Annotated in this window: 247 protein-coding genes, 1 tRNA gene, 2 pseudogenes, 3 riboswitches and 1 other annotated feature (2 of these 254 running past the window's edge); of the genes and pseudogenes, 163 read left to right on the forward strand and 87 right to left on the reverse strand. The window is 46.1% G+C overall.

The features are described 5' to 3' along the window. The 5 genes from G4O42_RS05330 to G4O42_RS05350 form a co-directional block, all read right to left on the reverse strand. A protein-coding gene (locus G4O42_RS05330; RefSeq protein ID WP_014304750.1) for an AbrB family transcriptional regulator crosses the window boundary here: on the reverse strand, positions 1-925 show its 5' portion. Its footprint begins 233 nt before the window's first position; 925 of the gene's 1,158 nt are visible here — the first part of the coding sequence; the start codon lies at positions 923-925; the stop codon falls past the left edge of the window. A 167-nt stretch (positions 926-1,092) separates the two neighbouring features. After that, positions 1,093-2,289, reverse strand: a complete 1,197-nt coding sequence (locus G4O42_RS05335; protein ID WP_003155154.1) for an MFS transporter — start codon at positions 2,287-2,289, stop codon at positions 1,093-1,095. A 15-nt stretch (positions 2,290-2,304) separates the two neighbouring features. After that, entirely contained in the window at positions 2,305-2,925 is a 621-nt protein-coding gene (locus G4O42_RS05340; protein WP_003155153.1) for a TetR/AcrR family transcriptional regulator, read from the reverse strand. Positions 2,926-3,153: 228 nt separating this feature from the next. Then, complete coding sequence (locus tag G4O42_RS05345) at positions 3,154-3,663, reverse strand: ferritin-like domain-containing protein (RefSeq protein WP_014304752.1); 510 nt, start codon at positions 3,661-3,663, stop codon at positions 3,154-3,156. Between the two features lie 68 nt (positions 3,664-3,731). Continuing rightward, positions 3,732-4,445: a DUF421 domain-containing protein gene (locus G4O42_RS05350; protein WP_079891127.1), complete on the reverse strand. Its 714-nt coding sequence runs from the start codon at positions 4,443-4,445 to the stop codon at positions 3,732-3,734. 140 nt (positions 4,446-4,585) lie between these two features. Between G4O42_RS05350 and addB the strand changes: the two genes are divergently transcribed. The 5 genes from addB to G4O42_RS05375 all read left to right on the forward strand — a co-directional run bounded on the left by addB (position 4,586) and on the right by G4O42_RS05375 (position 16,712). Further along, on the forward strand, positions 4,586-8,086 hold the full coding sequence (gene addB, locus G4O42_RS05355) for a helicase-exonuclease AddAB subunit AddB (RefSeq protein ID WP_032874392.1): 3,501 nt from the start codon (positions 4,586-4,588) through the stop codon (positions 8,084-8,086). Next, complete coding sequence (addA, locus tag G4O42_RS05360) at positions 8,073-11,777, forward strand: helicase-exonuclease AddAB subunit AddA (RefSeq protein WP_032875181.1); 3,705 nt, start codon at positions 8,073-8,075, stop codon at positions 11,775-11,777. The genes addB and addA overlap by 14 nt, the downstream gene beginning before the upstream one ends. 64 nt (positions 11,778-11,841) lie before the next feature. Further along, complete coding sequence (gene sbcD / locus G4O42_RS05365) at positions 11,842-13,014, forward strand: exonuclease subunit SbcD (protein ID WP_032874394.1); 1,173 nt, start codon at positions 11,842-11,844, stop codon at positions 13,012-13,014. Further along, positions 13,011-16,403 (forward strand): exonuclease subunit SbcC, encoded by a 3,393-nt coding sequence (gene sbcC / locus G4O42_RS05370; protein ID WP_032874396.1) that lies wholly within the window; start codon positions 13,011-13,013, stop codon positions 16,401-16,403. Before sbcD ends, sbcC begins: the two co-directional genes overlap by 4 nt. 15 nt (positions 16,404-16,418) lie before the next feature. After that, entirely contained in the window at positions 16,419-16,712 is a 294-nt protein-coding gene (locus tag G4O42_RS05375; RefSeq protein ID WP_032874399.1) for a hypothetical protein, read from the forward strand. 43 nt (positions 16,713-16,755) lie between these two features. On the opposite strand, the gene G4O42_RS05380 is transcribed toward G4O42_RS05375, so the two are convergent. The 7 genes from G4O42_RS05380 to G4O42_RS05410 all read right to left on the reverse strand — a co-directional run bounded on the left by G4O42_RS05380 (position 16,756) and on the right by G4O42_RS05410 (position 19,110). Beyond that, the gene (locus tag G4O42_RS05380) at positions 16,756-16,974 is read right to left on the reverse strand and encodes a spore germination protein (RefSeq protein WP_003155143.1); all 219 of its coding nucleotides are present in this window, start codon (positions 16,972-16,974) and stop codon (positions 16,756-16,758) included. Between the two features lie 39 nt (positions 16,975-17,013). Then, complete coding sequence (locus tag G4O42_RS05385) at positions 17,014-17,409, reverse strand: spore germination protein GerPE (RefSeq protein WP_014417372.1); 396 nt, start codon at positions 17,407-17,409, stop codon at positions 17,014-17,016. Next, positions 17,409-17,585 (reverse strand): hypothetical protein, encoded by a 177-nt coding sequence (locus G4O42_RS05390; RefSeq protein ID WP_003155141.1) that lies wholly within the window; start codon positions 17,583-17,585, stop codon positions 17,409-17,411. The genes G4O42_RS05385 and G4O42_RS05390 overlap by 1 nt, the downstream gene beginning before the upstream one ends. After that, positions 17,582-18,199 carry a spore germination protein GerPC gene (gene gerPC, locus G4O42_RS05395; RefSeq protein ID WP_003155139.1) on the reverse strand — a complete coding sequence of 206 codons (618 nt, stop codon included), beginning with the start codon at positions 18,197-18,199 and terminating at the stop codon, positions 17,582-17,584. Before gerPC ends, G4O42_RS05390 begins: the two co-directional genes overlap by 4 nt. 35 nt (positions 18,200-18,234) lie before the next feature. After that, positions 18,235-18,471, reverse strand: a complete 237-nt coding sequence (locus G4O42_RS05400) for a spore germination protein GerPB (RefSeq protein ID WP_007409164.1) — start codon at positions 18,469-18,471, stop codon at positions 18,235-18,237. 12 nt (positions 18,472-18,483) lie between these two features. Continuing rightward, positions 18,484-18,705 carry a spore germination protein gene (locus tag G4O42_RS05405; RefSeq protein WP_003155135.1) on the reverse strand — a complete coding sequence of 74 codons (222 nt, stop codon included), beginning with the start codon at positions 18,703-18,705 and terminating at the stop codon, positions 18,484-18,486. A 189-nt stretch (positions 18,706-18,894) separates the two neighbouring features. After that, on the reverse strand, positions 18,895-19,110 hold the full coding sequence (locus G4O42_RS05410; RefSeq protein WP_032874401.1) for an aspartyl-phosphate phosphatase Spo0E family protein: 216 nt from the start codon (positions 19,108-19,110) through the stop codon (positions 18,895-18,897). Between the two features lie 217 nt (positions 19,111-19,327). Between G4O42_RS05410 and G4O42_RS05415 the strand changes: the two genes are divergently transcribed. Further along, positions 19,328-20,233, forward strand: a complete 906-nt coding sequence (locus G4O42_RS05415) for a fumarylacetoacetate hydrolase family protein (protein WP_031378473.1) — start codon at positions 19,328-19,330, stop codon at positions 20,231-20,233. Positions 20,234-20,326: 93 nt separating this feature from the next. Continuing rightward, positions 20,327-20,683: a YisL family protein gene (locus G4O42_RS05420; RefSeq protein ID WP_007409161.1), complete on the forward strand. Its 357-nt coding sequence runs from the start codon at positions 20,327-20,329 to the stop codon at positions 20,681-20,683. Between the two features lie 255 nt (positions 20,684-20,938). Here G4O42_RS05420 and G4O42_RS05425 read toward each other — a convergent pair whose 3' ends face one another. Continuing rightward, positions 20,939-21,481 carry a DUF2777 family protein gene (locus G4O42_RS05425; RefSeq protein ID WP_032875184.1) on the reverse strand — a complete coding sequence of 181 codons (543 nt, stop codon included), beginning with the start codon at positions 21,479-21,481 and terminating at the stop codon, positions 20,939-20,941. 175 nt (positions 21,482-21,656) lie between these two features. Here G4O42_RS05425 and asnB point away from each other — a divergent pair, with 175 nt between their 5' ends. After that, positions 21,657-23,498: an asparagine synthase (glutamine-hydrolyzing) gene (asnB, locus tag G4O42_RS05430; RefSeq protein WP_012117256.1), complete on the forward strand. Its 1,842-nt coding sequence runs from the start codon at positions 21,657-21,659 to the stop codon at positions 23,496-23,498. Between the two features lie 85 nt (positions 23,499-23,583). Next, positions 23,584-24,324: a squalene/phytoene synthase family protein gene (locus G4O42_RS05435; protein WP_032874403.1), complete on the forward strand. Its 741-nt coding sequence runs from the start codon at positions 23,584-23,586 to the stop codon at positions 24,322-24,324. 35 nt (positions 24,325-24,359) lie between these two features. Here G4O42_RS05435 and G4O42_RS05440 read toward each other — a convergent pair whose 3' ends face one another. After that, complete coding sequence (locus G4O42_RS05440) at positions 24,360-25,727, reverse strand: MATE family efflux transporter (protein ID WP_032875187.1); 1,368 nt, start codon at positions 25,725-25,727, stop codon at positions 24,360-24,362. Between the two features lie 122 nt (positions 25,728-25,849). Here G4O42_RS05440 and G4O42_RS05445 point away from each other — a divergent pair, with 122 nt between their 5' ends. Both G4O42_RS05445 and iolX read left to right on the forward strand, forming a co-directional pair. Next, positions 25,850-26,713 (forward strand): AraC family transcriptional regulator, encoded by an 864-nt coding sequence (locus tag G4O42_RS05445; RefSeq protein WP_032874405.1) that lies wholly within the window; start codon positions 25,850-25,852, stop codon positions 26,711-26,713. 35 nt (positions 26,714-26,748) lie between these two features. Continuing rightward, a pseudogene (gene iolX, locus G4O42_RS05450) lies at positions 26,749-27,057 on the forward strand (scyllo-inositol 2-dehydrogenase); the annotation flags it as partial. Positions 27,058-27,102: 45 nt separating this feature from the next. On the opposite strand, the gene G4O42_RS05455 reads toward iolX, so the two are convergent. Together G4O42_RS05455 and G4O42_RS05460 are read right to left on the reverse strand one after the other, a co-directional pair. After that, positions 27,103-27,597, reverse strand: coding sequence for a DinB family protein (locus tag G4O42_RS05455; protein ID WP_032874410.1), 495 nt, complete (start codon positions 27,595-27,597; stop codon positions 27,103-27,105). 54 nt (positions 27,598-27,651) lie between these two features. Next, positions 27,652-28,260: a LysE/ArgO family amino acid transporter gene (locus G4O42_RS05460; RefSeq protein ID WP_032874412.1), complete on the reverse strand. Its 609-nt coding sequence runs from the start codon at positions 28,258-28,260 to the stop codon at positions 27,652-27,654. 125 nt (positions 28,261-28,385) lie between these two features. Between G4O42_RS05460 and pdxR the strand changes: the two genes are divergently transcribed. Continuing rightward, a complete protein-coding gene (gene pdxR, locus G4O42_RS05465; protein ID WP_032874414.1) occupies positions 28,386-29,828 on the forward strand; it encodes a MocR-like pyridoxine biosynthesis transcription factor PdxR in 1,443 nt (480 codons plus the stop codon). Positions 29,829-29,835: 7 nt separating this feature from the next. Here pdxR and G4O42_RS05470 read toward each other — a convergent pair whose 3' ends face one another. The 4 genes from G4O42_RS05470 to G4O42_RS05485 form a co-directional block, all read right to left on the reverse strand. After that, a complete protein-coding gene (locus G4O42_RS05470) occupies positions 29,836-30,462 on the reverse strand; it encodes a pentapeptide repeat-containing protein (RefSeq protein WP_032874416.1) in 627 nt (208 codons plus the stop codon). Positions 30,463-30,659: 197 nt separating this feature from the next. Continuing rightward, the gene (locus G4O42_RS05475) at positions 30,660-31,100 is read right to left on the reverse strand and encodes a GNAT family N-acetyltransferase (RefSeq protein WP_032874418.1); all 441 of its coding nucleotides are present in this window, start codon (positions 31,098-31,100) and stop codon (positions 30,660-30,662) included. Between the two features lie 82 nt (positions 31,101-31,182). Then, positions 31,183-33,024, reverse strand: coding sequence for a bifunctional homocysteine S-methyltransferase/methylenetetrahydrofolate reductase (locus G4O42_RS05480; RefSeq protein WP_032874420.1), 1,842 nt, complete (start codon positions 33,022-33,024; stop codon positions 31,183-31,185). A gap of 89 nt (positions 33,025-33,113) precedes the next feature. After that, positions 33,114-33,235: riboswitch (SAM riboswitch) on the reverse strand. A gap of 100 nt (positions 33,236-33,335) precedes the next feature. Continuing rightward, a complete protein-coding gene (locus G4O42_RS05485) occupies positions 33,336-33,827 on the reverse strand; it encodes a YajQ family cyclic di-GMP-binding protein (RefSeq protein ID WP_003155112.1) in 492 nt (163 codons plus the stop codon). A gap of 99 nt (positions 33,828-33,926) precedes the next feature. Here G4O42_RS05485 and G4O42_RS05490 point away from each other — a divergent pair, with 99 nt between their 5' ends. From G4O42_RS05490 to cypC, 4 genes are all read left to right on the forward strand, one after another. Further along, positions 33,927-34,823 (forward strand): CvfB family protein, encoded by an 897-nt coding sequence (locus G4O42_RS05490; RefSeq protein ID WP_171006743.1) that lies wholly within the window; start codon positions 33,927-33,929, stop codon positions 34,821-34,823. Positions 34,824-34,994: 171 nt separating this feature from the next. Beyond that, positions 34,995-35,972 (forward strand): BMP family lipoprotein, encoded by a 978-nt coding sequence (locus tag G4O42_RS05495; RefSeq protein ID WP_032874424.1) that lies wholly within the window; start codon positions 34,995-34,997, stop codon positions 35,970-35,972. After that, on the forward strand, positions 35,969-37,618 hold the full coding sequence (locus tag G4O42_RS05500) for a methyl-accepting chemotaxis protein (RefSeq protein ID WP_032874426.1): 1,650 nt from the start codon (positions 35,969-35,971) through the stop codon (positions 37,616-37,618). Before G4O42_RS05495 ends, G4O42_RS05500 begins: the two co-directional genes overlap by 4 nt. Before the next feature lie 132 nt (positions 37,619-37,750). Continuing rightward, entirely contained in the window at positions 37,751-39,001 is a 1,251-nt protein-coding gene (gene cypC, locus G4O42_RS05505) for a CYP152 family fatty-acid peroxygenase CypC (protein WP_032874428.1), read from the forward strand. 48 nt (positions 39,002-39,049) lie between these two features. Here cypC and G4O42_RS05510 read toward each other — a convergent pair whose 3' ends face one another. Then, positions 39,050-39,172, reverse strand: a complete 123-nt coding sequence (locus tag G4O42_RS05510; protein WP_003155105.1) for a hypothetical protein — start codon at positions 39,170-39,172, stop codon at positions 39,050-39,052. A gap of 48 nt (positions 39,173-39,220) precedes the next feature. Beyond that, positions 39,221-40,072 carry a DegV family protein gene (locus G4O42_RS05515; RefSeq protein ID WP_029325952.1) on the reverse strand — a complete coding sequence of 284 codons (852 nt, stop codon included), beginning with the start codon at positions 40,070-40,072 and terminating at the stop codon, positions 39,221-39,223. A 125-nt stretch (positions 40,073-40,197) separates the two neighbouring features. Between G4O42_RS05515 and G4O42_RS05520 the strand changes: the two genes are divergently transcribed. Continuing rightward, positions 40,198-41,040, forward strand: a complete 843-nt coding sequence (locus tag G4O42_RS05520) for a YitT family protein (protein ID WP_007610547.1) — start codon at positions 40,198-40,200, stop codon at positions 41,038-41,040. A gap of 14 nt (positions 41,041-41,054) precedes the next feature. Continuing rightward, a complete protein-coding gene (locus G4O42_RS05525) occupies positions 41,055-41,516 on the forward strand; it encodes a BsuPI-related putative proteinase inhibitor (RefSeq protein WP_007409142.1) in 462 nt (153 codons plus the stop codon). 36 nt (positions 41,517-41,552) lie between these two features. On the opposite strand, the gene G4O42_RS05530 is transcribed toward G4O42_RS05525, so the two are convergent. From G4O42_RS05530 to G4O42_RS05540, 3 genes are all read right to left on the reverse strand, one after another. Continuing rightward, the gene (locus G4O42_RS05530; RefSeq protein ID WP_003155097.1) at positions 41,553-41,750 is read right to left on the reverse strand and encodes a DUF3813 domain-containing protein; all 198 of its coding nucleotides are present in this window, start codon (positions 41,748-41,750) and stop codon (positions 41,553-41,555) included. Continuing rightward, on the reverse strand, positions 41,750-41,899 hold the full coding sequence (locus G4O42_RS05535; protein WP_003155094.1) for a hypothetical protein: 150 nt from the start codon (positions 41,897-41,899) through the stop codon (positions 41,750-41,752). The genes G4O42_RS05530 and G4O42_RS05535 overlap by 1 nt, the downstream gene beginning before the upstream one ends. A gap of 85 nt (positions 41,900-41,984) precedes the next feature. Next, positions 41,985-42,797, reverse strand: a complete 813-nt coding sequence (locus tag G4O42_RS05540) for a Cof-type HAD-IIB family hydrolase (RefSeq protein ID WP_007610550.1) — start codon at positions 42,795-42,797, stop codon at positions 41,985-41,987. A gap of 120 nt (positions 42,798-42,917) precedes the next feature. Here G4O42_RS05540 and G4O42_RS05545 point away from each other — a divergent pair, with 120 nt between their 5' ends. Together G4O42_RS05545 and G4O42_RS05550 are read left to right on the forward strand one after the other, a co-directional pair. Then, positions 42,918-43,685: a prolyl oligopeptidase family serine peptidase gene (locus tag G4O42_RS05545; RefSeq protein ID WP_032874430.1), complete on the forward strand. Its 768-nt coding sequence runs from the start codon at positions 42,918-42,920 to the stop codon at positions 43,683-43,685. A gap of 62 nt (positions 43,686-43,747) precedes the next feature. Further along, a complete protein-coding gene (locus G4O42_RS05550) occupies positions 43,748-44,056 on the forward strand; it encodes a metal-sulfur cluster assembly factor (RefSeq protein WP_032874432.1) in 309 nt (102 codons plus the stop codon). A gap of 130 nt (positions 44,057-44,186) precedes the next feature. Here the strand turns inward: G4O42_RS05550 and fosB are convergent, their stop codons facing one another. Beyond that, complete coding sequence (fosB, locus tag G4O42_RS05555) at positions 44,187-44,630, reverse strand: metallothiol transferase FosB (protein ID WP_032874434.1); 444 nt, start codon at positions 44,628-44,630, stop codon at positions 44,187-44,189. Between the two features lie 320 nt (positions 44,631-44,950). Between fosB and G4O42_RS05560 the strand changes: the two genes are divergently transcribed. The 10 genes from G4O42_RS05560 (at position 44,951) to G4O42_RS05605 (ending at position 56,745) form a co-directional block, all read left to right on the forward strand. Further along, positions 44,951-46,387 (forward strand): FAD-binding oxidoreductase, encoded by a 1,437-nt coding sequence (locus G4O42_RS05560; protein ID WP_032874436.1) that lies wholly within the window; start codon positions 44,951-44,953, stop codon positions 46,385-46,387. After that, on the forward strand, positions 46,384-46,926 hold the full coding sequence (locus G4O42_RS05565) for an MFS transporter (protein WP_003155082.1): 543 nt from the start codon (positions 46,384-46,386) through the stop codon (positions 46,924-46,926). Before G4O42_RS05560 ends, G4O42_RS05565 begins: the two co-directional genes overlap by 4 nt. 166 nt (positions 46,927-47,092) lie before the next feature. After that, positions 47,093-48,130 (forward strand): N-acetyl-gamma-glutamyl-phosphate reductase, encoded by a 1,038-nt coding sequence (gene argC, locus G4O42_RS05570; protein ID WP_032874438.1) that lies wholly within the window; start codon positions 47,093-47,095, stop codon positions 48,128-48,130. A 22-nt stretch (positions 48,131-48,152) separates the two neighbouring features. Further along, a complete protein-coding gene (argJ, locus tag G4O42_RS05575; protein ID WP_032874440.1) occupies positions 48,153-49,370 on the forward strand; it encodes a bifunctional ornithine acetyltransferase/N-acetylglutamate synthase in 1,218 nt (405 codons plus the stop codon). Positions 49,371-49,384: 14 nt separating this feature from the next. After that, entirely contained in the window at positions 49,385-50,161 is a 777-nt protein-coding gene (gene argB / locus G4O42_RS05580) for an acetylglutamate kinase (RefSeq protein WP_032874442.1), read from the forward strand. Beyond that, complete coding sequence (locus G4O42_RS05585) at positions 50,158-51,315, forward strand: acetylornithine transaminase (RefSeq protein ID WP_032874443.1); 1,158 nt, start codon at positions 50,158-50,160, stop codon at positions 51,313-51,315. Before argB ends, G4O42_RS05585 begins: the two co-directional genes overlap by 4 nt. 69 nt (positions 51,316-51,384) lie before the next feature. Further along, positions 51,385-52,443, forward strand: coding sequence for a carbamoyl phosphate synthase small subunit (locus G4O42_RS05590; RefSeq protein ID WP_032874444.1), 1,059 nt, complete (start codon positions 51,385-51,387; stop codon positions 52,441-52,443). Further along, positions 52,436-55,531 carry a carbamoyl-phosphate synthase (glutamine-hydrolyzing) large subunit gene (locus tag G4O42_RS05595; RefSeq protein ID WP_032874445.1) on the forward strand — a complete coding sequence of 1,032 codons (3,096 nt, stop codon included), beginning with the start codon at positions 52,436-52,438 and terminating at the stop codon, positions 55,529-55,531. Before G4O42_RS05590 ends, G4O42_RS05595 begins: the two co-directional genes overlap by 8 nt. Beyond that, positions 55,519-56,490, forward strand: a complete 972-nt coding sequence (gene argF / locus G4O42_RS05600) for an ornithine carbamoyltransferase (RefSeq protein ID WP_032874446.1) — start codon at positions 55,519-55,521, stop codon at positions 56,488-56,490. Before G4O42_RS05595 ends, argF begins: the two co-directional genes overlap by 13 nt. 75 nt (positions 56,491-56,565) lie before the next feature. Then, positions 56,566-56,745, forward strand: coding sequence for a YjzC family protein (locus tag G4O42_RS05605; protein WP_003155070.1), 180 nt, complete (start codon positions 56,566-56,568; stop codon positions 56,743-56,745). Positions 56,746-56,781: 36 nt separating this feature from the next. Here G4O42_RS05605 and G4O42_RS05610 read toward each other — a convergent pair whose 3' ends face one another. Continuing rightward, the gene (locus G4O42_RS05610; RefSeq protein WP_032874447.1) at positions 56,782-56,967 is read right to left on the reverse strand and encodes a YjzD family protein; all 186 of its coding nucleotides are present in this window, start codon (positions 56,965-56,967) and stop codon (positions 56,782-56,784) included. A 258-nt stretch (positions 56,968-57,225) separates the two neighbouring features. On the opposite strand from G4O42_RS05610, the gene G4O42_RS05615 reads away from it, so the two are divergent. The 4 genes from G4O42_RS05615 to G4O42_RS05630 all read left to right on the forward strand — a co-directional run bounded on the left by G4O42_RS05615 (position 57,226) and on the right by G4O42_RS05630 (position 59,856). Then, on the forward strand, positions 57,226-57,960 hold the full coding sequence (locus tag G4O42_RS05615; RefSeq protein WP_032874448.1) for a lipase family protein: 735 nt from the start codon (positions 57,226-57,228) through the stop codon (positions 57,958-57,960). An 82-nt stretch (positions 57,961-58,042) separates the two neighbouring features. Beyond that, positions 58,043-58,609 carry a hypothetical protein gene (locus G4O42_RS05620; protein WP_032874449.1) on the forward strand — a complete coding sequence of 189 codons (567 nt, stop codon included), beginning with the start codon at positions 58,043-58,045 and terminating at the stop codon, positions 58,607-58,609. A gap of 89 nt (positions 58,610-58,698) precedes the next feature. Continuing rightward, entirely contained in the window at positions 58,699-59,652 is a 954-nt protein-coding gene (locus tag G4O42_RS05625; protein ID WP_007610578.1) for a BMP family ABC transporter substrate-binding protein, read from the forward strand. A gap of 12 nt (positions 59,653-59,664) precedes the next feature. Beyond that, the gene (locus G4O42_RS05630; protein ID WP_003155061.1) at positions 59,665-59,856 is read left to right on the forward strand and encodes a ComZ family protein; all 192 of its coding nucleotides are present in this window, start codon (positions 59,665-59,667) and stop codon (positions 59,854-59,856) included. 28 nt (positions 59,857-59,884) lie between these two features. Here G4O42_RS05630 and G4O42_RS05635 read toward each other — a convergent pair whose 3' ends face one another. Continuing rightward, positions 59,885-60,103: a hypothetical protein gene (locus G4O42_RS05635; RefSeq protein WP_032874450.1), complete on the reverse strand. Its 219-nt coding sequence runs from the start codon at positions 60,101-60,103 to the stop codon at positions 59,885-59,887. A gap of 167 nt (positions 60,104-60,270) precedes the next feature. On the opposite strand from G4O42_RS05635, the gene G4O42_RS05640 reads away from it, so the two are divergent. The 9 genes from G4O42_RS05640 to G4O42_RS05680 all read left to right on the forward strand — a co-directional run bounded on the left by G4O42_RS05640 (position 60,271) and on the right by G4O42_RS05680 (position 70,042). After that, on the forward strand, positions 60,271-61,209 hold the full coding sequence (locus tag G4O42_RS05640) for a beta-ketoacyl-ACP synthase III (RefSeq protein ID WP_007409122.1): 939 nt from the start codon (positions 60,271-60,273) through the stop codon (positions 61,207-61,209). Between the two features lie 22 nt (positions 61,210-61,231). Next, the gene (fabF, locus tag G4O42_RS05645) at positions 61,232-62,470 is read left to right on the forward strand and encodes a beta-ketoacyl-ACP synthase II (protein WP_032874451.1); all 1,239 of its coding nucleotides are present in this window, start codon (positions 61,232-61,234) and stop codon (positions 62,468-62,470) included. Between the two features lie 82 nt (positions 62,471-62,552). Beyond that, positions 62,553-63,338, forward strand: coding sequence for a DUF2268 domain-containing putative Zn-dependent protease (locus G4O42_RS05650; protein ID WP_029325951.1), 786 nt, complete (start codon positions 62,553-62,555; stop codon positions 63,336-63,338). Positions 63,339-63,511: 173 nt separating this feature from the next. Beyond that, a complete protein-coding gene (locus tag G4O42_RS05655) occupies positions 63,512-64,498 on the forward strand; it encodes an ABC transporter ATP-binding protein (RefSeq protein WP_029325950.1) in 987 nt (328 codons plus the stop codon). Continuing rightward, complete coding sequence (locus tag G4O42_RS05660) at positions 64,495-65,484, forward strand: ABC transporter ATP-binding protein (protein WP_007610590.1); 990 nt, start codon at positions 64,495-64,497, stop codon at positions 65,482-65,484. Before G4O42_RS05655 ends, G4O42_RS05660 begins: the two co-directional genes overlap by 4 nt. A gap of 77 nt (positions 65,485-65,561) precedes the next feature. Then, a complete protein-coding gene (locus tag G4O42_RS05665) occupies positions 65,562-67,190 on the forward strand; it encodes a peptide-binding protein (protein ID WP_032874452.1) in 1,629 nt (542 codons plus the stop codon). A gap of 75 nt (positions 67,191-67,265) precedes the next feature. After that, positions 67,266-68,216: an oligopeptide ABC transporter permease AppB gene (appB, locus tag G4O42_RS05670; RefSeq protein WP_007610596.1), complete on the forward strand. Its 951-nt coding sequence runs from the start codon at positions 67,266-67,268 to the stop codon at positions 68,214-68,216. A gap of 14 nt (positions 68,217-68,230) precedes the next feature. Beyond that, positions 68,231-69,142 (forward strand): oligopeptide ABC transporter permease, encoded by a 912-nt coding sequence (opp4C, locus tag G4O42_RS05675; RefSeq protein WP_007610598.1) that lies wholly within the window; start codon positions 68,231-68,233, stop codon positions 69,140-69,142. Between the two features lie 147 nt (positions 69,143-69,289). Then, positions 69,290-70,042: a YjbA family protein gene (locus G4O42_RS05680; RefSeq protein WP_007409116.1), complete on the forward strand. Its 753-nt coding sequence runs from the start codon at positions 69,290-69,292 to the stop codon at positions 70,040-70,042. A 33-nt stretch (positions 70,043-70,075) separates the two neighbouring features. Here the strand turns inward: G4O42_RS05680 and trpS are convergent, their stop codons facing one another. Then, positions 70,076-71,068: a tryptophan--tRNA ligase gene (gene trpS, locus G4O42_RS05685; protein WP_032874453.1), complete on the reverse strand. Its 993-nt coding sequence runs from the start codon at positions 71,066-71,068 to the stop codon at positions 70,076-70,078. 55 nt (positions 71,069-71,123) lie between these two features. Further along, positions 71,124-71,335: a binding site (T-box leader), on the reverse strand. A gap of 476 nt (positions 71,336-71,811) precedes the next feature. On the opposite strand from trpS, the gene G4O42_RS05690 reads away from it, so the two are divergent. The 8 genes from G4O42_RS05690 (at position 71,812) to spx (ending at position 79,960) form a co-directional block, all read left to right on the forward strand. Further along, positions 71,812-73,434, forward strand: coding sequence for a peptide ABC transporter substrate-binding protein (locus G4O42_RS05690; protein WP_032874454.1), 1,623 nt, complete (start codon positions 71,812-71,814; stop codon positions 73,432-73,434). Between the two features lie 106 nt (positions 73,435-73,540). Beyond that, entirely contained in the window at positions 73,541-74,476 is a 936-nt protein-coding gene (locus G4O42_RS05695) for an ABC transporter permease (RefSeq protein WP_014417417.1), read from the forward strand. 3 nt (positions 74,477-74,479) lie between these two features. Then, the gene (gene oppC / locus G4O42_RS05700; RefSeq protein ID WP_032874455.1) at positions 74,480-75,397 is read left to right on the forward strand and encodes an oligopeptide ABC transporter permease OppC; all 918 of its coding nucleotides are present in this window, start codon (positions 74,480-74,482) and stop codon (positions 75,395-75,397) included. Positions 75,398-75,409: 12 nt separating this feature from the next. Further along, the gene (locus G4O42_RS05705; RefSeq protein WP_003155039.1) at positions 75,410-76,486 is read left to right on the forward strand and encodes an ABC transporter ATP-binding protein; all 1,077 of its coding nucleotides are present in this window, start codon (positions 75,410-75,412) and stop codon (positions 76,484-76,486) included. Continuing rightward, entirely contained in the window at positions 76,479-77,396 is a 918-nt protein-coding gene (gene oppF, locus G4O42_RS05710) for an oligopeptide ABC transporter ATP-binding protein OppF (protein ID WP_017417453.1), read from the forward strand. Before G4O42_RS05705 ends, oppF begins: the two co-directional genes overlap by 8 nt. Positions 77,397-77,502: 106 nt before the next feature. Beyond that, a complete protein-coding gene (locus G4O42_RS05715; RefSeq protein WP_079891125.1) occupies positions 77,503-78,690 on the forward strand; it encodes a putative glycoside hydrolase in 1,188 nt (395 codons plus the stop codon). Between the two features lie 117 nt (positions 78,691-78,807). Further along, on the forward strand, positions 78,808-79,386 hold the full coding sequence (locus G4O42_RS05720; protein WP_032874457.1) for a GNAT family N-acetyltransferase: 579 nt from the start codon (positions 78,808-78,810) through the stop codon (positions 79,384-79,386). Between the two features lie 178 nt (positions 79,387-79,564). Beyond that, positions 79,565-79,960, forward strand: a complete 396-nt coding sequence (spx, locus tag G4O42_RS05725) for a transcriptional regulator Spx (protein ID WP_003155034.1) — start codon at positions 79,565-79,567, stop codon at positions 79,958-79,960. Positions 79,961-80,016: 56 nt separating this feature from the next. Here spx and G4O42_RS05730 read toward each other — a convergent pair whose 3' ends face one another. Beyond that, positions 80,017-80,673, reverse strand: coding sequence for a TerC family protein (locus tag G4O42_RS05730; protein WP_032874459.1), 657 nt, complete (start codon positions 80,671-80,673; stop codon positions 80,017-80,019). A gap of 275 nt (positions 80,674-80,948) precedes the next feature. Here G4O42_RS05730 and mecA point away from each other — a divergent pair, with 275 nt between their 5' ends. The 3 genes from mecA (at position 80,949) to pepF (ending at position 84,973) form a co-directional block, all read left to right on the forward strand. Beyond that, positions 80,949-81,605 carry an adaptor protein MecA gene (gene mecA / locus G4O42_RS05735; protein ID WP_003155032.1) on the forward strand — a complete coding sequence of 219 codons (657 nt, stop codon included), beginning with the start codon at positions 80,949-80,951 and terminating at the stop codon, positions 81,603-81,605. 150 nt (positions 81,606-81,755) lie between these two features. Beyond that, positions 81,756-82,916, forward strand: a complete 1,161-nt coding sequence (locus tag G4O42_RS05740) for a competence protein CoiA family protein (RefSeq protein WP_032874460.1) — start codon at positions 81,756-81,758, stop codon at positions 82,914-82,916. Positions 82,917-83,143: 227 nt separating this feature from the next. Next, positions 83,144-84,973 carry an oligoendopeptidase F gene (gene pepF / locus G4O42_RS05745; RefSeq protein ID WP_087920792.1) on the forward strand — a complete coding sequence of 610 codons (1,830 nt, stop codon included), beginning with the start codon at positions 83,144-83,146 and terminating at the stop codon, positions 84,971-84,973. 37 nt (positions 84,974-85,010) lie between these two features. On the opposite strand, the gene G4O42_RS05750 is transcribed toward pepF, so the two are convergent. The 5 genes from G4O42_RS05750 to G4O42_RS05770 form a co-directional block, all read right to left on the reverse strand. After that, entirely contained in the window at positions 85,011-85,178 is a 168-nt protein-coding gene (locus G4O42_RS05750; RefSeq protein ID WP_032874462.1) for a hypothetical protein, read from the reverse strand. 285 nt (positions 85,179-85,463) lie between these two features. Beyond that, complete coding sequence (gene spxH, locus G4O42_RS05755) at positions 85,464-86,366, reverse strand: protease adaptor protein SpxH (protein WP_032874464.1); 903 nt, start codon at positions 86,364-86,366, stop codon at positions 85,464-85,466. Further along, positions 86,363-86,761 (reverse strand): globin domain-containing protein, encoded by a 399-nt coding sequence (locus tag G4O42_RS05760; protein WP_032874466.1) that lies wholly within the window; start codon positions 86,759-86,761, stop codon positions 86,363-86,365. Before G4O42_RS05760 ends, spxH begins: the two co-directional genes overlap by 4 nt. A 228-nt stretch (positions 86,762-86,989) precedes the next feature. Then, positions 86,990-87,676 carry a lytic transglycosylase domain-containing protein gene (locus tag G4O42_RS05765; protein WP_032874468.1) on the reverse strand — a complete coding sequence of 229 codons (687 nt, stop codon included), beginning with the start codon at positions 87,674-87,676 and terminating at the stop codon, positions 86,990-86,992. Positions 87,677-87,680: 4 nt separating this feature from the next. Next, entirely contained in the window at positions 87,681-88,253 is a 573-nt protein-coding gene (locus tag G4O42_RS05770; RefSeq protein WP_032874470.1) for a CYTH domain-containing protein, read from the reverse strand. Between the two features lie 124 nt (positions 88,254-88,377). On the opposite strand from G4O42_RS05770, the gene G4O42_RS05775 reads away from it, so the two are divergent. The 4 genes from G4O42_RS05775 to G4O42_RS05790 are packed head-to-tail and all read left to right on the forward strand — an operon-like array spanning position 88,378 to position 91,132. Further along, positions 88,378-88,743, forward strand: coding sequence for a UPF0738 family protein (locus G4O42_RS05775; protein ID WP_032874472.1), 366 nt, complete (start codon positions 88,378-88,380; stop codon positions 88,741-88,743). A gap of 27 nt (positions 88,744-88,770) precedes the next feature. Then, positions 88,771-89,406 carry a GTP diphosphokinase gene (gene yjbM, locus G4O42_RS05780; protein WP_007610625.1) on the forward strand — a complete coding sequence of 212 codons (636 nt, stop codon included), beginning with the start codon at positions 88,771-88,773 and terminating at the stop codon, positions 89,404-89,406. A gap of 17 nt (positions 89,407-89,423) precedes the next feature. Further along, positions 89,424-90,224, forward strand: a complete 801-nt coding sequence (locus G4O42_RS05785; RefSeq protein ID WP_003155018.1) for an NAD kinase — start codon at positions 89,424-89,426, stop codon at positions 90,222-90,224. 14 nt (positions 90,225-90,238) lie between these two features. Beyond that, complete coding sequence (locus tag G4O42_RS05790; protein WP_032874474.1) at positions 90,239-91,132, forward strand: RluA family pseudouridine synthase; 894 nt, start codon at positions 90,239-90,241, stop codon at positions 91,130-91,132. 33 nt (positions 91,133-91,165) lie between these two features. Here G4O42_RS05790 and prpE read toward each other — a convergent pair whose 3' ends face one another. Then, entirely contained in the window at positions 91,166-91,915 is a 750-nt protein-coding gene (gene prpE / locus G4O42_RS05795; protein ID WP_007610630.1) for a bis(5'-nucleosyl)-tetraphosphatase PrpE, read from the reverse strand. A 234-nt stretch (positions 91,916-92,149) separates the two neighbouring features. Between prpE and G4O42_RS05800 the strand changes: the two genes are divergently transcribed. From G4O42_RS05800 to G4O42_RS05845, 10 genes are all read left to right on the forward strand, one after another. Continuing rightward, the gene (locus G4O42_RS05800; RefSeq protein ID WP_007610641.1) at positions 92,150-93,994 is read left to right on the forward strand and encodes a monovalent cation:proton antiporter family protein; all 1,845 of its coding nucleotides are present in this window, start codon (positions 92,150-92,152) and stop codon (positions 93,992-93,994) included. Between the two features lie 53 nt (positions 93,995-94,047). Further along, a riboswitch (TPP riboswitch) is annotated at positions 94,048-94,156 on the forward strand. An 87-nt stretch (positions 94,157-94,243) separates the two neighbouring features. Continuing rightward, positions 94,244-94,951: a thiaminase II gene (gene tenA / locus G4O42_RS05805; protein WP_032875194.1), complete on the forward strand. Its 708-nt coding sequence runs from the start codon at positions 94,244-94,246 to the stop codon at positions 94,949-94,951. Further along, positions 94,929-95,546, forward strand: a complete 618-nt coding sequence (gene tenI, locus G4O42_RS05810; protein WP_012117296.1) for a thiazole tautomerase TenI — start codon at positions 94,929-94,931, stop codon at positions 95,544-95,546. Before tenA ends, tenI begins: the two co-directional genes overlap by 23 nt. Beyond that, positions 95,530-96,639, forward strand: a complete 1,110-nt coding sequence (gene thiO, locus G4O42_RS05815) for a glycine oxidase ThiO (RefSeq protein WP_032874476.1) — start codon at positions 95,530-95,532, stop codon at positions 96,637-96,639. The genes tenI and thiO overlap by 17 nt, the downstream gene beginning before the upstream one ends. Then, a complete protein-coding gene (gene thiS / locus G4O42_RS05820) occupies positions 96,636-96,839 on the forward strand; it encodes a sulfur carrier protein ThiS (protein ID WP_007409096.1) in 204 nt (67 codons plus the stop codon). The genes thiO and thiS overlap by 4 nt, the downstream gene beginning before the upstream one ends. Beyond that, entirely contained in the window at positions 96,836-97,606 is a 771-nt protein-coding gene (gene thiG / locus G4O42_RS05825) for a thiazole synthase (RefSeq protein ID WP_007610655.1), read from the forward strand. The genes thiS and thiG overlap by 4 nt, the downstream gene beginning before the upstream one ends. Continuing rightward, on the forward strand, positions 97,603-98,613 hold the full coding sequence (thiF, locus tag G4O42_RS05830; RefSeq protein ID WP_032874478.1) for a thiazole biosynthesis adenylyltransferase ThiF: 1,011 nt from the start codon (positions 97,603-97,605) through the stop codon (positions 98,611-98,613). Before thiG ends, thiF begins: the two co-directional genes overlap by 4 nt. A gap of 22 nt (positions 98,614-98,635) precedes the next feature. Then, the gene (gene thiD / locus G4O42_RS05835; protein WP_007610664.1) at positions 98,636-99,448 is read left to right on the forward strand and encodes a bifunctional hydroxymethylpyrimidine kinase/phosphomethylpyrimidine kinase; all 813 of its coding nucleotides are present in this window, start codon (positions 98,636-98,638) and stop codon (positions 99,446-99,448) included. A gap of 130 nt (positions 99,449-99,578) precedes the next feature. Further along, positions 99,579-100,355, forward strand: coding sequence for an enoyl-ACP reductase FabI (fabI, locus tag G4O42_RS05840; RefSeq protein WP_003155001.1), 777 nt, complete (start codon positions 99,579-99,581; stop codon positions 100,353-100,355). 97 nt (positions 100,356-100,452) lie between these two features. Then, positions 100,453-101,061, forward strand: coding sequence for a CotO family spore coat protein (locus G4O42_RS05845; protein WP_032874479.1), 609 nt, complete (start codon positions 100,453-100,455; stop codon positions 101,059-101,061). Between the two features lie 58 nt (positions 101,062-101,119). On the opposite strand, the gene cotZ is transcribed toward G4O42_RS05845, so the two are convergent. The 5 genes from cotZ to G4O42_RS05870 form a co-directional block, all read right to left on the reverse strand. Continuing rightward, the gene (gene cotZ / locus G4O42_RS05850; protein WP_003154997.1) at positions 101,120-101,563 is read right to left on the reverse strand and encodes a spore coat protein CotZ; all 444 of its coding nucleotides are present in this window, start codon (positions 101,561-101,563) and stop codon (positions 101,120-101,122) included. Positions 101,564-101,708: 145 nt separating this feature from the next. Further along, positions 101,709-102,191, reverse strand: coding sequence for a CotY/CotZ family spore coat protein (locus G4O42_RS05855; RefSeq protein WP_029973132.1), 483 nt, complete (start codon positions 102,189-102,191; stop codon positions 101,709-101,711). Between the two features lie 150 nt (positions 102,192-102,341). Beyond that, positions 102,342-102,842 carry a spore coat protein CotX gene (gene cotX / locus G4O42_RS05860; protein WP_014417434.1) on the reverse strand — a complete coding sequence of 167 codons (501 nt, stop codon included), beginning with the start codon at positions 102,840-102,842 and terminating at the stop codon, positions 102,342-102,344. Between the two features lie 92 nt (positions 102,843-102,934). Beyond that, positions 102,935-103,249: a hypothetical protein gene (locus G4O42_RS05865; protein ID WP_032874481.1), complete on the reverse strand. Its 315-nt coding sequence runs from the start codon at positions 103,247-103,249 to the stop codon at positions 102,935-102,937. Positions 103,250-103,286: 37 nt separating this feature from the next. Next, entirely contained in the window at positions 103,287-103,673 is a 387-nt protein-coding gene (locus G4O42_RS05870; RefSeq protein ID WP_014417436.1) for a spore coat protein, read from the reverse strand. Between the two features lie 170 nt (positions 103,674-103,843). On the opposite strand from G4O42_RS05870, the gene G4O42_RS05875 reads away from it, so the two are divergent. From G4O42_RS05875 to spoVIF, 4 genes are all read left to right on the forward strand, one after another. Then, positions 103,844-104,200: a DUF1360 domain-containing protein gene (locus tag G4O42_RS05875; protein WP_032875197.1), complete on the forward strand. Its 357-nt coding sequence runs from the start codon at positions 103,844-103,846 to the stop codon at positions 104,198-104,200. 286 nt (positions 104,201-104,486) lie between these two features. After that, a complete protein-coding gene (locus G4O42_RS05880; protein ID WP_012117306.1) occupies positions 104,487-104,684 on the forward strand; it encodes a hypothetical protein in 198 nt (65 codons plus the stop codon). A 91-nt stretch (positions 104,685-104,775) separates the two neighbouring features. Beyond that, positions 104,776-104,937 (forward strand): YjcZ family sporulation protein, encoded by a 162-nt coding sequence (locus G4O42_RS05885; RefSeq protein ID WP_007610678.1) that lies wholly within the window; start codon positions 104,776-104,778, stop codon positions 104,935-104,937. Between the two features lie 166 nt (positions 104,938-105,103). Continuing rightward, positions 105,104-105,358 carry a sporulation-specific transcription regulator SpoVIF gene (gene spoVIF, locus G4O42_RS05890; RefSeq protein ID WP_003154986.1) on the forward strand — a complete coding sequence of 85 codons (255 nt, stop codon included), beginning with the start codon at positions 105,104-105,106 and terminating at the stop codon, positions 105,356-105,358. Between the two features lie 68 nt (positions 105,359-105,426). Here spoVIF and G4O42_RS05895 read toward each other — a convergent pair whose 3' ends face one another. Next, complete coding sequence (locus G4O42_RS05895; protein ID WP_032874483.1) at positions 105,427-107,712, reverse strand: ATP-dependent helicase; 2,286 nt, start codon at positions 107,710-107,712, stop codon at positions 105,427-105,429. A 120-nt stretch (positions 107,713-107,832) separates the two neighbouring features. On the opposite strand from G4O42_RS05895, the gene G4O42_RS05900 reads away from it, so the two are divergent. Together G4O42_RS05900 and bla (G4O42_RS05905) are read left to right on the forward strand one after the other, a co-directional pair. Next, entirely contained in the window at positions 107,833-108,087 is a 255-nt protein-coding gene (locus tag G4O42_RS05900) for a hypothetical protein (RefSeq protein WP_032874485.1), read from the forward strand. Positions 108,088-108,156: 69 nt separating this feature from the next. Further along, the gene (gene bla / locus G4O42_RS05905; protein ID WP_032874487.1) at positions 108,157-108,906 is read left to right on the forward strand and encodes a subclass B1 metallo-beta-lactamase; all 750 of its coding nucleotides are present in this window, start codon (positions 108,157-108,159) and stop codon (positions 108,904-108,906) included. A gap of 41 nt (positions 108,907-108,947) precedes the next feature. Here the strand turns inward: bla (G4O42_RS05905) and G4O42_RS05910 are convergent, their stop codons facing one another. The 6 genes from G4O42_RS05910 to G4O42_RS05935 form a co-directional block, all read right to left on the reverse strand. Beyond that, positions 108,948-109,670 (reverse strand): ABC transporter permease, encoded by a 723-nt coding sequence (locus G4O42_RS05910; protein WP_032874488.1) that lies wholly within the window; start codon positions 109,668-109,670, stop codon positions 108,948-108,950. Next, positions 109,663-110,400: an ABC transporter ATP-binding protein gene (locus G4O42_RS05915; RefSeq protein ID WP_032874490.1), complete on the reverse strand. Its 738-nt coding sequence runs from the start codon at positions 110,398-110,400 to the stop codon at positions 109,663-109,665. The genes G4O42_RS05910 and G4O42_RS05915 overlap by 8 nt, the downstream gene beginning before the upstream one ends. Further along, positions 110,401-110,634 (reverse strand): AbrB/MazE/SpoVT family DNA-binding domain-containing protein, encoded by a 234-nt coding sequence (locus tag G4O42_RS05920; RefSeq protein ID WP_007409078.1) that lies wholly within the window; start codon positions 110,632-110,634, stop codon positions 110,401-110,403. 160 nt (positions 110,635-110,794) lie between these two features. Then, the gene (locus G4O42_RS05925) at positions 110,795-111,226 is read right to left on the reverse strand and encodes a GNAT family N-acetyltransferase (RefSeq protein ID WP_007610689.1); all 432 of its coding nucleotides are present in this window, start codon (positions 111,224-111,226) and stop codon (positions 110,795-110,797) included. 4 nt (positions 111,227-111,230) lie between these two features. Further along, positions 111,231-111,746: a YjcG family protein gene (locus tag G4O42_RS05930; RefSeq protein ID WP_007610690.1), complete on the reverse strand. Its 516-nt coding sequence runs from the start codon at positions 111,744-111,746 to the stop codon at positions 111,231-111,233. 25 nt (positions 111,747-111,771) lie between these two features. Beyond that, positions 111,772-112,494 carry an esterase family protein gene (locus G4O42_RS05935; RefSeq protein WP_007409075.1) on the reverse strand — a complete coding sequence of 241 codons (723 nt, stop codon included), beginning with the start codon at positions 112,492-112,494 and terminating at the stop codon, positions 111,772-111,774. A gap of 174 nt (positions 112,495-112,668) precedes the next feature. Next, positions 112,669-112,794, forward strand: a riboswitch (SAM riboswitch). Positions 112,795-112,863: 69 nt separating this feature from the next. Here G4O42_RS05935 and G4O42_RS05940 point away from each other — a divergent pair. The 3 genes from G4O42_RS05940 to G4O42_RS05950 all read left to right on the forward strand — a co-directional run bounded on the left by G4O42_RS05940 (position 112,864) and on the right by G4O42_RS05950 (position 115,365). After that, on the forward strand, positions 112,864-113,985 hold the full coding sequence (locus G4O42_RS05940; protein ID WP_007610693.1) for a methionine biosynthesis PLP-dependent protein: 1,122 nt from the start codon (positions 112,864-112,866) through the stop codon (positions 113,983-113,985). Next, entirely contained in the window at positions 113,978-115,153 is a 1,176-nt protein-coding gene (metC, locus tag G4O42_RS05945; RefSeq protein ID WP_021495001.1) for a cystathionine beta-lyase, read from the forward strand. Before G4O42_RS05940 ends, metC begins: the two co-directional genes overlap by 8 nt. A 139-nt stretch (positions 115,154-115,292) precedes the next feature. Next, positions 115,293-115,365, forward strand: a tRNA-Val gene (locus G4O42_RS05950). 243 nt (positions 115,366-115,608) lie between these two features. Here G4O42_RS05950 and G4O42_RS05955 read toward each other — a convergent pair. From G4O42_RS05955 to G4O42_RS05975, 5 genes are all read right to left on the reverse strand, one after another. After that, entirely contained in the window at positions 115,609-115,965 is a 357-nt protein-coding gene (locus G4O42_RS05955; RefSeq protein ID WP_049589355.1) for a hypothetical protein, read from the reverse strand. Positions 115,966-116,333: 368 nt separating this feature from the next. Beyond that, entirely contained in the window at positions 116,334-116,633 is a 300-nt protein-coding gene (locus G4O42_RS05960; protein ID WP_032874492.1) for a contact-dependent growth inhibition system immunity protein, read from the reverse strand. 53 nt (positions 116,634-116,686) lie between these two features. Next, the gene (locus G4O42_RS05965; protein ID WP_032874494.1) at positions 116,687-116,995 is read right to left on the reverse strand and encodes a hypothetical protein; all 309 of its coding nucleotides are present in this window, start codon (positions 116,993-116,995) and stop codon (positions 116,687-116,689) included. A 33-nt stretch (positions 116,996-117,028) separates the two neighbouring features. Further along, a complete protein-coding gene (locus G4O42_RS05970) occupies positions 117,029-117,421 on the reverse strand; it encodes a CDI toxin immunity protein (protein ID WP_032874496.1) in 393 nt (130 codons plus the stop codon). 11 nt (positions 117,422-117,432) lie between these two features. Beyond that, positions 117,433-119,211: a T7SS effector LXG polymorphic toxin gene (locus G4O42_RS05975; RefSeq protein ID WP_032874498.1), complete on the reverse strand. Its 1,779-nt coding sequence runs from the start codon at positions 119,209-119,211 to the stop codon at positions 117,433-117,435. Between the two features lie 522 nt (positions 119,212-119,733). Between G4O42_RS05975 and G4O42_RS05980 the strand changes: the two genes are divergently transcribed. From G4O42_RS05980 to G4O42_RS05995, 4 genes are all read left to right on the forward strand, one after another. Beyond that, complete coding sequence (locus G4O42_RS05980) at positions 119,734-120,096, forward strand: hypothetical protein (protein ID WP_032874500.1); 363 nt, start codon at positions 119,734-119,736, stop codon at positions 120,094-120,096. A 288-nt stretch (positions 120,097-120,384) separates the two neighbouring features. Next, positions 120,385-120,771 (forward strand): VOC family protein, encoded by a 387-nt coding sequence (locus G4O42_RS05985; protein ID WP_007407334.1) that lies wholly within the window; start codon positions 120,385-120,387, stop codon positions 120,769-120,771. A 354-nt stretch (positions 120,772-121,125) separates the two neighbouring features. Next, positions 121,126-122,046: a class A beta-lactamase gene (gene bla, locus G4O42_RS05990; RefSeq protein WP_087920758.1), complete on the forward strand. Its 921-nt coding sequence runs from the start codon at positions 121,126-121,128 to the stop codon at positions 122,044-122,046. A 74-nt stretch (positions 122,047-122,120) separates the two neighbouring features. Then, complete coding sequence (locus G4O42_RS05995; protein WP_087920793.1) at positions 122,121-122,441, forward strand: putative quinol monooxygenase; 321 nt, start codon at positions 122,121-122,123, stop codon at positions 122,439-122,441. Positions 122,442-122,540: 99 nt separating this feature from the next. Here the strand turns inward: G4O42_RS05995 and G4O42_RS06000 are convergent, their stop codons facing one another. The 9 genes from G4O42_RS06000 to lacG all read right to left on the reverse strand — a co-directional run bounded on the left by G4O42_RS06000 (position 122,541) and on the right by lacG (position 133,173). Next, a complete protein-coding gene (locus G4O42_RS06000; protein WP_032874506.1) occupies positions 122,541-123,953 on the reverse strand; it encodes an MDR family MFS transporter in 1,413 nt (470 codons plus the stop codon). Between the two features lie 142 nt (positions 123,954-124,095). Continuing rightward, positions 124,096-124,569, reverse strand: coding sequence for a MarR family transcriptional regulator (locus tag G4O42_RS06005; protein ID WP_007407329.1), 474 nt, complete (start codon positions 124,567-124,569; stop codon positions 124,096-124,098). A 271-nt stretch (positions 124,570-124,840) separates the two neighbouring features. Next, positions 124,841-125,953, reverse strand: coding sequence for a glycoside hydrolase family 53 protein (locus G4O42_RS06010; RefSeq protein ID WP_015239650.1), 1,113 nt, complete (start codon positions 125,951-125,953; stop codon positions 124,841-124,843). Positions 125,954-126,004: 51 nt separating this feature from the next. After that, positions 126,005-127,504, reverse strand: coding sequence for a UDP-glucose--hexose-1-phosphate uridylyltransferase (galT, locus tag G4O42_RS06015; protein ID WP_032874508.1), 1,500 nt, complete (start codon positions 127,502-127,504; stop codon positions 126,005-126,007). 1 nt (position 127,505) lies between these two features. Continuing rightward, positions 127,506-128,498 (reverse strand): UDP-glucose 4-epimerase GalE, encoded by a 993-nt coding sequence (gene galE, locus G4O42_RS06020; RefSeq protein ID WP_032874510.1) that lies wholly within the window; start codon positions 128,496-128,498, stop codon positions 127,506-127,508. 3 nt (positions 128,499-128,501) lie between these two features. After that, complete coding sequence (locus tag G4O42_RS06025) at positions 128,502-129,671, reverse strand: galactokinase (RefSeq protein WP_032874512.1); 1,170 nt, start codon at positions 129,669-129,671, stop codon at positions 128,502-128,504. Between the two features lie 15 nt (positions 129,672-129,686). Continuing rightward, positions 129,687-131,384, reverse strand: a complete 1,698-nt coding sequence (locus G4O42_RS06030) for a PTS lactose transporter subunit IIBC (protein WP_032874514.1) — start codon at positions 131,382-131,384, stop codon at positions 129,687-129,689. An 11-nt stretch (positions 131,385-131,395) separates the two neighbouring features. After that, the gene (locus G4O42_RS06035) at positions 131,396-131,710 is read right to left on the reverse strand and encodes a PTS sugar transporter subunit IIA (RefSeq protein ID WP_007407323.1); all 315 of its coding nucleotides are present in this window, start codon (positions 131,708-131,710) and stop codon (positions 131,396-131,398) included. 62 nt (positions 131,711-131,772) lie between these two features. Continuing rightward, entirely contained in the window at positions 131,773-133,173 is a 1,401-nt protein-coding gene (gene lacG, locus G4O42_RS06040; protein ID WP_032874516.1) for a 6-phospho-beta-galactosidase, read from the reverse strand. Between the two features lie 252 nt (positions 133,174-133,425). On the opposite strand from lacG, the gene G4O42_RS06045 reads away from it, so the two are divergent. Both G4O42_RS06045 and G4O42_RS06050 read left to right on the forward strand, forming a co-directional pair. Further along, positions 133,426-134,187 (forward strand): DeoR/GlpR family DNA-binding transcription regulator, encoded by a 762-nt coding sequence (locus tag G4O42_RS06045; RefSeq protein WP_032874518.1) that lies wholly within the window; start codon positions 133,426-133,428, stop codon positions 134,185-134,187. Positions 134,188-134,204: 17 nt separating this feature from the next. Next, positions 134,205-134,888 carry an HAD family hydrolase gene (locus tag G4O42_RS06050; protein WP_032874520.1) on the forward strand — a complete coding sequence of 228 codons (684 nt, stop codon included), beginning with the start codon at positions 134,205-134,207 and terminating at the stop codon, positions 134,886-134,888. A gap of 194 nt (positions 134,889-135,082) precedes the next feature. Here G4O42_RS06050 and G4O42_RS06055 read toward each other — a convergent pair whose 3' ends face one another. Beyond that, on the reverse strand, positions 135,083-135,430 hold the full coding sequence (locus G4O42_RS06055) for a DUF3147 family protein (protein ID WP_032874522.1): 348 nt from the start codon (positions 135,428-135,430) through the stop codon (positions 135,083-135,085). After that, positions 135,414-135,839 carry a MarR family winged helix-turn-helix transcriptional regulator gene (locus G4O42_RS06060; RefSeq protein WP_032875203.1) on the reverse strand — a complete coding sequence of 142 codons (426 nt, stop codon included), beginning with the start codon at positions 135,837-135,839 and terminating at the stop codon, positions 135,414-135,416. The genes G4O42_RS06055 and G4O42_RS06060 overlap by 17 nt, the downstream gene beginning before the upstream one ends. Before the next feature lie 361 nt (positions 135,840-136,200). On the opposite strand from G4O42_RS06060, the pseudogene G4O42_RS20235 reads away from it, so the two are divergent. Further along, positions 136,201-136,597: pseudogene (locus G4O42_RS20235) on the forward strand (MgtC/SapB family protein); the annotation flags it as partial. Between the two features lie 283 nt (positions 136,598-136,880). On the opposite strand, the gene G4O42_RS06070 reads toward G4O42_RS20235, so the two are convergent. The 4 genes from G4O42_RS06070 to G4O42_RS06085 form a co-directional block, all read right to left on the reverse strand. Then, positions 136,881-137,063, reverse strand: coding sequence for a hypothetical protein (locus G4O42_RS06070; protein ID WP_074534190.1), 183 nt, complete (start codon positions 137,061-137,063; stop codon positions 136,881-136,883). Positions 137,064-137,176: 113 nt separating this feature from the next. Further along, complete coding sequence (locus tag G4O42_RS06075) at positions 137,177-137,350, reverse strand: YjfB family protein (protein WP_012117340.1); 174 nt, start codon at positions 137,348-137,350, stop codon at positions 137,177-137,179. A gap of 43 nt (positions 137,351-137,393) precedes the next feature. Next, complete coding sequence (locus G4O42_RS06080) at positions 137,394-137,795, reverse strand: ribosomal maturation YjgA family protein (protein ID WP_029325856.1); 402 nt, start codon at positions 137,793-137,795, stop codon at positions 137,394-137,396. A 98-nt stretch (positions 137,796-137,893) separates the two neighbouring features. Then, positions 137,894-138,463, reverse strand: coding sequence for a YjgB family protein (locus G4O42_RS06085; protein ID WP_032874528.1), 570 nt, complete (start codon positions 138,461-138,463; stop codon positions 137,894-137,896). A gap of 124 nt (positions 138,464-138,587) precedes the next feature. Here G4O42_RS06085 and fdhF point away from each other — a divergent pair, with 124 nt between their 5' ends. From fdhF to G4O42_RS06105, 4 genes are all read left to right on the forward strand, one after another. Next, positions 138,588-141,545, forward strand: coding sequence for a formate dehydrogenase subunit alpha (fdhF, locus tag G4O42_RS06090; RefSeq protein WP_032874530.1), 2,958 nt, complete (start codon positions 138,588-138,590; stop codon positions 141,543-141,545). Next, positions 141,538-142,080 carry a helical membrane plugin domain-containing protein gene (locus tag G4O42_RS06095; RefSeq protein WP_012117344.1) on the forward strand — a complete coding sequence of 181 codons (543 nt, stop codon included), beginning with the start codon at positions 141,538-141,540 and terminating at the stop codon, positions 142,078-142,080. The genes fdhF and G4O42_RS06095 overlap by 8 nt, the downstream gene beginning before the upstream one ends. Positions 142,081-142,287: 207 nt before the next feature. Next, a complete protein-coding gene (locus G4O42_RS06100; RefSeq protein ID WP_032874532.1) occupies positions 142,288-143,508 on the forward strand; it encodes a cytochrome P450 in 1,221 nt (406 codons plus the stop codon). Further along, complete coding sequence (locus tag G4O42_RS06105; RefSeq protein WP_032874534.1) at positions 143,505-144,689, forward strand: macrolide family glycosyltransferase; 1,185 nt, start codon at positions 143,505-143,507, stop codon at positions 144,687-144,689. The genes G4O42_RS06100 and G4O42_RS06105 overlap by 4 nt, the downstream gene beginning before the upstream one ends. 42 nt (positions 144,690-144,731) lie before the next feature. On the opposite strand, the gene G4O42_RS06110 is transcribed toward G4O42_RS06105, so the two are convergent. Beyond that, positions 144,732-144,917: a DUF8096 family protein gene (locus G4O42_RS06110; RefSeq protein WP_003154919.1), complete on the reverse strand. Its 186-nt coding sequence runs from the start codon at positions 144,915-144,917 to the stop codon at positions 144,732-144,734. Between the two features lie 175 nt (positions 144,918-145,092). Between G4O42_RS06110 and G4O42_RS06115 the strand changes: the two genes are divergently transcribed. After that, positions 145,093-145,911, forward strand: a complete 819-nt coding sequence (locus G4O42_RS06115; RefSeq protein WP_032874536.1) for a uroporphyrinogen-III synthase — start codon at positions 145,093-145,095, stop codon at positions 145,909-145,911. Positions 145,912-145,935: 24 nt separating this feature from the next. Here the strand turns inward: G4O42_RS06115 and G4O42_RS06120 are convergent, their stop codons facing one another. The 3 genes from G4O42_RS06120 to G4O42_RS06130 are packed head-to-tail and all read right to left on the reverse strand — an operon-like array spanning position 145,936 to position 148,446. Further along, positions 145,936-146,697: an ABC transporter permease gene (locus G4O42_RS06120; RefSeq protein ID WP_032874538.1), complete on the reverse strand. Its 762-nt coding sequence runs from the start codon at positions 146,695-146,697 to the stop codon at positions 145,936-145,938. Between the two features lies 1 nt (position 146,698). Beyond that, positions 146,699-147,436, reverse strand: a complete 738-nt coding sequence (locus G4O42_RS06125; protein WP_032874540.1) for an ABC transporter ATP-binding protein — start codon at positions 147,434-147,436, stop codon at positions 146,699-146,701. 26 nt (positions 147,437-147,462) lie between these two features. Beyond that, the gene (locus tag G4O42_RS06130) at positions 147,463-148,446 is read right to left on the reverse strand and encodes a DMT family transporter (protein ID WP_032874542.1); all 984 of its coding nucleotides are present in this window, start codon (positions 148,444-148,446) and stop codon (positions 147,463-147,465) included. 130 nt (positions 148,447-148,576) lie between these two features. On the opposite strand from G4O42_RS06130, the gene G4O42_RS06135 reads away from it, so the two are divergent. The 21 genes from G4O42_RS06135 to G4O42_RS06235 all read left to right on the forward strand — a co-directional run bounded on the left by G4O42_RS06135 (position 148,577) and on the right by G4O42_RS06235 (position 173,705). Continuing rightward, positions 148,577-149,074, forward strand: coding sequence for a cupin domain-containing protein (locus G4O42_RS06135; RefSeq protein ID WP_032874544.1), 498 nt, complete (start codon positions 148,577-148,579; stop codon positions 149,072-149,074). Positions 149,075-149,460: 386 nt separating this feature from the next. Then, positions 149,461-149,877 (forward strand): DUF1641 domain-containing protein, encoded by a 417-nt coding sequence (locus tag G4O42_RS06140; RefSeq protein ID WP_003154908.1) that lies wholly within the window; start codon positions 149,461-149,463, stop codon positions 149,875-149,877. Between the two features lie 39 nt (positions 149,878-149,916). Next, positions 149,917-151,095 (forward strand): NAD(P)/FAD-dependent oxidoreductase, encoded by a 1,179-nt coding sequence (locus tag G4O42_RS06145; protein ID WP_032874546.1) that lies wholly within the window; start codon positions 149,917-149,919, stop codon positions 151,093-151,095. 186 nt (positions 151,096-151,281) lie between these two features. After that, the gene (uxaC, locus tag G4O42_RS06150) at positions 151,282-152,679 is read left to right on the forward strand and encodes a glucuronate isomerase (RefSeq protein WP_087920759.1); all 1,398 of its coding nucleotides are present in this window, start codon (positions 151,282-151,284) and stop codon (positions 152,677-152,679) included. Positions 152,680-152,703: 24 nt separating this feature from the next. Further along, positions 152,704-154,095 (forward strand): MFS transporter, encoded by a 1,392-nt coding sequence (locus G4O42_RS06155; protein ID WP_049589350.1) that lies wholly within the window; start codon positions 152,704-152,706, stop codon positions 154,093-154,095. Positions 154,096-154,165: 70 nt separating this feature from the next. Continuing rightward, positions 154,166-155,164 carry a LacI family DNA-binding transcriptional regulator gene (locus G4O42_RS06160; protein ID WP_007407297.1) on the forward strand — a complete coding sequence of 333 codons (999 nt, stop codon included), beginning with the start codon at positions 154,166-154,168 and terminating at the stop codon, positions 155,162-155,164. A 75-nt stretch (positions 155,165-155,239) separates the two neighbouring features. After that, positions 155,240-156,685: a tagaturonate reductase gene (locus G4O42_RS06165; protein ID WP_032874548.1), complete on the forward strand. Its 1,446-nt coding sequence runs from the start codon at positions 155,240-155,242 to the stop codon at positions 156,683-156,685. Beyond that, on the forward strand, positions 156,682-158,175 hold the full coding sequence (locus G4O42_RS06170) for a UxaA family hydrolase (protein ID WP_021494038.1): 1,494 nt from the start codon (positions 156,682-156,684) through the stop codon (positions 158,173-158,175). Before G4O42_RS06165 ends, G4O42_RS06170 begins: the two co-directional genes overlap by 4 nt. A gap of 184 nt (positions 158,176-158,359) precedes the next feature. After that, positions 158,360-159,031, forward strand: a complete 672-nt coding sequence (locus G4O42_RS06175; RefSeq protein ID WP_032874550.1) for a response regulator transcription factor — start codon at positions 158,360-158,362, stop codon at positions 159,029-159,031. Beyond that, entirely contained in the window at positions 159,028-160,386 is a 1,359-nt protein-coding gene (locus G4O42_RS06180) for a sensor histidine kinase (protein WP_032874552.1), read from the forward strand. The genes G4O42_RS06175 and G4O42_RS06180 overlap by 4 nt, the downstream gene beginning before the upstream one ends. Positions 160,387-160,505: 119 nt before the next feature. Beyond that, positions 160,506-161,441 carry an ABC transporter ATP-binding protein gene (locus G4O42_RS06185; RefSeq protein WP_065465011.1) on the forward strand — a complete coding sequence of 312 codons (936 nt, stop codon included), beginning with the start codon at positions 160,506-160,508 and terminating at the stop codon, positions 161,439-161,441. Continuing rightward, positions 161,422-162,153: an ABC transporter permease gene (locus tag G4O42_RS06190; protein WP_032874554.1), complete on the forward strand. Its 732-nt coding sequence runs from the start codon at positions 161,422-161,424 to the stop codon at positions 162,151-162,153. Before G4O42_RS06185 ends, G4O42_RS06190 begins: the two co-directional genes overlap by 20 nt. A gap of 17 nt (positions 162,154-162,170) precedes the next feature. Further along, positions 162,171-162,362, forward strand: a complete 192-nt coding sequence (locus G4O42_RS06195; RefSeq protein ID WP_003154894.1) for a hypothetical protein — start codon at positions 162,171-162,173, stop codon at positions 162,360-162,362. A gap of 65 nt (positions 162,363-162,427) precedes the next feature. Beyond that, on the forward strand, positions 162,428-163,678 hold the full coding sequence (locus tag G4O42_RS06200; protein WP_032874556.1) for a sensor histidine kinase: 1,251 nt from the start codon (positions 162,428-162,430) through the stop codon (positions 163,676-163,678). A gap of 11 nt (positions 163,679-163,689) precedes the next feature. Next, on the forward strand, positions 163,690-164,355 hold the full coding sequence (locus G4O42_RS06205; protein ID WP_032871259.1) for a response regulator: 666 nt from the start codon (positions 163,690-163,692) through the stop codon (positions 164,353-164,355). A 192-nt stretch (positions 164,356-164,547) separates the two neighbouring features. Beyond that, positions 164,548-164,730, forward strand: a complete 183-nt coding sequence (locus tag G4O42_RS06210) for a plantaricin C family lantibiotic (RefSeq protein ID WP_032874558.1) — start codon at positions 164,548-164,550, stop codon at positions 164,728-164,730. An 86-nt stretch (positions 164,731-164,816) separates the two neighbouring features. Beyond that, positions 164,817-167,999: a type 2 lanthipeptide synthetase LanM family protein gene (locus tag G4O42_RS06215; RefSeq protein WP_032874560.1), complete on the forward strand. Its 3,183-nt coding sequence runs from the start codon at positions 164,817-164,819 to the stop codon at positions 167,997-167,999. Beyond that, positions 167,989-170,136, forward strand: coding sequence for a peptidase domain-containing ABC transporter (locus G4O42_RS06220; protein WP_032874562.1), 2,148 nt, complete (start codon positions 167,989-167,991; stop codon positions 170,134-170,136). Before G4O42_RS06215 ends, G4O42_RS06220 begins: the two co-directional genes overlap by 11 nt. Positions 170,137-170,342: 206 nt before the next feature. Continuing rightward, on the forward strand, positions 170,343-170,519 hold the full coding sequence (locus G4O42_RS06225) for a class II lanthipeptide, LchA2/BrtA2 family (protein WP_162859400.1): 177 nt from the start codon (positions 170,343-170,345) through the stop codon (positions 170,517-170,519). Between the two features lie 35 nt (positions 170,520-170,554). Next, positions 170,555-170,731, forward strand: coding sequence for a class II lanthipeptide, LchA2/BrtA2 family (locus G4O42_RS06230; RefSeq protein ID WP_017417596.1), 177 nt, complete (start codon positions 170,555-170,557; stop codon positions 170,729-170,731). 88 nt (positions 170,732-170,819) lie between these two features. Beyond that, positions 170,820-173,705, forward strand: coding sequence for a type 2 lanthipeptide synthetase LanM family protein (locus G4O42_RS06235; protein WP_032874564.1), 2,886 nt, complete (start codon positions 170,820-170,822; stop codon positions 173,703-173,705). A gap of 45 nt (positions 173,706-173,750) precedes the next feature. Here the strand turns inward: G4O42_RS06235 and G4O42_RS06240 are convergent, their stop codons facing one another. Both G4O42_RS06240 and G4O42_RS06245 read right to left on the reverse strand, forming a co-directional pair. After that, entirely contained in the window at positions 173,751-174,515 is a 765-nt protein-coding gene (locus tag G4O42_RS06240; protein ID WP_007610763.1) for a sulfite exporter TauE/SafE family protein, read from the reverse strand. A gap of 145 nt (positions 174,516-174,660) precedes the next feature. Further along, positions 174,661-175,128, reverse strand: a complete 468-nt coding sequence (locus G4O42_RS06245; RefSeq protein ID WP_021494037.1) for a DinB family protein — start codon at positions 175,126-175,128, stop codon at positions 174,661-174,663. Positions 175,129-175,332: 204 nt separating this feature from the next. Between G4O42_RS06245 and G4O42_RS06250 the strand changes: the two genes are divergently transcribed. From G4O42_RS06250 to G4O42_RS06260, 3 genes are all read left to right on the forward strand, one after another. Further along, positions 175,333-176,469: a Rap family tetratricopeptide repeat protein gene (locus tag G4O42_RS06250; protein ID WP_087920760.1), complete on the forward strand. Its 1,137-nt coding sequence runs from the start codon at positions 175,333-175,335 to the stop codon at positions 176,467-176,469. Beyond that, positions 176,459-176,593: a PhrA family phosphatase inhibitor gene (locus tag G4O42_RS06255; protein ID WP_003154881.1), complete on the forward strand. Its 135-nt coding sequence runs from the start codon at positions 176,459-176,461 to the stop codon at positions 176,591-176,593. The genes G4O42_RS06250 and G4O42_RS06255 overlap by 11 nt, the downstream gene beginning before the upstream one ends. Positions 176,594-176,735: 142 nt before the next feature. Then, positions 176,736-177,689 (forward strand): N-acetylmuramoyl-L-alanine amidase, encoded by a 954-nt coding sequence (locus tag G4O42_RS06260; protein ID WP_032874566.1) that lies wholly within the window; start codon positions 176,736-176,738, stop codon positions 177,687-177,689. Between the two features lie 37 nt (positions 177,690-177,726). Here G4O42_RS06260 and G4O42_RS06265 read toward each other — a convergent pair whose 3' ends face one another. Continuing rightward, on the reverse strand, positions 177,727-178,104 hold the full coding sequence (locus G4O42_RS06265; RefSeq protein WP_007610770.1) for a PH domain-containing protein: 378 nt from the start codon (positions 178,102-178,104) through the stop codon (positions 177,727-177,729). A gap of 109 nt (positions 178,105-178,213) precedes the next feature. Between G4O42_RS06265 and G4O42_RS06270 the strand changes: the two genes are divergently transcribed. Next, positions 178,214-178,819 carry a poly-gamma-glutamate hydrolase family protein gene (locus tag G4O42_RS06270; protein ID WP_032874569.1) on the forward strand — a complete coding sequence of 202 codons (606 nt, stop codon included), beginning with the start codon at positions 178,214-178,216 and terminating at the stop codon, positions 178,817-178,819. Between the two features lie 139 nt (positions 178,820-178,958). Here the strand turns inward: G4O42_RS06270 and G4O42_RS06275 are convergent, their stop codons facing one another. Next, complete coding sequence (locus G4O42_RS06275) at positions 178,959-179,549, reverse strand: ImmA/IrrE family metallo-endopeptidase (RefSeq protein WP_007610775.1); 591 nt, start codon at positions 179,547-179,549, stop codon at positions 178,959-178,961. Positions 179,550-179,697: 148 nt separating this feature from the next. Further along, positions 179,698-180,036 carry an HTH-type transcriptional regulator Xre gene (xre, locus tag G4O42_RS06280; RefSeq protein ID WP_003154871.1) on the reverse strand — a complete coding sequence of 113 codons (339 nt, stop codon included), beginning with the start codon at positions 180,034-180,036 and terminating at the stop codon, positions 179,698-179,700. 190 nt (positions 180,037-180,226) lie between these two features. On the opposite strand from xre, the gene G4O42_RS19930 reads away from it, so the two are divergent. The 36 genes from G4O42_RS19930 (at position 180,227) to G4O42_RS06460 (ending at position 207,187) form a co-directional block, all read left to right on the forward strand. Continuing rightward, positions 180,227-180,406 carry a hypothetical protein gene (locus G4O42_RS19930; protein ID WP_029325864.1) on the forward strand — a complete coding sequence of 60 codons (180 nt, stop codon included), beginning with the start codon at positions 180,227-180,229 and terminating at the stop codon, positions 180,404-180,406. After that, positions 180,396-181,223, forward strand: coding sequence for a phage portal protein (locus G4O42_RS06290; RefSeq protein WP_032874571.1), 828 nt, complete (start codon positions 180,396-180,398; stop codon positions 181,221-181,223). Before G4O42_RS19930 ends, G4O42_RS06290 begins: the two co-directional genes overlap by 11 nt. Beyond that, on the forward strand, positions 181,123-181,923 hold the full coding sequence (locus G4O42_RS06295) for an ATP-binding protein (RefSeq protein ID WP_032874573.1): 801 nt from the start codon (positions 181,123-181,125) through the stop codon (positions 181,921-181,923). The genes G4O42_RS06290 and G4O42_RS06295 overlap by 101 nt, the downstream gene beginning before the upstream one ends. Continuing rightward, a complete protein-coding gene (locus G4O42_RS06300; protein WP_003154863.1) occupies positions 181,923-182,090 on the forward strand; it encodes a hypothetical protein in 168 nt (55 codons plus the stop codon). The genes G4O42_RS06295 and G4O42_RS06300 overlap by 1 nt, the downstream gene beginning before the upstream one ends. 97 nt (positions 182,091-182,187) lie before the next feature. Next, on the forward strand, positions 182,188-182,529 hold the full coding sequence (locus tag G4O42_RS06305; RefSeq protein WP_032874575.1) for a hypothetical protein: 342 nt from the start codon (positions 182,188-182,190) through the stop codon (positions 182,527-182,529). Next, positions 182,519-182,722, forward strand: a complete 204-nt coding sequence (locus G4O42_RS06310) for an XtrA/YqaO family protein (RefSeq protein WP_003154859.1) — start codon at positions 182,519-182,521, stop codon at positions 182,720-182,722. The genes G4O42_RS06305 and G4O42_RS06310 overlap by 11 nt, the downstream gene beginning before the upstream one ends. 106 nt (positions 182,723-182,828) lie before the next feature. After that, a complete protein-coding gene (locus G4O42_RS06315; RefSeq protein ID WP_032874577.1) occupies positions 182,829-183,341 on the forward strand; it encodes a sigma-70 family RNA polymerase sigma factor in 513 nt (170 codons plus the stop codon). A 112-nt stretch (positions 183,342-183,453) separates the two neighbouring features. Beyond that, positions 183,454-184,251: a terminase small subunit gene (locus G4O42_RS06320; protein WP_032874579.1), complete on the forward strand. Its 798-nt coding sequence runs from the start codon at positions 183,454-183,456 to the stop codon at positions 184,249-184,251. Then, on the forward strand, positions 184,248-185,546 hold the full coding sequence (locus G4O42_RS06325) for a PBSX family phage terminase large subunit (protein WP_032874581.1): 1,299 nt from the start codon (positions 184,248-184,250) through the stop codon (positions 185,544-185,546). Before G4O42_RS06320 ends, G4O42_RS06325 begins: the two co-directional genes overlap by 4 nt. A gap of 48 nt (positions 185,547-185,594) precedes the next feature. Next, complete coding sequence (locus tag G4O42_RS06330) at positions 185,595-186,986, forward strand: phage portal protein (RefSeq protein ID WP_087920794.1); 1,392 nt, start codon at positions 185,595-185,597, stop codon at positions 186,984-186,986. A 19-nt stretch (positions 186,987-187,005) separates the two neighbouring features. Continuing rightward, complete coding sequence (locus tag G4O42_RS06335) at positions 187,006-187,851, forward strand: XkdF-like putative serine protease domain-containing protein (protein WP_007407275.1); 846 nt, start codon at positions 187,006-187,008, stop codon at positions 187,849-187,851. A gap of 26 nt (positions 187,852-187,877) precedes the next feature. Beyond that, positions 187,878-188,813 carry a phage major capsid protein gene (locus G4O42_RS06340; protein ID WP_007407274.1) on the forward strand — a complete coding sequence of 312 codons (936 nt, stop codon included), beginning with the start codon at positions 187,878-187,880 and terminating at the stop codon, positions 188,811-188,813. A gap of 16 nt (positions 188,814-188,829) precedes the next feature. Continuing rightward, positions 188,830-189,213 (forward strand): protein YqbG, encoded by a 384-nt coding sequence (yqbG, locus tag G4O42_RS06345; protein ID WP_032874585.1) that lies wholly within the window; start codon positions 188,830-188,832, stop codon positions 189,211-189,213. After that, positions 189,210-189,566, forward strand: coding sequence for a DUF3599 family protein (locus G4O42_RS06350; RefSeq protein ID WP_007610806.1), 357 nt, complete (start codon positions 189,210-189,212; stop codon positions 189,564-189,566). The genes yqbG and G4O42_RS06350 overlap by 4 nt, the downstream gene beginning before the upstream one ends. Beyond that, on the forward strand, positions 189,563-190,066 hold the full coding sequence (locus G4O42_RS06355) for an HK97 gp10 family phage protein (RefSeq protein ID WP_032874587.1): 504 nt from the start codon (positions 189,563-189,565) through the stop codon (positions 190,064-190,066). Before G4O42_RS06350 ends, G4O42_RS06355 begins: the two co-directional genes overlap by 4 nt. Then, positions 190,063-190,509 carry a hypothetical protein gene (locus G4O42_RS06360; protein ID WP_032874589.1) on the forward strand — a complete coding sequence of 149 codons (447 nt, stop codon included), beginning with the start codon at positions 190,063-190,065 and terminating at the stop codon, positions 190,507-190,509. Before G4O42_RS06355 ends, G4O42_RS06360 begins: the two co-directional genes overlap by 4 nt. Next, positions 190,506-190,715 (forward strand): YqzN/YkzM domain-containing protein, encoded by a 210-nt coding sequence (locus G4O42_RS06365; RefSeq protein ID WP_007407269.1) that lies wholly within the window; start codon positions 190,506-190,508, stop codon positions 190,713-190,715. Before G4O42_RS06360 ends, G4O42_RS06365 begins: the two co-directional genes overlap by 4 nt. Beyond that, positions 190,715-192,112: a phage tail sheath family protein gene (locus G4O42_RS06370; protein WP_007610810.1), complete on the forward strand. Its 1,398-nt coding sequence runs from the start codon at positions 190,715-190,717 to the stop codon at positions 192,110-192,112. The genes G4O42_RS06365 and G4O42_RS06370 overlap by 1 nt, the downstream gene beginning before the upstream one ends. 1 nt (position 192,113) lies before the next feature. Then, on the forward strand, positions 192,114-192,557 hold the full coding sequence (locus G4O42_RS06375; RefSeq protein ID WP_003154837.1) for a phage tail tube protein: 444 nt from the start codon (positions 192,114-192,116) through the stop codon (positions 192,555-192,557). A gap of 75 nt (positions 192,558-192,632) precedes the next feature. Further along, on the forward strand, positions 192,633-193,079 hold the full coding sequence (locus G4O42_RS06380; protein WP_032874591.1) for a phage tail assembly chaperone: 447 nt from the start codon (positions 192,633-192,635) through the stop codon (positions 193,077-193,079). Between the two features lie 41 nt (positions 193,080-193,120). Then, a complete protein-coding gene (locus tag G4O42_RS06385; RefSeq protein ID WP_015239684.1) occupies positions 193,121-193,273 on the forward strand; it encodes a hypothetical protein in 153 nt (50 codons plus the stop codon). Beyond that, complete coding sequence (locus G4O42_RS06390) at positions 193,261-198,366, forward strand: transglycosylase SLT domain-containing protein (protein WP_032874593.1); 5,106 nt, start codon at positions 193,261-193,263, stop codon at positions 198,364-198,366. Before G4O42_RS06385 ends, G4O42_RS06390 begins: the two co-directional genes overlap by 13 nt. Beyond that, positions 198,359-199,018 (forward strand): LysM peptidoglycan-binding domain-containing protein, encoded by a 660-nt coding sequence (locus G4O42_RS06395; RefSeq protein ID WP_007610816.1) that lies wholly within the window; start codon positions 198,359-198,361, stop codon positions 199,016-199,018. The genes G4O42_RS06390 and G4O42_RS06395 overlap by 8 nt, the downstream gene beginning before the upstream one ends. Positions 199,019-199,031: 13 nt before the next feature. Next, positions 199,032-200,009, forward strand: coding sequence for an XkdQ/YqbQ family protein (locus G4O42_RS06400; RefSeq protein WP_032874595.1), 978 nt, complete (start codon positions 199,032-199,034; stop codon positions 200,007-200,009). Then, on the forward strand, positions 200,009-200,275 hold the full coding sequence (locus G4O42_RS06405; protein WP_007610818.1) for a DUF2577 family protein: 267 nt from the start codon (positions 200,009-200,011) through the stop codon (positions 200,273-200,275). The genes G4O42_RS06400 and G4O42_RS06405 overlap by 1 nt, the downstream gene beginning before the upstream one ends. A gap of 103 nt (positions 200,276-200,378) precedes the next feature. Further along, entirely contained in the window at positions 200,379-200,804 is a 426-nt protein-coding gene (locus G4O42_RS06410; protein ID WP_032874597.1) for a DUF2634 domain-containing protein, read from the forward strand. After that, a complete protein-coding gene (locus tag G4O42_RS06415; RefSeq protein ID WP_007610819.1) occupies positions 200,797-201,843 on the forward strand; it encodes a baseplate J/gp47 family protein in 1,047 nt (348 codons plus the stop codon). The genes G4O42_RS06410 and G4O42_RS06415 overlap by 8 nt, the downstream gene beginning before the upstream one ends. Continuing rightward, positions 201,827-202,405: a YmfQ family protein gene (locus G4O42_RS06420; protein WP_032874599.1), complete on the forward strand. Its 579-nt coding sequence runs from the start codon at positions 201,827-201,829 to the stop codon at positions 202,403-202,405. Before G4O42_RS06415 ends, G4O42_RS06420 begins: the two co-directional genes overlap by 17 nt. Continuing rightward, entirely contained in the window at positions 202,402-202,674 is a 273-nt protein-coding gene (locus G4O42_RS06425; RefSeq protein ID WP_015239690.1) for a hypothetical protein, read from the forward strand. The genes G4O42_RS06420 and G4O42_RS06425 overlap by 4 nt, the downstream gene beginning before the upstream one ends. Positions 202,675-202,676: 2 nt before the next feature. Beyond that, positions 202,677-204,299 (forward strand): pyocin knob domain-containing protein, encoded by a 1,623-nt coding sequence (locus G4O42_RS06430; RefSeq protein WP_032874601.1) that lies wholly within the window; start codon positions 202,677-202,679, stop codon positions 204,297-204,299. 12 nt (positions 204,300-204,311) lie between these two features. After that, positions 204,312-204,683, forward strand: a complete 372-nt coding sequence (locus tag G4O42_RS06435; RefSeq protein ID WP_032874603.1) for an XkdW family protein — start codon at positions 204,312-204,314, stop codon at positions 204,681-204,683. Positions 204,684-204,687: 4 nt separating this feature from the next. Then, on the forward strand, positions 204,688-204,885 hold the full coding sequence (locus tag G4O42_RS06440) for an XkdX family protein (protein ID WP_032874605.1): 198 nt from the start codon (positions 204,688-204,690) through the stop codon (positions 204,883-204,885). A gap of 56 nt (positions 204,886-204,941) precedes the next feature. Next, positions 204,942-205,703, forward strand: a complete 762-nt coding sequence (locus G4O42_RS06445; RefSeq protein WP_032874607.1) for a hypothetical protein — start codon at positions 204,942-204,944, stop codon at positions 205,701-205,703. Between the two features lie 51 nt (positions 205,704-205,754). Beyond that, entirely contained in the window at positions 205,755-206,018 is a 264-nt protein-coding gene (locus tag G4O42_RS06450) for a hemolysin XhlA family protein (RefSeq protein WP_003154815.1), read from the forward strand. Between the two features lie 13 nt (positions 206,019-206,031). Next, positions 206,032-206,295, forward strand: coding sequence for a phage holin (locus G4O42_RS06455; protein ID WP_003154813.1), 264 nt, complete (start codon positions 206,032-206,034; stop codon positions 206,293-206,295). 13 nt (positions 206,296-206,308) lie between these two features. Continuing rightward, positions 206,309-207,187 (forward strand): N-acetylmuramoyl-L-alanine amidase, encoded by an 879-nt coding sequence (locus tag G4O42_RS06460; protein ID WP_032874609.1) that lies wholly within the window; start codon positions 206,309-206,311, stop codon positions 207,185-207,187. Between the two features lie 34 nt (positions 207,188-207,221). On the opposite strand, the gene G4O42_RS19935 is transcribed toward G4O42_RS06460, so the two are convergent. The 6 genes from G4O42_RS19935 to G4O42_RS06485 form a co-directional block, all read right to left on the reverse strand. Further along, entirely contained in the window at positions 207,222-207,347 is a 126-nt protein-coding gene (locus tag G4O42_RS19935) for a hypothetical protein (RefSeq protein WP_003154809.1), read from the reverse strand. A gap of 96 nt (positions 207,348-207,443) precedes the next feature. Then, positions 207,444-207,614, reverse strand: a complete 171-nt coding sequence (locus G4O42_RS06465; RefSeq protein ID WP_003154807.1) for a type II toxin-antitoxin system SpoIISB family antitoxin — start codon at positions 207,612-207,614, stop codon at positions 207,444-207,446. Beyond that, positions 207,615-208,361, reverse strand: a complete 747-nt coding sequence (locus G4O42_RS06470; protein ID WP_007407256.1) for a type II toxin-antitoxin system SpoIISA family toxin — start codon at positions 208,359-208,361, stop codon at positions 207,615-207,617. 104 nt (positions 208,362-208,465) lie between these two features. After that, positions 208,466-209,464, reverse strand: a complete 999-nt coding sequence (locus G4O42_RS06475; protein WP_032874611.1) for an inorganic phosphate transporter — start codon at positions 209,462-209,464, stop codon at positions 208,466-208,468. Between the two features lie 12 nt (positions 209,465-209,476). Then, a complete protein-coding gene (locus G4O42_RS06480) occupies positions 209,477-210,094 on the reverse strand; it encodes a DUF47 domain-containing protein (RefSeq protein WP_032874614.1) in 618 nt (205 codons plus the stop codon). Between the two features lie 285 nt (positions 210,095-210,379). After that, positions 210,380-211,696 carry an APC family permease gene (locus G4O42_RS06485; protein ID WP_032874616.1) on the reverse strand — a complete coding sequence of 439 codons (1,317 nt, stop codon included), beginning with the start codon at positions 211,694-211,696 and terminating at the stop codon, positions 210,380-210,382. A 321-nt stretch (positions 211,697-212,017) separates the two neighbouring features. Here G4O42_RS06485 and G4O42_RS06490 point away from each other — a divergent pair, with 321 nt between their 5' ends. From G4O42_RS06490 to G4O42_RS06500, 3 genes are all read left to right on the forward strand, one after another. Next, a complete protein-coding gene (locus tag G4O42_RS06490) occupies positions 212,018-212,968 on the forward strand; it encodes a ring-cleaving dioxygenase (protein ID WP_032874618.1) in 951 nt (316 codons plus the stop codon). A 183-nt stretch (positions 212,969-213,151) separates the two neighbouring features. Beyond that, positions 213,152-215,311 carry an ArnT family glycosyltransferase gene (locus G4O42_RS06495; RefSeq protein ID WP_032874620.1) on the forward strand — a complete coding sequence of 720 codons (2,160 nt, stop codon included), beginning with the start codon at positions 213,152-213,154 and terminating at the stop codon, positions 215,309-215,311. A gap of 11 nt (positions 215,312-215,322) precedes the next feature. After that, a complete protein-coding gene (locus tag G4O42_RS06500) occupies positions 215,323-216,294 on the forward strand; it encodes a glycosyltransferase family 2 protein (RefSeq protein WP_007610846.1) in 972 nt (323 codons plus the stop codon). An 87-nt stretch (positions 216,295-216,381) separates the two neighbouring features. On the opposite strand, the gene G4O42_RS06505 is transcribed toward G4O42_RS06500, so the two are convergent. Both G4O42_RS06505 and htrA read right to left on the reverse strand, forming a co-directional pair. Then, complete coding sequence (locus tag G4O42_RS06505; RefSeq protein WP_014417532.1) at positions 216,382-216,558, reverse strand: hypothetical protein; 177 nt, start codon at positions 216,556-216,558, stop codon at positions 216,382-216,384. Positions 216,559-216,657: 99 nt separating this feature from the next. Beyond that, positions 216,658-218,007, reverse strand: coding sequence for a serine protease HtrA (gene htrA / locus G4O42_RS06510; RefSeq protein ID WP_149917160.1), 1,350 nt, complete (start codon positions 218,005-218,007; stop codon positions 216,658-216,660). A 287-nt stretch (positions 218,008-218,294) separates the two neighbouring features. On the opposite strand from htrA, the gene G4O42_RS06515 reads away from it, so the two are divergent. The 10 genes from G4O42_RS06515 (at position 218,295) to G4O42_RS06560 (ending at position 229,376) form a co-directional block, all read left to right on the forward strand. After that, positions 218,295-219,854, forward strand: a complete 1,560-nt coding sequence (locus G4O42_RS06515; protein WP_032874624.1) for an MFS transporter — start codon at positions 218,295-218,297, stop codon at positions 219,852-219,854. Between the two features lie 155 nt (positions 219,855-220,009). Next, positions 220,010-220,834 (forward strand): M55 family metallopeptidase, encoded by an 825-nt coding sequence (locus G4O42_RS06520; protein WP_007407248.1) that lies wholly within the window; start codon positions 220,010-220,012, stop codon positions 220,832-220,834. Between the two features lie 14 nt (positions 220,835-220,848). Beyond that, complete coding sequence (locus G4O42_RS06525; RefSeq protein ID WP_032874626.1) at positions 220,849-221,775, forward strand: ABC transporter permease; 927 nt, start codon at positions 220,849-220,851, stop codon at positions 221,773-221,775. A gap of 5 nt (positions 221,776-221,780) precedes the next feature. Continuing rightward, the gene (locus G4O42_RS06530; protein WP_032874628.1) at positions 221,781-222,728 is read left to right on the forward strand and encodes an ABC transporter permease; all 948 of its coding nucleotides are present in this window, start codon (positions 221,781-221,783) and stop codon (positions 222,726-222,728) included. Between the two features lie 5 nt (positions 222,729-222,733). Beyond that, a complete protein-coding gene (locus G4O42_RS06535) occupies positions 222,734-223,762 on the forward strand; it encodes an ABC transporter ATP-binding protein (protein ID WP_032874630.1) in 1,029 nt (342 codons plus the stop codon). Further along, positions 223,759-225,378 (forward strand): peptide ABC transporter substrate-binding protein, encoded by a 1,620-nt coding sequence (locus tag G4O42_RS06540; protein WP_032874632.1) that lies wholly within the window; start codon positions 223,759-223,761, stop codon positions 225,376-225,378. The genes G4O42_RS06535 and G4O42_RS06540 overlap by 4 nt, the downstream gene beginning before the upstream one ends. 87 nt (positions 225,379-225,465) lie before the next feature. After that, complete coding sequence (locus G4O42_RS06545; RefSeq protein WP_032874634.1) at positions 225,466-226,401, forward strand: S66 peptidase family protein; 936 nt, start codon at positions 225,466-225,468, stop codon at positions 226,399-226,401. A gap of 36 nt (positions 226,402-226,437) precedes the next feature. Next, positions 226,438-227,505: a dipeptide epimerase gene (locus G4O42_RS06550; RefSeq protein WP_228549683.1), complete on the forward strand. Its 1,068-nt coding sequence runs from the start codon at positions 226,438-226,440 to the stop codon at positions 227,503-227,505. Continuing rightward, positions 227,502-228,401, forward strand: a complete 900-nt coding sequence (locus G4O42_RS06555; RefSeq protein WP_032874638.1) for a C40 family peptidase — start codon at positions 227,502-227,504, stop codon at positions 228,399-228,401. The genes G4O42_RS06550 and G4O42_RS06555 overlap by 4 nt, the downstream gene beginning before the upstream one ends. A 3-nt stretch (positions 228,402-228,404) precedes the next feature. After that, positions 228,405-229,376, forward strand: coding sequence for an ABC transporter ATP-binding protein (locus G4O42_RS06560; RefSeq protein WP_032874640.1), 972 nt, complete (start codon positions 228,405-228,407; stop codon positions 229,374-229,376). A gap of 27 nt (positions 229,377-229,403) precedes the next feature. Here the strand turns inward: G4O42_RS06560 and G4O42_RS06565 are convergent, their stop codons facing one another. Both G4O42_RS06565 and G4O42_RS06570 read right to left on the reverse strand, forming a co-directional pair. Continuing rightward, positions 229,404-230,453, reverse strand: coding sequence for a lactonase family protein (locus tag G4O42_RS06565; RefSeq protein WP_024085204.1), 1,050 nt, complete (start codon positions 230,451-230,453; stop codon positions 229,404-229,406). A gap of 70 nt (positions 230,454-230,523) precedes the next feature. Continuing rightward, positions 230,524-230,686 carry the 3' portion of a dimethylarginine dimethylaminohydrolase family protein gene (locus G4O42_RS06570; RefSeq protein ID WP_032874643.1) on the reverse strand. The gene runs 698 nt beyond the window's last position, so only the last 163 of its 861 coding nucleotides appear in the window; its start codon lies beyond the right edge, outside the window; it ends in the stop codon at positions 230,524-230,526.

Below are 230,686 nucleotides of genomic sequence, written 5' to 3' on the forward strand. Positions count from 1 at the left end.
ATTTAGAAACCGCAACCGCGCTCAGAATCATGGCGGCGATTAATCCGACGGAAGAAATAAACCCGACGGTCAGCACTCTCGTCACGCCGGTGAACATGCTTTTGTACATTTTTGATCCGATTGTGGCGCCGAGAAAAATTTGTGACAGCTGGTTCGCTTCCGGCGGCCACCAGGCCAGCATGTCTTTGCCCGCCAAGGCGGACACGCCGATTTCCGCAGCAGCAACGCCGATCATGCTGCCGAGCAGCCAAGGGGCGGGAAATTTCAGCCGTTTTGCGCCTTTGCTTGCAAGCCAGGCAGCCAAAATAAATCCGGCCGTTAACAAGACGGGAATAAGGCCCGGATGTGAAGCTCCTGCTGAAACGGCTCCGGCTGATGTCTGAGCCGCACCGTTTTGTTTGGTAAATAAGAAAATAACGAGAAACGGTATTGTCATGACGACCAAAAGGACGCGCGTCAGCTGAATAAGGCTTACAATCGCGGTGTTTGCGCCGACTTCCTGGGCGATACCGGGCATGGCGGATAAACCGCCCGGCGCCGTGCCTACAAAGCTTGTCATCATGTCCGTCCGGCTGAACCGAAAGAGCACATATCCGGAAACAAGCGCCATCACGATAGAGAAAATCAGCATGAAGCCTACCGGAAGCCAATGCTCCCGTAAAACCGACAGAACGGACAGGTTCAGTTTCTGGCCGAGTTCGATGCCGAGGATCATTTGTCCCGCCGCAAGCCATCTGCGGTGAATCCCTCTTCTGTCAGGCGCCATGAACAGCCAGCGGGGCCTCGTCATGGATAGGATGCAGCCGGCGGCAAGCGTTCCGAGCATCCAGGCGATCGACATCCCTGTAAGCGAAAGAAGAAACCCCCCTGCCGCACTGATGAGAATAAACCAGATATCTGTAAGGAGATGTTTGTCTTTCTTCAATGAAAACCCTTCTTCCTGAAACATTCATATTAAATTGTTAAGCTCGTTAACCTTACTATTACTATAGTATAGATTTTGAGATAAATAAATAATGAATTATTTCTCATAATCCATTCATTTTTCTTATCGAAAACACAAAAAAAGCTCCGGAGATGGGTGAGTGCACCCTACTCCGAAACCTCGCCCGCTTTTCCTTTCCACACAAGCGTCAATCCCAGACCGAGAAATAAAACCACACCTGCGAACAGAAATGGGAAGTGAATATTCATATCAAATAAAATACCGCCCAGAGCCGGGCCGAAAATGGTGCCCAAACTCGTGTATGTTGAGTTCATACCGGCAACAAACCCCTGCTGATTTCCTGCGATCTTCGATAGATAAGTAGTCAGTGCCGGGCGCAGTAAATCAAACGCAAGGAAAATGATGCAGGTGACAGCGAGCACGGGCAAAAACCCTGACATCACCGTAGAAACGAAAGCCAGCACAGCGCCGATGATCAGACAAAGCTGAATGACTTTTTTCTCCCCGAGGAAGTTGACAAGTCTGCCGAACGCGAGCACTTGAATGAGGACTGCCACAATGGAGCTGAACGTAATAATAATGGCGATATCCTTTGGCGTGAAGCCGAATTTATGGTTTGTAAATAAGCTGAATACCGTTTCGTACGCCGACAGCCCGAATGCCAAAACAAAAACGATGATAAAGGCGATCAAGTAGCTTGGATGAATCGACTTTTTCAAATCTTTTAAGAAGGTTGATTCTTTGGCGCTTTCCATCTGCTTTGCGCGTTCTTCTTTAGTTAACGGCTCTTTCAGCATAAAGACAGAGGAAATCACTGCGATAAATGCAATTCCCGCCGCAAAGAAAAACGGCATACGAACGCCGTGATCGGCAATAAATCCTCCTATGCCGGGCCCGATGATAAACCCTGTGCTGATGGCGGCAGATACATAGCCCATCGCCTTCGATCTTTCCTGCACTGTCGTAATATCTGCGACATACGCTGTAACGGCGGGCATGATAAAAGCGGCACTGATGCCCCCCAGCACCCTTGCGAAATATAAAATGGAGACATGTGTGCCCAACCCGAAGGTCAGTTCGGATAATGCGAATAAAAACAGTCCGGCGAGAATCATGATTTTTCTGCCGAAGCGGTCAACCCATCTTCCCGCAATGGGGGATGCAATTAATTGCGCGACGGCGAAGGCAGCGACAAGGTATCCCATTGTGCTGCCCGTCAAGTGCATCACATTCATAAACAGCGGCATAACGGGAATGATCAATCCGATGCCTAAAAACGCAATAAATATGTTGCTTAATAAGATGATGAGTACAGCCTTTTGTTCTCTGATCGGTTTTTGCATGTTGTTTCTCCTTTGTCAGCTGTCATTCTGTTTATCAGCGTTGATCGACCCGTGAATAAACACGGAGATGGCTTCTTTTTGCAATTCGATTCTTTGCTGAATGGTATCGTTTTTATATAACACATCTAAACCGTAGAAGACGGATAGCAGGATTTTTACTTTTGATTCGACATGAGGAATGGACCAGCTGCCGTCTTGATTTCCCTCTTCTAAGATCTCTCTCATCACATCGTCATATTCAATATCAATTTTGTTGAGCCGCTTTACGACCTCCTCTGACGTAAACGCACTCGCATAAAACTCTTCACTTGCTCTCATAAGCGGGTAATTGATGCTCATCCGGCTCAGCAGCTCCGCAAAGCCCGTCAGCTTTTCGGCAGCATCTTTCAGATCGGCTTCCATTTCCCTCCACGTCTCGATCATCACGCGGTGATCCTCTTCCATGATATGAAGAAACAGAAACTCTTTTCCTTTAAAATGGTGATATAGATTGCCTTTGCTGATCTCGGCCGCCTCTAAAATATCCCGAATCGATGTTTCTGAATATCCTTTTTTTGCAAATAAGTCACGCGAAGCGGATACGAGCCTGTTCTTCGTCTTTTCGCTCTTTCCGGCACCGCCTTTTGTATTTGTCACTTCACACAGATCCTTTCCGCCAAATGAGGTTCGGCTCCTTAGAAACCGACCGGTTGGTTTATTTTATTATAAAGGGTTTTTGCTGATTATACAATGAAGAAGTTATCCATTGTTTAGAGGGAGTATATAAACGGCTCGAAAAGTAAACCCCATTCTCTCATGTTGAAAGAACGGGGTTTGTCTGCGGTCTGAAGACTCCCGGCGGGGGAGCGTGATCTGCCTGAACGTTTATTTTCCGGTATTTACCTCGGTGTAGCTTGTGTTCGGCGCGTTTGATACCGTTCCCCCTGTATGGTGGAAAGGAGAGTGGGCCATATCGTATAAAAACCAGACGGCATGACGCTGCTCGTCAAATGCCGTGCGGGCAAATAACCGCTTCGCTTCCGGATGCACCGCTCTATCGGATGCCTGCAAATAAAAATCATTCGTTTTCTGCTCATCATAAAACGCCGCCCTCAGTCCTTCTCTGTATGTGTGCGGACAATGCTCCGTCTGTTTCGGCGTCAACTGTTTTCCGGTAATTGACGTATACAGTGAAGAGAAAGCGTGCATGTGGCGCACTTCTTCCTCTCTGATATGTTCGATTCGTCTTCTGATTTCTGCGGTCGGCGCTTTTTCGGCTAATATTGAGTAGCAAATCACAGCGCTGTATTCACCGTTTATGGATTTTACCAGATCCTTTATAAGCACAGAATCGTCACTGCAGATGGCTGTATAATGAAAAAAATTCTCGTGCATTGGACTCACCCCCGGATGTTTATAGGGTATTATACGGCGGCAGCCCGTGACATGTGCGGATGTCATTTTTATTCTTGATCCAGCGGCGATGTAATATGGTCGTCGTATGTGTCGACAAAAAGCCGGCCGTTGCTTCCGCGCACAGCGTATACGACGTCTTCCGGTTTGAGGTTTCTCTTATCCAATTCTTCTCTCAGCCATTTTTCCGATACGTGATTTTCTTCCAGATTTTTCATCACCAGCCGACCGTCCATAATCAGCTCAACGGCAAAGTTCTTTTCATGTCCGGCAAAGATGCCGAGATCCTGTCTTGTAACGGGCGCAAATTCCGGTTTGACCTCCACTGACATGCTGCCGTTTGTTTCAATGATGGCAGTCTGAACCTGAGAAATGTCAAATACATCATTTTCACGAAGCTGCTGGTTCAAGTAGTCGAGGGTATAACGCATCTTTTTCATATTATGCTCAAGTATTTTTCCGTTTTGAATGATAATGGTCGGTTTGCCCGCAAAGAAACCCCTGGCAGTTCTGTTTTTCATAGAAAGATATGCGACAAGATAAATGATAACCACAAAAATCGTGTAAGCACTGACAGTAAAATGAATCGGCAGTTTTGTATTAAACGACAGATTGGCTGTGATGGCGCCGAGCGAGATGGCCGCAATGAAATCAAAAAGCGTCATCTGTGAAATGGTTTGTTTTCCGAGTATACGGGCGCCGATAAACAGAATGCTGAACGACAGAGCCGTCCGTACAATTACTTCGGGATATTCTGACATCATCATTAGTCCTTTTTTCTTTATTTTGGTCAAAAACGAAATTTTTTAAAACAGTCATCCCGTTTTTACCAGCAGATGAGATTGGTCATTTTCGTCAACTTTCGATAAAATGTAGAAAGATAAAAAGAGAGGGGTCTTTTAATTTGGGTGTTGAGTTTTTAGTAGGCAGATCGGGGAGTGGGAAAACGAGGCTGATTATCGACAGCATTCAAGATGAACTGCGCCGGGAGCCGTTCGGGAAACCGATCATTTTTCTAGTCCCGGATCAAATGACGTTTTTAATGGAATATGAGCTTGCTAAAACGCCGGATATCGGCGGCATGATACGCGCTCAAGTGTTCAGTTTTTCGCGTTTGGCGTGGCGCGTGCTTCAGCATACCGGGGGCATGAACCGCCCGTTTGTGACGACGACGGGTGTGCAGATGCTTTTAAGGAAACTGATTGAAGAATATAAGCACGAGTTTAAAGTGTATCAAAAAGCGAGTGACAAAACCGGGTTCACTGAGCAGGTGGAACGGATGCTGACAGAGTTTAAGCGGTACTGTATTGAGCCTGAAGACGTCCGCCGCATGGCGGAAAGCGGAACGGCGTCAGAATATCGCGGAGAGCGGATGCTGTCTGAAAAACTTCATGATTTAGGCATTTTATATCAGCAGATGGAAAGAAGCCTCGCCGGACACTATTTGCATTCAGAGGACTATTTGACGCTGCTCGCTCAGCAGATTCCTTTGGCGGACGTTGTAAAAGGCGCCCGTGTTTACGTCGACGGATTCTATCAATTTACGCCGCAGGAATTAAGGGTGCTGGAGCAGCTGATCATGCATGCTGAACATGTCACATTCTCGCTGACGGCGGACAGCCCTTCGGCGGAACAGGCACCTGATGAGCTCGATCTGTTCAGAATGACGGGAAGCACATACTATAAGCTTTATCAGACGGCAAAGGAATTGAATGCTGATATTTCCTGCAAGGAACTGCATGGCACGAAGCGGCATCAGCATGCACCGGAGCTTGCCTGTATAGAGTCACAGTACGATGTGCGTCCCGCCGCGGCGTATACCGGCGGACAGGAAGCTTTTACCGTCATGCAGGCGCAAAACAGAAGAGCTGAGCTTGAAGGTATTGCCCGGGAAATTCAATCGCTTGTCCGGGACGGAGGATACCGGTACAAAGATATGGCGATTCTCATCCGTCAGCCGGAAGATTATAAAGATTTGCTGAAGGAAGTGTTTGCCGATTACGGGCTTCCTTATTTTATTGACGGAAAAGCTTCTATGCAGCATCACCCGCTTATTGAATTCATCCGTTCAAGCCTCGATGTCGTGAAGGGGAACTGGAGATATGAAGCAGTGTTCCGCTGTGCGAAAACCGAACTGTTATTCCCGCTTGATCAGCCGGAGCAGAAAATAAGAGAGCAGGTTGATCAGCTTGAAAATTACTGTATTGCCTACGGCATTAAAGGGGAGCGCTGGACAAGCGGCGAGCGGTTTGTATACAGGCGCTTCGTATCGCTTGATGAGGATTTCGCGCAGACGGATCAGGAAATAGAGATGGAACACATGCTGAATGAGACGAGAGAGTGGATAGCCGCGCCCCTCGTCCGGCTTCAAAACCGGATGAAAAAAGCGAAAACGGTTCAAAGCATGGCGGAGGCTCTTTATCTCTTTTTGGAAGATACCGATGTTCCACTGAAGCTGGACCGGAAAAGGCAGCGGGCCGAAGAGGCCGGAAACATGATCGAAGCGCAGCAGCACGGCCAGGCGTGGGATGCCGTTATCCAGCTTCTCGAGGAGTTTGCCGGCATGATGGGTGAAGATGAAATATCATTGGCGCTGTTCCAGCAAATGCTTGAAACGGGAACGGAATCGCTTCATTTTTCTTTAATTCCGCCTGCTCTTGACCAAGTATTTGTAGGGAATATGGATCTCTCAAGAATGTACGGCACGTCCTGCACATTCGTCATCGGGGCTAATGACGGCGTTCTTCCGGCGCGCCCGGATGAGAACGGCGTGCTGTCTGATGATGACCGGGAGTGGCTGAAAGCGGTCGGAGTGGAGCTGTCTTCCGCGGGGCGTGAGCGGCTGCTTGATGAGCATTTTCTCATCTATATGGCGCTGTCGAGTCCGTCTGACCGTCTTTATGTGTCATACCCGATTGCCGATGCGGAAGGAAAAACGCTCCTGCCGTCAATCGTTGTAAACAGGCTTGGCGAGCTGTTTCCCGATCATCAGGAAAAGCTGTCAGCGGCTGATCCCGAGCAGGTAAGCGAAGAAGAGCAGCTTCAGTATCTCGTCAATAAACAGGTGGCTCAGACATATACGGCAAGTCAGCTCAGGCTGTGGACAAGAGAGTACGAGATCAGTGACGTATGGTGGAGCGCATACAATGTGCTGATGAAAGAGTCTGATCACCGGCGTGCGAAAAAGCTGTTTTCAAGCCTGTTTTTCCGCAATGAGGCGAAGCGTCTTGAACGGCCTGTTTCGCGCCAGCTTTACGGCGAGCATATTAAAGGAAGCGTCTCACGGATGGAGGCGTTTAATGCCTGCCAGTTCTCTCATTTTGCATCTCACGGGCTTCAATTAAAAGAGCGGCAGTTTTTCAAGCTGGACGCGCCGGATATCGGCCAGCTGTTTCACTCCAGCCTGAAGCTGATTTCAGACCGGCTTCGTGAGCAGAAGCTGGAATGGCGAGATCTGACGAAAGATCAGTGCCGGAATTTCTCCTATGAAGCGGTGGAACGGCTTGCGCCAAAGCTGCAAAAAGAGATTCTGCTCAGCTCAAACAGACACTTTTATGTGAAGGAAAAACTGCAGAAGATCGTCACGCGTGTTTCAGGCATATTAAGCGAGCATGCGAAGGCGAGCGGTTTCGTCCCGGTCGGTCTTGAACTCGGTTTCGGCGGAAGCGGGCCGCTGCCCCCGCTCACTTTCACGCTGAAAAACGGCTGTACAATGGAACTCGTCGGACGGATCGACCGCGTGGATAAAGCGGAAAGCTCAAAAGGCCTGCTGCTGAGAATCGTTGATTATAAATCAAGCGACAGAGGGCTTGATCTGGCTGAGGTGTATTACGGGCTCGCTCTGCAAATGCTCACATACCTTGACTTATCGATTACACATTCCGAAGATTGGCTCGGTATGAAAGCGACACCGGCAGGCGTTTTGTATTTCCATATCCATGATCCGATGATTCAGGCCAGTCTGCCGATGGGGCTTGATGAAATCGAGCAGGAAATTTTTAAGAAATTTAAAATGAAAGGCCTTCTCCTCGGTGACCGGGAGGCGATCAGTCTGATGGACACGACTTTGGAGGAAGGGCGTTCAAATATCGTCAATGCCGGTTTGAAAAAGGACGGGTCTTTAAGATCCGACTCAGCCGCGGTCAGCGAACAGGACTTTCATCTGCTGACAGACCATGTGCGGCGGACATTTGAACAGGCTGGCGAAGCGATAACGGACGGGCTTGTGTCCATTACCCCGTATAAGCTGAAAGATAAGACGCCTTGTACGTACTGTGCGTTTAAGTCGGTATGCCAGTTTGATGAGTCGCTTAAGGAAAATGAATACCGCAGCCTGAAAGCGGAAAAAGACGGCACCATACTGGATTGGCTGAAAAAGGAGGCGGATGATGATGCAAATTCCTAAACCGAAAGACAGCATATGGACGGATGACCAATGGAGCGCCATCGTTTCTTCCGGCCGCGATATTCTGGTCGCTGCCGCAGCCGGATCAGGTAAAACGGCCGTGCTTGTGGAACGGATGATCAGAAAGATAACTGCGGAAGAAGATCCGGTTGATGTTGACAGGCTCCTTGTGGTGACCTTTACAAACGCCTCAGCAGCGGAGATGAAGCATCGGATCGCGGAAGCATTAGAAAAAGAGCTCGCCAAAAATCCGGGATCTCTGCATATCAGACGGCAGCTCTCTCTATTAAATCGGGCGAGCATTTCGACGCTTCACTCTTTCTGTCTGCAAGTGCTTAAAAAATATTATTATATGATTGATCTTGACCCCGGTTTTCGGATGGCTGACCAGACGGAAGGCGAATTGCTCGGAGACGAAGTGCTTGATGAGCTGTTTGAAGATGAATACGCAAAAGGGAATCAGGCGTTTTTTGAGCTTGCGGACAGATATACGACAGACAGGCATGATCTGGATCTTCAAGACCTTGTCAAACGGGTGTACGAGTATTCCCGGTCGCATCCTGACCCGGAAGCGTGGCTGCAAAGCTTTGTCCGCCTGTATGACGTGACGGAAGAAAGCAAAATGGAAGAGCTTGCGTTTTACCAATATGTGAGAGAAGATGCTGAAATGGCGCTCTTCGGGGCAAAACAAAAGCTTGAAAAGGCGCTTGAACTGACAAAAGCGCCCGGCGGGCCGGCCCCGCGCGCTGATAATTTTCTGGATGACCTTCAGCAGATAGAAGAGCTGATCAGCTGCCGGCATGACTTCGATGCGCTGTATGAACGGGTTCCCGCAGTCTCATTTAAGCGGGCGAAGGCGGTAAAGGGTGATGAATTTGACAAAGCGCTTTTGGACGAAGCGACCGATTTGCGAAACGGCGCGAAGAAACTGATCGAAAAGGTAAAGACAGATTACTTTACAAGAAGTCCGCAAGATCACTTAAAGAGTTTAGCAGATATGAAGCCTGTCATCGAAACGCTCGTTCAGCTCGTGATATCGTACGGAAAACGATTTGAAGCGGCGAAACAAGAAAAATCAATTATTGATTTCTCAGATTTGGAACATTACTGCCTGGCGATTTTAACTGCGGTTGATGAAGAAGGCCGGCGGGTGCCGAGCGAAGCGGCCGTTTATTATCAAGACCAGTTCCATGAAGTTCTGGTTGATGAATATCAAGATACGAACCTTGTGCAGGAGTCTATCCTGCAGCTTGTTAAAAGCGGGAATGAAGAGACGGGAAATCTGTTTATGGTAGGCGACGTCAAACAATCGATCTACCGTTTCAGACTTGCTGAGCCGCTGCTGTTTCTCGGGAAATATAAAAGGTTTACAGAGAGCGGGGAAGGCGCGGGGCAGAAAATTGATCTGAACCAAAATTTCCGCAGCCGCTCCGATATTTTGGACAGTACGAATTTCTTGTTTAAGCAGCTGATGGGCGGAAAAATCGGCGAAGTGGACTACGATGAACAGGCGGCATTGAAGCTCGGCGCATCGTATCCGCCGAATGAAGCGGCAAAAACGGAACTGCTGCTGATTGACAGCGCTGATGGCGCAGACAGCTCCGAGGATGCCGAAGACTTTGAAACCGTGCACTGGGAAGCGAAAGCGATAGCCGGGGAGATCCGAAAGCTTGTCTCATCTCCGTTTAAGGTCTATGACGGCAAAACAAAAACACACCGGAATATCCAGTACCGGGATATCGTAATTTTGCTGCGCTCCATGCCGTGGGCGCCGCAATTAATGGAAGAGCTGAAAAACCAGGGCATTCCGGTTTACGCCAATTTGACGTCGGGTTACTTTGAAGCCGTGGAGGTGGCTGCGGCGCTTTCAGTCTTGAAGGTGATTGATAATCCGTATCAGGATATTCCGCTTGCTTCCGTGCTGCGCTCGCCCATCGTCGGATGTGACGAAAATGAACTTGCGCTGATACGCCTTGAAAAGAAAAAAGCGCCGTTTTATGAAGCGCTGAAAGCATATATAGCGAACGCTGACAGGCATGATGAACTGTATCAAAAACTGAGAACCTTTTATGACAGTCTGCAAAAGTGGCGGTCATTTTCGACGAATCATTCGGTGTCTGAGCTGATTTGGGAAGTATACCGCGATACCGGATATTTTGACTATGCAGGCGGCATGCCTGGCGGAAAGCAGCGCCAGGCCAATCTGCGCGTCTTGTATGACCGGGCGCGCTCGTACGAAGCGACGGCGTTCCGCGGGTTATTCCGCTTTTTGCGGTTCATTGAACGGATGCAGGAGCGCGGCGATGATCTGGGGACGGCCCGGGCGCTCAGCGAGCAGGAGGATGTCGTTCGGCTGATGACGATCCACAGCAGCAAAGGACTTGAATTTCCCGTCGTTTTCACCGCCGGACTCGGCAGAAGTTTTAATATGATGGATCTCAACAAATCATACCTGCTTGATAAAGAGCTCGGTTTCGGCACGAAGTACATTCATCCGGAACTCAGAATCAGCTATCCGACTCTTCCGCTTGTGGCGATGAAGAAAAAGATGCGCAGAGAGCTCTTATCCGAAGAATTGCGTGTATTGTATGTGGCGCTGACCAGAGCGAAGGAAAAGCTGTTTCTCGTCGGCTCCTGCAAAAACCGGGAAAAACAGCTGGCCAAATGGCAGGCGCAAGCAGACCGGGCTGATTGGCTTCTTTCTGAATTCGACCGCTATCAGGCGTCATCTTATTTGGACTTTATCGGGCCGGCGCTCATCCGTCACCGTGACATGGAAGCGCACAGGACGCCGGGGCTTTCATCGCCTGAGGATATCGCGCGCGATCCGTCGCGTTTTCACATCCGGATGCTGCAGCAAAGTGAATTGCTGGAAGAGAATCCAAAAGAACGTGCTGAAGAAAAGAGCAAACGTCTCAAAGCGATTCAGCAGGGCGAGCCGATTCCTGATTCGTTTTCATTTGATGATCAGGCGCGCCGTCTGCTTGAATGGGAATATCCGTACCGAGAGCTGACGGCTATCAGAACGAAGCAGTCAGTTTCTGAGCTGAAGAGAAAGCAAGAATACGAGGATGAATACAGCGGCCGCTCTCTCATCAAACCATCAGGAGACACGCTTTTATACAGGCGTCCCGGTTTTATGATGAAAAAAGGGCTGACAGCCGCCGAAAAAGGAACGGCGATGCATACGGTGATGCAGCACATACCGCTGACGCACGTTCCGACTGCCGAAGAAGCGGAGCGGACGGTCCGGATGCTTTACGAAAAAGAGCTGCTGACAGAAGAGCAGCAGGAAGCCATTGATATAGAAGAAATTGTTCAGTTTTTCGAAACTGAAATCGGGAAAGACCTTCTCGGGGCGCTGCGGATTGATCGGGAAGTGCCGTTCAGTATGGCGCTTCCGGCGGGTGAGGTGTACAAGGATGCCGAAACGGCCGGTGAACCGCTGCTCGTGCAAGGGATTATTGACTGCCTCTACGAAACTGCGGACGGTCTCTATTTGCTGGACTATAAAACAGATCGGATAGAGGGGAAATTCCGGAACGGATTTGAAGGCGCGGCTCCGATTCTGCAAAAAAGGTATGAAACACAAATCGAATTGTATACAAAAGCGGTTGAACAAATTACAAAAACGAAAGTGAAAGGGCGTGCGCTCTATTTCTTCGATGGAGGTCACGTTCTTACACTGTAACAAGATCCGAAGCTCCTTTTTGGAGCGGATCTTTTTTTCTATCAAAAAGTGAGGTGAATGCGGTATGCGCATTTTACATACAGCTGACTGGCACCTCGGCAAAACGCTGGAAGGCAGAAGCCGGCTGAGCGAGCAGGCCGAGGTATTGGAAGAGCTGAATACCATTGTCAAGGAAGAAAATATTGATGCGGTCATTATGGCGGGGGATGTATTTGATACGGTCAACCCGCCTGCGCTCGCTGAACAATTGTATTACGAAAGTCTTTCCGCGCTTTCTGACGGCGGAAAGCGGCCGGTTGTCGTCATTGCCGGAAACCATGACAATCCCGACAGGCTGGCGGCGGCTTCTCCGTTAACAAATGAGCGCGGCATTCATTTAATCGGCTATCCGCGGACAGAACCCGTGCATATCGAGGTGCCGTCGGCGGACGAGCTGTTAGCCGTAGCTGCGCTTGCCTATCCGTCAGAAGCGAGATTAAACGAAGTGCTGTCTGATACGTTTGAGGAAAAGCTTCTTCGCGATCATTACGATGTGAAAATCAGAGAGGCGTTTGCCCGCATGTGCGGACTGTGCCGGGATGATGCCGTGAAAGTCGCGGCGAGCCATATTTATGTCGCAGGAGGAAATCAAACCGATTCAGAGCGTCCGATTGAAGTCGGGGGCGCTTACACGGTCGCCGCTGACAGCCTGCCGGCTGATGCGGCTTACGTGGCTCTCGGCCATCTCCACCGTCCGCAAACGATCAAGCGCGCCAAGACGGCTGCCCGTTATTCAGGCTCTCCGCTCGCATACAGCTTTTCAGAAGCCGGTTATGCCAAATCGGTGACGGTGGTAGAAGCGAAGCCCGGCGGAGAAGCGAAGTGGGAAGAGATTTTCCTGTCTTCCGGTAAACCGCTCGTCAAATGGAAAGCGCAGGGGCTGAGCGAAGTTCACGGCTGGCTCGATGAAGGGCGTGACCGGAATGCCTGGATCGATCTTGATATCCATTTGACGGATCAGCTTTCTCTCGAGGAAATTCATCGGCTGAGAAAGGCGCATCCCGGCTTTATCCATATCAGGCCGGTTTTTGAAGAAAAAGAGACCGGAAATGACCGGATTGAAGTGAAACACACATCAATTGAGGATCGATTTAAGAAGTTTTATGAAAAACAAACGGGCGGCGGCGTGCCGGATGAGGAGATGGTCAAGCTGTTTTTAGAGCTTGCGTCAGCAGATGATGAGGAGGATGCGACATGAAGCCGATTCTGTTAACGATAAAAGGGCTCCACAGCTTCAGGGAGGAACAGACCATTGATTTTGCCGGACTGTCAGGAGCCGGGGTGTTCGGGATTTTCGGGCCGACCGGAAGCGGAAAATCGTCGATCCTTGATGCCATGACACTCGCTTTATACGGAAAAGTGGAGCGCGCCGCAAATAATACGCACGGCATCCTGAATCATGCCGAAGATCAGCTCGCCGTCTCATTTACATTCGCGCTTCAATCCGGCCACCGGGTTTCCTACAAGGTCGAGCGCGTTTTTAAGAGAACGGATGAAACGAAAGTAAAAACCGCCCTCTGCCGCCTGATTGAAATCAAAGATGAACAAACGGTGCTGGCCGATAAAGCGAATGAAGTGAACAAAAAGGTAGAGGAGCTTCTTGGCCTGACCATTGACGACTTTACAAGAGCCGTCGTGCTGCCGCAAGGAAAGTTTGCCGAGTTTCTGTCGCTTAAAGGCGCGGAAAGAAGACATATGCTCCAGCGCCTGTTTAATCTGGAACAGTACGGGGACAGGCTTGTCAAAAAATTGCGGCGGCGGGCGCAGGAAGCGGCAGCGAAAAAAAATGAAATGCTGGCCGAACAATCCGGCCTCGGAGACGCAGGAGAAGATGCGCTGAAGCAGGCTGAACAGCAGTTTCACGAAGCGAACGAACGGCTTGAAGCAGCTGAGAAGAAACGGGTCCGGGCAAAAGAGCGTTTTGAGAATCACCAGGAAATTTGGAACCTGCAGACAGAAAGAGATGAATATGAGCGCCGGGAGAAAAAGCTTGAGGAAAGACGCCCGTACATCACGGATTTGACTGAGCGTCTTAAAGAGGCTGAAACAGCTCTCGCCCTTGAGCCGTACGCAGACCGCTACACAGAAGCCGTCCGCCGGAAGCAGCGCGCCGAACAGGAACACGAACTGGCCAAACGGAAATCAGAGGCGGAAACCGTTTCATTTACCCGGCAAAATGAAGCCTATGAAGCATGGCGGGCCCATAAGGCCGAACGGGAGCCGAAGCTTGTCAAGGAAGAAGAGCTGTATCAAAGACTTTCAGCCATTGAACAAAAACTGCTTGAAGCGAAAAAAGAAGCGGAAAAAACAAATGCGGAACACAGCAAAAAAGAGGAAGAATACGAAGCCGCCTCGAAACAGCTGGCCGCAGTGAAAGACCGCCTGACCCGCGGCCAAAACAGGCAGAATGAGCTGAAAGAAGAGCTGAAAGCAGTTCAAGTGACCGCCGATGAACGGAAAAAATGCCAGACCGCAGCACAGCTGGCGGCGGGCTTTCAGCAGACACAGGAACAAATCACGAAAGAACGGGCCAATCTGACAACGCAGCTGAAAAACATGGAGAAGCTGAACGGAGAAAGCGAGTCGCTCACAGCGAAAGCGAAAACGGAAGAGGAAGACATTACGCGCGCTTATCAAACGCTTCAAACCGTTTACCATATGGTCTGTGAAACGGAGCGTTCACTGAAAGCCGCAGCCGAACGGGCTGACAAAACGCAAGCCGATCTCCGCAGGCGCTCAGAGGAAGCGAGAACGGCTGCATTAACAAAAGAATTATCGGAAAAACTGATCGAAGGAAAGCCTTGTCCTGTATGCGGCTCGACGCAGCATGACCGCCCGCGTTCCGCTCATGAAACATTCTCGCCTGATACAGCTGTACAGGAACAGTTGCAGCAGGTTGAAGCGCTGCTTTCTGAGGCGGCGGCTCTTTCTCAGGAAGTGCTGACAGCCAAGGTTGCATTAGAAGAACAGTCGGGGCGTTTTACCGAAGAATGCCCGTTTCTGCAAAGCGCCCGGGTTCCGGAGCTGGAAGCCGCTTCCTCCATCAGCGGACGCCCGCTTGATGAAGCGTTCAGCGCCGTCCGCTTGGAATGGAAACAAATGAAACAGGATATGCTGTCGGTAAAAGAGAAGGTCACAAGACTGATCAGCGCGCATCAGCAGACGGTGAGACAAGCTGAGCAGCTTGCCGAACGAATCCGCTACGAGGAAAAAGAAGCCGACCGTCTCAGACATTCATTAGAAGAGCTTGAATCGCTGTCAGAAAGCCGATTGAATCAGTACAACGAAGTCTGCGGTGATATTCCGCCAAACCGGATTGACGCCTGGCAGGCTTCGATAGATGAGAAGGACAGGCAGGCAGAAGAATGTGAGAAGCGCATTGAAACAAGCATCGCATTCCTCAAGGAACATGAAGAGGAGAAAGAACGCCTGCAGGAGATGAAGCATCGGCTTGAACGGGAACGGCTCGAGCTTCACTATGCGTCTGAGCGCCTGCAGCAGGTGATTGACGGATATGAACAAGAGCTCGGAACAGCAGCTGAAGAAACATCAATTTCCGCAAAGCTTGAAGCGGTGCGGCAGGAATTACAGCTGTTAAAATCGAAAGAACAGTCCCTATTCGACGCGCTGAAGCAGGCGCAGCAATCACTGAATGACGCAAAAGGCCGGGAATCAGGGAGTCTCATGTCACTCAGGGATGCTGAGACCTCCCTTGAGAAAGCGCAAAACGACTGGCGCGTGAGGTCAAAAGACACCGGGTTTACCGACCCGGACCAAGTCAAAAAAAGTCTGCTTCCGCAAGGGCGTGCAGAGGAAATGAAAAAAGAAATTGATGAGTTCCTGGACACTTCAAAACAGCTATCGGCAAATATCAGCCGTGTTACTGATAAATTAGCCGAGCGCCGGATATCGGAGGAAGAATGGACAGCATCCGTTTCTCTGCTGAAGCAGGCAGAGGCTGAGTCAGGCGCCGCCATGGAGGAAAAAGGAGCACAGGCAAAAGCCTTCGCGGTTATGCAAAAACAGCATAAGCGCTTTAAAGAGATTGAAGCCGAACTGAAAAGCTGGCAGACACAGATTGACAGGCTTGATAAGCTCCAGTCTGTATGTAAAGGCAATACATTCGTCGAATTTTTAGCGGAAGAACAGCTGGAAAGCGTAGCTCGGGACGCCTCTGCCCGTCTCGGAGCGCTGACAAGGCAGCGGTATGCCATATTAGTCGATTCAGAAGGCGGTTTCGTCATGCGTGATGACGCGAACGGAGGCGTCAAACGGCCCGTATCAAGCCTTTCCGGCGGGGAGACGTTTCTGACATCGCTGTCGCTTGCGCTTGCCTTGTCCGCCCAGATTCAGCTGCGGGGGCAATACCCGCTGCAATTCTTTTTCTTAGATGAAGGATTCGGGACTCTTGACCAAGGGCTCTTAGACACCGTTGTCACAGCGCTCGAAAAGCTGCAATCGGACAACTTATCCGTCGGAGTGATCAGCCATGTGCAGGAGCTGAGAGCGCGTCTGCCGAAAAAATTAATCGTTCATCCGTCCGAACCGGGCGGGAAAGGCACCCGGGTCACATTGGAGATCATGTAGAAAGGAGAAGGAATTATGGCCGATTCTGCCGAGGGCACATGTGAATTATGCGGCCGCCATCATGTGCGGCTGACGGAGCACCACTTAACGCCTAAGGAAGAAGGCGGGACATTCCTTCCGACCGCAATGCTCTGCATCCCTTGTCATAAACAGGTTCACGCGCTCTATACGAATCAGGAGCTTGCGGCGAGGCTCGCGGGAATAGAAGAGCTGCGGCGTGACCCGAAACTCGTGCGGTTTGTAAAATGGATCAGAAAACAGCCGCCGGAAAAGCTTTTAAAAACAAAAAAAGCAAATGAACGAACATAACGCTGAACCAAAAGCAGCCCTCTTCTGAAAGAGCGGCTGCTTTTTAGGCGTTTCCGACCACATTTTGATCGCTGACATCGGGGTCTATATAGTTTGTCGCATTGACAACGTTGTTTAATAACAGGAAATCTCCGGTATTGCCTGCTCCCGAACCGAGCGCAGATTTAGAAGAGCTTTTTGGAGAAAGGTAAAAGGAATCACCAAAGTTTACGACTCCGCCCGATATGGAATTGATAGCTATAGGTCCGGTAATTGCTGGCATAAACGACACCCTTTATAGAAGTCTCACCGTCATTATATGTCAGGGCTGCTGTGATTGTGAGCTTGACGTGAAGATCTGCCTAATATGTTTCAGCCGCGAATCTCCCAGAACGATCGACGTCGATCCGATTTGAACCACGGACGCTGACGATACCCCTTGAACTTTCACATTCCTTACCCGAATTGAAGGGTTTTCATGGCAGAATGCGCTTTGGACTCCCGTTTCCGGTAACGGCATGACGGCCGGCTGCCGAAAGATCTGGTATTCTTTTTTGTTAAATGAGCCTTCATCATCTCTGTATACAGCAAGACTACGCTGATCGGCCAATACTTTGACCCGCATATTGATTTCATTCGTATCGCCTGCTTGAAAGACACTCGCAATCCCGACTGAATTGATTTTGGCGTTCCGGAGGCGTGAAATACGCTTTAACATTATTCCGGCGCCAGCGGCACATAAGGCCCGATAATAAGAGATTCCGGAGGCGTGTCAAAGATGGAAGACAGATAGACGGAATCGGTGTCGCCGATTAATAATAAGGAAGAACTGGACACACCGGTAGACCGGATGTCGCCGACTTCAATATTCCGGTTAATCACTGTAAAAATCATGACGGATCATCACCTTTCATTTCACCAGGTATGTGCTTAATAAAGTGCTCGACGGCCCTGACAATATCACGCTTTACATGTTCGGCAATCTGCTCGGCATATTGCGCGGGCGCCGTATTTTCTTCTTTCGGGACATGGGACAGATAATACTGAATCCGGCTGTCCATCTGCTTTCTGATATCTTCAATAATATGATATTTGTTCGTTTCGTCCAGCCTGCTCTCATACTGAGTTTCGAGCTGTTCTAAAAGCGCGGGGATTTCTTCATTCAGGTACATATCGACGTTTTGGCGGATTTGCTGCATTTGCTGGCCCGCCTGTTCCTGCTGCATCATTCCGACCTGCGGAGATGTCTGGCCGACTTCGAAGTTTTGCACGGCATTCGGATCAGTCGGATTCAATCCGATATTCAGCGTTCCTTCCAGCCGTTCAATTTTCAGCTGATCAAATTTATACTCGAGCCGATCGATTCTTGTAGAAGGCTGCTGTTTCAGCGTTGAAATTTCATTTTGGAATTCTTTCAGCTGCCGTTCGAGCTCCTGAATCTGCTGCGCCTGCTGCTGGACGAAAGAATTTAAATTCTGCAGGTAGGATGAAACGGATTGATCATACATGACATTCACCTCGCGTCTCGTTTCCTTCATTAAAACTACCGGCTTGGCGGCTGGAGCGGTACAAATGATGAGGTGCCGGGACCTCCCCCTGTTGTTACAGTCTGCTGCCCCGCGGTGACAGGCGGCGCCGGCTCAACATAACTCCCTGTATTGTACAGATTGGAAAGAGATTTAATTGAACCGGCGCTTCCGATTTGCAGTATGGAGGAATTGCTGACAGATTCTACACGCATGTAATTGATATGGATCGACTGATTGACGTAAAAATTCATACGGCGCCTCCTTTATGCGTTTCCTGCCATCGGCTGATCGATTACATCATTATCGTACACATTCGTTGAATTCCTGTAATTCGTCAGTGTGAGATTGTCTCCGGTATTGAAGCTGCCCGCTCCGGCAAATGTCTTAACCTCTGCTTTTGGAGAAATGGTGATGCAGTCGCCTATATGAACGACTCCGCTCGTACCGACGGCATTAATTTTAAACGCTCCGACAATTGCGGGCATACGAGCACATCCTTTTCGTGAAGATTTTCATGACTGCACTCCAGGAGCTTATCTGGGCTGCCTGCCTAAAATAGCTTATGACAAATGCACATTTTTGTGAGCGGAAAAAACTTTAGACGTAAAAACACCGGCGCTTTACGCATGCCGGGTCGTATACATAAATGATACAGATTTATATACATATCACGTTTATGAGAAAACCTCTTTTTTTCCTGCGGTGCGGCCGTGCTCAATTTGTGCGGCCGGGTTCAGCCCGCTGTCTTTCGTTTGTTGGATGAGCCCGCCCCGGCACCCGTTTAAAAGGCTGTCCAGCTCCTGGCTGCACCTGATGGTCTCCGTCGCATTGATTCCGAATTTTTGCGCTGTCTCGAATAAAGTTAATCTTTTTTCTTCAATTTTGTTCATCGTGTGATCTCCAATTCTCGATTATTTTGGAAAACATAGGATGATAATAGTATAACCCATTTTGTGCAAGAAGGTTTTATTTCGTCAATATGACTAAAAAAGTGACAATTTTTGATACTCTTTTACACTTATTTTCAGCCTGTTTAAAAGAGGAATTTCCCGCCCGGAGGAAGAATACATAAAGGAATGCCAGATTTAAAAATGATGGGGGATTAACATGAAATTTGCGACAGGGGAACTGAACAGCCGAACATTTGTCGGTCTGATCATTGATGATGACAAAATCTTAGATCTGCAAAAGGCTGAAAAAAAATTGTTTGAACTTGAGACGATTCCGGGTTCGCTGATCGAGTGCATTCAAAAAGGAGATAAGTTTGTCGCGCATGCCGGACAGCTTGCGGAATGGGCGAAAAAACCGAATGACGAGTCGGGTTCATTTATGTATGCGCTGTCTGACGTAAAGCTTTGCGCGCCTATTCCGAGACCTTCAAAGAACGTGATCTGCATCGGGAAAAATTATCGTGATCATGCCGTTGAAATGGGGAGTGAGGCGGATATACCGGAGCATCCCATGGTTTTTACGAAAGCCCCCGCTGCCGTTACAGGACACGGAGAAACAGTGGACAGCCACTTGGACGTAACGGAGCAGCTTGATTATGAAGGGGAGCTTGCGGTAATCATATCAAAAAGCGGATCGCACATCTCCAAAGAACATGCGCTTGATCATATATTCGGCTATACAATTGTAAATGATATAACAGCGCGCGATCTGCAGAAAAAACATAAACAGTTTTTTATCGGCAAAAGCCTCGATACGACATGCCCGATGGGCCCGGTCATTGTACATAAGTCGGCCGTCAGTGATCCGCAAAGCCTGAAAGTTGAAACGCGGGTGAACGGAGAACTGCGCCAATCAGGATCAACGGGTGACATGATTTTTCCGATAGCTGAATTAATCGAGACGCTGTCAAAAGGGATGACACTTGAAGCCGGTGACATTATAGCGACGGGAACGCCGTCCGGTGTCGGAAAAGGGTTTAAGCCGCCGAAATTTTTAAAGCCGGGGGACCGCATTGACATTACAATTGAACCGATCGGCACGCTGTCGAACCAAATCGGATAATTGTGTGTCTTTCGCACGATTGATAATGCTCCGAGCGGCTTGTTGTGGTACCATAAGTGAGGCAGATTGATCTGATAGGGGGAATTGAACATAATGACACATTGGCATATTACTTCATGGGTCGTTGCGCTTATCCTGGTGTTTGTCAGCTACGGGCTGTACGGTTCCGGAAAAGCGAAGGGCGCAAAAATTACGCATATGATTCTGCGCTTATTCTACATTATTATTATTCTGACCGGAGCTGAGCTTTTCGTCCGTTTTGCGAATTGGAACGGAGAGTACGCCGGAAAAATGCTGCTCGGCATCATTACCATCGGACTGATGGAAATGCTCGTCATCCGCAAGAAAAAAGGCAAATCAACCGGCGGACTGTGGATCGGTTTTATTATCGTACTCGTCCTGACGGTGCTGCTCGGCCTTCACTTGCCGATCGGCTTTCACGTATTTTAATCAATCGCTTGAAAAACCCGGATGCATCCGGGTTTTTTTAGTTGCGCATACATTTTGCGCAACTGTGCCGCTGAATGAGAAATACCGTGACAGGGGGATGTTGATGAGGCGAAGGAGATTTGCAGGATGCCAAAAGCGTCAATCACTCTCGTTACCGAAAAAGCTACGGCAAAAGCAAACGCCGGGCGTCAATCAGCGTGAAAAACAAAGCTAAATACATCAGGCGGCACCTATTTAAAAGGTGCGGCCTGTTTGTTACGCGGTGCCGTCTTGTCTTGCCGCTGAATACATAATAGAGCGCCGCCCGTCAGATGCCGTCCATTCAAATCTGTCGTGTTTACCCGAGCTGCCGCGGTGATGCTGCAGGGCGCATTGTGCGTCATCCGCCGAGAAGTGATAAAACGAAACGCCTTCACCGGAAAACTGCGCCTGATTGTAGGAAAATACGCAATCATATACAGACAGGCCGAACCCGTGAAGATGGCTGAGAAACAGCAGAAACGTTTCATCGTCCAGCGAATCGAGCAAGGTTAACAGCGGCCGTTTGACCGCCTTTTCATAACGGATTTCTTCCCCGCCGAGCAGGGGGATGGTGTCTGCGCCGATTTCGGCCGCGCCGCCGCAAATCCGTGCCGGCTGCCATCTGCCGCCGCGTTTCATCAATACGCCTGCGTTTCCTAGACTGTCTGCAAGCAGGATATCGCCTTCATCGTTTTCGACGAGGCAGATGCCGTCCTCTATCATCAGAGTGCCGCGCCCCCATTTGTTTTTTTCTGAGAAAAGCTGTTTTCGTTTCATAACCGTGCCGGTCTCCTTTGTTTGTTTCTTCTCTTCCGTTCTTTCCAAATCGGGCTTGTCTCATACAACTCTTAGTGGGACAAATCAACTATCTGCGTTTCTTTGCATAAACTGGGTAAAGTGCTGATAGAAACGAATTTGATACCGACAGAAACGGGATTGGAGCTGATATCACATGTGTGGAATTGCGGGTTGGGTCGATTTTCAAAAGCAGCTCGTCCAAGAGAAACATATTATGAACAATATGATAGACACTCTTTCAAAACGAGGGCCTGATGATTCAAACGTCTGGGGAGAGCCCCATGTTTTATTCGGACATAAAAGACTTTCGGTCGTTGACATTGAAGGCGGCCGCCAGCCGATGGCCTGCACGCATCAAGAGGAAACGTACACCATCATTTATAATGGCGAGCTGTATAACACGGAGGAATTGCGGAAGGAGCTTCAGGCGAGGGGCCACCGTTTTGAGAGGACCTCTGATACAGAAGTGCTGCTGCACAGCTATATTGAGTGGCGGGAGGAGTGCGTGGACCGCTTGAACGGTATTTTCGCTTTTGCCATCTGGGATGAAAAGCGCAAGCGGCTGTTCGGGGCAAGAGACCGGCTCGGCGTCAAACCGTTTTTTTATAAAGAACACGGCTCTTCCTTTCTGTTCGGGTCGGAATTGAAAGCCATCCTTGCTCATCCTGATGTGAAAGCCCGCACAGACAGCGGCGGACTTGCGGAAGTATTCGGACTCGGGCCGTCCAGAACTCCGGGCTGCGGGGTGTTTAAAGGAATTCACGAGGTGCGTCCCGCCCATGCGTTCACTTTCTCAAAGGACGGTTTGTCCATATGGCGTTATTGGAATGTAAAGAGCGAAAAGCATACAGACAGCCTCGATGAAACCGCGGCTCACATTCGGTACTTATTTCAGGATGCGGTGACACGCCAGCTCGTATCTGACGTGCCGGTTTGCACGTTTTTATCAGGGGGGCTTGATTCGAGCGCGATAACCGCGATAGCCGCCGCTCATTTTGAGAAACAAGGCAGAGATCCCCTTCATACTTATTCAATTGATTATGAGGAGAACAGCAAATTTTTTAAAGCGAGCGCCTTTCAGCCGAATGATGACGGCCCGTGGATCGATAAAATGACAAATGCATTCGGCACACAGCATCATAAGTGCGTGATTACGCAGGATCAGCTGGTTGAACATCTGGAGGAATCCGTTCTCGTCAGAGACCTGCCGGGCATGGCTGATGTTGATTCCTCGCTGTTATGGTTCTGCCGGGAAATTAAAAAAGATTTTGTCGTGAGCCTTTCCGGAGAATGTGCGGACGAAATTTTCGGCGGATATCCGTGGTTTCACACCGCGGCAGAAGAAGACGGATTTCCTTGGATGAGGTCGACTGAGGAGAGAATCACGCTCTTGGATGAAAAGTGGCAAAAACGGCTGAATCTTAGAGAATACGTGAATGCGAGATATGAAGAAACCATTGCGGAAACGCCGCTGTTAGACGGTGAGACAGGAACAGATAAAGCGAGACGGCAGCTGTTCTACTTAAATATGCTTTGGTTTATGACAAATCTGCTCGACCGCAAAGACCGCATGAGCATGGGCGCAAGTCTTGAAGTACGGGTGCCGTTCGCCGACCACAGACTTGTGGAATACGTTTGGAATATTCCTTGGGAAATGAAAATGCATGGCAGCCGGGAAAAAGGCATCTTGCGGAAAGCGCTTGAAGGACTGCTTCCTGAAGATATTTTGTACCGCAAAAAAAGCCCTTATCCGAAAACACATCACCCGAAATACACGCAGGGGGTCACAGAATGGCTGAAAACGATTTTACAACAGAAAGATTCCGTGCTTCACACCCTGCTTGACAGAAAGAAGCTGGAAATGCTGCTGGAGACAGAAGGTTCATCTTTTCAGGTTCCGTGGTTCGGCCAGCTGATGAAAGGCCCGCAGCTGATCGCCCATCTTGCCCAGATCCATACATGGTTTGAGGCGTACCGTATCGATATAGAAGAATAACAGTGCCGCGACCGGTTTCCGCTGAAGGATATCGGTCTTTTTATTGTGAAACATATGGTACACTAAAAAACAGAGGAGTGATACCATGACCGAATACGAAACATGCGCCCAGCTTGCCGAGGCGCACTTTCCTTTATATAAACGGACTTTCTCATCCCTGCCGCCAAAAAACAGGCGGGCCGCATGGGCGGTGCTTGCTTTGTTTCACGTAGCTGATCGGCTTGATGTGCAGGAACTTGGAGGATTTGAACAGGCGGCACAAGACTTTCTGAACGGGACACGCGCCGACGGCTTTTTGTGGGAGGCGCTCACCGATGTGCGGCAGCAATTTGCGCTTGAAGAAGAGCCGTTACGTGAGTTTATCGCCGGCCAAATCTCTGACAGAGAAAAAGTAACTTATCAAGAGTTTGATGACCTGCTGATGTACGCGGGCCAAACAGGCGGAGCCCTCGGCCTGCTGCTGCTGCCGGTTTGTGCGCGCCGGAACCAAGAGAAACTCCGCCATGCAGCCGTTTCATTAGGAGCAGCCATTCAGCTGACCCGGGTGCTTCTGGGGGTCCATACGGATGAGCGGGCGAAAAAGCGCCTACCGCGCCAGGTGATGATGCAATTCGGCTATACGGAAGAAGAGCTGGAGAGCCATACCGTCAACAAAGCTTTTATGAATGTATGGGAGTACATCGCATTCGAGGCCGAGGCGTATTTCGAGGAGGCGTCTGAAGAGCTGGAGCTGTTTCCGTTATACTCAAGGCCCGCCGTTACCGGTTTGCTGGCACATTACCGGTCAGAGCTCGGTGACATGAGAAAACAGCTTTCGCAAGCATAAAAAAACGCCCGGCTTCATAACGAAGCTTCGGGCGTTTATGCAATCCCTTTTTGAATCCAAATCCGTGACCGCCATCTTCTGTACATAAGAATGCCTCTGACCCATTCATCCGCGATAAATGAAATCCAGATGCCCATAAGCCCTAATCCGAAATGGATGCCGAACAGATAAGCGAGAGGCAGTCCGATACCCCACATGGAAATCATCGCCATGTAGACGGGGAATTTTGCATCTCCGGCAGCCCGCAGTGAGTTGATGATAATGACATTAAATGAACGGCCGGGCTCAAGAATGATCGTCATGGCGATCAGCATGCTCGCCGTCGCAATAATGTCAGGACTGCTTGTGAAAATTCCGATCAGCTGCTTTGAAAACAAGGTCATGATCACGGATGTCAAAGCGGCAATGCCAAGCGCCCAGTACAGACTTTTCATGCAGCGGTCATAAGCGTCGTCAAACCGTTTGGCGCCGATATATCTGCCGATCAAAATCTGTGTGCCCTGGCTGATCGCCGTTCCGAACAGCAGGATAAACATGGTGATGTTTTGTGTATAAACCTTTGTTGTAAGTGCCTGAGCGCCCATAATGGCGATAAAATAAGTGACAACCATTTGTGAAATGTTGTAAGACAGCTGTTCGCCGGCAGACGGAATCCCGATTTTCAGGAGTTTCCGCAAGTGCTCTTTATGGACGTGAAAAATCTTTTGCCATGTCAGACCGAGTCCGATGCGTTTTTTGACGATCACAATCATCGCGATCAGCCCGATGAACCGCGCAAAGGACGTTGACATCGCAACACCGGCGACGCCTAACACCGGAAGGCCGAGCGGCCCGAAAATGACAAGAAAGTTTCCAGCAATATTTAAAATATTCATCCCGATCGTAACGAACATCGTATCCTTCGTATGACCGTAGCTTTTTAAAATGGCGCTGAACGTCATAATCAAAGCCTGAATGAAGGACAGCCCGCCGACCACCTGCAAAAAGACTTTGGCATCCGGCATCAATTCATTGGAAAGACCCATCACATGAAGCAGCGGAACGGCCGCAAAAAATATGGCGGCGCTGATGGCGAGACTGATGACAAAGTTCGCTCCTATTGATACATAAGCCACTTCCTGCGCCTCTTTTTTCTGTTTAGATCCTAAAAACTGTGAAATCACAATTGTCGTACCCGTTGCGATAAAGCTGAACATCACGATAATTAAATTTAAAATCTGATTACTGACACCCACGGCCGCCACACTGTTGTCAGAGTATTGGCTAAGCATAAGAGTGTCGGCGTTTCCCATAAACATATATAATGAAACCTCAATAAATATCGGCCAAGTCAGCGCGTATAATGAGAGTTTGTGATCAGAGGATTGTTTGAATGCAGCCCGTTTTAAAATCGCTTGTTTCATTTCTTTTAACCCCTTTCCTGAAAAAATCAACGTTTAAAAGTGTACCTCCATTTTCTTATAATAAAAAGGGAGAGAAACGAAACTTCTTGCAAAAATCCGACTTAAAAAGGAGGGCCGAAAATATGTCCTTTCTCGAGTTCACAGTTCCTCCGTTCCCGGTCTTTATCGCTGCGGGAGAAGGAGTGTTCAAAAAAGGCGAAACCCATGTGAGGCGGGTCTTCCCGGTGTTTGATCTGCTGTATGTGAAAGAAGGCGTCCTCTACATTACAGAAGACGAAAACGCCTTTTCCGTTGAAGCCGGAGAATATATTCTGCTTTCTCCCGGCCTTGAACATTACGGGACAAAAGGCAGTGAAGAAACGACATCCTATTCGTGGCTTCATTTTGAAGGAGCGGATTATGAGGTGACGGAAACAACCGGGAACAACTGGTCAGAGTTGAGGCGAAAAAAAGGGAGCTTTGAAGAGCCGTCCCGCTACCGCCTGTCCCTGCCGCAAAAAGGGAAGGTGAGACGTCCGCAGTTTATGGCCGGGCAATTCAGTGTGCTGACAGATGACAGCGCCGAGAATTCCGATCTGCCGCTCAGAAAGCAGATTCTGTTTGAAGAGCTGCTGCTCCATCTTCAGAAGGAAGCGTTCCAAATCCCGTCCGCAAAGGAAAGAGTCGCATGGGAGGCCGCCCGGTACCTGCAGGAGCACTATCAGGAGAAAACAACCATCAAAGCGCTTTCATCGGCTCTTCATTACAACCAAGACTACGTGACCCGCTGCATGCAGCAGGTGCTCGGCGTCACGCCCGGCCAGTATACGAATAAAGTCAGAATGACGGAGGCGAAACGTCTTTTGTCCGCAACCAATGACAAAATGGGGACAATCGCGGATGCCATCGGTATGGAAGACCCGACCTATTTTTCCAAACTGTTTAAACAGATTGAAGGCATTTCGCCGCTTGAATACCGCAAATTCGTAAGCCGGAAAACGGACTGACCTAATACCAGAGAACAAAAAGTAGGAGGCAGTTTATCCGCGCCGAAGTGATCGGGACGGCGGGAAGCATCTTGGTCGGTACGCTGCGGAAAAGCCATGTCACCATTTTAACGGAGTCAGGCAGCAGCTGCGAAATTATTCCGGATTTTCAAGCACGTTTTAAAGACGCTTACCGTCTGGAGCTTGAGCACTTTGCCGAATGTGTGAAAAAAGGGGAAACGCCGATTGTGACAGACATCGATGCCGCGATTAACTTAGAAATCGGGATCGCCGCGACGGAATCTTTTAAAACCGGAAGGCTTGTAAAGCTCACCCCGGGCGCCTCCAGCTATGCCGGATTATGATAGATTCGAAGTAAAAAAGCAAAGGCCCGGGAGGCCTTTGCTTTTTTATGATTCGTATGAGAAAAAAATGTAGTCAGTCGGCACGCCTTTATAGCCCATTTGGTGAAGCATCGCGGTGATATTGCCGCGATGGTATGTGCCGTGATTCACAACATGCCGGATCACATCGGCATATGTCGTCTGAAGCGTTCCCATGCGCGGATGAGAAATAGAGATCGGACCTTCCGGGTTCTCCATTTCTTTTAAAAATTCGCTGTATTCTTTGTCCAGTTCAGTCATTCTATGTTCAATCGCCTCAAAATCTCCGTCAAGCTTTTCAAATTGATCAAACTGCGAGACGATTTGTTCGAAAGTTTCTCCGTAAAGCACGTGAAGCCAAATGTAATCAGCCCGGTATATATGCACAAGCACGGCGTTCACAGTCGGAAAAACACTATCCAGTTTCTGCTGTAAGCTTGCCGCGGGCAGGGTCTTCAGATGCTGAATAACTTGCTCATTTGCCCATCTGTGGTAGTGATACAGCTTTAAAATGTCTGACATTCCAATTCCCCCTCTTCCTTTCGGTACATTCAACATGGTCTGGCCGAATTCCTTTTATCGAAACAAAAGGGCCGCAAAATAAAAAGCAGCACCCCACATCACCAATGCCGAGCATTTATTCAGGATGCCGAGGAGCCGGCCTCCTGTATCCGCCGTTTGAACGAGCCGTCCCGCGAATGCCAGTCCGGCGAACCATACCCAGGAAACCGCGATACAAGCACCGGCAAACAGCCATTTATCAATTCCCGGATAGGCGGCGGAGCTTGTGCCGATGACACTGACGGTATCCAAAATCGCATGCGGGTTTAAAAAGGATACCATGGCGGCCGTGACCGCCTGTTTTTTTGCCGAGAAAACCGTTTTTTTCACCTGTTCGGCCTGCGGTTTGCTTCTCCAAGTCTGCCAGCCTAAAAAACTGAGAAACAAAAAGCCGCCTATAAGCATGACGGTCTGAAAAACGGGAATCTCTGCAATAATCATGGACACGCCTGCGACGGCCGCGCTGATGAGAATCGTATCGCATACCGCGGCGGCAATCACTGCGGGAAACGCCTGCCACACATGTTTTTGCCAGGCTCCCTGCTGAAAAATAAACACGTTTTGCGCGCCCAATGGCAAAATAAGGCCGAAAGCGAGCATCACTCCGTGAAGAATGGCATTCATTTCGTAAAACCCTCCAATCGTCAACTAAATCTCATTGTAGCCGCACTGTGTGCTGATGTCTCCGGCCATTTGGCTGGTACTTGAACCAGCCAAATGTATAATAAATAAAGAAGGAGGGATGACGTATGAACCGCTGGCGTCCGGATCGGGAGTCGCACATACCGCTTTATCTCCAGATCGAACAGCATATAAAAGAAAAAATACTTCATGGCGAATGGACCATCGGCACGAAAATTCCCTCACGAAGAAAGCTCGCCGAGGAGCTTCAGGTCAACCGAAGCACAGTGACGGCAGCAGTTGATGAGTTAATCGCCCAAGGTCTTCTGGAAGGAAAAAGAGGGGGAGGCACAAAGGTCGTCAACAATACGTGGAGCATCATGGCAGCGGCTAAGCCCCTTGATTGGAGCACGTACGTTACATCGGGGAGTCATCAGCCGAATTCATCCTTGATTCAGGCCATTAATCAAAACGAGCCGTGTCTGGATCTGATCAGGCTGGGGACGGGTGAGCTGAGTCAAGAGCTGCTGCCTGAGCAGGAGATGGCCGAACTGTTCCGTGAAGCGGGAACTAATATTTTTGCGCTCGGCTATGAAGAACCGAAGGGCAGCCCGCAGCTTCGGCAAAGCGTCGCGAAACATTTGAAAACAAAGGGGGTTCACGCGTCCCCGGCATCCATCGTAATCGTCTCAGGCGCGCTGCAGGCGCTTCAGCTTATTTCAATCGGGCTGCTAAAACCAAACTCCGTCATGCTGACTGAAAACCCGTCGTATCTCCATTCCCTGCGTGTGTTTCAATCAGCGGGCGTCAGGCTTAAGGGAGTGCCGATGGATGGGAGCGGAATCAAAACGGATCATCTTCCCGCTTACCGTCGGCAATACGAAGCAGGGCTCCTGTACACCATTCCGTCATTCCATAATCCGACCGGAACGGTAATGTCACTTAAGCGGCGGCAGGAACTCATCGCGCTCGCAAGAAATCACCGTCTGCCTGTCATTGAAGATGACGCATACGGTGATTTATGGATCGATAAAGAACCGCCGCCTCCGTTAAAATCGATGGACGGTGAGGGGAATGTACTGTATATCGGCACGCTGTCAAAAACCGTAAGCCCGGGTCTGCGCATCGGATGGGTCGTCGCCCCTGAGCCGGTTGCAGACAGGCTCGCCGATATTAAAATGCAGACGGATTACGGCTCCAGTGGTTTATCTCAATGGGCGGCATGTCAATGGCTGTCAAGCGGCCGCTATGAAGCGCGCCTTTTGCGTCTCAGAAAGGAACTCAAAATCAGGAGAGATGCGGCATTGCGTTTTCTTGAAAGATACGCGGGAGATATTGCGGAGTGGCATGTGCCGGAGGGGGGCTTTTATATTTGGGTCACCTTCCATAAAGCATTCGCCGTTCAGACGCTTTTCACCCGTGCTTTGGAGGCCGGTGTGCTGATCAATCCGGGAGCTCTCTATCTTCCCGAAGACCGGCAAAGCCTGCGTCTTTCCTATTCGTACGCATCCTTGCCGGACTTGGAAAAAGGCATTCAAACGATAGCGGACATCGCCCGCCGTTTCATTTAATAAAAGATCACGTCACAATGGCTCCGAGCGCTTCTGCGAATGTCACGGCATGAGACGGAGAGATGCGGCATCCTTTCAGCTTCTCAAGTGAGACGTGCAGGTGATCAAATGTGCACGTGCTGATATCTATATTAAAAAGAGACGTGCCGATAAAATTTGAGCCGTTCAAATCACAGGCGTCAAGATCTGTGTATTCAAGAACGGCATCATTCCACTCACTTTCTGAAAGGCCGCACGAGTCAAACCGGACATGCTTCATATTGGAATAGCTGAAGGAGCTGTAAGGTGCGAGGCAGTCTTCAAACCGTACATGACGCATGGCGGAATCCGCCAGATTCAAGCCGAGAAGTTTTGAATGCTGAAACGCCGTTCTATGGATGATGCTTCCGCTGAAATCAGCGTTTGAGACATCACATTTGTCAAACAGGACATCCGTACATTCCATATGTCTGAAAGAGACATCCGTAAAAACGGTGTTTCTGAAAATGACTTTTTCGGCGCGCAGGCCGTCCAGTTTGCCGCTTATCACGGCGTTTTCTATGACGACTTCTTTGATGAGGTCGTCCTGAAGCGCTTCTGTGAAAGAAAGCACCGGCAATTCTTTCGGGATTTTCGGTTTTTGGATCGTATTCATCTCATACTTCCTTTTCTGAATTAATAGCTGAAAACGGCAATTGACAGATATTGTTTTCTGCCTGCCATCCTTGCTGTTGTGTAATGTACAAAGGGTATTAAAAAAGCGGGAGGGCGTCAATAGTGTCGCATATAAAAGCGGACGTGACCTTCAAGGTAATGCCCTTAGAGACATGTCCCCAAAGGCTTTAGTCTGTTTCAGGCGAGTTTTTTATACATGATCACATGAGGGCCGATGCCGGGGATGTCAAAGGGGCCGCCCGTGCTTTTCCAGCCGAGCTTTTCGTAATATCCCTTTACGTGACATCTGGCGTTGCACCAGACAAGCGCCGCCCCCATATCTGCCAGTTTCCGTTCTGCATAGGCGATTAACGTGCTTCCCGCTTTTTGCGTCCGGTATTCCTCAAGCGTCGCCATGCCGCGCAGCTGGTAGGCGGGCGCTGCCTGTAAAGCCTGCTGGTTCTGCGGGTAGAAAGAAGCGATGCTGATCAATGTCCCGTCGTAAAAACCTCCGAGATGAAAGGCTCCTTTGACGCTGTCCTGATCATATTTACAATCCTCAATCGTCTGATGGGGGCGCAGCACACTGTGTCTGATCGCGTATGTGTCTTCTGCGGTGATGGGTTTTACTTCAACCATGAAAAAATCCTCCTTTGCTTGATTCTTTTTCTGTATCGTACCATGAAAAAGCCGCCTGTCATATCAGGCGGCCTCTTCCGCGTCAATGCAAATATACATCAGCCCGCTTTTCATCCTTTTGCTTAATATAAGCTGCAAGCTCTGACGTCAAATCAGAACGGAGAAACGGGGTGATTAAATAAATTCCGTTAAACAGTTCGCACGCCGTGTCGAGAAGCGATTTGGCGATGGCGAGGCCTTCGGCTTTCTGCTTTCGCTTGTCTTCGCCGGCGAGCGCCATTTTTTCGCGGATGCTGTCTGACAGCTTAATGCCCGGGATTTCATGATGAATGAACTCTGCGTTGCGGCTGCTCGTTAACGGCATGATTCCGATATACACCGGTGTTTTGAGATGCTTCGTTTCATGATGAATGTCAATGAGCTGCTGCTCCGAGTAGACAGGCTGGGACACGAAGTAGTCAGCTCCGCACTCGATTTTTTTCTCCAGCCGTTTTACTGCTTTATCAAGATGGCGGACATTCGGATTAAATGCTCCGGCTACGGAAAAGTTCGTTTTCTTGCCGAGCGGTTTCCCAGATAAAGAAATACCCTCGTTGAATTGTTTAATCAGCCTGATCAAGTCAAAGGACGTTAAATCATAGACGGAAGTAGCCCCCGGAAAGTCGCCGATTTTTGAAGGATCGCCCGTGATGGCTAAAATGTCGGTGAGCCCGAGCGTATCCAGCCCCATTAAATGTGACTGAAGGCCGATGATGTTGCGGTCTCTGCATGTAATGTGAACGAGAGAACGGATATCAAGGCGCTCTTTCAGCAATGAACCGCAGGCGGCATTGCTGATCCGCGGTGTCGCCAATGAATTGTCGGCGAGAGTCAGCGCTTCTATGCCGGTTTCTTTTAATTCAGCCGCTGCTTGCAGAAATTTTTCAAAATTCAATTTTTTCGGCGGATCGAGCTCCACGATAATTGACCGTTTTTTAGCGGCGATTTCGTTTAAACCCGGCTCGGTCCGTTCGCTGCTGACTGAGATGATTTCTTCTTCCCGTCTGATTTTCACTTCTTTATCAGTGACGGGGGAAAGTCCGCGGACCGCTTCAGCCATGGCTCTGATATGGTTGGGTGTCGTACCGCAGCAGCCGCCGATAATGCGCGCGCCCTGAGTGCGGAACTGTACGGCGCTCTCCCGGAAATAGGCATCGTCCGTATCATAAACAAGCCGGCCTTCTTCTAAAGACGGAAGGCTGCTGTTCGGATAGACCGATAAATAAGCGTCACGGAAAATCGGCACTTCGGTGAGCGCTTCAATCATGTGGTACGGGCCGAGCCGGCAATTGATTCCCGTTATGTCAGCGCCGAGATCGGCAATGGACCTGAGGGCTTCCCGAAGCGGCGTTCCGTCCTGCAGCACGCCCTGTTCGTGCATGGATACGTTCAGCATAATCGGAAGTTCCGTTTCTTTTCTCGCTATCTTCAGCACTTCGCGGGCCTCTTCTAAATCATAGTATGTTTCCAGAAGCAGGCCGTCCGGCTCTTCATGCAGCAATAAATAAAGCTGCTCCCGAAAGCTGCGTTTAATCTCCTCCAGGCTGTAGGCGTTTTTGTTAAAGGTGCGGATGCCGCCCATCGTTCCCAATACATAAGCGCCGTCTGAGGAAGCGCGCGCGATTCTGACCGCCTCCTGATTGATTTTTTTCGTTTCATCCTCAAGTCCGTATCTTGAGAGCTTAATAAAATTCGCGCCGTACGTATTTGTCTGGATGATGTCTGCCCCGGCTTCCACGTAAGCCTTATGTATCCGCTTGATTTCTTCGGGCTTTGATACGTTCAGTTCCTCAAAACATCTGTCAATGCCGTAGGAATAGAGGAGAGTGCCCATCGCGCCGTCACCGATTAAAATCCGTTCTTTTAAGTCTTGTAATAGTCCCATTGTTTGCCTCCTTCGTCACATTCAGCAAGGAAAAAAGAGAAATAAAAAAAGTCTTCTTAAGAAGAAGACTTTGTAATCATTTGTCTCTCTTCTTATCTTCCAAGCTGTTTTTAGCTTGCTGGATTTAGCACCTTGGTCATGGTTTGGGTAAACCACTACACCGGTTGCTGAAGCGTCGTCGGGCCAGTCCCTCGGCTTCTCTTGATAAGAACGTTCATGTAATTGTCATGGGTTTCCAAAACTTAACTGTGAAAATCCCTTTCTCCAAATTTACCGAAAATAGAGACAATAATCAATAGGAATCACATAATTTATCTAAAATTAATAAATTGAACGTCAATCGGCAGGTCTGCTCCGCGGACGGCTGCGATAATCTGCTGCAGATCATCTTTATTTTTTCCGGTGACGCGCACTTGGTCGTCCTGAATCTGCGACTTGACCTTCAAGCCGGAGTTTTTGATCACCGCGTTGATTTTTTTGGCGCTGTCTTTATCAATGCCCTGTACAAGCTTCGCGCGCTGGCGCACCGTGCCCCCTGAGGCATTTTCGATTTTGCCGTATTCAATGTTTTTCGTCGGCACGTCCCGTTTGATCAGCTTGCCGCTCAGCACATCTTTGAGCTGATTCAGTTTAAACTCGTCATCAGAAATCAGGACAAGTTCTTCCTTTTCTAAAGTTACATCGCTTTTCGATCCTTTAAAGTCATAGCGCGTGCCGATTTCTTTCAGCGTCATCTGAATCGCATTCTGCACTTCGGGAAATTCAACTTTCGATACAATATCAAAAGAACTTTCTTTTGCCATGAGAAAACCTCCTATAACATTTCACTTATGAGTTGATTATAGTAGAATAAAGAGAAATGTCCAACAGCATAAGGCATGAATTTATGCATATTGGAAAAAATGAGAAAAACATCAGCCTCATACGGGCGAATCAGGAAGGACGATAACATGAGACCAGGGCAGCAGCTCACGCTTAGTATAGATCACCAAACCGATTTCGGTTATTTTTTAACCGACGGCGAGGATACGGTTCTTTTACATAACAGTGAAATCACAGAGGATATCGAAGACAAAGATGAAGTGGACGTATTTATTTACGTCGATCATCAGGAAAGACTCGCGGCGACGATGAAAAAGCCGCTCATCAGCTTTTATGACTACGGATGGGTGGAAGTGACGGACGCTGTGGAAGATATGGGCGTATTCGTCGACGTCGGTCTGTCAAAAGACGCGCTCGTCGCAACGGAGCACCTGCCTCCGTACAAATCCGTCTGGCCGCAAAAAGGAGACAGACTGTATTGCATGCTGAAGGTGACAAGCCGCGGGCGCATGTTTGCCAAGCCGGCGCCTGAAGATATCATCAGTGAATTATTTACGGATGCAGGGGAAGACGTCATGAATAAAGACCTGACGGGTACGGTGTACAGACTGATCGCATCAGGCTCTTTTCTGATTACCGATGAAGGCATCCGCGCGTTTATTCACCCTTCAGAAAGAAAAGAAGAGCCGAGACTCGGCAGCCGCGTGACAGGGCGTGTCATCGAGGTGAAGGAAGACGGCTCGGTCAACATGTCTCTGCTGCCGAGAAAGCAGGATGCGCTTTCGGTTGACGCGGAAGAAATTCTGACCTATCTGAGATCAAGAAACGGCGCGATGCCATACGGAGACAAAAGCCATCCTGACGATATCCGCGAACGGTTTCATTTAAGCAAAGCCGCCTTTAAGCGGGCGCTCGGGCACCTGATGAAAAACGGCAAAGTGTATCAGGAAGACGGCTGGACATACGAAAAACAATAAATTTTCTGCAAAAACATCGGTGAACCAAAACCGATGTTTTTTATTTTCTCAAAAGCTCCTATGGCCCTCATTTGTTTATCACCCTGCCGAACATACATATTTTATTGAAATAAAATATTCTGACATCCGAACCGATATATAACTATAGAAAAAAACAAAAGGAGAGTTTCAATGAGAAAAATGGCGATATTTGCGGCTGTACTGCTGATTGCGCTCAGCACGGCGGGATGTGCCGGCAAATCTGAGGAACCGGCGGCCGACAAAACGAAAACAATCGGCATCATGCTGACAGACAACGGTCTCGGCGACCAATCATTTAATGATTCAGGCTTTCAAGGTTTGATGAAAGCGAGAGACGAGCTCGGCATCACATTTGACTATCGGGAAATAAAAGATACCGGTACATACGAAAAAGGACTGACCCAGCTTGTCCGGGAAGGCAATGATCTTGTTGTGGGGCTCGGTTACAGCATGCAGGCGGATTTAGAAAAGGTCGCCAAAAAATATCCGAAGCAGCGGTTTGTGCTGATTGATTCCGTATCAGACCTGGATAATGTCACCTCCGTCACGTTTAAAGAGGATGAAGGAAGCTACTTAGCCGGAGCGCTGGCGGCCATGACGAGCAAAACCGGCACGATCGGATTTATCGGCGGTTCAGATGCCGACGTCATTAAACGGTTTAAGAAAGGCTATCTGAAAGGGGCGAAATCAGTCAAACCGAATATCCGCGTGCTGTCGGACATCAGCGGTACGTTTGATGATGATAAGCTCGGGAAGCGCATCGCCCAAAACATGATCCGAAAAAAAGCCGATGTCCTGTTTACGGCGGCCGGCTTCACGGGTGTCGGCGCTCTGAAAGAAGCGGAGGCGCAAAAAGTATATGCCATCGGTGTTGACAGCGATCAATATTACACCGCCGAGCACGCCGTTATCTCTTCTTTAGTGAAAAACGTCGACCAAGTCATCTATGAATTGGCGAAAGATTTAAAAGACAACAAGGAGATCAAAAGCGGAGAGATCGTTTACGGACTGAAGGAAAACGGCATGGACTTAGCTAAGATCAGAGTTGTCAAAAACGCAGGCGGGCTGACGAAAAAGATCACGGATATGAAAAACAGCCTGATTGAAAAAGGAGGCGATCTGAAGTGACATTACGGACAAGGCTGCTCGTTAACGCAGCCGTTACGATGATTTGCTTCGCCGCCGTCATCGGCTTTACCATTGTAAACATGATGAAGATTCAGGCTTCAAATGAAGATGAAGTGGACGCGCTGTTAAACGTCCAGGAAGCAAAAGCTGACCTTAATACGTTAAAAGAAAGCATCACCGGCTATTCCTATACGCTCGCAGACGCCCAGAAAGAAGATGTACGAAGCTATATGAAAAGCAGCTCATACAAACTGGCGGCCCTCAAAAAAACGATGACGGACGATGCGGACAAAGCCGCTTATGACAAACTCGCCAAAAAATACGAAACATGGCAGGCGGAGGCGGACGCTGCTCTTGATTCGAAAAGCCCGGCTGAAGCGACAAGGACGGCGGCCCGCATCAACGGTCTTCTGAATGATATTTATATGCTGAATCTGAAAAGCCGGGATCACTATGAAGACATGCAGAAGCAGACGGCTGACCAGATTCAGTTTATCGTTTACAGCGCAGCCGTGCTGACCATCGTGATACTTACTGTTACCGTCATATCTTCCATCAGGCTGACGAAGAGAATCGCAGGGCCGATCCGCCGTATGGCTGAAAATGCCCGTCGTATTGCAGGAGGGAACCTTGCTGTTGAAATGCTTGATTATAAAGGGAAGGACGAACTGAAAGAGCTGAATGACTCATTCGGAATGATGGCTGAACAGCTTCGCACCTTAATTCAGGCGATCGGAGAGGTCGGCCGTGAAGTCGAGACTTTCGCGGAAGGTTTGACGAAGGAAAACCAGACGCTGAAGGACATGACCGAGCAGGTGTCCGTGTCGACGGAAGAAATGGCGCAAGGCTCCCAAACCATTTCAGAAGATCTGCAGCATGCGGTGCAATTCATTGAACAAATGGATGAACATTCAAAGGCGAACGCCGAACGTTCAAAACAAACGACGAGAAGCAGCGAAGAGACGATTGCGGCGGTGGCTGCGGGGCGCGGTGCTTTAGCCGAGACCAAGCAAGCCATTGATAAAAGCAATGAGACATCAAAAGAGATTTCCGAAGCCGCCGGTCTCTTCATAGAGCATGCGGCAGGAATCAGTATGATGGCGCAGACCGTTTCTGACATTGCGGGCCAGACCAATCTGCTGTCATTAAACGCCGCAATCGAGGCGGCCAGAGCAGGCGAGGCCGGAAAAGGATTTGCCGTCGTTGCCGAGGAGATACGGAAGCTCGCAGACGGATCAGCCAAAGCGACCGCGCAGATTTTCGATATGGTAAAGCAAATTGAAGACGGCATCACATCTATTACCGGAGCTGTCACGACCGGCGTCGCTTTAGCGGACAGACAGCAGGAACTGATGGAGAAAACGTCAGAATCATTCGCCCATATTGAACAAAAAGCCGCCCATATTAAAGCGGAGCTTACACAATTGGACGGACGGATCATCGAATCGAAACAGCTTGGTGAGCAAGTGCTGCATCATGCCGAAAGCATCAGCGCCGTCGTTCAGGAAACGGCTGCGGGAAGCGAAGAGATTTCTGCCTCCGCGCTTGAGCAGCTGTCTTCTTTTCATAAAATGGCGGAAAGCGTCAATAATCTGGTGAGCCTGACAGAGCGGTTAAACGATCAGGTCCGCCGGTTTACTTTGTAACGGGTTTTTGCCCCGCCCCTGATTTTTGCAGCCTGACATGAGTAACTTCTGAATGAAACACAAATACTGAATATACATGTGTTTATATTTATTCTTTTTCGTGAAAGGTGAAAAAAGAAGGGAGGAATCGGGATGGATGAACAAATTCCGCAGGAAAAGGGTCTTGATAATAGTCTGGCTTTATTACGCGATGGTTATGTATTTGTGAAAAACCGAGCGGAGAATTATCGCTCAGATGTGTTTCGCGCCCGTTTATTAGGGAAGACATTCATTTGTATGAGCGGAGCGGAAGCCGCAAAGCTTTTTTATGACACAGAACGATTTCAGCGGCAGCAGGCCCTCCCCAAACGGGTGCAGAAAACGTTATTCGGAACAGGGGCAATCCAGGCAATGGACGGTGAACGGCATAAGCACAGGAAGCTTCTATTTATGTCACTGATGACGCCGCCCCGGCAAAAACGGCTTGCGGAAGCGGTGGAAAAACAGTGGAAAGCATCTGCGGAAATGTGGAAGGGTTCAAACCGAATTGTCCTTTTTGATGAAGCGAAGAAAGTGCTGTGCCGGGCTGCCTGTGAGTGGGCCGGCGTCCCGCTGAAAGACTCAGAAGTGAAAGAGCGGGCGGAGGATTTCACCGATATGGTAGACGCATTCGGCGCTGTCGGACCGCGTCATTGGAAAGGCAGAAGGGCGAGGCTGAAAACGGAGAAATGGATAGAGGAGGTCATTGAGGATGTGCGGTCCGGCAAGCTGCAAACGCCGGAGGGCTCAGCCTTGTATGAAATGGCTTTTCATACAGAACTTGACGGGAACAGACTTAATTCTCATATGGCTGCTGTTGAGCTTATTAATGTTCTGCGCCCGATTGCCGCCATTTCTTACTTTATTACGTTTTCAGCTCTTGCATTGCATGATTACCCTGAATATCGGGGCAAACTGAGATCGAGAGATGATCAGGAGGCCGAAAGATTTGCACATGAAGTTCGGCGGTATTACCCGTTTGCCCCGTTTTTAGGAGCCGTTGTGAAAAAAGATTTCGTATGGAAGAACTGTGAGTTTAAAAAGGGTGCCTCCGTCATGCTTGACCTATATGGGACAAACCATGATTCCCGGCTTTGGGAGAATCCGAATGAATTTCGCCCGGAACGTTTTCAGGGGCGGGAGGAAAATAAATTTGATTTCATTCCCCAGGGCGGAGGTGATCCGGCTAACGGCCACCGCTGTCCGGGTGAGGGAATGACCGTGGAAGTCATGAAAACTTCCCTTGCGTTTCTTGCCAATGAAATAGAGTACGATGTTCCGTCCCAAGATTTGAGCTTCAGCCTGTCCAGAATGCCGGCATTGCCTGAAAGCGGATTCGTGATAAGTGATGTTAGACGCATATAGAACAAAAAACAGCCCTCTTTCTTCTAAGACAAGAGGGCTGTTTTGCTTTTACAGATGGTCCGGTTTTTTGGAATTCTGGTTTTTTCCCGCCTGCCGGTTTTTTTCGGCAAGCCGATTCTTTTTCTGATTTACGGCGTTATTGTCCAACGGTTTTTTGTCATCATCTTTCATGCGGCAAAGCCTCCCTTCTGTCCGTTAGGATGCCCGCCCGCATTGAAATTATGGCTTCAGGAAAAAAATCGCGAGCGTACCCGGCCCGGAGTGCGCGCCGATCGCAGAGCCGATTGAATGAAGAATGATCTCTTTCGGATGGAACGCTTCTTCAATCATTTCCTTCATCCGAAGCGCCGTCTCCTCGTTATCTGCGTAGCTGATCCCCACGGTTTGATCCGCCCAATCGCCGCCTTCTTCCTTCATCATTTCTATAATCCGTTTAAACAGTTTCTTTTGTCCGCGCAATTTTTCGAGCGGCACGAGTCTGCCGTCATCCACATGCAGAATCGGTTTGATGTTCAAAAGCCCCCCGACAAAAGCGGACGTTTTTGAAATTCTGCCGCCCCGCGCGAGATAAGCGACATCATCGACCGTAAATATATGTTTCATCCGTGCGCAAAAGCTCTTTACAGACGTTTCGATTTCTTGTATTGTATTCCCGTTAACACAGAGTGTTTGCGCGTGCATCACCGCGAGGCCGCAGCCCAAAGAAGCGCATTTGGAATCTACAATCCGTAAATCAAAATCGGGAAATTCCTCTTTTACTTCATTGGCGATCATTACGGCCGTCTGATAGGTGCCGGAAAGACCTGAGGAAAAGGCGATGTATATCGCCGGTTCTCCCAGTTCCGCGTATTGTAAAAATACTTTTTTTATCGTATCCGGTGATGCCTGGGATGTTTTCGGAACTTTCCCGTCCCGCATCGCTTGAAATATATGATCCGCCTGAATGGTGACCGTGTCCTCATATTCGTTTCCGTCAAGTGTTACGTGCAGCGGAATGAACCCGATCCGGTTTTCTTCAATATAAGATTTCGGCAGGTCAGAGGCGCTGTCAGCAATAAGGTGAACTGTCATCATAATTCCCTTCTTTCCGATTGGTGAGAGTGATGCCAACTATATCATATAAATGTGGCAAAATAGTGTTCAAAACTTTGTTTTAAGGGAAAAGCTAATAATGAAAATGAGCGGAGGAGCAAGCCATGGTACTAGAACAAGCAAAAAAATTAGCAATCGTCGTCATCGGCGCGTTTCTGTATGCGGCGGGACTGAATTTATTCCTGATACCGGCGAATGTATATGCCAGCGGTTTTACCGGTGTCGCCCAGCTGCTGTCAAGCGTCGTTGATCAATACGCCCCCTTTTATATTTCGACAGGAGTTCTCATGTTCCTCTTAAACATTCCCATCGGTGTGTTAGGGTGGCTGAAAGTCGGCAGATCATTCACCGTATACAGCATATTAAGCGTAGCGATGACGTCCGTCTTTATGGGAATTCTCCCGGAAATGAGACTGTCGCACGATATTCTTCTGAATACCGTATTCGGAGGAGTCATCTCAGCTATCGGCATCGGTTTAACGCTGAAATTCGGCGCTTCGACAGGCGGTCTTGATATCGTGTCGATGGTGCTGGCCAAATGGAAGGATAAGCCGGTCGGCACATATTTCTTCATTTTGAACGGGATTATCATTTTGACGGCAGGATTATTGCAAGGATGGGAGAAAGCATTATATACCCTTGTCGCTCTGTATGTCACAACAAGGGTGATTGACGCCATTCACACCCGCCACATGAAACTGACCGCCATGATCGTTACGAAAAAAGCCGATGAAATCAAAGAAGCGATTTACGGGAAAATGGTCCGCGGCATTACGACGGTGCCGGCAAAAGGCGCTTACACAAACGAACAGAAAGAAATGATGATCATCGTCATCACGCGGTACGAATTGTATGACCTTGAGAAAATCGTGAAAGAAGTCGACCCGAAAGCCTTCACAAACATCGTGCAAACGACGGGGATCTTTGGTTTCTTCAGAAAAGACTGATAGGAGCGGATAGAATGAAGTGGCTGTTTGGCCTGTTATTACCGGTCATTTTATTGATCGGGTGCAGCAGTCAATCCGGGCAGAAGGAGCCCGCTGAGGAGGTATCCGGAGAGATGAATGAACAGCAAGCGGAATTAGCCGTAAACCCTGTGCAGACGGATCAGCAGATCGAATTTCAAATGTCTTTAAAAAACAAGAGCGGCAGCCCGATCGATTTCACATTCAGCTCAGGGCAGAAATTCGAATTGACCGTACATGACCAACATCACAAAGAACTGTACCGCTATTCAAAAGACAAAATGTTTACTCAGGCGTTTCAGACCGTGACCTTAATGCCGAATGAAACGTATGACTTTTCAGATGTGTGGAAAAACGTGCCCGGTCCGGGAACATACACGGTGACGGTGACGTTTTTAGGGAAGTCCGATCAGATCGGAAAAAGACTGAAAACGGTAAAAACATTTGAAGTAAAATAAAAAAGCGGCGCCCTCGTCTAAACGGGGCGCCTTTTTTTATTGCAATTTCTCCAGCTGATCCTGAAATTGGTGCAGCTGCTGACGTTCTGCATCCGTCGAATTGGCGTACGCGGAAGATACGGCATTTTTGGCGCGTGAGACAGCTTTTTCCTGATCGCCGTCTTCGAAACCGTTAGCAATCATGACGGCCTGCTGGACAAATGACTTGGCTTGAGAAAACAGTTCGTTTCTCATTAAAAGTCAACCTGCCTTTCAGCCGAATCTTTTGCTGCATCATGCTGTGCTTCCTCTAATGTAGACCGATATGGAAATCTTGCGTCATGAAGACTGACAGAGTCCTTGCCTTGCTGAATAAACCGTTTTGATTTGTTTCGTTTACCCATTGCAATGTCCCCCTTCCATATTTAGACGAGATGAGTCGTCTGTTTTAGTATGGGCGGAAGGCTTTGTGTTATGAGCGGCAAAACCTCACAGGGAGAAATAGGATTTTAAAAATTCGGCGATTCCGTCCGCTTCATTTGATCCCGTGACGCGGTCGGCGGCCTGTTTGACTTCATCCGTGCCGTTTCCCATCGCTACGCCGCACCCGGCAAATCGGAGCATTTCAAGATCGTTGTCTTCGTCGCCGAACGCGATGATTCGTTCTCTCGGCACTTGATAATAGTCGCTGATTTTCTTCAGGCCGACCGCTTTATTCATCCCGTGTTTAATAATTTCAATCACATGCCAAGGAGCCGCCCATCTTCTGTGGTCAATGACCTCGGCGTGCACATCGGATAAATGCGCGCGTATGTCCGCGACGTCCTCTTCCTTCGCGTGAATCAATACGGACGTCACATCCTCTTGGACCGTTTCGCGCAGATCGCCGAATGTGACATTCGCCGTATTCATATGAAACGCCTCAATTAAATGCTCATCATGATAATGGAAGTACACATCATCAATGATCTCAGCGAGCACATTATGTATTTGATAGGTCTCTGTAAGTTCGGCAAGCTGTCTGACCACATCGACAGATAAAGACGTGTGGTAGCGTCCCCATGACTCGTCTTTCGGGTGGTGGACAAACGCCCCGTTAAAATTGACAATCGGCGTTGTCAGCCCGAGCTCGTCATAATACATCGAACTGGAACGGAACGGGCGGCCGGTTGAGATGCAGACATGATGACCTGCTTCTTTCAGCGTCTGAATCGTCCGTGCCGTTTCAGGGGAAATGGTTTTATCATCTTTTAATAAAGTTCCATCCAGATCTAAGGCGATGAGGTAAGGTTTTGTCTCCATAAATAACTCCTTTTGTCATATAATTTGCTGTTTTTCTCTTATGTACAGTGTAGCTTTTTACCATCTTTATTGTCTACATGTTACACTTATGATTATGGTTATCCTAAGGAGGGAGTCAACGTGATTCTTATTGATCATCAAACCGTATCAGGCATTCCGTTTTTACATATTGTAAAAGAAGAAAATCGGGACCGTCCCGCTCCCCTTGTTTTCTTTATTCACGGTTTTACAAGCGCGAAGGAGCATAATCTTCATTTCGCTTACCTGCTTGCTGAAAAGGGTTTCAGAGCCGTGCTGCCGGAAGCTCTTTACCACGGTGAACGCGCTGAACAGCTGTCAGCAGAAGAGCTCGCCGTCCATTTTTGGGACATTGTATTAAATGAAATCGAGGAGCTTGACGTGCTGAAAAAGGATTTTGAAGCGCGCGGTCTGATTGAAGACGGGCGGATCGGTCTTGCGGGCACGTCAATGGGCGGAATTACGACATTCGGCGCGATGGCCGCATATGATTGGGTCAAAGCCGGTGTCAGCCTGATGGGAAGCCCGAACTATACGGCGTTTTTTCAGCAGCAGATTGACCACATTCAAAAGCAGGACATCGACATTGACGTCACAAAAGAACAGGTCGATGAACTGTTTGCGCGGCTCAAACCGTTTGATCTCAGTCTGGAACCGGAAAAACTCCGCAGCCGCCCGCTGCTGTTCTGGCACGGCGTTCAAGACAAAGTCGTTCCGTATGCACCGACCCGCGGCTTTTATGAAACGATTAAACCTCATTACAGCAGCCGGCCTAACCATCTTCAGTTTCTGAAAGACGAACGGGCTGACCATAAAGTCCCGAGATACGCCGTTTTAGAAACCGTCGCCTGGTTCGATAAGCATTTATAAAGCACAAAGGTGTTAACAAAACCCGCTTTTACGTTATACTGAGGAAAAAGGAGTGATGGAACGTGGAAGAAGCATTAAAAGAAAACATCATGGGCGCCTTGGAGCAGGTTGTTGACCCTGAGCTCGGCGTCGATATCGTCAATCTCGGCCTTGTATACGACGTTGATATGGATGACGACGGCCTGACGCACGTTACGATGACACTGACATCAATGGGGTGCCCGCTTGCTCCGATCATCGTCGACGAGGTGAAAAAAGCGCTCACTGACATTCCGGATGTAAAAGAGACGGAGGTCCACATCGTCTGGAATCCGCCGTGGACAAGAGACAAAATGTCACGCTACGCAAAAATCGCATTAGGGATTCAGTAATAAGAAAATGCACCTCGGATTTTAGGTACATCCTAAAGTTTGGAGGTGCTTTTCTTTTGTCTGCATTTAGAAGGAAAAATCAACGCGGATAAGCGACAGGTAGGGTTTGTTTTGGATCGCAAACAAACCCTTATATATAAAATTTCATTTGAGGTTTATCTTTTTTGTAATAGGACAGTCTGTCTTGGAGTGTACCTGTGTGGAATTCAAATTTATGTCCATCGGGATCAGTAAAATAAATTGACTTTTGATCTTGCTTATCCCTAGGACGCCCATTTAATATATTTACATTTAGATTTTTTAACCTTTGATGTATTGCATCAAAATCTTTTGGGTCAATTGTAAAGGCCATATGCGTATAAGATTTATGTATTTCATTTCTTGGTATATCCACCTCTAAGTTAAGTGCAAGCCAAAGCCCGTTCAGATCAAAATATGCTGTTTTTTGCCCTTTAACCAGGAGTTGTGCATGAAATACTTTTTCATAAAATTCAATAGATTTTTCCAAATGTGAAACAGAAAAAAGAAGATGATTGATTCCTTTTATGTTTATTTTCCCCACCTCATTTAACATCTTTGTTTTAAACAATCCCTTTGGTAATACATCTGCGTATATATCGATTATATACTGACCAAAAAATCATTTTAAGGATTTCTGTGTATTTTTATGCCCGGTGTTTTCCGGCTGACCGTTTCGAGCTGTACTAAACATGATTCTGTCGGGCGCCGTTCTGTCTGCTTTGTCGCTAGAGACCGGGGTGCGGAAAGAAGGGCAAGTCACTAAAAAACCCCGAGTTTCCCGCCATTCGGGGGTTGTGCGATATCGGGTAAAAAAGGAAAAAAACGGACGTGAGGCATGATATAATAGACCGGCTGCATGCGAGGGAGGAATCCATGAAGAAAAAATTACTTCTCATTATCCTTAGCATTCTTGTTTATACGGCGCTGTTCGCTGTTTCCGCTTTTCACAAAGAGCCGGAGCAGCAGGCAGGGACAATGACGGATGTCAGCCGACTCATGCCCGTGAAAATTAAGCAGACGGTCAAAGGAAAAGAGAAAGAAACATTGGTCGAAACCATTAAGGAAGCAAAGAGAAAGCATCTGAAGATCTCAATAGCAGGCGCCCAGCACTCAATGGGCGGCCAGACGTATTATGAAGACGGGATCGTTCTCGACATGACGGGCTACAACAAAATACTCGGTCTCGACCGAAAGAAAAAAATCATCAGGGTGCAGGCGGGAGCGACGTGGAATGATATTCAGCGGTATGTCAATCCGTACGGGCTCGCGGTAAAAGTCATGCAATCGCAAAACATTTTTACGATCGGCGGCTCACTGAGCGCCAACGCCCACGGCCGGGATATCCGGTACGGTTCGCTGATTGATACAGTCAAATCGTTTCATCTTTTAAAGGCGGATGGCAAAGTCATCACCGTTACTCCGAAAGATGACCTGTTTTCAGCCGTCATCGGCGGCTACGGCCTGTTCGGCGTCATCCTTGACGCGGATATTGAGCTGACGGATGATGAGCTTTATGAAATGAAAACGAAACGCATGAACGCTGATACATACAGTCAATATTTTACGCAGCATGTTCAGCGCAACCCCGCCGTGCGCATACATCTCGCGCGGATCGCAACAGGGGATAAAGGCTTTTTGCACGATATGTATGTGACTGATTACACACTCTCAGACAATCAGAAAGAATTAAAGCGGCACAATGAACTGAAAGAAGATGAGCATCCGGCGCTGACGAAATTCGCGCTCGGCCTCTCCCGCCGGTATGACTGGGGCAGAAATTGGTTCTGGTCAACTCAGCAGTCTTATTTTCTCAGCCAAAACGGCGTGAAAGTCTCCAGGAACAATGTCATGCGGTCAGAGTCGAAATTTTTGGAATATGAAAACACGGACAACACCGACGTGCTACAAGAATACTTCGTACCCGTCGGCGAATTTGCGCCGTACATTCATGACTTACGCAAGACGCTGTCACATGAAGATCTCAATCTCGTAAATATTACGATCCGCTACGTGCAAAAAAATGAAAAAGCCGATCTGTCATACGCAAAGGAAGACATGTTTTCACTCGTTCTTTTAATCAATGAAGGGTTTTCAAAAGACAGCCAGGCGAGTGCGGCGCGGATTGTCAGAAAAATGACGGATACGGCATTGCGCCACCGCGGCAGTTATTATCTCCCGTATATGCTGTATCAAACGAAAGAGCAGATGCGCGAGGCATATCCGAAAAGCGATATGTTCTTTCAGAAAAAACACAAATATGATCCGGATGACTTGTTTATGAATTATTTTTATCAGAGGTACAAATCATGAAACACAACCATTTAAAATGGCTGATCCTGTCACAGAGCAGTGTCTTTTTTGCCGGCAGCCTGATCTTTCCGTTTTATATTTTATTTATTAAAAACATCGGTTCCAGCTACACGCAATTCGGTCTCTCATACGGCTTGTTCGGCCTGAGCGGCGCATTGATTCATCCGCTGCTCGGCCGGCTGTCGGCAAGACTGGATCCCCGCTGGTTCCTTATGGCGAATTCGTGGGGAATGGCGGTGCTTCTTCTGACGCTCCCGCACATTACCGGCGTGCACCAGGTTTATGTTGTGCAGGTGCTTTTGGGCCTGTTCGGCGCGATGCAAAAACACGGCGAGAAAATCATGATCGCCGATTACACCGACGGCGGGGAGCGGGGAAAAAAAGTCGGCAGCTATCATTTCTGGACGGCCGTATTTTCAGCTGCTGCCATTATTCTCGGCGGGTTTCTCGCTGATTTCTTTACGGTTTATATTATTTTTTACGCCAGCTCCGTGCTGTTTTTTATAAGCGGGCTGATGATGCTGAAGAAAACAGGCTGATCCGATCAGCCTGTTTTTCTTATGGAACTCCCTCGATCGAGAGGGGGTTTTTTGTCAGCGAAAACAGATGGAAAATGAATGAAAAAATATTAAATATACAATTGAATTAATTTTTATTCATGTTATAATGTTAAATAATTTCACAAAAACCAAGAAGGTGAACCCGTTGAAAATAGGTATTATAGGCGCTACTGGTTATGGAGGCGCCGAACTTGTCAGGATTCTTAACCATCACCCTTATGCAGAGGATTGTATATTATATTCATCGAGCGACGAAGGGAAAGAATATGCCGCTTCATATCCGCATTTGAGGAATATAGCGTCACAATCACTTCAGCCGCTTCATATAGAAACGATCCGAAACGAAATTGATGTCATGTTCATAGCCGCGCCGCCCGGCGTCTCCGGAGAGTGGTCGCCCAAGCTGGCGGAGGCGGGCATTCCGGTCATTGATCTATCCGGCGATCTGCGGATTCAAAACCCGGCCGTGTACGAAAAGTGGTATAAGCGGAAGGCCGCTCCGAAAGGAACGATTCAAAGCGCGGTTTACGGTTTAGCTGAATTGCAAAAAGAAGAGATTCAGACTGCAAAGCTGATTGCCAATCCGGGATGTTTTCCGACGGCTGTACTGCTCGGGCTCGCCCCGCTGGCGAAGAATAAGCTTTTACAAGATTCATTTCTGATTGTTGATGCGAAAACAGGCGTATCCGGCGCCGGCCGAAAAGCATCAATGGGCACTCATTATTCTGAGCTGAATGATAATTTCAAAATTTATAAGGTTAATGAGCATCAGCATACTCCGGAAATTGAACAGCAATTAGCGGCTTGGCAGCCCGGCATAGGCCCGATCACGTTTTCCGCTCATTTGGCGGCGATGACAAGGGGCATTATGGCGACGATGTATACGGAGGCTCCCCCGGGTATGTCTGCTGCACAGGTAAGAGAATTGTATTCCGAATTCTACAAAGATTCATATTTTGTCAGAATCAGGCCGGAAGGTGAATTTCCGGCGACGAAAGAGGTATACGGCAGCAATTTTTGTGATATCAGTGTCACCGTGGATGAAAGAACAAACCGTGCCACCATCGTTTCTGTCATAGATAATCTGATGAAAGGCGCCGCAGGGCAGGCGGTTCAAAATTTAAATATCATGAATGGCTGGCAGGAAGAAACGGGACTTACGATGACGCCAGTCTATCCATAGAACGAAAGAGGGATTCGAAAAAATGATTCAGCTGAGTGAGGAAATCACGAAAATAAAAGGCGGCGTATCCTCGCCGAAAGGGTTTGAGGCAAAGGGCGTGCACTGCGGTCTGCGCTATTCAAAAAAAGATCTCGGAGCGATTATCAGCGAAGCGCCTGCAGTCAGTGCAGCGGTATATACGCAGAGCCATTTTCAGGCAGCGCCCTTGAAAGTGACACAAGCCAGCTTGAAAAAAGAGGGTGTGCTTCAGGCGGTTATTGTCAACAGCGCGATTGCCAACGCCTGTACGGGAGACCAAGGATTAAAGGACGCCTATGAAATGCGGGACGGCTTCGCGAGCCAGCTCGGCATTGAGCCGGAGCTTGTTGCGGTTTCGTCAACCGGGGTGATCGGCGAGCTTTTAGATATGAAAAAAATTCAGGCGGGTATTGAACAGCTCGGTCAAGCGCCGTCCGTGTCCGGAGCATTTGAAGAAGCCATTTTGACGACGGATACAGTGACGAAACAGACGTGTTATGAACTGGTGATCGGCGGAGACATCATCACGATCGGCGGAGCGGCGAAAGGCTCCGGCATGATCCACCCCAACATGGCGACAATGCTCGGCTTTGTCACAACGGACGCGGCCGTGGAAGAACAGGCGCTCAAAAACGCGCTCAGAGAGATTACGGATGTTTCATTTAACCAAATTACCGTTGACGGAGAAACATCGACGAATGACATGGTGCTTGTGATGGCGAACGGCTGCGCGGGGAATGATTGCCTGGCGGAGGATCACCCTGACTGGCCGGCTTTTAAAAAGGGATTAAAGCTTGTATGCGAAGACCTTGCCAAAGATATTGCCAGAGACGGTGAAGGAGCGACGAAATTAATTGAAGCCAGAGTCGAAGGCGCGAAAAATAACCTTGAGGCGAATATTATCGCCAAAAAAATCGTCGGTTCAAGCCTTGTGAAGACCGCCGTTTACGGCACAGACGCCAATTGGGGGCGCATCATCGGCGCAATCGGGCACAGTGCGGCAAGCGTAACGGCCGAACAAGTGGAAGTTTTCCTCGGCGGCCAGTGTCTGTTTAAAAACAACGAACCTCAGCCGTTTTCGGAAACTGATGCCAAGGAGTACTTATCAGGTGATGAGATTACGATTGCAGTCCGCCTGCAGGAAGGCTCCGGCAGCGGTCGGGCATGGGGCTGTGACTTAACCTATGATTATATCAAAATCAATGCGAGCTATCGCACATAACAAAGGGGAGCGGCATGAAGAAAACCATCGTTTTTAAGTGCGGCGGAAGCGTAATCCGCGAGTTATCCGCCGATTTTTTTCAAAATGTAAAAGAGCTTATGCAATCGGGCTGGAACATTGCCGTCGTGCATGGAGGCGGCCCGGACATTTCAAGAATGCTGAAAACATTGCAGATTGAAACGGAATTTGTCGATGGACAGCGGAAAACGACTAAACCGGTGCTGGAAACAGCGGAAATGGTCTTGTCAGGGACGATCAATAAATTTTTCGTAACCGAACTCGCGAAAAACGGGCTGAAAGCCGCGGGAATATCAGGAAAGGACGGCGGTCTCCTTCAAGCATCTTACCTTAATCAAGACAAATACGGAGAAGTCGGTGAAATACAAAAAACCGATCCGTCAATCATTCACGCATTAATGAAAGAAGGCATCATTCCCGTTATCGCTCCGCTTTCCATGACAAGTGATTTCGAAACGCTGAACGTCAACGCAGACGCCGCGGCATCGGCCGTTGCTTCAGCCTTACACGCCGATAAACTTTTATTTGTCACGGATGTCGAAGGAATTATGGACGGAGAGAACAGGCTGGATACTTTGACGCCGCAAGAGATTCAGGCCCTCATAGATGACGGCGTGATTTCAGGAGGGATGATTCCGAAGGTAAACTCGGCATTATCGGCACTGAGTGAAGATGTCGAGGAAGTGATGATCGTAAGCGGAAAAGGAGCGTTTTTCACCAATCAAGCCTTCCAAGGAACAAAAATCGTCAAGGAAAAGGAGAGCGTGTCATGAGCAGCCTATTTCAAACCTACAGCCGCTGGCCTATCGATATCAAAAAAGCGAAAGGGACAATCGCAGAGGATGAAAACGGAAAAACGTATCTCGATTTTATTCAGGGCATCGCCGTTTCCAATCTCGGCCATTGTCATGATGAGGTCACAGAAGCGGTGAAAGAACAGCTTGACAGCGTATGGCACGTTTCCAATCTGTTTGAAAATGATCTTCAGGAAAAAGCCGCGGCAAAGCTTGCCGAACATAGCGCGGGGGATCTCGTTTTCTTCTGCAACAGCGGGGCCGAAGCGAATGAAGGCGCCATTAAGCTTGCCCGTAAAGCAACGGGAAAGACAAAAATCGTAACATTTCATCAATCCTTTCACGGCCGGACCTATGCGGGGATGGCCGCCACCGGACAAGACAAAATCAAGACCGGTTTCGGACCGATGCTTCAAGGCTTTCACTATCTTCCGTTCAATGATCCGTCGGCATTCAGCACGCTTTCAAAAGAGGATGATATCGCCGCCGTCATGCTTGAGACGGTGCAGGGAGAAGGGGGAGTCAATCCCGCCGATCCGGAATTCATCGAAGCCTTACAGACATTTTGCAAAGACAAACAGGCGCTGCTTATCGCAGACGAGATTCAAACCGGAATCGGCCGGACGGGCAAGGCATTCGGCTATGAGCATTTCGGCATCTCTCCGGACATCATCACTGCTGCGAAAGGGCTTGGAAACGGTTTTCCCGTCGGAGCCGTGATCGGCAAAAAGAAGCTTGGCGACGCCTTTACGCCGGGTACGCATGGTACGACTTTCGGCGGCAATAAGCTTGCCATGGCAGCTGTGAAAGCAACCTTGGACATTGTGTTTCAGCCGGACTTTCTCCAGGCGGCGGCAGACAAAGGATCATTTTTAAAAGCGCAGCTGAACCGTGAACTGACAGGGCCTTTTGTAAAAGAAATCCGCGGAAAAGGGTTATTAATCGGCATTGAATGCGCAGGTCCCGTGTCCGGCATCATCGGAGATCTGCAGGAACGCGGACTTCTCGTGCTTCCGGCCGGACAGAATGTCATCAGGCTGCTCCCGCCGCTTACGGTTTCTGAAGAAGAAATGCTGTCGGCCGTCAGTATGCTGAAAGCAGCGATCGAAACGCATTCGGCAGTGAAACGGTAATTTTTTTCCGGTATAAAAGTATAAAAATTCATATTTTTAATTAATTATTCATCAAGAGGTGGGCTTTAGATGAAAGGCTATTTAGTATTGGAAGACGGAACATCATTCGGCGGTGAACTTGAAAAAGAGGCCCGCTGTGTTGGCGAAGCTGTTTTTTTCACCGGTATGACGGGCTATCAGGAAGTGCTTACAGACCCGTCATATAAGGGCCAGATCATCGTCTTTACGTATCCGCTGATCGGAAACTACGGAATTAATGAAAAAGACCTTGAAAGTAAGATTCCTCAAGTCAAGGCTGTTGCCGTCTATGAAGCGTGTGAACATTTTTCTCACCATGAAGCAGTCTCAAGCTTGAGAGAGTATTTAAATAAATGGAACATCCCGCTCTTAACCGAAGTGGACACACGGGCCGTCGTCAAAACCATCCGCTCCGGCGGCACGATGAACGCTGCCGTGTCAACAACAGGAGAGATTCCCGCAGCATCCGTAACAGAAAACCCGGCGGAGCTGGCGCAGTCTGAAGACATCACGTCAATGGGGAACGGAGACCGGCATATTGCGCTGATTGATTTCGGTTATAAAAAATCAATCGCCTCATCACTTGTAAAGCGCGGCTGTAAAGTAACGGTCATTCCGTATCAGCAGATGAACGCTGTTTACGACATTCAGCCTGACGGAATCGTGCTCTCAAATGGCCCGGGCGACCCGAAAGCGATTGCGCCGTACATGAACCGGATTACATCATTACTCAGTGATTTCCCCGCACTCGGCATTTGCCTCGGGCATCAGCTGATTGCCCTGGCTTTCGGAGGAAATACGTATAAGCTGCCGTTCGGCCACAGGGGTGCCAACCATCCCGTCATTGACCGGAAAACGAAACGGGTGTTTATGACAAGCCAGAACCACAGCTATGTCGTTGATGAAGCATCAATTGACGAAAACGAGCTGTCCATCAGATTTTACCATGTCAATGATACATCAGTGGAAGGGCTCATTCATAAGCGCCTTCCCGTATTAAGCGTCCAGTTCCACCCTGAAGCTCACCCCGGACCGGCTGAGAGCGAGTGGATATTTGATGAATTTCTAGAGAAAGTGATACCAGCAAGGAGAGAAATCGCTCATGCCTAAAGATACAACCATTTCCAGCATATTAGTCATCGGCTCCGGCCCCATCATCATCGGCCAGGCGGCTGAATTTGATTATTCAGGAACGCAGGGCTGCATGGCTCTGAAAGAAGAAGGATACCGCGTTATTCTAGTCAACAACAACCCGGCAACGATTATGACGGATGAGGCGTTTGTCGATGAAATATATTTTGAACCGCTCACAACCGACAGCATCGAGGCTATTATTGAAAAAGAAAAACCGGACGGTCTGCTTGCCAATTTGGGCGGCCAGACGGCATTGAATTTAGCCGTTAAGCTTGAAGAAGCAGGCGTGCTGAAGAAGCATCACGTCAAGCTTTTGGGAACATCGGTGGAAACCATTCAAAAAGGCGAAGACCGGGAGCAGTTCCGCGCCCTGATGAAAGAGCTCGATCAGCCCGTTCCGGAAAGCGAAATCGTCGACAACGAAGAAGACGCCCTCCGCTTCGCTGAGTCTATCGGATTTCCGGTCATTCTGAGACCGGCGTACACGCTAGGCGGAAAGGGAGGCGGAATCGCGAAAACGAAAGAATCGTTTCAGACGCTTATTAAACAGGCGCTGTTAGCAAGCCCGATCAGCCAATGCCTCGTCGAAAAAAGCATCGCCGGTTTTAAAGAAATCGAATATGAGGTCATGCGTGACAGCAATCATACATGCATCACCGTCTGCAATATGGAAAACATCGATCCCGTCGGCGTGCATACAGGAGACTCCATCGTCGTCGCACCGTCCCAGACGTTAACGGATGAAGAATATCAGATGCTGCGTTCAGCAAGCCTGGCGATTATTTCGGCGCTGGATGTGGTCGGCGGCTGCAACATTCAATTTGCGCTGGATCCGTTCAGCAAACAGTACTATGTCATTGAAGTGAACCCGCGTGTCAGCCGCTCTTCAGCTCTCGCGTCAAAAGCGACCGGCTATCCGATTGCCAAAATGGCGGCGAAACTTGCCGTCGGCTATACGCTTGATGAACTGAAAAATCCGCTGACGGGCTCTACTTATGCAAGCTTTGAACCGGCGCTTGATTATGTCATCGTCAAATTCCCGCGCTGGCCGTTTGATAAATTTAAACATGCCGACCGCACGCTCGGAACGAAGATGAAAGCGACGGGAGAGGTCATGGCGATCGAAAGAAATATGGAAGCGGCCATTCAAAAAGCGGCGGCCTCCCTTGAGCTGAAAACGATCGGCACCCGCCTGCCTGAACTCGGCGGCTGTACGATTAATCAGCTGTGGGAATTAGCGGTAACGCCGGATGACCGGAGATTTTTCGTCGTCATGGAACTGTTAAGCCGCGGTGAAACGATAGAAGACATCCATGCCAAAACGAAAATTGACCCGTTTTTTCTCCATGTGTTCCGAAATATCATCACATTGGAAAACAAGCTGATGGAAGAAGGGGATCATCTGTCTGTCCCGCTTTTAAAGCAGGCGAAGGTAAAGGGCTTCACGGATGTCATGATCGCATCTCTCACGGGAAAAACGGAAGAAGACATCCGTGCTCTCAGAAAGAAATCAGGCATCGTCCCGTCGTTTAAAATCGTAGATACATGCGCCGCTGAATTTGATGCCAAGACGAATTATTTCTACTCCACCTACCTCGGGGAAAGCGACGGAGATATCAGCCGAAAAGAGAAAAAACGCGCCCTCATCATCGGCTCAGGCCCGATCCGCATCGGTCAGGGAGTGGAATTTGATTACAGTGCCGTCCACGGCGTTCTGACCCTGCAAAAGCTGGGTTTTGAAACGATTATGATCAATAACAATCCGGAAACAGTAAGCACGGATTATGAAATCGCCGACCGGCTTTATTTTGAACCGCTGACGACAGAACATATTTTAAACGTGGCGGAATATGAAAACATTGATTTTGCCATCGTCCAGTTTGGGGGACAGACCGCGATCAATGCCGCTGAACCGCTGGAAAAAGCGGGCATTCCGCTGCTCGGAACATCCTTTGAAATCCTTGATGCGCTGGAGGATCGGGATCTGTTTTATCAGCTGCTTGATGACCTTGACCTGAAACATGCCAAAGGCGAAACCGCTTATTCAAAAGAAGAAGCAACGGAAAAAGCAAGCCGAATCGGCTACCCCGTGCTGATCCGTCCGTCTTATGTCATCGGTGGGATGGGCATGATCATCGTTGATTCAGAAGCGCAAATGTCAGAACTGCTGGAAAATGAAGCAGGCATGCCGTATCCGATTTTGATCGATCAGTACATTACAGGAAAAGAATTGGAGATCGATCTGATTTCCGACGGACATGAAGTATTCGTGCCGACTTACACAGAGCACATTGAGCGCGCCGGCGTCCATTCGGGCGACAGTTTTGCGATTCTTCCGGGTCCGTCTGTCACACCTGATATGCAGCGGAATATAAAAGAGGCCGCCGAAAAAATCGCGGTAAAACTGGCTTTTAAAGGCATCATGAACATTCAGTTTGTCATTGATGACAAAGGGGATATTCTCGTTCTTGAAGTGAACCCGCGGGCAAGCCGCACAGTTCCTGTCGTGTCTAAGGTGATGGGGGTGCCGATGATCCCGCTTGCCGCCAAATTGCTGGCCGGCGCTTCCCTTAAAGACATCAAGCCCGAGGTTCAAAATCAGCACGGAACGGCAGTGAAATTCCCGGTTTTTTCTTCGCACGCCATTCAGGATGTGGACGTAAAGCCCGGGCCGGAAATGAAGTCGACCGGAGAAGGCATGTGTGTCGCGTTTGACGCAGAAAGCGCCCTGAAAAAAATCTACGCGCACGTCTGGGAGAAAAAAGGCAGCATCTATCTGGAAGGCTGTGATGCGGAATTGGAACGTCAGGCTCAAGAGGCGGGATTTACCGTATGCAAAGATGCGTTCCCGGCATGGGCAGAGCGAAAGGATAAAGCGGTCCATATCAATTTCAATCACTCTGAAGAAGCGCGTAAACAACGGATCGAAGCCATGACGCACGGTGTGACGGTCTTTACTGAACCGGAAACCGTAAAGGCATTTTTAGCAAGCGGCTCCGGCAAACCTCAGCCTGTATCGCTCAAAGATCTTTATCAAAAGGAAGTGGCATCATGCACACAATAAAAGCGGAACACACATTAACCCATTTGTACGGCAAAGATTTTCTTTCCTTAAAAGATGTCAGCCCGTCAGACATCAATGCGCTTCTGACAGAAGCTTCATTATTAAAACAACATCCGATACAGCCGATTTTCCAAGGGAAAACATTGGCGATGATTTTTGAAAAATCTTCAACCCGCACACGCGTGTCTTTTGAAGCGGGAATGGCCCAGCTCGGGGGAACGGGACTATTTCTTTCAAGCAGCGACCTGCAGCTTGGGCGGGGGGAGACGGTCGCGGATACGGCGAAGGTGCTGTCCGGATTCGTTGATGCCATTATGATCCGCACCTTTGAACATGAAAAAGTCGAAGAGCTTGCCGAGCATGCAGACATTCCCGTCATAAACGGGCTGACAGACCGGTATCACCCATGTCAGGCACTCGCGGATCTGTTAACGATACAAGAAATAAAAGGAGAACTGAAAGGAGTAAAGGTTGCCTATATCGGTGACGGAAATAATGTGGCGCATTCACTTATGATCGGCTGCGCAAAAATGGGCTGTGACATTGCGGTTGCTTCGCCGAAAGGCTATGAAGCAGAGGAAGAGGCGGTGAATGCCGCGAAAGAAGCGGCGGCTGTTTCCGGAGCGAAAATCACCCTTACCGAAAATCCGCAGGAAGCGGTGCGGGATGCAGACGTGATTTACTCCGACGTCTTCACGAGCATGGGGCAGGAGGAAGAGACGCAGCAGCGGCTGAATGTGTTTGCCCCGTATCAAGTCAACGCCTCACTCGTCAGTCTCGCCAAACCCGACTATACATTTTTGCATTGCCTGCCCGCGCATCGGGAGGAAGAGGTCACGTCTGAGATTATCGACGGCCCGAACTCTGCGGTATTCCAGCAGGCGGAAAACCGGCTTCACGCGCAAAAAGCGCTCCTGAAAGCTCTTCTTTACAAACAGGATGAACAAAAAAACCGCTGAATCTCATTCAGCGGTTTTTGATATTTCTCCGCATACAAGCGCATACTACATAAAAAAGAAAAAGGAGGAAATGACGTGGGACAGCAGCATCAATTCCGCCCGGGACAAAAAGCGCCGAATAACGGTGTGTACGTTGAAATCGGCGAAACGGGAAGCATGGTCAAAAATCCGCAGAAAATCAAGCTCACAGTGGGAGAAATGTTCCCTGAAACTTCAAACCACAACAGATTGTGGACGTATCAACGAAAACCGTGAACACAAAAAAACCTGCTGAATAGCAGGTTTTTTTATTTAATGCTGGTTTGCATCCTGTTTGACAGGCATGATCTCCGCAAGAACAAAGACTAGCACCGCAATAACCACGGCGATAACGGAAGATTGTTTGAAGTTGTACGCCGCGCTGTTCATGGAGGCGATCAAATAACAGGCCATATGTGTTAAAAGGAACGTCCAAATAAAACCGATAACTAACCGCACGTTTCCACCTCGTCCTTCATTTTATTCTACGTTGTATCATACCATACATAAGGCGCGGGCGGAAGGTCATTTTCTCATCAAAAGCGCGCCTGAAACTGACATGTGCCCGCCTGTCCGGCCGTCTGAAGGAAAATTCGGTTCCTGTGCTTGGGATAATAGCCAAAACATAGCAGCAAATAGGAGTTTATCCGATCCGTTTTCATTCTTCTACATATGATAGCCAATAGAGAGATTAGGAGTAAAAGGAGGCGGGCAGGCATGGGGATTACGGAAAGATTTTTCCAATTCGGATCTGAGCCGAACGTCATCCATCTGCCGTATCGGCCGAACGGCTTCTGTATCTTTATTCTGGGGGACAGAACCCACTTTGTCAGCCGGGACTCAAGCTTTTGGCTCGAACATGAAGGGAGAAAGCAGCTGTTACATGTGCTGCTTGACAGAGGGTACACCATTTTTAACAGCAATTTATACGGACGGCATTGGGGTTCGGAAAAAGCCGTCCTTTACGCCAGACAGCTGATGCATTATGTGCTGAAACAAGAAACCCTCAATCCGAAAATACACTTGCTCGCAGAAGGCATGGGCGCCCTTATCGCCGATCAATTGCTGCAGTCTTCACCGGAGCATATCCGTTCAGCCGCAATGTTAGATCCTTGTCTTGATCTTCAAGCCCATTTTGAATCAGAGAAAGAAAATAAGTTTTTTTATAAGCAGTTCCTGAGGGAAACGGCACAAAGCTTCGGTGTTTCTGAAAAAGAGGCAAGCTCACTGAGCTATCAGACCATTACCGGCTGCCGCACCCGCGTGCCGGTACATATATGGCAAAGAACGACCGGAGCGCCGTACCCGTACACCCTGCATGCGAACGCGTATAAAGAAGCCCGGGAAAAGACCGGAAGCAAGACTGATATCACGTATCACCTGCTTGAGAACCCTGCGCGCATGTACAGAGCCATCTGCCGGTTTTTCCGCAGTCATGAAAAAGACCTGTAATGAATAGAATACAACAGCCATCTCTTTTCAGAGGGCTGTTTGGCTTGTGTGCGAATGAAAAACCGGAAAGGCGGCAGATGTGATGAAGACAGCGCTGATCATTGGAGCAGATGAATTTCTCGGCCTTTCATTGTGCGAACGGTTGATGGATGAGGGTGTGCATGTCGATGTCATTTTGGCAGAACCGGAGGACAAAAAGAGGCAGCTGTATTTAGAAGAACGTTTAATGTGGCTCGCGAGAAACGGGCTTTTTCAAATAATAGATGAAATCGGTGAAAAGGAATACGATCGTATCTGCGTTCAATACGGGAGCGGGTGTCTGCCTGAAGAAAGGGCTGAGCCTTTATATTGGATTGTTTACAGTGAGGATCACGGAGACTGGGAAAAAAACGGTCAGCGGGATACGGCAAAAGCGATTATCCTTCCTCCCCTTTACGGTCCGTGGACGGAAGCAAAAGAAGATGGCGAGAGCAGGATCTTTTTAGAAGACGCAGTCTGCGGGCTGATGAATCAGCTTGAGGCTGACGGCACAGAAGACGAAAATCAGATTATTACCCTGGAAATAAAAGAAAAAACGCAAAAAACGGAAGCGGAAGAAAAAATTAAAGAATGGAAAAGACAATTTTCATCAATATTCGACATTTTTTAAGAAATACCTTCCATGTTATGTGCATTACCGCTACAATAAACGTATATCAATTATATATGTTATGAGTTTGAAAAGGGGTTGAACATGGCTTGATCACCAGGCTTGTCATGATCTTTTCTCTCCTCCTTTTATTGAGCGGATGCGCACAAACTCCGTTTAAAGGAAAAATTGAGAAGGTCGGAATGCTTTTTCCCGATACCATCAGTGACTTGGTATGGGGCACAAAAGGTTACAAAGGTTTATTAGCGATACAATCTGAATTTAACGTTGACGTTTATTATAAAGAAAATATCAGATCCGATGAAGATATTTTAAAAGCGATAGATGATTTTCATAAAAAAGGAGTCAATCTTTTATACGGGCACGGAAATGAATACGAGGAAATCTTCAATATGATCAGCAAGGATTATCCCGACATGGAATTCGTCGTCGCAAACGGAACGGCGAAAAGCGACAATGTCACAAGCGTTCACCTTATGGGAGAAGCAATGGGCTTTTTCGGGGGAATGACGGCCGCCCATATGTCAAAAACCAATGAGGTCGGCGTCATCGCCTCCTTTTTGTGGCAGCCTGAAGTAGACGGCTTTATCAAAGGGGCGAAATATGAAAAGCCTGATATCACCGTCAATACTGAATTTACGGACCACTGGGATAACGGCAATGAAGCGCTGCATCTTTACGAAAAGTTAAAAGCGGAAGGCACGGATGTTGTATATCCGGCCGGAGACGGGTATAATGTTCCTGTCATTCAGCAAATCAAAAAAGACGGGCTTTACGCCATCGGCTATGTCGCCGAGCAATCGAATCTCGGCAAAAACACGGTGCTGACAAGCACGGTGCAAAACGTAGATAAAGCCTATACATTAATTGCCGAGCAATATAATAAAGGTACGCTCAAGAGCGGAGATCACAACTTTGATTTCAGGGAAGGAGTCGTTGAAATGGGGACGTTCAGCCCTCTGGTGGACAAAGCATTTCAAGACAAAATCTCAGACCTTGTAAAAACGTATAACCGAACAAATGAACTGCCGTCAAATGAATAGAGGTGGATACACATGCAGCATGAAAAGTCTCTTGAATTTATGCAGATCGCAATGAAATACCTGCCGGAAGCAAAGGCGGAGCTTGAGAAATCCGGCATAGATCTGTCTATGGAAATGATTCAGCCGTTTATGGACCTGTTTACATCGGTCATGGCGGAAGCGTATGAGCTTGGCAGATCTGATGCCGGGGAGCTGAATAAATAAAGAGAGCCACTTTTCATGAAGTGGCTTTTCACATGATTTTTTTCTTTATAGCGGACACCATCGGCGCGAAGTCTTTAAATACGGGCTTTAATTGATCCAGAGAGTTCATGATGGACCCCAGCTGATTCATCACGTGGTTGTAATCGATCTCTTCTTCGTTTTCAGCCTGAGGCTGCTCAGGGGTTTCTTCCGTTTCTTTATCCCGGTCTCTGGAATCGCCGAACATCATTTTGGAGAAAATATCCATAGTGAAGCCTCCTTTCGTCTTCCTTTTATTCTATGAGGAGCAGCGTCCGATAGTTTAGACGAATATATTGCCAACAGAAAAAAAATAGGGTAGAATTAGTACCTGATACTAATAATTGATCATAACTAATTAGTTTTAAATTCATTATAAAAAAGGAGTCTTTTCCAATGAAAGCTGGAATTCTTGGCGTCGGCCGTTACATCCCGGAAAAAGTGCTGACAAATCATGATCTTGAACAAATGGTAGATACATCGGACGAGTGGATTCGTACGAGAACAGGTATAGAAGAAAGAAGAATCGCCGCGGAAGATATGTATTCATCCGGCATGGCCGCTGAGGCTGCGCAAAAAGCGCTTGATCAGGCCGGCATTTCCGCTGAGGAGCTTGATATGATCCTCGTGGCGACGGTTACTCCTGACCAGTCTTTCCCGACCGTTTCCTGTATGATACAAGAGAAGCTCGGGGCCAAAAAAGCGTGCGCGATGGATATCAGCGCCGCGTGTGCGGGTTTTATGTACGGTATCGTAACCGCCAAACAATTCATTGAATCGCAAACATACAAACATGTCCTCGTGGTCGGCGTGGAAAAGCTCTCAAGCATTACCGACTGGGACGACCGCAATACGGCTGTGCTGTTCGGAGACGGAGCCGGAGCGGCGGTCATCGGACCGGTCAGCGACGACAGAGGCATACTGTCATTTGAGCTCGGAGCAGACGGTACAGGCGGCCAGCACTTGTACTTAGATGAAAAAGGGCATACAATCATGCATGGAAGAGAAGTATTCAAATTCGCCGTCCGGCAAATGGGTGAATCGAGTGTAAATGTCATTGAAAAAGCCGGCCTCTCCAAAGAGGACGTAGACTTTTTGATTCCGCATCAGGCAAACATCCGCATCATGGAAGCGGCACGGGAACGTTTGGAGCTTCCGGTTGAAAAGATGTCTAAAACAGTCCATAAATATGGAAACACATCCGCAGCATCCATTCCGATTTCATTAGTAGAGGAACTGGAAGCAGGCAAAATTAAAGACGGCGACGTCATCGTCATGGTCGGTTTCGGCGGAGGATTGACATGGGGCGCCATAGCAATACGCTGGGGACGATAAAAAAAAGTGAGGTGCACACAAGATGAGTAAAAAAAGAGTAGTCGTTACAGGGCTTGGAGCCCTGTCTCCGCTTGGAAACGACGCCGAAACAAGCTGGAAAAATGCAATCGGCGGCGTATCCGGAATCGGACCGATCACACGTGTGGAATCGGACGAGTATCCGGCGAAAGTAGCTGCTGAACTGAAAGATTTCAATATTGAAAATCACATGGATAAAAAAGAAGCGCGAAAAATGGACCGCTTCACGCAATACGCTGTCGTAGCCGCGAAAATGGCCGTTCAAGATGCCGGTCTTAACATCACAGACGAGATCGCGTCGAGAGTCGGCGTTTGGGTCGGGTCCGGAATCGGCGGTCTTGAAACGCTTGAATCCCAATTCGAAATCTTCCTGACAAAAGGGCCGAGAAGGGTCAGCCCGTTCTTTGTTCCGATGATGATTCCTGATATGGCGACAGGCCAAATCTCAATCGCTCTCGGAGCAAAAGGAGTCAACTCCTGTACGGTGACGGCATGTGCGACGGGAACGAACTCTATCGGTGACGCGTTTAAAGTCATTCAGCGCGGCGATGCCGATGCGATGATTACGGGCGGAACAGAAGCGCCGCTGACAAGAATGTCATTTGCGGGCTTCAGCGCAAACAAAGCCCTTTCTACAAATCCTGATCCGAAAACGGCAAGCCGCCCGTTTGATAAAAACCGTGACGGCTTTGTCATGGGAGAAGGCGCGGGGATCATCGTGCTTGAAGAGCTTGAGCATGCCCTTGCCCGCGGTGCGAAAATCTACGGGGAAATTGTCGGCTACGGCTCAACGGGTGACGCCTACCACATTACCGCGCCTGCCCAAGACGGGGAAGGCGGTGCGAGAGCGATGCAGGAAGCAATCAAAGATGCGGGCATCAAGCCTGAAGAAATTGATTACATCAACGCTCACGGCACAAGCACGTACTACAATGATAAATACGAGACAAAAGCCATTAAGACCGTTTTCGGTGATCATGCGTACAAGCTTGCCGTCAGTTCGACAAAATCAATGACGGGTCATTTGTTAGGCGCTGCCGGAGGAATTGAAGCAATCTTCTCCGTCATGGCCATTAAAGACGGCATTATCCCGCCGACGATTAACATCGAAACACCTGATGAAGAGTGTGATTTAGATTATGTACCGGACAAAGCGCGCGAGCAGGATGTCAACGTCGTTCTCAGCAACTCGCTCGGCTTCGGCGGACATAATGCCACTTTGATCTTTAAAAAATATCAATAATACAGTTTTGACCGGCTGCCTGAAAAAGGTGGCCGGTTTTTTTGTGCGTGCATATGATAACAACAAGAGGAGGCGAACCGGTATGAGCGTCAAGCAGACATATCAATGGATGGAAAAGGCGGCATCCGTAAATGATCTGGCCCCGCATCTTTTGCCGCTTTTTTCAGGGGCCGATAAGAAAGAGTGGAAGCCGATACTCGGGATGCTGCAAAACCACGGCATGTTCCGCCATCTGAAGGACGGCGTTAGGACCAGTAAACGGCTGAAAGAAAAAGGATGCTACAGCCATATTCAAAAGGAGGAAGCCTATTTAAAGGAGAAGTGGAACGGGCCGGACGTGCCGATCGTAGTTTTGCCCGTCGATGAACGAAACCGGAAAATCCGTCAGGAATTCGGATCAAAATCCGGTCTGGCCTTTCGGGACAAAATGTTCCTCTTTCTATCGTCGGATAGTTCCAATTCAGCTGTATCCGCCCTTATGACACATGAATATAATCACGTCTGCCGGTTAGAACATGTGACAAAGGACGAAAAAGATGAGACATTTCTTGATACAATCATGATGGAGGGGCTGGCAGAATATGCTGTGTATGAGCGGTTCGGCTCAAGTCTTACGGCGGAATGGACGTCATACTATACGCCTGAGCAGCTTGATTTTCTGTTTGAAAAAAGAGTCAAGCCGAACCTCCGCTTAACGAGAGACAGCAGAATGTTTTCCCAGCTGTTATACGGAAAAGGATACTTCCCCTCAATGCTCGGCTATGCTGTCGGATTCAATATAGTAAAAAAATATTTAACCGACCATCAAAAAACAGTAAAAGAAGCATTGGCCATCCCTTCAAAAACCTTTCTGGAGGCAACGCATTAATAGATTAAAAGAATGGAAATTATTTAAGGATATTACATTTATCCTAAAAAATTCTTGCTTTTGTAATAATGATGTAATAATATACAACTATAAAATTTTTCGACTATTCTATATTTTGTGATAGCGAAACGTATGTTTCCCTCTGCTTCAGCGGAATGAGAAAGGGGCGTATCATGAGCACACTATTAGAAGTGAATAATTTAAAGACCTATTTTTTCAGAAAGAAACAGCCGATCCCCGCAGTCGACGGGGTTGATTTTCACATTAACAAAGGCGAAACCGTCGCTCTTGTAGGAGAATCCGGCTCGGGCAAAAGCATCACCTCGCTTTCTATTATGGGACTTGTCCAAGGCTCGGGCGGAAAAATTATGGACGGCTCGATTAAGCTTGAAGGCAGGGACCTGGCCTCCTTCACCGAAAACGAATATTGCAAAATCCGCGGAAATGACGTCTCTATGATCTTTCAGGAGCCCATGACTTCCCTGAATCCGGTGCTGACCATCGGCGAACAAATTACCGAAGTGCTTGAATACCATAAAAAAATGAATAAAAGAGAAGCGGCTAAAAAAGCCGTTGAGCTTCTGGAACTCGTCGGATTCTCCAGAGCGGAACAAGTGATGAAAGAATATCCGCACCGTCTTTCCGGAGGGATGAGGCAGAGGGTGATGATCGCCATCGCGCTCAGCTGCAATCCGAAGCTTCTGATCGCTGATGAGCCGACGACGGCGCTTGATGTGACGATACAAGCCCAAGTATTGGAGCTGATGAAAGACCTCTGCAAAAAATTCGATACTTCTATTCTGCTGATCACTCACGATTTAGGTGTCGTTTCCGAGGCCGCCGACAGGGTGATCGTGATGTACTGCGGACAAGTCGTAGAGAGCGCGAGTGTGGAGGACTTATTTTTAAACCCTCTTCATCCGTATACCGAAGGGCTGTTAAACTCCATACCGGTGATAGATGGAGAGATTGATACATTAAAAGCGATCAAAGGCAGTGTCCCGACACCGGATAATCTTCCGGAAGGCTGCCGATTCGCCCCGAGGTGTTCAAAAGCGATGGACAAATGCAAAACAGGGCAGCCGGAGCTGATAACGCATGAAAGCGGCCGTTCTGTAAGGTGTTTTTTATATGAGGAAGAGGGTGCCCAATCAAAATGACAGCTGCAGGCCAAGAAACGATTTTAGAGCTGAAAGACGTAAAAAAATATTTCCCGATCCGCTCCGGTTTTTTTCAAAGGAAAGTCGGAGATATAAAGGCTGTTGACGGCGTTTCTTTTTCACTGAAGCGCGGGGAGACGCTCGGCATCGTCGGGGAATCAGGGTGCGGCAAATCAACGGCGGGAAGGACGATGATCCGTTTATACAAGCCGACAGACGGCCGGATTCTTTTTAAGGGTCAGGATATCTCCGGCTTATCTGAAGAAAAGCTGAGAAAAAGCGTCCGCAAAAACATCCAGATGGTCTTCCAAGATCCCTTCGCATCCCTTAACCCGAGGAAAACGCTGCGTTCCATCATTAAAGAGCCGTTCCAGACTCACCATATGTACAGCATGAGCGAGCGGAACGAGCGAGTGGAGGAGCTGCTGGCGAAAGTCGGCCTTCATCCGAGCTTTGCAAACCGCTATCCGCACGAATTTTCCGGGGGGCAGCGCCAGCGGATCGGGATTGCGCGGGCTCTGACATTGAATCCCGAGCTGATTATTGCGGATGAACCCGTTTCCGCACTCGATGTCTCCATTCAGGCCCAGGTCATCAATCTGATGGAAGAACTGCAGGAAGAATTCAACCTGACCTATTTGTTTATTTCTCATGATTTGAGTGTTGTCCGCCATATCAGCGACAGAGTCGGCGTCATGTATCTGGGAAAAATGATGGAGCTGACCGATAAACACGAGCTGTACGGCAATCCGCTTCACCCTTATACGCAAGCGCTTTTGTCTTCAGTGCCCGTCACGAGAAAAAAAGACGCCGTCAAGCGGGAACGAATCATCCTGAAAGGAGAACTGCCAAGCCCGGCAAACCCGCCGAAAGGCTGCGTGTTCCACACGCGGTGCCCGATGGCCAAACCGATCTGCAAGGAACAAATCCCGGCATTTGAAGAAGCCGCTCCCGGCCATTACGTCGCCTGCCATTTATATGCCTGAAATGACAAGCATCGAGAGGGGGTATGCCGGATTACATAACCAGTTTGCTGCATATATATCACAAAGGGGGAATTGATATGAAATTACGTAAAAGCGCACTGATGATGCTAAGTGTTTTTATGGCGCTCGCCATCTTCCTGTCCGCCTGCTCCGGCTCAAAATCCACAAGCACCGAATCCAAACCGGCAGGAAAACCGCAAAAAGGCGGAGATTTGGTTGTCGGGTCAATCGGGGAACCCACACTTTTTAACTCTCTGTATTCTACGGATGACGCAAGTACGGATATTGAAAATATGCTGTACAGCTTTTTAACGAAAACGGATGAAAAACTGAACGTGAAATTATCACTCGCTGAAAGCATTAAAGAATTAGACGGCGGCCTTGCATATGATGTGAAAATCAAGAAAGGCGTTAAGTTTCATGACGGGAAAGAACTGACTGCAGATGACGTCGTATTTACGTACAGTGTCCCTTTAAGCAAAGATTACAAGGGAGAACGCGGATCAACATATGAAATGCTGAAATCCGTAGAGAAAAAAGGCGATTACGAAGTATTGTTCAAGCTGAAATATAAAGACGGTAATTTTTACAATAATGCGTTAGACAGCACAGCCATTCTGCCGAAGCACATTCTCGGTAATGTTCCGATTGCTGATTTAGAAGAAAATGAGTTTAACAGAAAGAAACCGATCGGTTCAGGACCATTTAAGTTTAAAGAATGGAAGCAGGGCCAATATATTAAACTCGAAGCGAATAATGATTATTTTGCAGGAAGACCGTATTTAGATACTGTAACGTATAAAGTCATTCCCGACGCAAATGCTGCCGTTGCTCAGCTGCAGGCAGGCGATATTAATTTCTTTAATGTGCCCGCGACTGACTACAAAACGGCTGAAAAATTTAATAATCTGAAAGTCGTTACTGATTTGGCATTAAGTTACGTGTACATCGGGTGGAATGAAAAAAATGAATTATTTAAAGATAAAAAGGTCCGTCAGGCGCTGACAACCGCTCTTGACCGCGAGTCAATCGTCAGCCAAGTATTAGACGGAGACGGCAAGGTAGCCTACATTCCGGAATCCCCTTTATCTTGGAACTATCCTAAAGATATAGAAGTTCCGAAATTTGCGTACAACGAGAAAAAAGCGAAACAGATGCTTGCAGAAGCCGGCTGGAAAGATACAAACGGTGACGGCATCCTGGATAAAGACGGAAAGAAATTCTCGTTTACCCTTAAAACGAACCAAGGAAACAAAGTCCGTGAAGACATCGCTGTCGTCGTCCAGGAACAGCTGAAAAAAATCGGCATTGAAGTGAAGACCCAAATCGTTGAATGGAGCGCTCTCGTTGAACAAATGAACCCTCCGAATTGGGATTTTGATGCAATGGTCATGGGATGGAGTTTATCCACATTCCCAGATCAATATGACATCTTCCATTCAAGCCAGATTAAAAAGGGCTTAAACTACGTTTGGTATAAAAATGCCGAAGCGGATAAGCTCATGAAAGATGCAAAATCAATCAGTGACAGAAAGCAATATTCAAAAGAATATGAGCAGATCTATCAAAAAATTGCGGAAGATCAGCCGTATACGTTCTTGTATTACCCTAACAATCATATGGCAATGCCGCAAAATCTTGAAGGATTCAAATATCATCCGAAACGTGAATTGTATAATATCGAAAAATGGTGGCTTGCAAAATAATTTTCCCTTAAAGGGGAGGGAGAGCGTTTTCTCCCTCTTCTGTTTTTAATAAGGAAAGTAAAGGGGGACAAGTATATGGCTGCATATATTATCAGAAGAACCTTAATGTCTATCCCGATTTTATTGGGAATTACAATTTTATCATTTGTTATTATGAAAGCCGCGCCCGGAGATCCGATGACATTAATGATGGACCCGAAAATCAGCCAGGCTGACAGAGAGCAGTTTATTGAAAAATACGGTTTGAATGATCCTCAGTACGTTCAATATTTAAAGTGGCTCGGCAACATGGTGCAGGGCGATTTCGGAACGTCTATTGTCAGAAAAGGAACGCCTGTTTCAGAATTGATTATGGCCCGAATGCCCAATACGCTGCTGCTGATGCTCGTTTCAACGATTTTGGCTCTTATGATTTCTATTCCGTTTGGTGTCCTGTCGGCAAAGCGGCCTTATTCAAAGCTCGACTATGGCATTACGTTTACCTCATTTATAGGTCTGGCCATTCCAAACTTTTGGTTTGGATTAATTTTGATTATGATTTTATCAGTAAATCTCGGCTGGTTTCCGACCGGCGGTGTCGAGACGCTGAATGCCGATTTCAATATATTTGACCGGATTCATCATTTAATTCTGCCTGCATTCGTATTAGCTACAGCTGACATGGCCGGACTGACGAGATATACGAGATCCAATATGCTTGATGTATTAAATCAGGATTATATCCGTACAGCGAGAGCGAAAGGGTTCAAGGAAAACCGTGTATTATTTAAACATGGATTGAGAAATGCATTATTACCCGTCATTACAATTTTCGGTTTGATGATTCCCTCGTTTATCGGAGGATCTGTCGTTGTCGAACAAATTTTCACATGGCCGGGGTTAGGAAAGCTGTTTGTTGATTCAGCGTTTCAGCGTGATTATCCCGTCATTATGGCGATGACCGTCATTTCAGCTGTTCTTGTGGTCATTGGCAACCTTGTCGCTGATATTTTATACGCAGTGGTTGATCCGAGAATTGAATATTAAAAGGGGGGACATCGATGGCTGAGCTGAACACATCTCCGTCACCGGAGATCGGGCTGAAAGAAAATATTGCTGAGAAACCGGAAACCATGACAAAAATCTTTTGGGAAAAGTTTTCGAAAAATAAACTGGCGGTTGCAGGTGCTGTTATTCTGTTCGTGATTATTATGTCAGCGATTTTTGCACCGGTGATTGCTCCTTATTCTCAAGAGCAGCAAAGCCTGCTTGATAAATTTAAAGCGCCGGGTCTTGAACATTTGATGGGAACGGATAAATTCGGGCGTGACATCTTCAGCCGTGTTCTATACGGCGCGCGAATCTCTTTACTAGTCGGATTTGCCTCTGTTGTCGGCTCTATTTTTATCGGGACGATTTTAGGAGCGATAGCGGGTTATTTTAAAGGTTTCGCAGATGCTGTTATTATGCGGTTGGTGGATATAGTTCTTTCCATTCCTGATATTTTCTTATTGATTACGCTTGTTACAATCTTTAAGCCAGGCGTGGATAAATTAATTTTAATTTTCTGTCTGACAGGCTGGACGACAACCGCGCGTTTGGTCAGGGGAGAATTTTTATCCCTGCGATCGAGAGAATATGTATTAGCCGCTAAAACAATCGGAACAAAAACACATAAAATTATTTTTTCACATATCCTGCCCAATGCGCTGGGACCGATTATTGTGTCAGCCACTTTAAAAGTCGGATCGGTTATTCTGGCCGAATCGGCGCTAAGTTATCTCGGTTTCGGGATTCAGCCGCCGATCGCAAGCTGGGGCAATATGCTTCAGGATGCACAGAACTTTACGATTATGATTCAGGCTTGGTGGTACCCGTTATTTCCGGGATTGTTCATCCTTCTTACTGTATTGTGCTTTAACTTTGTCGGTGACGGGCTGCGTGATGCGCTTGATCCGAAAAATGTGAAATGATCTCCCGGACGGAACGGGAGATTTTTTTGTTGCAATGCAGTCGGAAATCCAGTTCCGTAATGCGGAAATCTCATATTGAAATGGAATAATTTATCTATCCCTTGCCTATACTGTGGACAACAGTTTTTATAAAGTGAGGGGTCGAATATGTTATTTCTTCATGATGTATGGGTCAATTGGTTTGAAGGGGAAGAAAACGGCTACAATGTGTGCCATTTTCACGAATGGCGGAAGGAAGACACGGTTGAGCTTTTGGATCAGACGCCGCTGCTCAGAGTGCCGTCGGTATTATTTCATTACATAGAAAACGACTTATCAGAGCTTCCGAAAGAGCTGCTAGACCAAGTCCATCAAAAGTCATACGTGCGAAAAAATCATGAGCGGACAAAGCTGGAGTACTGTTTTGTCGTGACAGACGGGATCGGCATCATTGCCGTGGATACGATCGGATATACCATTCCGGTCAGAAAGAGCCGCCTGATTCCGAGACAGGAGCAGCTTGTTTATGAAATGGTAAAGGATGTAGAACCGGAATCGTTTCAATTTGAGCCGGCGCAATTGGAGTCTTCAAAGGAATATCACATTTTGTCATTGGCGCCGGAGCACGTCAGAGGGCTGACGAGAAAAGAGCGGCAGATCAAGCAGCTGATGTTTATGGCGCTCGACCAGCTGAAAGGGCTGAAAAACCGTGCGGAAATTGTGTATTGGTACACGGAATGGAATCCGCATATGTATGAGCAGATCAAACGGATGAGCTTTGAAGAGATCTGGGACATGCTTTACAATGAAACAATTGAAGGCTGGTCAGATAAACATCTTGCGTTCTGTGAAAATTTGATTAAAGGGCAGCCGTTTTTCGAAAAGCTTTGGGAAATGGAGCAGGAATCAAAAGTGAACTAAAAAAAGAGGCGGGAGAATCCCCGCCTCTTTTCTTTATCTTCTTTTCCGTCCGAGACCCATGGCGTTTTCCATTTTCTTCACCATTTTGCCGGCCGTTTTGTTTGCGCGCGCCGCTCCTTCGTCGAGAATGCGGTCAAGCTCGTCGCTCTCAATTAATTCACGGTAGCGCTCTTGGATCGGTGTCAATGCGCCGATAACGACTTCGGCTAAATCGCTTTTGAATTCACCGTACCCTTTGCCCTCATATTCAGCTTCTAATTCTTCAATTGATGTGTTTCCTAAAATAGAATAGATCGTCAAAAGATTAGAAACGCCCGGTTTGTTTTCTTTATCATACTTTACAATGCCTTCAGAATCAGTCACGGCGCTCTTGATTTTCTTCTCGAGCTGCTTCGGCTCATCAAGCAGCGTGATAAATGCCTTTTGGTTCGCATCTGATTTGCTCATTTTTTTGAGAGGATCAGCCAGTGACATGATGCGCGCGCCTGATTCAGGAATTTTCACCTCAGGAATCGTGAAGATGTCATTGTATTTTTTATTAAAGCGTTCCGCCAGGTTGCGGGTCAGTTCAAGATGCTGTTTTTGGTCTTCTCCGACCGGAACAAGATCCGTTCCGTACAGTAAAATATCGCCGGCCATCAGCGGCGGATAGGTTAACAGGCCTGAAACGACGGCTTCTTTGCCCTTTGACTTATCCTTAAATTGCGTCATCCGCTCAAGCTCGCCGATATATGCGACGCATTGGAGCATCCACCCCGCCTGGGCATGAGCGGGAACCTCCGACTGGATAAAGAGGGTCGCTTTCTCAGGATCAAGTCCGACGGCCACGTAAAGAGCCGCGAGATTGCGGATGTTCTTCCGCAGTTCAAGCCGATCCTGCGGAACCGTAATCGCATGCTGATCGACAATGCAGAAGTAGCCGTTGTAGTCATGCTGCAAATCGACAAATTGTTTCATTGCGCCGATGTAGTTGCCGAGGGTAACGGAACCGCTCGGCTGAATGCCTGAAAAAATCGTTTTCTTCATAGTTCTTACCTCATTTCTTAAAACATAATAAAAAAAGCCCATTCTTCCCGTAGAAAAAAGGGACGAATGAACCGTGGTGCCACCCTGATTATTCCATTACAATGGAATCGCTCGAGACGTTGGTAACGGAGGCTGCTCCGGCTGGGCCTACTAACGTTCGGTCAGCTGCTCAGAAGTCCATTCCACATTGCCCGTTACCTGCTCCCAGCACCGCAGACTCTCTTCAAACGGATGAAAATGTGTACTATTCTTCATCATCGCAATCACAACAAATGTATTTGATTGATCTATTATAAATCAATTATAGCCAAATGTCATCAGAGGAATACAAGCTTATTTCCAGTTTGCTTAAGGGATGGAAATCCTCAAAAAGAACTGAAAATGCTTAAATGATAACGTATATCAACATTTCGTATAACGAATATTATATGTAAAAAGCAATATGAACTGGAAATTGCAATAAAAAAATTTAGTTAGGTCATGCTTTAAACTATAGAAGTGTATCACCTTTTTGACAGAAAAACTGACCAAATTTAAATATTTTAAATTGAGAAAATAGTATTGCAATAAATTATTCATTTCATTATAATGAACTTGTTCACTCTATTGTTACAGCTTCTTTACATAAAATAATCAGAAAAGACGGAACACAATTAAAGTTTAGAAAAATATTAAGTTATTTTGTCTGATATTTCTGAGTATTTAGTAGTAAAGGCTGAAAAATTTGATTAGGGGGTTAGTGCATGAAAAAGCGTTGGTCTATTGTAGGTTTGATGCTTATCTTTTCGCTTGTATTAAGTGCGTGCGGCGGATTCAGCGGCGGATCAGGCGACACCAAAGGACAGACTTCACTTAATATCAATATTAAAACCGAGCCGTTCTCACTGCATCCGGGTTTAGCGAATGATTCCGTTTCAGGAGGCGTAATCCGACAGACTTTTGAAGGATTGACACGCGTAAACTCCAAAGGTGAGCCTGAAGAAGGAATGGCATCTAAAATTGAAACAAGCAAAGACGGAAAGACCTATACATTTACGATTCGTGACGGTGCGAAATGGTCTAACGGCGACCCTGTGACGGCGCAGGATTTTGAATACGCGTGGAAATGGGCGCTTGACCCGAACAACGAATCACAATACGCTTATCAGCTCTACTACATCAAAGGCGCTGAAGCTGCCAATACAGGAAAAGGCAAGATTGATGATGTAGGCGTAAAAGCCGTAAATGACAAAACATTAAAGGTTGAACTGAATAACCCGACACCTTATTTCACCCAATTAACTTCATTCTATACGTATATGCCGGTCAACAAGAAAATTGCGGAAAAACATAAAAACTGGAACACAAACGCGGGCGAGAATTATGTGTCAAACGGCCCATTCAAAATGACGGCCTGGAAACACAGCGGTTCCATCACGCTCGAAAAGAACGATCAATATTGGGATAAAGACGCTGTGAAATTGAAGAAAATCAACATGGTGATGATTAACAATAACAACACCGAACTGAAAAAATTCCAGGCCGGTGAGCTTGACTGGGCAGGAATGCCGCTCGGCCAGCTTCCGACTGAATCTCTGCCGACATTGAAAAAAGACGGATCTCTTCACGTTGAACCGATCGCAGGCGTGTATTGGTACAAATTCAACACAGAAGAGAAACCGCTGAACAATGTCAACATCCGTAAAGCCCTTGCTTATGCGATCGACCGCTCGTCCATCGTGAAAAATGTAACGCAGGGCGAACAAATCCCGGCTATGGCTGCGGTGCCGCCGTCAATGAAGGGATTCAAGGATAACACAAAAGGTTATTTCAAAGACAATGACGTCAAATCAGCTAAAGAATTCTTAAATAAAGGACTGAAGGAATTAGGCGTTAAGAATGCCTCTGACCTTCCGGCGATCAAACTGTCCTTTAATACAGATGACGCGCATGCGAAAATCGCGCAGGCCGTACAGGAAATGTGGAAAAAGAACTTGGGCGTCAAAGTTGAGCTTGATAACTCCGAATGGAATGTTTACATCGACAAGCTGCACAGCCAGAACTACCAAATCGCGCGTATGGGCTGGCTCGGCGATTTCAACGATCCGATCAACTTCCTTGAATTGTTCCGTGATAAAGAAGGCGGAAACAATGATACCGGATGGGAAGATCCTGAGTTTAAAAAGCTGCTGAACCAATCTCAGCTTGAAACGGATCCGGATAAACGTATCGAAGAGCTGAAAAAAGCAGAAAAGATCTTTATTGACGCAATGCCGGTCGCCCCAGTTTATTTCTATACGGATCCTTGGGTGCAGGATAAAAACCTCAAAAATGTGATCTTGACAGGAACAGGCGAAGTTTACTTCAGAAACGCTTCTTTTGAATAAAAGACGGTTCTGAAAACAAAAGGCCCAAGGTATATGGGGAGGATGTCCCCATATACCTTTCTTACTGATTAAGTATAAAATTGTAAAAAACATGGAGGTGTTCACCTTGCTGAAATATATCGGTAAACGATTCATTTACATGATCATCACATTGTTTGTGATTGTGACCGCCACATTCTTCTTAATGCAGGCAGCGCCGGGCGGACCATTTTCCGGCGAAAGAAAGCTGCCGCCTGAAATTGAGGCAAACTTAAACGAACACTATGGCCTGGACAAGCCTCTTTTCGTTCAATATGCCAGCTACTTAAAATCTGTGGCGATGTGGGACTTCGGACCTTCTTTTAAATATAAAGGCCAAAGTGTTAATGATTTAATCAATTCAGGCTTCCCCGTCTCATTCACTCTCGGTGCAGAAGCTATTCTCCTCGCTTTAGCGTTCGGTGTGCTTTTCGGGGTGCTTGCTGCCCTGTACCATAATAAATGGCAGGATTATACCATTGCGATTTTAACGATCTTTGGGATCTCAGTTCCGAGCTTTATATTGGCGACGATTTTGCAATATATTTTCTCAATTAAATTAGAACTGTTCCCGGTCGCAGGGTGGGAATCCTGGGCATACACCTTTCTGCCCTCTATTGCGCTCGCTTCCATGCCGATGGCGTTCATTGCCAGACTCTCCCGTTCAAGCATGATTGAAGTGTTAAACAGCGATTACATACGGACTGCAAAAGCTAAAGGACTTTCCCGTCCGTCAGTCACCGTGCGCCATGCGCTGCGAAACGCGCTTTTGCCGGTCGTGACATATATGGGGCCGATGGCGGCATCCATTTTAACGGGAAGTTTCATCATTGAATCCATTTTCGGAATTCCCGGTTTAGGCGCGCATTTTGTAAACAGCATTACAAACCGTGATTATACGGTCATTATGGGAGTTACCGTGTTCTTCAGCGTGCTCCTGCTTTTATGCGTATTAATTGTAGACGTGCTGTACGGATTAATCGATCCGAGAATCAAGCTTTCCAAAGCAAAGAAAGGAGCCTAGACCATGCAGAACATTCCTAAAAATATGTTTGAACCAGCTTCAGCTAATGCCGGCGATGCCGAAAAAATAAATAAAAAAAGCCTTTCCCTCTGGAAAGACGCCATGCTCCGCTTCCGCAGCAATAAGCTTGCGATGGTCGGGCTCGTACTGATCGTTCTTATTATTCTGATGGCGATTTTAGCGCCTTTCTTTTCAAGGTATGATTATGCCACTACCAATCTATTAAATGCGGATAAAGCACCGTCGAAAGATCATTGGTTCGGCACCGATGACCTTGGAAGGGATATATTCGTCCGGACATGGGTGGGCGCGCGGATTTCCATCTTTATCGGAGTCGCAGCTGCCGTGCTTGATTTATTAATCGGCGTAATCTGGGGCAGCATTTCCGGATTCCGCGGCGGACGCACAGATGAAGTGATGATGCGCATCGCCGACATTCTGTGGGCTGTTCCTTCATTATTAATGGTTATTTTGCTGATGGTTGTCCTGCCGAAAGGATTGCTCACCATTATCGTCGCCATGACAATCACGGGCTGGATCAATATGGCGAGAATCGTCCGCGGACAGGTGCTGCAATTAAAGAATCAGGAGTATGTGCTTGCTTCACAGACACTCGGCGCCAAAACCGGCCGGCTTTTGTTTAAGCATATCGTCCCGAACGCGATGGGCTCTATCCTCGTAACGATGACACTGACGGTTCCGACGGCGATTTTTACAGAAGCGTTTTTAAGTTATTTGGGCCTCGGCGTACCTGCGCCGCTTGCGAGCTGGGGAACGATGGCCTCAGACGGATTGCCTGCATTAACCTATTACCCTTGGCGTCTGTTCTTCCCTGCCGGCTTTATCTGCCTGGCGATGTTCGGCTTTAACGTTGTCGGCGACGGGTTAAGAGACGCGCTGGATCCTAAGTTACGCAAATAAGGAGTGATATGAGTGACACGTTTGCTAGAAGTAAAAGACTTAGCCATTTCATTTAAAACATACGGCGGAGAGGTACAGGCAATCCGCGGCGTGAATTTCCATTTGAATAAAGGAGAGACGCTGGCGATCGTGGGGGAGTCGGGTTCCGGAAAAAGTGTGACCTCCCAAGCGATTATGAAGCTGATTCCGATGCCGCCGGGCTACTTTAAAAGAGGACAGATTCTTTTTGACGGACGCGATATCGTGCCGATGTCTGAAAAAGAAATGCAGGCCATCAGAGGAAAGGACATCGGAATGATTTTCCAAGACCCGATGACCTCTCTGAACCCGACGATGAGAGTCGGCAAACAAATTACGGAAGTGCTTTTCAAACATGAAAAAATCTCAAGTGAAGCGGCGAAAAAGCGCGCCATAGAGCTGCTTGATCTCGTCGGGATTCCGATGCCCGAAAAACGGATCGGCCAATTCCCCCATGAATTTTCAGGCGGGATGAGACAGCGTGTCGTCATCGCGATGGCGCTTGCGGCAAATCCGAAACTGTTAATTGCCGATGAACCGACAACAGCGCTTGATGTGACGATTCAGGCACAGATCCTTGAGCTGATGAAAGATCTGCAAAAGAAAATTGATACGTCTATCATTTTTATCACGCATGATCTTGGCGTTGTCGCCAATGTCGCCGACCGGGTCGCCGTCATGTACGCAGGTCAGGTCGTCGAATCGGGCACGGTGGATGAAATCTTTTATGATCCGCGCCATCCGTATACGTGGGGGCTGCTTGCCTCAATGCCTAGCCTGGACAGCACCGATCAGGAAAAACTGACGGCCATCCCGGGCACGCCGCCTGATCTGACGAATCCTCCGAAAGGGGATGCATTTGCGCTCCGCAGCTCATATGCGATGAAAATTGACTTTGAACAGGAACCGCCGATGTATAAAGTGTCTGATACGCATTTTGTGAAATCGTGGCTTCTGCATCCTGATGCGCCTAAGGTCGAGCCCCCTGAAGCGGTGAAGGCTAAAATCCGTCAGCTTCCGAATACGTATCAGCATCCTGTTTTAATGAAGGAAGGTGAAAAAAATGACTGAGAAACTTCTCGAAATCAAACATTTAAAACAGCATTTTTTCACGCAGAAAGGAACGGTAAAAGCCGTAGATGATTTGTCATTTGATATTTATAAAGGCGAAACGCTCGGCCTTGTCGGAGAATCGGGCTGCGGTAAATCAACGACGGGCCGCAGTATTATCCGGCTGTATGAGGCAACCGGCGGGGAAGTTCTCTTTAACGGGGAAAATGTCCACGGGAAAAAATCCCGCAAGAAGCTGCTGGAATTTAACCGGAAAATGCAGATGATTTTCCAGGATCCGTACGCATCTTTAAATCCGAGAATGACAGTCGCCGACATTATTGCCGAGGGAATAGATATTCACCGCCTGGCAAAAACGAAAAAAGAGCGGATGCAGCGGGTTCACGAACTGCTGGAAACGGTCGGTTTAAATAAAGAGCACGCCAACCGCTACCCGCATGAATTTTCGGGCGGACAGCGCCAGCGTATCGGAATCGCCAGAGCGCTGGCGGTTGATCCGGAGTTTATCATCGCGGACGAACCGATTTCGGCGCTTGATGTCTCCATTCAGGCGCAAGTCGTCAATTTAATGAAAGAATTGCAGAAAGAAAAAGGGCTCACTTACCTGTTTATCGCCCATGATTTATCAATGGTCAAATACATCAGCGACCGCATCGGCGTCATGTATTTCGGAAAATTGGTGGAGCTTGCGCCGGCGGATGAGCTTTACGAAAACCCGCTTCATCCATATACGAAATCATTGCTGTCCGCTATCCCGCTTCCTGATCCGGACTATGAAAGAAATCGCATGCGAAAGAAATACGATCCGGCAGTTCATCAGCTCCAGGAAGGAGAAAAAATGGAATTCAGAGAAGTGAAACCGGGACATTTTGTCATGTGCACAGAAGCTGAATTTAAAACCTATCTATAAAAGTATCATCCTCCAAGACTCAGTCTTGGAGGATTTTTTTGCGCACATTCAAGTTTATTAAGCCTGCTCCCGTTTTTCTATAATGGAAAAAAAGGGGGAGATCAGTATGAAAACCATTTTGTGCGCCATTTGTGCGGGACTGTTTATCAGTGCAGCCGCTTATCCGGCCCACGCCGCTGCGAAAGAGGAGCAGCCGCTTGTAAAAATAGCGCTGGCTGAAAAAGAACTGCCGAAATCAAATGCACGGTTCGCTTATCCGTCAGGGCTGCATTTTTCACATCCTGATAAGGTGCGGGGCATTTACGTCACAGGGCATTCAGCGGGAGGAAGCAAATTCGGGGAGCTGACAGACTTTGTGGACAAAACGGAACTCAATACAATGGTGATTGATGTCAAGGATGACAACGGAAACCTCACCTTTAAGCCGGACGGCCATTCTGAGTATGCCGAAATCGCCAAGCCGTACATCAAAGACCCAAAAAAGATGATGAAAAAGCTGGAGGAAAAAAAGATCTATCCGATTGCGCGTATTGTCGTATTTAAAGACAGCGAACTCGCGAACAAAAAGCCGGAGTGGTCCTTTAAAGAAAAAAACGGAAGTGTCTGGAAAAACGGCCGCGGCGAATCGTTCGTCAATCCGTTTATGAAAGAAGTATGGGATTACAATGTAAAGATTGCAAAACAAGCCGTAAAGATGGGTTTTCAAGAAATTCAGTTTGATTATGTCCGTTTTCCTGAAGGATTTGAAAAACGTGATGACGAACTGACATACGGTCACGGCGATTACGGGAAAACAGCAGACAGCAATGTGCAAAAACGCGTTCATGCCGTCACCGATTTTGTCGGTTATGCGAAGAAAAAACTCAAGCCGTACGGCGCGGATGTGTCGGTTGATATTTTCGGCTATTCAGCCACGCTGCCGGAAGCGCCTGGGATCGGCCAGAATTTCAGCAAAATTTCAGAACAGGTCGATGTCATTTCATCCATGATTTATCCGAGCCATTGGACAAGCTATTTCGGCATTGATAAACCGGATCTTGAGCCTTACAAAGTCGTCAAAGAATACGCGAAGGTGGAAAATAAAAAACTGTCTAAGCTGAAACACCCGCCTGTATCGCGTCCGTGGCTTCAGGACTTCACGGCATCATATCTCGGCAGCGGAAATTATCAAAAGTACGGGAAACGCCAGGTGGAAGACCAGGTTAAAGCGCTGCATGATGAAGGAATTGACGAATTTTTATTATGGGACGCGGCAAACCGTTATACCAAAAACGTCGATTACACACCATTTTAAAAAAATTGAAACCATGTTAAAGGATCACACGTCTTAATAGATGTAAGATTGTTTAAACAATCGGAAATGGGGTATATCTAAAAGTGTGAAGACAACGAACCCATAAGGAGCAAATGAATGAACTGGTACGAAAAGCTGAGTGAATATTTTCCGATTGAAGAAATGAAATCAAAATCGCATATGGAGGCTCTGTTAAAGGAGCAAAGCGATGTTTATCATAAAGAAGAGGGGCAGTACCACGTGCTGATGTATGCGGAATTTGACTCTTTCATCTTTATTGATTACCTGTTTGTGTCAAAGAAATCCAGAGGACAAGGCCTCGGAAGCAAGCTGATCGGCAGGCTGAAAAAGAAAAACAAGCCGATTCTGCTTGAGGTGGAGCCTGTTGACGAGGATGACACGGATACACAGAAACGCTTGCGTTTTTATCAAAGAGAGCATTTCAAGCATGCGCAGTCAATCGGGTATCGGCGCCGGTCATTGGCTACGAATGAAGTGAACAAAATGGAGATTCTGTACTGGTCACCTAAGACGGAATCAGAAGAAGAAATGTTTGAAGCAATGAAACAGACATATGAAAACATTCACACTTATAAAGATGAAAAATGGTACGGAGAATCATACGAAAAAACGGATGAAGTTCTCAAAGTCATTGATGAGAAAAAACGAAAAAACATTTTCGATCAGCTGAGCTAATTGAGAATGGGGAAACATCCGCCAGCCGTAAATTTGCCGGATTGACACATTTTTTTCTCAGGAGACTGTTCACACTTACTTTTTTATAGTATAATACCTATAAAGATTCCTTTTTTAAAGTCATTTCAATTTGAGAATACAAACATGTTCATCCTACTAATTAGAGGAGTGAAGATTAATGGTTACATTATACACATCACCTAGCTGTACGTCATGCAGAAAAGCAAGAGCTTGGCTTGAAGAGCACGAGATTCCGTTTGTAGAGAGAAACATTTTCTCCGAGCCGTTATCAATTGATGAGATCAAGCAGATTCTGCGTATGACTGAAGACGGTACGGATGAAATTATCTCTACCCGTTCTAAAGTATTCCAGAAACTGAACGTAAATGTTGAATCTATGCCGCTTCAAGACTTATATACTTTAATCAATGAGCATCCGGGACTGCTCCGCCGTCCGATCATCATTGATGAAAAACGTCTGCAAGTCGGCTATAACGAAGATGAAATCAGACGATTCCTGCCAAGAAAAGTGCGTTCTTTCCAATTAAGAGAAGCACAGCGTCTTGCCAACTGATATAAGCTTACGATAAGCATGGAAAAAGCCCAAAACCATCGCGGTTTGGGCTTTTTTTATTTTTCAGTCTGCTGGTAAATCATACTGGCGAGGATAACAAATACGACGGTCAAAATCGGCAGCATCATTTGTATAATGCCGTGTTCAGCCATGAAAAATGACAGCTTGCTGTCTCTGGCAATCATTTCACCGCCGGTAAATGCGAGAAGACCGCTCCCGGCATACATCAATAAAGGCATTTTTTCCATGGCGGCATGAACGAGCTTGCTGCCCCAAATGATAATCGGCACCGAGATGAAGAGACCGATCACTACAAGTGTCAGCTCACCGTGAGAAGCGCCGGCTACTGCGATGACGTTGTCAAGCGACATAAAGATATCAGCCAGAACGATTGTGCGGATGGCTTTCCAAAGAGAAGAACTGCTTTTCACATGCTGCGCATCTTTCTTCTCAATCAGAAGCTGATAGCCGAGATACAATAAAAATACCCCGCCTGCGCATTGCAAAAAAGGAACATTCAATAAATAGACCGCAGCGCTCGTCAGAACGATTCTCAAGATGACTGCGATAAATGTTCCGAAGATGATCGCTTGCTGTCTTTGTTTATGGGCCAGATTCCGGCTGGCCATCGCGATGACGACGGCATTGTCACCGCCGAGAATAAGGTCAATCCCGATAATAAGCAGAAGGGACAGCAGGTAATCGTGCGGCATGGTAACACCTCGCTTATAGATCGATTGCTTGTACAGCTAATATATGAAGCAGTGCGCTATTTATGATGGGAACCGGGAGAAAGCCTGTTTTTCGCTGTGAAAATGCTTTTTTATTTCTTTTATAACTGTTTTATCATAAAATAGAAATATAAAGAATTTGCGCTGTCTTCTATAAGGTTAAGATGTGGACGGAATGGGTAAAGTGTAGTAAAGTACTATTCATCGGGAGCTTAGATGTCCCTTCAACATCTTATAAAGAAGGGAAGGTTGGCAAAATGGAAATAGAAAGAATTAATGAGCATACTGTAAAATTTTATATGTCTTATGGTGATATTGAAGATCGCGGTTTTGACAGAGAAGAAATCTGGTACAATCGCGAGCGCAGTGAAGAACTGTTCTGGGAAGTCATGGATGAAGTGCATGATGAAGAGGAATTCGCTGTCGAGGGTCCTCTTTGGATTCAGGTTCAGGCATTGGACAAAGGACTGGAAATAATCGTAACAAAAGCCCAGCTTTCCAAGGACGGACAAAAACTCGAACTGCCGATCCCGGAAGATAAAAAACAAGAGCCGGCAGATGAAAATCTCGATGCTTTACTTGATGATTTCCAGAAAGAAGAGCAGGCCGAGAGCCGGGAAGATAAGGAGCAAAAGCTTCAGTTCACTTTGCGGTTCGATGATTTTGAGGATCTCATCTCGCTATCAAAATTGAATCTTAACGGAATTAAAACGACCCTGTATTCGTTTGAAGACCGATATTATTTATATGCAGATTTTTATGAGCAAACTGATGAAGAGGTTGAAAATCAGCTAAGCATCCTGTTGGAGTACGCGCACGAATCATCAGTCAGCATTCACCGTCTTGAAGAATACGGCAAATTGGTGATCGCTGATCATGCGTTATATACAATAAAGAAACACTTTGCATCATAACAAACCGATTTCTCTCAGCAGAAATCGGTTTTTTTTGTTCTGAATGACAGGATGAACGGCTGAAAACCGTATAACGGCTCTCATCCGCAAACAGGATTATATCTTCTTCCTGCTGAATACAACAAGATTCAGGAAAGGAGAAGATGCAACATGTTCAGTGCTGTGACTGCCGATGGACGGCTCATTCAGCTGGCCGGAAGCTATTCAAAGGAAAAAGCGGCGGAGCTGAGAAAGAAACGCTGGTTCTGCCCCGTTTGCAAAAGTGAGCTTGATATCAAACTGGGACGGGAGAAACTGCCGCACTTCGCTCATAAAAAAAGCAGGCTGTGTCCCGGGGAATCCGAACCTGAAAGCGAATACCATCTTGAAGGAAAAAGACAGCTTTTTCTCTGGCTAAAGACACAAGGGTGCAGTGTCAGCCTGGAACCGTATCTGACTTCCGCGGGACAGCGGCCTGACTTGACGGCAGAAAGCGGAGACGAGAGGCTGGCTTTTGAATTTCAATGTGCGAACCTTTCGGCGGACTCTTTAAAGAGCCGGACGGCAGGCCTGAAAAACGCCGGGTACCGGCCGGTCTGGATCATCGGGGCAAAACGGTTAAAACGGATGGCCGCGCAATTTTTCCGGCTTTCTGCTTTTCACTGGCAGTTCTTTGAAGTCAATTCATTTTCCTCCTTACTGTTTTACTGCCCCGACGCCCGCTCCTTTTACAGGCTGCATTCCATCACTCCATTTTACACCGGCTATTCTTATGCCGGCTTAACCACAATCCCTCTTCACAAAGCAAACCTGAAAGACATTTGTCATCCGGAAGGGCGGCACAGCGTCAGACTTCCCTCGTGGGGACGTGCCGTAGCCGGCTTCCGCAACAAAAGCGGGCGGTTTTTATCAGAAGATGCCGATCTTATCCGGCGTCTTTTTTACGAAAGACATCAGGTTGCATTTCCATTTCTCCCATCTGAAGTGTTTATTCCCGTTTCAGCGGGCTTTGTGTTTGCAAGTCCTGTTTTTGTGTGGCAGGGCCATTTATACTTACGGCTTGCGGAACTTTCTAAAAAAGGCGCGCCGATCCGATTATCCGGCATGGTTCATGATTTACGGCAAAAAATCAGGCATAAGGAGATCCGGATGCGGTATGGTTCACAAGATAGCCTTATCAGAATGGCGGTAAAACAATATGCTGATTTCTTATGCTTGCAGGATTTTTTAAGGGAAATTGAGAATGAAGTATATATGCCCTCATCTCAACGGAAGCTCCCTCAAACGGCAGAAGAGCTGCGCCGGCGGGATCTGCTCTTTTTTGGGGAATGAGAATGCTTCATTTCGTTCACCCTAACGTCAAGGTGGTGGCGAATGTGAGGGGCGTACAAGCATTTTGTTTTCGTTTTTTCACTGTATTATTGGTATGCTCGGTCTTATATGCCGCATATGATTTGACAAAAGGCAGTGAAAAGCCGGAAGATAATCACAACACAAGTTTTTGGAGAAACAATCGTTTTTTCAATTGGCTTGAAGTAAAGAAAACGAGGGGGATCACCATGACTGAGGAAAATAAAGCAGCACAGCTGCCTGACAGAAGTGATGTAAAGGCAGAGCATACATGGAGACTAGAGGATATTTTTCCTAGTGATGAGGCCTGGAATAAAGAATTTCAAGCAGTTAAAGAATTAATTCCGAATTTATCTTCTTTTAAAGGCACGCTTGCTCATTCGGCTGATAATTTATACGCTGCGCTTACGGCACAGGATGAAGTGACGAACCGCCTTGGGAAACTTTATGCATACGCGCATATGCGCTCAGACCAGGATACGGGAAATTCTTTCTACCAAGGGCTGAACGATAAAGCCGCAAGCCTGTATTCTCAGGCTGCCAGCGCGACTGCTTACATTGAACCGGAAATTCTGGCGATTCAGGAGGACAAGCTGCACCAGTTTATTCTGGAAAAAGAGGAGCTTAAGCTTTACTCCCATGCAATTGAAGAAATTACAAAACAGCGTCCGCACGTGCTGAGCGAACAAGAAGAGGCCCTGCTTGCGGAAGCCTCAGAAGCGCTGTCGTCGCCTTCCAATACATTCAGCGTTTTAAATAACGCCGATATTACGTTTCCGTCGATTAAAGATGAAAACGGCAAGGAAACTCAAATCACACACGGCAACTTTATTAATTTCCTGGAAAGCAGCAATCGTGAAGTCCGTAAAAACGCATTTGAAGCCGTATATAAAACATACGGACAGTATAAAAACACGATGGCGACTACACTCAGCGGCACTGTGAAAAAAGATAATTTTTACGCCCGTGTGAAAAAGTTTAAATCAGCACGGGAAGCGGCTTTATCCAATAACAGCATCCCTGAAGAAGTTTACGATAACCTTATTAAAACGATCAATAAACATCTTCCGTTATTACACCGTTACATTGACCTGCGGAAAAAGGTTCTCGGCCTTGATGAAGTCCATATTTATGACCTTTACACACCGCTTGTAAAAGATTCGGGAATGAAGGTCACATATGAGGAAGCGAAAGATTATATGCTCAAAGGACTTGCTCCGCTGGGCGAGGAATACGCGTCTATTTTAAAAGAAGGACTTGAAAACCGCTGGGTCGATGTATACGAAAACAAAGGAAAACGCAGCGGTGCTTATTCGTCCGGTACATACGGCACGAATCCGTACATCTTGATGAACTGGCATGATAATGTCAATAATCTGTTTACGCTCGTTCACGAGTTCGGCCATTCCGTGCACAGCTACTATACGAGAAAATATCAGCCGTATCCGTACGGTAACTACAGCATTTTTGTCGCTGAAGTCGCTTCAACGACTAATGAAGCGCTGCTCGGTGAATATATGCTGAACAGCTTAAAGGATGAAAAACAGCGTCTGTACCTGCTCAACCACATGCTTGAAGGATTCAGAGGCACAGTGTTCAGACAGACGATGTTCGCTGAATTTGAGCATCTGATTCATACGAAAGCGCAGGAAGGCGAGCCGCTAACGCCTGAACTGCTGAACGAACTTTATTATGATCTGAATAAAAAGTATTTCGGTGACAACATGGTGATTGATAAAGAAATCAGTCTGGAATGGTCAAGAATTCCGCATTTCTATTACAATTATTATGTGTATCAATATGCGACAGGCTACAGTGCGGCCCAAGCGCTGAGCAGCCAGATCTTAAAAGAAGGCAAGCCTGCGGTGGAGCGCTATACCGAATTCTTAAAAGCGGGAAGCTCGGAATATCCGATCGACATACTGAAAAAAGCGGGAGTCGATATGACATCGCCTGAACCGATCGAGGCGGCCTGCAAAATGTTTGAAGAGAAACTGAACGAAATGGAAGAGCTTCTTTCGAAAGTGAACCCTTCGTAATTCAAAAAAGCCTGTGCATAAGTTGCGCAGGCTTTTTCTAAAACCCTTTAAACGTTTTTCTGTGATTCAGCCGGTACAAGGCAAACAATATGGACAGAAACAGCAGGGGAGATGTAATGTAAATCGGCAGCATGTGCATCATGGCCAGCAGATTTAAAAAGAAGAAAAACACAATCATTCCGATGATCAATACGGTGAGGAGCATTGATTTCCCTCCTTGTTTTTCATTGATATATTCTATGAAAACAAGCAGTCAGTTATGTTTTGTGACAAAAATATGAACATTAATCTTATGGCTTGTCAAAACTCGACAAGATTTGATATGATAAGGATGTGAAATTGATCACAAACAAACATTACCCCTTTGTTTGACCGTGAAAAATTTCTCCCATCCCCTTTGTTGTCGTTAAGACATATGAAACCGCGCTTATCCCGGCGCGGTTTCTTTATTTGCACAAAAAAAGCCGGCTCCGTAAGGAATCAGCTTTTTTTAATGATCACAACAGGTGACATCCTCCTGGGTGCCGGAAAGAGACTTCCAAAACAGACCGTGCTTTGCTTCCACTCTGGCGACCTTTTTCGCGAATGCCAGTTTTTTCATTTCTTTTTCAACTTCTTCTAGACTCAAATCATAAACGAGTGCGATTTCTTTCGATGCGACAAACCGGAAATATTCAATGAAACATTCCAAAGGCGGCGTTTCAGAAGGCTTCGGTTCATCCCCGAGCATTTCGAATAAGATCTCTTCGTACACGTCATAAGAATAGTTGCCGGGAACCTTCAGCCCTTCATCATCATGCAGGCTGTTAAAGAACGTCAATGTCGGGTTGACGGTGACATCCATTTCCGCCGCGATTTTCATATCGCACTGAAGCGCTTTTACCGCGCTTTGCGAATGGAGGTCGCGCTTGAATTCTTCAACATCTAATTTCGTCTTTTCGGCAATTTCTAAAAGAACGTCTTCATCCGTAATATTCTGCTTGGAAACAAACAGGCTTTCCTGCATGCTGCGGAGAAACAGAATGCCCGCTTTTCTTCCCTGCAGTTCGGCCGCTTTTAAAGCGAGTGCGGCAAGGTAGGGCGATGAAAGAGGCTGATCTTGCTCAAGCCAAAGGCTTCCGTCACAGGGCATCCCGGAACGGTTCGCAATTTTTTCCCAAGCTTCGGCAAGAAGGTGTTTTTTCCGCTTTTGCTTATTCAGCGATGTAATGCTCGCGGAAACAATGATCCGCAGCGTAAAAAAACGTCCGTATTTGATTTTTAATTTTTTTATGGCGGGCTCCAGCGACCAGCATTCAGGACATAAAGGGTCGACAAACATGTAAATTTCGAGCGGTTTTTTTGGATGTCCGTGGCAATGGGCGAAGTATTGCTCATGCTGATAATTCGTCAATATGATCGATCCTCCGCTTCTGCCTGGTTTACCATATGCCTGGCCGTTAGTTCCAGACGCCCGTACAGAAATTCACGAATATCGCCCTCCAGCCCGACATCATCCATCGCTTTGCTCATACAGCTTAGCCACGCATCAGCCCTCTCGTCCGTAATCGGAAAGGGGAGATGCCTTGCCCTGAGCATGGGGTGTCCGTGCTCTTCAGTATAAAGAGGAGGTCCGCCCAAATACTGGGTTAAAAATTGCTTTTGTTTTCTGGCCGTTTCAGTCAAATCACTTGGAAATATCGGCTTCAGCAAGGGATGAGACGAGACACGCTCATAAAAAGTATCAACAAGTTGCGATAGAAGTTCCTCTCCAATCGCTTCATATGGTGCGTTAAACGATTGTCCCATGTTGACTACTCCTTTATATGGCTAATAGGAATCATAATTCCCATTGCGAATTTATCTTTCAGTTTTACTATCTTCAGTTACTGTATATTTTAGCAATAACATTTTATTTCTACAAACAAAGTGCCTTTCTGTCAGGCGCTTGTATTTCATATCATATCACATCGCCTTCATTCATGTGTAAGATTTCACTCCGCAAAAAAACCAGAGGGCGAAGGAAGCCTCTCTGGTTTACGCGTAATACTGTTTGGTTATGTTTTTAACATATTGCTGTGTTTCCTTAAACGGCGGAATGCCTCCGTACCGATCTACGTTGCCGGGGCCTGCGTTGTAGGCGGCTAACGCCAGAGATACATTTCCGTCGTATTTCGTGAGCATCTGCTTTAAGTACTTTGTGCCGCCCTCAGCGTTCTGGACGGGATCAAGCGGGTTTGACACCCCGAGTGATTCTGCCGTGGAAGGCATGAGCTGCATCAGTCCCATTGCCCCCGCACCGCTGACCGCTTTCGGATTAAAGCCTGATTCCTGTTTAATAACCGCGCGGATCAGCTTTTCGTCCACTCCGTATTTTTCGGCCGCTTTCTGAATAGCGCTGTCTATTGAAAAGTTTCCGGTGCTGATATCAGATGCCGCATCCGGAGACTTTATGCCCGGGGAAGCGGTCTGTGAAGCAGCCGCGGAGCCGGATGAAACGGGAATTCTCGGTGAATATGAAGCGTGAGCGGTCCGCACACCGTTTAAAATTCCTGATTCCGGCTGCTGCCGGACGGCTGTGTCCGTATACTGGCTGAGAAGCGCGCTGAAATTGGCAAGCGGGCTTTCTGAAGATTGTCCGCCTGAAGCTGTGCTTGTATGAGAGATTGATTGCAGCGCCACTGATTGCAACTGGAGAAGGGCCGCCCAATTCGTTATATTCACTGTGTCATTCCACCTTTTTTTGTTTCTGTTCATAAAAACGCTGGATTTTATTTTTCGTGATCCGCTCTGGGATGCCGAATTGCTTGAGCAATTGTTCAAACGCCCGTTTTCCTTCATCCCAGTCAGCAGCTTCGAATTCCAATTCAAAGTCTTCTTTCTCTAAATATCGGCTGTGATCTAAAATGATTAAGCCTTTTTCTGATTCTTTTTCCGCGCGTGCGGTCGACAGCGTCCCGAAATAGCAAATGTGTTCTGAATTGATTCCGAGACCTTCCAGCTGACGTTTGACGGAGCCTTCCGGAATCTTGAAGACGTCAAGATCAGGTGCCGCAAGCTCTTGGTGGGTTTCCAGCAGACCGACCGCGGCAGGCTCTTTTAACGTCAGAACGAACGCGCCGTCTTTTTCTCGGATGCGGAGTGCTGATTTTTTTTGTTTCAGGGAAAAATCTTTCGTGTCGAAATAATGATTGACCTGCTGTTTAAAATCATGTTCTTTCATGCAGAGTGCTTCACTCAGCTTCAGAAATTCTGATTTTGTCAGCAGGTTTTTGAATTCAATTTCTATTTCTTGGGTCATGACAGTCTTCCTTTCAGGACGAAAAATTGTATAATTCCCATTATCTCTTTAGAGGTTACGTTTATCAATATCGACCTTGATATGATAAAATAAATGCTGTACTTTGTTAAAAAAGGAGAACATTATGCAAAAGAGAATTGAAATCCAAAATGCATCATTAACAGAAGACGCGCTCCGCTTGAAGTGCGGAGAGGACTTAAGCGGAGCGGAACGCAAAGCCTCAGGTCAAATGCTTGTTGATTCCGATCACTTTGCTTTTGTATACATACTTGAATCAGCTGACTCTTTTGAATATGTCATTATAAAAGAACATATCTGGCCGGATCTGAAAAAAGCCTTAGACCAAAGAAAACCGGCGGTCCTTGAGGCCGGCGGAAAAATGGTTGAACTTTCAGGGCTGCATGAAGAACTCGATTATCTTCTTGAAAATATTAAAGATAATGCAAACTACGGAGATATGGAAGAAAAAGTGAAAAGCGTATTTCTTTAGAACAGGTTCGGAATTGGGGGATGTACGATGGATGACAAACAATGGGAGCAATTTCTAGCGCCATACCGCCAGGCTGTTGAAGAATTAAAGGTGAAGCTGAAAGGCGTCAGAACCCTTTATGAGTATGAAGATGACCACTCACCGATTGAGTTTGTGACAGGCCGCGTGAAGCCGGTGGCGAGCATACTTGAAAAAGCGAGACGAAAAAGCATACCGCTTCATCAGATTGAAACGATGCAGGATATCGCGGGGCTGCGTATTATGTGCCAATTTGTCGATGATATCCAGATCGTCAAAAATATGCTGTTTGCCAGAAAAGATTTTACCGTTGTCGATAAGCGGGATTACATAGCAGAGCATAAGGAAAGCGGATATCGGTCTTACCACCTTGTCGTTTTATATCCTTTACAAACAACGTCCGGAGAAAAGCACGTTCTTGTGGAAATACAGATTCGGACGCTTGCCATGAACTTTTGGGCAACCATTGAGCATTCACTGAATTACAAATACAGCGGGAACATTCCCGAAAAAGTAAAGCTGAGGCTGCAGCGGGCCTCAGAAGCCGCATCACGGCTCGATGAAGAAATGTCAGAAATCCGCGGAGAAATCCAGGAAGCCCAAGCCGCGTTCTCGCGAAAGAAAAAAGCGGGAGACCACCAGTAGGAAAGGAGGGGAATGGCATGAAATTTGCCGTTTCTTCAAAAGGAGACGAGGTTTCAGATACACTGAAAAGCAAAATACAGGCGTATTTACTCGATTTTGATATGACCTTGGATGAAAAAGAGCCGGAAATCGTTATTTCCGTCGGCGGTGACGGAACGCTTCTTTACGCATTTCACAGGTACAGCGACCGTCTTGATAAAACGGCGTTTGTCGGAGTTCACACGGGGCATTTGGGTTTTTATGCCGATTGGGTTCCGCAGGAGATAGAAAAGCTCGTTCTGGCCATTGCCAAAACGCCGTATCATACCGTGGAGTATCCCCTTCTTGAGGTGATTGTCACTTATCATGATGAAGAGCGTGAGGAGCGGTATCTGGCTTTGAACGAATGTACGATCAAAAGCATAGAAGGCAGTCTCGTCGCTGACGTGGAAATTAAAGGCCAGCTGTTTGAAACGTTCAGGGGAGACGGTTTATGTCTGTCCACACCTTCCGGAAGCACGGCTTATAATAAGGCGTTAGGCGGCGCAATCATCCACCCTTCCATCAGGGCGATTCAGCTTGCGGAAATGGCATCCATCAACAACAGAGTGTTCAGGACTGTCGGCTCGCCGCTTTTGCTTCCCGATCATCATAACTGTGTCATCAAACCGAGAAACGACGTCGACTTTCAAGTCACAATTGATCATTTAACCTTGCTGCATAAGGATGTGAAGTCCATTCTATGCCGTGTGGCAAATGAAAAAGTCAGATTTGCAAGATTCCGTCCTTTTCCGTTTTGGAAAAGGGTGCAGGATTCCTTTATCGGAAAAGGCGAATAGAAAGAGGAAACGGATTGGACAACTTTTTTATCCAAAAGAACATGACTGCCCGGGAAGCTGGCATGACGGTAAAAGAATATACGGCGCAGCTCGGCATTTCAAAGCGGCTTCTCGCTGACATTAAATTCGGCGGGGGAGACCTGCTTGTGAACGGAGAGCATGTAACCGTCCGCACCGTGTTAACGGACGGAGATGTGCTTAAGATTGAATTTCCGAAGGAGCATGTGAGTGAAACGCTTTTGCCTGAGCCGGTTCCGCTTGATATTCTTTATGAAGATGACCATGTGCTTGTGGTCAATAAACAGCCGTATGTCTCCTCAATTCCATCAAGAGAACACCCGTCGGAAAGCATCGCTAACGGAGTGATCAGCCACTACCGAAAAAGCGGCGTACAATCAACGGTTCATCTTGTCACCCGCCTTGACAGGGATACATCGGGGGCGATGCTCATCGCCAAACATCGGCTTTCCCATTCTCTTTTGTCGGCAGCGCAGAAGAAGGGGCTTGTCAGCAGGCGGTATCTCGCTGTCGTACACGGGATCATGATGCAGAAGGAAGGAACGGTGGACGCGCCCATCGGAAGAAAACACGACAGTATTATTGAGCGGATGGTAACGCCGGAGGGACAACGAGCGGTGACGCATTTTCAAACGGAAAAATCGGGACATGCGTTTACGCTTGCAGCCCTGCGGCTGGAAACGGGGCGGACGCATCAAATCCGGGTGCACATGAGCTACCTCGGCCATCCTTTAGTCGGTGATACATTGTACGGCGGAAAAAATGAGGGAATTGCGCGGCAGGCTCTTCACAGTGAGCGGCTTTCATTCGTACACCCCATGACCGGAGAAACGCTCGTTTTTCACGCTCCGGTGCCTGACGATATGAAAACATTAATTGAACACATGTAAAGCCCGAACCGTTTACCGGTTTCGGGCTTTTTTTCATGCCTCCCTGCCGTGATCCTCGCGAAATCGTGAAGCATCATAGGGCATTGAGCTTTCCACAGAGACGGTTTCATGCTCCGGAAAGCGAAAGCCTGTCAGTTGATTGCCGAAGACGCATCCTGTATCAATGTTGATTGTACGGTTGACGATCCGGGGGCGTTTTACCGGGGTATGGCCGTAAACAATCCATGCCTTGCCTTCATAAGCGGCGGCCCAGTCTCTTCTGACGGGCCTGCCGTCGGGATACGTTTCACCCGTGATATCGCCGTACAGAACAAATTCTTTTACCTTACGCGAGTATTTACCGATATCGTCAGCTTTTATGCCGGCGTGGGCGACAATGAGATCGCCATTATGTAAAATGTCATAAAGCGGTGCTGACTCATATAATCGGATAAATTGTCTGGAGACTTCCGTTCTGTCGGCGGGAGACAGCTCTTTCAGTTCGGCTGCCGTCGTTTCCAGTCCGTGCATCACTTTTACGGGGTTTCCTTTTAAGTAACGATACAGTTTGTTGCAATGATTTCCCGGGACATAACGGACGGCTCCTTTTTCATATGCTTTTGCCACAAAACGCATCACTTCTACGGATTTTGGGCCTCTGTCCGTTAAATCCCCCGCAAAGACAAGCGTCCTGCCTTCAGAATGAACGGGCGTTCCGTCTTTGACTTCATATCCGAGCTTTTGCATTAACGCGATCATTTCGTCATAACATCCGTGTATATCGCTGATGATGTCATAAGCCATTCGTGTCAGCCTCCTTATTAACGGTTTTTTATTTTTATTTATTATGGGGCTAATTCCTATACCTAATTACGGTGTTTTTGCACAAATTAAAAAAAGAATTAAAGAAATAAAGCCTTATCACTTTTTTTTCGCGTTCAGCCTTGTTAGAATATGCGTTATGTTTTTAAAAAAAAGTAAGGTTTCGCCCGCTTTAAGCGGGCTTTTATAACCCTTGTTTTAAGGAGGTATTTACGAATGGAACACACATCAGTCGCATCTTTAGTCGTCGTTCTGATCGTCGCTTTTTTGACGCCGCTCCTTTTACATCGGTTTAAGCTCAGCATCCCCGTCGTCGTCGCGGAGATCATCATGGGGCTTATTATCGGAAAAAGCGGCCTGAATCTTGTCGTTCAGGGAGATACGTGGCTGGAGACGCTGTCTGTTCTCGGCTTTATCTTTTTAATGTTTTTAAGCGGCTTGGAAATTGATTTTTCTTCATTTGAGAAAGGGAAGAAAAAACAATTCCTTCCGAATGGCAAGGAAGCGCCCAACACGTTTTCTGCCGCACTGATTATCTTTTTCGGCATCTTTATTTTATCATTGCTGCTGTCCTATGCCTTTGTATTAGCTGGTTTTATACAAAACGCATTTTTAATGACGCTTATTATTTCGACGATATCACTCGGTGTGGTGGTCCCGACTTTAAAGGAAGAACGGATCATGAACTCCAATATCGGCCAGATCATCCTGCTTGTCGCCGTTATCGCGGACTTGGCTACGATGATTCTGCTCGCTTTCTTCTCTTCTCTTTACGGAGAAGACAGCGGAAATATGTGGCTTCTGTTGATTCTCTTTGCCGCGGGGGTCGTGCTGTATTTCTTCGGCAGGATCTTTAAACACCGTTCATTTGTGCAGTCGATGTCCAAAGGCACCGTGCAGATCGGGACGAGAGCCATTTTCACACTGATTATCGTGCTTGTCGCTTTATCGGAATCTCTCGGGGCGGAAAATATTCTCGGCGCGTTTTTGGCAGGCGTTCTGGTATCGCTTCTGTCTCCGAATAAAGAAATGGTGGAACAGCTGGATTCATTCGGCTACGGGTTTTTAATTCCGATCTTTTTCGTCATGGTCGGGGTGAAATTGGACATTTGGACGCTTTTCCAAGATCCGAAAACATTAACGATGATTCCGCTGCTTCTGCTTGCGCTGTTTATCAGCAAAATGTTCCCGGTGTTTTATTTAAAGAAATGGTATGACAAAAGAACCGTGTTTGCTTCGGGCTTTTTGCTGACGTCCACGCTGTCGCTTGTTATCGCGGCGGCTACGATCGGAGAAAGGCTCCACATTATCAGCGCCAATATGTCCGGCGCGCTGACTTTAGTTGCGGTTATTGCCAGCATCATCACGCCGATCGGCTTTAAGAAATTATACAAACGGCAAAGTGCGCCGCAGGAAAAAAAGCGCATTACATTTATCGGGGCCAACCAAATGACGCTTCCGGTTACGCTGGAATTGCCTGAAGAGGAATATGAAGTACGGGTCGTCCATGTGTATCAGGAAAATGCCGGGGAAACGCTTGCGGAATCCGTTTTTTCGGTTGACACGATTTCTGATTACGAGCCCGGCACGCTTGAGTCGCACGGTATTTTCAAAACGGATATTCTTGTCGTGGCGACGGGAAATGAAGATGTGAACGCCGAAATCGCCTTAATAGCGAAAGAGAAAGGGACTGAGCGTATCATCGCAAGCGTCGGCTCGGTTGAGCATGAAACAAAACTGAAAGAAGAGGGCATCAGTATTTTTTCTATCCTTCTGTCTACAAAGACGCTCTTGCGCGCATTAATTGAGGCGCCGGGCGTGATGAGCCTCCTGACGAATGAGGAGTCTTCGTTATATCAGATCAATCTGGAAAACCCGGCGTATAACGGCATCATTCTGCGGGAATTTCCGCTGATGGGCGATGTGATTTTCGTCCGGATATTCAGAGGTGTGGACAGCATCGTTCCGCACGGAGACACGCGGCTGAAAACAGGAGACCGTCTCATCGTCACGGGCTCGCGCAACTACGTGTCGGAACTGAGAAAAATTCTTGAAGCTTGACCAAATTGCAATTCGTGATAATATAGAAGGCATAACAAATAAATCATTAATCGTATGACCACTAGGGGTGTCCTTCATAAGGGCTGAGATAAAAGTGAGACTTTTAGACCCTCATAACTTGAACAGGTTCAGACCTGCGTAGGGAAGTGGAGCGGTATTTTTTTGGGGTTCCTTTTATCCATTTAAATTCCAAACCACTTTTCCGATGCGGGAAAGTGGTTTTTTTATTTTAACAGGGGGGAAGACATGATGACATTTTCTGAAGAATGCAGACTGGCGGCTGCCGAATGGTGGGACGGAAGTTTTGTTCATCCGTTTGTAACGGGAATCGGTGACGGAAGCCTGCCGATAGACCGTTTCAGCTATTACGTGCTGCAAGATTCCTACTATTTGACGCATTTTGCAAAAGTTCAGGCGTTCGGCGCCGCATATGCCGAAGACTTGTTTACGACGGGCAGGATGGCGGGCCACGCTCAAGGGACATATGAAGCGGAAATGGCGCTGCACCGCGAGTTTACGGAGCTTTTAGGGATTACGGAAGAAGAGCGTGCGGCATTTAAACCGGCACCGACCGCCTATTCTTATACGTCTCATATGTACAGATCGGTGATGAGCGGCAATTTTGGAGAAATATTAGCTGCGCTTCTGCCCTGTTATTGGCTTTATTATGAAGTCGGCGAACACTTAAAAGAGTGCAAACCGGAGCATCCGATTTATGAAAAATGGATCGGTACATACGGCGGAGACTGGTTCAGACAGCAAGTCGAAGAACAGATCAGCCGTTTTGACGAGATTGCTGAAAACAGCACAGAGGACATCCGCGCGAAAATGAAAGAGAATTTTGTGATTTCAAGCTATTATGAATATCAATTTTGGGGAATGGCCTATCAAAAAGAAAGCTGGTCCGAGAAGGGCGGAAAAGAGGTGGAATCTTTTGGAGCTGCACGCGGTAACTGATAATCGCAAACCCGTTGCCGAGCTGGCCGAGGATATTCTTTCGATTCAGCGCGAAGTAAGCTTTATACATATCCGTGAGCGGGATAAAACAGCGGGAGAAATCATGCAGCTTTTGTCCCTTTTGAAAAAGGGCGGTGCGGATAAGGACAAATTGATCATCAATGACAGGGCGGATATCGCGCTTTTTGCCAATATACACCGTGTTCAGCTTCCGTCCCGCAGCTTTTCCGTAAAGCAGGTGCGAAGCAGATTTCCCCATCTTCATATCGGACGTTCGGTTCATTCGCTGAAAGAAGCCATCCAAGCTGAAAAGGAAGATGCGGATTATGTGGTGTTCGGCCATGTATTTGAAACCGAATGTAAACAAGGACTTGAAGCAAGAGGCATCAGCCTGCTTTCAGAGATCAAACGCACGCTTTCCATCCCCGTCATCGCAATCGGCGGAATGACACTGCAGACGATCGGACACACAAAGCAGGCGAAACCGGACGGAATTGCCGTCATGTCAGGTATTTTCTCAGCTGAAAATCCTGAGGAGGCGGCAAAACGGTATGCACGCGCGGTAAGGGAGGCCGATTATGAAGAAGCACTATGATACGGCGGTGATCGGCGGCGGAATTATCGGGTGCGCCATTTCTTATGAGCTGGCGAAGACGCAGCAGAACGTTGTCTTGCTTGAAGCCGGAGAAGTCGGCCGAAAAACGACAAGCGCTGCCGCGGGAATGCTGGGCGCTCATGCGGAATGTGAAAACCGGGATGCGTTTTTTGATTTTGCCATGCACAGTCAAAGGCTGTATGAAGCGGCGGGGCAAGAGCTTGAGGAAGCTTGCGGCATTGACATCAGGCGCCATAACGGCGGAATGCTTAAACTGGCGTATACCGAAGAAGATATCGCCCGTCTACGGAAGATGGATGATCTGCCTTCCGTCACCTGGCTTTCAGCGAAAGATGCCCTTGAAAAAGAGCCTTACGCTTCAAAAGACATTCTCGGCGCAAGTTTTATAAAAGACGATATCCATGTCGAACCGTACTATGTCTGCAAAGCGTATGCAAAAGGGGCGCGGCGCTATGGCGCTGATATATATGAGCATACACAAGTCACCTCCGTAAAACGGGTGAACGGAGAATATTGCATCACAACGTCCGGCGGGGATGTTTATGCTGACAAAGTCGCAGTTGCAAGCGGGGTATGGAGCGGCCGGTTTTTCAGCCAGCTCGGCTTGGGACAGCCTTTTTTTCCTGTGAAAGGAGAATGCCTTTCCGTGTGGAATGACGATACCACGCTGACCAAAACCCTTTACCATGATCATTGTTATGTTGTCCCGAGAAAAAGCGGCCGGCTTGTCATCGGCGCCACGATGAAACAGGGTGACTGGAGCGATACGCCTGACATCGGAGGAATTGAGGCCGTCATTGCAAAAGCGAAAACCATGCTTCCCGCCATCGAACATATGAAAATAGACCGGTTTTGGGCGGGTCTCAGGCCGGGAACAAGAGACGGAAAGCCGTTTATCGGGCGGCATCCTGAAGACAGCGGCATCATCTTCGCCGCCGGCCATTTTCGGAACGGCATCCTGTTGGCGCCGGCAACGGCTGAAATGGTGCGGGATATAATCTTGGGGCAACAAGTCAAACAGGAATGGGAAGAAGCGTTTCGAATTGATCGCAAGGAGGCTGTTCATATATGATCCTTCAGCTGAACGGAAAACAAATTGATTGGAATCGAAATGAGGGGACGGTTCAGGATTTGCTTGAATCGTACCAGCTCGATCAAAGAATCGTAGTTGTGGAGAGAAATAAAGAAATTATTGAAAAAAAGAATTATGAAAATACAAGTTTGTGTGACCGCGATGTCATAGAAATTGTCCATTTTGTAGGAGGCGGATGAGGATGTTAACAATAGGCGGAAAACAGTTTCAGTCAAGATTGCTGTTAGGAACGGGAAAATATCCGAGTTTTGAGATTCAGAAAGAGGCGGTGGCTGTCTCGGAATCAGATATTTTAACCTTTGCGGTGCGGCGGATGAACATCTTTGAAGAGTCTCAGCCTAACTTTCTCGAACAGCTTGATTTGTCTAAATACACGCTTCTGCCGAATACGGCCGGCGCCGCAACGGCTGAAGAGGCGGTCCGAATCGCAAGGCTTGCCAAAGCTTCAGGGCTTTGTGACATGATAAAAGTAGAAGTCATCGGATGCAGCCGGTCACTTTTGCCTGATCCGGTTGAAACGCTGAAAGCATCAGAACAGCTGCTCGAAGAGGGATTTATCGTGCTTCCGTATACGTCTGACGATGTCGTGCTCGCAAGACGTCTTGAGGAGCTCGGAGTGCATGCCATTATGCCGGGCGCTTCGCCGATCGGTTCCGGTCAGGGAATTTTAAATCCGCTGAATCTATCCTTTATCATTGAACAGGCGAAGGTGCCGGTCATTGTCGATGCCGGCGTCGGATCTTCAAAAGACGCCGCCTACGCGATGGAGCTCGGGGCAGACGGTGTGCTGTTAAATACCGCTGTGTCAGGCGCTGATGATCCGGTCAAAATGGCCAGGGCGATGAAGCTTGCCGTAGAAGCGGGCCGCCTTTCTTATGAAGCCGGGAGAATTCCGGTGAAAGATTACGGAACTGCAAGCAGTCCGCGAGACGGTCTTCCGGTATGACGGACAGATATTCCAGACAGGAGCTGTTTCAGCCGATCGGTCCCTCCGGCCAAGAGAAGCTCCGGTCGTCTCACGCCGTGATTATCGGCGCGGGTGCGCTTGGGACGGCAAGTGCGGAGATGCTTGTCAGAGCAGGGATCGGGAAGGTAACGATCGCTGACAGAGATTATGTGGAGTGGAGTAATCTTCAGCGCCAGCAGCTTTATACTGAAGATGATGTCAGACAGGAAATGCCGAAAGCCGCGGCGGCTGAAAAACGGCTTCGATCTATAAATAGCGATGTAGAGGTCGAGGGATTTGTCATGGATGTCACTGCGGAAAACGCACCCGGATTGATTCGTGGCGCCTCCCTCATCGTGGATGCCGCCGACAACTTTGAAACGAGGCTGATTGTGAACGATGCGGCTGTACAGAAAGGAATTCCCTTTCTGTACGGCGCCTGTGTCGGCAGCTACGGGCTCTCTTTTACCGTCATTCCTGGTGTCACGCCGTGCCTTCACTGTCTGCTTGAAACATTGCCTTTAGGCGGTATGACATGCGATACGGCGGGAATCATCAGCCCGGCTGTATTGCAGACGGCCGTTTTTCAGGCAGCAGATGCGCTGAAGCTGTTAACGGGCGGATCTATCGAGCATGTTCTCCGTTCCTTTGATTTATGGAAAAATGAACGGTCAGAAATAAACGTCGCCCGTCTTAAGTCGGCTGATTGCCCAAGCTGCGGCACAAACGAATTTCCGTTTTTATCCTATGAAAATCAGACAAAAGCGGCGGTTCTGTGCGGGCGGAACACGGTGCAGATCAGAACGGGGATCTCCGAACAGGTTGATCTGCAAAAACTTGCGGGACAGCTCAGACGGACAGGGCTTGATGTTTCAGCCAACCCGTATTTAATTTCGTTTTGCACAGACAATTTCAAGATGGTACTGTTTCGTGACGGCAGAGCATTAATACACGGCACAAGTGATATCAGCAGAGCGAAATCCTTTTATCATAAATGGATCGGATAATGCGAAAGGAGAGAAAAACATCATGAGCATATGCAAAGCATTGACGATTGCCGGATCAGATTCAGGAGGCGGCGCCGGTATACAGGCGGATCTCAAAACCTTTCAGGAGCTCGGCGTTTTCGGGATGTCAGCCATTACAGCGGTAACCGCCCAGAACACTTTGGGTGTTCACGGCATTTATCCGCTCACCCGGGAAGCGCTGGGCAGCCAGATTGACGCGGTGGCGGAAGATTTGCGGCCTGACGCTGTAAAAACGGGAATGCTGTGGAGCGCGGAAATGATTGCGGAAATTGCGGAAAAAACGGATCAGTACGGGCTTGATCATGTCATCACCGACCCCGTCATGATTGCCAAAGGAGGCGCTTCCCTGCTGCGTGAGGAATCTCAGGCCGCGTTAAAAGAGCTGTTAATTCCGCGCAGCTATGCGGTGACGCCGAATGTTCCGGAAGCTGAGGTATTGACGGGAATGGAAATCCGCACGTTTGAGGACCGGAAAAAAGCGGCCGAACGCCTTTGCAAGCTTGGTGCAAAGCATGTCATCATAAAAGGCGGACATCAGCCTGAACAGGGGAGAATCGTTGATTTATTATTTGACGGTTCGTCTTTTACCCAAATCAGCCACGCTTATATTGACACGAAACACACCCACGGAACAGGCTGCACGTTCGCAGCCGCGCTGACGGCGGAAACGGCAAAGGGGAAAAACATTCAGACCGCGTTTGAGACAGCCGTCAATTTTGTGCGGGAAGCCGTGGAACATACGCTCGGCATCGGAGCGGGACACGGCCCGACCAATCATTTTGCCTTTAAAAGGAACAGTCTGCAGACGAGATAAAAAAGAGACCGCTTCAACATCCGCGGTCTTTTTCCCATGCTTTCAATCTGGACAAGGTTATGATATGATAAAAATTAAGATCAGGTACTAAAACTATGTCTTTAAGACGATTACAGGAGGCTTTATACATATGAATTTCTCACTTGAAGGCCGCAACATCGTTGTGATGGGCGTTGCCAATAAACGCAGTATCGCATGGGGAATCGCCCGTTCGCTGCATGAAGCCGGAGCGCGCCTCATTTTCACTTACGCGGGAGAGCGCTTGGAAAAATCAGTTCATGACCTTGCGGCTACATTAGAAAGAAATGATTCCATCATCCTTCCGTGTGATGTGACAAATGACGCTGAGATCGAAACTTGCTTTGCGAGCATTAAAGAGCAGGTCGGCGTGATTCACGGCATTGCGCACTGCATCGCGTTCGCAAACAAAGAAGAGCTTGTCGGCGAATATTTAAATACGAACCGCGAAGGATTCCTGCTTGCGCATAACATCAGTTCTTACTCTCTGACAGCAGTCGCAAAAGCGGCGCGTCCGATTATGACTGAAGGCGGAAGCATCGTTACACTCACTTACCTCGGCGGAGAGCGCGTCGTTTCAAACTATAACGTAATGGGTGTGGCAAAAGCGTCTCTTGATGCGAGCGTCAGATATTTAGCCGCTGACTTAGGAAAAGAAAACATCCGCGTCAACAGCATTTCAGCAGGGCCGATCCGTACGCTGTCTGCAAAAGGAATCAGTGATTTCAACTCTATCCTGAAAGAAATTGAAGAGCGCGCGCCGCTGCGCCGCACGACAACACCTGAAGAAGTGGGCGACACGGCTGCATTCTTGTTCAGTGACCTGTCAAGAGGCATCACGGGCGAAAATCTTCACGTTGATTCAGGATTCCATATTACCGCACGTTAAATAACAAGCAGTCCCTTTCAGGGATTGCTTTTTTCTTTCTTCTGATTTTAATCATTCCGTCATATAAATAAAACATGACAGAATCGGAGGGATGAAGATGTCAAAACAAAACAGAAACGCGGAAAAAAAACCGCTCATGTATATTGTTCAGGCGGATTATTCAGACACGCAATCATCAATGCAGGACATATTAATCAAAAAAAGGAAAGCGCCTCAGCCGCCGGAAGAAGAGCCGATGTATGGAAAGCGGGAGGAAGAATGTAAAACTCAGCCTGAAGGAGCAGTGGCTGTCGAACCAGAAAAGCAAGTACCTGAACAGCACAGCCGCGCAGAAGAAGCCGTTCAAGAAGTTCCGGCGCAAGCGGAGCAGGACACTGCCAAGCCTGACGCCTCTAAAAAAGAGCCTGATGCCGTTGAAAAAGAGCCTGAAGCGGTTCACAATGCCGCCCCAGAGGAAAAGGTTCCGCCAAAGCGCGTGAAAAAGCCGATGAGCAGAATGTCCATTCTTGAAAAAATTGATTTCTTAACGAAGCTGCCGCATAATATGCCGCGGACCCTTTGTCTGATAGAAGCCAACGGGAAAACCTACAGAGGCGTAATCGTCGGCAGAAAAAATAATGCGATCTTCCTGCGGACGACAAGCAACGGAGCGCCGGCAGAACTCGCAATAGACGATATTACCTCGCTGCATCCGCTTGGATTTTAACCATACAAAAAGCTGCCTGAATTCTTTAATCCGGCAGCTTATTTTTATGCTTTTTGATTTAAGAATGTGTGCGGTTGATCAGTCTCGGGTTCAGGCAATTGATGGCGCAGAAGCTATGGAGATCGACTTCAACGCAATAGTTCGTTTTTTCTAAACGGAATACATCGCAGAGAGAGTCTTTATCTGTAAAATCAAGAATGTGCTTATGCTCGTCAAAAGCAATAAGCAGACTTAATGTGGCACAGCCGTCACAGACCCTTTCAACTCTGAAAAAAACGGTGTTAAAACACGGACCGTTATCCAGCTCGCCGACATTTCCGAATGCGGTAAACGGTGATGATTTAGAAGTGAAAAGCACAAACGGCACTGTATCGCCTAATGAAAAACCCGGCGATAAAAGGTTGGAATAGCATCCGGCCGGGCAATCTTCCTCAACCGCATTTTGCAGGTCTTCAATATTTTCTACCGCTTCACGCACACAGTATGTTGTATGCTTGCTCATAATATCCCTCCTGACTTCACGTTTTATATACCGGATTAAACGATATCGGAGAGTCAGCCGCCCGGAAGTCCGGGCGGGCTGATGATTGCATCTGTAATAGAAGGTTGGAAGGGGATTCTTCTTTAGGAAAGATGCGAATCAATGACTATCCGTGATGCTTTTTCTCTTTGTGCGGCGCAGGCCGGTCAACAAGCTCCGGTGAAAGGCATTGAATGGCGCTGAAGCAGCTCAGATCAACTTCAATGCAAAAATCTGTTTTTTCTAAACCGAAGAAATCCGGGTCACAAGGATGGCAGACGCTGAGGGTGTCGCCGTGCACATCTACGGGGCGCAATACTGAAAGCGTTGCGCAGCAATCACAAACTCTTTCTGCCCGGAAGAAAATAGACTCGAAACACTGGCTGTCATCCGCAAAGCCTCCGACGTTCCCGAATGTGGAGAACAAACCGCCTTTTTTATCAAACAAGAGAAACGGGATGGTATCTTTACCGGTAACCGTCGGGCTTAACAGATTGGTATAGCATCCAGTCGGGCATTGTTCTTCAACAGCCTCTTGTTCTGCTAAAATCTTCTCGACTGCATCGCATACACAACTTTCATCTCGGCCATGGTGTTTTCCGCAGCTCATGGATTTCAGCTCCTTCTTTTAGGGTATTTGACTTTTGTCTTTAACAACATATGTACGCGAGCCTCACTTGGTGTGGGTGAACGTCTATATATTCATCATATGCGGAGAAAATAAGAAAAAGCAGAGCATTTTTAGCTCTGCTTTTTCTTTTTAGAGGATCAGGGTGATGACTAAGATGGCAACCAGTGTATTTGTCGCTGTTGAGATCAACACTGCGATATCGGCATCTACTGTTGTCACGTTTACGCCGCGGGAGTTTTCGATGAGCAGTTTTTGACGGTTGATTTGTTTGTTAGCTGTTAGCTGCAATAAGTCTTGTGCGACCAATTCAGCAATGACTCCGTCAGCGATTGAAGTGAGAGTGGCCGTTACGACTGCTGCATTAAGAGCTGTCATGACTGAAGCGACTGCTTGAACGTCTGTTGACGTTACGTTAATATCACAAGAGTCTCTGATAATAATCGCTTCTTCAGAAACTTGTTTGTTGAGATTCGCTTGAGCCAGGTCCTGGTCGATGAAGGCATTATCTTCGCCGAATCCGTTTCCGTTACAGCAAACACTGCATCTTCTGCCTTCTTTTTCTTCTTTTTCTTCTCGCGGATGTTCGCATTCAGGATCAAGTGCAACCCAAGAGTATGGTCTGCTTTCCATATCTATTCCTCCTTTTCTTTTACTAATATTAAATGAGCCGGCCCCTTACTTTGACTCAGGCATCTATCCTGATAAAAATCACTATTTTTTAGTTATTGACCGGGATTTTGGCGTCTTTGCCGGAGCTGTTCGATTAATTGTTCTCTGCGGGTTTTTGGATTTGTCTGCTGTTCTTGCGCTTTTTCCTGCTCTTTTTTCTGTCTCTGGCTTTCAAGAAAAGCTTCTGATTTCGCCTGCATGTCTTTGACTAATGCGATCAGCATTTCTTTTTCTTCATCAGGGATATCCCGCATTTTATCCTTTGTCACGCCGTGTTTTTTGAAGACATTGCTGACAAGCACTTTTAAAAGCGGATCCACTTCTGGTAGACTTTCGAGTTCTTTTTTTAATTTTTCGTTATCTGCCATTTGTTCTCACCTCTGTTTAAATATTTGAAAAGAAAGGTTAAAGGATGTCTAGTTCAGCAAAAAGTATATTTAATAATTGAAACAAAGTTTGTACAAAGGCCATGATATCGTCTGCAGTCAGTGTGATTTTGACATTGCGGCTGTTAATGACTTGAATGAGGGTTCGCTTTTTTATTTGGCAATCATCGAGGATCAGCAGTTCGGTTGCCATTTGGTCGGCTGTGTCTTCATCTGCGATCGCGAGCTGTGTCGCAAGGATAATCGCCGTAGTAACTGAAGCTTGTATTGAAAGAGCGGCCGTTATAAGTGTTGTATCTATTGTGACATTTTCGCAATCAATCACTTCGATCTTCTGCTCGAATTCGTTGGATAATTGTTCGAATATTTGAGGTTGCAGTGTTTCGACTTTTTCTTCAAACGACATAACCTTCACTCCTTTCTCATTCATACTTTATATAATGCAAATGAAACGCCGAGCGGAATAAGAAAAACAACTAAATCGCACCTATTTTTTTACCGGACAAGGTGCGATTCATGAAGATCAGGGTTTTCGCATATGTATAAAGAGGTCAAGTTTTGAAAAGGAGTGAACAGGTGGTTATCAATTGGCTTTCATTTATTCTGTTATCGTTTGCCGTTTTCCGGCTGGCCAGGCTTTTCGTATTTGACACCATTATGGCGCCGCTTCGGAGCCTTTTTCACGAGGAAAAAACAGAAACCGCACCAGACGGCACGACAGAAACCTACATTGTCATAAAAGGAAAAGGTATCAGGGCATTTATCGGTGAACTTCTCAGCTGCTACTGGTGTACGGGCGTGTGGTGCGCGGCCTTTTTAATTGCGGCGCAGATTTTGGTACCCGAGGCTGCGCAATGGCTGATTTTGCTGTTAGCCATAGCCGGCGCGGCCGGGATCATTGAAGCTGCGGTTTCTCGTCTTCTGCAGGAATAAGGCGGTTCCACCAGCAACTTACCGTCACTTTCGGCATAAACTGGCATATATGACATAAGGAAAGGAAGGATCACCATGAATCAATCAAGCAAACCTTCCCAACATTCTCCATACAAAACAACTGTGCATCAGCCTTACGAAAAAAAAATTAAGAAAAAAGGCTGCGGCTGCGGCCAAAAGAAAAAACCGAAATAGCCGTTCTCTAAAAAACCGGAGCTTCCGGTTTTTTTGTTTTTTGCCGAACGCCGGCCTCTGTTCGGCATAGATCATAGGAGGAGGGGATGTTATGAATATATTTGAATCATTCATAAACGGTAAATACCGCCGGCACAATCAAAACCAGCGGGAGCATGACAAATATATCTTATCTATTGAAAAACAGCTGTCTGAGTTTGATGAAGCGGGATCGCGCTTTGAGGAATGGATAGATGTGTTTGCCGCCGAAACAGAAGCAAAACTGAAGAAAAATGAGCATTCTCACTAAAATGAATGAAATCCGCACCGGCCCTATGCATTTATCCAAGCCAAACAAGTCGGCTCACATAGTGTATAGAGAGTAAAGGAGGTGCTTAGATATGGGATTCGGATATGGCGGATTCGGCGGCGGCTACGGCGGTTATGGCGGCTGCGGCGGATACGGAGGCGGCTATGTCGGAGGCGGATACGGCTCAACATTTGTTCTTGTTGTCGTATTGTTCATCCTTCTGATCATTGTCGGTGCATCCTTTTTTGGCTAAACCTTAGCAAGACCTTGGATAAGCGCGGGACCGTTCAGTCCCGTGCTTCCCTGATGTATGAAGGCGTATAGAGACGGGGCACTCGGAATTTTTTCCTTGTCTTACGGGCACATGTTCCGCTCTTTATTCATACAATATCGTATTACTCCACAAAAGGAGGCACACCATGGATAATCAATTTTTCAAAAATATTGAGAAGAAAACAGGCGTCAGCATGAAGGATGTCATGAACCTTGCAGGATCATTGCAAAATGCCAATTTCAAAGATGAAAACACGGTGAGGGGCGTCATTCAGAAGGTGTCCCAGCTGGCTAACAAGCGTGTTCCGAAAGAATTGGAAGACAAAATCGTTCAATCTATTACAAGCGGTAAAGAGAAACTTGATTTTGGCACCATTTCTAAAATGCTGAACAATAAATAGGCGTCAGACGGCCTTGCTAAAAAGGCCTTTTTATGTGAGAAGAACCCGGCAGTGATCTGCCGGGTTCTTTATATCCTGAGTGCGCTCCGTCTGTCCGTCCGAAGAAGGGGCTCGAGAAATCTTGAGCTGCGCGCTGTTTTTCCCCGCCTGTACGCGGGACAAGATACATATAAATGCTGCATGGCCCTTGTCATTGCGACATACAGAAGCCGTCTTTCTTCTTCGAGCGGAGCGGGATCGCCCTGTCTCGCCGTCTCAAGCGCGAAGTCATGGGGGATCGAGCCGTCAGCCGCGCCTAAAATATAGACCGTATTGAATTCAAGACCTTTAGAGCGATGAATGGTCAGCAGTTCGACGCCGTTTTCATCGGTTTTCAGATTCTCAGCGGCGCGCATATGATCGACATGCGCAAGAAAATCGGGAATGGTTTTGAATTTTTTGGCGGCCACTTTGACATCCCTGAGATCATCAGAGCCTTTTTCCAGTTTGTTTCCCTCATTGCCCCGTTTTTTTAAATACTCGGAAAAACCCATTTTGCTTTCTGCAAAGGTGATGGCTTCAACCGGCTTCATTGTTCGGATGCTTGCGAAAAACGGAACGATCTGCTTGATCTTCCCTATTTGAAAAGGCTTCAGGTCAGGCAGTTTCGTCAGTGCCTTAATCATCGTGCAATCTTCCGTGATTGACAGCGCCTTTAACGTTTGCAGGGCGGATTGCTTTAAAAATAAGGCGGGCAGCAGGTCTTTCACCGCATCCGGATCATCTTCATTCTGACTCGCATATAAGTAGGCGAGGATCTGGCGTACGATTCTGCGGCTGTAGAACGTCTGAACGCCCCGGTCGGCATGATAAGGAATCGATGATTGATGCAGTCTTTCATAAATGGCCCGTCCGGCGCTGTTTGTCCGGTAAAGCACGGCAAAATCGTCAGGGCTCGCCCCGTTTTGAATTTTCTCTTTCATATCTGAAACAATCATGGTCGCTTCTTCTTCTTCATCGTAAGGATAAAACATCACGGGATTGTGAACGCCGTCTTTGACGGCAGAAAGTGTTTTTTCATACCGTTTTTTATTTTTCTTTACGACGGCATGAGCGCTTGAGACGATCGGATGCGGCGATCGGTAATTTGCCGTTAAGTAAATGGTCTTTGCTGCCGGATAATCCTTTTGAAAATCAAGAATGAAAGACGGGCTGCTGCCGCGGAACGCATAAATGGATTGGTCGTCATCACCCACGCAGCACAGGTTATTCTCAGGACTTGCGATCATTTGCATAATGTTGTACTGAACAGGGTTGATATCTTGAAACTCATCAATCAAGATATGAGAAAATCTGTTTTGGTACTGCGCGAGAATATCAGGCCGGCTTTGAAACAGTTCATAACAGCCTTGTGCCATGTCATCAAAATCAAATTGCCGTTTTTCCCGCTTCTGCCGTTCGTAATGTTCGTAGAGCCTGTACACTTTTTTCTCCCAGTCGTCCGCAAGCGGAATGGTCTCATGGGGGAGATACGTGTTTTTCCAGCAGCCGATAAGCTGAAGCGCCTGGTCGACGGGAAACTCTTTTTCATCCAAATTTTCTTCATAGAGCGCCTTTTTCACATATTGCTCTTTTTGCCACTCCATTTTTAAAAGCTGGCTGCCGTTCCATTTTGAAGAATCATAATGATAGAGTATTTTATAGAAAAAACTGTGGAATGTTCCGGTCACGAGACGGGAGACTTTTCCGGCTGCCAGACCGTACTCATTCGCCATCCGCTCTTTCATTTCGGCGACGGCTTTTGTCGTAAAGGTCACAAGCAGCATATTCTCAGGTGAAATGCCGAGGTGTTCAATCATATGGGCGGCGCGTGCTGTCAGCACCCTCGTTTTTCCGCTTCCCGCTCCGGCAAGCACTAATAAAGGCCCGTCCGTTTCAGTAACTGCCTTCATCTGTTCACGGTTCAGGCCGATGCCGGGAAACAAAGATGTATCAGCCGCCTCGGATGTTGGTGAAAACGGTTCGGCCGCAGGCACTTTTTTCGGGCTTTTCCATTCTGAGACGATCGGTTTCGGATTCTCTGAAATCGCTTTTCCTTTCGGCAGGCGGAACATGCCGGCTTCCTTATACTCTTCTTTTTCTTTCTCCGCTTGCGGTTCCTCGGCCGCGCATGCTTTTTCACAGGCGGTGAAGTCTCCCTTTTGCCGGTGATAAAATGCCGGCTGCTCTAAAATCGAAAGCCGCATCAAGACGGGCTGGTCACAATGTGCGCAAAAAATATTTCCTTTTTGAGCTTCTTCAAAAAGGAATTGGTAATGTTCTCTGGAATATGTATGTAAATGTATCGTTCGGTTATTCAGTCGGGCGCATTTCAAAAAGGGGTCCTCCCATTAAAAGGTGTTCATCCATTTGATAGACAAAGAATATCATAACAAAAGAACCGCGTTTCAAAAAGTAAGATTAAGGGAAATGAAAAGCGAAGGGGAGGGGTACATATGATTTATGCAGGACGGATTCAAAACCAGCAGTATTCTCAATACGCAAACCGGGCAGCGGGTTATAAGCCTGATTACGCCGGCATTACGAAAGCGGCCGCCCTCGCCAATGACAGGTTGTACAGAGAGGTGGAGCGCCGCCAGGAAAATACCGCAGCCGCAGAAAAGAAAGTACATGAGGAAAAACGTAAGCGCTCTCTTTCCCGTCTGCCGCAAATCATGGGAAAAGGCCGGCTGATAAATCAATACGTGTGAAAAAGCCCGGAAATATCCGGGCTTTTTTTGAGTCGTATATATGAAAGATACGGAAAGGAATGATTCAATTTGAGAAAGCTTTCATTATTAATTGCGGGGTTATTTCTATTCGGCCTCTTTACTGCCGGAATGAAACCGGCACACGCGGCGGAGGGCTCCGCAGCAAAAGATGTCACTCTCACACAGCTGGCGCCGCATGTCTGGATGCATACAAGCACCGGTACGGCAGACGGAAGTCCCGTCCCTGCGAACGGATTGCTTCTTGAGACTTCAAAAGGAATCGTACTGATTGATACTCCGTGGAATGACAGTCTCACAGAGCAATTAATGACACAAATAAAACAGCGGTTTCCCGGCAAAAGGATGACCGATGCCATTGTGACACACGCCCATGACGATCGTATCGGCGGTCTGAACACCCTGTACAAATACGGGGTAAAGGTGCACAGCACGAAGCTGACCGCCGACTTCGCCCGACAGCAGGGATATGACCGGCCGCTCGGAGATTTGAAAAACGTGACAAAGCTGCAGTTCGGCGATATGAAAATTGAAACGTTTTATCCGGGAAAAGGGCATACGGAAGACAATATTCCCGTCTGGCTGCCTGAGGATAAGCTCTTATTCGGCGGATGCTTAATCAAGGCTTTAGAAACAAAGGAAATCGTGCCTACTCCGGGCTTTTATCCGGATCAGTGGCCGCGCGCCGTCAGCAAAGTCATGAAAAGATATCAGGACATCAGCATTGTCGTTCCGGGCCATGGCAGTCCGGGGGATGACCGTCTGCTGCCGCATACGATAAACCTTCTGAAAGAAACGTAATAAAGAAGACCGGCGCTCCCATTACGGAGTGCCGGCTTTTTTTATCTCTTCCTGATTTTCATAAAACTGAGGAAAGCAAGTGCAAGCGCCAAAACGGTATATCCCGCTATCGGCCAAATATGCTGATGAAAGGAAGAATAATCTCCGGATATGACTTCCTGAGCCAGCTCGATCGAGTGAATAAACGGTAAGGCATAAGCGATATGTTTGAATGTGTCACCGAGCAGGCTCACCTCCATCCAAGCCCCGCCCAGAAATTGCACGAGTGTAATATAAATCGTTCCGATACCTGAAATTTGTTTGTCCGTAAACACAGCCCCTAAACATAAACCGAAGAAAACGGACATCATCGCAATCGGCAGCAAGACAGCGATACCTGCGAGAAGATTCATCCACTCGGCGGATAAACCGGCAGCCGCTGCTGCGATAAAACAAATGACGATTTGTAAAATGGCTAACGGCAGCATCGGCATTGCATAACCGATGACATAATCGGCTGTTTTTAAAGGGGAAGCAAACAAACGGGTCAAAAGGGCGGTCTGTTTGTCTTTTGCGATCAGCAATGCAGAGAACATTGTAAGGAAAGCGAAACCGAAAACAATGAGTCCGGGTGCTAAGTGCTGAATTTTAAAGGTATCAAGCGGCGCATTTTTTTCAATCGCCGTAAACAGAAACAATAGAATAACAGGCAGTGCGATTCCAAGGATAATAGACAGGGGGTCACGAAAAATTTCTTTGCGGTTGCGAATGGCGAAATCAAGCATAAAGACCCGCCTCCCCGTCACAAATCGCTAAAAAGGCATCTTCAAATGTGGCTGAATGAGTTTGCTTTTTCAGAGCCTCCGCCGTGCCCAGTGCTTTTAAAGTCCCATTTTCTAAAATGCAAATACGATCTGCCAGGGCTTCAGCCTCTTCTAAATAGTGTGTCGTTAATATAATCGTCATGTCTCCCTTTAATGCCTCAAGATTTTTCCACAACTCGCGGCGTGAACGGACGTCCAGCCCTAATGTCGGTTCATCTAAGAAATAAATATCCGGCTTGGTGATCATTCCCATTGCGATGCTGAGGCGGCGCTGCATTCCTCCTGATAATGTTTTTGTTTTTGCTCTTTCTTTCTCTTTTAATTGAAACAATTCGAGCATCTCATCTGTTCTTTTTTTTGCTTCTTTTTTCGGAATTCCGTAGACTCCGGCTATAAACTCTAAGTTTTCCCGTACGGTTAGATGAGGAGCGATGGCTGTTTCCTGCGGGGACATATTCAATTTCGGTTTTATTTTATCCAAATCAGTCAAAATACTGTGTCCAAGCACTGATGCATCACCGTCATCCGGAGAAAGGAGTCCGCAAAGCATACTGATTAATGTCGTTTTTCCGGCTCCGTTCTCACCGAGTAATGCGAAAAATTCCCCTTTCTCAATTGAGAACTCAAGACGGTCAACGGCGGCGGTTTCTTTATAATGTTTCGTTAATTGCTTCAGCTCAATCGCGTGCATTTACTCATCCTCACTATCTTCATCGATTTGCTTAGCGTTTAAAATATCTTTTGCAAATTCGAAAAAGAGTTCTTGTTTAACAAGTGCGATACCTTGCTGGTCATCCCCAAGCATAAGCAGTGAATCCCCCGGATTTATATCGAAAACATCTCTTGCTTCTTTAGGAATGACAATCTGTCCTTTTGTGCCCACTTTAACAGTCCCGAATATATGCTTTCCTTTTGGTGCCGTCATGTTTATCCCTCCGAAATATGAATTGTATTTTTTGTATGAATTGTAATACTTAGTATACTAAACATACATTAAAATTCCATAAAATTCAATAAAATTCATGAAATAGTATTATTTTCATAAAAAAAGCACTCCTGCCATATCAACAGGAGTGCTTTTGATTTTATCGTTTGTGTTTCTTTATCATTTCCAGATGGGGGATGCCCGCATCGAGAAATTCTTCGCCGGATGTGACGCGGTATCCTTGTTTTTCGTAAAACGGAACTGCCTGCGTCTGCGCATGTAAGATAAAGCTGTCGGCGCCCTTGGCTGCCGCCGCTTTTTCAAGCGCCTGCATAATGATGGCTCCGACGCCTGAAGAACGATGGCTTTTCATCACGCAGATGCGTTCTAATTTTCCATGCCCGTCTTTCATGCGCCATCTGCCGGCTCCGACCGGCTGGCCGCCGTCATATATGACTATATGCTCTGACGTGTCCTCGAATTGATCAATCTCTTCTTCTTCCGGAACGTGCTGTTCTTTAACGAAGACCTCTTTTCTGACGAAAAAAGCGTCGTTCAGCTGTTTTTCAGTTTTTGCGATGATGGATTCCAAACAGTTATTCTCCTCCGCCTAATAAAAATGTTTCGTACACAGTCCATGAGCCGTTATCCAACTGATAGAGCAAGTGAAAACGGTCGATGACTTCTTCGTGGGAAATGTCCTGCATTTTCAGCTGTCCGAGTACGTCGGAATGTTCATCTGACGACAGCTTCTGGCCGACCGTGACATGCGGAACGAAGCTGTATTCCGGCTCGCCGGATAATGCTCCTGAGTAGCATTTCTCACTCAGAGATTTTAATTCCTCCGTCGGCTCCGCTTTCATATATATCACATTATTCACAGGAGAAAACGAGCTGTATTTTGTGATTTTCAGAACGAGCGGATGCGACTCTTTCGCCGTCTGTCTCAGCTGTGATACGACCTGCTCGATTTCCTGTTCTGTCGCTTCAAACGGATCTCTTAGCGTCAGGTGCGGAGGAATGAGCGCGTAGCTCGGGTCGTAGCGTTTCCGGTACGAGTTTGCGAGATCCTGTAATTTTTTTGATGGAAATAAAACAATACCGTATTTCATGAAAGTTCCCTCCTTAAATGAATGGTTACAGCATTTTTTTCAGCGCCGGCGTGATGAGCGGCTGCCAGTAGGTCCATTTATGATCCCCGTCGAAGGTTTCATACGTGTATTCAGACTGTTTGCTTTCCAGCAGCTGTTTGAGCTCTTCGTTCGGCGCGGTGAAATCAAGAACCTGGCCGTCTGTCGTGTGAACGCCGGTTTCTTTTTCTCCGATTTGATGATAGACGGAAATCTGTTTGAGATCCTCCGACTGCCGGACGGCATCCAGCACGTGCCCGTCAACATACGGAGACTGCATGATGACGTTTCCAAACATGTTCGGATAGTCAATCGCCGTCATGAGCGAAACGGTTCCGCCGAGGGAATCCCCGATCATGGTGCGGCCGTATCCGACTTGATAAGTCGGGTATTCTTTGTCGATAAAAGGAACGAGCTCATTTGCGATAAATCGCTTATATGAGGCGAACTTAGAGCCTTCTGGATGGTATGTGTTTCTTCGCTCCCGCACATTTTTATAAGGGACGCCGATAATGATGCAGCGGTCAATTTCCCCTTTTGACATAAGCTCTTCCGCCTGCCGCCCAATTCTCCCTAATCTGAAATAATCATGGCCGTCCTGAGCGATGACCGTATGATATTTATACAGGGGGGAGAAGGTGGCGGGCAGGTAGACCAAAACGGTCATTTCCTCTTCAAGCTCATGGGAGAAAAGTTTTTTCTCATGAATGATTCCGTTTTTTGATGCCACATCGCATTCCTCCAGGCCGCTTCTTGTCTTGATGGTTTTTTCCTATTGTACCATGAATTATTAGAAATTTCTTTCTTCAGATGCACTTCTTGCGAGAGTTCAGATAAATAAAAAGTTATTGAAATTCATTTTATAGTGCGTTAATATAGAACAATCAGAAAATACAAAACAATATTCTTATCACGAGAGGTGGAGGGACTGGCCCTTTGAAACCTCAGCAACCGGTTTGCTTTGCCGCGGGAAGGCAAAGTGCCAAGGTGCTAAATCCAGCAAGCGATTCACATGCTTGGAAGATAAGAGGAAGAGAAAAGCTCCTTCTTCTTATGAAGAGGGGGCTTTTTTATTTTTGAAAAAGGATGGTGCTTACTGATGACGCAGCATGTTGATACAAAATTAGCCCAAATCGGAAATAGAAGCGAAGAAGCAACGGGAACGGTCAGTCCGCCGATTTATCTGTCCACCGCTTACCGCCATAGAGGAATAGGAGAATCTACAGGTTTTGATTACGTGCGCACGAAAAACCCGACACGCCAGCTCGTCGAAGACGCCATCGCCGTGTTGGAAAACGGTGCGAGAGGATTTGCTTTCAGCTCGGGAATGGCAGCCATTCAAACCATTATGGCTTTATTTAAAAGCGGGGATGAATTGATTGTATCCTCCGATTTATACGGAGGCACGTACCGTTTGTTTGAAAACGAATGGAGAAAATACGGCTTAAGCTTTATTTACGATGATTTCAGCGATGAAGACTGTTTACGCTCCAAAATAACGGAAAATACGAAAGCGGTATTTGTTGAAACACCGACAAACCCGTTAATGCAGGAGGCGGACATTGAAAAAATCGCCCGGATTACGAAAGAAGCCGGCCTGCTTTTAATTGTGGATAATACGTTTTATACCCCGGTGCTCCAGCGCCCGCTTGAACTGGGAGCGGACATCGTCATTCACAGCGCCACAAAATATTTAGCGGGGCACAATGATCTCCTTGCCGGTCTGGCTGTCGTTAAGGATGAAGAGCTCGGCGAGATCATGTTTAATCACCAAAATGCGATCGGCGCGGTTCTCCCGCCGTTTGATTCGTGGCTTTTAATGAGAGGGATGAAAACACTCGGACTCAGAATGCGCCGTCATGAAGAAAACGCCCGTGAACTTGCAGAATTTTTAGAACAGGAAGAAGAAATTGCCGACGTGTTATATCCCGGAAAAGGCGGGATGCTGTCTTTCCGGCTGCAAAAAGAGGAATGGGTCAATCCGTTTTTAAAGGCGCTGAAAACGATCTGTTTCGCAGAAAGTCTCGGCGGGGTGGAAAGCTTTATTACATATCCCGCGACGCAGACGCACATGGACATTCCGGAAGACATCCGTATCGCAAACGGCGTCTGCAACCGTCTGCTGAGATTTTCAGTGGGCATTGAACATGCAGAAGATTTGAAGCGGGATGTAAAGCAGGCATTACAGCAAGTAAAAGAGGGGGCCGTATCATATGAGTAATCACAATTGGACGCTGGAAACCCAGCTCGTGCACAATCCATTTAAAACAGACGGAGCCACCGGAGCCGTCAGCGTCCCGATCCAGCATGCTTCCACATTCCATCAGTCTTCATTTGAAGAATTCGGGACATATGACTACAGCCGCTCAGGCACACCGACAAGAACAGCGCTTGAAGAAACGATCGCAGGTCTTGAAGGCGGAACGAGAGGATTTGCTTTCAGCTCCGGAATGGCGGCGATTTCGACGGCGTTTCTGCTCTTATCCCAAGGCGACCATGTTCTCGTCACGGAGGATGTGTACGGCGGAACATTCCGCATGGTGACTGAGGTTCTGTCCCGTTTCGGGATCGAACATACCTTTGTCGATATGACGGATATCAACGAAGTGGCGCGGAATATCCAGCCGAACACAAAGGTCATTTATATGGAAACACCGTCAAATCCGACACTTGGAATTACTGATATTAAAGCGGTTGTCCAGCTTGCAAAAGAAAACGGCTGTCTGACCTTTCTGGATAATACATTCATGACACCTGCACTGCAGCGTCCGCTTGATCTCGGCGTTGATATTGTGCTTCACAGCGCAACAAAATTCCTGAGCGGACACAGTGATGTGCTGTCAGGCCTTGCCGCCGTAAAAGATGAAGAGCTCGGCAATCAGCTGTATAAGCTGCAAAACTCGTTCGGCGCCGTCCTTGGCGTGCAAGATTGCTGGCTCGTGCTGCGCGGCTTAAAAACATTGCAGGTCAGACTGGAAAAAGCGAGCCGGACGGCTGAGCGGCTGGCTGCCTATTTTGACGGGCATCCCGCAGTCAAAAACGTTTACTATCCCGGCCTTGCCGGACACCCGGGAGCCGATACCCATAAACGTCAAGCGAGCGGAGCGGGCGCCGTCCTGTCCTTTGAATTGGAAAGCAAAGAAGCCGTCAAAAAGCTGGTCGAAAACGTATCGCTTCCGGTATTTGCCGTCAGCCTCGGCGCCGTCGAGTCCATTCTCTCATACCCTGCAGCCATGTCGCATGCCGCCATGCCGAAAGCAGAGAGGGAGAAACGCGGCATCACAGACGGCCTTCTGCGCCTGAGCGTCGGAGTCGAAAACGCCGAAGATTTAGAACGGGACTTCGAACAGGCATTGAAAAAAATAACCCCCGCCCAAGTGAGATCATAAACGAAAAGGGCGCCGTCAATTTTGCGACGCGCCCTTTTTTTTATTTTAGATAAAAAAAGTGTTGACGAATGAGAAATCAGGAGATATAATTATAAATGTCAGAGAGACAACAACATACCCAGCAACACATACATATCATGATTCCGTAGCTCAGCTGGGAGAGCGCTACCTTGACAGGGTAGAGGTCGCTGGTTCGAGCCCAGTCGGAATCATAGCCAAAACCCTTGCGTAGCAAGGGTTTTTTATTTTTTATTGAAACAGCTCTAGAGACTTACATTATTCCAGTAAGAAGGGCAAGGAAATGGCATTGATTGCTATTATGCACTGAAAACCAAAAATTCGTCAGACCGTTCCTAATGAGTTCTCCAGATAGAACTGCGGATCGAAAACAAAGTGAAACTTGAAGCGGTATTAAGTAATAAAAAGGTCCCTTGAATTTCAAGGGACCTAAAGTTTCAATCATCACTCTTATACCTTTGGGGGATCTTGTCTCTCCAATCGAGTATAAGTTTTTTGGATTTTTCTGTCTCCATGGAGCTTCTATCGTTTTCATTTTCTGTATAAAGGTGTTCTATGACTGTTTGATCTTCTTTTATATATGCAATGGTTGTATTTAGTTGAATCTCATATTCTTCAGAAGAACCATCCAATACATCTTGAATCATTTTCAAGTATTCATCAGCTTCATCTACCGAAACAATGTCTTCTATGAAATCAGAAAAGTATTCTAACTCTGCGGGGAGAACTACTCGTAAGTATCCTAAATGGTCTCTTTTACATTCAAATGAATATTCCATAATAAAATCAATCATTCCCTTGGTTTTTTTATATAAAGGATATGCAGTAGCTATTGAGCCATCTTTATTAATGTACATCTCTACATCTAATACAGCCGATATGGTTTAGCGACTTTTTGTTCATCAGAGAGATGGGAAAAATCCCATAAAATGAGATTAGAAGAATATAAATTAAGTCCATTATTATGGTTTTTTTTTTATTACCCTCTTTTTCTGCAGTTTATACCACTTCAATTTATCTGTCATCAAAAATGCGGTCGAACGATTCAGTCCATGTTTGTTTTGAAGACATACGGCATTTACGGACTAAAAACGAAAGCGGAGCGAGAAGTGAAATTGAAATTATAAAAGAAGCCCTTCTTATAAGAGGGCTCTTTTTCTAACTATGTTGTTTTAAGGTGTTTTTTAATTTGTTCAGTGACTTGCTTAAGCCATTCTAATGGTGTTATATCATCTTCTGGAAAGTATATGCCATCCGCTGCTTCTTCTATAAATTCATTCTTATCTGCTTCAGAATAATCACTATTTACAAACTCAGTTAGTGCTATTAAATCTCTTTCTTTTAGTTTTTGTGATGCTTCATTTAAATATTCATCAAGTGCATTTTCCGGAGACTCTATATCTTGGTGGAAATGTCCACCGAGAAATCTAAATACAGGATCAGAAACTTTAATTTCAATCATTGCTTACCACCACCAAGAATCGTTATCTTCAAATATAAGAGATGGTAAGTATATTATTCTATATAACTTTCTGCTATATCAATATCATTTGTCATTTTTAGGCCAGGGTATTTTTCATCTAATTTTCTTAAACAATCAATAAGTTCTTTACTTTGCAAACTTTCAGCTAAATCTTCAAATACCTCACTGACCCAATATAAATCTGCTTTATTACAATTTTCTAGATAGCTGATTGTATTTTCTTCGTTTTCTGAGAGCACTTCAATTATTTCATCCCAACTTTTTTGAATGCCATAGTCATCATTAAGATTAAGTTTTTTTCTTTTAATTAATATATCTTTCATTTTTTTCTCTAAATTCATATTGATTCTCTTAACTAAGAAGGGCTAATATTTTCATATTGCTTTCCCTATTGTTACATCTCCATCATGGAAAAATTCAATAACATAACCAGATTCGCTGAACATGAAGGTATCTGAACCTACAGCAGTTACATCATCAATTACGTTTAAGGCGTTGTCTAAGCTGGTTTTTACAGCTGGATAATCACCGTAAGCCCAAAGGAGAATAACAGTTTTATTATCTATTTTATTCTGAACTAACCATTCATCAATATCTTCAGCGTAATCAATAGATCTGTGATAAGTTACTTCATCCCATTTAATTCTTCCCCATGATGTGAAGGGGAAACTTTCGCCAAGTTGCTCATGATATTTACGTGTCTCAGAAATAGTGAGGACTTCTTTGTTATCTCCAAGAGCTTCTAGACATTCTTCGTATAAGGTCATATTAACACTTCCTATTTATTTAAATGTTTTAAAAGGGATTTATAAGTATCTTCGTTTCCGTTAAAAGGTATATAATATTTCTTTGCCTTATCTCCTTTTCCATTTCTATAATCCTCAACATTTATATGAGGTCCCTTTTCGGGGTCATAATCTAATCTCCAAAGGACTTTATTATCTCCAGACATTCGGCCAGTAACTTTACCAAAGCCTGCGCTTTTAGACAAAGTACCTATAAAAGGTTTTGAATCTATTCCTAAATCACCAATTAGATTTAGCGCCTCATTTCTAGCTTGTTCATATGTGTCTACCTTTGGAAGCGCAACTTCTCTTGATTTTTTGGAAAGGCCTTTTTTAACTGTCTTGCTTTTTGATGACTTACCATTGATTGATTTATAGAGTACACTATCTTTAGTGGAATCGGCTACTCTTTTTAGGAGTGATGTATTCTTCACATTAATAGTATTCTCAGCATCTTGAAGGATTCCTTCTAATGCAGGAGTATACCGATTGACAGGAGATTTGTAAAACTGTTTTACAGACTTTCCGCCTTTCTTAATTGTGCCACCAGCTTTAGCAAGATCTTTCGAGCCTGTTGAGACAGAGGACTTTCCGCCTTTCAATAACAGAAGGCTTCCGCCCAAGTAAGTAACATAGTGCATCCGTGTATATGCATCCCCGTGAATCATCTTTTTATCCCAATCATCCTTCAATGTGTCAACCATACTTTGATAGACACCTAGATAATCGTATTCCAGAACAGTATCCAGAACTTTTTGAGGATCTTTGTTTAAGTTGTCAATTGTCCAACCGATATTCCGTCCGAGTTGAAGTGCTCCTTCACCGGTATCCTTGGCAAGATCGTATACACCAACAAGCAGACCTTTGGCGCCATCACCTATGATTTGCAATGCTTCTTTTCCGTTATCCATGAAAGCTTTACGCTGTTCCAGAAATGAAACAAATTCAAGCTGTTCAGGGGTGAGATTCTCATAGCCAACCTTTTTGGCGATTTCCAAATATTCATCCGGATCGGTGACACCAGCGGCCAGCTTTTTCTTCAGATCCTGGATTTCCCGCTCTTTCGCTTCTTCCTTTTTAATCGTCAAATAAGCATCCGAATGTCTTGCAATCTCGCCTTTTTTCTTATGGATGTCGCTTTCACGGTACGCCTTAGCGTTGTAGTGAAGCGGCGTGGCGCTTTTTCCTTTGCCTGTGGCGTTTTGGAGCTGCTGAAAATCGGCCTGGATGAACTGTTCGTTCGCTTCGGTTTCTGTGTATTCCTTCGTTAGATCGTGATCAAGCTTGCCGAGCTTATGTATCGTTTCGCTTCTTTTTTTGTCAGCTGAAGAAAGCTTCTGATCTGTGCTTTCGGTTGAAAATAATTCGAGCGAGATGATGTCTTCGATCTCTCCGAGGATGGACCCCATGTCCTTTTTTTGCTCTTCCATAATCGCCTTTGATTTACTGAGGGCGTGGGTAAGCTCATGCTCCAGAAATGATTCCTCCACATGCGAATTGGAAAGTCCGGCGTCTTCGACCTTACCGGGAAGGCTTGTGAGAAATGCGATTTTCATGTCGATCAGATCAAGCCAGCTGTTTGTGACGCCGGCGTGGTCCTTGAAAAAAGCTTTGATGTTGTCAGCGCCCCGGCCTGAGAAATCATTGTCACCAAGATCAGCCATGCCTTGAAACGCTTTTTTCAGGTTGACCATCTGACCGCGCAGTTCTTTATATTCACCCGCGCGCTGTTTGGCAGCGGCCAGCAGGGTGGTTGCTTCGAAAACTTTCATTACCATATCCTTTCATTCGAAATACTTTAACAAGATATTATCATGTAGGAATGAAGGGGAAGACAAATAAGTATTTTGAAAGTGCAAAATGATTAATTTGTTCTGGGTAAATTTACTTATTTTATGATCGGGAATTGGGGAAGAGTTAGCTTCAGGTTGAATCGGTTGTTGGAACATCATGTGATGCATCTCCTTTAAAAAACATACACACATATTAGAGGGCTGAAATTCACCCGTATGAATTGGGATACGGCGGCCCAAACGGCTTTTCGCATGGAACCAACATGCGGCAACTGGTCAACAGCTTTAGAAACTTCATCCTAACAGGGAAGTGCGGCAAGCATTGGGAATATAAAGGAATATAGACTTACAGCTATGAAGGATGTATGAAAATCCGTCAGACGGCGAAGGAAAGGCAAATCTCCATTTATTGTGACGGTTATAATGCGGGTGCATGGAACTTCCCGTTCATCCGGAGTTATGTCAGAGGGACGAAAAGACTTTTATGGAGGAGGAAGCGGAATGATTGAATTTACACGGCCATCGCCTATGAAGAAAACATGCACGATGCACCCGGAAAAGGAATCTGTCAGAGCAGTTTCGTTTACTGATTTTAACGGCAATTCTGTAACAGTAACCCTTTGTCAAATGTGTCTGGCTGAATTAAAAATGAAAGCCGCGACTGAATACAGGAGTATGACTGAGGAGCGGGCTAAACAGAATCGTTTCAAGATTGGTGATCATGTGTATTTAGAGCATTTGGGAGTAGTCAGCGAGATAAAAAACATGGAAGGCGTTCAAGTGGCAAACAGGACAGACACAGACGGAGTCAGAAAGGCTACCCCTAAGGAAATCGCAGAATATAAAAAGCAGGGGAAGCAATGACGGTGAAAACTATTCAGTCAATCATTCTATCAGCTGTATTACTTAGAGGAGCGGCGGCCGAATGTTTACGGATGCGCGACTTACACGGCCGGAGCCTCCACGGTGGAGAGGAGGAGAATTCAAACTAAGAATGTGAATTGATTAAACGCAGTTTCATGAATCTCCGAAGGCTTTCACCCGAAATTTTGGTGCAGTATGGAAAAATTTTATGGAAACTTGACATAATGCTGTCAGGTCCCTATTGTATGATTAAATGAATGGCTAGTAAAATGATAGGAGGCGTTCAATATGAAGTTGTTGCAAATTAGACTATTGGTTAATGATTTTAAGAAAAGCGTCGAGTTTTACAAAGATTCATTAGGACTTCCAATAAGTTGGTTAGAGAAGGAAATGGAATATGCACTTTTCGATAATGGAGAAACGAAAATAGAACTTTTATCTCGAGAAAATATGGCTGAAATAGTTGGAGAAGAAAGAAAATCTTTAGACGGAGATGCGCAATCAAGATTTTTGCTTCAGTTTAAGGTAGAAGATGTTGATAAAACGTATGACTATCTGCACAAGCAAGGGATTAAATGCGTCAATGAACCACATGATCGTCAGGAATGGCGTGCACGAGTTGCTCATTTCAGAGATCCAGATAATAATCTTATTGAAATATATAAAATGATATAATTTTTTGACTGGCGGGATTAAGGTAATGCGTTTGTTAACTTACCTTATGATTTTTATAGTCTGCAAGAGAAACGTATATAGGTCCAAGACGGAAAGCCTGCGGACACTGATCATTGCACAGCATCACTGTGCTCTGACTGTGTCCGTTTTTATTTGCACGGAGGGATAACAAATAGATGATGAACACGAAGTGGACATGCAAACATTCAGACGCGGCAAGGGCGGCGCATTTAAGCGCAAATAAGGGGAGGAATCAGAATACAAGATTTAATCATTCAAAGGAAATATATTGACTTTCATCCTGTTTGTAATGTTAATTAGAAGATGTATACAAAAACATTATAATGAGGAGGCCTGAATGTGAAAAATAAAGCGGGAATACAAGTTGGAATATGCATTGGACTTTTATGTTTAAGCTTTACCGGTTTCAATCCTTTATTCGGCTCAGCGCATGCTGAAGCGAAGTCTATAGAAAACACAAAAATGACAAGCTGTATAACGAATCAGAAATTTGTTCAGCTTGAGAAAAAATTTGATGCCAGGCTTGGGGTTTATGCGATTGATACAGGTTCAAACAAGACAATCGCCTATCGGCCGAATGAACGGTTTGCTTACGCATCAACCTATAAAGTTCTGGCCGCGGCTGCTGTTCTGAAGAAAAGCTCAAATGAAAAACTTAATGCCATCATCCGCTACAGCAAAGACGATTTAGTTACATATTCTCCAATCACAGAAAAACACCTGGATACAGGCATGAGCCTGAAAGAAATCTCAGAAGCCGCTGTCCGTTACAGCGATAATACCGCCGGGAACCTATTGCTGCAGCAGCTTGGCGGCCCTAAAGGTTTCGAAAAATCACTGAAACAGATCGGGGATCATGTAACAAAAGCTGATCGATTCGAGACGGATCTAAACTCGGCGATTCCCGGGGATCGTCGTGACACAAGCACCGCAAAAGCACTGGCAACTGACCTTAAGACTTTCGCTTTGGGTAACACTCTCACGACTGACAAGCGCACGATCTTAACGGATTGGATGCGGGGCAACGCTACCGGCGATGAACTGATTCGTGCAGGCGCTCCTGCAGGATGGGAAGTCGGCGATAAATCCGGAGCCGGAAGTTACGGGACGCGAAACGACATTGCGATCGTTTGGCCGCCTGACAGAGCCCCAATTGTTTTGGCAATCCTGTCAAACCGGTTTACGGAAGATGCCGATTATAATAATGCTCTTATCGCTGAGGCTGCAAAAGTCGCTCTTAATGCTCTTAAATAAACATTGTCGTTCATTTTTTATGGCCGGTTTTTTATATGTTGAGAACATCGGTATTTTTTTCGATAAATGTGGTAATGAAGAGCCGTAAAATGATGGGAAGAGGGGGAATTTCGATGCATTACATAACGGCATGCTTAAAAATCATCAGTGATAAAGACCTTAATGAAATAATGAAGGAATTCAAAAAACTTGAGGAAGAAACGAACAAAGAAGACGGCTGTATTCAGTTCCATGCTTATCCGCTCGAACCATCAGAACGCAAAATCATGCTTTGGGAGATTTGGGAAAACGAAGAAGCTGTTAAAGTCCATTTTACGAAAAAACATACAAAAGACGTTCAAAAACAAGAATTAACGGAAGTAGAGTGGTTAATGAAAAGCAATGTGAATGAGTAAAAGGCTTTGTCTATTGTTGGCTGACTCTGCCGGCAACAATCATCAGTTTCATTCACTAAAACCCTTGCTGTGCAAGGGTTTTTTACTTTAAAAAGTTCTTTATATCGCAGTCTTTTTATGGGTAAGGAACAGACTTGGAATGAAAATGGCCGCAAGGATGATGACGGATACTAAGAATCCGGCATGGTAGCCTTTTAAACTGTTCGGAATCGTCGGCTGCAATCCTTGTATGACAGTTGCGGTAACGGTTGCGATCACAGCTGACCCAAAGCTGGAACCGAGGTTTTCAATCATATGAATACCGACACCTGCTTCCGGAAGCTGTTTGCTGTCAAGGCCTGTATAAGCGTCACTCATTAATGGGAGCATAATTCCTCCAAAACTGGTGCCGCGGATAAATAATACGACGGAAATCCAAATCATACTTGTGTTATCGGTGATAAAAATAAGCGGAATAGATCCGATCAGCGAAAGAACAAGACTGACCGTAACCACGTATTTCGCACCGATCTTATCAATCAATTTTCCGATCAGCGGACGAGTCACGAGCATTCCGACTCCTTGAGGGATTAAAGCGAGTGCTGCTCCGACTGCCGTGAAATGACGAATGTTTTGAAAAAACAGCGGAAGTATTAACATCGGCCCCATGATGGCAACATTCGCTAAGAACAACCCGATCGAAGATGATAAGAAGCTCTTGTTTGCAAACAAATTCATAGGCAGCACGGTTTGGTTTTTCTTGATCAGATTATATACAAGATAAATGGCTGCTGAAACAAGACCGATGCCTGCCCATAAAATGGTGTCGCTATTGTTAAATGATGCATGATCCGCCGCTTTCGTAATACCGTACATCAATGCCGCGCTCATTAATGACAAATTGATAATCCCGAAAATATCGAGTTTACGATCTTTGTTGAATGGTTCAAAGTCTGGAATGGTTTTCATCATAAGCGGTGCAGCAATCAAAATGATGAACACGTTGATGTAAAAAATCCAATGCCATGAAGCGCCTTGGACGATGAAGCCTCCGATGACAGGTCCTAAGATCGGGCCGAAGATCATAGGGGTGCTGACGATTGCCATCACTTTTCCCAGGTTTTCCGGACCTGCCGTTTTAACCAAGAGTGTTGACATAAGCGGAGTCATAATACCGGCGCTGAATCCTTGAAGCAAACGGAAGAAGATGAAGCTGGAAACGTCACGGCTCATCCCCGCAAAAACAGAAATGACACCAAAGGCGATGACTGAGCCGATGAAGATTTTCTTACCGTTATATTTATTCATAAGCCAGCCGGATACGGGTACTGCAATCGCAAGTGCTAAGACATAGCCTGTAACGGACCACTGAATGGTATCCAATGTCGTGTTGAAGTCTTTGGTCAGTTTGTCGATGGCGATGTTTACCATCGTAGAGTCAAGCATTGGAGCGATTGCTCCCAGTGCAATAGCCCAGGCGGCTGTGAGAACTTCTTTTGGCACCCGAAGTTCCTTTCTTTTATGTGTTGACATAGTATGCTCCTCTCAAAATTGCTGTCTTTGTTTCCTTGTCAACAAAATGATAGAGTGATTTTGTTTCTTTGTCAACAATAAGAGGGATATAAAAAGGCAGCCCGTTTTCATGGAGAAGGGCTGCCTATGGTTTTATTCATATTTATTCCGATTTCATGTCTGCACCAAGTTTCTTTATTTCTGAATCCAAATGCCTGCTGTATGTTTCCACGAAGTTCAGCATCGTGTCAAATTGTTCATCGGTTACTTGTTCAAACACGATTTTGTCCCGTTCTTGAAACTCTTTGTGCAATTCCTCGTGAATTTTATAAATGACTTTTCCTTGCTCAGTAAGCCTGAAATAGATTTCTTTCTTGTTAAGCGGCTTCTGATAGCTTTCGATAAGGCCTTTATTGATAAGCTTCTTCGTTAATTTACTTATGGCGCCTCTTGTCATATAAAGGGACTCCGCAAGTTTAGTCACATTGGCGTCTTCAATTTTTTCGATGAATTCGATGCAATGCACTTCAGAAGGTTTATGCCCCTTAAGGCTTTCTTCCATCTTCAGCCTATTCAGCCACACCATCTTGTTAAAAAAGTCCCTGAAATCCGTGAGGAGCTGTTCTTTTTTGTCCATGGGCCGTCCTCCTGCTCAGTGGTGCTTACACAATATTATAAAATTTTTGTTTCTTTTTCAACAATCGTAAAGTTATTATTTAGGAACTGAGAGATAGTGCGCAGAAATTAAGAAGGAGGGGGATAGAAGAAGTATTCTATTTTTAACCGAAACGTGGTTTTCGGGTATTTTTCTTTCCGTATTCGTTACTTGCTCTGTTTCATAACAGGCCAACACTGCAGCCTTATAAAAAAGCAGGCTGCGCAGTGAGCCTGCTTGAGATTCGCATCAATCATTTTCCTGTTGCGGCGTCATGAAAAGCGTCGATTGCGGTTGTGTATTTCAAGACGTTTTTAGACACTTTGGCGGTTGCGCCTAATGGATACGCGTCTGACAGAACGCTGGAGTGAGCTTCGGGCTCCCAGTAAAATACGCCGGTTCCTTTGCCGTTCGGAACGGCTTTCACCAGTTTTATGGTGTCTTTTATAGTCCAGTAGGAATCTTTCGGATTATTTTCATCTCCGCCCAGTTCAACCACCATGACTTCCTTGTTGTAGCGTGAGGCGATGTCATTCAAATTAGATGATAAATGGCCGGTGAGCTCCCAGTACGGCTTACCTTCCCAATAGGGATAGAACGAAACGCCGATGATGTCGGTTTTTCCTCCGTTTTTAAAGAATTGATCAAACCACCATCTGAATAGGCTGTTGTCCGTGCCGTGTGCCAAATGGCTGATGACCTTGGTGGCCGGGCTGACGGATTTCACGGCGTCATAGCCTTTGTTCAGTAAGGCGGTCAATTTGCTGAAATCGTTCGTGCTGCCGTCGGGCAGTAAAATTCCTGAATTCATTTCATTCCCTACTTGCACCCAATCAGGGGAGATGCCGTGATTTTTAAGTTCTTTCATGACATCGTACGTATGGTTATACACGGCTGCCTGCAGCTGGCTGTTTGAATAGCCGGTCCATTTGTTCGGCTTGATCTGGTGGCCGGGATCAGCGAACACATCACTGTAATGGAAGTCAACCATTACCTTCATTCCTAACGCTTTTGCCCTTTTGGCCGCCGCAAGTACGCCCGCTTTGTCACTATAGCCGAGCATGGTCCATGTTGTGCCGTCTTTCAGCCAATAATAGCTGCTTGGCGGATTCACAAACACTCTCAGTCTCACGGCATTTATTCCGTGATCTTTAAGAATCTGCAAGGCATCTTTCTGTTTTCCGCCGTCATCCAGCCAGCGCACACCTTCGTCCTCCATTTGTTTCAGCCATCCTATATCAGCGCCATAGGCAAACGGGGCATCCGCTTTTGCTTTAGGAGACTTCTCAAAGAATGTAAAAGCAGTGAAAATGAGAGAAAGACAGATTGCGTTTACAAATACACGTTTCAATCGGTTTTTGAACATCACAATACCTCCTGATAAAAAAGATTGTTGATTGATTTCACTCTGAATGTTTCAGCTGCCATTCTCCAATAACGTCGTGAAACGCTGAAACGCCTGAATTCCTTCGGGTGTCATTTTAAAAACGCCTGCATCGGTCAGCGCGCGTAAAAATACATTCGCGGTTTCTTTTTGTATAACAGCGGCTGCATTTTCCGGTGTCACGTCTTTATCCGCTTTGATGTTTTCAGCCCACGGAAGATGAATGTCTTTGATGTCATGAGGTTCATTCAGTAAATACTTTTTCACTTCTGCCAGCTCATCTTTCAGGCGGGGAGGTAAAACGGCAAGTCCCATCACTTCAATCAGACCGATATTTTCTTTTTTGATGTGATGGACATCTTGATGCGGGTGAAAAATGCCATCCGGATAATCTTCGGAGGTGCGGTTGTTTCTGAGAGCGAGATCCATTTCGAAATCCGTTCCCCTGCGTCTGGCAATTGGAGTGACGGTATTATGGGGTTCATTTGTCTTTGCGATGATGCTGACGGTTTCGTCTGAATATTCCCGCCACTTTTCAAAAACATACGCAGCGGCATCTGTCAGCAAATCCGGATCTTTTGCGCGAAGGCGGATCACTGATACCGGCCACTTCACGGCTTCGGCCTGAACGTCTGGAAAATGACGCATATGAAAAGGGTAGAGGGAACCCGCTTTTGCCATCGGAAACTCATGGCCGCCGCCTTGATAATGATCGTGAGAAAGAATGGAGCCTCCTACGATCGGCAAGTCTGCGTTTGATCCCGCGAAATAATGCGGGAAGATTTCCGTAATGGCCAGAAGCCTTCTGAAGCTGTCACGGCTGATGTTCATCGGCTTGTGCACGCTTGAAAGAAAGATGGCATGCTCGCTGTAATACGCATAAGGAGAGTATTGAAAACCCCACTGTTCTCCCGCTAAGTCAAGCCTGATGATGCGGTGGTTTGAACGGGCAGGGTGATGCGGTGTTCCGGCATACCCCTCGTTTTCCATACAGAGCAGGCATGTCGGATAACGGTTTTCCGGGCTGTTTTTTATCGCGGCGATGTCTTTAGGATCTTTTTCGGGCTTTGATAAATTAATGGTGATGTCCAATTCTCCAAAAGGTGTTGGTGAGCGGTACACGATATTTTTTCGAATGGCCCGCGTCTTAATATAGTCGTTGTTTTGACTCAATCTATAAAAATAATCTGTTGCTTTTTTCGGACAATCTGATAACAATTTGCTGAATGCGGCATTGATCAGAGAAGGGGCCGGTGTGATCACGTCCATGATTCTGCTTCCCAGCATGTCTCTTTCAGCCGGCGTATCGTTAATGATTGACCGTTTTACCGCGTCTTTCACCATTTCGTCCAAATAGTGAAGCCTGTTTTGTTTCTTGATATGCTTCGGTTCTGCATAATCCGTCAGTCCGAGCAGATCGAGAAGTCTGTTTCTTGTATAAATCACATCCGTTTCATTTATGTCGCCTAAGACAGTGCTTTCTTTCAGAAACCCTGCCACTGATTCAAAAACTTCAATGACCGCCGCCTCCATTTCATTTGTCCTTGTATCCGTTTGGATGTTGCCGATGCCAATTCCATGCTGACGCAATGATTTCCGATATGTCCGTTTGTTTCGGATTCCAGCCCAGAATGTTCCGCGCTTTATCGCTGGAAGCGATGAGGGTGCTTGGATCACCGGGTCTTCTTGCGGCCGCTCTTACTTTTATGTCTCTTTCGGTCACTTGCCTGGCCGCTTCCGCCATTTCTGATACGGAAAACCCGCTGCTTGATCCTAAATTGAAAATGCCGCTGTCTCCGCCGTTTTGCAAATATTCCAGAGCGAGAATATGGGCATCGATTAAATCGGAAACATGGACATAATCGCGGATGCACGTGCCGTCTTTTGTATCATAGTCAGTGCCGAATATCAAAACCTCCTCGCGCTGACCGAGCGCGGTTTGTAAAAGGATAGGGATAAGGTGGGTTTCTGGATGATGATCTTCTCCGATGGAACCGTCCGTTTTCGCGCCGGCAACGTTAAAATACCGAAGCGAGACATATTTTATGCCGCAGGCGGTTTCGCACCACTTCAACATTTTTTCTGCCATGAGTTTTGATTCGCCGTATGCGCTTTCCGGCTTTTCCGGCATGTCTTCTGTGATGGGCACTTTTTCAGGTTCGCCGTATACAGCGGCGGATGAAGAAAACACAATGTGTTTCACCCCGAATTCCTGCATGACCTCCAGCGTAATTTGCGTACCGTACACATTATTATTGAAATATGAAAGAGGGTCTTTCATTGATTCGCCGACAAGGGATTGAGCGGCAAAATGGAGAACGCCTGTTACGTTCTCCTTCGCAAACACAGAGCGAAGAAACGGTTTGTCACGGATATCTCCATGGTAAAAAACTGCTTTTTCATGAACGGCTTTCCGGTGGCCTGTCTGCAGATGATCCACAGCTATCGTTTCAAATCCTTTGTTTAATAATTGATCAACCGCATGAGAACCGATATAGCCGGCTCCGCCGAGAACGAGAATCGCCATGATTTATTTTTCCCTCCATTCAGCCGCGCCATCGCTTATATCCGCGATGTAGAAAGAAGCTTCAAGACCTGTCCTGCTGCGGTAGTGAGATGAAACGGCCCGGGTAAAGCCGGCGGTTTCTTCACTTTCCACAATGGCTATGGCGCAGCCCCCGAACCCCGCGCCCGTCATCCGCGCTCCGAGCGCTCCTTCTTTCCAGGCTGCTTCAGCGAGCGCGTCTAATTCGTCACCGGTCACTTCGTAATCATCGCGTAACGAACGGTGGGACGCATTCATCAGCTCGCCGAACGTTTTCAAATCATTCGATTTGAGAGCCTCCGCGGCTGAGAGGGTCCGCTCGTTTTCGTTGACCGCGTGCCGGGCTCTTTTACGCAAAGTTTCACAGGAGAGAAGGGATTCGAGTTCGTTGAATTCTTCTGCCGTCAATTCCGCAAGTGATGCGATATTCCGATATTGCCGCAGTTCTGAAAGAGCTGCGTCGCATTCGCTGCGGCGTTCATTATATTTTGAAACCGCCAGCTCCCGGCGCTTGTTCGTATTCATAATGACGATTTTATATCCGTTAAAAGCAGCCGGAATCATTTCGTGCTCAAGCTTATCGCAGTTTAACAGAATGGCCATGTTCTTTTTGCCTTTTTGCACTGCGAATTGATCCATAATGCCTGAATTCACGCCGATAAATTCATTTTCGACTCTTTTTCCGATAAGCGCCAGTTCAGTATCGGAAACATCCAGACTGAATAACCTCCTTAAAATGGAGCCGGTTAACATTTCAATAGAAGCGGAGGAGCTTAAACCGGCTCCGTTTGGAATCGTACCGTGAAAAAGAATATCCACTCCGCTGTCTATTTGGCCGCCGGCTTCAAGAAGGTAATGGATCATCCCCTTCGGATAATTGGCCCAGCCGTCTTCTTTTTTGTATGCTGTGGCGGAAAGATCAAGACAGACAATGCCGCTGTCAGTAAAGTTTTCTGAGTATAACCGGATCTGGTGATCTCCGCGCTTTGCGCATACGGCATAAGTTCCGATCGTAATCGCGCAGGGGAGAACATGGCCGCCTATATAATCCGTATGTTCCCCGATCAGGTTGATCCGGCCGGGTGCGAAAAACAGTTCCCCGTTACTTCTCTTGAAAATGTCTTCGAATCTTGATTTCAAAAGTTTGGCATCCATGATAAACCTCCGATTCTATTTTGAGGTATGCTCCAGTATGAACTGAATGGCTTTTTGTGAATTTCTGGTGAGACTGATATATTCCGCTCCTTTCGTTGCGATGAGTTTCACATGCAGGCGGTCCGCATCTTCTTTAATGTCATCGTAATAAGAGCCGACTTGCGGAGCCAAAATGATCATATCGAAGTCTTTCATGATGTCGTAATGGGAACCGTAGGCGCCTGCTGAGGCGGTAATCGGCACGTTGTATTCTTCGGCTCCTTCTGTCAGTGCGTTCGCAAGCATGGCGCTCGTTCCCGCTCCAGCGCACAGCACTAACACATTGGTGCCGTGTTCCAAGGCGGATGAGGATTCCTGAAAATTTGTGCTGATGACGGAGGCCGCGTCTTCTGAGGCACCGGCCATGGCGGGCTGTAATGTTTGCGGCGCGCTTTCAGGCTCGGTGTGTTGGGCTTCTTTCGCCGCTAATACTTTGTCATAAGCTTTGCAGAATGGCAGGTATATCAGGAAATCGACAATGATTAATACAGCCGTCAGCACAAAAGCCGAGAGCCCCATGCCGGTTCCGAGAATCAAGCCGGCGGGCGCCGGGGTGGCCCACGGAAGAACATACATAAAACTGTTCATTCCGATGACATCCACGAAAAATTTAAACAGACAGACATTCACCATCGGCGTTACAACAAACGGAATGAAAAAATAAGGATTTAAAATGATCGGCGCAGCAAAGAGCAGAGGTTCGTTTACTGCGAAAGACACCGGAACCGCGGATGCTTTTCCGACTGCTTTCAATTGCTTGGATTTCGCGAAAAGAAGAAAGATAAACGGAACAACAAGGGTTGCGCCGGTCCCTCCCATTGTGCCGACGAAGTTCCCGAGTCCGACGGTCAGCACGTTGGACGCCTGCTCACCGGCATTATGAAGCTGAAGGTTCGCCTCTACATTTGCGTAAATAATAGCTGCGATGGCCGGCTCCACAATAGAAGGCCCGTGAACGCCGACAAACCAGAACAGCGCCATCATCCCCCAAATGACACAAATCCCCAGATAACCGTCTGCGGCGGTAAAAAACGGCGATAAGAGAGAGGAGAGAGCCTCTGCAAAAGATACGTTCAGCGTATTCCTGATCAATAAATCAATGATGACCATGGCCAGAACGGAAAAAGCGAACGGAAAAACATCTTTAAATGTTTGTGAAATGGTACCCGGTACTTCTTTAGGCATTTTAATCGTAATATTTTTCAGCACGCAGAATCTGTAAACGTTCACTGTTATAAAAGCGGATACAAAAGCGGCTAAAAGACCTTTTGTGCCGAGGTATTCCGTGGAGAATCCGCCGTCGATTTGAGTGACGCTTAAAATGAGAAACCCGACGACTGAAGCAAGCATCGCTGAAACGGGGTTGATCCCTTTGTTTTTAGGCATTTTTCGGTTCATTGATTCACTCAGGCATTTCGCACTTGTTGCCGCAACGATCAGACCGAGGGCGCCCATTGAATAGTTATAAACTTTCCAAAGCCATTCAGAAACACTTTTAGGCCAAGTGAAACCCAACACTTCCGGCACAGCGGCGGTGAGGATGAAAATGCTGGAGAATAAAATAACAGGCATGGCCGTTAAGAAGCCGTCGCGGATCGCGCCTAAATAAATGTTTCTTGAGATTTTTTCAAAAAACGGTTTTCCCTTTTCGATTTGCTTGATGATACCGTTCATTTTTCCACTCCTTATCGGCGGCTTCGGTAGAGTTCTATAAAATCCTGAATAAGATCACGGAGCAAAAGGGTTGTCATCAAGTGGTCCTGACCGTGAACGAAAATAAACCCTAATTCCATGTCCTTGCCGTCAGCTTCTTCAGCTAACATTTTCGTTTGCGCATTGTGGGCGAGGGTTAAATTTTCATCGGCGCTTTTCAATGCTGCTTCCGTGTTTTCGAAGTTTCCGGCACGGACTTCTTTCAGGACTTTCAATAAAGTGCTTCTGGCGTCACCGGCATAGGCGACAATTTCAAAACCGAGCATCTGCAATTCTTCCTTTGTCATGAAAAAACCTCCTAAAGACGGCACACATGATGAAAAGAGACTCTTTTCATCATGTATGATCGTTAAATGATTGTTTTTGTTTCACTTACAAGTTTGTACCAGTAGGCCGATTCTTTCGGATACCGTTTTTGGGTGTCGAAGTCGACGTAAAAAAGACCGTAACGTTTGTTGTAGCCGTTGGTCCATGAAAATAAATCCATTAAGGACCATAAGAAGTACCCCTTTACATTGACTCCGTCGGTAATCGCTTTACTGACGGCTTCTAAATAGACTTTTAAATAGTCGATTCTTGCCTTATCCATAATGATGCCGTCTTCAAACTCATCTTTATAGCCCATGCCGTTTTCGGTAATGTAAATTTTGTTATATTGCGGATAGTCCCGTTTGATGCGCATCAGCATGTCATACATGCCTTCAGGATAAATGAGCCAGTCCCAATCAGTCCGCTTCAGGCCTTCTTTGTAAATTCTTTCGCCGATTCCTTTTACTTTATAGACCGAAGTGCCCTTATCGCCCGTTCCGTTATGGTGAATAACGGTTTCTCCGTCGTACGCTTTGACGAAATGACATTGATAATGATTGATGCCGAGATAATCATTGTGCGTCGAAGCTTTTTTCATCACGTCAAAGTCACTGTCTGAAAACTCGTATGAAGCGCCGTTTGCCTCACAGATTTCATCCAGAGCCCGCATGGTTTCCTCAGAATAATAGCCGAGGTAGGTGGCATCGAGGAGGAATCTCACTGATAACGCGTCATCCAGAAAACAGGCGTGGCGGTCTTCTTCTGAGTCACTGGCGGGATATTTTGTTTCCAATGAGTGGACGACACCGATTTCTCCCGGATAGCCGCCGTCTTTAAAAAGATTGACGGTCATCGCATGCGCTACCATCATGTGATGGAGGCATTGAATGACTTTTGTGATATCACTTTTAACAGATGGCGGGAAAACCCCGAGTAAATACTGGTTGGTGGCTGTGGGATAAATTTCGTTAAACGTGCTCCAATATCTGATTTCGCTGAATTCTTTAAAGCAAAACTCCGCATAGCTGACAAACGCTTCTATCGCAGCGCGGTTGAGAAAATCTCCCTGATCAAATAATCCTTTCGGTGTATCGAAATGATGCAGCGTGACAAAAGGGGTGACGTTGCGTTTATGGCACTCTGAGAAAATACGATGATAGTAATCAACACCTTCCTGATTGATTTTGCCCGTGCCGTCAGGGAAAATTCTCGTCCAGGCTATAGAAAGGCGGATGCCGTTTATTCCGAATTTTTCACATAGTTTAATATCTTCCGGAAACTGGCGGTAAAAATCACTTGCCGGATCAGGGCTGAATCTTCCCTGTTTTTCAAGAAATTCATCCCAGGCCACAGGCCCTTTGCCGCCTTCTTTTGTGGCGCCTTCCGCTTGATATGCCGCAGTCGCCCCGCCGAAAATAAAGTCATGAGGTAATTTGAGCATTGCTGAATCCTCCTTCGCCAATGTGTGAATTGAAGTTTGTTAATGTTTGTAATTGTTATCTTTTGTTTAATAGTAAACGCATACATTTTTGTTGTCAATAGCTTCATAAAGAAATAAAATCTATTTTAATAGGGGTTTTATAAGTTTTTCGTTGTTTTATATGTTGATTATGTTGTTTGTTAGTGTTTGTTTTTGTTGACCGGATTGCCGCGGTGTGTTAGATTGTGTGTAAAGTTGAGGGGATGATTGAACATGTTAAAAAAAGAGCGTCTTTTAAAAATCATCGATATCGTAAACTCGCGGGGGTTTGTTACGGTGAGTGATATTATCGATGAATTGGCAGTTTCTGATATGACAGTGAGAAGAGATCTGGACGAGCTGGATAAGGCCGGAAAAATCGTACGTATTCACGGAGGCGCACAGAGCATATCTTATTCCATTGATCACGAATTATCGCATAATGAAAAACTGGGTGTTCAAATGGAGGAGAAGGAGAAGATCGCGGAACTCGCAGCTTCCTATGTAAATGACGGCGATACCGTTTTTTTAGGGCCCGGCACGACGATTGAACTTTTAGCCAAACACTTGCTGCATAAGCGAATCAGGATTATCACAAACAACTATCCCGTATTTGATATTTTAAAACATGGTGACACTGCGGATACCATCCTGATTGGCGGCGATTTCCGAAAAAACACCGGTGCCTTCGTCGGGCCCATCGTGAACGGCAATCTGCAGAAATTCAATTTTACGAAAGCCTTCATCAGCGCCAACGGCATACATAATGATGAGATTTCTTCTTACAGCATTGAAGAAGGGGAGGCTCATCAAATCGCGCTGAATAATTCGCGGACGAAATTTTTGCTGGCGGATAATAAAAAATTCAACCGGGAAGATTTTTACGTGTTCTATAACTTGCACGATATGGACTATCTGATTACGGATGATAAAGTGATGAAAGATGTTCAAATTCATTACGAGCAATATGTAGATGTCAAAATCGCAAAAAAATAAAAAAGGCGGGCGGTTCGATGAAAGGGGTTATTTTTGATTTCAACGGCACGATGTTTCAAGATTCGCATCTGCACGAAAAAGCATGGTTTTTCATGGTGAAAAAATACGCGCCGAAAACCATTTCTGATGAAGACATTTTCGTTAACATTCACGGGAGAACAAACAGTGAAATCCTGACGTATTTTATTTCCGGCGATTTAACAAATGAAGAAATCGAGAAGCTGTCTTTTGAAAAAGAAGCCTACTACAGAGAATTATGCCTTGAAAACAAAGATGAGTTAAAGCTGACGAAAGGACTGACCGGGGTATTGAACCATCTGAAAAAATCAGAAACGCCAATGACCATTGCCACGGCTACGGTAAAGGAAAATGTCGAGTTTTACTTTGACGTCTTTCAGTTGGATCGGTGGTTTGATTTTGACAAAGTCACGTTTGATGACGGGAGCTTCCCCGGAAAACCGGCGCCGGATATTTTTCTCATCGCATCGGAAAAGTTAGGCCTCAGACCTGAAGAATGCGTAGTCATTGAAGATGCCTTTTCGGGGCTCACAGCGGCGAAAAAAGCAGGTGCAGGCAAGATTATAGCCATTGACCCGCTCGGAAAAAACCGCGCGCTATTTGAAGAAAAACAGCTGGCGGCTGACGGGATACTGACAGATTTCACCTCGTTTTTTGAGGTGATTGCCGGACATTCTGTTTGAGAGATCAGCCGGTTCTTCATGCCGATATGGCTGTACAGGCTGCGGACTCCGTTCTCAACACGGGATGTTTTTGTGTTCGGCGGTGTCTGCTTCTCGTGAAGAAAGGGGTTTCGCTTTTTAATCGGAGTCACTTTTAAGACAGGGGTATCCCTGTTTTTTTTATTTCTCGTATTTACAAACAAGCGCTAAGGTGCTTATTGCTGACTGTTTATATGTTTTACGATAAAATCCTGAGCATACAAGAAAACCAGCCATCCTGTAAGTCCAAGCCCTGATGCGGCAATGAAAGACAGTGAATGGCGAAGGGAGATGCCGATAATGACCAGCATAATGACTGTGGAGGGGATGCCGGAAGCCACGCTGAATGCAAAATGACTTAATGTCTCCTTCGTTTCGCCTTGGATGTACAGCCAAACCATGCTCAGCATACTGACAATTGGTAAAGCCGCTATAATACCTCCATAACTCGGGCTTCTTCTTGATATTTCAGTGATAATCCCAATAATAGCAGCGGAGACAATGATTTTAACGATCGTAAACATCTTCAGCACGCTCCTTCATCAAACTGAATGCTTTTAAGACAAGTGTTCTTTCTTCATTATTCATGCTGTCAAAAAGAAGCTGTTTAAGCTTTTCTTCATCAAGACCGGAATGCCGGTAAAGGACATCAGCTCCCAAACTGGTAAGTTTTAAAATGACTTTCCGCTCATCCTCAACGCTTCTGGTTTTATAAACGTACTTTTTCTGCAGTAACCGCTTTATATGTTCCGAAGCGGTATTATGTGATACTTGAATCGCTTCGGCAATGTCTTTTATTCCGACTGCCTTCTCTTTTTGAATGACTTGCAGAATCCGTACACCTTGGTGAGTAATTTTTTCATGGTGCTGATAACGGAGCCGGTAGTAAATATCTGTCCAGAGGTCATTTAATCGGATTATTTCGTTTGACATCATCATCCACCTTCTATCGTTTATTAAGATTATATCTTATATTACGATATATTTTTGCGGATTGAAAGCAATTTTTGAGCATGAGGGAGCGGCATTCGTTCTGTTTTTAGAAGATTGGAAGAGACAAGCGGCCGCAGCTTCAACGAATAAACTTGTTTAATATACTCTCAATAAGTTATTTTCCTTATTTTAGAAACGTCAGCTTAATACCTTCCGCATATAAATAAGAGCACTGACAATATGATAAAGAACCAAAGTATATATTCAAATGCAGTTTTTTTCAGCTGGGCAGTCTTGTGCTGATTGAAAAAGATACGGGGGATAAAAAGCGGGTAAGAAGATAAGGAAAGGAGAGAGACGGATGGAACTTGATTTTGTGATTCGTCTGGCGGTTGCGGGTCTGCTTGGGGCTCTTATTGGATTGGAGAGAGAATTCAGGGCGAAGGAAGCCGGTTTGAGGACGCATTTTTTAGTGGCCGTCGGCAGCGCCTTGATGATGATCGTTTCTAAATACGGCTTTTTTGATTTGTTATCCAACAGCCATACGTCCTTTGATCCGAGCCGGGTGGCGGCGCAGGTCGTCAGCGGCGTCGGATTTTTAGGAGCCGGCACGATTATTTTGCAGCGGCATGTCGTGCGGGGGCTTACGACGGCCGCGGGGATTTGGGCTACGTCGGGGATCGGGCTGACGATCGGGGCAGGTATGTATGTCATTGGCATCAGCGGCACGATTTTGGCGTTAATCGGGCTTGAACTGTTAAATTTTCTGTTTAAACCGGCGGCGCATTCTTTGTCTGTCAGTTTCAGGATTGAGGAGAAAGCCGTCATGAATGATATTTTAACTTCTCTTGAGGAAAAAGGAATTCTTATTACGTCCTATGAATTGAATAAGGCGGTGCTTGAAGTGAAGGGAAGGGTGAAAAGCAAAAGCGGGAAAGCGGCGGTAATGGAAAAAGTTCAAGCCCTCCCGTATATCCTGTCGGTCAAAGTTGAATAGCAGACAGGGGAAGCCTCCTGTCTGCAGTCATTTCTATTCAAATATTAATACCAGGGATAGAACGGGATATACGGCCGCGGATAGTATGGATACGGTCTGGGGAAATAATAAGGCGGCCGCGGGTAGTATGGATATGGTCTGGGGAAATAATAAGGCGGCCGCGGATAATGATATGGCACCCGTTCGTGGCTCTCGGCTGTGTCTTCATGATAGAAAGGATCGTACAAGAGGAAAACCTCCTTTTCAAATGTTGGTTCCGTTTACCTTATTCCTGTATGCCCGGTATGGTGTACGTACAACGGGCAAAAAAAAGACGCCGGTTATCATCCGGCATCTTTTTTTACACTTTCACATCAATTGAATGGCCGGCAGTCGGGTGCTGGGACGGCAGCATTTTCACTGTTTCTTCCGCCGCAGCCTGTGCATGCTGCATGACCGTTTTTGTTAAAGCGATATTTACATTCTGCGCCAGAGATGCCTGGTGCATAGCGATTGATAACGCAGGGATATCCATAGCTTCCACCTCCTTATCCCTTCATATCGGCGGCGTGCTCCGATTATGAAGGGGACTGGCGGTTTCTTTTTACGGCCCATTCTAAAAATGCGGCAGCGCATACCCCGAGGGTATAGGCGAAAATGTCACTCCAGACAAATTGCCAGCCGAGGATCAGCCCACCGAGCGTGCTGCTTCTGATTGCGTCAATCCACGGCGCGTGATACAGCTGGCTGCATTCAATCAGACAGCAAAACGATAGGCTCAGGATAGCGGCTGTTTCCGTCCGGATGTGCCGAAATAAAAGCCCGAATCCTGTAAAAATCATTGCCGCCCACAAGGCATCTCCTAAATAAGCGTTTATGATGCCGGGCAATAGGGCGGTGATGTATGCGGTTCTGGACAGCAAACCGAGGGCGATGATAAAAACGGTACATATTCCGTATGTCAATGGATGTCTATTCACTTCACACTGTTCCCCTTTTTTTGTACTCCCATGTATTGTAAGGAACGACGGAGAAGCTGTCTATGAAAAAAACGGCCCGGGAGGCCGCTTTTTTCGCGTTATCTTGCTTTTAAGCTGACATGGTCTGCTTTTTGATCACTGCCGATGACGAAGCGGAGCTCATACTGCCCCGTATGGTAGACGTAATCTGTTTCGCCCGTTTTTGGCACTGTCAGGATTTTGTCAGCGCTGCCGATTTGTTTGATTAAGACGTCAGGTGTGACGCCGCCGAGGTTTAAGCGCCGCTCGACCCCTGTTCCGAAATAGCGTATTTCCGAGATTTTTCCGTTTTTATGATAGGAAAATCCATAACCGGGGTTTCCCATGTTCCAGCTGTATAAATCAAATGGATTGCGGCTGTCTGCTTTTTGTTCCGGCTCGCCGATTTTATCGTAAACGTCCTGTCTTGTGCTTTGGTTGATTTTCAGGCCTTTCACATGTTGCGGCATTTCCCCTTTAAACGCCGATTGGTAAAGGCTGTTCACCAGTTCTTGTGCACGCTGGTTTTCCGTTTTTGAAGCGGCTGCGGCATGGACGGGCTGTGTAACCGAAAATGCCTCTGCACCGAATGCGCATCCCGTGAGCATCACTGCCGATAATCCCGTGGCGAGTGTTTTTTTCTTCAACATATGTGAACGCCTCCTTTTTACCGCTCATACCCGTATGTTTCCTGAGATAAACGAGATGTTTTAGTGAAAGGCCGGTTGGGAATCATAGAGGATGTATAGAGGGGTACAGAAAGGGGAAAAGAAAATGGCTGATACAAAGAAGGTTACAATCAATGGGGTTGAAATGGAAGCGCCGGACGGTCAAACCGTTTTGCAGCTTTTGAATAATAGTTCAATTGACGTGCCGCACGTGTGTTATCATCCGAGTCTCGGCCCGATTGAAACGTGCGATACCTGTATCGTCAATGTTAACGGGGAACTGGTGCGTTCGTGTTCCGCGCAAATAAAGGACGGAGATGTCATCGATACGCTTTCATCTGATGTGAAAAAAGCGCAGATTATCGGCATGGACAACATTTTGCACAACCATGAATTGTACTGCACGGTCTGTGATTACAACAATGGGAGCTGCGAAGTACATAATACCGTAAAGGAAATGAAAATCAATCATCAAAGCATTCCGTTCGATCAAAAACCGTATCCTAAAGATGAATCAAATCCGTTTTACCGATATGATCCCGACCAGTGCATTTTGTGCGGACGCTGCGTCGAAGCCTGTCAGGACGTACAGGTAACCGAAACGTTAAGCATTGATTGGGAGCGGAAACGCCCGCGGGTCATTTGGGATCAGGATGTGCCGATCAATGAATCATCATGTGTTTCCTGCGGACATTGTTCAACGGTATGTCCGTGCAATGCCATGATGGAAAAAGGCATGGAAGGCGAAGCGGGGTATTTAACAGGCATTAACCAAGAGACGCTTCGGCCGATGATTGACATCACAAAAGGCGTCGAAACCGGATACGGATCGATTTTGGCCATATCGGACATGGAATCGGCCATGCGGGATGAAAGAATCAAAAAAACGAAAACCGTATGCACATACTGCGGTGTCGGCTGCAGTTTTGATATATGGACGAAAGGAAGAGACATTTTAAAGGTAGAACCTCAGGCCGAGGCGCCAGCAAATGGCATTTCGACGTGTGTGAAAGGGAAATTCGGCTGGGATTTCGTCAATAGTGAAAAACGCCTTACCAAACCGCTTATCCGGGAAGGAGACTCATTTCGGGAGGCGGAATGGGATGAAGCGCTCCAGCTGATCGCTGATAAATTTACTGATATAAAAGAACATTTCGGCCCGGACGCACTTGCCTTTATCACATCTTCCAAATGCACGAATGAAGAATCATACGTGATGCAGAAGCTTGCAAGAGCTGTCATCGGCACAAATAATGTCGACAACTGCTCACGCTACTGCCAGTCTCCCGCCACAGCCGGATTGTTCAGAACGGTCGGATACGGCGGTGATTCAGGGTCGATTACAGATATAGAAAAAGCTGAGCTCGTTCTGATTATCGGCTCAAATACGTCTGAGTCTCACCCCGTCCTGTCCACACGCATTAAACGTTCTCATAAGCTGCACGGACAGAAGCTCGTCGTCGCTGACTTGCGAAAACATGAAATGGCCGAGCGCTCTGATGTGTTTTTCCAGCCGCGTGCCGGGTCAGATATTGTCTGGCTAAATGCCGTATCGAAATATCTGCTTGATCACGATTTGGCGGATACTGCATTTCTGAAGGAGAGAGTGAACGGATTAGATGAATTTGTGAAAAGCCTTGAACCTTATACAATGGAATATGCGGAAAAACATACCGGTGTGGATAAGGATACCCTAATCAAAGTGGCCCGGATGATTCATGAAGCCGGCAGCGTGTGCGCACTGTGGGCGATGGGTGTCACCCAGCATATCGGAGGAAGTGATACGAGCACGGCCATTTCCAACATGCTTCTTGTGACCGGAAATTACGGCAAGCCCGGCGCAGGCTCATATCCGCTTCGGGGCCATAATAACGTGCAGGGCGCCAGTGATTTCGGCAGTATGCCTGACAGCTTCCCCGGCTATGAAAAAGTAACGGATGAAAAAGCCCGCAAAAAGTACGAACAGGGCTGGGGAACAGACCTTCCGAAAGAAATCGGAATGACAAATCATGAAATGATCGAAGGCATCCACTCAGGAAAACTGAAGTCCATGTATTTAAAAGGGGAAGAAATGGGGCTTGTCGACTCCAATATTAACCATGTTCATGCCGCATTTGAAAAGCTTGATTTCTTCGTTGTGCAGGATATCTTTCTTTCGCGTACGGCCGAGTTCGCCGATGTCGTGCTTCCGGCAAGCCCGAGCCTTGAAAAAGAAGGGACGTTTACGAATACGGAACGAAGGGTGCAGCGCCTTTACGAAGTGTTTGAACCGCTGGGCGATTCAAAGCCTGATTGGCAGATCATTACGGACATCGCCAACCGTCTGGGCGCTGATTGGCACTATGAACATCCGGCAGACATTATGGAAGAAGCGGCAATGCTTTCGCCGCTCTACGCAGGCGTCACTTACGAACGTCTCGAAGGCTACAATTCACTGCAATGGCCGGTTGCAGCGGACGGAACCGATTCACCGCTTTTATTTACGGATAAGTTCCCGTTTTCAGACGGCAAAGCGATTCTATATCCCGTTCAGTGGACCGAGCCGAAAGAATTTGATGAAGAATATGATATCCATGTGAATAACGGGCGGCTGCTCGAGCATTTTCACGAAGGGAATCTGACTTACCGATCAAAAGGAATATCCGAAAAAACACCGAGTGTGTTCCTTGAGGTCTCGCCCGAACTCGCCGAAGAAAGAGGGCTGGAAGACGGAACGCTTGTCCGTCTGACTTCACCGTACGGAAATGTGAAAGTCAAATGCGTCATCACAGACAGGGTAAAAGGCAAACAAGTCTATCTTCCGATGAACGATTCAAAAGACGCCGCCATTAACCTTTTGACAAGCAGCTATGCGGATAAGGATACCGATACACCGGCTTATAAAGAAACATCAGCGAAGATGGAGATTTTGAAAAAAGAAGGCGTTAATCCGCTTCCGAAAATCAATTTCCGTTATGGAAACCCGCAGCCGCAGATCGGTGTCCGGGTTGAGCGGAAATGGGCGCGTAAAGATTATGTATTTCCGGGAGACGCCGTAAAAAGGGGGAAACAGCAAAATGGCTAAAGCAATCAGCGGCATCCGAAAACAGACCGTCACAGAAGAAGACAAACGAAAAAAGGACTTGGAAGAGATCGAGACGGCTCTTTTACGAAATAAAGACGCGATTTTGGAATCTCTGCACATTCTTCAGCACATGAACGAGCGCGGCGTTTTGGCGCTTCTGCGCGGGCTCTTCGGCCAAGGAGACAAAGTGATGGATATTCTCGTGAAGAAGGCGAATACTCCGGAAACGGCCAATATGCTGAAAAATCTCCTGCTGTTAAGCGGCGTTCTCGGCATGCTCGATGTAAAACAGCTTGAGCCGTTTATCGTTAAAATCAATGCGGGCGTCACAAAGGCCGTCGAGGAAAAAGACAGCGGCAGGAAGACCGGGTATTTTGATATCGTCCGCGCTTTAAAAGACCCGGAAATCAACAAGGCCGTCACTCTGCTGTTTTCTTTCCTGAAAGGCATGGGCGCTGATACGGACGATATGGAAAGAAATACGCAGCCTCCTGAAGACCAAAAGCAGCACCAGAAACCGCAGACGAATGAGTGAACATTTCTCCCGAGCCTGGCCGAAGGCTCGGGTTTTTTGTGCGCTTCTGCTGTTTTCTTGGGAGAAATTTCACCTCCGGATTCATGACTTTTGTTGTGTTATGTTAATAGTTCAGGTTATGAATAGAAAAAAATTGAAAATATGTGCTAGGATAAAATTCAAGGTACGTCAACTATTCAAATATGAAACAATCAGGAGTGATGAAACATGAGTAAGCTGAGGAGCACGAGACAAGCCATCCAAAGAACCCTGATGAAAGGAAAAAACGGCCTGGACGTATACAACCCTTTTCCTTGGTACGAAAAAATGAGACGGGAAAGCCCTATACACTTTGATGAAGAAACGAAGGTTTGGAGTGTGTTTTTATACGATGATGTCAAAAAAGTCATCAGTGATAAAGAGACGTTCTCAAGCCTCATGACTGATGTGAAAAGCTCGATTGCAAAGTCCATGCTGAATATGGACCCGCCGAAGCATACCCAAATCAGATCTGCCGTCAATCGCGCTTTCACTCCCCGCGTCTTGAAGGAATGGGAACCGAGAATTAAAGACATTACCGATCATCTCCTGAAACAGGCAAAGAACAAAGGGCGGATTGATATCGTTAAAGATCTCTCTTACCCTTTGCCGGTCATGGTGATTTCAGAATTATTAGGCGTTCCGTCCGAACGTATGGATCAGTTTAAAAAATGGTCGGACATTCTCGTCAGCATGCCGAAAGATGCGAGTCCTGAAGCGGCGGAGAAAAATCAGCAGGAACGTGACCAATGTGAGGCAGAGCTGGCGGCATTTTTTGCGGAAATAATAGAAAGCAAACGAAAAAAGCCCGGCCAAGACATTATTTCTATTTTGATAAAAGAGGAAGAAGAGGGAGAGAAGCTCACGGCAGAAGATCTGATCCCGTTTTGCAACCTGCTTTTAGTGGCGGGAAATGAAACAACGACTAATCTCATTTCAAATGCGGTTTACAGCATATTAGAGACGCCCGGCCTTTATGAAGAATTGAGGCAGGACCCTTCTCTCATCGCGCAAACGGTGGAAGAAACGCTGCGTTTTCGCGCTCCGGCTCCGTTTGTCAGAAGGACGGTCCGGCACGACACTGAACTGCGCGGACGCCGCTTGAAAAGCGGGGAGATCGTTCTCTGCTACGTTGCATCTGCCAACCGTGATGAAAACAAATTTGAGAAGGCGGGCGTATTTGATATTCATCGCCAATCGAATCCGCACCTTTCCTTCGGATTCGGCGTACACTTCTGCTTAGGCGCACCGCTTGCCAGACTTGAAGCGGAAGTCGCGCTGAAAGGAATTGTAAAAGCCTTTTCACACCTTGAGCCCGTCCGGATTGAGCCGATCCGAAACAGTGTCATGTACGGGCTGGAGTCTTTAGAAGCGGAGATAAACGAAAATGAGGGAGAAGAAAAAAGATGAGAAAAACACACATCGCCATTATTAATGTGGCCGCTCACGGTCATGTCAATCCCACGCTGCCTGTAGCCGAGGAACTTGTCAATCGCGGGTATAAAGTGACATTCGCTGTGACTGAGGAATTTGAAGCTTCCGTTGCCAAAACGGGCGCCATTCCCGTTTTATACCGCACAAGCATAAAGGCGGACCCGGAGACGATAAAAGATCGGGTAAACAAAAATGACGCGTTTGTGATGTTTCTGGAAGAAGCGGTTGAAGTGCTTCCGCAGCTGGAAGAGCTGTACAAAGACGACCTTCCTGACATCGTCCTGTTTGATTTTTTAGCTCTTGCCGGAAAATTGTTTGCGGATAATGGCGGCATCCCGGCCGTAAAGTTCTGCCCGAGCTATGCAATGAATGAGTATTTTCAATTAGGAAGAGACGAAGAAACACTGGAAGCGGCCAAACAGGCGATAGAAGAATACCAGGAGCAGATTGAAAATGAACAATTGAAACGGATGACAATGGAAGAGTTTTTCATGCCTGAAAAATTGAATATTGTCTTTATGCCAAGGGCCTTTCAGCCGAAACAGGAAACCTTTGATGAACGATTCTGTTTTGTGGGTCCGTCTCTTGGAGAACGCACAAATACGGGAAGTCTGGAAATTGATGCAGCCGATGACCGTCCGCTTATGCTCATTTCACTGGGAACGGCGTTTAACGCCTGGCCTGAATTTTACCGGATGTGTATTGACGCGTTTCGGGACTCGGACTGGCGGGTTATTATGTCAGTCGGCACAACAATTGATCCGGAAAGTTTTTCGGATGTCCCCGATCACTTTATCATCCGCCAGCACGTTCCTCAGCTTGATGTGCTGGAGAAAGCAAAGCTGTTCGTATCTCACGGCGGGATGAACAGTACAATGGAAGCAATGAATGCGGGTGTCCCGCTCGTTGTCGTTCCGCAAATGCACGAACAAGAGGTCACCGCAAAGCGTGTGGATGAATTGGGGCTTGGCGTGCATCTGCCGCCGAAAGAAGTCACTGTGGCCCGTTTGCAAAAAGACGTTCAGAACGTATACGGCGATAAAAACATCCTCAGCCGCGTGAAAAGCATGCAGCAGAAAATAGAAGAAACCGGCGGCCCAAAACAGGCTGTTTGCGCCATTGAAGAATTTTTGAAAACGGCGGCCGTCGAAAATTGATTGAGAAACAGGCAGCGCATCGGAAGACGGCTGCCTGTTTTGTTATATGTTTTTCTTCATGCCGCATCTCCGGCATTCCCTCAAAAATTTTCCGCCCTTCACTGAGCTTTTAAACAGCGTGTAGTCGCAATTGTCACATCGGCCGCTGTGAACATCAGGATATTCATTGAACTCATAAATGACCGAAGTATCGTATCCTTTTGTCTCGAACTCTTTTTTTGTTTCCATGATTGAAAGTCCCTCCGCGAATCAAATCGTTCTGCCCGGTTAATGATACAGCAACTGCACGGGGGATTCAACGGAAGCATAGCTTGATTTTCCCGGCTGATTGCGTAACAATAATAGAAATAAATGACGGCCTGCCATAGGGCGCCCGGCATCTGAAGGGAAGAAGAAAACAGCGATGGGAAAAGGATTGAACGGGAAACGGATTGCCATCGGCGGTTCGCGGAAAACAGAAGAGATCACAAAATTAATAGAAAAGCAGGGCGGAACGGCGGTCGTCCGTTCCCTCCAAGGAACCGTATACCTGGCGGAGGATCAAATTGAACCCGACGTAAGAACATTTGCCGGGCAAAAAGCCGACTGGGTGATATTCACCACAGGCATCGGCACGGAAACGTTATTGTCGGTATCGGAAAAAATCGGTCTGAAAGAAGAATTTTTAGCGGCCGTTCATGAAGCGAAAATCGGCTGCAGAGGCTATAAAACATATGCGGCCTTAAAAAAGCTCGGCATCACGCCGCATGCCTCAGATGAAGACGGTACAACAAGAGGGCTGATCCGCTCCTTGGAACGATTTGACTTTAAAGATAAAAAAGTCATGATACAGCTTCATGGCGAAAAAGCGCCGGTCTTAACGGAGTTCCTTGAGAAAAACGGAGCGGAGGTATTCCCTGTTCTCCCGTATCAGCATATTCCGCCGGAAAGGGAGACGGTCGATAAACTGCTGGGAGAGCTGTTAAACGGAGAGGTCGATGCCGTATGTTTTACGACAGCCATTCAAGTGCGCTCTCTCTTTGATTATGCAAAAGAAAAAGGGTTCACAAAAGAATTGCAACAGGCATTCGAAAAACAAGTGCTTGCCGCCGCAGTCGGCAAAGTGACGGCTGAAGCGATCCGGGATGAAGGGATAAAGAGGGTTCTTGCTCCGGACATTGAGCGGATGGGAGCGATGATTATTGAATTATCCCGTTACTATGAATCTCTGACCTTGTCATAAATAATCATTCAGCAGGGAAAAAGCCTACGCTTCCCTGCTGAATTTTTTTAATTGCCAGTGTTCCGTGAAAAGGGAAGGATATGTCAAGGCGCTGAGTATGATACATGTAAGAAGAGCGGAGGCCATCGTTGTAAAAACGATCAGCAGCTGAAAGCGCACCGCCTGTATCGGATCAGCCCCCGCTAAAATCTGCCCCGTCATCATGCCGGGAAGCTGAACGAGACCCAATGTTTTCTGGCTTTCAAGCGTCGGGATCATACTGAGCTTCATACTGGACGTCAATATCTGCCGGACGGCCTGCTTAGGCGTTCCTCCGAGAGAGAGAATCAGCTGGATTTCTTCTTTTCGCAGGTCTGCTTCCGAACTGAGCCGGCTTAAAAACAGGCTTGAGAGCACCATGGCGTTTCCGATGACCATGCCGCTTATCGGAATGACATATCTTGAAGTGAACGGAATGATATGAAGGGTCAGTAAAAGTCCCTGCGTCACGGTTTCCGCGATCGCCAGTGTCAGAAAAACGCGCCAAAATGAGCCGATCTGCATTTTTTTCCGTTTGGCGACATTGTGCGAAGCGGCCGTGAGCATGAGAAGCACCATTAATATGATAAATATCGGGTGATCACCGCGAAAAATCAGCGACAGCACATAGCCGATGATAAGCAGCTGAATGACGGCCCTGACGGTTGCGACGATCATATCCTTTTCGACGCCGGCTTTAAAAGATTTAGACAGGAATAAAGCGATAATGACAAATATACTTGTCAATAACAGAGAAAGATCATTCATATCAGCACCCGCTCCCTTGTAAAAGCGCTCGGGCCTTTTCATGTTTCGGTTCCTTAAAGAACGTTTTCGTTTCCGCGGTTTCTAAAAGCCGTCCCTCATCCATAAACCATACTGTATCGGATAATCGTTCCGCTTGTTCAAGGTTATGGGTGATCCACAGGATCGTCAGCTGTTTTTGCCGATGGAGTTTCGTCATCAGTTTCTCAATGATGAGAACGGATGACGGGTCCAGCGCCGAGGTGATTTCATCCAGCAGCAGGATGGACGGCAGTCCGGCGAGGGTTCGCGCTAATGAGAGCTTCTGCCGCTGTCCGCCGGATAATTCTTTTGCATTCCGATCCAGAAGCCCGCGCGGAAGATCTGTAAAATCTGCGAGCTCTTCAGGCGTATAGTGCTGTGCGCCGTGGAGTTTTTCTGCGAGCAGAAGGTTGTCCCGCACCGTGCCGTCCATGACGGGAGCTGATTGAAATGCAAGGCCCGCGGTTTTTCTGAGCTCTCTGATGTCCCAGTGTCTTATTTCTTTTCCGAATACAAGCACTTCCCCTTCATCAGGTGTATTCATCAGATTGCACAGCGACAGCAATGTGCTTTTTCCCGCGCCGGAAGGCCCTATCAACGCCGTGATAGAACCTTTTTGAATATGTCCGGTTACACGGCTTAGGACATCAAAGGACGTATTGTTTTGTTCAAAGCGTTTGCCGGCTGACAGGAAAGATATTGCCGGAATTTCTTCTTTCATACAGGATGACACCTTTCGTAAAAAAATCAGGAACCGGTGAGATTGGCTGACGTTTGCTCAGCCGTTTTCTGGTCTGTCTGCCGGGAAGCGAATGTATGCATGACCATTCCCGCAATAATAATGAACAGTCCGGCAAATGAAAGAAGTGATGGAGACGCCGCGGATAAAAAGACGATTTCGCCGATCAGTGCAAAAAGAACTTCTCCGGATTGAGTCGCTTCAACAGCAGCGAGCTTCTGCGGCTCATTCCTCACCATATCGGTGGCGCGGAAAAATAATACTGTTGCGATAACGCCAGAGCTGAGTGCGACGATAAAGGATTGGAATGTCTGTCCCATTGACGGAAGCCCGTCTCTATGCCAGCCGAAAGCGGCGATCAAAAGCCAAAACGGAAGGCTTGCGAGCGTCATGCCGAGCACCCGCTGAAACGTATCGAGTTTTCCGCCGTATTGTTCCAGCATTTTGCGGTTGCCGAGCGGATAGGCAAAAGCGGCGATGACGACCGGCACAACGCTGAATAGTATCGTGCGGCCGGACAGAGAACCCGCATGCTGAAGCTGAATCAGCCCGGCTCCGATCAGGATGATGACGGAAGTAACCAACGAAATCAGCGGGATCTTTTGTCTGGCGGAAACCGGGCCCGCAGGTGAATGTTTTGTTTCGTAGAAAAACGGCGACAGAAGCACACCCGCGACAATTGTAATCTGCCACGTGCCGGCGATCAGCCAGCCCGGCCCATATGCCGCCGCAAACGTAATCGGGGCATAAAAAAGCACGAACCCGGTAAAACTCCACTTCAGCCAAAAAAACGGTTTTTTTCGGATTTCATGCCAGAGCGGCGCCCATTTTCCTTTCGCATAAACGATCAAAAATAAAAACGGAATCATAAAAAGAAAACGCAGGGAAGAGCTCCACATCCAGCTTCCGCCGGAAAGCTCCATCGCCCTGTTTAAAATAAATGTGACTGCAAAAAACAGAGATGCCAATATTCCGATCACGATGGCTTTCATTAAATCCCTCATTTTGACACATATTTTTTTATACTATACTATTCACCGGCAGGCTTCGCAATGGAATATGAGAAAATAGCGTTTTAATAAATGATGAATGGGAAACAGACATATACGGAGGTGAACACCAATGCAGAAAGAGGATATTCAAGTGCTTTATTTCGAAGATGACGGCCGCATTCCGAATAACCCGAATCTTCCGCTTGTTATTTATAAAGCGGTATTTAATGAAGAAACGGTACAGAAAGCAGAGTCCGTCCTCCGCCGGCACGATTGGTCGAACAGCTGGACGGGCGGAGTATTTCCGTATCACCATTTTCACAGCACCACGCACGAAGTTCTTGTCGCGGTAAAAGGAAACGCGGTTTTGAGGTTCGGCGGGGAACAAGGAGCGGACGCCGTTCTTCAAACGGGGGATGCAGCGGTCATTCCGGCCGGCACCGGACATAAAAAACTGTCGGGCAGTTCTGATTTTACCGTGATCGGGGCTTATCCGGGCGGCCGGCAGTACGATACAAAAACGGAGAAAAATGATAGAACTTCAGAAGAAATCAGCTGTGTCCCGCTCCCGGAATGCGACCCCTTTACGGGAAAAACGGGCCCGCTATTAAAATTGTGGGAAAAATGACAGGGGAAAAGCGGATGGTCTGTAAAAAAATAGCCTGAAAGAAACGTTATTACACCCCCGCCATATAAATAATTTCATAAACGAAACAATTCACGTTCAAATTTTGTTCAAAAAGTGTTATTATATAAGAGTAAATCAAATTTGGGTTTTTTATGTTTGCTATTTTCAGAGAGGAAAAAGAAATTTTGACTTATTCAATTGTTTTTGTTGATATAAAAATAATACTGGATATGGCAAAGTGAAAAACTGGGTAGTAAACATTTATTTTTGTAAATGATTGTGCATGAATTCACAATCTTGCTTTTTCATGCTTTTCTGCATGAAGGGGGAAAGGCTACCCTTTCCAAAAAAATCAGCATACTGCTTATAGTAAAGGAGAATCGGATATGCCAGAAACAATCGATCAAACAAATGCATCTGTCAGCCAAGGCCAACGCGATCTTATTGATCAGCTGCTAAAACCTGAAGTTCAAGAATCACTGACTGTTTTAGTGGATCAGCTTCCAAAACTGACTGAGTTAGTAAATATTTTAACGAAGTCTTATGATTTTGCACAGTCTGTAGCGACAGACGAAGTATTGAAGAGCGATACAGTGGGTGCGCTTACAGAAATTCTTGAGCCGGTGAAAGAAACAGCGAAAGAAGTTGCGGCTACTGCGATCGAAGCAAAAGACCGCGCGGATGCAAGCAATGAAACGATCGGACTTTTCGGCCTGCTGCGCATGCTGAAAGATCCTCAAGCTCAAAAGCTGTTCCGTTTTGCTAACAGCTATCTTGAAATCATGAACGAAAAACAAAAATAATCTCAGATTCAAATTGATATAAAGGACGGAGGATATACGATGTCAAAACATATTGTCATTTTAGGCGCTGGTTACGGCGGAGTTCTTTCTGCTTTAACCGTTCGCAAACATTACAGTAAAGATGAAGCACGCGTAACCGTTGTGAACAAATACCCGACTCACCAAATCATTACGGAACTGCACCGTCTTGCAGCAGGCAACGTGTCTGAACAGGCTGTTGCTATGCCGCTTGAAAAACTTCTGAAAGGAAAAGACGTCGACATTAAAATCGCAGAAGTCAATTCTTTCTCAGTTGATAAGAAAGAAGTTTCTCTTTCTGACGGTTCTAAGCTGACTTATGACGCGCTTGTTGTCGGACTTGGTTCTGTTACGGCTTATTTCGGCATTCCTGGACTCGAAGAAAACAGCATGGTGCTGAAATCTGCTGCTGATGCCAACAAAGTATACAAACACGTGGAAGACCGTGTGCGTGAATACGCTAAAACGAAAAACGAAGCTGATGCAACGATCCTTATCGGCGGCGGCGGCTTAACTGGCGTTGAGCTTGTCGGTGAGCTTGCTGACATTATGCCGAACCTTACGAAAAAATACGGCGTAGATCCGAAAGAAATCAAACTGAAATTAGTAGAAGCAGGTCCGAAAATTCTTCCTGTTCTTCCTGATGACCTTATCGAACGCGCGACAAAAAGTCTTGAAAAACGCGGCGTTGAGTTCTTAACAGGTCTTCCTGTTACAAATGTTGAAGGAAACGTTATTGATCTGAAAGACGGTTCAAAAGTCGTTGCCAACACATTTGTATGGACAGGCGGCGTACAAGGCAACCCGTTAGTCGGTGAATCCGGCCTTGAAGTGAACCGCGGCCGTGCGACGGTTAACGATTTCTTACAATCTACTTCTCACGAAGATGTATTCGTTGTCGGAGATAGCGCTGTATACTTTGCGCCGGACGGCCGTCCGTACCCGCCGACAGCGCAAATCGCTTGGCAGATGGGTGAACTTGTCGGTTACAACCTGTTCGCTTACTTAGAAGGAAAAACGCTTGAAACATTCAAGCCTGTAAACTCTGGTACGCTTGCAAGCCTCGGACGTAAAGACGCGGTTGCCATCATCGGAGCGAACTCTACTCCGCTGAAAGGTCTTCCGGCATCTTTAATGAAAGAAGCAAGTAACGTACGTTATTTAACACATATCAAAGGATTATTCAGCCTCGCTTACTAATCCTTAAGATCACACAGAAGACATTGCCGGACTTTCTCGGCAGTGTCTTTTTTTTGTATGAAAATGTTAACAGATACATTTTTCTGAAAAGTTAAATAAAAATGATTGATATGTGAGAAAGAGGAAGCTAAAATAAAAAAGAACCATTTTGTTAACGTTAACATTTTTAAGAGGGAGGATGAAAGTGTGAAAGCTTTTATGGGTGATGATTTTTTACTGGATAGTAAAACGGCCGTAAAGCTGTACCGGGATTACGCTGAAAACATGCCGATCATTGATTATCACTGTCACTTAAGCCCAAAGGAAATCTATGAAAATAAAACCTTCGCAACCATTACGAAGGCATGGCTTTACGGTGACCACTACAAGTGGCGGATTATGAGGGCTAACGGCATTGAAGAGCGCTGCATTACCGGAAACGCTTCAGATGAAGAGAAGTTTTTCGCCTGGGCAAAAACGGTGCCGATGGCGATAGGCAATCCGCTGTACAGCTGGACGCATTTAGAGCTGCAGCGCTGGTTCGGCATTTATGACATATTGAATGAAAAAACGGCCGCGGCAATTTGGAAAAAAACGAATGAGCTCCTGCAGGGAGACGGGTTTGGCGCAAGGGATCTCATTCTGAAATCAAATGTCAAAGTCATTTGCACAACCGACGATCCTGCCGATGCGCTGACATACCACGAACTGTTGAAAGAAAGTGATTTTCCGGTTCAAGTGCTGCCCGGATTTCGGCCTGACAAAGGACTGGACATCAGCAGCCCGGGTTTTGCCGATTGGGTCCGTTCGCTGGAGAGCGCTTCCGGAATGGCTGTCACCACCTACCAATCGTATTTAGATGCGTTAGAATCCCGCGTCCGCTTTTTTCACAATGCCGGGGGCAGAGTGTCGGATCATGCGTTAGATCAAATGGTTTATGCCGAGACGACCGAAGAGGAAGCGGCCCGGATTTTTGCAGCCGGATTAAGCGGAGAGCATGTGTCTTTTGAAGATGAAAAGAAATTCAAAACACGGACGCTGCAATATCTTTGCGGTCTTTACGCCGAACTGGACTGGGCGATGCAGTTCCATATTAACGCGTTAAGAAATACCAATACAAATAAGTTCAGCAGCCTCGGTCCTGATACGGGATATGACTCAATTAATGATGAACGTATCGCAAAGCCGCTTGCCCGGCTGTTAGATTCCGCCGAAAAAAAGCGGCAATTGCCTAAAACGATTTTGTATTCTTTGAATCCGAATGACAACTATATTATCGCCAGCATGATCAACAGCTTTCAGGATGGGAAAACACCGGGGAAAATTCAATTCGGCACAGCCTGGTGGTTCAATGACACGAAAGATGGAATGCTCCAGCAAATGAAAGCGTTATCAAACATGGGCCTGTTCAGCCGTTTTATCGGGATGCTGACAGATTCAAGAAGTTTCCTGTCCTATCCCCGCCATGAATACTTCAGGCGGCTTGTCTGCACGCTGATCGGCGGCTGGGCGGAACAAGGCGAAGCGCCTTACGATATGGAGCTTTTAGGAAAGATTGTCGAGGGGATTTGTTACCGGAATGCTGAGGAATATTTCCGCTTTTAAAAAATGGAATGAAAGAGGTGGCCTATGAGTAATGTGCCTGTCGTGACAGCACCTGCCGCAAAAGTGAAGGAGCATAAGCTGAGTCTGAAAGAAAAAGTATCCTATGGTTTTGGAGATTTTGGGAACGGATTTATGTTTGATCTCGGGCAGATCTATTTGCTGAAGTTTTTCACAGATGTCGCAGGCATTCCGGCAGCGTTCGCCGGCAGTATTTTTTTGGTCAGCAAGCTGTTTGCGGCTTTGACTGATCCGATTGTCGGCTCGGCCATTGACTACAGAAAAAAGATCGGACCCCGTGGGAAATTCAGGCCGTACTTATTATTCGGAAGTATTATTCTTGCGGTCATGACCGTATTGATTTTTGTGTCACCGGACGTGAGCGTCACCTGGAAGCTTGTGTACGCCTATGCTTCTTACATGCTGTGGGGGGTGGCTTATTCTTTCGTCAATATTCCGTACGGCTCCCTCGGCGCGGCCATTACACAGGATGCGGAGGACAGAACGGCGCTTTCCGCATTCCGCCAGATCGGCTCCCTCGGCGCGCTGCTCATTACCAGTGTCATCGTCATCCCGATTCTCGTTCATTTTGATAACGTTCACATCGGCTACCCGGCAGTCATGGGAATGATGGCCGTAATCGGAATCGCGGGATTTATGATCTGCTACCGAAACTGCAAAGAAAGAATTATCGTCCGTGAAGCGCCGAAAGAAAAGCTGTCCGTTATGTCGGTTTTCAAATGCTTTATCGGCAACAAACCGCTTCTGACCGTCGTTTTCATGACGATTTTCTCAATATCGGCATATAACATTAAATCCGCTATGCTTGTTTACTTCGCCCAGTACAATCTCAACAATGCGGAGCTGATGTCCTACATGAGTTTTATCATCATCGGTTCTTCATTTTTAGGTGTTTTGTTTATGCCGAAACTCGTCAAACGTTTCGGAAAAAAGCAAACGGTGATGATCGGTTTTGCCGTCAGCGCCGCGGCTGATGCGCTGAATTTCTGTCTCCCGTCAAACGTATATATCTTTACGGCGTTAGCGAGCATTGCTTTTATTGGGATCAGCATACCAAACGGCATTACATGGGCGCTTGTGTCGGACATTATTGATTACGGAGAGTGGAAGACGGGTGAACGGAAGGAGGCGACGACATATTCGCTTTTCAACTTCTCCAGAAAACTCGCCCAATCTTTATCAGGTTTTCTTTCAGGCATCGGGCTGAGTGTTATCGGCTATATCCCGAATGCATCTCAGACAAAAGGCACGCTGATCGGGATTAAAGGGCTACTGCTGCTGTACCCGGCTTTCGCTTTAGCGTGCGCCATGCTGATTATCGGTTTGATGTATAAGCTGACGGACCGGCAGCATGCCGAGCTCGTTCAGGACTTACATCATGCAAAACCTCAACTTTAGTGATTTTATGGACTGTCCGTTAATGGTACAATAGAAATAAATGACAGCATACAGAAAGAAAGGAAAAACGATGGTAACCATAAAAGATATCGCAAAACTCGCCAACGTATCCCACACAACCGTATCCCGGGCACTTAACGGCAGCCCCTACATTAAAGAGCATACAAAACAGAAAATATTAGAGCTCGCTTCACAGCTGAATTACACACCGAACGTAAATGCAAAAAGCCTTGCCATGCAAAAGTCCCATACGATCGGACTGTTTTTTACAAGCATCACAAACGGAACCTCACACAGCTTTTTTTCCGATACCATCAAAGGTGTAAACCGCACAATCAGTGAGGAATACAATTTGTTCGTCCGCGCGATTGACGACCTGAAAAGCTTTGAAACCATTACGCCCATGAGATATGACGGAATCATTTTAATGAGCCAAAGCGACAGTGATAATTCATTTATTTATCATATCCGAGAGAAAAACATCCCGCTTGTCGTGCTGAACCGGGACATTGATGACCGGAGCATCACGAATATCCTGTCAAACGATAAAGAAGGCTCCAGACAGGCGGTCGACTGCCTGATCGCAAACGGACACAGAGATATCGCGATCATTGAGGGAAAGGAAGGATTCAGGTCAACTTCTCAGCGAAAAGAAGGCTATTTGACATCTTTAATTGATCATTCTATTCCGATTAAGCATGAATACAGTGTAAAAGGCCGCTATGATATGGAAAGCGGCAGTCAGGCGATGGAAAAACTCTTGGCGCTTCAATCACCGCCTACGGCTGTTTTTTGTTCAAACGATGATATGGCGATCGGGGCGATGAATGCCATTTTCGCCAAAGGCCTGAACGTTCCGGAAGATATATCCGTTATCGGGTTTGATGACATCGGCATTTCCCAATACATGACGCCGAGGCTTTCGACAGTAAAACGCCCGGTTGAAAACATCAGCATACTCGGCGCAGAGAAGATCTTGGCGCTAATCGCCGACCCGGATACGGCGGCGGAAAAAATATACGAAAACACCGAGGTGATGATAAGAGATTCAATTAAAAAACTCACATAACGGCCCGTCTGATTATCCGGGTTTTCGTACAGAAAAATGTTAACGTGTGCATAAATGCAGAAGGAGGCGGACAGCTTGCGTCAGCTGAATAAAAAGATGTGCGGTGAATACATTCAATATCCTGAAAAAGTCCTTCAGTTCGGCGAAGGCAACTTTTTGCGGGCCTTCGCAGACTGGCAGATCGATCAAATGAATCAATTGACGGATTTTAACGGAAGCGTTGTCGCCGTACAGCCGAGAGGCTCTGAGAAAATCAAACGTTTAAACGAGCAGGACGGTTTGTTTACGCTTTTTTTGCGGGGGATAAAGGACGGAAAACCGGCTGAAGAACACATGATCGTCAAATCCATCAGCCGCGGCATTGATCTTTTTTCTGACTATGATTCCTTTAAACGGCTGGCAGCACAAGAGGAGCTTCGTTTTATCATTTCCAATACGACAGAAGCGGGAATTACGTTTGAGAAAGGCGACCGGCTTGAGGATAGACCTCAAAAAACATTCCCCGGGAAATTAGCGGCGTTCCTTTATTTCCGCTATAAGGCATTTGCGGGTGACGCCGAGAAAGGGTGCATTGTGCTTCCATGTGAACTGGTCGAAGAAAACGGACGGAAACTGAAGGCTGCCGTGCTTCAATATGCCGGGCTGTGGGAGCTGGAGCCTGATTTTACTCAATGGATTCATGACGCGAACATCTTCTGCAATACTCTCGTGGATCGGATTGTTCCCGGATTTCCTGTTGATACCACGGAAGAACTTACCGATTTTCTCGGATACGAAGACCGTCTGATTGTGGTCAGTGAGCATTATTATTTGTGGGTGATAGAAGGGCCGGAACAGCTTCAGAATGAGCTTCCTTTTGCTGAGGCCGGGCTGAACGCACTGATCACGTCTGACCTTACGCCTTACAGGACAAAAAAGGTGAGAATCTTAAACGGCGCTCACACGGCATTGGCGCCAGTGGCTTTACTATACGGACTGCAAACCGTCCGGGAAGCGGCTGAGCACGAGGTGACGGGCAGATTCATCGAAGAGCTGATCAATGAAGAAATCCTCCCTGTGCTGCAAATGGAGGGTGTCACCCAATACGCGGCAGATGTGTTACAGCGGTTTAAAAACCCTTATATCCAACATTATCTGCAAAGCATTACCCTTAACGCTGCCGCGAAATTCAAAACAAGAAACCTGCCGACGCTGAAGGCTTATATCGAACAGGAGGGCCGGCTACCTGAGAAGCTGGTATTTTCGTTCAGCGCCATGATCTATTCATACTGGAACGGACCGAACAAACCGGCTGACGGCGAGGAGGTTCTTAACCGTTTTCAAATGGCGCGGTCCCGTTGCAAAGATGATATGTTTCAAGCGGCATCTGCCATATTAGGAGAAGAGCGATTGTGGGGGAAGAATCTGAATCATCTTCCGGGGCTGACTGAACGAACGGCTTTTTTTCTGTCTGTCATTCATAAGCGGGGTATGAAGCATGCGTTACATGAATGCTGCGGCAAAAAGGGGGAAGTGAAATGAAAGAGGTCATAAAAATCCATAAAAACGATAATGTGCTTCTCGCCATGCGCCATTTTAACAAAGGGGAGCGGCTGCATACACACGGACTGACGATTGAAGTGAAGGACCCTGTAAAGCGGGGGCATAAAATCGCGCTGCAAACCATTGAAGAAAACGGCAGCATCATTAAATACGGTTTTTCGATCGGGCGTGCGACAAGGCGGATTTCGGCCGGCGAGCATATTCATACCCATAATCTGCAAACGAATTTATCCGATGTGCAAGAATACACGTATTCACCGCGCTTCGAGGACAATCCTTTTACAAATGAGAACCGGACATTTAAAGGCTACAAAAGAGAAAACGGTACATCCGGCGTCCGGAATGAACTGTGGATCGTACCTACAGTCGGCTGTGTAAACGGCGTCGCTGAGAAAATCCTGCAGCGCTTCGTAAAAGAGGCGAAAGACATTGCGCCCTTTGACAATGTGCTGGTTTTAAAGCACCAATACGGCTGCTCCCAGCTTGGCGATGATCATGAGAATACGAAACAAATGCTGATAAACGCCATCCGTCATCCAAATGCGGGCGGTGTGCTGGTTTTAGGGCTGGGCTGTGAAAATAATGAGCTGGCGGCGATTAAGGAAACGCTTTCTGAAGTGAATGGAGATCGGGTGAAATTTCTCGAATCACAGGCTGTCACAGATGAAATTGAAGCGGGGACTGCGCTACTTAAAGAGATACACCTTGCGGCAAAGGGAGATAAACGTGAGGAGATTCCGCTGTCAGAATTGAGCATCGGATTGAAGTGCGGCGGGTCGGACGGTTTTTCCGGCATCACCGCAAACCCTTTATTAGGGAGATTTTCAGATTACTTGATTGCACAGGGAGGGAGCACGGTCTTAACGGAGGTGCCTGAGATGTTCGGCGCTGAGACGATTCTCATGCAGCGTGCGGCGAGCGAAGAAGTGTTTCATAAAACAGTCCGATTGATCAATGATTTCAAGCAATATTTTATGAAGCACGAGCAGCCGATTTATGAAAACCCGTCACCAGGGAATAAGGAAGGCGGCATTTCAACTCTCGAAGACAAGTCGCTCGGCTGCACCCAAAAAGCCGGTCTTGCACCGGTTTCTGATGTGCTGACATACGGTGAAACCCTGAAAACAAAGGGATTGACACTGCTCAGTGCGCCCGGCAATGATTTAATCGCTTCTTCAGCGCTCGCAGCGGCGGGCTGTCACATCGTTTTGTTTACAACCGGAAGAGGCACGCCGTTCGGCACATTTGTCCCGACTGTGAAAGTATCAACAAATACCGATTTATTTCAATCAAAGCCTCATTGGATTGATTACAACGCGGGCAGATTGGCGGAAGACCAAACAACAGAAGATCACATTGTAAGAGATTTTATTCAATACATTATTAAAGTTGCAAGCGGAGAATGCGTCAATAACGAAAAAAACGATTTTCGGGAGCTTGCAATCTTTAAGTCCGGTGTGACGTTATAAGGGGAAAGGCGATCTGACAACAGACCGCCTTTTCGCCGTTGACTTATCGTTTTGCCCCTTGATGAATTGTGAATATCTATAAGTTATAATAATGGAATGGTGCCTTACATAAAGGAGATTTTTATAATATATATAATTATTATGGAAGGTTGATTTTCAGTCACATATTTCAGAGGGGGTCCTAATGAATAACATTTTATACATTGAAGATGACCAAGAAATTGGCCAATTTGTAAAGGGTGATTTAGAAGATCGGGGCTATATGATTATATGGCTCACTTCTTCCTATAATTACGAAACATATATAGAAAAGGCTGATCTGATCGTGCTTGATATAATGATGCCCGGTTTAGACGGATTTACAATCGGTCAAAGGATGAAAAAAACACATCCGCAGATCCCGCTCTTGCTTTTAACAGCCAGAACGGGTCTGGAAGATAAGCTGAAAGGCTTAGGATTTGCGGATGATTACGTGACAAAGCCCTTTCATCCCGATGAACTGGCTGCTCGAATCGAAGTATTATTAAGAAGATTTGACAAGACTGCCATTCATGAATTGAAGCTAAAACACTTAAGTGTTCACTTGAAAGAAAAAAGAATTTTAAATCATCAAACTCATGAGGAAATATTTTTAACTGATAAGCAGTTAAGGATTTTTTTGCTTTTACTTAGACATCCCAATCAAATATTAACAAAGGAACAAATTTATGAAAATATTTGGGAACAGCCCTATATCGAAGGGGATAAGACGTTGATGGTACATATCCGGCATTTACGGCAAAAAATCGAGATTAATCCAAATGAGCCGGAAATTCTAGAAACAATCAGAGGGATTGGATACAGGATCAAACAATGAAATTATCAACCAAATACCTTATTAATATCGTTGCCTCAATTTTGTTTTTCCCGATAGCCTTTTTAGGCGTGAATTTTCTATACTATGTCACATTAACATACTTGATTGATCACCAGGGGCAAGTACACTATGAACCAAATAAGTTGGAAAGTGATTGGAAGTCTGATGTGGAAGATTTTTCAGGGAAATCCAATCGGGAAATTACGTCTGCTTTCCCGCACATGAAGCAATATAAACACTCTGATATTGTATGGATAAATGATAAGGGAAAGGTGATGTTTTCGAACTCAGAACGGTTGGCCAAAAAGGGTGAGGTTATTCACGTTAGCGAATTGATTAAAATGATAGAACAAAACCAAAAGAAATATTTATTGCTGAGTGCTTATGTAAATGGGAGTGAAGACAGCGGATATGCATTTTTAGAAACTCCGCGCTCAATTATAGGATCTCAATGGGAGGTTATGAGAGCTAAGTATTCCTATATATGGTTTATCGCCTTGATTTTTGTCTGTTCACTTTTTGTGATTAATTCATGGATGTTTTTTGCGAAAATACAAAAAAGGTTAATTTCTTTGGGGAATCATATGAAAAAACAAGATAATGACGGCATACCGGAATTTGTAACAGTTAAACAGAAGGATGAACTGGGCCAAGTAGAATATTCATTCAACCAGATGGTTGAGGAACTAAGGAACAGCAGACAAAAAGAGCGCGAAGAAGGCGAAATCCGAAAAAACTTGATTGCTGATTTATCTCATGATTTAAGAACCCCTCTTACGGTTATAAGAGGGCATACATTTACGTTAAAGAATGAAATAAGCAGTGAAAATGGAAAGCATTCTTTAGGGATCATAAACGATAAAATAACGTTTATGGGCGAACTGATTGACAATTTGTCATCATTTTCTCTTCTTGCCGCAGGTAAATTGCCGCTTCATAAAAAGAGTTGTGACATATTAAAGATAATACGTTCTTCGTTAACAGCTTGGTATCCGATTTTTGAGAAAGAGCACTTTACAATAGATATTGATCTGAAGGAAAACATCGTATGGGAAATAGACGAGACTTGGCTGAAGAGAATTCTTGATAACATTTTTCAAAATGTTTTGCGCCATGCTCATTCAGGAAAATACGTTTCCGTACAGACAAAGCTAATTGAAAACAAACCCGCAATCATAATTGAGGATAGGGGCCCGGGAATGAATAATAAATCTGAAAGAAAAGGCGCCGGGATTGGCTTATCGATCATTAATATGATGCTTAAACAAATGGGACTTGAACATAAAATAAAGAGCAATCAAAACGGAGCGATTTTTATTATTTATCCAAACAGCAGTGAATACGTGAAGCCGTAGAGGCTTCACGTATTTTTTATGTTGAGAAATTTAAACGTAAATTAACCTTGATTATATCTTCTTTTTAACCTCGTAAGTTTATATTATAAACAGAACAAGGCGGAAAGGAATGATGAAAAGTGGGAAAGGCTGATCCAGCTTTAATATCCAAAGGTATCAATGTTTCTATAAAAAAGAAAGAAATTTTACATGATATAAATTTAACATTGGAAAAAGGTAAAATATATGGTTTGTTAGGTCCCAACGGTGCAGGAAAAACGACATTTCTTAAAGTTCTTTTAGGCATATTTCCTCCAACTTCAGGTGAAGTGATTTTTGAGGGAAATAACTTATATCGCAATCCAAATAATGATGTGATTCAGTCTATCGGAAGTATTATAGAATTTCCTGGCTTTTATGAAAATTTGACTCTTTTTGAGAATATTAAATTACATCTTAACTATTTAAAAAGATCAGCTTCTGATGAAGAGATAAATGAGATTTTAGGAAAGGTCGGACTTTTTGAACATAAAGATAAACTGTTTTCGCAAACTTCATTAGGAATGAAACAGAGGCTGGGAATTGCCAGAGCAGTTGCGCATGCTCCTGCATTGCTTTTGCTGGATGAGCCGACGAACGGTTTAGATCCATATGGTATTAAAGAAGTACGTGAAATGCTGATCCAAGAAGTAATGAAAAATGGAACCACAGTCGTTATCTCAAGTCACCTTTTAAGTGAGATTAATCTCATGGCCGATGAATTACTTATTATGAATAAGGGGCAGATTATTTTCGAGTCAGCCTTTATGAAAAATACGCAACATCTTTATTTATACAAAATTCCAGCTGAAGCGGGTATTAATTGGGCGGATATTGAGAAATTTGCGGATCATGTTATTTCAAGGAATAAACAGCAATTCGAGTTTATTTCAGTAATTCATCCGTCGGAAATGAAAGAGAAATTAAATTCTTGTGGATTTAACAAGGAATCTATTGACGGATTTAAGCTATCTTTGGAAGATCTTTATTTAAAACTGCTGGCAAAGGAGAAAGGTCATGAGTCTGTTAGTGCGTAACGAGTTTCTAAAACTTAAAAGACTGAAATCAATTTATGTTATTTTCTTTCTAAGTTTTTTGCCATTTCTCATAAACGGAATCGGTCTTTTGGCTATGAACGAAAATACAGATTGGAACAAATTTTATATGTTTGTTTTTAATCAGTATTCAATCCTTTTTCCAACTGTTATTTTTATTTTTTCAGGTTTTTATTTTTATTTAGAATTTAAAAACAGGACAATGCTGAATTGGATGTCATATCCGTATCATAAATTCAAATTGATATTATCAAAGCTAGCTGCATCTTTTCTATTTTTGTTTTTAATTTCAGCTGTTAATCATATTATTCACTTATCCACCTTGTTTTTCTTTTTTCGGGAAGATGTCTCAGCAAGCGACTTATTAAGATTAATAGCGACATCTTTTACTTCTACTACTTTGAGCCTGCTAACCATCCCGATTGCAGCTTTAATTGCTTTCTTAAGTAAAAATATAGTGGTTGTCATGATAACCGGTGTAGCTTCCTTTTTAATAATGACGATACTGTTAGCAAGTGATGTCTCAATAGTCTTTCCTTTTTCTTTTATTTATCGTTTCAGTATTCAAATTTTTGAAAGTGATATGGGATATTCCGATTCAATTCTTTTAGTTTGGGGATTACTGATCATGGGGCTGTATGTTTTGGTGTCCTTATCAGGATTATACGTATATTCGAAAAAAAACAGAATGTAAATGGAGGATGAGTATACATGGAGCAAGTTATTTTTGTGATTTCAATGCTCGCTTTAGGAGTTACACTGGTTACCTTTTTCGGAATGATTTTGAATGACGGATTAAGAGGAGTACTAAACTTTTCAAGAAAACCTGTAAAATTTATGACTGGATCATTTCTGGTATACATTGTTGCCTTTGCTGTTTATATTTTAATAAGTGTAAAGTAACTTTTTCATTTTAAGGGGATTCAAAGGGATTCCCTTATTTTCCTTAGTAAGGGGCTTGGTTACAAATGAAAGATAATTGGGTGAAGCTTAATATTGAGCAGTTTGTAAGGGCTTTTGTTTTCTCCTTATTATTGTTATTTATGCTTTTGCTTATAACAGGCAGCCAATTACAGTTTAAACAGTATAGTCTATTTTTTGTTCTAAGTATATTCGGCAGTAGTTGTTTATGCTTTACCTATGATGACAGAAATAAGACATATCTTCGCAGCCTGTTCCGTTTTTCAGAATTATGCCAAGAGGGATCCGATGCAGATCAATTGATAAAAGAACTAACCAATGAAATACAAAGTGTGTTTTCAGGAAAGCAGATTGCTCTTATAAACTATGACAAAAAAACATTAAAATTGAAAGGAAATCACATTCAGGTTCCTAACATAAACATTTCAAATCTTAAAATAGGAGAAATACGTGAAACCGCCAGCGGATCAATTCTGTTTATCGGGGAGAAGTGTGATACATTTGTTTTTATTCATTTATCACATAAAGGACACCCTATAAAGATTCGTGAAAACGAAGCAGATTGGCTGCGAATGCTGGCATTCTGCACAGCATCTGCACTTCAGAACAAATTGTTGATTCAAAAAAAAATTGATGAAATTATCATAGACGATCAACATAAATGTAAGTCAGCTGTACTTTCTAAGGTTTTATTTTCTATTTCAGAAATAGAGAGAACCAAGCTTGCACATGATATTCATGACTCTATCATTCAAGAGCTGATATTTGTATGCAGAGAATTAGAGTATCATGTTGAGAAATACAAGGATATTTATTACATAAGAGAAATTTTGCTGGACAATATCCAGTATATAAGAGAAAAATGTTTTGATTTAAGACCACCTTTTTTAATGGAGATGGGACTTCTTCGAAGCATTCAAGTCCTGATTGATAAACATAAAAGCAACTATCAGCTTGATATTGAATTCTTTGTAGATGTAAAAGATGATTCTATTTTTACAGAAGATATCACAATAAACTTTTACCGGATTGTTCAAGAACTGCTTACTAATGCTGTTAAACACTCAAAAGCCAGTTATATTGTTTTGACAATGATTCAAAAAAAAACAAGTCTTATGTTTGTTTACGAAGATAATGGAATCGGCATTGATTGGAATAAAGTAAATTCAAAAACAAACAGTTTTGGACTGACAGGGATCAAAGAGCGTATAAATTGTATGAATGGTATTCATAATATATCTTCAGGCGTAAATGAAGGATTGCTGTTAAGGTTTGAAATAAGTACGAAAAATGAATAGGGAGCGCTGACATGATAAAGATTTTATTAATTGATGATCATATTGGTGTTGCTCAAGGGACAAAAGCCATTCTTGAAAAAAGCAATAAAATGGGAGTAACAATATTGTCTTGCTGTAAAGAAGTACTTAATCACCTTAAGCATTACGAGTATGACTTACTTTTACTTGATTTATATATGCCGGAGTTAAATGGAATGGAATTGTCAAAAATGATTCTTAGAGAGAGTCCCGATCAAAAAATTATAATTTATACTGGTTTTGATATCTCTGTCCATTTCAATCTTTTGGTTGAAGTTGGTGTTTCCGGGTTCATAAGTAAGTCTTCAACAGAAGAGCATATGATAAAAGTAATCGAAAGTGTCATTGAGGGAGATACCATTATTCCTACTCATCTCTTTAAACAATTAAGAAGAACAGAAGCAAATACGTTCAACATTGATAAGCTTGAAGATAGAATAAGAGATATTACTTTAAATGAAAGAGAACAAGATATCTTAGCGGGCGTAGCGGAGGGAATGACAAACCGGGAATTATCAGCAAAGCTGTTGATCAGTCAAAGAGCGGTTGAATACATTCTTACTGGTGTGTACAACAAGCTCGGAGTAAAATCCAGAACAGAGGCGCTGATCAAAGCAAATCGATATTCATTAATTTCTATGAAAACTATATATGAGTAAGTGAATCGGGATTAACGGAACAGTTAATCCCGATTTTCTTTATAACTTATACTTCGGAAACGCGCAAAAAAAAAGCGCTTTTCCGAATATGACTTTTCGGTGCCTATAGGTAAAAGATCGTTTATCATAGATTTATAGAAATATATGGATTCAAATCCAATATATTTCAAAAACTCAAGGGGAGGAATATTAGTGAATGAGAAAATGTATCGTTTTGCCGGTGATTTAAGAGAAGAACTTGAGGAAATTTCTTTAAATGAATTCAGCGGAGGAGGAGGCGCAGAACAGCGGGGGATTTCTCAAGGAAATGATGGTAAGCTTTGTACGTTAACTTGGGAATGCGGTCTTTGCCCTACTCACACTTGCTGGTGTTAAAACAAATCCGAAAATAAGAAAATAGATTTCCAATGCTCTGGGAGATCCAGCTGTCTCCCTCTTTTTTAAAAGGAGATGAATATTAAATGAATTCGCTAACTAATATTCTATTAAGTAAAGAAAAAAAAGCTGCTGTCTCTCAATCTGATGAAAATGAGAATCTGTTTGATCGAAACTTAGAATTAATCTATAAGAATGATATTCAAATGGCCCAGGAAAGCATTAATAATGTGTTATCCATTCAATCAATTGATAAAGTGAAAAACTTATATCAAACCCCCCTACATAAATCCGCTTTTACAGTTCATGTTTTCGAAAACCTAAAAAAAGGGATCGCTCACCAAGCTATTAAAAAAGAAGACGTAAATGAAGAAATCATGTTTCACGTTTTTGCGTTAAAAGTGTCCTCTTACTTCAATGATCTACTTAAAAAATCAAAGTTTCCTTCTTATGACTATCTGCTGGAACAACCGGCTCTTTTTCATCATAGTATTTCAAATCAATTAGAAAAAATCATTTTAAAAGTATCCTATAGAACACTTGTATTGGATATGAATATGAATCGGGAAAAAGGTTTTTTGGCAGGGGAGACTCCTAAAGAAAAATATGGTTATTATAATAAAACTCTTTTGTGCAGTCCGGAGTATCTTAAAAGCTTTTTTCAACAATATCCAGTCTTATTAAGAGTGATTGGAAACGAACTAAGAAAATTTAAAAAATTCATATTGGAATTTATCTCGCGTTTTGAAAAGGACAAGCCTGAACTGCTCTCTTTATTTGGTTTTTCAGAACAAGTCAAAATAAGGGACATTGAAGTAGGAATGGGTGATTCTCATTCTGATGGGAGAAAGGTTACTAAAATAACATTAAATGAAGGCAAGCTTATTTATAAGCCGAGAAGTTTAGAAATTGATCTATTATATAAAAAGATAATTGAATTTTTGAATGAGAAAATTAGAGATCATGATATAAAATTGAGTACTCCGAATGTCCTTAGCAGAGACGGATATGGATGGACTGAATTTATATCTTTTAAAGCATGCAATTGTCTAAAAGATATTCAAAACTTTTATCAGCGTACAGGAGCTCAAATCGGTTTGTTATATGCATTGAAAGCCGTTGATTTTCATTCGGAAAATCTCATTGCCAACGGGAGCTATCCAGTTCTCATTGATTTGGAATCCTTATTTCATCCTGCATACCAGAAAAAAAAGGACGGGATGGACGCTTATGAAAAAGCTGAAACACAGCTTCATGAATCTGTCAGAGCATTAGGACTGCTTCCTTTTTTCTTTGGGGGCAAAGCCGACATCAGCGGAATAGGCCGGAAAGGGAAAGTAAAGTCGATCATTAAAGTTCCTCAGCTTATCAATTTAAAGACAGCAGAAATGTCGGTCAAACGAGACTATGTTGAAATTGATACAGCTAATAATCACCCTATGCTTGAGAATAAATTTGTATATGCAAAAGATTATGTCGAAGAACTGAAGCAAGGTTTTTCAAAAGCATATATGACTATATTAAAACATGCTTCGGAGCTGATTCGCATAATAGAAAAGAGCGAAAACAAGATATATGTTCGGTTTATATCAAAACCGACAATAAAGTATTCTGCTTTATTAGAATTAAGTTTTCATCCTAGATTTTTACACAACTCTATTGATAGAGAAATTTTCTTATCAAAAATATGGGAGAGACCAAAGCAAGAAGATGAATATCAATCTATTGTTAAATATGAGTTCAACGATTTAATTAATAATGATATACCTTATTTCAAAGTGAAATTGAATGAGAAAGACTTACTAAGCTCAAAAAATAAGAAAATTGAAAATTACTTTCCGGAAACACCAGCTCAAAGTGTAAAAGAACGAATTTCAAATTTATCAAAAGACGATTTAAAGTTTCAGCTCTATGTTATCGAACTGTCCATGCTTGCTTCGGAGGATGATCGGCAAATTGTTTTGAAAGAATTTATAACAAAAGAACCAGGACAATATGTAAATGTTTTCAGTAGTAACCAAGAAAGTATCTTAATAGAAAAAGCTGAGGAATTGGCCGCTTATATTTATAATCAATCTTACAATGCACACACAGATAAAGGAAGTTCGTATTCTTGGCTTAACGCTACTCCTATTGGAGTTGATGAAATTCAATGGAACTTATCCGTTATGGGTGATACCTTTTACGACGGGCTTTCCGGGATGGCTTTCACCTACCTGGCTTTATGGCGCGTCACGAAAAAAGAAAAGTATCTGGACATTGCCGAAAAAATTATGAAAGATGTCGTCTCTCGTTTTATTGATATTGAGGTGAAACCGGACGAAGACAGCAGTATGTCTGTAGGTGCTTTTTCCGGAGTATCTTCAATAGTATATACTTTAATGAATTTCTATATGTATACTAAGCGCGAAAAATATAAACAGGATGCAAAACAAATCGCTCAGCTTATTCCGTCTTTGCTTCCTTATGATAAAGAATTGGATATAATCGGGGGCACAGCGGGGGCTCTTATTGTAATGATACGTTCGTTTGAAATAGAGAATGATACATTCTTTTTATCATTGGCTGAACAATGCGGTTCATTTTTAATGAAACAAGCGATCTTTCTTGATGAGGATTTTGTCACTTGGGAAGGTATTGCAAATAAGCCGTTAACGGGTTTTTCCCATGGAAACGCTGGAATGATATATGCCCTTCAATTACTCGAGAAACATTCAAAACATCAAGATATAAGTATGTACATCCGAAAAGGGCTTGCTTTTGAAAATTCAAAAAAAGTAAACGGTAACTGGCTTGATCTGAGAAAAACGGTAAATGAAGCTGCAACATCTGCATGGTGCCATGGATCTCCTGGAATTCTATTAAGCAGATTAGAATTGAAAGATTCAAAACACTCTGATATTTCCGAAGTGGCCAAAAAAGATCTGAATAAAACCGTTTCTAACATTTTTTATGACGGTTTTGGCCGAGAGCAAAGCCTCTGTCACGGAGACATGGGAAATGCTTTAATACTGATCGAATATGGAAAAAGGACTGGCGAAAGTCAATTTGTAAATATCGGAAAAAACTTGATTTTGGAGAGTGTACAAGACAAAAATATAGGTTTCTACCAATGCGGAGTGGGAAGGGATGTTGAAACACCTAATTTAATGCTTGGTTTGGCGGGGATCGTATATGGAATGCTGTATGCAGCAGACGCGGAATTGCCGAATATTCTCAACCTTGAAATAGGACGTGTAGATACATTAGGAGACATTTATGAAAATTAGAAAAAGAAAGCTTCCGGTTATTCTTCAAAGAAATCAATTTGATTGCGGTATTACTTGTTTAGCCATGGTTTTGAGCAGGGCTGAGGGAATAAAAATCAATCCTAACAAATTGAAATTAAATAAAGAAATTATCGGAAGAGACGGCACTGATTTAATTGAAATGAAAAAGATTTCTGAAACATTCGATTATGATTTCAAAGCATTCCGCACAGACAATATAATGCAGCTTAAAGAGTTAAATAAAAACCATCCGCTAATTGTTCATTGGAATCATAATCATTTTGTAGTTGTCGACGCATTTGGCACAGATAACGTTAAAATTATAGACCCTTCGTCTGGCAGACTGACAATCACATTAGAAGAGTTCAAAACCTTCTATAATGGCATTTCTATTATGTTAATCAGAAAGAACGAACTTGAGAGAAAGGATAAGACTGCTTCGTCATTAAAAGATGTGTCTTCATTTAGAAAGATCGGAAAATATCTTTTGAAAGATAAAAAATTATTGGGGGTTATCATAAGTTTCACTTTTATTTTTCAAGCATTAAACTTAATGACCCCTTTTTTGACTCAATATATTATTGATTCATTTATTGACGGGAATGAGAAAATTCTTCCCATACCAATGCTTTTCATGATTGTTATTGTTTCAATCGTATTATTCTTTAGTCTGTCCTTAATCAGAATGAAATTTATTATCAAACTGCAATTAAAAATTAATAAGAGTATGACTGATAAAATAATTCATAAAATATTTAGTCTTCCATTAAAGTTTTTTGAGGCGAATACTGCCGGGGATATTTCAACTAGAATCCATAACATTGCTGTAATTCGTGAAGTCATTTCCAGGTTAGCGTCTACTTTGATATTAGATATCAGTCTTATATTTGTATTTTTCATAGTCATGTTTTTTTATTCCCCGATATTATCTTTTATAGTTTTATTGGGAGCAGCTATACAGGTGATGAGTACTAAAATTTTGCTTCCGAAAATTGAAATGTTCACAAAACAGGAAATAAATAGTCAATCAAATTTTCAGAGCCAGCTAATCGAAATTTTAAGATCCATGACGTTTATAAAAACAATAGGAGAGACAAGGAATATTGAAAGCCAATTAAATTATAACTTTAATCATCAACTAGATTATTTCTCAAAAAGAATGAATTATTCATCCTTACTGGGTGCGGTCTCCAATGCAATCAATCTATCTTTGCCATTACTTATTTTAATTGTGGGTACTTGGTCAGCAGCATCAATAGGCCTAACGCTAGGAGCAGTAATTGCTTTTTCTAACATTGCCGGACGGTTTATGTCACCGCTTGGATCAATTATCGGCAGTCTTGAGTCTATTAAATTAGTCGAAGAAATGGTAGACCGCGTTGAAGCTGTGCTGGACGAAAAAGATGAGGAAGTAAATGATAAAAGCAGTGAACTATTTAACCCGGCCGCTCATAATATCAGCTTGAAAAATATTGATTTCAGCTACAACGGAAACAATTATATTTTGAATAATATAAATTTAATGATTCGGCCGAGAGAAAAAATCACATTAATCGGAAAAACCGGATGCGGAAAGTCTACTTTGATTAAAATCATTGCCGGCCTTTATCAAAAAACAGCAGGAGAAATTTGCTACGGGGAATTCAAAATAGAGGACGTTAATATGGTTAAGCTGAGAGAAACGTTAGGTTATATTGTTCAAGATGTCAATCTGTTTAATGACACTATTATAAATAATATAAAATATTTCAATGAAAAAATAACAATGGAAGAAGTTGTACAAGCTGCAAAAGAAGCATGTATTCATGAGGATATTATAAAAATGCCCATGGGGTATCATACCATGATTGGAGAAAACGGTATTACCTTATCAGGTGGACAGCGGCAGAGAATCTCAATAGCCAGAGTATTAGCGAAAAATCCGCAAATTCTATTTATAGATGAAGGAACAAGCAATTTGGATAAGGATACAGAATTAAATATATTAAATAATATTTACAAAAAGGATATCACTGTAATTTCTATTACTCATAGAACCGAATGGCTCGAATTCTCCGAATCTGTCTACGAGATTGAAAATGGAAACTTAAAGACCATTAAGACCAAATATGAATCACAGCTGCAGCAGACTTATTAACTTGAAAGGAGGTGAAATATGGAATATGAAAAAGAACTTCAGCGCGTTGTATGAAACATCAGAACAAGAATTAAAAGAGCTTGTTGGAGGGCAAAACTCAGTATCAATAACAACATATCCAATCACAAATCATATTTGTCCAACTATCACAGTAGGCTGCGCATGTCCGCAAAGGCAAGTATAAAAAACAATCGGGGGGATTTTTAATGAAAAAAGAATTTTTAGCATTGGAAGTAATGACTGAGGAAGAATTAAAAGAATTGGCGGGGGGATCGGAAGCAACTCCAATGACCGTAACACCGACAACTATCACAATACCAATCTCTTTAGCAGGCTGTCCGACAACTAAATGTGCGTCTATTGTCAGTCCATGTAACGACTGAAATTTATAAAAACTCAAACAATAGGAGGAATTACCATGAAAAAAGATTTTCAAGCACTGACTCCAATGACTGAAGAAGAATTAAAAAACCTTGCAGGGGGATCAGATGCAACCCCGATGACCGTAACGCCGACAACCATCACAATACCAATCTCTTTAGCAGGCTGTCCGACGACAAAGTGTGCGTCTATTGTCAGTCCATGTAACGACTAAACATATCCGAAAAAGAATATGTATATGCGTACATATTCTTTTTCTTTTTTGTCAAAGACAATCAAGAATATATAAGGAAGTGATAAATGTGAACAAAACACAGAATTCGGATAACTATGTTTATGAAAACTCTATGTTAAATCTTTTTAAAGAAGAGGATTATTTCGAAGGTTTTGCGCAGTATTATATAAGTATTTTTAAAGCTCAGATTGTTAAAGAAATAGATAGAATACCATCCGAAAGTCTGCTGGATAAGGGATGTCTTGTTGAATCGATATTAATTAATTATAAGAAAAAAATATACCATTTGGCGGGGAAAACACTTATCCATGAGTTTCATCAAACTTTTGACGAGTTTGATCAAAAAAATGAATCTAAAAATTATGATATATTCTCAGAAAGGCTGAAAAACTCCGCATTTGTTGAAGAAATACTCAATAATTATCCTGTATTGCAAGATTTAATCTCCAGATCCACCTCTGATTTTATACGCTTCACTATATCTATTATTAAACATTGGGTTAATGACTATAAAAAAATCCAACAAAAATTCAATCTTTCGTTCGGAAAAATGAGAAAGATTAATATGAATGCAGGGGATGTTCATAATGGCGGTAAAAGTGTTGTTATTATTGAATTTGAAAATAACAAACTCGTTTATAAACCCCGTTCACTTGAAATTGATGTTTTTTATGAAAAGGTCATTGATTATGTCAATCAGTATTATCAAACTAATTTAAAAACACCTTTATCCTTGAATCAAGGTGAGTACGGGTGGCAAGAGTATGTACAGTCTGAACCGTGCGATAATATTGAACAGGTAAGAAATTATTATTACCAATTTGGAATGCATTTAGGATTTATTTATGCTTTTCAAGGGTCAGATTTTCATTTTGAAAATATCATAGCATGTCGTGATAAACCGGTGTTGGTTGATCTTGAGACTCTGTTTCAAAGCAGCCTCTTTTTTTCTGAGGAGAACAAGGAAAATGTTAATTTAATGGCATCAGCACAGGTAAATAAAACAATATTAAAATCTGCACTTTTTAACTATATGAGTTTTCCGGAAGATAACGGGCTGACTAATATAGGAGGCTTGATAAACACAGAAAATCAAAAAGGTGAAAAAGAAGAAGTGCTTCATATAAAAACAGATAAAATTTCTATGAGAAAGAAACAATATCTCTTCAAAAGGGGAAGGAATCTTCCTGTTTACAAAAATAAAGTAGCAGAATGCTTTGAATTTGAAAGAGAATTTATTGAAGGTTTCAAAAGAATATACTTTATTTTGAAAGAAGATTTATATATACGGAACCTTATAAGCGATTTAAATTATGCTCCTATTAGAATTATTGTCAGACCTACATATGTTTACGCTTCATTTCTTGAAACCCTCCTCCATCCTATGTATTTAAAAGATTATGGAGAAAGGATAAGGGTTTTATCTTTTATTAAGGATGCTTATACAAAATATAAAGTATTTGATTCCATCAGTCCATTTGAGATCAAGGATATGATGATCGGTGATATACCCTATTTTAATGCTCCTATTAGTGAAAAAAGGGTTTATTCAAATTCAATACATGTGGTGGATACAGGGATTATGAAACAAAGCGCTAAACAAGAAGTTTTAACTCGTTTAGCGAATATGTCGGAAGAAGACATGCATCAGCAAGTGAGCTTGATAAATATGGCCTTAAGCTCCACGGCGGCTAATTTGGATATTATTTACAAAAATCAAATTGATGATTTTGTACCTGGATATTTAAAAAATGACATACAAATCAAAGAGCTGATTCAAATAGAAACAGATTGTATATTAAAACAAGCAATCGAATCGGAGAAATATCTTCAATGGGTATCAATAGTCTCGGCTCCCAATGGCACCTTATCCGTAGGACCGCTGAGTTTTGGGCTGTACGATGGGTTAGCTGGAGTGGGGCTTTATTTTTCAGCTTATGATTTTATTTATAATGATGAAAAAGTCAAATCGGTTCTTCGTAAAATAGTGAATTCAATTAATCAAATATATGAGCATAGTATTTATAAAACAAATTTCTCTGCTTTTTACGGGTCAAGTTCTTATATCTATTTTGTTAATAAAATGAGAGGTACCGGACTTTATTCGGAAAATGAAGTGAATAGTATGTGTAAAGCATACTTAGAGAAACTTCGTCAGGAAACCGCTCAAATAACACATACTGATTTTATAGGCGGACTCGCAGGTATATTAAAGGTTGTGATTCAGCTTGGCAGGTATTATCGGACTGAATTAATGGAAGATACGGCAAGAGCAGTTTGTAAAGAAATATGCAAAAGAGCGATTCAAAATAGAAATGAAGCATATTGGAAATCCGACGCGGATGAGAATATTGTTTTAGCAGGGTTTTCTCACGGTATTACTGGGATTTGTTATGCACTATCTGAATATTATGCGCATATTGAGGCATCTGGAGAAGTACTTAGACTGATTGAATCAGCTCTCAAATACGAAGATAAATTTTTTGATATTAAAATAAATAAATGGAGAGATAACAGAAAAAATGAGTCGGATTATTCTTCCGCAATGTGGTGTCATGGGTCTTGCGGTATTCTTCTTGGAAGAAGCAGGATATACGAGAATGTAGACGGGCGTATTCACGTTGGGTATATTAATGAGTCTTTAGATGACACATTGCTGAATGGAAATTCCCACCGTCAGGGCTACTCATTATGCCATGGAACGATGGGGAATATAGATGTACTTCACGCTATTAAGGAATTATCTCTCTTTAAAAATCGCAAGCAAGAGATTGAGAATACAATTAATATATGGGTTAACCATTTTGAAGAGAATCTGTTAAAAAATGGCTGGCAAAATGGAATAAGAAATGATCATTCGGGACTTGGTATGATGTTAGGGAAAACCGGACAATTATATGCACTCTTAAGGTTAGTTAATAAAGAAATTCCCACCCCATTGGCTTTGGATTGAGGTGGATTTTCTAAATAAAAAAGCGACCCTGTAAAGGACGCTTTTTTATATTAATTTTATTCCGCTGATTAAAATAATCGCCGCCATCACAAACTGCAGCGGGCGCGGTGAGAATTTCGGCGAAAAGAAGCTGCCGAGAAGCACACCCGGCACAGAGCCGATCAACAGATTCAATACAAGCAGGTAATCGACGCTTCCGAAGCTTGCGTTTAACAGACCGGCAGCCGTTACGAGCAAAAAGGCATGTGCGATATCCGTTCCCACCACTTCTGCCGTTTTCATTCTGAATAGGTATAACATGGCGATCGCAAATAATGAGCCGGACCCAATAGATGTCAGGCCGACGATGAAGCCGAAAATGACGCCGATCAGTATCATGAGTGTCCGCTTTTCTTCAAGCGTTTTTTGCTGCCAGCGGTTCGGCCGCAGTTTTTTATCGAAAAAAAGGCGGGCGATAATGGAAATGGCGACAAGGGTCAGTACGTAGCCGAGCGCCTGTTTGATAATCTGCTCCTGATGCTGGTGAAAAGCGGGAAACAAGTGAAGAACACCGATGGCGGCTGTTGCGCTGGGAATGCTCCCGAGCGCCAAATAGCCGACAAGTTTAAATTGAACGGTGCGCTGCTTCCAATGAGAAACGACACCGAACAGTTTGGTGATGGAGTTATATAAAAGGTCAGTGCCGACGGCGATTGAGGGGTTGATCCCCAAAACGATCAGTAAAGGAGTCAAAAGCGCCGCTCCTCCCACACCCGTCAATCCGACCAGCGTTCCGACAAAGAAACCCATAAACACAATGCTTACAGTCATCTGTGTGCCTCCTGAATAATCCTACTATTTTTATCAGATTATATATGATTAAGAGGCGGTAATCAATTAAATTTTCGGAAAATTTTATACAGAACAAAAAAATCCGCCAGCCTGCTGTTATGTCGCAGACCGGCGGATGGCCGGATTATGATTTTTGCTGATAAAACGGAAGTTCCGTGTGGCCCATTTCTCTGACATACACGAAAAGATTGCCTTTATGATGAATTTCATGCTCCATGGCAAGCTGAAGGAGAGCCGCGCCGGTTACTTTTCTGCCGAAAGAGGCGGTCAGGTCAATTTCGCGGTTCAGCTGCTCTTCAGTCAGCTGTGACAGGATGTCTGTCGTTTTTTCAGTACATGCTTCCGCCAGTTTGACGAGGTCTGTTTCCGCTTCTTCTTTCGGTTTGTTCTGGATGGCTGATCCGTTTCCGTCGTTAATGACGTTTGCAAACATAAGAAAAGAATAAACGATGTGTTTTACAAGTTCCTGAGCGGACATTGATGTCTCTGCCGGTTTGTAGTCGTAATGCTCGCGGCTGATTTTTTCCGCCAGTTCAATCGTCACGTTTCGATGTGACAGAAAGTGGCTGACCAATTGATTTTGTGCTGTCATGTGAAAACCCCCATTTAATACAGAATAAAAGCTGCAAGGATATGCTATATCAACGGCACGGAAGAAACAAGCAATAAGCTTGTGACGGAGATAAATCGTTGCGGATATCCGAAATTCGACAATTGCGGTCTTTTTGCGTTCTTCTTTTTCTAGCAAATATGATAAAATATGACATATCTCGGTCATTCCAAAAGGGGGGATTTATTGAGGATGAAGCAGACTATTCCGTCCTCTTTTGTCGGGCTCAAAATTAATGAATGGTATACCCATATCCGGCAGTTTCACGTCCTTGAGGCGGAGCGCGTCAAACGTGAAGTAGAGAGAGAGATCGAGGATATGGAAGAAGATCAGGATCTGCTGCTGTATTATTCATTAATGGAATTCAGACACCGTGTCATGCTGGATTACATCAAGCCCTTAAAGGAGGACCCTTCTCAGCCTGAGTTTTCAGAATTATTGGAAGACATTGAAGGCAACCAGTATAAACTGACAGGACTGCTTGATTACTACTTTAATTTTTTTCGAGGAATGTACGAATTTAAACAGAAAATGTTCCTAAACGCCATGATGTATTACAAACGGGCTGAAAAAAACCTTGCACTCGTTTCTGATGACATCGAGAAAGCTGAGTTTGCTTTTAAAATGGCCGAGATATTTTACAACCTGAAACAAACCTACGTCTCCATGAGTTATGCCGTTCAAGCCCTTGAAACGTACCAATCGTATGAGACGTACAACGTCCGCAGAATCCAATGTGAATTCGTTATTGCAGGGAATTATGATGACATGCAGTATCCAGAAAGAGCATTGCCCCACTTAGAACTTGCTTTAGATCTTGCAAAACAAGAAGGCAATCCCCGTCTTATTAGTTCAGCCTTATATAATCTCGGAAACTGTTACGAAAAAATGGGAGACCTCTCTAAAGCAGCCGAATATTTTGAGACATCCGTTTCCATTTGCAGGTCAGAAAAGTTCGATAATCTTCCGCATTCTATTTACTCATTAACACAGGTTCTTTATAAACAGAACACTACAGCAGAAGCAGAGAAGCAATACCGCCTCGGGCTCAGTATCGCCCGCGAATACAATGATGAATTGTTTGTGAATCTGTTCCAATTTTTACATGCGTTATACGGCAAGGAAATGGATAACGCATCCGTCAGGCACACGTTTGATTTTCTGGAAGAACACATGCTGTATCCGTATGTGGAAGAATTGGCGCATGACGCTGCCAAATTTTACATGAAACACGGACAGCCTGAAAAAGCGCTCACGTTTTATGAAAAAATGGTGCACGCCCAAAAACAAATCCAGAGAGGAGATTGTCTATATGAAATCTAAACTGTTGTCAGGATTGCTGCTTGTTGCTGTCGGGTTCAGCTTTACACAGGTGATCGGCCATGAAAGCCATTTGGAAAACCAAGCGGACGGCACATTCCATATTGCCGCGCGCAACCAAACATAACATAAAGACCCTTCTTTGGAAGGGTCTTATTTTTTGCATGCGTATCCATTCCATTTTTATCCGAATGCAGAGTCTATATGCTCAAGTTATCTGTCCTACGAATGCCACCTATTGATGAAAAAGGCATAAGGAGAGATGAAGAGTGGGGATTGAAGTGAAAAAACGGCTCGTATCGGCTGATAAATATGCGTTAAAATGTCCGAATCCGATGACACCGGAGTATATTACCATTCATAACACGGCAAACGACGCATCCGCCGCTAATGAAATCAGCTATATGACGGGGAACAGCGAATCAACGAGCTATCATTTTGCGGTTGATGACAAAGAAGTGATCCAGGGAATTCCGTTGGACCGGAATGCCTGGCATTCGGGAGACGGCACGAACGGTACCGGAAACCGTAAGTCGATTGCTATAGAAATCTGTTACAGTAAGTCAGGCGGCGAACGGTACAGAGCCGCAGAAGAACTGGCGATTGCGTTTGCGGCGCAGCTTTTGAAAGAACGGGGCTGGGGGATTGACAGAATCAGAAAGCATCAGGACTGGAACGGAAAGTACTGCCCGCACCGCATTTTGTCTGAAGGCCGCTGGGATGAAGTGAAGGCGAAGATTGAAAAGAAATTAAGCGGGAGTATGCCGGCGAAAAAAGCCTCTATTTCTTATTCCGCGTCTGAATACCATGTGAAAAAAGGCGACACCTTATCGGAAATCGCCGCATCGCACGGTGTCAGCGTAAAATCGCTGCAAAGCATCAACCATATCACCGATCCGAATCACATTACAGTCGGACAAGTGATCAAGCTCGCTCAGACGGGTTCTTCTTCAAAAAGTCAGGCTGTGTCTTCCTATCCGCTTCCATCCGGTGTGATCAAAGTGACGAAACCGCTGACGAAAGGGGAGAACGTAAAACAAGTGCAAAACGCTTTATCCGCTCTTTATTTTTATCCCGATAAAGGAGCAAAAAATCATGGGGCGGACGGCGTTTACGGCCCGAAAACGGCAAATGCCGTAAAACGTTTTCAATCCGTCAGCGGATTAACGGCAGACGGAATTTACGGCCCGAAAACGAAGGCGAAAATAGAAGAAAAACTGTAATCAATAAAACGGAAGCTCCCCGGGCTTCCGTTTCTTCTTACATACAAACTGCGGCAAGGGCCTTTTGAATATCATAAATGCTTTCATCTTTTTTAAACTGCTTTGAGACAGCGGGAAGTTCCGCGCCTGAAATCCAAATTTTCAGCTCTGAATCAAGGTCAAAGCGGCCGGCGGTTTCTACGCTGAATCTGGAAATGCTCTTGTACGGAATGGATTGAATCTCCGTTTTCTTCCCCGTGAGTCCCTGTTTATCAACAAGAATAAGACGCTTATCCGTAAAGACAATGATATCTCGGACAAGCTTAAATGCGGCGTTGACATTCTCACCTTCCAGCAGAATACGGGCCAGTTCTGCTTTTGCTTCAGCCGTCGATATTGTTGACGCATTGCCCAGCAATCCATTGATGAACCCCATGATATATCCCCCCTGTTACGTATTCTATCAAATCATACTATAAAAAGGTTTCCATTCCCAGATGAGTAGAGTAAACTGGTGCTGACTGGAAAAGGAGAGCATGTTACACATGAAAGATCGATATGACAATTTCGCAGCCCTTTCAGCTGCTGAATCAGAATACAGAATTATTTATGAAGAAAAAGAGGGAAGTGAATGTATCGTCCTCGCTCCCCACGGCGGCAGGATTGAGCCGGGTGTCAGTGAGCTGGTGCGGGCATTTTCTGACCAAAGCTCAATTTACTTATTTGAAGGGACGAAGCGGTGCGATAACCGTTCTCTCCATTTGACAAGCACACGCTTTGACGAACCCCTGGCTTTAGAAAAAGTGACCGCCCATCATTACGCATTGGCTTTTCATGGGTATCATGATCTGAAAAAGGCAAATACACTCGTCGGGGGCGCGGATCTGGAAAAAGCAAGACTGATTTGTGATCTGCTGCGTGAAGCGGGGTTTGATGCCGAGCTGACAGAGAAGAATGATCGGCTGGCAGGTGTAAATCCCGGCAACATTGTCAATCGGACAAAAAGGAAAATGGGGCTGCAATTGGAAGTGAGCACGGCGCAGAGACACGCGCTGTTCAGTAATTTTGGCTGCCGGGGAGAAAAATATACGCCAACCGATCTGTTTTTTCGGTATGTAGAAGCCGTGAAGGCAGGTTTTTATGATAAATGAACAGGGGGGGCCCGTTCTTACATTCACTGGAGCTATGCGGCGCAAGAAGTGCTTGGCGGGCAGCACGGTGAGAACAGCGTCATGATGCAAAAACCTTTCCTGTGATTTAAAATGCTGACACTCTGACGGCAGAGTATCGCTAATTTTCAATAAAATACGGCGTTTTTTCCTCAGCGGCATGCAAGTGTGTCTGTCCGCTTTCATAATACACATTCGGCCGCTTGTCGGATAACAGACAAGCGAGCCGCTTCTGAAATTGAATACCTGCTTTACGCCGTTCAAACAGCTCCAGCCTTTTTTCCGCAAATGATGCCGTCACCCGGAAAGCGGCTGCGATTAAAATGACGGCGTGGCTCCTCCGCTGGGGAAGCTCCATGTTTAACAGCATAAAGGTCGGCACACAGAAGTGGTACATAAAATGGTTGGCCTGAAATTCCTGCAGTTCCCTGAACAGCTTGTTCATATGAAAATGGTTGCCGGTATGCTTCAGCACGTGGCACAGTTCGTGCGCAAAATCCTGCCATTGCTCTTCGGGTGACTTTTTTTGATTCAGGACGATGCTGTACATGCCGTCCCGCTTCAGCATCATACTGTGCGTATCTTCAAAATGAATCCAAATGTCAAGCTCCTTGGCAATCATCTGCATATCAATATGGAGAGGGGCGGTCATTCCCATGCGGCAATATAAGTTTTTGACGTATTCCTCAAGATGTGTTAAAAAATCGCCCAATTGAATACACCCTTTCGAACATATGTTCTTTTTTAAGCGAGAAAGAAAAGCCCTGATCGGACTTTGAATCAATTCCCTTTTCTTTTAAAAATAAACATTCAGCTTTTATATCGGCTGAACGTTAAGCAGTTTAAAGGAAAAGAGCGGATTATTTATGTTTCGGCCTGCGGTTTTTCTCTTTTTCTTTTAAATAATTAATGAATTCAATGGCCTGCTGCTTGCTTTCCGGGGAAAAGTCCTGCATGTCCCGATATGCGATCTGCAAGTCGGGATCGGCAAACATGTCTTCATCTGAAGGTTCTTTTCCGGTTAACAAATAATCAGTCGACACTTTGAAATAATCCGCAAGCTTTTGCAGCGTGTCGTAATCGGGTTCAGATCGGCCGTTTTCATAATGAGAATATCTGGCGCGCGAGACACCGATATGATTTGCGACTTCTTCCTGCGTTTTCTTTCCTCTGAGACTCTTTAATCTTCCGCCTATCATCCGAATGACCTCTCTTTTTTCAACACCCTAAGTTACTTATGATTATAGATACAAAATGTATCAAAATAAAGAGATGATAAAAAAAGTATCAAAAAGGTCTTGATGATACGAACTGTATCGTATATAATCAACATCATAAGGATACAAAATGTATCAATTTACGATAAGAAATCGATCAGGAGGGTGAGAGATGCAGCCGATAATCATCCGTTTCAGCAGCAATCCGGCTGATCAGAGATGTTTAGGAAAAGCAGGCGGTTCGATATCTTTTACCGCTTGCGGACTACCGGTATTCCGATTTGATAACCGATTGCAGTATGAACGCTATATAAGTCTGAAGACAAACGGAGACGTCCAATATGAATCGTAAAAGCTACCCGTTTTTCATCTATTCCGGATTATTGAATTCAGAACATTATGACAAAATAGGGTCTGCTATTTGGCTGTTTTTATGGTTCATCAGCTCAACGACAAAGGAACACGTAAAAGACGGCGTAAAGTGGGGGATCGTCCTCGGACATAAGCCCGTAAAAGCAAAAGAAATGGCCGACGTATTTGCCGTCAGCGAAAAAACCGTCAGACGGTGGCTTGAGGTTTTGGAACAGCATGAATATATCAAAACCGTCCGCGCCCCTTACGGACTCATCGTCTCAGTAAAGCACTCGAAAAGATTCACGCAGAAAAAGACATTGACCCGCCCGGAAGTCACAGACCGGACAATATCGGCGGATCACCGGGACAAAAATGTCCGGAGAGAAATAGATATAACAAAAAATCATACTGCTGAAGAAGCGATTAACGACATTGCCGCCCATTTTATCAGATTAAGGTCTGCACAGGAGAGGCGGAGCGTATACCCGTCGCCCCGGGATTATCAGGCCATCGCCCGTATTGTTTCCCTCGGTGCGTCAGCACAAGAAGCAATCAAATGGCTCGGCGAATGCTTTACCGCTTTTGAACAGCGGCGCACCTCTTCAGCTGAAACGATCAAGGCTTTCAGCTATTGCGCCAAGTATATGGAAGACCGCTTGAATGCACGAATTGCGGGAAGGACAATCACAACAAAAAAAGAGAGGAATACGATACATGACAAAACGAACGATCGAGCAGATACTGGCCGACCTGAAAAACGGAAAACGTCCATTACTGGCGGACAGACCGGAAGAATCAGGCGAAAGCCGCTTTGACTGTCCGCTCTGTAAAGATCAGGGCGGTTATCTCAAAAACCAGCTGGGAATGGATGTGTGGGTTAAGTGCCGCTGCGCCGCCGAACGAAAAGCAGAGCGCATTCTCAGCGCAAGTGAGATTACAGATGCCTTTCGGAAGCTGGATTTCAAAGGATTTATCACGCGGGGCAAGCCTCAGGCAGTCGTCGACGCATATGAGTGCGCCCTTGAATATGTTGAAAACTTCGACAAGATTAAAAACTGCCGGAAAAACAGCATTGCCCTTTTAGGGCGTCCGGGATCGGGAAAAACCCATCTTTTGACCGCTCTCAGCAATTATGTCATGAGACAGAAGCAGACACCGGTGCTGTATTTTCCTTTTGTGGAGGGCTTTACGGATTTAAAAAATGATTTTGATCTGCTTGATGAAAAGCTTGGCCGTATGAAACAGGCGGATGTGCTTTTTATTGACGATCTGTTCAAACCGCTGAACGGAAAACCCCGGGCGACCGATTGGCAGATTGAACAAATGTACGCCGTCGTGAATTACCGCTATTTAAATCATAAGCCGGTTCTTATCTCGAGCGAGCTGGCCTGTGACGGACTGGTGCAGGTTGATGAAGCCTTAGGCACAAGAATTTATGAGATGTGCAGCGATTATTTAGTCATCATTAATGGCAATTCATTTGACGTAAACCACAGATTAGAGGGGGCGAGATAATGTGTAAGCTGTGCGGGCCGAAGAAGGTCATTGTGACGGAAACGGGTTTCGGCGCTGTCTTTCACCCTTGCCCGAACTGCAAAACAGGCACTGATTTAACGCCGGTCATTAAACGTCTTGAGCGAATGGTTCAAGACGCAAAAGCGAGGCTTGATGCACGTGTATAAATATATCAAATGGCTTTTTTGCCTGCTGTTCAGGGCGAAACGGATAGAAAAGCAAATTGAAGCATGGCATGAGGCTGATGGAAAGTGAGGATAACCATTGCAAGAAAAACACAGCCCCGCTCCATGGAGGGCCGTACACAGCGGAGAAGAAAAACCCATTTACATTTATTCCGCTTACAGCGAAGCGGATAAAGAGAAGTTCCCTTATTCAAACGGAAGGCTCATCGCGGCCGTTTTTAACTTAAGTTCATACTCACAGCAGATCAACGCGGCATTGATGGCGAAAGCCCCGGAACTTTTTGAGGCGGCCGAAACGGCTCTCCGCCTGCTCCGGGGAGAAAGTTCTGAAGAAAAAGAAGCGTTCATAAATAAGCTCGAAAGCCTCATACATGAAGTAAACATCCTGAAAAAGACGGAGGACGTAAAACATGAATCCTAAAAAACTGACTGACATTGAACATACAACATTAAAAAGCCAGCTGGAAGAAGGCAAGGTTCGGGTGATTATTGTAGACGGACTGAAGAAGGAAGCATGGCTCGCCGAAGCGCCGGAGCACGGCAAAACGCTTGTCGAAACGCGAAAAGGGGATCTGGCCCGGGTCGAATATGAAATCGGCTTTAAATTGAATTAAAAACAGAATACGTCCAAGACGGAAAGCCTGCGGACACTGATCAATCGCGCACATGCTGCGCATTGGTTGGTGTCCTTTTTTTGTTCCGAAAAAGAGGAGGATCTACATGGAAGACTTACTATTTGAATATAAACGCACGCTGAAAGAGACGAAAAAGTGGTACAAGCAGCTGGAGGAAGCCGATGAAACGATGCTTACTTCAGAAGAACTGAAAGATAAAAAAATCATCAGAACGATCATTACAGATGTGGAATATGTCATCGAATGGCTTGAAAAAGGCCGGCAGCCCGGCATAAGAAGAGCGATAGACCGCAGAGACGCTTATCAGAGAATGCTGATTAAAGATCCTAGAATCATAGAAACCTATTCGCAGGCGCTGATGTTTGAACCTTCCGCAAATGTGACTGAAGAAGACAGAATCAGACTGCGGGACGCATTAGCCGTTTTAACGGATAGAGAAAAAGAAATGCTGCTGCTCCACAAAGCGGAATGCTTTTCGTATGAACGGATCGCCGCCTTGCTGAACGTAAAGAAATCAACCGTACAGACGACGGTCAAACGGGCGCTTCTAAAAATTCAAAAACAGCAGGAACAAAGAAATCAATCGCCTGCTTCATAAGTTGTCATACGTTTGCCACCTAGAAGTGAACAGACGATCACAAAAAGCGGCCCGATTAGAAGCCGCTTTTTATTATAGACAATCATGTCGGAGGTGGCGGTGATGCCGTAGCATGAAAAACGCAAAAAGAGAACAGGCATTTACAATCTATCAGTCTCATCAAGGCCGCATCACAAATCGCGCCCTTGCCGGCAAATCAGGCGTATCCGCAAGAACGATCGGCAGATGGAAAAAAGAAGGGCGCTGGGACGAGGCGCTCCATAAGAACGCGGAAAGCGGCGGAAAAAACAACCCGGGCGAAGGTGATGAGTTAAACGAACGTCAGCGGCTGTTTTGTCTTTATTATGTGAAAAGCTTTAACGCCACCCAATCTGCGATAAAAGCCGGGTATTCACCGGAAAGCGCGCATGTGACGGGAAGCAGGCTGTTGAAAAACGAAAAAGTCGCCAAAGAAATCAGCCGCATGAAAAAGGAAATGGTCAATAAAGTGTTTGTCGAAGCGATGGACGTTCTTCAAGTCTATGTGAAAATCGCTTTCGCCGACATTACTGATTATGTAACCTTCGGAAAAAAAGAGGTTCAGGCCTTCGGAAAATCAGGGCCGCTCTTTGACGAAAATGATAATCCGATTATGCAGGAAATCAGCTACGTTGATGTTAAAGATTCTCACCTTCTGGACGGAACCATCGTCACAGAAGCAAAACTCGGAAAAGAGGGCATTGCAATCAAGCTAGCCGACAAGATGAAGGCTCTTGAAAAGCTGTCCTTGTACTTTGACCTTTTCCCCGATCAATTTAAACAAAAAATCGAAAATGAAAAATTAAAGCTGGCACAGCAGAAGATGGAAAAAACAGAAGACAGCCAAAAGCCGATTGACATTGTCATTACGCGGAAAGAGGAACGGTCATGATTGAAAAAGCGGTTAACCCGCGCTTTGAAGATTATTTGTTCAATTGGAATGAAACGTACCAATTTCTCGTCGGAGGCTATGGCTCGTCAAAAAGCTATCATACCGCGCTGAAAATCATCCTGAAGCTGCTTCGTGAAAAGCGGACGGCGCTTGTCGTGCGGGAAGTTTTCGATACGCACAGAGATTCTACTTTTGCCTTGTTTGAAGATATTATCGGGGAGCTTGAGCTGGGACATGCCGTAAAGGCCGTGTCTTCGCCGATGCAGCTGAGATTTTCAAACGGAAGCCGGATTATGTTTAAAGGGATGGACAACCCGGCCAAATTGAAATCCATTCACCATATTTCACTGATTTGGATTGAAGAATGCTCTGAAGTGAAGTATGAAGGATTTAAGGAGCTGATCGGGCGTCTGCGCCATCCCGAGCTTTCGCTTCATATGATATGCACCACAAATCCCGTCGGCACCTCCAATTGGACGTACCGGCATTTTTTCCGTGATGACCAAAAAAAACGGTTCGTATTGGATGATCAGACGCTGTATGAAAAAGGCACCGTCGTTAAGGGAGATACGTATTACCACCATTCCACAGCGTGCGATAATCTGTTTTTGCCGAAAAGCTATATTAAGCAGCTGGACAGCTTACGGCATTACGATCCTGATTTGTACCGGATCGCCCGCAAAGGACAGTTCGGCGTCAATGGCATCCGCGTGTTTCCGCAGTTTCAGGTCATGGAGCACAACGAAGTAACGGAGCGGATTGCTTCCATCAGGCGCCCCCTGTTTCGGACGGGCATGGATTTCGGTTTTGAAGAGTCATACAATGCGGTCATCCGGCTTGCCGTCGATCCGGATCAAAAAGAGCTTTATATTTTCTGGGAATATTACAAAAACAAAATGACCGATGATCAGACAGCTGAGGAGCTTCAGGAATTGGCGGATCAAAAAGAGCTGATCAAAGCGGATTCGGCTGAGCCGAAAAGCATCCAATATTTTCGCAGGCAGGGTTTTTGCATGGTTGCGGCCAAAAAGTTTCCGGGCTCAAGACTTCAGTATACAAAAAAGCTGAAACGGTTCAAACATATCTATTGCTCAGACAGCTGTCAACATACGATCCGCGAATTGCAGAACTTAACGTACGCAAAAAACAAAAACGGCGTTCTGTCGGAAGATGAGTTTTCAATTGATCCCCACACACTTTCAGCCATTTGGTATGCGCTGGATGACTATGACGCGGCGGATTTGAAAGATGCATCACAAGAACGGAGACGTCCGAATCGGGAAAGGAGGAGGTAGGCGTTGCCGAACTATCAAAACGTTAGAGCCACCGTCTTTAAATCAAAAATGGCCGCGCCGCAGGCAAGGCAGATGAACGAAGATCAATTTGCCGATCTGTACGGCGAAGACATCATTTCACCGCCCTATAATCTCATTGAACTGAAAACAATCGCCGAATATTCGACGATTCTTCAGCAGTGCATTGACGCGTATCGGGTCAATATTACGGGTTTTGGGTTTGATGTGGAATATACCTTTGATGTAAATAGCCCAGATTGCTCCCCGTCAAAAAAGGCCCGGGCCGAAAAAAACTGGATGAAGCTGGAGAGCTTTTACAAATGTCTTCATTTTGATGAATCGGCCGAGACGATCCTCGGATATGCGATAGAAGACCGTGAAAAAACGGGCAACGGTTTTCTCGAAGTGCTTCGGGACGGGGCGGGAAAACCGGCGGGGATTGAATATCTGGATGTGAAACATATGCGCGTCTGCGGTGTGACTGATCCCGTTGAAGTTACATTTTCATATGAAGAAAACGGCGCATCCAAAACGATTAAAAGGCAAAAACGGTTCCGTAAATATGTTCAGATGCTGAACGGTCAGAAAGTGTTTTTTAAGGAATACGGCGATCCCCGCATGATGGACATGAGAACCGGCGAATACGTAAAGACCCTGTCTGAAGAATACCGGGCAAATGAAGCGATTCACTTAAAAATCGGCAGCGGCACTTACGGAATTCCGCGCTGGGTCGGCAATATCGTCAATCTGTACGGCGCCCGGAAAGCGGAAGAACTGAATTTTATGTATTTCAAGCAGGGCCGTCACGTGCCGGCCGCCATTACGGTTGAAAACGGCATGCTGTCAGAAACCTCGTACAAAGAGCTCCAGGATTATATGAATGACCTGGAAGGGGTGGAAAACGCCCACAAGTTTCTGCTGATTGAGGCGGAAGGTATTGCGAAGGAAAAAGACCTTCACGGAGGCGAAGACATTACGCCCGTGTCTGTGGAAATTAAATCACTTGCCGAAATTCTGCAGGATGATGCGCTGTTTCTTGAATATGACGACAAAAGCAGAAATAAACTCCGCTCCGCGTTCCGTCTCCCGCCGCTTTATACGGGCGAGGCGCAGGAATACAACAAAGCCACCGCCGATACGGCACGGAAAATAACGGAGGAGCAGGTGTTTCAGCCGGAGCGGAAAACGCTGATTAATAAGCTCAACACGTTATTTTTGCCAGAATTGGGTCTCCACGATGTACAGCTCACATTAAAAGGGCCTGATTTTCGCGATCCGCTTGAAATTGCGAAGGTGCTTACGCCATTTATTTCCGCCGGCGCGGTCTCTCCTAATGACCTCCGTGATCTGGCCGGAAGAGTGCTCGGGAAGACGCTTGAGGAGTGGCCTGAAGAGTACTACAGCCGGCCGGTGCTGAAAGGGAAAAAGGAGCAATCCTGAAAGGGGGTGAAAACATCTCGTGCCGAGAGAATTGAGAAATGCCGTCATCAGTTTTGTGAGCTATGTCGATAAGGCGGCGAACCAAACGGAATTCTTTTTTACAAAATCAGCCGGAGGCCTTCCGTCATTTGAAAAAAAGGTGCAGGTGTTTACAAAAAGCGAATCGGATGAACAGAAGCTTGTTTACGGCATCGTTTACGAGCCGGATGTCCCGGATGCCCATGGCGATTATATGACGGCTGAAGAGATTGAAAAGGCCGCTCACGGTTTTTTGGCGGATGCCCGCAACATCGATACAAATCATAATTTTGAAGGCGGGACCGGCGAGGTGGTGGAGTCGTACGTCGCCCCGGATGACTTTGAAATCGGGAATGCTGTGATCCGGAAAGGATCTTGGGTGCTTGTCACCAAAGCTTCCGATGAAGTATGGGATCAGATTAAAGCCGGTATTATTACGGGCTACAGCATGGCGGGAACCGCTGACGTTTACGAAGAGCCGGCAGAAAAGCAAGCCGGCTTATTCGGCGCGGTCAAGCAATTTCTCGACCGTGACCGCAAATCAAGAAACCGCAAGGGAGAGGACTTGAACAAGATGAGAAAAGAGGACGTAAGAGAATCGATTGAACACGCGCTGCACCCGCTTTTAAAGCGGCTTGACAGCTTGGACCAAAACACGGAAGACAAAGACGGGGCGGCTGCGCCGTCTGATGAAGAAAAGCTGAAAACGCTTGTCGAGGACATGCTCGCGCCGATTATTAAACGCATTGAAGCGCTTGAAAAAGTAAGAGGCGCATCAAAGCAGCCGGAAGAAGAGACGGGCGGCCAAGAGCCTGTTAAAAAATCCATTTGGAGCGGACTGCTTTAAGCCCAGTCAGAAGGAGGAACTGTAGAGTGAGAAATCAAGATATCATCAGAAAGGCGGAAATGTCACTTTCCGCTTTAAAAAGCGGCGGTTTAATGAACCCCGCACAAGCTTCAGCATTTATCCGCATGGTGCAGAACACGCCGACCATTTTCAGCGAATCGCGTGTGATTCAAATGGAAAATGACTCGCAGAAATTTGAAAAAATCGGTTTCGGCCAGCGTATTCTGCGTGCCGCTGAGGAAGGAAAAGCCTTAACTGACGATCAGCTGACCGTCCCGGCAACAAGTACGGTGCAGCTGAATACGAAAGAAGTCATTGCGGAAATTAATATCACCTATGACACGCTTGAAAATAATATTGAAAAAGACGGCCTGCAGCAGACGATCATGCAGATTTTGGCGGAGCGGGCGGCAGTCGATATTGAGGAGCTTGTCGTAAACGGCGATACATCTTCTTCTGATCCGTACTTGGCACAGCTTGACGGAATCCGTAAGCAGACTGTATCTCACGTCATTGACGGAAACGGGGAAGAGCTGTCCAGAGCCACATTTAAAAAAGGCTTAAAAGCCATTCCGGCAAAATATTTGCGCCTGCCTCAGGAATTCAGATTTTACACATCTCAAGGCATGGAGATTGAATGGAAAGACCGTGTAGCTGACCGTCAGACCAACCTGGGGGATCTTGCGGTGCAGGGCGGTTTGTCTTCAGCATTCGGCGTTCCGGTCAAAGGAGTGTCCAATCTGCAGCCTTACTCGGTCGGAGAAGGTGATTCCCAGTACGATGCGTCTGACATCATTCTGACTCACCCGAAAAATATCATTCTCGGTTTTTCACGAAATATCCGAATCGAAGTAGATAAAGATATTCGCAGCCGCAAATTTATTATCGTACTGACGGCTAAACTTGACAGCAAATTTGAAGAAGAAGATGCAAGCGCCAAAATCGTAAACGTTAAAGAATAAGACGGGGGTGGCAGTTATGTTAATTCAGCCGTCTGACGTTGTTTCATATTCAGTTTATGATCAAGTCAAAAACAGGCCGGAGCCGCTTCTTATACAGGACATTCTGGAGGCGGAGGCGGAAGCGGCCAGAATGGCGGGGCATTCGTTCACTGATCCTATATACTCACCGCTTCCCGAAAAGATTAAGCTTGCGTTATTAAAGCTTTCTCAATATTTTGCGCTGATCAACCAGAATGAAGCGGCCGCTTCCGCCTATCAATCTGAAAAGATAGGCGACTACTCGTATACGGTGGCAGATGAAGGCGGAATCAGAAAACCGGCGGTGCACCATCTGCTCTGTGAATATATCGCGCCGGGTTATTCCCCGGTTTCTGCACACGCAAAGGTGAGACCTTTATGAGCTACGAACGGCTGCTCACTGACAGATGCGATATTTATCATGAGACGGTGTCAGTTCCGAAGGCCGGACGCTTCGGGATTCCCGCCGAAAAGCTCCAGCCTGTCTTTTCTTATCCGGAAGTTCCGGATGCTGAAGACGTGCCGTGTCTGTTTGTTGAAAAACAGCAGCAGCTTATTCAGCTCGAGCCTGATCATAAAGTATATCAGCGGTTTCTCGTTCATTTTCCGAAAGAGGCCGTTGTGCGTGTCAATGACAAAATCATTTGGGAAGGCCAGGCGTATATTCTGGAAATGCCGAAGAAAGCAAGACAGCACCATTGGGAGGTTATCGCTGTGAGAGATGACAGACTATGAGCATAAAAAACCTTGAACAATGGAATCGGTCGCTGCAAAAGGCATCATCCGGAGAATTTGCCCGTCAGGCAGGCGAATGGCTGGAACAGTCAGGAGAGGATTTTCTCGACTTGGTACGGGAGGAGCTTATTCATTCGGGAGGGATTGATACAGAAAGCCTGCTGTCTTCTTTCCGAAAAGGAGCGCAGGATCATGTATGGATCATTGAAAACGGGGGACTGACCCTTGAAATCGGCACCAATGTAGAGTATGCCTCATTCATAAATGACGGACATTGGACCGTCTCAGATGAAAATGTCAGATGGGTGCCCGGATATTTTCAAGGCTCCCAGTTCATCTATGATCCGTCAGCTTCAACGGGAATGGTGCTCAAAAAACAGTGGATCAGCGGGAATGGGTTCTGGGACAAAGCCCTTCTTTTGTATGAAACACTCTTCGCCGAATCGCTGGACAAGCGTTTCGATCAGTGGCTTAACACGTTAGGGGGAGATATCGGATGAATCGCGAAACCGGTTCAATCGCCGCTTTTTTGTATCAGCAGTGCGGCGTGCCCGTATATGAAAATGAACTGCCTGAACAATTTCAGGTGCCGTCACTATACATTCCGCCCCCGTATGTTTTTGACGAGAATGACACAGTCTCCACCTTTAAGAAGACATACAGTCTGAATGTGAAGCTGTTCCATGCCGACTCGGTGCAGGCGCTCTATGCAGCCGACCGGATCGCCGATGCGGTGAGAGAATCAAGACAGCTGATTCCGCTGCTTACGGAATCAGGGGAGGACACCGGTGACTTCGTCCGCATCAGCCGTATCGAAACAAGAGTCGGAGACAAAGGCGAGGCAGTGATCACAATCCGCTGGACGAGCCGCTACTACTATCAGAAACAAACATCTCCCGCACTGCGGGATGTGGACATTAACAGCGGGGTGAAACAAAAGTGAAACAATATAAAAAGAAAAACGCCGCAGCGGCGGAACGAGCGGTTCTTTATGACACGGCGGATTTAACAAAGCACGCGAAGGAGCTTTTCGGCGTAAAACCTGAGATTCTCCAGGGGGCTTTATTCGGCGTGAAGCAAAAACAAATGACAAAAGCGCAAGCAAAGTCTTACATTGAAGCATTTTTAACCAAGGAGGTCATGCAATAATGAACGGCGGAACATTTACGCAAGGAAAAGAAAAAGAACGTGCCGGGATCTATTTTAACTTTAAAACAACCGCCCAGGAGCGGGTATCGATCGGTGAACGCGGGATTGTCGCCCTTCCCGTCGCATCCGGCTGGGGGGAAGCGAAAACATTCGTTTCCATTTCAAGCATTGAAGATTTGAATAAAAAAGTGGGGCTCAGTATTGAAGATCCGTCACTGATTCTGCTTCGTGAGGCGAAAAAGAAAGCAAAAACCGTTTTGATGTACCGTCTGACAGAGGGAATCAGAGCGAGCGCCGATCTTTCGCAAGGTGTTAAAGCAACCGCTTTGTACGGCGGTTCAAAAGGAAATGACATCATCATCCGCATCAGTGAAAACGTCCTTGATCAGACCGCTTTCGACGTGACCACTTACATGGATGAAGCGGAAGTTGACAAACAAACGGTGAAAAAAGCCGAAGAATTAAAAGCAAACGGCTATGTCACATTCACGGGAACGGGCGAACTGTCGGCTTCCATCCCGCTGACAGGCACTGAGGAAGAATCCGGGGAAACGTTAAACCCGCAGGCAGGCATCCGTCTTGCGGGCGGAACTGATAAAGCACCGGTCAACTCAGACTATACGGATTTTTTAGCTGCGGCTGAAACGGAGAATTTCGATGTCATCGCTCTTCCTGTCGCGGAAAACGATCAGCTGAAAGCGACATTTGCCGCATTCATTAAACGCCTTCGCGATGCGCAGGGACAGAAAGTGCAAGGGGTGACCGCCCATTACAGCGGAGATTATGAAGGTATTATCAATGTGACTGAAGGTGTGCTGCTGGAAGACGGAACGGAGATTAAAGCTGAAGATGCGACCGCCTGGGTGGCAGGCGCAAGTGCCAGCGCCGCATTTAATCAATCCTTAACATTCGTTGAATACGAAGGCGCCGTCGATGTGCTGCACCGCCTGACTCATGATGAAGTGATCGAACGTCTTTCCAAAGGTGAATTCCTTTTCTCTTATGATGCCCGTGATAAGTCAGTCAGCGTTGAAAAAGATATCAACTCATTGGTGACATTTACGGCAGAGAAAAACAAAAAGTTCGCGAAAAACAAAATCGTCCGTGTGCTTGATGCGGTGAATAACGATTTGACACGTGAACTGAAAGCCTTAATTAAATCGAAAAAAGGCACGGGCAGCGATCTTCCAGCGACAAACGACGGCCTTCAATTCGTCAAAACGATGATTATTCAATATTTGACAACGCTTCAGGATGCGGGCGGCATCGCTAACTTTGATTCAGACAAAGACATTACAATCGGCCTTAATGAAGACCGCGACGGCTTTTTAATTGATCTCGCCGTGCAGCCTGTGGATGCGGCAGAAAAATTCTACTTTAATGTGGAGGTAAACTAAGATGGCATTAAAAGCACAAAATACAATTTCAGGAAAAGAAGGCCGTTTATTTCTCGATGGAGAAGAGATGGCGCATATTAAAACCTTTGAAGCAAACGTAGAAAAAAACAAATCAGAAGTAAACATCATGGGACGCCGCATGACGGGGCATAAAACGACTGGCGCCAACGGAACGGGCACAGCGACGTTCTATAAAGTCACATCCAAATTCGCCGTGCTTATGATGGATTACGTGAAAAAAGGCAGCGACCCGTATTTTACGCTGCAAGCCGTTCTTGACGACAAATCATCAGGCCGCGGAACAGAACGCGTCACCCTGTATGACGTCAACTTTGATTCTGCAAAAATCGCCGGACTGGACGTAGACTCAGAGGCGCTAGAAGAAGAAGTGCCGTTTACCTTTGAAGATTTCGATGTGCCGGAAAAGCTTTCTGAAACGTTTTAATTAAGATCGGTATGAGTGAAACAGGCCTTTTACAGGCCTGTTTTTTATAAAAAAAAGAGTAAGGGAGTTTTCATCATGAGTGAAAAAAATGAACAAGTATTTGATCTATCATTCTTTATGCCGGGTAAAACAGTCGAGGCTGAGGAGATTCGGGTTCCGCTTTCAAAGCGTTTTGTCGATAAAAAAGGAAACATCGTGCCTTTTATTTTTAAAGCCATTACGACTGAGCGCATTGATGAACTGGAGAAGGAAAGCACGACATATAAAAATGTGAAGGGCAGAGGCCGCGTAAAAGACTTAGACAGCCAGCGCTTCTATGCGCGGATCGCGGTTGAATCTACGATTTACCCTGATTTCCGGTCTAAGGAGCTCCGCGACGCTTACAAAACGGCAGATCCGGTCGAGGTGGCAAAACGCGTGCTTTCAGTCGGCGGTGAGTATGCAAATTGGCTGAATAAAGCGATTGAGATCAATGGTTTTGAAGATGAATTAGAAGATCTGGAGCAAGAAGCAAAAAACTGATAAAAGATGGGAATAAGGAAGCCGTGTATCTCTATTACGCGATGCATGAGCTTCATTATTCTCCATCAGAACTGAAAGAGTTATATGAAGCACCGAGACATTTTAAGGCGCTGTTGTACGGTTTAATCGGTTACAAGCTGGACATTCTTGAAAAACAAGCGAAGAAAGGGGGAGCGACATCATGGCAAAGCTGACCGCCCGTTTTGAATTGGAAGATCGAGTTTCAAAGAAAATAAGGAAAATCCAAAATGGCTTCAGAGCGCTTGAGAAATATAGGAAAATGACAAAACGCCAAAGTGAAATTGATATACGCAAAGAGAGTAAATCTGTTTTAAGAACAATTGACCGCATCCAGCGCTCTATGAAAAGAAAGCTGGGCGCACAAATGATCTCTATTTCAGCTGAAGACGGAGCCAGTGCCGTCATTCAAAAGGTGCAAACCCAATTAGCGGGTCTGCCTGCGTCTTTAACCATTAAAATAGGAGCAAAAGACAGCGCGACAGCGGCATTTGAGAGATTGCGGGATCTGGCTGCCGGTTTTAAAGGATTTACCGTTTCACTGTATGCGTCAGACGAAGTGACCCCTGCCATGGAACGTATCAAACGCTACATGCAATCTGCGTTAAAGAACGGGTACTCTGTCACTATACGCGTCATAGATCACGTCATGACAACAGTCGGCCGAATTTCAGCGGGTATTGATTCGCTGACGGGAAAAAACAATGTCATTCAATTATCGTTAAACGAAAAGGTGACAGCACAGCTGGCTGCAATGCAAAAGAATATGCCGGACGTCGGAAAAGCTTCTGCATCTGCTGCTCCTGCTTCGCCGAAAAACGATTTTTCAATGCTTGACTCCATTGCAGACACCTTCATGAAAAAAGTCAATGACATCGCATCCAAATTTTATCCGGAAACAATCATAGCGGAACTGGATAAATTCGCTGCAAGCTTTATGAAGAAAGCGGACGAAATCGCGAGCAAATTCAGCCCTGCAACGATTTTGGCAGAGCTGGATAAGTTCACAACCTCATTCATGGGGAAAGTAGACGAAATCGCAAGCAAGTTCAGCCCGGCAACGATATTAGCCGAACTGGACAAGTTCACAACGTCATTCATGGGAAAAGTGGACGAGATCGCAAGCAAATTCAGCCCTGCAACGATTTTAACCGAACTGGACAAGTTCACAACGTCATTCATGGGAAAAGTGGACGAAATCGCAAGCAAATTCAGTCCTGAGACGATATTAACCGAACTGGACAAGTTCACGACCTCATTCATGGGGAAAGTAGACGAAATCGCAAGCAAATTCAGTCCTGCAACGATATTAGCCGAACTGGACAAGTTCACGACCTCATTCATGGGGAAAGTAGACGAAATCGCAAGCAAGTTCAGCCCTGCAACGATATTAGCCGAACTGGACAAGTTCACGACCTCATTCATGGGAAAAGTGGATGAAATCGCGAGCAAATTCAGCCCGGAGACGATATTAGCCGAACTGGACAAGTTCACAACGTCATTCATGGGAAAAGTAGACGAAATCGCGAGCAAATTCAGCCCTGAGACGATTTTAGCAGAGCTGGACAAGTTCACGAGCTCATTCATGGGAAAAGTAGACGAAATCGCAAGCAAATTCAGTCCTGAGACGATATTAACCGAACTGGACAAGTTCACGACCTCATTCATGGGAAAAGTGGACGAAATCGCGAGCAAATTCAGCCCTGAGGCGATATTATCAGAACTAGATAAATTCGCTGATTCGTTTATGAAAAAAGTAGACGGGGTCGTGAGTAAATTCAGTCCGGAAGCCATATTGAAAGAACTGGATAAATTCACTGATTCATTTATGAAAAAGATAGATGACGTTGTCAGCAAATTCAGTCCGGAGGCCATATTGAAAGAGCTGGATCATTTTACTGATTCGTTTATGAAGAAAGTCGACGACGTTGTCGGTAAATTCAGTCCTGATAAGCTAATCGACCGCGCCGAACAATTTGTAAATGACACGATTGACCGAATTTCTGAGAAATTCGATTTTCTCAATCCGGATAAGATCTTGGAAAAAGTGGAGCAGTTTACATCCTCACTGTTCGGAGGCATTGATAAAAAGTTCGGCAAATTCAGTCCTGATGCGATCATCGAAAAAGCCGAGGCATTTGTTGATAAAATTGTCAGCAAGATTGCAAAGAAATTTGAGAAATTCAGCCCGGACAAAATCATCGAAAAAGCCGGGGAATTAATAGAAAAAATATTTTCAGGAATCGCTGAAAAATTAGGCAAACTCAATATCGGCGGATTATTAGGAGGCGGCACGAAAAAAGAAAAGAGTAAGGGCAACAGCCCGAAGCGTCCTGATCTGACAAAGGGTCCGCAGCGCACGGTAACAGCGCCAAAATCTTCAGGAAAGTCAGCCAAAAAAACCGGCGGGGCTTTGGGGGGCTGCTGCTGCTGTACCGGAGTGACGAGGGGCAAAAGCAGTAAAGTCGAAGAGCGGAATAAATCTTCAAAACGAGGTTCATCCGCAAAGGGAAGCAAACAGGCATCCGTAAATACGCCGAAAACAAAAGGGGCAGGTAAAGGCATCGGCGCGCTTTTGAAAGGCTTGGGAGATTCAAAGGCGCTAAAAGGCGGTATGAAAGGGTTAAAAGGTGCCGCTAAAGGAATTCCCGGCATAGGTGAATTGTTATCACTCACTGATTTAGCCGGCATCAATAAAGATAATGCAGGAGAGAAGGTCGGCTCAGCAGGCGGCGGTCTTGCCGGAGCCGCGGCCGGAGCGGCAATCGGCAGCGTTGTTCCCGGAGTGGGCACATTAATCGGCGGCGCGGTAGGCGGCATCGCCGGCAGTTTAGGCGGTTCCAGCTTGGGAGAGGCCTTTGATTCAGGGGCTTTGAAGGACACGTGGAATGATATTTCCAAAGCGGCGCAAAGTGCTTGGACAACAATACAAGATACTTGGGGAAGCGTTTCATCCTGGTTCATGGAAAATGTATGGACGCCGGTTTCATCAGCTGTCGTCGGAGTGGCGACAAGCATCTGGTCAAATATCGTGAATGCGTGGACAACGATTCAAGGGATTTTCAGCACGGTGTCATCCTGGTTCATGGAGAATGTATGGACGCCGGTTTCATCGGCTGTCGTCGGAGTGGCAACCAGCATCTGGTCAAATATCGTGAATGCGTGGACGACGATTCAAGGTGTCTTCAGCACAGTATCCGGCTGGTTTATGAGCACGGTGTGGGGGCCCGTAAAATCGGCTGTCGTCGGAGTGGCGACGTCCATTTGGAGTAAAATCACAGGAGCTTGGGATAAAATTAAATCCGTTTTCAGTACGGTTTCCGGCTGGTTCATGGATACTGTCTGGAATCCGGTGAAAGACATGGTGAAAAAAGTCGGTAAAGGAATATCAGATGCTTTCCAGACTGCTTTAGATACGGTAAAGGGTATATGGAAAGGGTTAAGCAGCTGGTTTGAGAAACATATAAAAGAACCTCTTGTAAAAGTGGGAACAGCCATATCAGATGCTTTTTCTGCAGCATTCGACTGGGTGAAAAAGATTTGGGATAAAACCGGCGGCAAAATGATTTCAGGCATAATGAATTTTGTCACAGGAGGCGGCGGAGATAAAAAGAAAAAACCGGACAAAAACGCCACAGGAGGCTACATTACAAAACCGACCATTTCCTGGATTGGTGAAGCCGGTAAAGAATTTGTCATCCCCGTCGACAACAATCGCGGACGCGGAAAGATGCTGCTTTCACAAGCTGCGTCTAAGCTCGGCATGCGTGTTGTCGATGATATGGGCGCGGCTTCGGCTCAGTCTTCTGCTGTTCCGGCGGGAGCGGGCGGTGTTTCTTCTTCTGCATCTGTGTCGGCCGCAGCGTCTGTGGATTCTTCCGGATTTGCCGGGACGGCTTCATCACTCGGCAAACAGTTTACTGAAGGCTTTGACAGCGGAATCAGCAAAAAAGCGGTGGATATGGACGGCTGGAAGGAAAAAAACATCGGAACGCCGTTCAATGCCCTCATTTCGTCTTCATCCGGTTACGGAAAGCAAGTCGTTGCGGGCTATGCCAAAGGTCAAAATACTTCGCCGACGGGCACCGATTCATTTTTAAAAACAAAGGTGAAAACACCTTATCAATCGGCGGTTAACCAATCGTCATCATGGGGCGCCGCAACGGTGAAAGGATATTCGGCCGGACAGAATGCAAAAGATACGGGAACGTCGCAATACGTAAGCACACATATCAATAAACCGTTTGTGCAATCAAGAGATTCCGCGAACGGCTGGGGGTCAGGCCTGATCGGACACTTCGTATCAGGGATGACTGCAAAAGGAAGCGAAGTCAAACAGGCGGCCAAAGATATGGCCAAAAAAGTCGAGGACGCATTCAGGGAAGAGCTTGATATTCACTCTCCTTCCCGTGTCATGATGAGTCTCGGACGCTTTGCTTCAGTCGGCGTCGTCAAAGGGCTCAGCTCAGTTGACGTAAAAAAATACGCCGAAAAACAGGCAGGCTCGCTTGCAGCAGCCTTTTCCGGCATGGGTGCAGCGGGAGGAAGCGTCAAAGAGTGGCTTTTGGCCGCAATGAAAGCAACCAATACGCCGATCAGCTGGCTTCCGGGATTAATGACGATCGCACAGCATGAGTCAGGCGGCAACCCTAATTCCATTAATCTATGGGACAGCAACGCCAAAGCCGGACACCCGTCACAGGGGCTTATGCAGACGATTCCAAGCACCTTTGAAGATCACAAAGCGCCGGGCATGAATGATATCAGAAATCCAATTCACAACGCCGCTGCCGCTATCGGCTATATTAAAAGCCGATACGGCTCGATCAGCAATGTCCCCGGGATTAAAAGTATGGCTCATGGAGGCCCTTACGTCGGTTATGCCAATGGGGGTCTGATTACCAAGGAGCAGATCGCCCGTGTCGGCGAAGGGAACAAACGAGAGTGGATCATCCCTGAAGAACGGGGCATCCGCGGCCGTTATCTGCTGCAAAAAGCGGCTCAGGCGCTCGGCATGGAAGTGTCCGATCCGTCCCAGACGGAACCGGCGGCGCTCTCAGCCGGCACGGTTTCCGCAGCCGTTAAAGGCGGCGGCCAAACCGTTCAAAAAACGGGAACAAAAGAAATTAAAATCGAATTCAGCGGCGATCAGCATTTCCATAACGGACAGGACGCCGACAGCCTCGCCGCCAAAATCAAACAGGCGCTGATTGATGAACTGCAAAAAGACATTTATACCGGAGCAAAGGGGGCCGTTGCTTTTGACTAAATCTGTTTACGAATTTTGGCTGTCTCAGGGGAAGGACAAGCTCCGGCTTCCCGTTCTTCCTGAAGCGATTGATATCGCAAACAGCGTGCAGAATGATTCCGTGAAAGTCACCGGACTTGGAGAGGTTACGTTTATCGAAGAACCGGGAGCGAAAGAAATTTCGTTCTCTTCTTTTTTTCCGAAACGGTACAGCCCGATTGCCGAATATCAAAGCATCCCTTCGCCGGAAAAAGCCATTTCAGCCATTGAAGCATGGATGAAAGCGAAAAAACCCGTTCAGTTTTTGATTACAGGGACAAAAATCAATGTCACATGCAGCATTGAAAGCTTTAATTACAGCGAAGGTGACAATGAAATCGGCGACCGGAATTTTGATATCGTACTGAAAGAATATAAAACCGCTTCGCCAAGAAAAATCAAACAAAAGAAAAAAACGAAAGCGAAGCGCCCGTCCAAAGCTTCACCCAAAACATATACCGTCAAAAAAGGGGATACGCTTTGGGACATCGCCGGCAAGTTTTACGGAAAACACACGGAGTGGCGGAAAATCTGGAACGCGAATAAAACCGCCATGATTAAGCGCAGCAAACGGAATATCCGGCAGCCGGGGCATTGGATCTTCCCGGGGCAGAAGCTGAAGATACCGCAATGAAACGGGTGAAAAGATGATTGAACTATTTGTCATAAAAGAAACGGAGTGGCTCGAGCTTGTCACAGAAAGCGTAACGCTGGAAGGACACAGATATCAGGCGCCCCGCTCCATCGAAGCGACGATTGTTGTAAAGCAGGGCAGCCAGACGTATTACGGCGTATCAGAAGGGGATACGGTTTTGTTCAAATGGAACGGAAAAGAACTGTTCCGCGGCGTTGTTTTTGCAAGAACGCCCGATGAGCATACCGTCGCCTTCACCGCATACGATATGCTTCAATACCTTGTGAAAAACCAGGACGTTTACGTGTTTTCCAACAAGCGCGCCGATCAAATATTAAAAAGGATCGCCAGCGATTTTCAAATTCCCGTCACATCCATTGCTAACACAGGCCATACCATTAAATCACTCGTTTTTAAAAATGATACAAGCCTTTACGATATGATGCTAAAAGCGTTAAAGCAGACAAAAAGCCAGACGGGGCGCAATTATCAGCTCTATTCAGAAAAAGGCAGGCTCGGCTTGCGTGAATGGCCGGAGCCGTCTGACATATGGGTGCTGGAAACAGGAGTTAATATTACAGGGTATCAATACAGCACCTCAATTGATGACACCGCAACCCGTGTCGTCATGCGGCTGCAAAAAGACAATAAAACGATAAAGGCTTCCGCCGCAGACAGCGCGGGCATGAAAACATTCGGCGTTTTGCAGTATACCGAAACGGTTTCTGACGATATTAACGAAGCTCAGCTGAAACAGCGCGCAAAAGTGAAGCAGGCTGAGAAAAAAGGCGTTAAGAAAGAGCTGAAAAATATACAGGCGATCGGTATTCCTGGGTTGGAAAGCGGGTTGCCTGTCTATATTTCAATTCCGGAAATCGGGCTGAAGAAAACCTATTATGTAGATACGGACCGCCATGAATTCCAAGGAACAAAACATACCATGACGATTGACGTCACGGAGAAAAATTCACTGCCGGAGGGGACATCCTGATGAGATTAAGTGATGCCATTAAACATTTAGCCGTCGGAGCGGTTGACGCCGAAGCGCCGGTGGAGCTGATGCCGGCCGAAGTGACCTCCGTTTCCCCGCTCGAGCTGAAACTGAAAGATCACGACAAACTTTTGATTCCGTCTGATGCACTCATTGTGCCGAAGCGGCTGAGATCCGGAGAAGATGATCAGCTCCAGGCGGGAGATCGGGTGATGACCGCCGCTTTAACAGGAGGACAGTCTTTCTTTGTACTGGACAAAATTTAACCGGCATCCGGACGGAGATGCACGAGAATATCAGCCTATTAAAGCCGCTTCATCTGCCGAAGAGGGCTTTTTTACATGAACAAATCTAAAAGGAGCGGGTGCAATGGCCCTGACATCGGAAATCGAATTTGAAGATTTGGAGGATGCGAGTGAGGCCGTTGAGACTTCACAAACCTACCGAATTGATTTTGAAAACAACCGGATTACCAATGAACTGATAAACGGACTGGACGCAATCAGACAATTCGTCTATATCGCTCTTCACACAGAACGGTATTCATATTCGGTTTTCAGCCATGATATCGGAAATGAACTGCAGGAAGTGCTTTCAGATCAGAACACGACGGATGCTTATAAAAAAATGGAGATCCCAAGACTGATAGAAGAAGCCTTGCTGTATGATGACCGTATTTTGGCCGTTACCAATTTTGAGATTGAGAAAAAAGATGATGCCTTCATCGTCTCTTTTACCGTTGAAACTGATGAGGGCATGCTTGAGATAGAGGAGGTGCTGGGTGAGGATGTTTGAAGCTCAGACGTTTGACGACATTATGGACAGAATGCTGGCGCGCGTTACGGCGGATATTGATACGAGAGAAGGCAGCGTCATTTACAATGCGCTCGCGCCTGCGGCCGCTGAGCTCGCAAAGTCTTATATTTGGCTTGATACCGTGCTGGAGCTCGTGTTCTCCGATACGGCTCAGGGAGAATTTCTGGACAGGCGTGCTGCTGAAGCGGGAATTGAACGAACACCTGCCACAAAAGCGGTCAGAGCCGGAGAATTCACAGCGGGCATCACCATTCCGCCAGGCTCCCGTTTCTTCGTTGATAACCTGTATTTTCAATATACGGGGGATGGAACGCTTGAATGTGAAACAGCCGGTGAAGCTGGCAATGCCGGCATTTCAGGGCAGAACATGCTGCCGCTTGATACGATACCCGGGCTTGAGAAAGCAGTCATGCGCGATATATTAATTCCCGGCCGTGAGGAAGAAGATGACAACAGCTTAAGGGCGCGCTATTTTACCCGTGTCCGCCGGGAAGCAGTCAGCGCAAATAAACAGCACTATAAACAATGGGCCGAAGAGGTTGACGGCGTGGGCAGGGCAAAAATCTTTCCGCTTTGGAACGGAGCCGGAACGGTGAAGGTTGTCATCACAAATGCGAATTTGGAACCGGCATCAGATATTCTCATCAAAAAAGTAAAGGATTATATTGATCCGGACGAAGGGCAGGGAGAAGGACAGGCGCCGATCGGAGCGGCAGTAACGGTGGAAAGCGCCGTATGGAAGGAAATCGAAATCTCCGCTTCCGTGCTGCCTGAGCTGAACAGCTCGATTGATGACGTAAAAGCGGAGATTGAAAAAGGTGTCCTGAATTTATTTAAGAAAATGGCCTTCGAAGAAAACACCGTCCGTTTATCACAAATTAACAACATTGTTTATAACTCGGCATCCGTCAGTGACTATGCCGATATCAAAATGAACGGTGCGGCGGAAAACCTCGTGCTCAGTGATGTGGAAATTCCTAAACTCAAAGAGGTGACAATCCTTGAGCAGACTCGATGAGATGACGGCGTACCTCCCGCCGTTTTTAACCCGATTAAAGGAGATGGCACAACTGCTTGAGGCGGAAGCTCCTGAGTTTGAGCGGCAGAATAACGATATTTTCGATTTAACGGATCAGCTCTTTATCACGACGGCGACGTGGGGGCTTGACCGCTGGGAAAAAATATTAAAAATACCGCGGGAATCAGGTGACACGGAGGATATGAGACGGCTCAGGCTGATTTCGAAGATGTCGAATATTCCGCCTATCACACATCAAGCGATTGAGCAGGCGCTAAACCGTTTTTTAAAACATCCATCAGCTTACGTACGGATGTTTCCGGGGCAGTATCGTTTTTATGCCGATATCGGGCTTGATGACCTGCAGCACATGAACGAGCTGATTGAAACGCTTGAAAAAATCAAACCCGCTCATTTGGCGTTTACACTGAGAGCCGCATTAAACGAAACACTGGAAATCAAAGACCGGGTCATTCTCAACAATCGGAGATACCGAAAAGTCAGTGAACTGAAGGTCGGTTATTCCGTCACACTCAACAATAACGAGGTGGTCTTACCATGATATCAGCCGCTTACAGACAGCGTGCCGCAGCCGATCTGAAAAACAGGATCACAAAAGTGCTGTTAAACGGCAAAGAAACTCCGATTGCGGATATTTCCGTAAAAGATGCCGCAGTCACCGTTCTCACACGCAGGGAAGAAGACATCAAACACATTGAAACCGTGCAGATGCTTGACGAAACAGGAAGCGTCATCACAGAACGAAAAACAAATTTAGATCTCAGCAATAACAGAACGCTTGATTTAAGATTTACCTTTGAGGTGGTGTAACGATGGCTTACGAAGAAAAAACAGACTGGCTTCCGGACGATCCAATAAATGAAGATGACGTCAACCGCTGGGAAAAAGGCATAAAAGACGCCCACGCGGATCTGGCTTCCCATAAAAACGACATGAACAACCCGCACAAAACGACAAAGGCGCAAATCGGCCTCGGAAACGTGGACAATGTCCAGCAGGCAGCAAAAAAAGATTTTGATCAGCACAATCAAGATCTGGACCGGCATGTGACGAAGGAAGAGCGCCAGAAGTGGAATAACGGGCAATTGTCTAAAATGACAAAAGATAATGGCTCCGCTTTTATTGATATCTCTGACGGACAGGATTTTCATCAGACCGCTGCCAGCCAGAATAAGACCTTTACTTTCTCAGCAGCTGCAACTGGAGTAAATACCCCGCCTAAACCGTCAGAGGGTATATACCTTTATTCTTCAAAGAATAACGGAGAGGCGGCCGCTTTCTCAGATGACGGGGGATTTTGGAGAAAAACGCTGAAAAACGGCATCTGGACGGAATGGATGCCATTTGAAACAGCTGCCGGAGCACAAGCAAAAGTAAATGAGCATGCCGACAAAACAGATCTTCATGTAACCAAGTCTGACAAAGACAAATGGAATGCAGGGCAGTTATTCAATCTGACTGACAATGACGGGAATGCTAAAACGGTAACGGAAACAAACTTAGACAATATAAAAACGTCCGGTATCTACTATATATCGGTTCAGCATACGGAAAATAAGCCTGCGGAATACGGACAATTAATTGTAATGCAAAGAACCCGCGGAGCATCACCGACTTTTGTCCAAATGTTTATAGACACAGCGACCGCCGGAAATCCCATATACGTCCGAAGTTTCAGCACTAAAGGCGTTTGGTCGGAGTGGAGCCAAAGAGAAACAGATGCAGGCTCTCAAGCAAAAGTAGACGCTCACGCCAATAAAAAAGACATCCATGTCACACAGGCGGATAAAAATATGTGGAACGGCGCACAGCTTTCGAAAATAACAAACGATAACGGCGGCTATCTTCTTACAATTAGTGATGATGATAACTTTCTTGAAAAAATCGTTAAAAACGGCAGGGCGTTCGGCACCTTTTATTCAACCGGCAAAGCGGCAAACAGTCCGAGCAACGCTTCGACCCGCGGCATGTTTCATTTTACCTCTCTTGACAGTGAGGGAAAGGGAACGTTTGGGTATGTCATTGCCGTCGATTATAAAAATAATATGTTCACGAACTATTTGGATTTGAACTTGGGCTGGCAGGGCTGGCGGCGCCTCGTTACTGAACTTGATATTGAGAATGTACCTTGGATAAATGTTCCTTATAAAAATGGCGCTAAATCAGGAGACAGGCCGCTTCAATACCGCAAAGTGGGAAACACCCTTCACCTGAACGGACACGTTCTTACGGACAGAGAAGTGGTATTCGGGAGTGTGCCATCCTCTTGTGCGCCGGCCAAAGGCGTTGTAACGATGGTTGCAGCCAGCGGCACCACCGGTTACAGCAAATTTATTATTTATTCTAATGGAGATATGAAGCTGACGGGAATTATGGCCAATATAGAAAATAATGTGAACGGCTATTATATTGACCTTGTTTTGGCACTCACGTAAAGGAGCGAGAATATGAAATTAATATTTCCGTATGACAATGACAACATTTATACAGGCACTCCGATTGAGCTTTATCCGGATTCTGAGACAGGAGATTATTTGATGCCGGCTAACGCTGCGGACGTTCCGCCGGAAATAAACGGCGAAGGCATGTGGCGCCCATTTTTTGATGAAGAGAAACAAGAATGGGTGGAAACGGCTGACAAAGCATATAAAGACAGCTTAAAAAAAGATACGGCGCCCGATTCAAACCAGCTTGCAGGCCTCGGGGGACAGCTGGCGAATGAGAAATTGGCCAGAAAAGCAGCCGAACAGGCGCAGCAGTCACTCGGCAGGCAATTAGCGTCTTTAAAATTAGAATTATTAAACGTAAAAGGAGAATGAAAAAATGAAGAGACTTAACTTTTGGGTTTACGCTTTGTTTTATAAGTGGGCCTCAATAGAAATGGTAAAACAAGCTATGGGCTATGATGACTGCTCTGCCGAAGATCTGGCTGAAGGTGTGGCCGCGAAGTATATCATGCCTGAGGAATTTCAAGAAATAACGGGTGAAACATACGAAAACTATAAAAATGCTGTGTCATAAGCCGAACGGCTTTTTTTATTTGTCATTTTTAATAAATGAGAAAAGGAGGACGGCCGATGAAAAAGCATTCATTTGAATTTCCCGCCGATCAACTTGGCAGACCCGGCGCAGTAAAAGCTTATCGCGGTAACAAAAACGATTATGTCACACCGGTTGCTGATCTGTCCGGAATGGCAGAGCTTCTTACCAATACACCGCTAGAAGCGATTGAAGTTTACAGCCAATTCGGACAAGACCGTTTAGGAGCCGTCTTAATAGACAGAGCACAGGGGTGGGCTTATTCGGACCGCAGCGGAACTCTTTTTATCGAAGAGAGCGAGGATAACATTTCGTGGACAGCTTCACATTCTTTCGCAGTAAAAGGCGGAGTGCTGACCGCTTCGGGGTGGGTCTGCCTGACAAAACGATATTACCGGTTCCGTTTTGAAAATGGAAATCAAAAGCAGTCCGAATTTGTTTTATACCAATCTGTCGGTACGGGCGGTGATATGGCGTTTTCATATACAGACGTGATTTTTCATGAAAATGCAGCAGAGGCGGGCGAGGGAAGCATCTTCTCGGCGGGCGCTTGGAAAAAACTTCTCGTCGAAATCACCGGCACGGCTGAGTCGGGCCATGTCGCGTTTTGGGGGAGATCCATCTCGGGAAAAAACGTGCCGATCAGAGGAATCAGGTCTGAAGACGGAACATCAGCCGCCGGTACATCAGGCACAGACGAAGTGTGGTCATTTGATATTGCCGGTTTTAAGGAAATCATCATGGAAATCAAAAGCATTTCCGGCGGGAGCCTTTCTGTCAAAGGCACGGCATTTTCTTAAGAATGAAACTTCCGAAGGGAGGTGAGAACAATGTAAGAGGGGGGAGCGGAAGTGCTTCTGGATGAACAAGCGGTGCAAAAAGAATTCGCAGGCATCAAAGGTGAACAAAAGGTGCTTGAACAGCGGGTGGCCGCATTAGAGCGGGTATCCGACCGGCAGGATCAGCAAATCATGACGCTGAATGAAAAACTGAACAAAATTGACGAAAACACAACATGGATTAAGCGGACCATTACAGGAGCGATCGTGACAGCAATCTGCACGGGCGTCATTGGCGGAGCCATCGCCATCATGTACAATCTGCTGCAAAAGTAAGGGGGAAACCGATATGAAATTCGCGGACAAAGGCACGGTCGTCAGGACGGTGCTTCTTTTGCTTGCTTTATTGAATCAAACTTTGCTGATGTTCGGCAAATCGCCGCTGAATATTCAGGAGGACCAGGTCAGCCAGCTTGCAGATACGCTGTATGCCGCCGGGTCGGCCGTTTTTACAATCATAACGACTGCCGCCGCCTGGTTTAAAAACAATTACGTTACAGCAAAAGGGAAAAAACAGCAGGCTTTATTAAAAATAAACAATTTATCGAAATAGGAGAGATGAGAATATGGTAAAAATCACACAGGATTTTATCCCGGCAGGAAACAATAACCGCCCAGGCTATGCAATGACACCGATTTACATTACGGTGCACAATACAGCCAATACTGCAGTCGGAGCTAACGCCAAAAGTCACGCAAGCTATGTGAAAAATCCCGATACACCGACAAGCTGGCATTTCACAGTCGATGATACGGAAATTTATCAGCATCTTCCGCTGAATGAAAACGGCTGGCATGCCGGTGACGGAAACGGAGACGGCAACCGTAAATCCATCGGTATTGAAATTTGTGAAAACGCAGACGGCAACTTTTCACAGGCCGTGGCAAACGCCCAATGGCTCATCCGCACATTAATGACGTCGCACGGCATCCCGCTTGCAAGTGTCGTTGCGCACAAGCATTGGTCAGGAAAGCTTTGTCCGAGAAGACTGTTGGATACATGGGATGAGTTTAAAGCGGGAATCGGTTCTGAGGAAAGACAGACGTATACCGTCCAAAAAGGAGATACGCTGTCGGCGATCGCGCGGAAATTCGGCGTCAGCGTGGCCGATCTGCAGAAATGGAATAACATCGCTGACCCGAACCTGATTAAAGTCGGACAAGTACTGATCGTCAGCCCGCCGGTTGAAGCACTGTATTCTCTCCCGGACGAGGTGATTCAGCTGACAGATCCGTACACGTCCGGCGAAAAGGTATACCAGGTGCAAAACGCGCTCGCCGCGCTTTATTTCTATCCTGAAAAAGGAGCTGTCAATAACGGAATTGACGGTATCTACGGTCCGAAAACCGCAGATGCCGTGGCCCGCTTCCAATCTGTAAACGGGCTGACGTCTGACGGCGTCTACGGCCCCGCTGTAAAAGCGAAAATTCTGATGCAGCTTTAACAAAAAAGGCTGAGTCCCGTTCACATTGCGGGATTCAGCCTTTTTTCTTTTTTAACCGGTTCAATAGCCCGAGATTCCTCGCCCGCATCCTCAGCGAATAAGCGGAAAGCCCGAAGCGTCCGTAATCCACAAACTTTACGCGTCTGACAATTTTCTTCACATCATCACCTGTCGCATCTCTTTGTTGGTTTTATTATATGAAAGATAAGGAAAAAAGGAATAAGGACAAGAGCCGTGTCTCCTGTCCTTAGTGTAATCAAGCTTTTTTTTGTTTATACTTGTCAATCAGCCGCTCGTTTTCTTTGAAAATTCTGGCGGTATGAGGGCTGACCTGGTAACTTGCGATACTTGTCATTGAACGTTTTTTAAACATTTTGAACGGTTTCGCTCTTTGTTCCGGCTGCCCGTTTTGAAATGCCTGCTCCATTTAACCGTCACCTTCCTCTTCTATTGGCAGCATTAAATCATAAATGCTCGTTAGCGATGTGAAAAGCAAATAATCGAATTCCGTCAACAGGTTTTCCGACGTGAGTTTGATCACGTAATGGCGGTTCTGGACTGTAAACGGAATAAGCACAAGCCTGCCTTTTTGATCATAGTAGACGTCTTTACGGTTAAGACGGGACTGAACGTCTGCCGCATCAGGCATATGCTCCGTCAAGCGGTCCTTATCCGATTGTGCGGAATAGTCGCACAAGGAAGCCGTGACATTCATTTTTTCGGCATAAGCGGCCAGCAGTCTGCTGATGCCTTCCGCATAAGCTTCTGTACTTCCATAATATACATGGATCGGTTCATTTTTCAACAGATATTGATAGGTTTTCAGTTTTTCAAGATAGGAGTGAAGCATTTCGTTATTTTCTTCTAAAATTTCCCGCGTATCCGTCTCTAATTCATTGCCGGCGAGCTTTTTGATATACGCGCTCAAAAAGATAAACGCATCAATAAGGGCAAAGCAGACGGCAACAATCAAATATTGTCTCCATGCGGCAAAGAGCGATTCAGGATCATATGTCCAATAGACCATGGAGCCCAGTACAAATAGTAAATACCACGTTTTACGGATGGCAAACATTTTTTCTTTCACCTTTGCCTCATACCGCCAGGATGCGTACACATATAAAATGAGTGCGGCCGCCATCGTCCACACCATGATCTGAAAAAACAAAAGCATGAGCATCCCTCACAATTTGAAAAATGGTCTGCTATGTTCATTCTATGTCATGACATCATTTTCCTGTCACAAAAAAAACCGCTTCTGTAAAGAAGCGGATGTCATCAGAAAAAGAGATCTAGGATGAAAAAGGCGATGGCGCCGAGTGTACCTGCAATCGGCAGGGTGATGACCCATGTAATGAGCATCCGTTTAGCCGTTCCCCAGTTTACGCCTTTTACGCGGTGGGAAGCGCCCACACCGAGAATGGAAGACGAAATGACGTGCGTCGTGCTGACAGGGAGATGAATAAACGTGGCCCCGAAAATAATGGCTGCGCCGGTTAAGTCGGCAGATACGCCGTTTACCGGACGGATTTTCATAATTTTACCGCCGACGGTTTTAATGATTTTCCAGCCGCCGATGGATGTGCCGAGACCCATTGCCAGGGCACAGGAGAGCTGCACCCAAAAAGGAATGGCATCACTTTTATGTAAATTGGCCGTCATAAGCGCCATCGTAATGATACCCATCGCTTTTTGCGCGTCGTTTGTTCCGTGTGTATAGGACTGAATGGCAGCCGTCAAAATCTGCACTCTGCGGAAGCGTTTATTTGTTTTCGCCAGGTTGCTGTCTTTAAAAATCAGCTTCACGATCGAATATACGATAAAGCCGAGAACAAAGGCGATGATCGGTGATAAAATAAGTGCTTCGATAATTTTAATGAACCCTTTATAATTAAGCGTCGCAAAACCTGATGCTGCAATGGCCGCACCGGCGATCGCTCCGATAATCGCATGTGAAGAGCTGCTCGGAATGCCGAAATACCATGTGATCAAGTTCCAGACGATTGCGGCGAGTAAAGCAGCAAGAATGACAACCGATCCGTTGTCTAATGTATAAGGATTCACAATATCTTTCGTAATGGTTTTCGCCACACCGGTAAACGTCATCGCTCCGAGAAAGTTCATGATGGCGGCCATGATAATCGCGTGCCGCGGCTTCAGCGCTTTTGTCGAAACTGAGGTGGCGATTGCGTTGGCGGTATCGTGAAATCCGTTAATGAAGTCAAATACCAAAGCGCAAATGACAATTAATATCGTTAAAAGTAATAGAGTATCCATTTTAACCCCTCGTTACGCGTTTTTCATAATGATGGTTTCAAGATTATTGGCAACGCTTTGGCAAGAGTCAGCAATTTCTTCAAGCGTTTCGTAAATTTCACGATATTGGATCACTTTGATCGGATCTGTTTCATGGCCGAAAAGATTTTTTAATGATTTTCTGTGCAGGTTGTCACAGTTGTGCTCATACTCTTTAATTTTGATGGCGTGAGGCTGAATGTCCTTTAAGCGGTTTTCTGCCAACAGCTCAGTTGCAATTAAAATTTCTTTCGCACATTCTCTAATGTAGCCGCTGAATTTGTCGATATGCTCGTCTGATGAAGTAATTGAGAAAATCTCCATCATGGCAGAGAAATGTTCAATTCCGTCAAGCACATCATCCAGGCTGTTTGTCAGCTGAAGGATATCTTCGCGTTCAATAGGAGTGATGAATGCTTTGTTAAGCTCTTTAATCATGACATGAACATGATTGTCACCTTTTGTTTCGTATTCTTTTAACGTATCTGCAAATTCTTTAAGTGTTGTTTGGTTTGTGACTTTGAAGTTCACAAAATACTCTGCAGTTTCATCTATATTTTTTGCGATTTCTGTTAAAAGGAGTGAGAACTTATCTTTTTTTCTTTTTATCATTAAAAACCCTCCATTGTTTGAATGAGACAATGCACACATCAAATTATTATATAGCCTTTTGTCGAAAAAAAATAGATAAAGTCGAAAAAAACGCCTCTTGATTTTTTCGTAAAAACGTGTCTCATCCTGTTTTTCTTATGTTACCCACTTTGCCAAAAAAACGTAACATACTTCGAATTCAGACATCTTGCTTAAAAAGTATAACAAAAGATGTGAATTTGCTGTCAACTTTTGCACGTGATTTTGTCAGAAAAAAAACGGCTCCCGTAAAAGGAACCGTTTTTATCAGTTTTTTTTGCCGTTTTTCAGCCAAAAATAAAGCGGCAGCCCGGCAAGGCCGATCAAGAGGGACAGCGCGCAGCTCAGTGTATCTGTAATGATCGTGCTGATCAGCACAAACAGTGAACCCGCGATGGCCAAAACAGGAATGATCGGATACAAAGGCACGCTGTAGGCGCGCGGTTTTCCGCCGCTTTTTTTTCTGAGGATAAACACGGCGAAAAAGGCCATGACGTAAAAAATATAAATCATGAAAATAGAGATTTCAGACAGCTTATCGGGATTGCTGGCGATCATAAAAATAATGGCCAGCGCGATCTGAAATGACACGGCAATCCAAGGGGTGCGGAACGTCGGATGCACCCGCGAGATCTGTCCGGCAAACGGCAGCTGTTTCCGTTCCGCCATCGCAAACGAGACACGCGGAAAAGCGAGAATCTTTCCGTTTAAACAGCCGAAGATGCTGACGATGATTCCGACGCTGATCAATTTTCCACCAATGTCGCCAAACAGCATTCCGGCAGCGGTGCCGGTCGCATTTTCACCGAGTTTGACGATATCGGTCGCAGGAAGAATGTGCAGCAGCGCAAAGTTAATGAAAAGATAAATGGCGGTGACGACCAAGAGTCCGCCCGTCATCGCTCTCGGGAGCAGCTTTTCCGGATTTTTCATTTCGCCGCCGAGTGCCGCAAGCAGAATCCATCCGTCATAAGCAAACAAGGTGGCCAGTATGGCAGCGCCGAAATTCATGTCCGACATGCTGCTTGTAACGGCTGTAAAAATATGCTGATCGCCTTTCCAAAGGCCGAACACGATCATGCAGATAATCGGAATCAATTTGCCGACAGTCGTAATTCCCTGTACGATGCCGCCATATTTCGTTCCGATAATGTTAATGATGCTTAAAAACAAAACGGCTGAAATCCCGATCAATTTAGACCAGCCGGAATCCCAATTGAACAAGTGCGCCATCAAAGAGCCGAAATACAAGCCGATTGCTCCGATAATGGCGGGGCCGTAAATGATAATTTGAACCCATCCGCACAAAAAGCCCCAAAATTCGCCGTACACTTCTTCGAGATATGTATAAAGTCCGCCCGTTTTCGGAATCTGAGTGCCGATTTCCGCAACGGTCAAGCCGCCGGCAAGCGTCAAAATGCCTCCTAACAGCCACGCGATAAGCGCGGTTTTCGCATCACCGGAGTAGGCAAGCACGGCGCCTGGTTTCATAAATACGCCGGAACCGATGATGGTGCCGATAACAAGTGAGAGGGCGATGGTAAGGCCGATCTCTTTTTTAAGTCCGTTCTCTTCAATCTGCATATCCTTTCCCTCCAGATGTAAAATCGTCATGATGAAAAAACTATTTTCCATATTGTAAACCCTAATTGCTGAAACACGAATAAAATAAATTTTCTGATTTTGTTGTTTTCCCTAAAAGATAAAGGTTTCTGCTTTTGAGAAGGAAAAAATACCGTTTTAAAAGCGAACATTAATGGTTTTTTTATATCAAAGGTTCGTTATTTAGGGAGCGGCAGTCTGCAGACCGTCTGTGAAGCAGATGGGTTGACTTTACGATCCGGATAACATAAATTGTATATATAAATATCTCGAAATCGAGATAATTGACTGGAGGATAACATAATGAAAGTTAATGGAATACACCATGTATCAGCATTGACGGCTGATGCGCAGAAAAATTTAGATTTCTATCGGAACATCCTGGGACTGAAGCTTGTGAAAAAGTCCGTAAACCAAGATGAACCTACGATGTATCATTTGTTTTACGGTGATGAAACAGCCAATCCGGGATCTGAATTGACGTTTTTCGAGATTCCGCGGATTGCGCCGTTTCATGCGGGGACAAACAGTATTTCTTCAATCGGCCTGCGTGTCCCGGATGCACAAGCGCTGCAATATTGGAAAAAACGATTTGAAGAGCATCAGGTCTCTCACAGTGAGATCGTGAAAATAGCGGGCAGGGACACACTCGCTTTTCAGGATCATGAAGGACAGCGGCTTGTGCTGACAGCTGACGAAAAAGGAAAAGACATCGGTGAAGCGGTGAAGCAAAGCGGCATACCGGAAGAATATTCTTTCCGCGGTCTTGGTCCTATTGAATTGACCGTCCCGTATGCAGAACCGACGCTGCGTGTGTTAACTGATGTGCTGGGCTTCACTGAAATCGGGAAAGAAACGCATGAAGACCGGGGCACGGTTACGGTACTCGAATCAGGAAACGGAGGCGCGCGTACAGAAGTCCATCTCATTGAAAGAAACGATCTTCCGCGCGAGCGTCCTGGAAAAGGCAGCGTGCACCATGTGGCCTTCCGCGTTCAGAATGAAGAGGAGCTTGCTTTATGGCACCGCATCATTACGAAAGAAGGTTTCAGCAACTCAGGCATTGTAGAGCGTTATTATTTCAAAGCGCTGTACTTCCGGGAACCGAACGGAATTCTGTTTGAATTGTCAACGGACGGTCCGGGATTTATGGTTGATGAAAAACCTGAAGAGCTAGGCAAAACGGTTGCGCTCCCGCCTTATCTCGAACACCGCCGTTCTGAAATAGAAGCGCGGCTGAAACCGATTCAGTAAATCGGAAATCATGACAGATGCCTCCCGGCTTGACGGGGGCATCATTTTTTTGCTTTTTTACCCGTTTTGTCATTCTTTTTACCTATTTGTAAACGGCAAAATAATTGTCTTTGTTTATTAATAAATTTTTCACATTTGGTTGTTACACTTGTTCAAAGTTAAACAAAAGGAGTGAAAACACAGGTGAAAATGAAAAAACGCGAGATAGACGCAGTCTTAATTCTCATTTTACTCGCTTCCGCATTCTTGAATATGTACAACATCTGGAATGACGATACGGTGAATCCTTATTACACCGCAGCGGTAACGAGTATGCTTCAAAGCTTTCATAATTTCTTTTACGCTTCATTTGACGCAGCCGGGTTTATCACGGTAGATAAACCGCCTGTTACATACCAGATACAAACGATCAGCGCGCTGATATTCGGTATGCACGGGTGGAGCGTCATCCTGCCTCAGGCATTGGCGGGTGTAGGTTCAGTTCTATTCATGTACTTATTAATAAAGCCGACGTTCGGAAAAACGGCGGCGCGCATCGCCTCATTTGTCATGGCGTGTACACCGATCGCAGTAGCGGTCGCGCGGACGAACAATGTCGATGCTTTACTGGTCTTTTTCCTCTTGTTCGCCACATGGCTTCTCTTTAAAGCGATCAGAAAAGGCAGACTGATCTGGCTTTTGGCGGCATTTTTTGTCGTCGGAGCAGGCTTTAACACAAAAATGCTTCAGGCTTATATGATTTTGCCGGCCTTCTTGCTGTTCTATATGATTGCGGCAAACACCACGATTAAGAAAAAAATCATTTCATTGGTAAGCGCGTTAGCCGTTTTAGCAGCCGTTTCATTGTCATGGCCGCTCATTGTTGACAATATTCCTGCCAGCAAAAGGCCATATGTCGGAAGCAGCCAGACAAACTCCGTATTGGAATTGGCTTTCGGATATAACGGGATTCAGCGGCTGACAGGGCAAAGTTCCGGCGGCGGCCAGGGCGGGCCGGACGGAAACGCATCGAAAGAGATGTCTTCTTCCGGCGGTTCTTCACAAATGCAAAAACCGCCTGGCCAGTCTTCAAGCAGCAGTTCAGCAAGCGGAGACAAATCACAAAACGGCAGTATGACGGCACCTCCATCTAACGGGAAAATGCCAAGCGGCGGTCAAGGAGGCCCTCCAAGCGGCGGAGATGGCGGCGGAGGCGGTCCCGGCGGCGGAGGAAAAAGCGGTGCAGGCACCGGCTCGAAAATGCAATCAGGTTCAGGAATGTTCGGTACGGGAACCCCTGGTCCGCTGCGCCTTTTCCAAACGGAATTATCTGATCAGATCAGCTGGCTCCTGCCGTTTGCGATTTTTGGAATGGCCGGTTTATTGATCGCCGGGGCGAGAGAAAGAAGAAGATTATCAGCAGAACAGAAGGAAACGATCTTTTGGGCAGCGTGGCTTGTGCCGATTGCCGGATTCTTCAGTGTCGCAGAATTTTTCCACCATTATTATCTCATTATGCTGGCGCCTCCGATCGCGGCACTTGTCGGTGCGGGATGGGTCGCCCTCGTTCATCTGTACCGCAAGCAGGCGGGATGGAAAACTTGGCTATTGCCGGCCGCTATTCTTGTGACAACCGGATTTGAGCTGTTTATCCTCAGAAACTACAATGATCAAATCGGCGCAGGCTGGAGCATCGGAGCAGGCGTTCTCGGCGCAGTGGCAGCAATCGCCCTGTTCGTATTCAAACAGCGCCAAAAACCGCTCAGTTATTATGTTTCACTTGCAGCCCTTCTCGTCTTGATGGTCATGCCGATTTATTGGGCGAGCACACCGCTTCTGTACGGAGGCAACAGCTCATTGCCTGAAACAGGCCCTCAGCTCGCTTCAACAAGCGGAAAAGGCATGGGAATGGATAACGCATCTGTCAATACAAAACTGATCAACTATTTAGAGAAACACAACGCCGGAGCGGACTATCTATTTGCTACAACCGATTCCAACACGGCGGCGCCTTACATTATTAAAACGAAAAAAGCGGTCATGGCGATCGGCGGATTCAGCGGGTCTGACCCGGCCATTACGCTGACTCAATTTAAAAAGCTCGTAAAAGAAGGAAAAGTAAAATACTTCTTAACATCCGGAATGGGCAAAGGCGGAAATAACGATATTGTGCAGTGGGTTGAGAAAAACGGAAAGAAAGTATCTTCAGATAAATGGCAATCAAGCACAGATCAGAAAACGAAAAATCATGATGCAGCTGATACAAAAAGCAGCAAGGCCGCGGGTAAAAACAGCCGAATGAGCGGCGGGCCGGGCGGAATGAATCAGTCAGCTTCACTATACGAACTTCAATCTGATGAATAGGAGGAAAAAACATGAGCAGACATATTCAATATTCAATAGTCGTCCCGGTTTATAACGAGGAACTCGTCATTCAGACAACCTATCAGCGCCTGAAAGAAGTCATGGATCAAACAAAAGAGCATTATGAATTGATCTTTGTCAATGATGGAAGCAAAGACCGCAGTATTGAGATTTTAAGAGAGCAAAGTCTGATTGATCCGAGAGTGAAAATTATCGATTTTTCCAGAAACTTCGGACATCAGATCGCGATCACAGCGGGTATGGATTATGCAGAGGGGAATGCAATCGCCGTCATTGACGCCGATTTGCAGGACCCTCCTGAATTAATCCTTGATATGATTGAGCAGTGGAAAGAAGGCTACGATGTGGTGTACGCCGTCAGAACGAAACGAAAGGGAGAAACCTTTTTCAAGAAACAGACGGCCTCTATGTTTTACCGGCTGCTGCGGAGCGTGACTGATATTGATATTCCGCTCGACACCGGAGATTTCCGCCTGCTGGACAGAAAAGTCTGTGATGAGATGAAAAGATTAAAAGAAAAAAATCCTTTTGTCAGAGGACTCGTCAGCTGGGTCGGCTTTAAGCAGACTGCTGTAGAATATGAACGTGATGAGCGGCTTGCGGGGGAAACGAAATACCCGCTTAAAAAAATGCTGAAGCTTTCCATGGACGGAATCACAACGTTCTCTCATAAACCGCTCAAGGCGGCAAGCTATGCGGGAATGATCATGTCCGGAGCGGGTTTTCTCTATATGTTTATCGTTTTATACATGAAGCTGTTTACGAACAGCACCATTACGGGCTGGTCCTCTCTGATTGTGATACAGCTGTTATTCAGCGGCATCGTTCTATTAATGCTCGGAATGATCGGCGAATATATCGGAAGGATTTATGACGAAGCAAAAGACCGTCCGCTCTATATCGTGCAAAAAGCGTACGGCATGAAAAACGAAAAGATTTATCGGGACCAGCATATGTCTTAACCGAAACACCCTGTCCGGCCGGCGGACAGGGTGCTTTTATGTGAAATAAAAGCCGCGGGATGACAGAATGTCCCGCGGCTTTTTTATTCATCTGCGGCCGGTCTGCGTGTGCAGAGAGCGCATGATCAGTCCGGTTCCCGAAAGGTTCAGTAAAATGCTTGCGCCAAGCGTCATTCCCCAAGCAGCGTTTTGCTGAGGAAGCTGAATGCTCAGCTGCAGCAAGATCAGGCCGGTAACGACCAGCAAAAGTCCGGTTTGTTTCATGTGTATGTATCCTCCTTTGTACACTAGGTCATACGGCTGATCCAGGCCTAAAGTTTCATCTGTATATAAAAAATCCAAGGCGGCTGCCTTGGATTTTTGTTAAGAAGATGTTTCTTCTTTTTGAGTCAGTTTCATTTTTTTCGTCATTTCCTTGCCGTTTCTGATAATCTTCACGTCAACGGTGCTGCCGACTTTCGTATTCTTGTAGAGAATATTGCGAAGTTCGCTGCCCGTGTCGGTCTCTTTCCCTTTTAAGCTGATAATGATGTCTTCTGCTTTTAATCCGGCTTTGGCTGCAGGTGAGCCCTGCGCCACTTCGCGAATATAAACGCCTTTATTCAGCTGTTTGCCGAAAAGCCCGAGTGTGCCTTCCTGATAGTTTTGCGGCACTTGTTCCAAGTCGATCATGCTCACGCCGATATAAGGGCGCTCCACCTGTCCTTTCGTGAGAAGCTCTTCGGCGATCGGTTTTACATCGTTGCTCGGGATGGCAAAGCCGATGCCTTCTACATCACTTTCGCTGATTTTCATGCTGTTGATGCCGATGATTTTGCCGTCTGTATTCAAGAGCGGTCCGCCGCTGTTTCCGGGATTGATCGCGGCATCGGTTTGGATGACGTTGATACTTGACTCACCAGCTGACGTGGAAATCGAGACCGTTCTGTTTAAACCGCTCACGATGCCTTGTGTGACGGTGCGGGAAAGGTCTTTGCCGAGCGGATCACCGATGGCGATCACGGATTCGCCCGTTCTGAGAGCGGATGAACTGCCGAAGCTTGCCGTTTTTGTTACATGTTTATCACTGATTTCTAAAACGGCCAAGTCTGTCAGAGAGTCGCTGCCGACGAGTTTAGCTGTTACATCGGTGCCGTCATATAATGACACTTTAAGGGAAGAGGCGCCTTCGACCACGTGGTTATTCGTAATGATATACGCTTGGCCGTTTGCTTTCTTAAAAATAACGCCTGAACCCGATCCCGTTTCCGCATCATCACCCGATGAATTTGAGTTTGAATCTGAGCTTGATCCGAATCCGAATAAATCGGAACTGCTTTGCTGCTTCTGCAGATTGGTGATCCCGACGATCGCCGGTGAAATGTCTTCCACCATATTCGAAATGCTGCTTGAATTTGCCGATGAGCTGTTTGCCGATTTGCCGCTGCCGGAATCAGAAGATGTCTGCTTGGCGGTTACCGATGACGTTTCCTGAGCGGGAGCCGGATTGGAAGTATCTTGAGTCTGATGGTCTCCAAGCGGCGTAAATGTATAGATGCCGAGGGCGAGCCCTCCGCCGATCACTCCGCCGAGAAGCGGTCTGAACCAGCCGAAGCTTCGTTTTTTCTTGTCCTCGTCCGGCGCGGAATATCCGGCCGGCTGCGGGTTTTCTTTTACTAAAAGGACTTCCTGTTCTTTTTGGTCTGTCCGATTTTCATCACGATAGTTATCCATCATGTTCACTCCGTTTCTCTATTTCATCATAGCATGATTTGCCTATTATTACTGACTCCATCTTAAACAAAAAGTGTGGGATAATAATGAAAAGATTGTGGGAAATTGTGAAAAAGATGAAATCGGACGGAGGCGCTGTATATTGACAATTTCCATCGGATTTGAAATAATAAATGAGATATTATGTTCAATCCTTCACATGAAAAGATATGAAAAATTCTGTCAAGCTAATGGGGGAAATCTGTTAGCTTTTTCACTTTGTCAAATAGTCAGAAAGGAGCTGTCACATGAAAGAAAAACATCACTGGATCATTTCTCTGCTTGCTGTATTGGCGGTCGGGCCGGGGCTGATGTCGAATACCGCTCTTTCGGCTGTCCAAAGCCTTGTCCGGCAGACGGTCGGCGGGGAAAACTTTGACTCTTTTCATCCGATTATTATCGGTAATATGGCATTTGCCTTATTCGTGCCGGCGGGGCCGTATTTAAGAAAAAGATTCGGCTCCCGGCCTGTCTATATGATTTCGATGGCCGCGGGTGTCATCGGAGCGCTCCTTGCTGCTGTGACAAATGATATTTATCCGCTCGCCGCGGGCCGTTTTTTACAGGGAGCTGCGGCGGGTACTATGCTGATGATTATGATTCCGATGCTGGTGCTTTCGTTTCCGATTGAGCGCCGGAATTACGCATTATTTGTGTTAATCGGCGGATTTTACGGGTCCGTCATTATGGGGACCGTTTTAGGCACGGCGGCGGCAAGCGCCGGCCATTGGCATTGGCTGTTCGGCATTTTTAGCCTGCTGTCTTTTTTCGGCCTCATTTTCAGTTATATGTGGCTGCGGGATGACGCTCATAAAAATGCTGAAAAATCTCCATTTGACGGCATCGGTTTTCTGTTAGCGGGTGTATCAGCCGTGCTGACCGCCTATACATTTATTCATCTGCCGAAATGGGGCTTTTCATCATGGCAGACATTGGCGGGATTTGGAGGAAGCATCGCCATTCTTCTCATCTTGCTGATCATGCAGTACAGAAACGAACATGCGCTGATTTCGATTAAACTTATGCTGATTCCAAAGCCGATTCTGGGTGTTTTCATGATCGCTGCGGGCAGTATTTCCATAGCGGTCAGTCTTTCGGCATTTCACGGGGAGCTTCAGACCGCATATCATATGTCACAAACTCAACTGATATTCCTATATGCGAGCCTTTTGGGAGGCGTGGCCATCGCCGCTGTCATCAGTGCATTAGCATATGATAAAGTCGGTCCGGGCATGCTCGGCATAACAGGCTCTGTTATACTGGTGTTCGTGAATTTCCAATGGATGACGGCAGATCATCATATACCGCTTATTCTATTTGCGGGGCTTTTCGTGATGCTGGCGGCCGGGACAGGGCTTATTGTGGCAGCCGGACTGATGGGAGCCGCGTTGGGCGGACCGCTTCCGGAACTGGTGAAACGCATGACGGCAGTTCAGTTTTTAAGGCTGTTCATTTATATGGGCGCTCCTGTTTTAATAGGGTATTTTACGAAAAGAGATGCTTCCGGCACGCTTCGGGGCGCGCGCGGCACACAATCGCCGCATGACCTGCTGATGGGGACATACAGCGATTTGTTTCTTATTGCTTTCATCTTAAGTTTGCTTTTAGTGTGTTTATCATTTGTCATGAATGCGACCGGCATGGGGCATAAGCTGGCGCATAAACCGCATGCCGTCCGTAAGCAGGCGGCTGAAGAGCCTTCGCCGCAGGCTCCTGAACCGATCAGGCATCAGGTCATTCCCGATCATGAATACAGAAGTGCGGTCAGACAGTTTCAGCGTCATCACATAAGCAAAAACAGTATGTAACTTTTTCTATCAGCAAACCCTTTTCCCGGTGAAAAGGGTTTGTTTTTTCCTATAATGGCAGAATGGTATATTGCATGTTTCATCCTTTTTTAATATAATTTGTTAGAATATTCATAATTTAATATCGAAATTTTAAGTAAAAAAGGAGGCATTACATGAAACTGTATCTATCTGTGGATATGGAAGGGATTTCCGGACTGCCTGATGAAACATTTGTCAATTCCCGCATGCACAATTATGAGCGCGGCAGGGTTCTGATGACCGAAGAAGCGAACTGGTGCATCGCAGAAGCGTTTAATAACGGATGCACGGAAGTGACCGTGAATGACAGCCACTCAAAGATGAATAATCTGCTCGCGGAAAAACTTCACCCTGAGGCAGAGCTGATTACGGGGGATGTCAAGCCGTTTTCCATGATGCAGGGGCTTGATGAATCGTATTCGGGTGTGATGTTTATCGGCTATCATGCGAGAGCGTCGATGCCGGGCGTTATGTCGCACAGCATGATATTCGGCGTCCGCCACTTTTACATAAATGATAAGCCGGTCGGTGAACTGGGGTTAAATGCCTATCTCGCCGGATTTTACGATGTCCCGGTCATCATGGCTGCCGGAGATGATTGCGCCGCAAAAGAGGCGGAGGAGCTGATCCCGAATGTGACGACTGCCGCCGTCAAACAAACCATTTCAAGAACCGCGGTCAAATGCCTGTCCCCTCAAAAAGCCGGACGGCTCCTGACGGAAAAAACAGCCTATGCGCTCAAAAATAAAGATAAGGTCAAACCGCTGACTCCGCCTGAAAGACCTGTATTAGGCATTGAATTTGCCAACTACGGACAGGCTGAATGGGCCCATTTAATGCCGGGCACAGAAATCATCCCGGGAACAACAATCGTTCAATTTCAGGCAAAAGACATGCCGGAAGCCTATCAGGCCATGCTCGTCATGACAGAACTCGCCATGAGAACAACATTCTGTTAAAGGGGTGAACGGCATTGCTGCGGTATTTTATCAAACGTTTTATCGCCATGATTATGACCGTCCTCGTCATCACCACTCTGACATTTGTCATGATGAAAGTGATACCCGGCTCGCCTTTTAACGAAGATCGGGGCACAAACGAAGCGGTTCAGCGAAATCTCGAATCCTACTACCATCTGAACGAACCTCTTATCACTCAATACGCCATCTATCTAAAATCCATTCTTACCTTTGATTTCGGTCCTTCAATTAAAAAACCGTCAGACAGTGTAAACGCTATGCTTGAACGAGGGTTTCCGGTCTCATTTGAGCTTGGGATAACGGCGATCATCATCGCTGTTATTTCCGGGCTCGCGCTCGGCATAATGGCCGCTCTCAGGCGCGGCGGATTTCTCGATTACGCGGCTATGAGCCTTGCGGTGCTCGGGATTTCCATTCCGAATTTTATTATGGCTACGCTGCTGATTCAGCAATTTGCGGTTCATCTGAAATGGTTTCCGGCAGCTACCTGGACGAGTCCCGTTCACATGGTCCTGCCGACTGTTGCGCTTGCCGTCGGTCCCATGGCCATTATCGCGAGGCTGACAAGATCAAGCATGGCCGAAGTGCTGACTCAGGATTACATCCGCACGGCAAAAGCAAAGGGGCTTTCTCCCGTCAAAATTGTGATCAAACACGCATTGAAAAATGCTCTTATGCCTGTTGTGACAGTACTCGGGACGCTTGCCGCAAGTATTTTAACGGGCAGTTTCGTCATCGAGAAAATTTTTGCCATACCGGGAATGGGCAAATATTTCGTAGAAAGCATCAATCAGCGTGATTACCCGGTCATCATGGGAACGACCGTATTTTACAGTGTGATTCTGATCGTCCTGCTGTTTCTGGTTGATTTGGCATACGGCCTGTTAGACCCGCGCATAAAACTTCATAAGAAAGGGTGATCCTGATGAATCTCCCGCAAGAAACGGTAAAACACACAGAAGTGCCTGATGACTGGTTTCAGCCGGGCGCGGAAAGAAAGGGTGAAACCGAGTCGGTCAAGCGTCCGAGCCTGTCTTACAGTCAGGATGCGTGGCGGCGGCTTAAAAAGAACAAATTGGCGATGGCCGGGCTTGTGATATTATGCTGCCTGTTTCTATCGGCTGTGTTCGGTCCGCTGATATCACCGCACAGCGTGACAAGGCAGACGCTCGCCGAGCAGAATCTTCCGCCGTCTTTTTCACACTGGTTCGGAACCGATGAACTTGGCCGGGACGTGTTTACAAGAACATGGTACGGAGCGAGGATCTCTTTATTTGTCGGTGTGATGGCGGCGCTGATCGACTTTTTGATCGGCGTTATCTACGGAGGCGTCGCCGGCTACAAAGGGGGCCGGACAGACAGCGCCATGATGAGAATCATCGAGGTTCTCTACGGATTGCCGTATCTGCTCGTTGTCATTTTGTTAATGGTGCTGATGGGGCCGGGGTTCAGTTCCATTATCGTAGCTCTGACCGTGACGGGATGGGTCGGCATGGCGCGGATTGTCAGAGGGCAGGTGCTGAGGATGAAGCATGATGAACACGTATTGGCTTCGAAAACGTTTGGAGCGAAAACATTTCGGATTATTAAGAAAAATCTGCTGCCGAATACGATGGGAGCCATTATCGTCCAAATGACGCTTACGGTGCCGGCGGCGATTTTTGCGGAATCATTTTTAAGTTTTCTCGGACTCGGCATTCAGGCGCCGTTTGCAAGCTGGGGAGTCATGGCAAACGACGGGCTGCCGGCGATTTTATCAGGCCATTGGTGGCGGCTGTTTTTCCCCGCTTTTTTCATTTCCTTGACGATGTACGCGTTTAACGTACTTGGAGACGGCTTGCAGGACGCGTTAGACCCGAAACTGAGGAGGTAGGAAAAATGGCGCAGCAAGTTCTTTCCGTTCAAAATCTGCATGTTACTTTTTCAACATACGGAGGCACTGTAAAAGCCGTCAGAGGCGTCAGCTTCGATTTATATAAAGGTGAAACGTTTGCGATCGTCGGTGAATCGGGATGCGGAAAAAGCGTGACGTCACAAGCCGTGATGGGCCTTCTTCCGAAACATTCGGCAAAGATTGAATCCGGAAGCATACAATTTAAACAGAAAGACCTTTGCCAAATGTCGGATCGGGAAATGCGGGCAATCCGGGGGCGCAATATTTCTATGATCTTTCAGGACCCGATGACGGCGCTCAATCCGACGTTGACCATAGGGGATCAGCTCTCAGAAGCGCTGTTGGAACACCGCGCCATGACAAGAAAACAAGCTGAATCCGAAGTTCTCGCCATGCTGGATCTGGTCGGTATCCCGGACTCGAAATCCCGCCTGAAGCAGTACCCTCACCAATTAAGCGGGGGCATGCGGCAGCGGATCGTGATCGCAATGGCTCTGATCTGCGAGCCGGAAATTATGATCGCCGATGAACCGACAACGGCCCTTGATGTGACGATTCAAGCACAAATCCTTGAATTATTTAAGAAGATTCAAAGAAAAACAGGCGTGTCAATTATTCTGATCACACACGATCTCGGCGTCGTCGCTCAGACTGCTGACAGAGTCGCCGTCATGTATGCGGGGAAAATCGCCGAAATCGGCACGAGGCATGATATTTTTTACCGTCCGGCTCATCCATACACAAAGGGGCTGCTTCATTCAGTGCCGCGGCTGGATATGGAGGATAGTGAGCTTTCGCCGATTGACGGGACGCCGCCTGATTTATTCGATCCGCCGCCGGGCTGCCCGTTTGCCGCCCGCTGCCCGGACAGGATGATCGTCTGTGAAAAGGTATACCCGGCAACAACCGTGAAATCCAAAAGCCATATCGTCAACTGCTGGCTTCAGGATCACCGTGCAGAGCGGCTGAAGCAGCAGCTGACGGCAACAGAGGAAAAAGGGGGATTGAAATGAAAAAGAGATGGGCGTTCGGTGTGATTGCTGTTGTTTCGTTTGCTCTGATGGGCTGTACAGCCAATGAACAGGCGGGGACAGAACCCGGCAAAGCAAAAGAACAGGGGGGTGAAACGGTGCTGCGGCTCAATAACGAAAATGAGCCGACCTCACTTGATCCGCCGATCGGATTTAATAATGTTTCCTGGCAGCCGCTGAATAACATCATGGAAGGATTGACGAGGCTCGGAAAAGATAATAAGCCAGAACCGGCCATGGCGGAAAGCTGGAAGGTGTCCGCTGATAAGCTGACATATACCTTCAATATCCGTGATAACGCCGAATGGACAAATGGCGATCCCGTTACGGCGGAAGACTTCGTGTACGCCTGGAAACGGATGCTCGATCCGAAAACGGGCGCATCTTCCGCATTTCTCGGCTACATGATCAAAGGCGGAGAAGAATTTAACAGCGGAAAAGGCAAACAAGAAGACGTGAAAGTCACGGCAAAGGATAAAAAAACGCTTGTCGTCACATTGGCGGCGCCGCAGGATTATTTTCTGAGCGTCGTGTCCAATCCGGCGTATTTCCCGATTAATGAAAAGGTCGCCAAGGCTGATCCGAAATGGTTCACTGAAGCAAAAACATTTGTCGGCAACGGGCCGTTTAAACTGACGGAATGGAAGCATGACGACAGCATGACGATGGACAAAAACGAGACGTATTGGGATAAAAAGACGGTGAAACTGGATAAAGTCACATGGGCGATGGTCAGTGACCGGAATACCGATTATCAGATGTTCCAGTCGGGGGATTTGGATACCGCCTTTGTGCCGGCAGAGCTGAGCGAGCAGCTGATGGGAGGAAAAAATGTCCGCACGTGGGATCAGGCCGGACTCTATTTCTATCGTTTTAACGTGAAAATGGAGCCGTTTCAAAATGAAAAGATCAGAAAAGCGTTCGCGGCAGCGATTGATCAGAAAGAAATCACGGATTATGTGACCAAAAACAGTGAAAAGCCGGCACATGCCTTTGTATCCCCTGGATTTACTCAGCCTGACGGGAAAGATTTCCGCGAAGCGGGCGGCAGTTTATTAAATCCGGATGAATCAGAAGCCAAAAAACTGCTGGAAAAAGGCATGGCGGAAGAGCATTATGACAAGCTGCCCGCCGTTACCTTGACATACAGCACAAAACCGGAGCATAAGAAAATAGCGGAAGCGGTTCAGCAGAAGCTCAAAAGTGTGCTCGGTATAGACGTTAAGCTCGCCAATATGGAATGGAACGTCTTTTTAGAAGAGCAGAAAGGACTGAAGTTCCAGTTCTCTCAAAGCTCATTTTTACCGGATTACGCAGATCCGATCAGTTTTCTTGAGGCTTTCCAAACGGATAATTCCATGAACCGCACCGGCTGGGGCAGCGCGGTATACGACGGCTACATCAAGCAGGCAAAACAGGAAGCCGATGCCAAAAAACGTTTTGCGCTCATGCATAAAGCGGAAAAACTGCTCATGAACGAGGCTCCGATCATTCCGATTTACTTTTATAATCAGGTGCATCTGCAGAACAGCGGCGTGAAGGGCATTGTCCGGCACCCCGTCGGTTACATTGATCTGAAATGGGCGGAAAAGTCCTGATCTTACAGCGGAAACATATGCCGCTCTTTTGCCGTTAAAGGAGCGGCGTGTTTCACTTTTCAATCCGGAAAGGAGATTGAAAAAGTCATGAACCATAAACCGAAAGCACTGCAAAAAGGCGACACGGTCGGTGTGATTGCGCCCGCAAGCCCGCCTGAGAGCGGGACGCTGCAAACCGCGCTGCTGTTTTTAGAGAATGAGCTTGGCCTTCATGTGAAACTCGGCCGGGCGCTGAAGACCCGTCACGGCTATTTGGCGGGAGAAGACCGGGCGCGCCTCGATGATCTCCATGACATGTTTAGTGATCAGAATGTCAAAGCGGTGATATGCGCGTGCGGAGGATTCGGCACGGGCCGCATTGCCGCCGACATCGATTTTGGCTTAATCCGCCGCAATCCGAAAATTTTCTGGGGATACAGTGATATTACGTTTTTACATACCGCCATTCATCAAAATACGGGGCTCGTTACATTTCACGGCCCGATGCTGAGCACGGATGTCGGGCTTGAAAATGCTGATCCCCTGACGAAAGCGTCGTATCATCAGCTTTTTACAGAAACGGAATTCACCTATACGGAGGACATTTCTCCGCTGGAGGTGCTGACAGGCGGAAGGGCTGAGGGAGAGCTTGCAGGCGGCAACCTGTCGCTCATTACCTCCACGCTCGGCACGCCGTTTGAAATTGATACGAAAGACAAATTGCTGTTTATCGAGGATATTGAAGAGGAGCCGTATCAAATCGACAGAATGCTGAATCAATTAAAGATGGCCGGAAAACTGTCAGACGCAGCCGGAATCCTGGTCTGTGATTTTCACCAATGCGAACCGAAAAACAAAGAAAAGTCCCTTACCTTAGAGCAAGTGCTGAACGATTACATTGTCAAATCAGGGAAGCCCGCGCTTAAAGGCTTTAAAATCGGCCATTGTTCACCGAGCTTCGCCGTTCCGATCGGAGTTCGCGCGGTTATGGATACGGCGGCCAAAGCGGTAACGATTGAATCGGGGGTTTCCGGAAGGGAGTGATCAGGCGTGAGGATTACAGATATTCAAACGGGACGGATGTCCGTGCCGCTGAAAAAGCCGTTTAAGACCGCTTTACGCACAGTTTACAATGCTGAATCGGTCATTGTGAAGCTCACTTTTGACAACGGTCTGACCGGCTGGGGGGAGGCGCCGCCGACGGTTGTCATTACAGGCGACAGCGCGGCCGGTATTGAAAGCGCCGTCCACGATGTGCTGAAGCCTGCTCTCTTGGGACGGAGCCTTTCCGGCACGGAAGCTGTTCTGTATGATATCAGCCGGCTGTTGGAAAGAAATCAAAGCGCAAAAGCCGCGGTGGATATGGCTGTATATGACGGATGGGCGCAAATGCACGGACAGCCGCTTTACCGGCTTCTCGGCGGCTATCGGAATACACTGGAAACAGATTTTACCGTCAGCGTTAATTCTCCTGAGGAGATGGCGGGGGATGCAGACCGTTATGTGAACAAAGGATTTCATATTTTAAAGGTAAAAGTCGGCATAGGTGACATATCGGACGATATTGGCCGGATTCAGGCGATCAGATCACGTGTCGGCGGAAACGTCAAACTGAGATTGGACGCCAACCAAGGCTGGACGCCGAAAGAAGCCGTGATTGCGATCCGAAAGATGGAAGACGCCGGTCTCGGCATTGAGCTGGTCGAGCAGCCTGTTCATAAAGACGATATCGCCGGGCTGAAGCAGGTCACAGATGCCGTAGACACGCCGATTATGGCGGATGAGAGCGTCTTTACCCCCCGTCAGGCCTTTCACGTGCTGCAGACGAGAAGCGCCGATTTAATTAATATTAAGCTGATGAAAGCGGGCGGCATAAAGCAGGCGGAAACAATCAATGCGATGGCGGAAACGTGCGGCGTGGAATGCATGGTCGGCAGCATGATTGAGACCAAGCTCGGCATCACCGCCGCGGCCCATTTTGCCGCGGCCAAACGGAATGTGACGAGGTTTGATTTTGATGCGCCGCTTATGCTGAAAGATGATTTGATTCAAGGCGGCATTACATACAGCGGCAGTCAGATTACGATTCCCGACGAACCGGGTCTCGGCATTACCGGTGTGTCGATACAAGAGGGGGCGAAAAGATGAGAGCAGCCGTTACAGCGGCGGCAGCCAATGTATGGACGCTGCCGTCATCTCCCCGTTCGTATGATACGCCCATGCTCGAAAACCCGCCGCAGATCAGAAAATGGTTAGCGTCTATGGGATATGAAGAGCGGCTGCAATTATGCACAGACAACCTTGTCCAAACGCAAGCGCTTTTCGGGGAAGAGGTGATCATTCTTAAAGAGGAAGGGGAATGGGCTTTTGTCGCCGTTCCCAGCCAGCCTTCAAGAAAGGATGTGCGCGGATATCCGGGCTGGATGAAAAAAAGCCAGCTTTCAAAAGACGGCTTTCATACATCTTCCCCCGCCGTATGGATTACCAAACCGACAGCTATTTTATATCACACAAATGGCAAACCGGACTTGGAAGTAAGTTTCTTAACGCGTCTTCGGGCATCAGGACGTGAGAAAGGCTTTTTCCGGGTGGTGACGCCGCTCGGGGAACGGTTCGTAAATGAAGCTGACGCAGACGAGTGCCGGCATACGGAAGGACGGACGGCCGATGTCATCGAAACGGGCATGATGTTTCTCGGGCTTCCGTATTTATGGGGAGGACTGAGCGGTTTCGGGTTTGACTGTTCCGGGTTTATGTATTCGATATTTAAAGCAAACGGCTATACCCTTCCCCGTGATGCAAAGGACCAAGCAAAAGCCGGGTGCGGTGCGGCGGTAAACGATATCCGGCCGGCTGACCTTTTGTTTTTCGCCTATGAAGAAGGAAAAGGCGCGATCCACCATGTCGGTTTGGCGCTGGGAGACGGCCGAATGCTGCACTCCCCGAAAACGGGAAAAACAATCGAAGTGCTGTCTTTGGAAGGAACCGTCTATGAAAAAGAATTATGCACCGTACGCCGCTGTATAAGCGAAAAGGGGGAATAGAAAATGACGGCATCTCCGCTCCTTGAAGTCAGCGGGCTGAAAATGCATTTTGACGCAGGAAGAAAGAAAGCCGTAAAAGCAGTCGACGGTGTCAGCTTTCACATTAAAAGAGGGGAAACATTCGGACTTGTCGGAGAATCGGGATGCGGTAAATCGACGCTCGGAAGGGTTATTCTCCGTCTGTATGACCCGACGGCCGGTTCGGTATCATATGAAGGGACGGATATACACCGTGCCGCGGCAGAACAGCGGTCGGTCTTCTTCCGCAAGCTGCAGATGATTTTCCAAGACCCTTACGCCTCGTTAAATCCGCGCCTGACCGTAAGGGAAATTATTATGGAGCCGATGGAAATTCACAATCTTTACAATACAAAAAAAGCCCGTCTGATGATGGCGGATGAACTGCTTGAAGCTGTCGGGCTCCATCCGGATTTCGGCAGCCGGTATCCCCACGAATTCAGCGGCGGACAGAGGCAGAGAATCGGGATTGCCAGAGCGCTCTCTCTGCATCCCGAATTTATCGTGGCGGATGAGCCGATTTCCGCGCTGGATGTGTCGGTACAGGCTCAGGTCGTCAACCTTTTAAAAAGGCTTCAGAAAGAGAAAGGGCTGACATTTTTATTTATCGCCCACGATTTATCAATGGTCAAGCATATCAGCGACCGGATCGGCGTGATGTATTTGGGCCGCATGATGGAAATTACAGAAAGCGCTGCGCTTTACCGGGAACCGCTTCACCCTTATACGAAGGCGCTTTTATCCTCAATCCCGATTCCTGATCCGCTTCTTGAGGACAAGCGTGAACGGATTATTCTGAAAGGGGAGCTGCCGAGCCCCCTTAACCCGCCGAGCGGCTGTGTATTCAGGACGCGGTGTCCTGAAGCGATGGAGCTCTGCGGTAAGATAACGCCTGAGCTTGAAGAAGTGAAGGCGGGGCGTTTTGTCGCCTGCCATTTATACAAAAAAGAAAGCTGACAATATAAAGTCAGCTTTCTTTTTTGATTAAACCTGATGCAGAAATGACACGCAGACCGGATACGGAACCGGAATGTCAGATTGGAGAAGAGTCAATTTGCCCGTTTCCGGATCACGTTCAAACAAAACCAGATTTCCCGTTTCTTCGTTTGACGCGACAAGGAATGTCTCGGAAGGGTCAAACGCGAAATCACGCGGCCAGTTGCCTTCTGTCGGCACCCATTCAATAAGAGACAATTCACCGGAATATTGGTTGATCTTAAAGATAGCGATGCTGTCATGTCCGCGGTTGGCGGCATAAAGAAATCTGCCGTCTTTAGATATGCGGATCGCGCTGCCTTGCGATTTGTCCGTAAAGCCTTCAGGCAAAGCGGAAATGACCTGAAGCTCTCTGAATTCACCTAAGGTCGGGTTGTATTCAAGCGCGATGACTTCATTACTGATTTCCGTCATGACATAGGCGTATTTTTCCGCCGGATGGAAAACGATGTGGCGCGGCCCTGAACCCGGTGCGAAAGAGTGAGTTTTCACCTCTGTGAGCGAACCGTTTTTCATTTGGTAAGTATAAAGCGTATCCGTCCCTAAATCGACGGCTGCAATGTAGTTATGCTCAGGTGTATAGCCTGCGAAATGGGTATGCGGTTTCTCTTGTCTTTCATGAGGACCTGTTCCCGTATGAGCGGCTTCGGCAGCCGGCTCCTGCAGACTTCCGTCCTCATTGACGGGAAAGGCGTGCACTTTTCCGCTGTGGTAATTAGCGGTTAACACATATTCATGTTTATCATCAATGCTGACGTGGCATGGAGACGGGCCTTCAATCAGCTGGTGGTTCACAAAAGTTAATTCCCCGCTGTTCTGATGAATCTGATAGGCTGCGACGCCGCCTTTTCCGTCTGCCTTTTCAATGGAATACAGCATGCTGTTATCAGAATTCGGAGTGACGTATGTCGGATTGCCGAGCTTTGCTGCCAGCTTCGGCCGGCTGAGCCGTTTCGCTTCTGTATCAAGTTCAAAACAATAAATGCCTTCGCTTCCGCCTTTTGTATATGTTCCCGCGTATCCTATGTACTTAGCCATTCGGTTTCCCCCTTTAGAGTCTTGTCTTCTCTATATTAACGTATCTTGAAGGAAACTGCCTTGTAAATGTTTAAGATGTTCTGACCAGCGGCAAGGTGCAGCAGCGGAAGGAACCGCCTGATTTAATAATTTCGGAAAACTCGGTTTCAATGACCGTATAACCTCTTTTTCTGAGCTCGCGGTTCGTATGACGGTGCTGCGGCAGGCTGATAATTGTCTGATTGCCGATTGAC

Origin of the sequence: Bacillus sp. LUNF1 (assembly GCF_011008975.1) — a bacterium.
Classification (GTDB): Bacteria; Bacillota; Bacilli; order Bacillales; family Bacillaceae; genus Bacillus; species Bacillus velezensis.

Coding starts and splice junctions, on each gene's coding strand:
- G4O42_RS05335 (WP_003155154.1), bottom strand. CDS start 2,289: ATGCAAAAACCGATCAGAGAACAAAAGGCTGTACTCATCATCTTATTA.
- G4O42_RS05345 (WP_014304752.1), bottom strand. CDS start 3,663: ATGCACGAGAATTTTTTTCATTATACAGCCATCTGCAGTGACGATTCT.
- G4O42_RS05350 (WP_079891127.1), bottom strand. CDS start 4,445: ATGATGTCAGAATATCCCGAAGTAATTGTACGGACGGCTCTGTCGTTC.
- addA (WP_032875181.1), top strand. CDS start 8,073: ATGCAAATTCCTAAACCGAAAGACAGCATATGGACGGATGACCAATGG.
- sbcD (WP_032874394.1), top strand. CDS start 11,842: ATGCGCATTTTACATACAGCTGACTGGCACCTCGGCAAAACGCTGGAA.
- sbcC (WP_032874396.1), top strand. CDS start 13,011: ATGAAGCCGATTCTGTTAACGATAAAAGGGCTCCACAGCTTCAGGGAG.
- G4O42_RS05375 (WP_032874399.1), top strand. CDS start 16,419: ATGGCCGATTCTGCCGAGGGCACATGTGAATTATGCGGCCGCCATCAT.
- G4O42_RS05380 (WP_003155143.1), bottom strand. CDS start 16,974: ATGCCAGCAATTACCGGACCTATAGCTATCAATTCCATATCGGGCGGA.
- G4O42_RS05385 (WP_014417372.1), bottom strand. CDS start 17,409: ATGTTAAAGCGTATTTCACGCCTCCGGAACGCCAAAATCAATTCAGTC.
- G4O42_RS05390 (WP_003155141.1), bottom strand. CDS start 17,585: ATGATTTTTACAGTGATTAACCGGAATATTGAAGTCGGCGACATCCGG.
- gerPC (WP_003155139.1), bottom strand. CDS start 18,199: ATGTATGATCAATCCGTTTCATCCTACCTGCAGAATTTAAATTCTTTC.
- G4O42_RS05400 (WP_007409164.1), bottom strand. CDS start 18,471: ATGAATTTTTACGTCAATCAGTCGATCCATATCAATTACATGCGTGTA.
- G4O42_RS05405 (WP_003155135.1), bottom strand. CDS start 18,705: ATGCCCGCAATTGTCGGAGCGTTTAAAATTAATGCCGTCGGTACGAGC.
- G4O42_RS05410 (WP_032874401.1), bottom strand. CDS start 19,110: ATGAACAAAATTGAAGAAAAAAGATTAACTTTATTCGAGACAGCGCAA.
- G4O42_RS05415 (WP_031378473.1), top strand. CDS start 19,328: ATGAAATTTGCGACAGGGGAACTGAACAGCCGAACATTTGTCGGTCTG.
- G4O42_RS05420 (WP_007409161.1), top strand. CDS start 20,327: ATGACACATTGGCATATTACTTCATGGGTCGTTGCGCTTATCCTGGTG.
- G4O42_RS05425 (WP_032875184.1), bottom strand. CDS start 21,481: ATGAAACGAAAACAGCTTTTCTCAGAAAAAAACAAATGGGGGCGCGGC.
- asnB (WP_012117256.1), top strand. CDS start 21,657: ATGTGTGGAATTGCGGGTTGGGTCGATTTTCAAAAGCAGCTCGTCCAA.
- G4O42_RS05435 (WP_032874403.1), top strand. CDS start 23,584: ATGACCGAATACGAAACATGCGCCCAGCTTGCCGAGGCGCACTTTCCT.
- G4O42_RS05440 (WP_032875187.1), bottom strand. CDS start 25,727: ATGAAACAAGCGATTTTAAAACGGGCTGCATTCAAACAATCCTCTGAT.
- G4O42_RS05445 (WP_032874405.1), top strand. CDS start 25,850: ATGTCCTTTCTCGAGTTCACAGTTCCTCCGTTCCCGGTCTTTATCGCT.
- G4O42_RS05455 (WP_032874410.1), bottom strand. CDS start 27,597: ATGTCAGACATTTTAAAGCTGTATCACTACCACAGATGGGCAAATGAG.
- G4O42_RS05460 (WP_032874412.1), bottom strand. CDS start 28,260: ATGAATGCCATTCTTCACGGAGTGATGCTCGCTTTCGGCCTTATTTTG.
- pdxR (WP_032874414.1), top strand. CDS start 28,386: ATGAACCGCTGGCGTCCGGATCGGGAGTCGCACATACCGCTTTATCTC.
- G4O42_RS05470 (WP_032874416.1), bottom strand. CDS start 30,462: ATGAATACGATCCAAAAACCGAAAATCCCGAAAGAATTGCCGGTGCTT.
- G4O42_RS05475 (WP_032874418.1), bottom strand. CDS start 31,100: ATGGTTGAAGTAAAACCCATCACCGCAGAAGACACATACGCGATCAGA.
- G4O42_RS05480 (WP_032874420.1), bottom strand. CDS start 33,024: ATGGGACTATTACAAGACTTAAAAGAACGGATTTTAATCGGTGACGGC.
- G4O42_RS05485 (WP_003155112.1), bottom strand. CDS start 33,827: ATGGCAAAAGAAAGTTCTTTTGATATTGTATCGAAAGTTGAATTTCCC.
- G4O42_RS05490 (WP_171006743.1), top strand. CDS start 33,927: ATGAGAAAAACATCAGCCTCATACGGGCGAATCAGGAAGGACGATAAC.
- G4O42_RS05495 (WP_032874424.1), top strand. CDS start 34,995: ATGAGAAAAATGGCGATATTTGCGGCTGTACTGCTGATTGCGCTCAGC.
- cypC (WP_032874428.1), top strand. CDS start 37,751: ATGGATGAACAAATTCCGCAGGAAAAGGGTCTTGATAATAGTCTGGCT.
- G4O42_RS05510 (WP_003155105.1), bottom strand. CDS start 39,172: ATGAAAGATGATGACAAAAAACCGTTGGACAATAACGCCGTAAATCAG.
- G4O42_RS05515 (WP_029325952.1), bottom strand. CDS start 40,072: ATGACAGTTCACCTTATTGCTGACAGCGCCTCTGACCTGCCGAAATCT.
- G4O42_RS05520 (WP_007610547.1), top strand. CDS start 40,198: ATGGTACTAGAACAAGCAAAAAAATTAGCAATCGTCGTCATCGGCGCG.
- G4O42_RS05525 (WP_007409142.1), top strand. CDS start 41,055: ATGAAGTGGCTGTTTGGCCTGTTATTACCGGTCATTTTATTGATCGGG.
- G4O42_RS05530 (WP_003155097.1), bottom strand. CDS start 41,750: ATGAGAAACGAACTGTTTTCTCAAGCCAAGTCATTTGTCCAGCAGGCC.
- G4O42_RS05535 (WP_003155094.1), bottom strand. CDS start 41,899: ATGGGTAAACGAAACAAATCAAAACGGTTTATTCAGCAAGGCAAGGAC.
- G4O42_RS05540 (WP_007610550.1), bottom strand. CDS start 42,797: ATGGAGACAAAACCTTACCTCATCGCCTTAGATCTGGATGGAACTTTA.
- fosB (WP_032874434.1), bottom strand. CDS start 44,630: ATGTTAAATGAGGTGGGGAAAATAAACATAAAAGGAATCAATCATCTT.
- G4O42_RS05560 (WP_032874436.1), top strand. CDS start 44,951: ATGAAGAAAAAATTACTTCTCATTATCCTTAGCATTCTTGTTTATACG.
- G4O42_RS05565 (WP_003155082.1), top strand. CDS start 46,384: ATGAAACACAACCATTTAAAATGGCTGATCCTGTCACAGAGCAGTGTC.
- argJ (WP_032874440.1), top strand. CDS start 48,153: ATGATTCAGCTGAGTGAGGAAATCACGAAAATAAAAGGCGGCGTATCC.
- argB (WP_032874442.1), top strand. CDS start 49,385: ATGAAGAAAACCATCGTTTTTAAGTGCGGCGGAAGCGTAATCCGCGAG.
- G4O42_RS05585 (WP_032874443.1), top strand. CDS start 50,158: ATGAGCAGCCTATTTCAAACCTACAGCCGCTGGCCTATCGATATCAAA.
- G4O42_RS05590 (WP_032874444.1), top strand. CDS start 51,385: ATGAAAGGCTATTTAGTATTGGAAGACGGAACATCATTCGGCGGTGAA.
- G4O42_RS05595 (WP_032874445.1), top strand. CDS start 52,436: ATGCCTAAAGATACAACCATTTCCAGCATATTAGTCATCGGCTCCGGC.
- argF (WP_032874446.1), top strand. CDS start 55,519: ATGCACACAATAAAAGCGGAACACACATTAACCCATTTGTACGGCAAA.
- G4O42_RS05615 (WP_032874448.1), top strand. CDS start 57,226: ATGGGGATTACGGAAAGATTTTTCCAATTCGGATCTGAGCCGAACGTC.
- G4O42_RS05620 (WP_032874449.1), top strand. CDS start 58,043: ATGAAGACAGCGCTGATCATTGGAGCAGATGAATTTCTCGGCCTTTCA.
- G4O42_RS05630 (WP_003155061.1), top strand. CDS start 59,665: ATGCAGCATGAAAAGTCTCTTGAATTTATGCAGATCGCAATGAAATAC.
- G4O42_RS05635 (WP_032874450.1), bottom strand. CDS start 60,103: ATGGATATTTTCTCCAAAATGATGTTCGGCGATTCCAGAGACCGGGAT.
- G4O42_RS05640 (WP_007409122.1), top strand. CDS start 60,271: ATGAAAGCTGGAATTCTTGGCGTCGGCCGTTACATCCCGGAAAAAGTG.
- fabF (WP_032874451.1), top strand. CDS start 61,232: ATGAGTAAAAAAAGAGTAGTCGTTACAGGGCTTGGAGCCCTGTCTCCG.
- G4O42_RS05650 (WP_029325951.1), top strand. CDS start 62,553: ATGAGCGTCAAGCAGACATATCAATGGATGGAAAAGGCGGCATCCGTA.
- G4O42_RS05655 (WP_029325950.1), top strand. CDS start 63,512: ATGAGCACACTATTAGAAGTGAATAATTTAAAGACCTATTTTTTCAGA.
- G4O42_RS05660 (WP_007610590.1), top strand. CDS start 64,495: ATGACAGCTGCAGGCCAAGAAACGATTTTAGAGCTGAAAGACGTAAAA.
- G4O42_RS05665 (WP_032874452.1), top strand. CDS start 65,562: ATGAAATTACGTAAAAGCGCACTGATGATGCTAAGTGTTTTTATGGCG.
- appB (WP_007610596.1), top strand. CDS start 67,266: ATGGCTGCATATATTATCAGAAGAACCTTAATGTCTATCCCGATTTTA.
- opp4C (WP_007610598.1), top strand. CDS start 68,231: ATGGCTGAGCTGAACACATCTCCGTCACCGGAGATCGGGCTGAAAGAA.
- G4O42_RS05680 (WP_007409116.1), top strand. CDS start 69,290: ATGTTATTTCTTCATGATGTATGGGTCAATTGGTTTGAAGGGGAAGAA.
- trpS (WP_032874453.1), bottom strand. CDS start 71,068: ATGAAGAAAACGATTTTTTCAGGCATTCAGCCGAGCGGTTCCGTTACC.
- G4O42_RS05690 (WP_032874454.1), top strand. CDS start 71,812: ATGAAAAAGCGTTGGTCTATTGTAGGTTTGATGCTTATCTTTTCGCTT.
- oppC (WP_032874455.1), top strand. CDS start 74,480: ATGCAGAACATTCCTAAAAATATGTTTGAACCAGCTTCAGCTAATGCC.
- oppF (WP_017417453.1), top strand. CDS start 76,479: ATGACTGAGAAACTTCTCGAAATCAAACATTTAAAACAGCATTTTTTC.
- G4O42_RS05715 (WP_079891125.1), top strand. CDS start 77,503: ATGAAAACCATTTTGTGCGCCATTTGTGCGGGACTGTTTATCAGTGCA.
- G4O42_RS05720 (WP_032874457.1), top strand. CDS start 78,808: ATGAACTGGTACGAAAAGCTGAGTGAATATTTTCCGATTGAAGAAATG.
- spx (WP_003155034.1), top strand. CDS start 79,565: ATGGTTACATTATACACATCACCTAGCTGTACGTCATGCAGAAAAGCA.
- G4O42_RS05730 (WP_032874459.1), bottom strand. CDS start 80,673: ATGCCGCACGATTACCTGCTGTCCCTTCTGCTTATTATCGGGATTGAC.
- mecA (WP_003155032.1), top strand. CDS start 80,949: ATGGAAATAGAAAGAATTAATGAGCATACTGTAAAATTTTATATGTCT.
- G4O42_RS05740 (WP_032874460.1), top strand. CDS start 81,756: ATGTTCAGTGCTGTGACTGCCGATGGACGGCTCATTCAGCTGGCCGGA.
- pepF (WP_087920792.1), top strand. CDS start 83,144: ATGACTGAGGAAAATAAAGCAGCACAGCTGCCTGACAGAAGTGATGTA.
- G4O42_RS05750 (WP_032874462.1), bottom strand. CDS start 85,178: ATGCTCCTCACCGTATTGATCATCGGAATGATTGTGTTTTTCTTCTTT.
- G4O42_RS05760 (WP_032874466.1), bottom strand. CDS start 86,761: ATGGGACAATCGTTTAACGCACCATATGAAGCGATTGGAGAGGAACTT.
- G4O42_RS05770 (WP_032874470.1), bottom strand. CDS start 88,253: ATGACCCAAGAAATAGAAATTGAATTCAAAAACCTGCTGACAAAATCA.
- G4O42_RS05775 (WP_032874472.1), top strand. CDS start 88,378: ATGCAAAAGAGAATTGAAATCCAAAATGCATCATTAACAGAAGACGCG.
- yjbM (WP_007610625.1), top strand. CDS start 88,771: ATGGATGACAAACAATGGGAGCAATTTCTAGCGCCATACCGCCAGGCT.
- G4O42_RS05785 (WP_003155018.1), top strand. CDS start 89,424: ATGAAATTTGCCGTTTCTTCAAAAGGAGACGAGGTTTCAGATACACTG.
- prpE (WP_007610630.1), bottom strand. CDS start 91,915: ATGGCTTATGACATCATCAGCGATATACACGGATGTTATGACGAAATG.
- G4O42_RS05800 (WP_007610641.1), top strand. CDS start 92,150: ATGGAACACACATCAGTCGCATCTTTAGTCGTCGTTCTGATCGTCGCT.
- tenA (WP_032875194.1), top strand. CDS start 94,244: ATGACATTTTCTGAAGAATGCAGACTGGCGGCTGCCGAATGGTGGGAC.
- thiO (WP_032874476.1), top strand. CDS start 95,530: ATGAAGAAGCACTATGATACGGCGGTGATCGGCGGCGGAATTATCGGG.
- thiS (WP_007409096.1), top strand. CDS start 96,636: ATGATCCTTCAGCTGAACGGAAAACAAATTGATTGGAATCGAAATGAG.
- thiG (WP_007610655.1), top strand. CDS start 96,836: ATGAGGATGTTAACAATAGGCGGAAAACAGTTTCAGTCAAGATTGCTG.
- thiF (WP_032874478.1), top strand. CDS start 97,603: ATGACGGACAGATATTCCAGACAGGAGCTGTTTCAGCCGATCGGTCCC.
- thiD (WP_007610664.1), top strand. CDS start 98,636: ATGAGCATATGCAAAGCATTGACGATTGCCGGATCAGATTCAGGAGGC.
- fabI (WP_003155001.1), top strand. CDS start 99,579: ATGAATTTCTCACTTGAAGGCCGCAACATCGTTGTGATGGGCGTTGCC.
- G4O42_RS05845 (WP_032874479.1), top strand. CDS start 100,453: ATGTCAAAACAAAACAGAAACGCGGAAAAAAAACCGCTCATGTATATT.
- cotZ (WP_003154997.1), bottom strand. CDS start 101,563: ATGAGCAAGCATACAACATACTGTGTGCGTGAAGCGGTAGAAAATATT.
- G4O42_RS05855 (WP_029973132.1), bottom strand. CDS start 102,191: ATGAGCTGCGGAAAACACCATGGCCGAGATGAAAGTTGTGTATGCGAT.
- cotX (WP_014417434.1), bottom strand. CDS start 102,842: ATGGAAAGCAGACCATACTCTTGGGTTGCACTTGATCCTGAATGCGAA.
- G4O42_RS05865 (WP_032874481.1), bottom strand. CDS start 103,249: ATGGCAGATAACGAAAAATTAAAAAAAGAACTCGAAAGTCTACCAGAA.
- G4O42_RS05870 (WP_014417436.1), bottom strand. CDS start 103,673: ATGTCGTTTGAAGAAAAAGTCGAAACACTGCAACCTCAAATATTCGAA.
- G4O42_RS05880 (WP_012117306.1), top strand. CDS start 104,487: ATGAATATATTTGAATCATTCATAAACGGTAAATACCGCCGGCACAAT.
- G4O42_RS05885 (WP_007610678.1), top strand. CDS start 104,776: ATGGGATTCGGATATGGCGGATTCGGCGGCGGCTACGGCGGTTATGGC.
- spoVIF (WP_003154986.1), top strand. CDS start 105,104: ATGGATAATCAATTTTTCAAAAATATTGAGAAGAAAACAGGCGTCAGC.
- G4O42_RS05900 (WP_032874485.1), top strand. CDS start 107,833: ATGATTTATGCAGGACGGATTCAAAACCAGCAGTATTCTCAATACGCA.
- G4O42_RS05910 (WP_032874488.1), bottom strand. CDS start 109,670: ATGCTTGATTTCGCCATTCGCAACCGCAAAGAAATTTTTCGTGACCCC.
- G4O42_RS05915 (WP_032874490.1), bottom strand. CDS start 110,400: ATGCACGCGATTGAGCTGAAGCAATTAACGAAACATTATAAAGAAACC.
- G4O42_RS05920 (WP_007409078.1), bottom strand. CDS start 110,634: ATGACGGCACCAAAAGGAAAGCATATATTCGGGACTGTTAAAGTGGGC.
- G4O42_RS05930 (WP_007610690.1), bottom strand. CDS start 111,746: ATGAAATACGGTATTGTTTTATTTCCATCAAAAAAATTACAGGATCTC.
- G4O42_RS05940 (WP_007610693.1), top strand. CDS start 112,864: ATGACGCAGCATGTTGATACAAAATTAGCCCAAATCGGAAATAGAAGC.
- metC (WP_021495001.1), top strand. CDS start 113,978: ATGAGTAATCACAATTGGACGCTGGAAACCCAGCTCGTGCACAATCCA.
- G4O42_RS05955 (WP_049589355.1), bottom strand. CDS start 115,965: ATGATTGATTTTATTATGGAATATTCATTTGAATGTAAAAGAGACCAT.
- G4O42_RS05960 (WP_032874492.1), bottom strand. CDS start 116,633: ATGATTGAAATTAAAGTTTCTGATCCTGTATTTAGATTTCTCGGTGGA.
- G4O42_RS05965 (WP_032874494.1), bottom strand. CDS start 116,995: ATGAATTTAGAGAAAAAAATGAAAGATATATTAATTAAAAGAAAAAAA.
- G4O42_RS05970 (WP_032874496.1), bottom strand. CDS start 117,421: ATGACCTTATACGAAGAATGTCTAGAAGCTCTTGGAGATAACAAAGAA.
- G4O42_RS05975 (WP_032874498.1), bottom strand. CDS start 119,211: ATGAAAGTTTTCGAAGCAACCACCCTGCTGGCCGCTGCCAAACAGCGC.
- G4O42_RS05980 (WP_032874500.1), top strand. CDS start 119,734: ATGATTGAATTTACACGGCCATCGCCTATGAAGAAAACATGCACGATG.
- G4O42_RS05985 (WP_007407334.1), top strand. CDS start 120,385: ATGAAGTTGTTGCAAATTAGACTATTGGTTAATGATTTTAAGAAAAGC.
- G4O42_RS05995 (WP_087920793.1), top strand. CDS start 122,121: ATGAAGAGCCGTAAAATGATGGGAAGAGGGGGAATTTCGATGCATTAC.
- G4O42_RS06000 (WP_032874506.1), bottom strand. CDS start 123,953: ATGTCAACACATAAAAGAAAGGAACTTCGGGTGCCAAAAGAAGTTCTC.
- G4O42_RS06005 (WP_007407329.1), bottom strand. CDS start 124,569: ATGGACAAAAAAGAACAGCTCCTCACGGATTTCAGGGACTTTTTTAAC.
- G4O42_RS06010 (WP_015239650.1), bottom strand. CDS start 125,953: ATGTTCAAAAACCGATTGAAACGTGTATTTGTAAACGCAATCTGTCTT.
- galT (WP_032874508.1), bottom strand. CDS start 127,504: ATGGAGGCGGCGGTCATTGAAGTTTTTGAATCAGTGGCAGGGTTTCTG.
- galE (WP_032874510.1), bottom strand. CDS start 128,498: ATGGCGATTCTCGTTCTCGGCGGAGCCGGCTATATCGGTTCTCATGCG.
- G4O42_RS06025 (WP_032874512.1), bottom strand. CDS start 129,671: ATGGATGCCAAACTTTTGAAATCAAGATTCGAAGACATTTTCAAGAGA.
- G4O42_RS06030 (WP_032874514.1), bottom strand. CDS start 131,384: ATGAACGGTATCATCAAGCAAATCGAAAAGGGAAAACCGTTTTTTGAA.
- G4O42_RS06035 (WP_007407323.1), bottom strand. CDS start 131,710: ATGACAAAGGAAGAATTGCAGATGCTCGGTTTTGAAATTGTCGCCTAT.
- lacG (WP_032874516.1), bottom strand. CDS start 133,173: ATGCTCAAATTACCTCATGACTTTATTTTCGGCGGGGCGACTGCGGCA.
- G4O42_RS06045 (WP_032874518.1), top strand. CDS start 133,426: ATGTTAAAAAAAGAGCGTCTTTTAAAAATCATCGATATCGTAAACTCG.
- G4O42_RS06050 (WP_032874520.1), top strand. CDS start 134,205: ATGAAAGGGGTTATTTTTGATTTCAACGGCACGATGTTTCAAGATTCG.
- G4O42_RS06055 (WP_032874522.1), bottom strand. CDS start 135,430: ATGTTTACGATCGTTAAAATCATTGTCTCCGCTGCTATTATTGGGATT.
- G4O42_RS06060 (WP_032875203.1), bottom strand. CDS start 135,839: ATGTCAAACGAAATAATCCGATTAAATGACCTCTGGACAGATATTTAC.
- G4O42_RS06075 (WP_012117340.1), bottom strand. CDS start 137,350: ATGGATATCCCTGCGTTATCAATCGCTATGCACCAGGCATCTCTGGCG.
- G4O42_RS06085 (WP_032874528.1), bottom strand. CDS start 138,463: ATGTTGAAGAAAAAAACACTCGCCACGGGATTATCGGCAGTGATGCTC.
- fdhF (WP_032874530.1), top strand. CDS start 138,588: ATGGCTGATACAAAGAAGGTTACAATCAATGGGGTTGAAATGGAAGCG.
- G4O42_RS06095 (WP_012117344.1), top strand. CDS start 141,538: ATGGCTAAAGCAATCAGCGGCATCCGAAAACAGACCGTCACAGAAGAA.
- G4O42_RS06100 (WP_032874532.1), top strand. CDS start 142,288: ATGAGTAAGCTGAGGAGCACGAGACAAGCCATCCAAAGAACCCTGATG.
- G4O42_RS06105 (WP_032874534.1), top strand. CDS start 143,505: ATGAGAAAAACACACATCGCCATTATTAATGTGGCCGCTCACGGTCAT.
- G4O42_RS06110 (WP_003154919.1), bottom strand. CDS start 144,917: ATGGAAACAAAAAAAGAGTTCGAGACAAAAGGATACGATACTTCGGTC.
- G4O42_RS06115 (WP_032874536.1), top strand. CDS start 145,093: ATGGGAAAAGGATTGAACGGGAAACGGATTGCCATCGGCGGTTCGCGG.
- G4O42_RS06120 (WP_032874538.1), bottom strand. CDS start 146,697: ATGAATGATCTTTCTCTGTTATTGACAAGTATATTTGTCATTATCGCT.
- G4O42_RS06125 (WP_032874540.1), bottom strand. CDS start 147,436: ATGAAAGAAGAAATTCCGGCAATATCTTTCCTGTCAGCCGGCAAACGC.
- G4O42_RS06130 (WP_032874542.1), bottom strand. CDS start 148,446: ATGAAAGCCATCGTGATCGGAATATTGGCATCTCTGTTTTTTGCAGTC.
- G4O42_RS06135 (WP_032874544.1), top strand. CDS start 148,577: ATGCAGAAAGAGGATATTCAAGTGCTTTATTTCGAAGATGACGGCCGC.
- G4O42_RS06140 (WP_003154908.1), top strand. CDS start 149,461: ATGCCAGAAACAATCGATCAAACAAATGCATCTGTCAGCCAAGGCCAA.
- G4O42_RS06145 (WP_032874546.1), top strand. CDS start 149,917: ATGTCAAAACATATTGTCATTTTAGGCGCTGGTTACGGCGGAGTTCTT.
- G4O42_RS06155 (WP_049589350.1), top strand. CDS start 152,704: ATGAGTAATGTGCCTGTCGTGACAGCACCTGCCGCAAAAGTGAAGGAG.
- G4O42_RS06160 (WP_007407297.1), top strand. CDS start 154,166: ATGGTAACCATAAAAGATATCGCAAAACTCGCCAACGTATCCCACACA.
- G4O42_RS06170 (WP_021494038.1), top strand. CDS start 156,682: ATGAAAGAGGTCATAAAAATCCATAAAAACGATAATGTGCTTCTCGCC.
- G4O42_RS06175 (WP_032874550.1), top strand. CDS start 158,360: ATGAATAACATTTTATACATTGAAGATGACCAAGAAATTGGCCAATTT.
- G4O42_RS06180 (WP_032874552.1), top strand. CDS start 159,028: ATGAAATTATCAACCAAATACCTTATTAATATCGTTGCCTCAATTTTG.
- G4O42_RS06190 (WP_032874554.1), top strand. CDS start 161,422: ATGAGTCTGTTAGTGCGTAACGAGTTTCTAAAACTTAAAAGACTGAAA.
- G4O42_RS06195 (WP_003154894.1), top strand. CDS start 162,171: ATGGAGCAAGTTATTTTTGTGATTTCAATGCTCGCTTTAGGAGTTACA.
- G4O42_RS06200 (WP_032874556.1), top strand. CDS start 162,428: ATGAAAGATAATTGGGTGAAGCTTAATATTGAGCAGTTTGTAAGGGCT.
- G4O42_RS06205 (WP_032871259.1), top strand. CDS start 163,690: ATGATAAAGATTTTATTAATTGATGATCATATTGGTGTTGCTCAAGGG.
- G4O42_RS06215 (WP_032874560.1), top strand. CDS start 164,817: ATGAATTCGCTAACTAATATTCTATTAAGTAAAGAAAAAAAAGCTGCT.
- G4O42_RS06220 (WP_032874562.1), top strand. CDS start 167,989: ATGAAAATTAGAAAAAGAAAGCTTCCGGTTATTCTTCAAAGAAATCAA.
- G4O42_RS06225 (WP_162859400.1), top strand. CDS start 170,343: ATGAAAAAAGAATTTTTAGCATTGGAAGTAATGACTGAGGAAGAATTA.
- G4O42_RS06230 (WP_017417596.1), top strand. CDS start 170,555: ATGAAAAAAGATTTTCAAGCACTGACTCCAATGACTGAAGAAGAATTA.
- G4O42_RS06240 (WP_007610763.1), bottom strand. CDS start 174,515: ATGACTGTAAGCATTGTGTTTATGGGTTTCTTTGTCGGAACGCTGGTC.
- G4O42_RS06245 (WP_021494037.1), bottom strand. CDS start 175,128: ATGACAGCACAAAATCAATTGGTCAGCCACTTTCTGTCACATCGAAAC.
- G4O42_RS06255 (WP_003154881.1), top strand. CDS start 176,459: ATGAAATCTAAACTGTTGTCAGGATTGCTGCTTGTTGCTGTCGGGTTC.
- G4O42_RS06265 (WP_007610770.1), bottom strand. CDS start 178,104: ATGGGGTTCATCAATGGATTGCTGGGCAATGCGTCAACAATATCGACG.
- G4O42_RS06270 (WP_032874569.1), top strand. CDS start 178,214: ATGAAAGATCGATATGACAATTTCGCAGCCCTTTCAGCTGCTGAATCA.
- xre (WP_003154871.1), bottom strand. CDS start 180,036: ATGATAGGCGGAAGATTAAAGAGTCTCAGAGGAAAGAAAACGCAGGAA.
- G4O42_RS19930 (WP_029325864.1), top strand. CDS start 180,227: ATGCAGCCGATAATCATCCGTTTCAGCAGCAATCCGGCTGATCAGAGA.
- G4O42_RS06290 (WP_032874571.1), top strand. CDS start 180,396: ATGAATCGTAAAAGCTACCCGTTTTTCATCTATTCCGGATTATTGAAT.
- G4O42_RS06295 (WP_032874573.1), top strand. CDS start 181,123: ATGACAAAACGAACGATCGAGCAGATACTGGCCGACCTGAAAAACGGA.
- G4O42_RS06300 (WP_003154863.1), top strand. CDS start 181,923: ATGTGTAAGCTGTGCGGGCCGAAGAAGGTCATTGTGACGGAAACGGGT.
- G4O42_RS06310 (WP_003154859.1), top strand. CDS start 182,519: ATGAATCCTAAAAAACTGACTGACATTGAACATACAACATTAAAAAGC.
- G4O42_RS06315 (WP_032874577.1), top strand. CDS start 182,829: ATGGAAGACTTACTATTTGAATATAAACGCACGCTGAAAGAGACGAAA.
- G4O42_RS06320 (WP_032874579.1), top strand. CDS start 183,454: ATGAAAAACGCAAAAAGAGAACAGGCATTTACAATCTATCAGTCTCAT.
- G4O42_RS06325 (WP_032874581.1), top strand. CDS start 184,248: ATGATTGAAAAAGCGGTTAACCCGCGCTTTGAAGATTATTTGTTCAAT.
- G4O42_RS06330 (WP_087920794.1), top strand. CDS start 185,595: ATGGCCGCGCCGCAGGCAAGGCAGATGAACGAAGATCAATTTGCCGAT.
- yqbG (WP_032874585.1), top strand. CDS start 188,830: ATGTTAATTCAGCCGTCTGACGTTGTTTCATATTCAGTTTATGATCAA.
- G4O42_RS06350 (WP_007610806.1), top strand. CDS start 189,210: ATGAGCTACGAACGGCTGCTCACTGACAGATGCGATATTTATCATGAG.
- G4O42_RS06355 (WP_032874587.1), top strand. CDS start 189,563: ATGAGCATAAAAAACCTTGAACAATGGAATCGGTCGCTGCAAAAGGCA.
- G4O42_RS06360 (WP_032874589.1), top strand. CDS start 190,063: ATGAATCGCGAAACCGGTTCAATCGCCGCTTTTTTGTATCAGCAGTGC.
- G4O42_RS06370 (WP_007610810.1), top strand. CDS start 190,715: ATGAACGGCGGAACATTTACGCAAGGAAAAGAAAAAGAACGTGCCGGG.
- G4O42_RS06375 (WP_003154837.1), top strand. CDS start 192,114: ATGGCATTAAAAGCACAAAATACAATTTCAGGAAAAGAAGGCCGTTTA.
- G4O42_RS06380 (WP_032874591.1), top strand. CDS start 192,633: ATGAGTGAAAAAAATGAACAAGTATTTGATCTATCATTCTTTATGCCG.
- G4O42_RS06385 (WP_015239684.1), top strand. CDS start 193,121: ATGCATGAGCTTCATTATTCTCCATCAGAACTGAAAGAGTTATATGAA.
- G4O42_RS06390 (WP_032874593.1), top strand. CDS start 193,261: ATGGCAAAGCTGACCGCCCGTTTTGAATTGGAAGATCGAGTTTCAAAG.
- G4O42_RS06400 (WP_032874595.1), top strand. CDS start 199,032: ATGATTGAACTATTTGTCATAAAAGAAACGGAGTGGCTCGAGCTTGTC.
- G4O42_RS06405 (WP_007610818.1), top strand. CDS start 200,009: ATGAGATTAAGTGATGCCATTAAACATTTAGCCGTCGGAGCGGTTGAC.
- G4O42_RS06410 (WP_032874597.1), top strand. CDS start 200,379: ATGGCCCTGACATCGGAAATCGAATTTGAAGATTTGGAGGATGCGAGT.
- G4O42_RS06415 (WP_007610819.1), top strand. CDS start 200,797: ATGTTTGAAGCTCAGACGTTTGACGACATTATGGACAGAATGCTGGCG.
- G4O42_RS06425 (WP_015239690.1), top strand. CDS start 202,402: ATGATATCAGCCGCTTACAGACAGCGTGCCGCAGCCGATCTGAAAAAC.
- G4O42_RS06430 (WP_032874601.1), top strand. CDS start 202,677: ATGGCTTACGAAGAAAAAACAGACTGGCTTCCGGACGATCCAATAAAT.
- G4O42_RS06435 (WP_032874603.1), top strand. CDS start 204,312: ATGAAATTAATATTTCCGTATGACAATGACAACATTTATACAGGCACT.
- G4O42_RS06440 (WP_032874605.1), top strand. CDS start 204,688: ATGAAGAGACTTAACTTTTGGGTTTACGCTTTGTTTTATAAGTGGGCC.
- G4O42_RS06445 (WP_032874607.1), top strand. CDS start 204,942: ATGAAAAAGCATTCATTTGAATTTCCCGCCGATCAACTTGGCAGACCC.
- G4O42_RS06455 (WP_003154813.1), top strand. CDS start 206,032: ATGAAATTCGCGGACAAAGGCACGGTCGTCAGGACGGTGCTTCTTTTG.
- G4O42_RS06460 (WP_032874609.1), top strand. CDS start 206,309: ATGGTAAAAATCACACAGGATTTTATCCCGGCAGGAAACAATAACCGC.
- G4O42_RS06465 (WP_003154807.1), bottom strand. CDS start 207,614: ATGGAGCAGGCATTTCAAAACGGGCAGCCGGAACAAAGAGCGAAACCG.
- G4O42_RS06470 (WP_007407256.1), bottom strand. CDS start 208,361: ATGCTTTTGTTTTTTCAGATCATGGTGTGGACGATGGCGGCCGCACTC.
- G4O42_RS06475 (WP_032874611.1), bottom strand. CDS start 209,464: ATGGATACTCTATTACTTTTAACGATATTAATTGTCATTTGCGCTTTG.
- G4O42_RS06480 (WP_032874614.1), bottom strand. CDS start 210,094: ATGATAAAAAGAAAAAAAGATAAGTTCTCACTCCTTTTAACAGAAATC.
- G4O42_RS06485 (WP_032874616.1), bottom strand. CDS start 211,696: ATGCAGATTGAAGAGAACGGACTTAAAAAAGAGATCGGCCTTACCATC.
- G4O42_RS06490 (WP_032874618.1), top strand. CDS start 212,018: ATGAAAGTTAATGGAATACACCATGTATCAGCATTGACGGCTGATGCG.
- G4O42_RS06500 (WP_007610846.1), top strand. CDS start 215,323: ATGAGCAGACATATTCAATATTCAATAGTCGTCCCGGTTTATAACGAG.
- G4O42_RS06505 (WP_014417532.1), bottom strand. CDS start 216,558: ATGAAACAAACCGGACTTTTGCTGGTCGTTACCGGCCTGATCTTGCTG.
- htrA (WP_149917160.1), bottom strand. CDS start 218,007: ATGGATAACTATCGTGATGAAAATCGGACAGACCAAAAAGAACAGGAA.
- G4O42_RS06515 (WP_032874624.1), top strand. CDS start 218,295: ATGAAAGAAAAACATCACTGGATCATTTCTCTGCTTGCTGTATTGGCG.
- G4O42_RS06520 (WP_007407248.1), top strand. CDS start 220,010: ATGAAACTGTATCTATCTGTGGATATGGAAGGGATTTCCGGACTGCCT.
- G4O42_RS06530 (WP_032874628.1), top strand. CDS start 221,781: ATGAATCTCCCGCAAGAAACGGTAAAACACACAGAAGTGCCTGATGAC.
- G4O42_RS06535 (WP_032874630.1), top strand. CDS start 222,734: ATGGCGCAGCAAGTTCTTTCCGTTCAAAATCTGCATGTTACTTTTTCA.
- G4O42_RS06540 (WP_032874632.1), top strand. CDS start 223,759: ATGAAAAAGAGATGGGCGTTCGGTGTGATTGCTGTTGTTTCGTTTGCT.
- G4O42_RS06545 (WP_032874634.1), top strand. CDS start 225,466: ATGAACCATAAACCGAAAGCACTGCAAAAAGGCGACACGGTCGGTGTG.
- G4O42_RS06550 (WP_228549683.1), top strand. CDS start 226,438: ATGTCCGTGCCGCTGAAAAAGCCGTTTAAGACCGCTTTACGCACAGTT.
- G4O42_RS06555 (WP_032874638.1), top strand. CDS start 227,502: ATGAGAGCAGCCGTTACAGCGGCGGCAGCCAATGTATGGACGCTGCCG.
- G4O42_RS06560 (WP_032874640.1), top strand. CDS start 228,405: ATGACGGCATCTCCGCTCCTTGAAGTCAGCGGGCTGAAAATGCATTTT.
- G4O42_RS06565 (WP_024085204.1), bottom strand. CDS start 230,453: ATGGCTAAGTACATAGGATACGCGGGAACATATACAAAAGGCGGAAGC.